165 protein-coding genes, 5 tRNA genes, 1 rRNA gene, 6 pseudogenes and 1 riboswitch (1 of these 178 running past the window's edge) are annotated in these 200,845 nt (G+C 71.9%); of the genes and pseudogenes, 55 read left to right on the top strand and 122 right to left on the bottom strand.

The window, feature by feature from the left end:
* From ACZ7MF_RS08085 to thyX, 4 genes are all read right to left on the bottom strand, one after another.
* A 16S ribosomal RNA gene (locus ACZ7MF_RS08085) occupies positions 1 to 93 on the bottom strand; the annotation flags it as partial.
* 497 nt (positions 94 to 590) lie between these two features.
* Complete coding sequence (locus ACZ7MF_RS08080) at positions 591 to 2,276, bottom strand: ribonuclease J (protein WP_471475151.1); 1,686 nt, start codon at positions 2,274 to 2,276, stop codon at positions 591 to 593.
* Between the two features lie 153 nt (positions 2,277 to 2,429).
* Positions 2,430 to 3,329, bottom strand: a complete 900-nt coding sequence (gene dapA / locus ACZ7MF_RS08075) for a 4-hydroxy-tetrahydrodipicolinate synthase (protein ID WP_471475150.1) — start codon at positions 3,327 to 3,329, stop codon at positions 2,430 to 2,432.
* A gap of 219 nt (positions 3,330 to 3,548) precedes the next feature.
* Positions 3,549 to 4,289: an FAD-dependent thymidylate synthase gene (gene thyX / locus ACZ7MF_RS08070; RefSeq protein WP_471475148.1), complete on the bottom strand. Its 741-nt coding sequence runs from the start codon at positions 4,287 to 4,289 to the stop codon at positions 3,549 to 3,551.
* A gap of 190 nt (positions 4,290 to 4,479) precedes the next feature.
* Between thyX and ACZ7MF_RS08065 the strand changes: the two genes are divergently transcribed.
* Positions 4,480 to 4,719 carry a hypothetical protein gene (locus ACZ7MF_RS08065; RefSeq protein ID WP_159330385.1) on the top strand — a complete coding sequence of 80 codons (240 nt, stop codon included), beginning with the start codon at positions 4,480 to 4,482 and terminating at the stop codon, positions 4,717 to 4,719.
* A 116-nt stretch (positions 4,720 to 4,835) separates the two neighbouring features.
* A complete protein-coding gene (locus ACZ7MF_RS08060; protein WP_471475147.1) occupies positions 4,836 to 5,390 on the top strand; it encodes a hypothetical protein in 555 nt (184 codons plus the stop codon).
* A 102-nt stretch (positions 5,391 to 5,492) separates the two neighbouring features.
* Here ACZ7MF_RS08060 and ACZ7MF_RS08055 read toward each other — a convergent pair whose 3' ends face one another.
* From ACZ7MF_RS08055 to rpsO, 5 genes are all read right to left on the bottom strand, one after another.
* On the bottom strand, positions 5,493 to 5,948 hold the full coding sequence (locus ACZ7MF_RS08055) for a tetratricopeptide repeat protein (RefSeq protein WP_356866888.1): 456 nt from the start codon (positions 5,946 to 5,948) through the stop codon (positions 5,493 to 5,495).
* Between the two features lie 13 nt (positions 5,949 to 5,961).
* Positions 5,962 to 6,714, bottom strand: coding sequence for a 4-hydroxy-tetrahydrodipicolinate reductase (gene dapB, locus ACZ7MF_RS08050; protein WP_102932732.1), 753 nt, complete (start codon positions 6,712 to 6,714; stop codon positions 5,962 to 5,964).
* A 39-nt stretch (positions 6,715 to 6,753) separates the two neighbouring features.
* Complete coding sequence (locus ACZ7MF_RS08045) at positions 6,754 to 8,133, bottom strand: M16 family metallopeptidase (protein WP_121716261.1); 1,380 nt, start codon at positions 8,131 to 8,133, stop codon at positions 6,754 to 6,756.
* Positions 8,130 to 10,349 carry a polyribonucleotide nucleotidyltransferase gene (locus tag ACZ7MF_RS08040; protein ID WP_471475145.1) on the bottom strand — a complete coding sequence of 740 codons (2,220 nt, stop codon included), beginning with the start codon at positions 10,347 to 10,349 and terminating at the stop codon, positions 8,130 to 8,132. The genes ACZ7MF_RS08045 and ACZ7MF_RS08040 overlap by 4 nt, the downstream gene beginning before the upstream one ends.
* Before the next feature lie 283 nt (positions 10,350 to 10,632).
* Positions 10,633 to 10,920, bottom strand: coding sequence for a 30S ribosomal protein S15 (rpsO, locus tag ACZ7MF_RS08035; RefSeq protein WP_003973291.1), 288 nt, complete (start codon positions 10,918 to 10,920; stop codon positions 10,633 to 10,635).
* 284 nt (positions 10,921 to 11,204) lie between these two features.
* Here rpsO and ACZ7MF_RS08030 point away from each other — a divergent pair, with 284 nt between their 5' ends.
* Positions 11,205 to 11,501 carry a DUF397 domain-containing protein gene (locus ACZ7MF_RS08030; RefSeq protein ID WP_127894090.1) on the top strand — a complete coding sequence of 99 codons (297 nt, stop codon included), beginning with the start codon at positions 11,205 to 11,207 and terminating at the stop codon, positions 11,499 to 11,501.
* Between the two features lie 90 nt (positions 11,502 to 11,591).
* Here ACZ7MF_RS08030 and ACZ7MF_RS08025 read toward each other — a convergent pair.
* Positions 11,592 to 12,272 (bottom strand): annotated as a pseudogene (locus ACZ7MF_RS08025) (type VII secretion integral membrane protein EccD); the annotation flags it as partial.
* Positions 12,273 to 12,280: 8 nt separating this feature from the next.
* On the opposite strand from ACZ7MF_RS08025, the pseudogene ACZ7MF_RS08020 reads away from it, so the two are divergent.
* The 7 genes and pseudogenes from ACZ7MF_RS08020 to ACZ7MF_RS07990 form a co-directional block, all read left to right on the top strand.
* Positions 12,281 to 12,760: pseudogene (locus ACZ7MF_RS08020) on the top strand (hypothetical protein); the annotation flags it as partial.
* A gap of 246 nt (positions 12,761 to 13,006) precedes the next feature.
* On the top strand, positions 13,007 to 16,132 hold the full coding sequence (locus ACZ7MF_RS08015; protein ID WP_471475144.1) for an SCO5717 family growth-regulating ATPase: 3,126 nt from the start codon (positions 13,007 to 13,009) through the stop codon (positions 16,130 to 16,132).
* Between the two features lie 302 nt (positions 16,133 to 16,434).
* Positions 16,435 to 18,300: an ABC transporter substrate-binding protein gene (locus ACZ7MF_RS08010; RefSeq protein WP_471475142.1), complete on the top strand. Its 1,866-nt coding sequence runs from the start codon at positions 16,435 to 16,437 to the stop codon at positions 18,298 to 18,300.
* Entirely contained in the window at positions 18,293 to 19,339 is a 1,047-nt protein-coding gene (locus ACZ7MF_RS08005) for an ABC transporter permease (RefSeq protein WP_471475141.1), read from the top strand. Before ACZ7MF_RS08010 ends, ACZ7MF_RS08005 begins: the two co-directional genes overlap by 8 nt.
* Positions 19,336 to 20,289 (top strand): ABC transporter permease, encoded by a 954-nt coding sequence (locus ACZ7MF_RS08000; protein WP_471475139.1) that lies wholly within the window; start codon positions 19,336 to 19,338, stop codon positions 20,287 to 20,289. Before ACZ7MF_RS08005 ends, ACZ7MF_RS08000 begins: the two co-directional genes overlap by 4 nt.
* Positions 20,286 to 21,320 (top strand): annotated as a pseudogene (locus ACZ7MF_RS07995) (ABC transporter ATP-binding protein); the annotation flags it as partial. The gene ACZ7MF_RS08000 and the pseudogene ACZ7MF_RS07995, both read left to right, overlap by 4 nt.
* 233 nt (positions 21,321 to 21,553) lie before the next feature.
* Positions 21,554 to 22,633 (top strand): ABC transporter ATP-binding protein, encoded by a 1,080-nt coding sequence (locus ACZ7MF_RS07990; RefSeq protein WP_471475138.1) that lies wholly within the window; start codon positions 21,554 to 21,556, stop codon positions 22,631 to 22,633.
* A 423-nt stretch (positions 22,634 to 23,056) separates the two neighbouring features.
* On the opposite strand, the gene ACZ7MF_RS07985 is transcribed toward ACZ7MF_RS07990, so the two are convergent.
* The 9 genes from ACZ7MF_RS07985 to rimP form a co-directional block, all read right to left on the bottom strand.
* The gene (locus ACZ7MF_RS07985; RefSeq protein ID WP_471475137.1) at positions 23,057 to 24,013 is read right to left on the bottom strand and encodes a bifunctional riboflavin kinase/FAD synthetase; all 957 of its coding nucleotides are present in this window, start codon (positions 24,011 to 24,013) and stop codon (positions 23,057 to 23,059) included.
* Between the two features lie 144 nt (positions 24,014 to 24,157).
* Complete coding sequence (locus tag ACZ7MF_RS07980) at positions 24,158 to 28,204, bottom strand: hypothetical protein (RefSeq protein ID WP_471475136.1); 4,047 nt, start codon at positions 28,202 to 28,204, stop codon at positions 24,158 to 24,160.
* A gap of 255 nt (positions 28,205 to 28,459) precedes the next feature.
* On the bottom strand, positions 28,460 to 29,365 hold the full coding sequence (gene truB / locus ACZ7MF_RS07975) for a tRNA pseudouridine(55) synthase TruB (RefSeq protein WP_356866934.1): 906 nt from the start codon (positions 29,363 to 29,365) through the stop codon (positions 28,460 to 28,462).
* Positions 29,362 to 29,844, bottom strand: coding sequence for a 30S ribosome-binding factor RbfA (gene rbfA / locus ACZ7MF_RS07970; protein ID WP_471475134.1), 483 nt, complete (start codon positions 29,842 to 29,844; stop codon positions 29,362 to 29,364). The genes truB and rbfA overlap by 4 nt, the downstream gene beginning before the upstream one ends.
* Before the next feature lie 83 nt (positions 29,845 to 29,927).
* The gene (locus tag ACZ7MF_RS07965; protein ID WP_003973319.1) at positions 29,928 to 30,221 is read right to left on the bottom strand and encodes a DUF503 domain-containing protein; all 294 of its coding nucleotides are present in this window, start codon (positions 30,219 to 30,221) and stop codon (positions 29,928 to 29,930) included.
* 152 nt (positions 30,222 to 30,373) lie between these two features.
* Complete coding sequence (gene infB / locus ACZ7MF_RS07960; protein ID WP_471475133.1) at positions 30,374 to 33,463, bottom strand: translation initiation factor IF-2; 3,090 nt, start codon at positions 33,461 to 33,463, stop codon at positions 30,374 to 30,376.
* Positions 33,464 to 33,624: 161 nt separating this feature from the next.
* Positions 33,625 to 33,930: a YlxR family protein gene (locus ACZ7MF_RS07955; RefSeq protein WP_356866940.1), complete on the bottom strand. Its 306-nt coding sequence runs from the start codon at positions 33,928 to 33,930 to the stop codon at positions 33,625 to 33,627.
* 102 nt (positions 33,931 to 34,032) lie between these two features.
* Positions 34,033 to 35,055 (bottom strand): transcription termination factor NusA, encoded by a 1,023-nt coding sequence (nusA, locus tag ACZ7MF_RS07950; protein ID WP_471475131.1) that lies wholly within the window; start codon positions 35,053 to 35,055, stop codon positions 34,033 to 34,035.
* Between the two features lie 2 nt (positions 35,056 to 35,057).
* Positions 35,058 to 35,564 (bottom strand): ribosome maturation factor RimP, encoded by a 507-nt coding sequence (rimP, locus tag ACZ7MF_RS07945; protein ID WP_361865246.1) that lies wholly within the window; start codon positions 35,562 to 35,564, stop codon positions 35,058 to 35,060.
* Between the two features lie 302 nt (positions 35,565 to 35,866).
* On the opposite strand from rimP, the gene ACZ7MF_RS07940 reads away from it, so the two are divergent.
* From ACZ7MF_RS07940 to ACZ7MF_RS07930, 3 genes are read left to right on the top strand one after another with little or no spacing between them, the layout of a single operon-like run.
* Entirely contained in the window at positions 35,867 to 36,427 is a 561-nt protein-coding gene (locus ACZ7MF_RS07940) for a hypothetical protein (RefSeq protein ID WP_471475130.1), read from the top strand.
* 3 nt (positions 36,428 to 36,430) lie between these two features.
* Positions 36,431 to 36,934 carry a ferritin-like domain-containing protein gene (locus tag ACZ7MF_RS07935; RefSeq protein ID WP_471475129.1) on the top strand — a complete coding sequence of 168 codons (504 nt, stop codon included), beginning with the start codon at positions 36,431 to 36,433 and terminating at the stop codon, positions 36,932 to 36,934.
* A 39-nt stretch (positions 36,935 to 36,973) separates the two neighbouring features.
* Entirely contained in the window at positions 36,974 to 37,873 is a 900-nt protein-coding gene (locus ACZ7MF_RS07930; protein WP_471475127.1) for an aminoglycoside phosphotransferase family protein, read from the top strand.
* 504 nt (positions 37,874 to 38,377) lie between these two features.
* Here ACZ7MF_RS07930 and ACZ7MF_RS07925 read toward each other — a convergent pair.
* The 7 genes from ACZ7MF_RS07925 to ACZ7MF_RS07895 form a co-directional block, all read right to left on the bottom strand.
* Positions 38,378 to 40,081: a proline--tRNA ligase gene (locus ACZ7MF_RS07925; protein ID WP_471475126.1), complete on the bottom strand. Its 1,704-nt coding sequence runs from the start codon at positions 40,079 to 40,081 to the stop codon at positions 38,378 to 38,380.
* A 73-nt stretch (positions 40,082 to 40,154) separates the two neighbouring features.
* On the bottom strand, positions 40,155 to 40,697 hold the full coding sequence (locus ACZ7MF_RS07920) for a GNAT family N-acetyltransferase (RefSeq protein WP_471475124.1): 543 nt from the start codon (positions 40,695 to 40,697) through the stop codon (positions 40,155 to 40,157).
* Between the two features lie 59 nt (positions 40,698 to 40,756).
* Positions 40,757 to 41,605 carry a GNAT family N-acetyltransferase gene (locus ACZ7MF_RS07915; RefSeq protein ID WP_471475123.1) on the bottom strand — a complete coding sequence of 283 codons (849 nt, stop codon included), beginning with the start codon at positions 41,603 to 41,605 and terminating at the stop codon, positions 40,757 to 40,759.
* 100 nt (positions 41,606 to 41,705) lie between these two features.
* Positions 41,706 to 42,863: a flavodoxin-dependent (E)-4-hydroxy-3-methylbut-2-enyl-diphosphate synthase gene (gene ispG, locus ACZ7MF_RS07910; RefSeq protein WP_471475122.1), complete on the bottom strand. Its 1,158-nt coding sequence runs from the start codon at positions 42,861 to 42,863 to the stop codon at positions 41,706 to 41,708.
* A 265-nt stretch (positions 42,864 to 43,128) separates the two neighbouring features.
* Positions 43,129 to 44,421, bottom strand: a complete 1,293-nt coding sequence (locus ACZ7MF_RS07905; RefSeq protein ID WP_471475208.1) for a M50 family metallopeptidase — start codon at positions 44,419 to 44,421, stop codon at positions 43,129 to 43,131.
* An 8-nt stretch (positions 44,422 to 44,429) separates the two neighbouring features.
* Positions 44,430 to 45,686, bottom strand: coding sequence for a 1-deoxy-D-xylulose-5-phosphate reductoisomerase (gene dxr, locus ACZ7MF_RS07900; RefSeq protein WP_471475121.1), 1,257 nt, complete (start codon positions 45,684 to 45,686; stop codon positions 44,430 to 44,432).
* Between the two features lie 326 nt (positions 45,687 to 46,012).
* Entirely contained in the window at positions 46,013 to 47,989 is a 1,977-nt protein-coding gene (locus tag ACZ7MF_RS07895; RefSeq protein WP_471475120.1) for an acyl-CoA dehydrogenase family protein, read from the bottom strand.
* A gap of 292 nt (positions 47,990 to 48,281) precedes the next feature.
* Here ACZ7MF_RS07895 and ACZ7MF_RS07890 point away from each other — a divergent pair, with 292 nt between their 5' ends.
* Entirely contained in the window at positions 48,282 to 49,295 is a 1,014-nt protein-coding gene (locus ACZ7MF_RS07890) for a LacI family DNA-binding transcriptional regulator (protein WP_471475118.1), read from the top strand.
* Between the two features lie 337 nt (positions 49,296 to 49,632).
* Here ACZ7MF_RS07890 and ACZ7MF_RS07885 read toward each other — a convergent pair whose 3' ends face one another.
* From ACZ7MF_RS07885 to ACZ7MF_RS07860, 6 genes are read right to left on the bottom strand one after another with little or no spacing between them, the layout of a single operon-like run.
* Positions 49,633 to 50,367, bottom strand: a complete 735-nt coding sequence (locus ACZ7MF_RS07885) for a glycoside hydrolase family 12 protein (protein WP_471475117.1) — start codon at positions 50,365 to 50,367, stop codon at positions 49,633 to 49,635.
* A 38-nt stretch (positions 50,368 to 50,405) separates the two neighbouring features.
* Complete coding sequence (locus tag ACZ7MF_RS07880; RefSeq protein WP_471475116.1) at positions 50,406 to 52,661, bottom strand: glycosyl hydrolase family 95 catalytic domain-containing protein; 2,256 nt, start codon at positions 52,659 to 52,661, stop codon at positions 50,406 to 50,408.
* Positions 52,658 to 54,628: a beta-galactosidase gene (locus ACZ7MF_RS07875; protein ID WP_471475114.1), complete on the bottom strand. Its 1,971-nt coding sequence runs from the start codon at positions 54,626 to 54,628 to the stop codon at positions 52,658 to 52,660. Before ACZ7MF_RS07875 ends, ACZ7MF_RS07880 begins: the two co-directional genes overlap by 4 nt.
* On the bottom strand, positions 54,628 to 55,602 hold the full coding sequence (locus ACZ7MF_RS07870) for a carbohydrate ABC transporter permease (protein WP_471475113.1): 975 nt from the start codon (positions 55,600 to 55,602) through the stop codon (positions 54,628 to 54,630). Before ACZ7MF_RS07870 ends, ACZ7MF_RS07875 begins: the two co-directional genes overlap by 1 nt.
* A complete protein-coding gene (locus ACZ7MF_RS07865; RefSeq protein WP_471475111.1) occupies positions 55,599 to 56,636 on the bottom strand; it encodes an ABC transporter permease in 1,038 nt (345 codons plus the stop codon). The genes ACZ7MF_RS07870 and ACZ7MF_RS07865 overlap by 4 nt, the downstream gene beginning before the upstream one ends.
* A 27-nt stretch (positions 56,637 to 56,663) precedes the next feature.
* Entirely contained in the window at positions 56,664 to 58,349 is a 1,686-nt protein-coding gene (locus ACZ7MF_RS07860) for an extracellular solute-binding protein (protein WP_471475110.1), read from the bottom strand.
* Between the two features lie 249 nt (positions 58,350 to 58,598).
* On the opposite strand from ACZ7MF_RS07860, the gene ACZ7MF_RS07855 reads away from it, so the two are divergent.
* Complete coding sequence (locus tag ACZ7MF_RS07855; RefSeq protein ID WP_471475109.1) at positions 58,599 to 61,463, top strand: glycoside hydrolase family 3 C-terminal domain-containing protein; 2,865 nt, start codon at positions 58,599 to 58,601, stop codon at positions 61,461 to 61,463.
* A 72-nt stretch (positions 61,464 to 61,535) separates the two neighbouring features.
* Here ACZ7MF_RS07855 and ACZ7MF_RS07850 read toward each other — a convergent pair.
* Positions 61,536 to 62,219 (bottom strand): annotated as a pseudogene (locus ACZ7MF_RS07850) (response regulator transcription factor); the annotation flags it as partial.
* Positions 62,216 to 63,436 (bottom strand): sensor histidine kinase, encoded by a 1,221-nt coding sequence (locus ACZ7MF_RS07845; RefSeq protein ID WP_471475108.1) that lies wholly within the window; start codon positions 63,434 to 63,436, stop codon positions 62,216 to 62,218. The gene ACZ7MF_RS07845 and the pseudogene ACZ7MF_RS07850, both read right to left, overlap by 4 nt.
* Positions 63,437 to 63,579: 143 nt before the next feature.
* Here ACZ7MF_RS07845 and ACZ7MF_RS07840 point away from each other — a divergent pair, with 143 nt between their 5' ends.
* The 4 genes from ACZ7MF_RS07840 to ACZ7MF_RS07825 all read left to right on the top strand — a co-directional run bounded on the left by ACZ7MF_RS07840 (position 63,580) and on the right by ACZ7MF_RS07825 (position 69,309).
* A complete protein-coding gene (locus ACZ7MF_RS07840; RefSeq protein WP_471475106.1) occupies positions 63,580 to 64,677 on the top strand; it encodes a glycosyltransferase 87 family protein in 1,098 nt (365 codons plus the stop codon).
* Positions 64,674 to 65,903 carry a glycosyltransferase family 4 protein gene (locus tag ACZ7MF_RS07835; protein WP_471475105.1) on the top strand — a complete coding sequence of 410 codons (1,230 nt, stop codon included), beginning with the start codon at positions 64,674 to 64,676 and terminating at the stop codon, positions 65,901 to 65,903. The genes ACZ7MF_RS07840 and ACZ7MF_RS07835 overlap by 4 nt, the downstream gene beginning before the upstream one ends.
* Before the next feature lie 13 nt (positions 65,904 to 65,916).
* Positions 65,917 to 66,330: a cytidine/deoxycytidylate deaminase family protein gene (locus tag ACZ7MF_RS07830; RefSeq protein ID WP_471475104.1), complete on the top strand. Its 414-nt coding sequence runs from the start codon at positions 65,917 to 65,919 to the stop codon at positions 66,328 to 66,330.
* A gap of 183 nt (positions 66,331 to 66,513) precedes the next feature.
* Positions 66,514 to 69,309, top strand: a complete 2,796-nt coding sequence (locus ACZ7MF_RS07825; RefSeq protein ID WP_471475102.1) for a serine/threonine-protein kinase — start codon at positions 66,514 to 66,516, stop codon at positions 69,307 to 69,309.
* A 149-nt stretch (positions 69,310 to 69,458) separates the two neighbouring features.
* Here ACZ7MF_RS07825 and ACZ7MF_RS07820 read toward each other — a convergent pair whose 3' ends face one another.
* The 3 genes from ACZ7MF_RS07820 to ACZ7MF_RS07810 form a co-directional block, all read right to left on the bottom strand.
* Positions 69,459 to 70,904, bottom strand: coding sequence for an aldehyde dehydrogenase family protein (locus ACZ7MF_RS07820; RefSeq protein ID WP_471475101.1), 1,446 nt, complete (start codon positions 70,902 to 70,904; stop codon positions 69,459 to 69,461).
* 143 nt (positions 70,905 to 71,047) lie between these two features.
* A complete protein-coding gene (locus tag ACZ7MF_RS07815; protein WP_471475100.1) occupies positions 71,048 to 72,706 on the bottom strand; it encodes a PucR family transcriptional regulator in 1,659 nt (552 codons plus the stop codon).
* Positions 72,707 to 72,869: 163 nt separating this feature from the next.
* Positions 72,870 to 75,005 carry an ATP-binding protein gene (locus ACZ7MF_RS07810; RefSeq protein ID WP_471475098.1) on the bottom strand — a complete coding sequence of 712 codons (2,136 nt, stop codon included), beginning with the start codon at positions 75,003 to 75,005 and terminating at the stop codon, positions 72,870 to 72,872.
* A gap of 253 nt (positions 75,006 to 75,258) precedes the next feature.
* Between ACZ7MF_RS07810 and gabT the strand changes: the two genes are divergently transcribed.
* Positions 75,259 to 76,593 carry a 4-aminobutyrate--2-oxoglutarate transaminase gene (gene gabT / locus ACZ7MF_RS07805; RefSeq protein ID WP_471475097.1) on the top strand — a complete coding sequence of 445 codons (1,335 nt, stop codon included), beginning with the start codon at positions 75,259 to 75,261 and terminating at the stop codon, positions 76,591 to 76,593.
* Between the two features lie 397 nt (positions 76,594 to 76,990).
* Here the strand turns inward: gabT and ACZ7MF_RS07800 are convergent, their stop codons facing one another.
* The gene (locus ACZ7MF_RS07800) at positions 76,991 to 77,824 is read right to left on the bottom strand and encodes a tetratricopeptide repeat protein (RefSeq protein ID WP_471475096.1); all 834 of its coding nucleotides are present in this window, start codon (positions 77,822 to 77,824) and stop codon (positions 76,991 to 76,993) included.
* Between the two features lie 44 nt (positions 77,825 to 77,868).
* Here ACZ7MF_RS07800 and ACZ7MF_RS07795 point away from each other — a divergent pair, with 44 nt between their 5' ends.
* A complete protein-coding gene (locus ACZ7MF_RS07795; RefSeq protein ID WP_471475095.1) occupies positions 77,869 to 78,570 on the top strand; it encodes a phosphatase PAP2 family protein in 702 nt (233 codons plus the stop codon).
* Here ACZ7MF_RS07795 and ACZ7MF_RS07790 read toward each other — a convergent pair.
* The 8 genes from ACZ7MF_RS07790 to ACZ7MF_RS07755 form a co-directional block, all read right to left on the bottom strand.
* Entirely contained in the window at positions 78,509 to 80,341 is a 1,833-nt protein-coding gene (locus ACZ7MF_RS07790) for a chitinase (RefSeq protein ID WP_471475093.1), read from the bottom strand. The two genes, ACZ7MF_RS07795 and ACZ7MF_RS07790, sit on opposite strands and share 62 nt — an antisense overlap.
* A 97-nt stretch (positions 80,342 to 80,438) precedes the next feature.
* Entirely contained in the window at positions 80,439 to 80,897 is a 459-nt protein-coding gene (locus ACZ7MF_RS07785) for a hypothetical protein (protein WP_356862710.1), read from the bottom strand.
* A gap of 122 nt (positions 80,898 to 81,019) precedes the next feature.
* A complete protein-coding gene (locus ACZ7MF_RS07780) occupies positions 81,020 to 82,447 on the bottom strand; it encodes an NAD(P)/FAD-dependent oxidoreductase (protein WP_471475092.1) in 1,428 nt (475 codons plus the stop codon).
* Positions 82,448 to 82,481: 34 nt separating this feature from the next.
* Positions 82,482 to 83,282: an ABC transporter permease gene (locus ACZ7MF_RS07775; protein WP_471475091.1), complete on the bottom strand. Its 801-nt coding sequence runs from the start codon at positions 83,280 to 83,282 to the stop codon at positions 82,482 to 82,484.
* Positions 83,283 to 84,218 carry an ABC transporter permease gene (locus ACZ7MF_RS07770; RefSeq protein WP_471475089.1) on the bottom strand — a complete coding sequence of 312 codons (936 nt, stop codon included), beginning with the start codon at positions 84,216 to 84,218 and terminating at the stop codon, positions 83,283 to 83,285.
* A complete protein-coding gene (locus ACZ7MF_RS07765) occupies positions 84,218 to 85,411 on the bottom strand; it encodes an ABC transporter ATP-binding protein (protein WP_471475088.1) in 1,194 nt (397 codons plus the stop codon). Before ACZ7MF_RS07765 ends, ACZ7MF_RS07770 begins: the two co-directional genes overlap by 1 nt.
* 5 nt (positions 85,412 to 85,416) lie before the next feature.
* Positions 85,417 to 86,664, bottom strand: coding sequence for a polyamine ABC transporter substrate-binding protein (locus ACZ7MF_RS07760; protein ID WP_471475087.1), 1,248 nt, complete (start codon positions 86,662 to 86,664; stop codon positions 85,417 to 85,419).
* Positions 86,665 to 86,728: 64 nt separating this feature from the next.
* A complete protein-coding gene (locus ACZ7MF_RS07755; protein WP_471475086.1) occupies positions 86,729 to 88,264 on the bottom strand; it encodes a gamma-aminobutyraldehyde dehydrogenase in 1,536 nt (511 codons plus the stop codon).
* A 178-nt stretch (positions 88,265 to 88,442) separates the two neighbouring features.
* Between ACZ7MF_RS07755 and ACZ7MF_RS07750 the strand changes: the two are divergent.
* Positions 88,443 to 89,086 (top strand): annotated as a pseudogene (locus tag ACZ7MF_RS07750) (NADAR family protein).
* Between the two features lie 46 nt (positions 89,087 to 89,132).
* On the opposite strand, the gene ACZ7MF_RS07745 reads toward ACZ7MF_RS07750, so the two are convergent.
* Both ACZ7MF_RS07745 and ACZ7MF_RS07740 read right to left on the bottom strand, forming a co-directional pair.
* Positions 89,133 to 89,582, bottom strand: coding sequence for a DUF4190 domain-containing protein (locus ACZ7MF_RS07745; RefSeq protein ID WP_356862693.1), 450 nt, complete (start codon positions 89,580 to 89,582; stop codon positions 89,133 to 89,135).
* Between the two features lie 57 nt (positions 89,583 to 89,639).
* Positions 89,640 to 90,320, bottom strand: coding sequence for a DUF4190 domain-containing protein (locus tag ACZ7MF_RS07740; RefSeq protein WP_471475084.1), 681 nt, complete (start codon positions 90,318 to 90,320; stop codon positions 89,640 to 89,642).
* 56 nt (positions 90,321 to 90,376) lie between these two features.
* Between ACZ7MF_RS07740 and ACZ7MF_RS07735 the strand changes: the two genes are divergently transcribed.
* The 3 genes from ACZ7MF_RS07735 to ACZ7MF_RS07725 all read left to right on the top strand — a co-directional run bounded on the left by ACZ7MF_RS07735 (position 90,377) and on the right by ACZ7MF_RS07725 (position 93,635).
* On the top strand, positions 90,377 to 91,540 hold the full coding sequence (locus ACZ7MF_RS07735) for an adenosine deaminase (RefSeq protein WP_471475083.1): 1,164 nt from the start codon (positions 90,377 to 90,379) through the stop codon (positions 91,538 to 91,540).
* A 30-nt stretch (positions 91,541 to 91,570) separates the two neighbouring features.
* Positions 91,571 to 92,281, top strand: a complete 711-nt coding sequence (locus tag ACZ7MF_RS07730) for a glycerophosphodiester phosphodiesterase (protein ID WP_471475082.1) — start codon at positions 91,571 to 91,573, stop codon at positions 92,279 to 92,281.
* Between the two features lie 148 nt (positions 92,282 to 92,429).
* The gene (locus ACZ7MF_RS07725) at positions 92,430 to 93,635 is read left to right on the top strand and encodes a serine hydrolase domain-containing protein (protein ID WP_471475080.1); all 1,206 of its coding nucleotides are present in this window, start codon (positions 92,430 to 92,432) and stop codon (positions 93,633 to 93,635) included.
* Between the two features lie 62 nt (positions 93,636 to 93,697).
* On the opposite strand, the gene ACZ7MF_RS07720 is transcribed toward ACZ7MF_RS07725, so the two are convergent.
* The 3 genes from ACZ7MF_RS07720 to ACZ7MF_RS07710 all read right to left on the bottom strand — a co-directional run bounded on the left by ACZ7MF_RS07720 (position 93,698) and on the right by ACZ7MF_RS07710 (position 97,087).
* Positions 93,698 to 94,246 carry an HXXEE domain-containing protein gene (locus tag ACZ7MF_RS07720; RefSeq protein ID WP_471475079.1) on the bottom strand — a complete coding sequence of 183 codons (549 nt, stop codon included), beginning with the start codon at positions 94,244 to 94,246 and terminating at the stop codon, positions 93,698 to 93,700.
* 12 nt (positions 94,247 to 94,258) lie between these two features.
* A complete protein-coding gene (locus tag ACZ7MF_RS07715; protein WP_471475078.1) occupies positions 94,259 to 95,458 on the bottom strand; it encodes a polyamine ABC transporter substrate-binding protein in 1,200 nt (399 codons plus the stop codon).
* Positions 95,459 to 95,647: 189 nt separating this feature from the next.
* A complete protein-coding gene (locus ACZ7MF_RS07710) occupies positions 95,648 to 97,087 on the bottom strand; it encodes a gamma-aminobutyraldehyde dehydrogenase (protein WP_007444926.1) in 1,440 nt (479 codons plus the stop codon).
* Between the two features lie 165 nt (positions 97,088 to 97,252).
* Between ACZ7MF_RS07710 and ACZ7MF_RS07705 the strand changes: the two genes are divergently transcribed.
* From ACZ7MF_RS07705 to ACZ7MF_RS07675, 7 genes are all read left to right on the top strand, one after another.
* Entirely contained in the window at positions 97,253 to 97,768 is a 516-nt protein-coding gene (locus tag ACZ7MF_RS07705) for an Lrp/AsnC family transcriptional regulator (RefSeq protein ID WP_003973369.1), read from the top strand.
* A gap of 2 nt (positions 97,769 to 97,770) precedes the next feature.
* Positions 97,771 to 99,144 (top strand): aspartate aminotransferase family protein, encoded by a 1,374-nt coding sequence (locus tag ACZ7MF_RS07700; RefSeq protein WP_471475076.1) that lies wholly within the window; start codon positions 97,771 to 97,773, stop codon positions 99,142 to 99,144.
* 202 nt (positions 99,145 to 99,346) lie between these two features.
* Positions 99,347 to 100,123, top strand: a complete 777-nt coding sequence (locus ACZ7MF_RS07695; protein WP_356862678.1) for an ABC transporter ATP-binding protein — start codon at positions 99,347 to 99,349, stop codon at positions 100,121 to 100,123.
* Positions 100,105 to 101,532 carry a hypothetical protein gene (locus tag ACZ7MF_RS07690; protein WP_471475075.1) on the top strand — a complete coding sequence of 476 codons (1,428 nt, stop codon included), beginning with the start codon at positions 100,105 to 100,107 and terminating at the stop codon, positions 101,530 to 101,532. The genes ACZ7MF_RS07695 and ACZ7MF_RS07690 overlap by 19 nt, the downstream gene beginning before the upstream one ends.
* Positions 101,533 to 101,638: 106 nt before the next feature.
* A complete protein-coding gene (locus tag ACZ7MF_RS07685; RefSeq protein WP_471475074.1) occupies positions 101,639 to 102,046 on the top strand; it encodes a VOC family protein in 408 nt (135 codons plus the stop codon).
* A gap of 27 nt (positions 102,047 to 102,073) precedes the next feature.
* Complete coding sequence (locus tag ACZ7MF_RS07680) at positions 102,074 to 103,258, top strand: LOG family protein (RefSeq protein WP_471475073.1); 1,185 nt, start codon at positions 102,074 to 102,076, stop codon at positions 103,256 to 103,258.
* Positions 103,259 to 103,414: 156 nt separating this feature from the next.
* Complete coding sequence (locus ACZ7MF_RS07675) at positions 103,415 to 104,119, top strand: LAETG motif-containing sortase-dependent surface protein (protein ID WP_471475072.1); 705 nt, start codon at positions 103,415 to 103,417, stop codon at positions 104,117 to 104,119.
* Positions 104,120 to 104,180: 61 nt separating this feature from the next.
* Here the strand turns inward: ACZ7MF_RS07675 and ACZ7MF_RS07670 are convergent, their stop codons facing one another.
* The 10 genes from ACZ7MF_RS07670 to rpsB all read right to left on the bottom strand — a co-directional run bounded on the left by ACZ7MF_RS07670 (position 104,181) and on the right by rpsB (position 115,091).
* Positions 104,181 to 104,981 carry a maleylpyruvate isomerase family mycothiol-dependent enzyme gene (locus tag ACZ7MF_RS07670; protein ID WP_471475071.1) on the bottom strand — a complete coding sequence of 267 codons (801 nt, stop codon included), beginning with the start codon at positions 104,979 to 104,981 and terminating at the stop codon, positions 104,181 to 104,183.
* A 23-nt stretch (positions 104,982 to 105,004) separates the two neighbouring features.
* A complete protein-coding gene (locus tag ACZ7MF_RS07665) occupies positions 105,005 to 106,051 on the bottom strand; it encodes an ABC transporter ATP-binding protein (protein WP_471475070.1) in 1,047 nt (348 codons plus the stop codon).
* A gap of 2 nt (positions 106,052 to 106,053) precedes the next feature.
* Positions 106,054 to 107,748: an ABC transporter permease gene (locus ACZ7MF_RS07660; protein ID WP_471475068.1), complete on the bottom strand. Its 1,695-nt coding sequence runs from the start codon at positions 107,746 to 107,748 to the stop codon at positions 106,054 to 106,056.
* Complete coding sequence (locus ACZ7MF_RS07655; protein WP_471475067.1) at positions 107,724 to 108,815, bottom strand: thiamine ABC transporter substrate-binding protein; 1,092 nt, start codon at positions 108,813 to 108,815, stop codon at positions 107,724 to 107,726. The genes ACZ7MF_RS07660 and ACZ7MF_RS07655 overlap by 25 nt, the downstream gene beginning before the upstream one ends.
* A 79-nt stretch (positions 108,816 to 108,894) precedes the next feature.
* Positions 108,895 to 109,000, bottom strand: a riboswitch (TPP riboswitch).
* A 40-nt stretch (positions 109,001 to 109,040) separates the two neighbouring features.
* On the bottom strand, positions 109,041 to 110,171 hold the full coding sequence (gene rlmN, locus ACZ7MF_RS07650; protein ID WP_356862662.1) for a dual-specificity RNA methyltransferase RlmN: 1,131 nt from the start codon (positions 110,169 to 110,171) through the stop codon (positions 109,041 to 109,043).
* Positions 110,172 to 110,326: 155 nt separating this feature from the next.
* On the bottom strand, positions 110,327 to 111,505 hold the full coding sequence (locus ACZ7MF_RS07645; protein ID WP_471475065.1) for a phosphatidate cytidylyltransferase: 1,179 nt from the start codon (positions 111,503 to 111,505) through the stop codon (positions 110,327 to 110,329).
* A complete protein-coding gene (frr, locus tag ACZ7MF_RS07640; protein WP_059300879.1) occupies positions 111,505 to 112,062 on the bottom strand; it encodes a ribosome recycling factor in 558 nt (185 codons plus the stop codon). Before frr ends, ACZ7MF_RS07645 begins: the two co-directional genes overlap by 1 nt.
* Positions 112,063 to 112,240: 178 nt before the next feature.
* The gene (gene pyrH, locus ACZ7MF_RS07635) at positions 112,241 to 112,999 is read right to left on the bottom strand and encodes a UMP kinase (RefSeq protein ID WP_356862658.1); all 759 of its coding nucleotides are present in this window, start codon (positions 112,997 to 112,999) and stop codon (positions 112,241 to 112,243) included.
* A gap of 204 nt (positions 113,000 to 113,203) precedes the next feature.
* Positions 113,204 to 114,040, bottom strand: a complete 837-nt coding sequence (gene tsf / locus ACZ7MF_RS07630; RefSeq protein ID WP_471475064.1) for a translation elongation factor Ts — start codon at positions 114,038 to 114,040, stop codon at positions 113,204 to 113,206.
* A gap of 94 nt (positions 114,041 to 114,134) precedes the next feature.
* Positions 114,135 to 115,091 carry a 30S ribosomal protein S2 gene (gene rpsB / locus ACZ7MF_RS07625; RefSeq protein ID WP_471475063.1) on the bottom strand — a complete coding sequence of 319 codons (957 nt, stop codon included), beginning with the start codon at positions 115,089 to 115,091 and terminating at the stop codon, positions 114,135 to 114,137.
* 271 nt (positions 115,092 to 115,362) lie between these two features.
* Between rpsB and ACZ7MF_RS07620 the strand changes: the two genes are divergently transcribed.
* Complete coding sequence (locus tag ACZ7MF_RS07620; RefSeq protein ID WP_471475061.1) at positions 115,363 to 116,049, top strand: murein hydrolase activator EnvC family protein; 687 nt, start codon at positions 115,363 to 115,365, stop codon at positions 116,047 to 116,049.
* Here the strand turns inward: ACZ7MF_RS07620 and ACZ7MF_RS07615 are convergent.
* The 17 genes and pseudogenes from ACZ7MF_RS07615 to ACZ7MF_RS07535 all read right to left on the bottom strand — a co-directional run bounded on the left by ACZ7MF_RS07615 (position 116,003) and on the right by ACZ7MF_RS07535 (position 129,535).
* Positions 116,003 to 116,560: a TetR/AcrR family transcriptional regulator gene (locus ACZ7MF_RS07615; RefSeq protein ID WP_003973388.1), complete on the bottom strand. Its 558-nt coding sequence runs from the start codon at positions 116,558 to 116,560 to the stop codon at positions 116,003 to 116,005. The genes ACZ7MF_RS07620 and ACZ7MF_RS07615 overlap by 47 nt on opposite strands.
* A gap of 128 nt (positions 116,561 to 116,688) precedes the next feature.
* On the bottom strand, positions 116,689 to 117,531 hold the full coding sequence (gene whiG, locus ACZ7MF_RS07610; protein ID WP_109036050.1) for an RNA polymerase sigma factor WhiG: 843 nt from the start codon (positions 117,529 to 117,531) through the stop codon (positions 116,689 to 116,691).
* Positions 117,532 to 117,813: 282 nt separating this feature from the next.
* A complete protein-coding gene (gene dprA / locus ACZ7MF_RS07605) occupies positions 117,814 to 118,944 on the bottom strand; it encodes a DNA-processing protein DprA (RefSeq protein WP_471475207.1) in 1,131 nt (376 codons plus the stop codon).
* 443 nt (positions 118,945 to 119,387) lie between these two features.
* Positions 119,388 to 121,013 carry a YifB family Mg chelatase-like AAA ATPase gene (locus tag ACZ7MF_RS07600; protein WP_471475060.1) on the bottom strand — a complete coding sequence of 542 codons (1,626 nt, stop codon included), beginning with the start codon at positions 121,011 to 121,013 and terminating at the stop codon, positions 119,388 to 119,390.
* Complete coding sequence (locus ACZ7MF_RS07595; RefSeq protein WP_361011500.1) at positions 121,013 to 121,375, bottom strand: YraN family protein; 363 nt, start codon at positions 121,373 to 121,375, stop codon at positions 121,013 to 121,015. Before ACZ7MF_RS07595 ends, ACZ7MF_RS07600 begins: the two co-directional genes overlap by 1 nt.
* An 88-nt stretch (positions 121,376 to 121,463) precedes the next feature.
* Positions 121,464 to 121,772 carry a DUF2469 domain-containing protein gene (locus tag ACZ7MF_RS07590; RefSeq protein WP_003965949.1) on the bottom strand — a complete coding sequence of 103 codons (309 nt, stop codon included), beginning with the start codon at positions 121,770 to 121,772 and terminating at the stop codon, positions 121,464 to 121,466.
* 56 nt (positions 121,773 to 121,828) lie between these two features.
* Positions 121,829 to 122,359, bottom strand: coding sequence for an NUDIX hydrolase (locus tag ACZ7MF_RS07585; protein ID WP_471475058.1), 531 nt, complete (start codon positions 122,357 to 122,359; stop codon positions 121,829 to 121,831).
* A complete protein-coding gene (lepB, locus tag ACZ7MF_RS07580) occupies positions 122,349 to 123,125 on the bottom strand; it encodes a signal peptidase I (RefSeq protein ID WP_471475057.1) in 777 nt (258 codons plus the stop codon). Before lepB (ACZ7MF_RS07580) ends, ACZ7MF_RS07585 begins: the two co-directional genes overlap by 11 nt.
* Before the next feature lie 94 nt (positions 123,126 to 123,219).
* Entirely contained in the window at positions 123,220 to 124,230 is a 1,011-nt protein-coding gene (lepB, locus tag ACZ7MF_RS07575) for a signal peptidase I (protein WP_471475055.1), read from the bottom strand.
* Positions 124,124 to 125,203: pseudogene (lepB, locus tag ACZ7MF_RS07570) on the bottom strand (signal peptidase I); the annotation flags it as partial. The pseudogene lepB (ACZ7MF_RS07570) and the gene lepB (ACZ7MF_RS07575), both read right to left, overlap by 107 nt.
* Entirely contained in the window at positions 125,196 to 125,963 is a 768-nt protein-coding gene (gene lepB, locus ACZ7MF_RS07565) for a signal peptidase I (protein ID WP_471475054.1), read from the bottom strand. The pseudogene lepB (ACZ7MF_RS07570) and the gene lepB (ACZ7MF_RS07565), both read right to left, overlap by 8 nt.
* A 45-nt stretch (positions 125,964 to 126,008) precedes the next feature.
* A complete protein-coding gene (rplS, locus tag ACZ7MF_RS07560) occupies positions 126,009 to 126,359 on the bottom strand; it encodes a 50S ribosomal protein L19 (RefSeq protein WP_003973398.1) in 351 nt (116 codons plus the stop codon).
* A gap of 136 nt (positions 126,360 to 126,495) precedes the next feature.
* Positions 126,496 to 127,329: a tRNA (guanosine(37)-N1)-methyltransferase TrmD gene (trmD, locus tag ACZ7MF_RS07555; RefSeq protein ID WP_356862636.1), complete on the bottom strand. Its 834-nt coding sequence runs from the start codon at positions 127,327 to 127,329 to the stop codon at positions 126,496 to 126,498.
* Positions 127,329 to 127,892 (bottom strand): ribosome maturation factor RimM, encoded by a 564-nt coding sequence (gene rimM / locus ACZ7MF_RS07550; protein WP_471475053.1) that lies wholly within the window; start codon positions 127,890 to 127,892, stop codon positions 127,329 to 127,331. Before rimM ends, trmD begins: the two co-directional genes overlap by 1 nt.
* 128 nt (positions 127,893 to 128,020) lie before the next feature.
* Complete coding sequence (locus ACZ7MF_RS07545) at positions 128,021 to 128,260, bottom strand: RNA-binding protein (RefSeq protein ID WP_003973401.1); 240 nt, start codon at positions 128,258 to 128,260, stop codon at positions 128,021 to 128,023.
* Positions 128,261 to 128,262: 2 nt separating this feature from the next.
* Positions 128,263 to 128,682 carry a 30S ribosomal protein S16 gene (gene rpsP / locus ACZ7MF_RS07540; protein ID WP_007444852.1) on the bottom strand — a complete coding sequence of 140 codons (420 nt, stop codon included), beginning with the start codon at positions 128,680 to 128,682 and terminating at the stop codon, positions 128,263 to 128,265.
* A gap of 256 nt (positions 128,683 to 128,938) precedes the next feature.
* Entirely contained in the window at positions 128,939 to 129,535 is a 597-nt protein-coding gene (locus ACZ7MF_RS07535) for a hypothetical protein (protein ID WP_003973403.1), read from the bottom strand.
* 673 nt (positions 129,536 to 130,208) lie between these two features.
* Between ACZ7MF_RS07535 and ACZ7MF_RS07530 the strand changes: the two genes are divergently transcribed.
* Together ACZ7MF_RS07530 and ACZ7MF_RS07525 are read left to right on the top strand one after the other, a co-directional pair.
* Positions 130,209 to 131,102 (top strand): SAM-dependent methyltransferase, encoded by an 894-nt coding sequence (locus tag ACZ7MF_RS07530; protein WP_471475051.1) that lies wholly within the window; start codon positions 130,209 to 130,211, stop codon positions 131,100 to 131,102.
* A 96-nt stretch (positions 131,103 to 131,198) separates the two neighbouring features.
* Positions 131,199 to 131,816, top strand: coding sequence for a hypothetical protein (locus ACZ7MF_RS07525; RefSeq protein WP_471475050.1), 618 nt, complete (start codon positions 131,199 to 131,201; stop codon positions 131,814 to 131,816).
* Between the two features lie 13 nt (positions 131,817 to 131,829).
* Here ACZ7MF_RS07525 and ftsH read toward each other — a convergent pair whose 3' ends face one another.
* From ftsH to nsdA, 6 genes are all read right to left on the bottom strand, one after another.
* Positions 131,830 to 133,776 carry an ATP-dependent zinc metalloprotease FtsH gene (ftsH, locus tag ACZ7MF_RS07520; protein ID WP_471475049.1) on the bottom strand — a complete coding sequence of 649 codons (1,947 nt, stop codon included), beginning with the start codon at positions 133,774 to 133,776 and terminating at the stop codon, positions 131,830 to 131,832.
* Between the two features lie 129 nt (positions 133,777 to 133,905).
* Complete coding sequence (ffh, locus tag ACZ7MF_RS07515; protein ID WP_471475047.1) at positions 133,906 to 135,456, bottom strand: signal recognition particle protein; 1,551 nt, start codon at positions 135,454 to 135,456, stop codon at positions 133,906 to 133,908.
* A 98-nt stretch (positions 135,457 to 135,554) separates the two neighbouring features.
* Positions 135,555 to 138,059 (bottom strand): [protein-PII] uridylyltransferase, encoded by a 2,505-nt coding sequence (locus tag ACZ7MF_RS07510; protein WP_471475046.1) that lies wholly within the window; start codon positions 138,057 to 138,059, stop codon positions 135,555 to 135,557.
* Between the two features lie 49 nt (positions 138,060 to 138,108).
* The gene (locus ACZ7MF_RS07505) at positions 138,109 to 138,447 is read right to left on the bottom strand and encodes a P-II family nitrogen regulator (RefSeq protein ID WP_003973409.1); all 339 of its coding nucleotides are present in this window, start codon (positions 138,445 to 138,447) and stop codon (positions 138,109 to 138,111) included.
* Entirely contained in the window at positions 138,444 to 139,790 is a 1,347-nt protein-coding gene (locus ACZ7MF_RS07500) for an ammonium transporter (RefSeq protein ID WP_471475044.1), read from the bottom strand. Before ACZ7MF_RS07500 ends, ACZ7MF_RS07505 begins: the two co-directional genes overlap by 4 nt.
* Before the next feature lie 316 nt (positions 139,791 to 140,106).
* The gene (gene nsdA, locus ACZ7MF_RS07495; protein ID WP_471475043.1) at positions 140,107 to 141,609 is read right to left on the bottom strand and encodes a transcriptional repressor NsdA; all 1,503 of its coding nucleotides are present in this window, start codon (positions 141,607 to 141,609) and stop codon (positions 140,107 to 140,109) included.
* Positions 141,610 to 142,055: 446 nt separating this feature from the next.
* Between nsdA and ACZ7MF_RS07490 the strand changes: the two genes are divergently transcribed.
* Positions 142,056 to 142,727: a bifunctional DNA primase/polymerase gene (locus ACZ7MF_RS07490; RefSeq protein WP_471475041.1), complete on the top strand. Its 672-nt coding sequence runs from the start codon at positions 142,056 to 142,058 to the stop codon at positions 142,725 to 142,727.
* A 319-nt stretch (positions 142,728 to 143,046) separates the two neighbouring features.
* Here ACZ7MF_RS07490 and ftsY read toward each other — a convergent pair whose 3' ends face one another.
* Positions 143,047 to 144,255: a signal recognition particle-docking protein FtsY gene (gene ftsY, locus ACZ7MF_RS07485; RefSeq protein WP_134112190.1), complete on the bottom strand. Its 1,209-nt coding sequence runs from the start codon at positions 144,253 to 144,255 to the stop codon at positions 143,047 to 143,049.
* A 184-nt stretch (positions 144,256 to 144,439) separates the two neighbouring features.
* Between ftsY and ACZ7MF_RS07480 the strand changes: the two genes are divergently transcribed.
* Positions 144,440 to 145,897, top strand: coding sequence for a cytosine permease (locus ACZ7MF_RS07480; RefSeq protein WP_471475040.1), 1,458 nt, complete (start codon positions 144,440 to 144,442; stop codon positions 145,895 to 145,897).
* 124 nt (positions 145,898 to 146,021) lie between these two features.
* Here ACZ7MF_RS07480 and ACZ7MF_RS07475 read toward each other — a convergent pair whose 3' ends face one another.
* The 4 genes from ACZ7MF_RS07475 to ACZ7MF_RS07460 form a co-directional block, all read right to left on the bottom strand.
* Complete coding sequence (locus ACZ7MF_RS07475; protein ID WP_356862612.1) at positions 146,022 to 147,440, bottom strand: sugar porter family MFS transporter; 1,419 nt, start codon at positions 147,438 to 147,440, stop codon at positions 146,022 to 146,024.
* A 187-nt stretch (positions 147,441 to 147,627) separates the two neighbouring features.
* Positions 147,628 to 151,188, bottom strand: coding sequence for a chromosome segregation protein SMC (gene smc / locus ACZ7MF_RS07470; RefSeq protein ID WP_471475038.1), 3,561 nt, complete (start codon positions 151,186 to 151,188; stop codon positions 147,628 to 147,630).
* A 249-nt stretch (positions 151,189 to 151,437) separates the two neighbouring features.
* Positions 151,438 to 151,650, bottom strand: a complete 213-nt coding sequence (locus ACZ7MF_RS07465) for a hypothetical protein (protein ID WP_003973418.1) — start codon at positions 151,648 to 151,650, stop codon at positions 151,438 to 151,440.
* Positions 151,651 to 152,029: 379 nt separating this feature from the next.
* Positions 152,030 to 152,311: an acylphosphatase gene (locus ACZ7MF_RS07460; protein WP_003973419.1), complete on the bottom strand. Its 282-nt coding sequence runs from the start codon at positions 152,309 to 152,311 to the stop codon at positions 152,030 to 152,032.
* A 183-nt stretch (positions 152,312 to 152,494) separates the two neighbouring features.
* On the opposite strand from ACZ7MF_RS07460, the gene ACZ7MF_RS07455 reads away from it, so the two are divergent.
* Positions 152,495 to 153,694, top strand: a complete 1,200-nt coding sequence (locus tag ACZ7MF_RS07455; protein WP_471475037.1) for a CAP domain-containing protein — start codon at positions 152,495 to 152,497, stop codon at positions 153,692 to 153,694.
* A gap of 22 nt (positions 153,695 to 153,716) precedes the next feature.
* On the opposite strand, the gene ACZ7MF_RS07450 is transcribed toward ACZ7MF_RS07455, so the two are convergent.
* Positions 153,717 to 154,205, bottom strand: a complete 489-nt coding sequence (locus tag ACZ7MF_RS07450; RefSeq protein WP_471475035.1) for a GNAT family N-acetyltransferase — start codon at positions 154,203 to 154,205, stop codon at positions 153,717 to 153,719.
* Between the two features lie 279 nt (positions 154,206 to 154,484).
* Between ACZ7MF_RS07450 and ACZ7MF_RS07445 the strand changes: the two genes are divergently transcribed.
* Entirely contained in the window at positions 154,485 to 154,889 is a 405-nt protein-coding gene (locus ACZ7MF_RS07445; protein WP_471475034.1) for a winged helix-turn-helix transcriptional regulator, read from the top strand.
* Here the strand turns inward: ACZ7MF_RS07445 and mutM are convergent.
* The 9 genes from mutM to ACZ7MF_RS07400 all read right to left on the bottom strand — a co-directional run bounded on the left by mutM (position 154,879) and on the right by ACZ7MF_RS07400 (position 164,099).
* The gene (gene mutM, locus ACZ7MF_RS07440; protein ID WP_356862604.1) at positions 154,879 to 155,739 is read right to left on the bottom strand and encodes a bifunctional DNA-formamidopyrimidine glycosylase/DNA-(apurinic or apyrimidinic site) lyase; all 861 of its coding nucleotides are present in this window, start codon (positions 155,737 to 155,739) and stop codon (positions 154,879 to 154,881) included. The two genes, ACZ7MF_RS07445 and mutM, sit on opposite strands and share 11 nt — an antisense overlap.
* An 88-nt stretch (positions 155,740 to 155,827) precedes the next feature.
* The gene (gene rnc / locus ACZ7MF_RS07435; RefSeq protein WP_164383104.1) at positions 155,828 to 156,658 is read right to left on the bottom strand and encodes a ribonuclease III; all 831 of its coding nucleotides are present in this window, start codon (positions 156,656 to 156,658) and stop codon (positions 155,828 to 155,830) included.
* Positions 156,659 to 156,665: 7 nt separating this feature from the next.
* Positions 156,666 to 156,839, bottom strand: coding sequence for a 50S ribosomal protein L32 (gene rpmF, locus ACZ7MF_RS07430; protein WP_006139588.1), 174 nt, complete (start codon positions 156,837 to 156,839; stop codon positions 156,666 to 156,668).
* A gap of 2 nt (positions 156,840 to 156,841) precedes the next feature.
* Positions 156,842 to 157,495, bottom strand: coding sequence for a YceD family protein (locus tag ACZ7MF_RS07425; RefSeq protein ID WP_471475032.1), 654 nt, complete (start codon positions 157,493 to 157,495; stop codon positions 156,842 to 156,844).
* Positions 157,496 to 157,638: 143 nt separating this feature from the next.
* A complete protein-coding gene (locus ACZ7MF_RS07420; RefSeq protein ID WP_471475030.1) occupies positions 157,639 to 158,778 on the bottom strand; it encodes a cell division initiation protein in 1,140 nt (379 codons plus the stop codon).
* A gap of 133 nt (positions 158,779 to 158,911) precedes the next feature.
* Positions 158,912 to 159,391 carry a pantetheine-phosphate adenylyltransferase gene (gene coaD / locus ACZ7MF_RS07415; RefSeq protein WP_471475029.1) on the bottom strand — a complete coding sequence of 160 codons (480 nt, stop codon included), beginning with the start codon at positions 159,389 to 159,391 and terminating at the stop codon, positions 158,912 to 158,914.
* A gap of 26 nt (positions 159,392 to 159,417) precedes the next feature.
* Entirely contained in the window at positions 159,418 to 160,005 is a 588-nt protein-coding gene (gene rsmD, locus ACZ7MF_RS07410) for a 16S rRNA (guanine(966)-N(2))-methyltransferase RsmD (protein WP_471475028.1), read from the bottom strand.
* Between the two features lie 55 nt (positions 160,006 to 160,060).
* Positions 160,061 to 162,289 carry an ATP-dependent DNA helicase RecG gene (recG, locus tag ACZ7MF_RS07405; RefSeq protein ID WP_471475026.1) on the bottom strand — a complete coding sequence of 743 codons (2,229 nt, stop codon included), beginning with the start codon at positions 162,287 to 162,289 and terminating at the stop codon, positions 160,061 to 160,063.
* 61 nt (positions 162,290 to 162,350) lie between these two features.
* Positions 162,351 to 164,099, bottom strand: a complete 1,749-nt coding sequence (locus ACZ7MF_RS07400) for a DAK2 domain-containing protein (protein ID WP_471475025.1) — start codon at positions 164,097 to 164,099, stop codon at positions 162,351 to 162,353.
* A gap of 266 nt (positions 164,100 to 164,365) precedes the next feature.
* Between ACZ7MF_RS07400 and rpmB the strand changes: the two genes are divergently transcribed.
* From rpmB to ACZ7MF_RS07385, 3 genes are all read left to right on the top strand, one after another.
* Positions 164,366 to 164,551 (top strand): 50S ribosomal protein L28, encoded by a 186-nt coding sequence (gene rpmB, locus ACZ7MF_RS07395; RefSeq protein ID WP_003993230.1) that lies wholly within the window; start codon positions 164,366 to 164,368, stop codon positions 164,549 to 164,551.
* A 94-nt stretch (positions 164,552 to 164,645) separates the two neighbouring features.
* Positions 164,646 to 167,702 carry an ATP-binding protein gene (locus tag ACZ7MF_RS07390; RefSeq protein WP_471475024.1) on the top strand — a complete coding sequence of 1,019 codons (3,057 nt, stop codon included), beginning with the start codon at positions 164,646 to 164,648 and terminating at the stop codon, positions 167,700 to 167,702.
* Positions 167,703 to 167,877: 175 nt separating this feature from the next.
* Positions 167,878 to 169,080, top strand: coding sequence for an FAD-dependent monooxygenase (locus ACZ7MF_RS07385; RefSeq protein WP_471475022.1), 1,203 nt, complete (start codon positions 167,878 to 167,880; stop codon positions 169,078 to 169,080).
* Here the strand turns inward: ACZ7MF_RS07385 and thiD are convergent.
* Positions 169,061 to 169,861, bottom strand: a complete 801-nt coding sequence (thiD, locus tag ACZ7MF_RS07380; RefSeq protein ID WP_471475021.1) for a bifunctional hydroxymethylpyrimidine kinase/phosphomethylpyrimidine kinase — start codon at positions 169,859 to 169,861, stop codon at positions 169,061 to 169,063. The genes ACZ7MF_RS07385 and thiD overlap by 20 nt on opposite strands.
* Positions 169,858 to 170,826, bottom strand: a complete 969-nt coding sequence (locus ACZ7MF_RS07375; protein WP_052838407.1) for a thiamine-phosphate kinase — start codon at positions 170,824 to 170,826, stop codon at positions 169,858 to 169,860. The genes thiD and ACZ7MF_RS07375 overlap by 4 nt, the downstream gene beginning before the upstream one ends.
* 233 nt (positions 170,827 to 171,059) lie before the next feature.
* Between ACZ7MF_RS07375 and ACZ7MF_RS07370 the strand changes: the two genes are divergently transcribed.
* Complete coding sequence (locus tag ACZ7MF_RS07370) at positions 171,060 to 171,293, top strand: Lrp/AsnC family transcriptional regulator (RefSeq protein WP_003973433.1); 234 nt, start codon at positions 171,060 to 171,062, stop codon at positions 171,291 to 171,293.
* A 178-nt stretch (positions 171,294 to 171,471) separates the two neighbouring features.
* On the opposite strand, the gene ACZ7MF_RS07365 is transcribed toward ACZ7MF_RS07370, so the two are convergent.
* The 3 genes from ACZ7MF_RS07365 to ACZ7MF_RS07355 all read right to left on the bottom strand — a co-directional run bounded on the left by ACZ7MF_RS07365 (position 171,472) and on the right by ACZ7MF_RS07355 (position 174,534).
* On the bottom strand, positions 171,472 to 172,641 hold the full coding sequence (locus ACZ7MF_RS07365; protein WP_471475020.1) for a D-alanine--D-alanine ligase family protein: 1,170 nt from the start codon (positions 172,639 to 172,641) through the stop codon (positions 171,472 to 171,474).
* Positions 172,642 to 172,732: 91 nt separating this feature from the next.
* Positions 172,733 to 173,743, bottom strand: coding sequence for an NAD(P)H-dependent glycerol-3-phosphate dehydrogenase (locus tag ACZ7MF_RS07360; protein ID WP_471475018.1), 1,011 nt, complete (start codon positions 173,741 to 173,743; stop codon positions 172,733 to 172,735).
* Complete coding sequence (locus ACZ7MF_RS07355) at positions 173,740 to 174,534, bottom strand: lysophospholipid acyltransferase family protein (protein WP_471475017.1); 795 nt, start codon at positions 174,532 to 174,534, stop codon at positions 173,740 to 173,742. Before ACZ7MF_RS07355 ends, ACZ7MF_RS07360 begins: the two co-directional genes overlap by 4 nt.
* Before the next feature lie 143 nt (positions 174,535 to 174,677).
* On the opposite strand from ACZ7MF_RS07355, the gene cofC reads away from it, so the two are divergent.
* Positions 174,678 to 175,316 (top strand): 2-phospho-L-lactate guanylyltransferase, encoded by a 639-nt coding sequence (gene cofC, locus ACZ7MF_RS07350; protein WP_471475016.1) that lies wholly within the window; start codon positions 174,678 to 174,680, stop codon positions 175,314 to 175,316.
* A gap of 9 nt (positions 175,317 to 175,325) precedes the next feature.
* Entirely contained in the window at positions 175,326 to 175,553 is a 228-nt protein-coding gene (locus ACZ7MF_RS07345; RefSeq protein WP_471475014.1) for a hypothetical protein, read from the top strand.
* Between the two features lie 116 nt (positions 175,554 to 175,669).
* Here ACZ7MF_RS07345 and ACZ7MF_RS07340 read toward each other — a convergent pair whose 3' ends face one another.
* The 4 genes from ACZ7MF_RS07340 to leuC form a co-directional block, all read right to left on the bottom strand.
* Positions 175,670 to 176,326, bottom strand: coding sequence for an HU family DNA-binding protein (locus ACZ7MF_RS07340; protein WP_356862577.1), 657 nt, complete (start codon positions 176,324 to 176,326; stop codon positions 175,670 to 175,672).
* 140 nt (positions 176,327 to 176,466) lie between these two features.
* Complete coding sequence (locus tag ACZ7MF_RS07335; RefSeq protein ID WP_109036119.1) at positions 176,467 to 176,697, bottom strand: SCO5555 family protein; 231 nt, start codon at positions 176,695 to 176,697, stop codon at positions 176,467 to 176,469.
* A gap of 298 nt (positions 176,698 to 176,995) precedes the next feature.
* Positions 176,996 to 177,589 (bottom strand): 3-isopropylmalate dehydratase small subunit, encoded by a 594-nt coding sequence (gene leuD / locus ACZ7MF_RS07330; RefSeq protein WP_356862574.1) that lies wholly within the window; start codon positions 177,587 to 177,589, stop codon positions 176,996 to 176,998.
* Positions 177,590 to 177,594: 5 nt separating this feature from the next.
* Complete coding sequence (leuC, locus tag ACZ7MF_RS07325; protein ID WP_471475013.1) at positions 177,595 to 179,025, bottom strand: 3-isopropylmalate dehydratase large subunit; 1,431 nt, start codon at positions 179,023 to 179,025, stop codon at positions 177,595 to 177,597.
* Positions 179,026 to 179,222: 197 nt separating this feature from the next.
* On the opposite strand from leuC, the gene ndgR reads away from it, so the two are divergent.
* Positions 179,223 to 179,939, top strand: coding sequence for an IclR family transcriptional regulator NdgR (gene ndgR, locus ACZ7MF_RS07320; protein WP_121749358.1), 717 nt, complete (start codon positions 179,223 to 179,225; stop codon positions 179,937 to 179,939).
* Between the two features lie 66 nt (positions 179,940 to 180,005).
* Here ndgR and ACZ7MF_RS07315 read toward each other — a convergent pair whose 3' ends face one another.
* Entirely contained in the window at positions 180,006 to 180,602 is a 597-nt protein-coding gene (locus ACZ7MF_RS07315; protein ID WP_471475011.1) for a DUF4188 domain-containing protein, read from the bottom strand.
* 81 nt (positions 180,603 to 180,683) lie between these two features.
* Here ACZ7MF_RS07315 and ACZ7MF_RS07310 point away from each other — a divergent pair, with 81 nt between their 5' ends.
* Positions 180,684 to 181,328, top strand: a complete 645-nt coding sequence (locus tag ACZ7MF_RS07310; RefSeq protein WP_471475010.1) for a MerR family transcriptional regulator — start codon at positions 180,684 to 180,686, stop codon at positions 181,326 to 181,328.
* 60 nt (positions 181,329 to 181,388) lie between these two features.
* Here ACZ7MF_RS07310 and ACZ7MF_RS07305 read toward each other — a convergent pair.
* The 10 genes from ACZ7MF_RS07305 to ACZ7MF_RS07260 form a co-directional block, all read right to left on the bottom strand.
* Positions 181,389 to 181,461 (bottom strand) — tRNA-Glu (locus tag ACZ7MF_RS07305).
* Positions 181,462 to 181,505: 44 nt separating this feature from the next.
* A tRNA-Gln gene (locus ACZ7MF_RS07300) sits at positions 181,506 to 181,577 on the bottom strand.
* A 20-nt stretch (positions 181,578 to 181,597) separates the two neighbouring features.
* Positions 181,598 to 181,670: transfer RNA gene (locus ACZ7MF_RS07295), tRNA-Glu, on the bottom strand.
* A 62-nt stretch (positions 181,671 to 181,732) separates the two neighbouring features.
* Positions 181,733 to 181,805: transfer RNA gene (locus tag ACZ7MF_RS07290), tRNA-Glu, on the bottom strand.
* Positions 181,806 to 181,844: 39 nt separating this feature from the next.
* Positions 181,845 to 181,916 (bottom strand) — tRNA-Gln (locus ACZ7MF_RS07285).
* Positions 181,917 to 182,008: 92 nt separating this feature from the next.
* A complete protein-coding gene (locus tag ACZ7MF_RS07280; protein WP_471475008.1) occupies positions 182,009 to 182,743 on the bottom strand; it encodes an HAD family hydrolase in 735 nt (244 codons plus the stop codon).
* A 68-nt stretch (positions 182,744 to 182,811) separates the two neighbouring features.
* Positions 182,812 to 183,207: a RidA family protein gene (locus ACZ7MF_RS07275; protein WP_471475007.1), complete on the bottom strand. Its 396-nt coding sequence runs from the start codon at positions 183,205 to 183,207 to the stop codon at positions 182,812 to 182,814.
* 108 nt (positions 183,208 to 183,315) lie between these two features.
* Positions 183,316 to 184,800, bottom strand: a complete 1,485-nt coding sequence (gene gltX, locus ACZ7MF_RS07270) for a glutamate--tRNA ligase (protein ID WP_471475006.1) — start codon at positions 184,798 to 184,800, stop codon at positions 183,316 to 183,318.
* Positions 184,793 to 185,578 (bottom strand): fumarylacetoacetate hydrolase family protein, encoded by a 786-nt coding sequence (locus ACZ7MF_RS07265; RefSeq protein WP_356862562.1) that lies wholly within the window; start codon positions 185,576 to 185,578, stop codon positions 184,793 to 184,795. Before ACZ7MF_RS07265 ends, gltX begins: the two co-directional genes overlap by 8 nt.
* A 104-nt stretch (positions 185,579 to 185,682) precedes the next feature.
* Entirely contained in the window at positions 185,683 to 185,871 is a 189-nt protein-coding gene (locus ACZ7MF_RS07260; RefSeq protein WP_471475004.1) for a hypothetical protein, read from the bottom strand.
* A gap of 603 nt (positions 185,872 to 186,474) precedes the next feature.
* Here ACZ7MF_RS07260 and ACZ7MF_RS07255 point away from each other — a divergent pair.
* The 8 genes from ACZ7MF_RS07255 (at position 186,475) to ACZ7MF_RS07220 (ending at position 197,243) form a co-directional block, all read left to right on the top strand.
* A complete protein-coding gene (locus tag ACZ7MF_RS07255; RefSeq protein ID WP_471475003.1) occupies positions 186,475 to 190,446 on the top strand; it encodes a sensor histidine kinase in 3,972 nt (1,323 codons plus the stop codon).
* A gap of 9 nt (positions 190,447 to 190,455) precedes the next feature.
* Complete coding sequence (locus tag ACZ7MF_RS07250; RefSeq protein WP_003973453.1) at positions 190,456 to 190,869, top strand: roadblock/LC7 domain-containing protein; 414 nt, start codon at positions 190,456 to 190,458, stop codon at positions 190,867 to 190,869.
* A gap of 111 nt (positions 190,870 to 190,980) precedes the next feature.
* Complete coding sequence (locus tag ACZ7MF_RS07245; RefSeq protein ID WP_003973454.1) at positions 190,981 to 191,379, top strand: DUF742 domain-containing protein; 399 nt, start codon at positions 190,981 to 190,983, stop codon at positions 191,377 to 191,379.
* Positions 191,360 to 191,935, top strand: coding sequence for a GTP-binding protein (locus ACZ7MF_RS07240; protein ID WP_356862556.1), 576 nt, complete (start codon positions 191,360 to 191,362; stop codon positions 191,933 to 191,935). Before ACZ7MF_RS07245 ends, ACZ7MF_RS07240 begins: the two co-directional genes overlap by 20 nt.
* Positions 191,936 to 192,341: 406 nt before the next feature.
* A complete protein-coding gene (locus tag ACZ7MF_RS07235) occupies positions 192,342 to 195,590 on the top strand; it encodes a nitrate- and nitrite sensing domain-containing protein (protein ID WP_471475001.1) in 3,249 nt (1,082 codons plus the stop codon).
* A gap of 10 nt (positions 195,591 to 195,600) precedes the next feature.
* On the top strand, positions 195,601 to 196,014 hold the full coding sequence (locus ACZ7MF_RS07230; RefSeq protein ID WP_004983065.1) for a roadblock/LC7 domain-containing protein: 414 nt from the start codon (positions 195,601 to 195,603) through the stop codon (positions 196,012 to 196,014).
* Between the two features lie 94 nt (positions 196,015 to 196,108).
* Positions 196,109 to 196,681, top strand: coding sequence for a DUF742 domain-containing protein (locus ACZ7MF_RS07225; protein ID WP_356862552.1), 573 nt, complete (start codon positions 196,109 to 196,111; stop codon positions 196,679 to 196,681).
* Positions 196,662 to 197,243 (top strand): GTP-binding protein, encoded by a 582-nt coding sequence (locus ACZ7MF_RS07220; RefSeq protein ID WP_030216560.1) that lies wholly within the window; start codon positions 196,662 to 196,664, stop codon positions 197,241 to 197,243. Before ACZ7MF_RS07225 ends, ACZ7MF_RS07220 begins: the two co-directional genes overlap by 20 nt.
* Positions 197,244 to 197,492: 249 nt before the next feature.
* Here the strand turns inward: ACZ7MF_RS07220 and ACZ7MF_RS07215 are convergent, their stop codons facing one another.
* The 3 genes from ACZ7MF_RS07215 to ACZ7MF_RS07205 all read right to left on the bottom strand — a co-directional run.
* On the bottom strand, positions 197,493 to 197,690 hold the full coding sequence (locus ACZ7MF_RS07215) for an acyl-CoA carboxylase epsilon subunit (protein ID WP_471475000.1): 198 nt from the start codon (positions 197,688 to 197,690) through the stop codon (positions 197,493 to 197,495).
* 17 nt (positions 197,691 to 197,707) lie between these two features.
* The gene (locus ACZ7MF_RS07210; RefSeq protein WP_356862548.1) at positions 197,708 to 199,291 is read right to left on the bottom strand and encodes an acyl-CoA carboxylase subunit beta; all 1,584 of its coding nucleotides are present in this window, start codon (positions 199,289 to 199,291) and stop codon (positions 197,708 to 197,710) included.
* A 154-nt stretch (positions 199,292 to 199,445) separates the two neighbouring features.
* On the bottom strand, positions 199,446 to 200,845 hold the 3' portion of the coding sequence (locus tag ACZ7MF_RS07205) for a polysaccharide lyase 8 family protein (RefSeq protein WP_471475205.1). It continues 940 nt past the right edge of the window; only the last 1,400 of its 2,340 coding nucleotides appear in the window; its start codon lies off the right edge, out of view; it ends in the stop codon at positions 199,446 to 199,448.

Raw genomic sequence — 200,845 nt, 5'->3', positions numbered from 1 at the left:
ACTAATCCCCACCGAAGTGGTTCATCGTTCGACTTGCATGTGTTAAGCACGCCGCCAGCGTTCGTCCTGAGCCAGGATCAAACTCTCCGTGAATGTTTACCCGTAATCGGGTGACACCACGAGAGCGGAACAGTCGGAGGAATAATCCGACCGTTCACAGCGTCCTCGCTGTTGTGTTACTTCAAAGGAACCTCGTCCCAGCCGAATGGCCGGAGACGGGGTATCAACATATCTGGCGTTGACTTTTGGCACGCTGTTGAGTTCTCAAGGAACGGACGCTTCCTTTGTACTCACCCTCTCGGGCTTTCCTCCGGGCGCTTCCCTTCGGTCTTGCGTTTCCGACTCTATCAGATCTTTCCGATCCGATTTCCTCGGTGCTTTCCAGGTTCCCGCTTTCGCGTTTCCCTTTCCGGCGGTTCCGACTTTATCAGAGATTCTGAGTCGGGATTTCCACCCTCCTGGGCGGCTCCGGACCACGAAGTGATCGGGTGCCCGTCCGAGCGGAGATGTAAACGTACTGGAGCGGGGCGCCCCGATGCAAATCGGGGCGCCCCGCTCCAGGTTGGCGCTGTCGGTGGTCCGACGGGCCGTCAGACCTCCACGACGACGGGCAGGATCATCGGCCGGCGCCGGTAGGTGTCCGAGACCCACTTGCCGAGGGTCCTGCGGATCAGCTGCTGCAACTGGTGCGGCTCGACGACTCCGTCCTGGGCCGAGCGTTCCAGCGTCTCGGTGATCTTGGGGAGCACCGCGGCGAAGGCCGAGTCGTCGATGCCCGAGCCTCGGGCCTGGACGTGCGGCCCGCCGGTGATCTTGCCGGTGGAGGAGTCCATGACCACGAAGACCGAGATGATGCCCTCGTCGCCGAGGATCTTGCGGTCCTTGAGGGCCGGTTCGCCGACGTCGCCGACCGAGAGCCCGTCGACGTAGACGTACCCCGCCTGGACCTTGCCGGTGATCTTCGCCTTGCCCTCGACGAGGTCGACGACCACACCGTCCTCGGCGATGACGATGCGGTCGTGCGGGACGCCGGTCAGGGCGCCCAGCTCGGCGTTGGCACGCAGGTGGCGCCATTCGCCGTGGACCGGCATCAGGTTCTTCGGGCGGCAGATGTTGTAGAAGTACAGCAGCTCGCCGGCCGAGGCGTGGCCCGAGACGTGGACCTTGGCGTTGCCCTTGTGGACGACGTTGGCGCCCCAGCGGGTCAGGCCGTTGATCACGCGGTACACCGCGTTCTCGTTGCCCGGGATGAGGGACGAGGCCAGGATGACCGTGTCGCCGTTGACGATGCGGATCTGGTGGTCGCGGTTGGCCATGCGGGACAGGGCGGCCATCGGTTCGCCCTGGGAGCCCGTGCAGACCAGGACCACCTCGCTGTCGGGCAGGTCGTCCAGCGTCTTGACGTCGACCACCAGGCCCGGCGGGACCTTGAGGTAACCGAGGTCTCTCGCGATGCCCATGTTGCGGACCATGGAGCGGCCGACGAAGGCGACCCGACGGCCGTACTCGTGCGCCGCGTCCAGGATCTGCTGGATGCGGTGGACGTGGCTGGCGAAGCTCGCCACGATGATGCGCTTGCGGGCACTGGCGAAGACCTGCCGCAGGACGTTCGAGATGTCCCGCTCGGGCGGGACGAAGCCCGGTACCTCGGCGTTGGTCGAGTCGGCGAGGAGCAGGTCGATGCCCTCCTCGCTGAGGCGCGCGAACGCGTGCAGGTCCGTGAGGCGGCCGTCCAGCGGAAGCTGGTCCATCTTGAAGTCGCCGGTGTGGACCACCATGCCCGCCGGGGTGCGGATGGCGACGGCCAGCGCGTCCGGGATGGAGTGGTTGACCGCGACGAACTCGCAGTCGAAGGGACCGACGCGTTCGCGGTGCCCCTCCGCCACCTCGAGGGTGTACGGGCGGATGCGGTGCTCCTGGAGCTTGGCCTCGATGAGCGCGAGGGTCAGCTTGGAGCCGATCAGCGGGATGTCCGGCTTCTCCCTCAGGAGGAAGGGGACGCCGCCGATGTGGTCCTCGTGGCCGTGGGTCAGGACGATGCCCTCGATGTCGTCGAGGCGGTCCCGGATGGACGTGAAGTCCGGCAGGATCAGGTCGATGCCGGGCTGCTCCTCCTCGGGGAAGAGCACGCCGCAGTCGACGATCAGCAGACGGCCGCCGTATTCGAAGACCGTCATGTTGCGGCCGATTTCGCCGAGGCCGCCGAGGGGCGTGACCCGGAGGCCGCCCTTGGGAAGCGCCGGGGGCCGGCCCAGTTCAGGATGCGGATGACTCAAAAGACTCTCCTCACCACACGCGCCACGTACCGGTGGGCACGTGGCGCGCATGACGTTCGTGCAGAAGCAGTTGTCGTATGGGGTGCGGGCACCGGTGGCCCGTCTATTCAGTTGTGAAGTCCGTCCGGTCGTGCGGTGGTGCGAAGTCTGATGTCAGAGCTGTACCCCGCCGGCGGCAAGATCGATCTTGAGCTGCTCGGTTTCCTCGGGCGTGAGGCCGACCATGGGGGCGCGCAGCGGTCCCGCGGGCAGCCCCTGGAGGGCGAGCGCGCCCTTGGTGGTCATGACGCCCTGGGTGCGGAACATGCCGGTGAAGACCGGGAGCAGCTTCTGGTGGATCTCCAGGGCCTTCTGTACGTCACCGGCGACGTGCGCGTCCACCATGGCGCGCAGCTCGGGCGTGACGACGTGGCCGACGACGGAGACGAAGCCGACCGCGCCCACGGCGAGCAGCGGCAGGTTGAGCATGTCGTCGCCGGAGTACCAGGCGAGGCCGGAACGCGCGATGGCCCAGCTGGCCCGGCCGAGGTCGCCCTTGGCGTCCTTGTTGGCGACGATCCGCGGGTGCTCCGCGAGGCGGACCAGCGTCTCGGTGTTGATCGGGACGCCGCTGCGGCCGGGGATGTCGTAGAGCATGACCGGCAGCCCGGCGGCGTCGGCGATGGCCGTGAAGTGCAGGTACAGGCCCTCCTGCGGGGGCTTGTTGTAGTACGGCGTGACGAGCAGCAGGCCGTGGGCGCCGACGCGCTCGGCGGTGCGGGCCAGCTCGATGCTGTGCTGGGTGTTGTTGGTGCCGACTCCGGCGACCACGTGCGCCCGGTCTCCGACGGCCTCCAGGACGGCTCGTACGAGGTCCGCTTTCTCCGCGTCGCTGGTGGTCGGGGACTCGCCGGTGGTGCCGTTGATGATCAGGCCGTCGTTGCCTGCGTCCACCAGGTGGGTGGCGAGCCGCTGGGCGCCGTCGAGGTCGAGTGCGCCGTCCGCCGTGAAGGGCGTGACCATGGCGGTGAGGACCCGCCCGAAGGGGATCTGCGGAGTGGAGGTCGGAGCCATGGGTTACACGCTACTCGTTGCTCAGGGCGGGGTCTGCCCTCGGGGGAGGCGGCAGGTCGGAACGGATGTGGAGCCCGGCACTGCCTGCTCGGGGGTTCAAGCAGTGCCGGGTCCCTTTGATCAGGCTAGATGAACTTCTCCAAACGCCGCAATCCGGACACTTCACATGGTTGATGCGTACATCTGTGCCCGGCCGGGCGGGCCGACGGGCCCGGCCCGCTACGGCGCCACGCGGCCGTTGGCGTTGAAGGCGGCGTGGGTGAGCGGCATCAGGCGGGCCCACTCCGCCTCCATCTTCTCGCCGGCCATCTCGATCTCCCGCTGCGGGAAGGAGGGCACCTTGGCCAGCTCGTGCTGGGTGCGCAGGCCCAGGAAGTGCATCAGCGAGCGGGCGTTGCAGGTCGCGTACATCGACGAGTACAGGCCGACGGGGAGCACCGCGCGGGCCACCTCGCGGGCGACGCCGGCGGCGAGCATCTGCTGGTACGTCGCATAGGCCTGGCGGTAGGAGTCCTCCATCGCGCCGCCCACCAGCTCGTGCTGCTCGGGGGTGCCCTCGACGAAGACGTACTTGCCGGGGCGGCCCTGCTGCACCAGCTTGCGGGAGGTGTCCGGCACGTAGAAGACCGGCTGGAGCTCCCGGTAGCGGCCCGACTCCTCGTTGTAGGACCAGCCGACGCGGTGCCGCATGAACTCCCGGAAGACGAAGATCGGGGCGCTCACGAAGAAGGTCATCGAGTTGTGCTCGAACGGGCTGCCGTGCCGGTCCCGCATGAGGTAGTTGATCAGGCCCTTGGAGCGCTCCGGGTCCTTCTTCAGCTCGTCCAGGGACTGCTCCCCGGCGGTGGAGACACGGGCGGCGAACAGCACGTCGGAGTCGGTCGCGGCGCTCTTGACCAGCTCGACGGTGATGTCGCTGCGGAGTTCGATCTTCGGATCGTCGGCGGGGATGTCGGTCACGTGTGGAGGGCCTTCCCAGTCAATCTCGGCGCTTGGCGAGGCCACTCTACGACCCGTCAAGAGGCGCCGAATCGGGCGATCGGTGCCGTGCCGCAATCAAGTCGGCGAAACAGGGCACCTGAAGGGGCGTTCGTTCGTCTGTATGAGTAACAGCACTTGACTCCAGTCCCTGAAGGGAGACGCAGCCCCTATGATCCGCCGGCGTGAACCCGTGCCGTTCGCCTTCGTCGCCGAGGCCGACAGGTTCCGCAGCAATGTCACACCCCCGCCCCGCGAGCGGGCGTCCTTCGGCCAGCTGGCCGGACGCTGGCTCCTCGGCGTCACCGTCGTCGCCGGTCTGGTCGGCTCCCTGGTGATCGGGATGCCCGCCCTGTCGGCAGACCAGCCCTCCTCGCACAAGCAGCCGTCGCAGGCGTCCGAGGGGCGCTAGGCGCGTCGGGCACGGCCGGCCCGGCTCCATCCGGACCCCCGAGGGTGGTGACCGGAGACACAGGTCGGTAGCCTCACCGGGCACAACACTTGCCTTGGAACGAGTGAGGACCAGCCGTGCCCCTGCCCTTCCTGACGGCCGACCGCGCCTTTGACACGGCCGACGACGTCGCGCTGCCGTACGACGACCGCGACCTCTGGCGCCGGCCCTACCGGCCGGGGCCGTGGCGCGTGGGGGCGGCGGCCCTGATGCTGCTGCTCGCCTCGTTCGTCCTGTTCGCGGCGGTCGTCATCGCGGCGACCGGCGGGCCGTCCTCCGCCGGGGTGGTCTTCGGCCTCGCGGTCGTCGTCATCCTCTGCGCGCTGCGGATGCTGCGCATGGGCGCGTGGGTGAGCGCGCACGGTGTGCGTCAGGTGGGCTTCTTCACCACGCGCACGGTCGCCTGGCAGCAGGTCGCCAGCTTGCGCACGGTGCAGCAGCCGGTGCGCTGGCTGGGACTGCCGCGCACCGTGCAGGGACAGGCGCTGCTGCTCGTGCGGCAGGGCCGGTCGGTGGAGCCGATGTCCCCGCTGCTGACCTCGCACAACTCCGACTTCCTCGCCCGCGACGGCGCCTTCAACCGGGCGGCCGACGCGGTGGAGGCGTGGGCGGACGAGTACCGACGGGGCTGACGCGACCGACAGTCCGACGAGGCTGACGCACCCGAAGTCGAGACGCCGGGGCCCGGACCGCGCAGTTGCGGTCCGGGCCCCGGCGTCTGGTATGCGGTCCGCTCAGGCGGCCTCGACCTGCTTGCCGTCGTGCAGGGCGATCGCCCGCTGCATCGCCTTGCGGGCGCGCGGGGTGTCGCGGGCGTCGTGGTAGGCGACGGCGAGGCGGAACCAGCTGCGCCAGTCGCCGGGGGCGTCCTCGGTCTCGGCCCTGCGCAGGGCGAAGACCGCGTCGGCCGACTCCCGGTCGACCCGGCCGCTGGGAGTGCGCTTCAGCTCGTCTACGGGCAGTCCGCCCTCGGCGTCGAGTTCGGCGGCGAGCTGGTTGGCCCTGCGGACGAACTGGGTGTTCTTCCAGAGGAACCACAGGCCGATCACCGGCAGGATCAGCACCGCGACGCCGAAGGTGACGGTGAGGAGGGTGCCGGTCTTGATGAGCAGGACGCCGCGGCTGCCGACCAGGGCGAAGTAGAAGACCAGGACGGCGGCCGTGACGAGGTAGGTGATCTTCGCGCGCATCAGGGTGACGGTCTCAGTTCAGGTCCAGGAAGTGTTCCAGGCCGAAAGTGAGGCCCGGGGTGGTGACCACCCGACGGGCGCCCAGCAGGATGCCCGGCATGAAGCTGCTGTGGTGCAGGGAGTCGTGCCGGACGGTGAGGGTCTCGCCCTCGCCGCCGAGCAGGACCTCCTGGTGGGCGAGCAGGCCGCGCAGCCGGATCGCGTGCACCGGGACCCCGTCCACGTCCGCCCCGCGGGCGCCGTCCAGGGCGGTGGCAGTGGCGTCGGGCGCCGGTGCGGAGCCTGCCTTCTGCCGGGCCTGAGCGATCAGCTGGGCGGTGCGGGTGGCGGTGCCGCTGGGGGCGTCCACCTTGTTCGGGTGGTGCAGTTCGACGACCTCGACGGACTCGAAGTACGGGGCTGCGATCTGCGCGAACTTCATGGTCAGCACGGCGCCGATGGAGAAGTTCGGCGCGATGAGCACGCCGGTCCCCGGGGAGGCGTCGAGCCACGCGTTCAGCTGCGCGAGGCGCTCGTCGGTCCAGCCGGTGGTGCCGACGACGGCGTGGATGCCGTGGCGCAGGCAGTAGTCGAGGTTGTCCATCACCGAGGCGGGCGTGGTCAGCTCGACGGCGACCTGGGCGCCGGACTCGGCCAGCGCCTCCAGGCTGTCGCCCCGGCCGAGGGCGGCGACCAGCTCCATGTCCTCGGCGGCCTCGACCGCCCGTACCGCCTCGGAGCCGATCCGGCCCTTGGCACCGAGGACGGCCACGCGCAGCTTGCTCATGTCACATGCTTCCTTCTCGAACTTCTCGGAACGGGACCGTCAGGCGACGGCGTCGTGCAGCCGGGACGCCTGCTTGTCCTTGAGCGGGCCGATGACCGACAGGGACGGCCGTCGTCCCAGGACGTCGCGGGCGACGGCGCGGACGTCGTCCGGCGTGACCGAGGCTATCCGGGCCAGCATGTCGTCGACCGACATCTGCTCGCCCCAGCACAGCTCGCTCTTGCCGATACGGTTCATCAGCGCGCCCGTGTCCTCCAGACCGAGGACCGTGGAGCCCTGGAGCTGGCCGACGGCGCGGCCGATCTCGTCGTCCGTGAGGCCGTGCTCGGCGACGTGGTCCAGCTCGTCGCGGCAGATCTTGAGCACGTCGTGCACCTGGGAGGGCCGGCAGCCCGCGTACACGCCGAAGAGGCCGCAGTCGGCGAAGCCGGACGTGTACGAGTACACGCTGTAGGCCAGGCCGCGCTTCTCCCGGACCTCCTGGAAGAGGCGCGAGGACATGCCGCCGCCGAGGGCGGTGTTGAGGACGCCCATCGCCCACCGGCGCTCGTCGGTGCGGGCCAGGCCCGGCATGCCGAGGATGACGTGGGCCTGCTCGGTCTTGCGGCCGATCAGCTCGACGCGTCCGGCGGCACGGACGGTGCGCCGGCCGTCGCGCGGGGCGAGCGGCTGGGCCGCCGGGTCCTTGAGGGCGCCGGCCTTCTCGAAGGCGGCGCGGACCTGACGTACGACCTTGTTGTGGTCGACGTTGCCGGCCGCGGCGACCACCAGATGGGTGGGGTCGTAGTGCTTCCGGTAGAAGCGGCGGATGCGGTCGGCGGTGAGGGCGTTGACCGTGTCGACGGTGCCGAGGACGGGGCGGCCCAGCGCGTTGTCGCCGAACATGGTGTGCGCGAACAGGTCGTGCACGCAGTCGCCCGGGTCGTCCTCGGTCATCGCGATCTCTTCGAGGATGGCGCCGCGCTCGACGTCGACGTCCTCCTCCTGGATCAGCGAGCCGGTCAGCATGTCGCACACCACGTCGATGGCGAGCGGCAGGTCGGTGTCGAGCACGCGCGCGTAGTAGCACGTGTACTCCTTCGCCGTGAACGCGTTCATCTCGCCGCCGACCGCGTCGATGGCGGAGGAGATGTCCAGGGCACTGCGCTTGCGGGTGCCCTTGAAGAGCAGGTGCTCCAGGTAGTGGGTGGCGCCGTTCAGGGCCGGGGTCTCGTCGCGGGAGCCGACGTGGGCCCAGATGCCGAAGGTCGCCGAGCGGACCGAGGGGAGGGTCTCGGTGACGATGCGCAGGCCGCCGGGGAGGGTCGTCCTGCGGACCGTGCCGATGCCGTGCTCGCCCTTGATGAGGGTTTGGGTACGGGCGACGGCCCGCGCCTCCGAGGAGGTGCGGGCCGTCGCCGTGGCGCTACGGGACGTCACTTGTCGGCGTCGTCCTTCTTGTCTTCGCTGCCTTCCTCGCCCTCGATCACGGGGATCAGGGAGAGCTTGCCGCGGGAGTCGATCTCGGCGATCTCGACCTGGACCTTCTGGCCCACGCCGAGGACGTCCTCGACGTTCTCCACGCGCTTGCCGCCGGCCAGCTTGCGGATCTGCGAGATGTGCAGCAGACCGTCCTTGCCGGGCAGCAGGGAGACGAACGCGCCGAAGGTGGTCGTCTTGACGACCGTGCCCAGGTAGCGCTCGCCGACCTCGGGCATGGTCGGGTTGGCGATGCCGTTGATCGTGGCGCGGGCGGCCTCGGCGGCCGGGCCGTCGGCGGCACCGATGTAGATGGTGCCGTCGTCCTCGATCGTGATGTCGGCGCCCGTGTCCTCCTGGATCTGGTTGATCATCTTGCCCTTGGGGCCGATGACCTCACCGATCTTGTCGACGGGGATCTTCACGGTGATGATCCGCGGCGCGTTCGGGGACATCTCGTCCGGCGTGTCGATCGCTTCCATCATCACGTCGAGGATGTGGAGGCGGGCGTCACGGGCCTGCTTGAGGGCGGCGGCCAGGACGGAGGCGGGGATGCCGTCCAGCTTGGTGTCGAGCTGGAGGGCGGTCACGAACTCCTTGGTGCCGGCGACCTTGAAGTCCATGTCGCCGAAGGCGTCCTCCGCACCGAGGATGTCGGTGAGGGCGACGTAGTGCGTCTCGCCGTTGATCTCCTGGGAGATCAGGCCCATGGCGATACCGGCGACGGGGGCCTTGAGCGGCACACCGGCGTTCAGCAGCGACATGGTGGAGGCGCAGACCGAGCCCATGGACGTCGAGCCGTTGGAGCCGAGGGCCTCGGACACCTGGCGGATCGCGTAGGGGAACTCCTCGCGCGTCGGCAGCACCGGCACGATGGCGCGCTCGGCGAGGGCGCCGTGGCCGATCTCGCGGCGCTTCGGGGAGCCGACGCGGCCGGTCTCGCCGACGGAGTACGGCGGGAAGTTGTAGTTGTGCATGTAGCGCTTGCGGGTCACCGGGGAGAGGGTGTCCAGCTGCTGCTCCATCCGGAGCATGTTCAGGGTGGTGACGCCCAGGATCTGGGTCTCGCCACGCTCGAACAGGGCGGAGCCGTGCACGCGCGGGATGGCCTCGACCTCGGCGGCCAGGGTGCGGATGTCGGTGACACCGCGGCCGTCGATGCGCTTCTTCTCCTTGATGACGCGCTCGCGCACCAGGGACTTGGTCAGCGCGCGGTACGCGGCGGAGATCTCCTTCTCGCGGCCCTCGAACTCCGGGAGGAGCTTCTCGGCGGCGAGCCCCTTGACGCGGTCCAGCTCGGCCTCGCGCTCCTGCTTGCCGGCGATGGTGAGCGCCTGCGTCAGCTCGGGCTTGACGGCGCCGGTCAGCGCCTCGAGGACGTCGTCCTGGAAGTCCAGGAAGATCGGGAACTCGCCGGTCGGCTTGGCGGCCTTGGCGGCGAGGTCGGCCTGGGCACGGCACAGCACCTTGATGAAGGGCTTCGCGGCGTCCAGACCGGCGGCGACGACCTCCTCGGTGGGCGCCTCGGCGCCGCCCTCGACCAGCTTGATGGTCTTGTCTGTGGCCTCGGCCTCGACCATCATGATCGCGACGTCGCCGTCCTCCAGGACGCGGCCCGCGACGACCATGTCGAAGACGGCGTCCTCGAGCTCGGTGTGCGTCGGGAAGGCCACCCACTGGCCGCGGATCAGCGCGACGCGGACGCCGCCGATCGGGCCGGAGAAGGGCAGGCCGGCCAGCTGGGTCGACGCGGAGGCGGCGTTGATCGCCACGACGTCGTACAGGTGGTCGGGGTTGAGGGCCATGATCGTCGCGACGACCTGGATCTCGTTGCGCAGGCCCTTCTTGAAGGACGGGCGCAGCGGGCGGTCGATGAGGCGGCAGGTGAGGACGGCGTCCTCGGAGGGCCGGCCCTCACGACGGAAGAAGCTGCCGGGGATCTTGCCGGCGGCGTACATCCGCTCCTCGACGTCCACCGTGAGCGGGAAGAAGTCGAGCTGGTCCTTGGGGTTCTTGGAGGCGCTGGTGGCCGACAGCACCATGGTGTCGTCGTCCAGGTACGCCACGGCGGAACCGGCGGCCTGACGGGCCAGGCGGCCCGTCTCGAAGCGGATGGTGCGGGTGCCGAACGCGCCGTTGTCGATCACGGCTTCGGCGTAGTGGGTCTCGTTCTCCACTAGTGGTTTCTCCGATGCTTGTCGTCTTTTGTCCCGCCCGCCCGTGTGGCGGAGGGGACGGTGCCGGAGAAGCGTTCCGTGCAATGCGGGCCGGTCTTCGATCGAAGCACCCGGGGATCTGCCCCCGGGGGCCACTACCGAGGACCGGCGGCTGCGGTGCGGTCCGCTTCTCCTCGTACGTCTTGTTCTTCTGTTACCACACTACAAAGGGGTGGCGACAGCGCGCACGTACAGCAAAGGGAGCGGCCCCCTTCAGAATGGGAACCGCTCCCTTCACGGCGTGCTAGCGGGCGCCCGCCGCACCGCGGCGGATGCCGAGGCGCTCGACCAGCGCACGGAAGCGCTGGATGTCCTTCTTGGCGAGGTACTGCAGCAGCCGGCGACGCTGGCCGACCAGGATGAGCAGACCACGACGGGAGTGGTGGTCGTGCTTGTGGGTCTTGAGGTGCTCGGTCAGGTCGGAGATCCGACGGGACAGCAGAGCGACCTGGACCTCGGGGGAGCCGGTGTCGCCCTCCTTGGTACCGAACTCGGTGATGATCTGCTTCTTCACTGCGGCGTCGAGCGACACGCGTACTCCTCTTGGTCTGTGACTGGCCACCGAGTGCCCCCGGTCTACGTCTCGGGGGATCTTCCGTAACTCGGAAGGCGGGGATCCGCTGGGCGCGACCTCCAGGGCTCGGGGGCTCCGGGGGCGCGTACACAAACGGCCGTCACACAGGGTACCAGCCCGTAGGGACGCCTCCGCCCGTCCCCCGTACCGGTGCCTCCGTCGGTGAACCGCTGACCTGGAAGAACAGGGACAAGTATGGTGACCGCACACTTCGTTGGTACAGCAGGAAGGACCCGGGCGCCATGGCCGATGCCGAGGACAAGGAACTCCGAGCACGCAAGGACCGGGAGCGGGACGAGCTCTACGCCCTCGACATCTCGGGCGTCGAATGGCACAGCGCGCCCGGCACCGAGTCCCACGAGGAACGGGTCGAGATCGCCTACCTGCCGGAGGGCGCCGTCGCGATGCGGTCGTCGCTCGACCACGACACCGTGCTGCGGTACACGGAGGCGGAGTGGCGGGCGTTCGTGCTCGGTGCGCGGGACGGGGAGTTCGACCTGGAGCCGGCTGCGGAGCGCTCCGGGGGCGACGTCGAGTAGAAGGGGAGGAGGCTGTGCCGCACACCCTCCCTCGCTGCGTACGAGGGGGAGCCGGTGTCCCCGTTCCCCGTACGCTGCGCGAGCCGCCCCTCAGTCGCCTGCCATCGACCGCGCCGCGGAGTAGACGTCGAACACGGCGAGAGCCAAGGGGATCAGCGTCAGGAGCACGAAGACCTCGGCGATCTCCATGAAGCGTCCCCAGAAGGGCGTCACGCCGCGCCGAGGGGCGATCAGGCCGATCGCGGTGACCAGCGCCACAGCCGCGGCGACCGCCGCCGCCAGCCAGACGCTGCGCATGTCCAGGGCGGCGGTGTCGCCCTGGAGCGCGTCCCGCACGTACTCCACGGGCGGCTTCATGGCCAGTCCCAGGCCGAGGAAGACCAGACAGGCCAGCCCGGCGGCCAGCGTGGCGGCAACCTGGGTGGTGTACCGGAACAGCTGCGCCCGCATCACCAACGCGCAGCCGCCGACCAGTCCCGCGAGGAGCTCATGGCCACGGCGGGCCTGCGCCGCGATGCGCTCGACGTCCACGGGTTCCGGCGCGCCGGTCTCGTCCCCCGAGTAGGAGCCGCGCGGCTGGCTGGGCGGCTCGAAGCCGATGGGCAGCCGCGCGAAGCGCAGCGACAGGCCCGGCAGGAAGGCGAGGGCGCACACCGACAGGACCGCGCAGACCGCGGCCGTCTCCATCGGCTCCAGCTCCGTCAGCATCGCCACGAACGTCGCGAGCAGGCCGACCACCGACGAGAAGACGAACGCCACGAAGGCGCTGTCCCTACGGCGAGGGACTGCCCGCCGTGCTCGGGGTGAACCGCCCGACGCCCTTCGACATCCTGCTGATCGGCGGACTGTGGACCACGCAGGTCCTGGCGCTGCGCGTTGCGGCGACCGGGAGGCGGTGGAGACCGGTCGCCCTGCCCACTGGGGCACAGATGGTGCAGGCAGTCGGTCGCGGTCAGTCCGGCATGACCGTGCACGAGGTGGGCCGGGTCCCTCCGCAGGGAGCCTCGGCCACGGCACCGGTCCTGGTCATCCGGGACTGCGGCATGCGTCCGCCTCGCGGCCGGGTGACCGGCCTGCCCCGCTCCGAGTACGAGGCACTTCCGACCCTCGCCGACGGGGTCACCCTGTGGTGTACGGAACGGGACCGGCAGTACGTGATGACACAGCCGACCGATGTGGAGGCCAGACTCCTGGGTACGCCCCGGCGGATGGACGGACTGAAGCGCCTGGGCCAGATCGCCCGGTTGCATCCCGTATAACGTGAAAGCGCCTGTTTTTTGTGTCAGTTGTGACGTTGGGCACCGAGGCGGGCAGGGGCACGGGGGCCTGACGGGGGTGGGTCACTCGTGATTAGGCTGGTGTCGGGCGCGACACCAGAACCCGTGAGCGGGCGTCGGCGTCTCAGGGGGAGAACCGGTGGATCGGACGACCTCGGACAATTTCGAATGACAAGCAAGGGTCGCCCCAGCACGGCATGAGGGTGCTCGACCACACCAGGAGGAACTGTGAGCAGCGATCGGGACGGGATCCGCGGGGGCTGGGCTACACCCGGCGATGACCAACCCGACGCGGAGTCCTCCGTCGAGACGACCGGCGAGTTCACCATCGACTACGCGCCGCCCGCCTGGTACACGCAGAACGCGTCCGGCGACGGAGGGCAGGGGGAGGGTGAGGGGGCCGATCCGCCTGCCGGTTCGGCCGGGTCTCCCCCGCCTTCCGCTCCGACGGCCCCGCCCGCGCCTCGTGGTCCGGTTCCGCCGTTGCCGGGGCTGACTCCGCCGCCGCACGCGACGCCCCATGGGCCTTCCTCCGTGCCGGCTCCCGCCCCGGGTGCGCCCTTCACGCCTCCGCCGCCGGGGCCGGGTGCGCCGTTCACTCCGCCCGCGCCGCCGAGCGGAGGACCGGCCGGGGTGCCCAAGTTGCCGGTGGGGAGCGGCTTCGAGCCGCAGCCGTCGCCGTCGCAGCAGTCCGCGCCGCCGGAGCCCGAGCCGGAGGTTCGGACGCCGGAGCCGGAGCCGGAGCCCGTGGCCGAACCGGCGCCTGCTGCGGATCTCGCCTCGCCCACGGCCCTGCCGTCGTTCCCGGCCGGGGGGTTCCAGCTTCAGGCTCCCGTTCCGCCGCCGCCCGCCGAGGAGCCCGGGGCAGCGGCCGAGCCCGAACCTGAACCCGACCGCGAGCCCGACAACGGCGACCTCGACAACGGCGACCTGGAAAGCGGCGCGACCATGCGCTTCTCCGCGGTCGCCCTCAAGCGTGAGATCGCCGAGCGGGCCGCCGCGGAGGACACCGCCGGGGAGGGCCCGGCGGCCGGTACCGACGAGGTCGGTGACACGCCGGACGAGCCCAACGAGCCCTTCGTGAGCACGGGCTTCACTGAGGCCGATACCGATACCGATACCGATACCCACGCCGACGCCAAAACTGACGTCGACACGGAGTCCGGCTTCGAGTCGGACTCCGACGGCGCTTCTCGCGCGGTGTCCGGTGGCGGATACGGCGACGTGGCCGACCCCCGCCTCGGTGGGCCGGCCCCCGACGCCGAGCCGGAGCCGGAACTGGAGCCGGTCGTCCTGGCGGCCGTCGCCGAGTCCGAGTCCGCGGAGCAGACCGTCGCCGAGCCCGAGGACAGCGTCCCGGCGGGGGACGAGCCCGTGGACGCCGTGCCCGCGGACGCGGTGCCCAACGATGCCGCCCCGCCGGCCGACAACGTGCCGCAGGACGCCGTTCCGCAGGACGCGGCGCCACCGGCGCCCGCGGGCATGCCGCCGCTGCCTCCGTCGTACCCGCCGGTCGCGCCCGCGGCGGCCCACCAGTGGCCGGCACAGCCCCAGCCCGCACCCGCCCCTCCCGAGCAGCCGGGGGTACCGGCGCAGCAGCCTCCGTTCCAGCCGCAGGCTCCGCAGCCGGCGCCCGCCGGGTGGGAGGCGCCGCCCGCGGCTCAGCCCGGTTACGGTTTCCCGCAGCCCGGCGCTCAGGCCCCGCAGCCACAGCCCCAGCCCCAGCCCCACTCCCCCGCCCAGCCGCCCGGCGGATACGGCTTCCCTCAGGCGCCGCAGGCTCCGCACGGGCCGTCGCCGCAGCAGCAGCCGTATCCCGGTGTGCCGCAGCAGGCGCCGCAGGCTCCGGGCGGCGGTCAGACTCCGCCCGCCCAGCCCGGTCAGCCGGTCCAGCCCGCCCAACCCGGTCAGCCGGGGCAGGACCCCAACGCACCGCAGGCGGCGCCCCGCCCACACCAGGCGCCCCCTGCGCAGCAGCCGGAGTACCAGCCGCAGGCACAGCAGCCCCAGCCGCCCCATCAGCCGCAGCCGCACCAGCAGCCCGCCGATCCCCGTCTCGGGGCCGCCTGGCCGCAGCCGATGCAGCACGACCAGCGGCAGGCCACCAATCCGGGGGCGGCGCCGCTCGGTTACACGGCGGCCGTGGAGCTGTCGTCCGACCGGCTGGTGAACAACAAGCGGCAGAAGGCGAAGAGCAGCCGCCCCGTGGCCGGCGGTTCGCGGTTCAAGCTGGGCGGGAAGAAGGAGGAGGCCGAGCGGCAGCGGAAGCTGGACCTGATCCGCACCCCGGTGCTGTCCTGCTACCGCATCGCCGTGATCAGCCTCAAGGGCGGTGTCGGCAAGACGACGACCACCACCGCGCTCGGCTCCACGCTCGCCACCGAGCGGCAGGACAAGATCCTCGCGATCGACGCCAACCCGGACGCCGGTACGCTCGGCCGACGGGTGCGCCGGGAGACCGGAGCCACCATCCGGGACCTCGTCCAGGCGATCCCGTATCTCAACTCGTACATGGACATCAGGCGGTTCACCTCGCAGGCCTCGTCCGGTCTGGAGATCATCGCCAACGACGTCGACCCGGCCGTGTCCACGACCTTCAACGACGAGGACTACCGGCGCGCGATCGACGTGCTCGGTCAGCAGTACCCGATCATCCTCACCGACTCGGGCACGGGTCTCCTCTACAGCGCCATGCGGGGCGTGCTCGACCTCGCCGACCAGCTCATCATCATCTCGACGCCGTCCGTGGACGGTGCGAGCAGCGCCAGTACGACCCTGGACTGGTTGTCGGCGCACGGGTACGCCGACCTCGTCTCGCGGTCGATCACGGTCATCTCCGGGGTCCGCGAGACGGGCAAGATGATCAAGGTCGACGACATCGTGGGGCACTTCCAGACCCGCTGCCGGGGTGTCGTCGTGGTCCCGTTCGACGAGCATCTGTCCGCCGGTGCCGAGGTCGACCTCGACATGATGCGGCCGAAGGTGCGGGAGGCGTACTTCAACCTCGCGGCCATGGTCGCCGAGGACTTCGTCCGCCACCAGCAGTCGCACGGCCTGTGGACGTCCGACGGCAATCCGCCGCCGGTCGCCGCCCCGCCCATGCCGGGCCAGCAGATGCCGGGCCAGCAGATGCCCGGTCAGCCGATGCCGCCGCAGCAGGGCCAGCCGTACCCGCCGCAGCCCGGGCCCGGACAACAGCAGCCGTACCCCCAGCCCGGTTACGGCCAGCCCTACGCCCAGCCCGGTTACGGATATCCGCAACAGGGACAGCCGGGGCAGCCAGGACAGCCGGGGCAGGCATCCCAGCCGCCGCAGCAGGGGCAGACGCCCCCTCCGCCCCCGCCCCAGCAGTAGCCCCACCACCTCCGAAGGCCCGCGCCGTCCTCGACGGCGCGGGCCTTCGGGCGTGTGCGAACGGCAACGTCCGCCCCAGCCGTCACGCTCTCACCAGGCAAGCGCCAGTGGTCTGCGCCAATGAGGGTCACGTCTGGGTCAACTCGTCGTTTCCGCAGGCCACATGGGGTTTGACATACCGTTGACGCGCGCAGACTGCCGCTGGTAGACACACACTTCATTCCGCGTTCACCACCGTTCAAGCCCGCCCCACGCGAGGACGCCCGGCGTCTGCGCGTGCGATGACGCGAGGTCAGGTAGTCATGAACAGACACGATCAGCACGGCAGCGGACGTACCGCCCACCGGCCGTGGCGCACCCGTCTCCTCGCGGCAGCAGGCGCCGGTGCGCTGCTCCTCGCGTCGGGGGCGGTCGCTCCCTCGGTCTCGGCGAAGGAGGGCGACGGCGGCGACGGGGGCGACAAGGTGCTCACGGTCGCCGTGGCGCAGAGCGTCGACTCGCTCAGTCCCTTCCTGGCGGTACGGCTGCTCAGTACGAGCATCCACCGGCTGACGTACGAGTACCTGACCAACTACGACGCCAAGGACAACCACGTCATACCGGGGCTCGCCACCGAGTGGAAGTCCTCGCCGGACAAGCTGACCTGGACCTACACGATCCGTTCCGACTCCAAGTGGTCGGACGGCGAGCAGGCCACCGCCGAGGACGCGGCGTGGACGTTCAACACGATGATGACCGACCCGGGCGCCGCCACCGCCAACGGCAGCTTCGTCGGCAACTTCGAGAAGGTCACCGCGCCCAGCCCGACCCAGCTGGTGATCCGGCTGAAGAAGCCGCAGGCCACGATGACCGCGCTGGACGTGCCGATCGTGCCCAAGCACGTCTGGGAGAAGGTCGACGACTTCTCGAAGTTCAACAACGACAAGGACTTCCCCGTAGTCGGCAACGGTCCGTTCGTGCTCACCGACTACAAGCCGGACAGCTATGTGCGGCTCAAGGCCAACAAGGACTTCTGGCGCGGCGCCCCGAAGTTCGACGAGCTGGTCTTCCGCTACTACAAGGACCAGGACGCCGCCGTCGCCGCCCTGCGCAAGGGCGAGGTGTCGTTCGTCGCCGGGTCGCCGTCGCTGACTCCGGCCCAGGCCGACTCGCTCAAGGGCGAGGAGAACATCCGCGTCAACGACGCCCCCGGCCGCCGCTTCTACGCCCTGGCCACCAACCCCGGCGCGCGGGCGCAGGACGGGACGAAGTTCGGGGACGGCGACCCCTCGCTGCTGGACCAGCGGGTGCGCAACGCGCTGTTCATGGCGGTGGACCGCAAGGCGATCGTCGACAAGGTGTTCCAGGGCCACGCGGTCGAGGGCGCCGGCTACATCCCGCCGCGCTTCTCCTCGTACTTCTTCGAGCCGTCGGCCCAGCAGGAGCTGGCCTACGATCCCGCGAAGGCCGCCCAATTGCTCGACGAGGCGGGCTACCGGACGGACTCCGACGGCAAGCGCCTCGGCAAGGACGGCAAACCGCTGGACTACCGCCTCCTGTGCCACGCCACCGACCCGAACGACAAGGCGGTCGGCAAGTACGTCCAGGAGTGGTGGGGCGAGCTGGGCATCTCGGTCACCCTCAACTGCCTGGACAACGTGACCGATCCGTGGCTGGCCGGCAAGTACGACCTCGCCTTCGACGGCTGGTCCGTCAACCCCGACCCGGACTTCGTGCTCTCCATCCACACCTGCGCGGCGCTCCCGGCGACGCCGAAGGACACCGGCGCCACCGACAACTTCATCTGCGACAAGAAGTACGACGACCTGTACGCACGGCAGTTGGGCGAGTACGACGCCGGCAAGCGGGCTCAGATCGTCAAGCAGATGCAGTCCCGGCTGTACGACACCGGGTACATGAACGTCATGGCGTACCCGAACGCGGTCGAGGCCTACCGCACGGACCAGATCAAGTCGATCACCACGATGCCGTCGGACGCGGGCAACATCTACGGGCAGGACGGCTACTGGAGCTGGTGGTCGGCGGTGCCCGCGGACTCCGGTGACTCCTCCGGGGGTTCGTCGTCGACCGGGACCGTGATCGGGATCGCCGCCGGCGTCGTCGTCCTCGTCGGTCTCGGGGTGCTGTTCGCCGTCCGCCGCCGGGCGTCGGCCGACGACCGTGAGTAGCGACACCGGCTCCGCCGTCGAGAAGCGGGCTCCCGCGGCCGCGGCGCCGCGGGGGCCGGGCCGCAGCGCGTACCCGCGGTACGTGGCGGGGAAGCTGGCGGGCGCGGCCGTCTCGCTGTTCGCCGTGCTCGTCACGAGCTTCTTCCTCTTCCGGCTGATCCCCGGCGATCCGGTGAAGTTCATGACCGGTGGCCGCCCGGTGTCGGCCGAGCAGCTCGCCGTGTACAAGGAGGAGTTCGGGCTCGACCTGCCGCTGTGGGAGCAGTTCACGGACTACTGCGCCAAGGCGCTGAGCGGGGACCTGGGCACGTCGTACCAGTTCCACGCGCCCGTCGTCGACAAGATCACCGAGGCGCTGCCGAACACGCTGCTGCTCACCGGCACGGCCTTCGTGCTCTACACCGCGCTGGGTGCCTTCCTCGGCACCCGCTCGGCGTGGCGGCACGGCGGGCTCGGCGACCGGCTCAACACCGGTCTGGCGCTGACGCTGTACTCCATCCCGTCCTTCTGGCTGGGGCTGCTGCTCATCATCGTGCTGTCGGTGGGGGTGGACCCGATCCCGGGGCTGTTCCCGACCGGGGGCATGGAGTCGGGCCGCGAGGAGGGCTTCGCGCACGTGCTCGACGTCGCGCACCATCTCGTGCTGCCGGTGGTGACGCTGGTCGCGGTGGAGTACGGGCAGACGCTGCTCGTCACCCGGTCGGCGCTGCTGGACGAGATGGGCAGCGACTATCTGACGACCGCGCGGGCCAAGGGGCTCAGGGACGATCTCGTACGGCGCCGGCACGCCGTGCCCAACGCGCTGCTGCCGACGGTGACGCTGGTCTTCGTCAACCTGGGACGGACCGTGGCGGGGGTCATCCTCGTCGAGACGGTCTTCTCCTGGCCGGGTCTCGGCGGGCTGTTCTACCAGGCGCTCAGTGTGCCCGATCTGCCGCTGGTGCAGGGGCTGTTCTTCGTCTTCGCCGCCGCGGTGATCCTGATGAACACCCTGGCCGACCTGCTGTATCCGATGCTCGATCCGAGGGTGGGCCGATGAGCGCCGAGACCACCGAGACCACCAAATCCACGTCCGGGCCTCCTGCGAAGTCCGGTGCACCGAGTCCGCGCGCGCTCGCCCGGCGGCGGCGCCGTGCCTCCGTCGCACGCTTCTGGAAGGAGTACCGCAAGCACCGTGCGGGGGTGCTCGGGCTGGCCACGCTGGTGCTGTTCGTGCTCGTGGCACTGACCGCGCCGCTGACCGTCGGGTCGGACGTGGACAGCGTGACCGACGCGCCGGGGCAGCCGCTGGAGAGCCCGAGCGGCCGGTTCCCGCTGGGCACCGACCAGTTCGGGCGGAGCCTGCTGGGCCTGCTGATCTGGGGCTCGCGCGTCTCGCTCCTGGTCGGGCTGCTCGCGGCGGTGCTCTCGGTGCTGATCGGCGCGCTCATCGGGATCACGGCCGGCCACTTCCGCGGCTGGTACGCCACGGTGATGATGCGGATCACGGACTGGTTCCTGGTGATGCCGACGCTGGTGCTGGCGATCGTGCTGGCGACGGTGCTGTCCCGGTCGCTGGGCACGATCGTGCTCGCGATCGGCGTGACCACCTGGCCGACCACGGCCCGGCTGGTGCGGGCGCAGACGCTGGCGGTGGAGTCGCGGCCGTACATCGAGCGAGCGAAGGCGCTCGGGGGCGGGCACTGGCACATCATGTCCCGGCACGTGCTGCCCAACGTCATGCCGCTGATCCTCGCGCAGACCACCCTGATCATCTCCTCCGCGATCCTGGCCGAGGCGACCCTGGCCTTCCTCGGGCTCGGGGACCCGGCGGTCGTGTCCTGGGGCGGGCTGCTGCAGGACGCGCGAGAGGCGGGGTCGGTGAGTTCCGGCGACTGGTGGTATCTGGTGCCGCCGGGCATCGGGATCGCGGTGGTGGCGCTGGCGTTCACGCTGTCCGGGCGTGCGGTCGAGGCCGTTCTCAATCCCAGGCTGGGGGTGTCCCGTTGAGTCTGCTCGAGGTGCGGGACCTGAAGGTGACGTATCCCGGCGGTGCGGCCGCCGTGCGCGGGGTCGACCTGACCCTGGCGGCGGGCGAGAAGCTCGGCATCGCGGGCGAGTCCGGCTGCGGCAAGTCCACGCTGGCCCTGGCGCTGCTGCGGCTGCTGCCGCCGGGTGCGCGGGTCGGTGGAAAGATCCTGCTGGACGGCGAGGACGTGCTCACGATGAAGTGGGGGCGGGTGCGGGCGGTCCGCTGGGCGGGCGCGTCGATCGTCTTCCAGGGCGCGATGCACTCCCTGAACGCCGTGCACCGCATCGGCGACCAGATCGCCGAGCCGATCCTGCTGCACCGCAGGGCCACACCGGCAGCGGCCCGCAAGCGGGCCGGTGAGCTGCTGGAGCAGGTCGGTCTTCCGGCGGCGCGAGCGAGTGCCTACCCGCACGAGCTGTCCGGCGGCCAGCGGCAGCGGGTGATGATCGCGATGGCGCTGGCCTGCGATCCTCGGCTGATCATCGCGGACGAACCGACCACGGCGCTCGACGTGATGATCCAGGCGCAGATCCTGCGGCTGATCGAGGGGCTGGTGGGCGAGCAGGACGTCGGCCTGATCATGATCAGCCACGACCTCGCCGTGCTGGCCGACACCTGCGACCGGCTCGCGGTGATGTACGCGGGCCGGGTGGTCGAGGAGGGCCCGGCCCGGCAGGTCTACGACGACGCCCGTCATCCCTACGGCCGGGCGCTGTCGGAGGCGTTCCCCACGATCGGGGACCCGGCCTCGAGGTTCGCGCCCCGCGGCCTGCCGGGCGACCCGCCCGACCCGGCGGCGGTGCCGTCCGGGTGCGCGTTCCATCCGCGCTGCCCGGTGGCGCTGGACCTCTGTGCCACCCAGGACCAGCCGCTGCGGGACGCGGGCACGCGACGCCGGGCGGCATGCGTCCATGTCGGTCCGGACGGCTCGGTGCCGCCGGACGGCGACGGGGCGACTGCCGGGACCGCACCCGGGAAAGCCGCCGGGGGCGGGAACGGGGCCGAGGGCGAGAGGCCCGCCGGGCGCGGGAGCCCTGCGGGGCGGGGAGCACCTGCCGCGGACAACCCCTCCGCCGAGCGCGGCGAGCCTGCCGGGACCCGCGACACCGGCGAGGGCACGGAACCCGCCGGGACTACCGCCGACGGCGACAGCGGGACGGCCGACGGCCGCTGGAGCGGCGATGGACGCGGTGCGGACGGGGTCGCGTCGGCGGAGGACGACGGAGTGAGGAGCAGTGCCCCATGAGCAGCACCATGCCCGACGGCCCACCCGACGGCACACCGGGTGGCACACCGGGTGGCACACCGGGTGGCGCTCCCGGCGCCGCGCCCCCGTTGCTGAGCGTCCGGGGGCTGCACGTCACCTTTCCCGGGCGGCGCGGGGGCGCCGCCGCGCGAGCCGTGGACGGGGTCGACCTCGACATCCGGCGGGGTGAGATCGTCGCGCTGGTCGGCGAGTCGGGCTGCGGCAAGACGACCCTCGCCCGTTCGCTGCTGGGCCTGGTCAGGCCCACCGGGGGACGCGTCACCTTCGACGGTGCCCCTCTCCGGTACTCCGCCCGGGCGCTCAAGGCGTACCGCAGACGGGCCCAGCTGGTCCTCCAGGATCCGAGCGGTTCGCTGAACCCGCGGCACACGGTGTACGACATCGTCGCCGAGGGCCTGCGCATCCACGGCCACGCCGGGGACGAGCGGACGGCGGTCGCCGAAGCGCTGTCGCGGGCCGGGCTGCGGCCGCCGGAGCGGTTCTTCCTGCGCTACCCGCACGAGCTGTCCGGCGGCCAGCGCCAGCGGGTCGTCATCGCGGGCGCGCTGGTCCTGCAACCGGAACTCCTCGTCGCCGACGAGCCGGTGGCCTCCCTCGACGCGTCGGTGCGCGGCGAGATCCTCGCGCTGCTGCTGCGGCTGCGCACCGAGCTGGGCCTGTCCGCGCTGGTGGTGACCCACGACCTCGGTCTGGCCTGGAACATCGCCGACCGGGTCGCGGTGATGTACCTCGGCCGGATCGTCGAGACGGGCGCGGTGGAGCAGGTGCTGACGGCCCCGCGGCACCCTTACACCCAGGCCCTGCTGTCCGTGCTCCCGGAGGCGCCCGGAACCCCGGTCGTGCTCACCGGCGAGCCGCCGGACCCGTCGTACATCCCCGGCGGTTGCCGCTTCCACGTCCGCTGCCCGGTGCTGGCGGGCGGCGAGGCCGCACGGGCCGGCGTCGCGGACGCCTGCCGGAACGGGGAGCTGGAGATCCTGCGCGGCGGCGACGAGTCCCAGGTCGCCTGTCACTGGGCCCGAGCGGAGCACCCCGCCACGGAACGGGCGGGCTGACACCAACGGGCAGTCCGAGGCCGCCGGGCACGCTGACGCCCGTCGGGCAGACGTGACGCCAACGAGCTCGCTGCCACCGACGGACGGGCGGGCGCCGCCGGGCAGACGGACGCCGACGGGCCGGCAGGAGCCGACGGGCACGCTGCCACCGACGGACGGGCGGGCGCCGCCGGGCAGACGGACGCCGACGGGCCGGCAGGAGCCGACGGGCACGCCGGCGCTGCCGGGCAGACGTGACGCCAACGGGCCGGTGGGAGTCGGCGGGCAGGCGAACACGCCGCCGGGTGAGGGGACGCCGCCGGGAGGGCAGGAGCCGACGGGCACGCTGCCACCGACGGACGGGCGGGAGCCGCCGGGCATGCTGGCGCCGTCGGGCTGGCGGGCGTCAGCGGGCTGGCCGGAGTCGATGGGTGAAGGGCGCCCTCAGGGCCTGGGGGCGTCCGTTGCGGTGATCTCTCGGCACCTGTCCACGTCGACGGCCATCTGCTCGAGGAGCGCGTCCAGCGTCTCGAACTTCGCCTGCCCTCGTACGAAGGCCACGAAGTCCACGGCGACGTGCAGGCCGTACAGCTCGAGGTCCACGCGGTCGATGGCGTACGCCTCGACCGTGCGCTCGGTCCCCTCGAACTGCGGGTTGGTGCCGACGGAGATCGCGGCCGGCATCGCCTCGCCCTGGGCGTGCAGCCAGCCGGCGTAGACGCCGTCGGCCGGGATCGCGGTGTGCGGGAGCGTCTCGACGTTGGCCGTCGGGAAGCCCATCTCACGGCCGCGCTGGGCACCGCGCACCACCACGCCCTCCACGCGGTGCGGGCGGCCCAGGATCTCCGCGGCGCCCCCCACGTCGCCCTCGGCCACCAGGCGGCGGGTCAGGGTGGAGGAGAACGGCTCGCCGCCGCCCGCCTCGCCGGTGACGTACAGATCGACGACCTCGACCTCGAAGTCGTAGACCTTTCCCTGCTCGACGAGGAAGTCCACGTTCCCGGCGGCCTTGTGGCCGAAGCGGAAGTTGGGGCCCTCGACGACCGCCTTCGCGCGCAGCCGGTCGACCAGGACCTTGACCACGAAGTCGGCCGCGGAGAGCTTCGAGAACTCCTTGGTGAAGGGGAGGATCAGCACCGCGTCCACGCCCAGGTCCGCCATCAGTTCGGCCCGGCGGTGGTGCGGGGCGAGCAGCGGCGGGTGGCTGCCGGGGCGGACGACCTCGCTGGGGTGCGGGTCGAAGGTGACGACGACGGCGGGGACGCCCAGCTCGCGGGCGCGGTCCACGGCATGCCTGATGATCAGCTGGTGCCCGCGGTGGACACCGTCGTAGGAGCCGATGGTGACGACGCTGCGTCCCCAGTCCTCGGGGATGTCCTCCAAGCCACGCCAGCGCTGCACTGTGTCCGCTCCTCGGTGCTTCCGTGGTTTCCATGGTTTCCGTGGTGACCCTTACGCAGGTCTAAGGGTGCCATGCCGTCCGGCTCCGGTCGGCATCGGCATCGGTGCTGTGACCGGGTGCACCCCGCGCCGCGCGCGGGCGGGTCAGGCCGGGACGCGGGCGCCCGCGAGGTGCTCGATCGTGCGGCGGGTGCTGGGGCCCACCAGCGCGGCCCAGTCCTCGGGCGCGTCGGTGAGCCAGCCGGTCAGCCGGGGGGCGAAGCCCGGGAGGTGCCGGGCCAGGTCGACGAGGCCGCGGTCGTAGCGGGTGGCGCCCTCGGGGGTGCGGACGAGGAGCAGCCCGGTGCGGTGCACGAGGGCCCGCAGCTCCGCACCGTCGCACCGGGCGGCGGCGTGCAGCAGGGCGTCCAGGACGGCGGGTTCGTGCTCGTGGGCGAAGAGGTGCTCCCGCAGTGCGCGGCGGAGCGGGGCGCTCGCCGTCGCCCCGTCGGCGGCGAGGACTCCGGCGAGTGCGGCCCGCGCCGGCTCGGGGCCGTCGTCCAGGAGGCGGGTGACGAGGGGGAGGAGTACGGCGTGGGGTGCCGGGTCCCGGTCGAGGCGCCGGTCGACGTAGGCGGCCAGGTGTCCGGCGGTCTCGGGGCGCTCGGTCACGGTCCGGGCGACGAGGGCGGCCACCCGGTGGGTCAGCGGGGGTGTGGTGGCGTCGGCGAGCCTGCGCAGTGCCTCACCGGCGTCCGGGCCGAGCAGTCGGGCCCGGAAGGCTTCGAGGACGGGCTCGGGGTGGGTCGGCAGGGCGGCGGCCACCGCGCTCGGCGGAAGGTACGGATCGCAGGCGGCGAAGAGGTCGAGGGCCGCGGGGAGGTGGCGGTCGCGACAGTCCGGGTCCTGGACGAGCAGGGCGAGCGCGCCGCCGCGCAGCGGGCTGTCGGAGGGTCCGGCGAGCAGCACCAGGGCGGCGTGGCGGAGCAGGGTGCGGTCGGCGCCGGGGCGTGCGTGCGGGGCGGTGCGCAGGCCGTGGGTGACCGCCGCGCGCTGCCGCGCGGGGCGTTCGCCGCGGGCCCACCGCTCCACCGCGCGGCAGAGTGCGGACGGCTCCTCCTCGGCCAGGACGGCGAGCAGTTCGTCGGCGCGGCGGTGGGCGCTGTCGACGAGCACCTCGGTGAGTCCGTCCAGGCCGCGGTGGCGGTGGGTGTGCAGCAGCGCCTGCGCCGCCGTCGCGACGGTGGCGTGCGGGGTGGCGGGCAGCGGCCGTTCGTCGTCGAACCAGCGGACGAGGAGCGGCTGTACGGTCGTGGGGTCGGCGACGAGCAGCCCGGCCACGGTGTCCAGGTGGCGGGGGCCTGGTTCGTGCGGCGGGCCGTCCGCGAGGACGAGGCGGCGCAGCAGGTCCAGCCGGGTGGCCTCCGGGACGCGCAGGGCCGTCCAGAACCCGGGCCCGAAGACCTGGGGCGTCGGCTCTCCGTCCCCTCCGCGCTCCGCGATGCCGTCGGCGAGGAGCCGCAGCACGTCGGTGTACGGCGTCGCGTCGGGCACGCGGGTCAGCGCCTCGGCGAGCAGCCTGGCCGCCCACCAGGAGTGCGGGTCGAGGTCCAGGGCGTGCACCAGCTCCTCCAGGGTCAGGGCGAGCTGGGGGACGCCGTGCTGGCGGGCGAGGAGCAGGAGCGCCTCGACGACGGAGCCGATGCGGTGGTGCGGGACGGGGAGGGTGTGGGTGCCGAGCGGGATGTCGCGCCGGTGGACGAGGGCGCGCAGGGCCTCGTCCAGGTCGAGGTGGGTGCCCTGGATCCAGTCGGCGAGCTCCTCGTGCGCGAAGCGGTAGCCGCTGCCCGCGGGTACGAAGAGGCCCTCGGCGAGCACGGCCGGTGCCCAGCCGGTGCCGCCGCCCAGCCGGGCCGGGGCCGGTCCGCACGGGAACAGCGTCTCGAAGGACTCCCGGTCCAGTCCGCCCTGCCCGGGTCCGAGACTGCGCCGGGCGGCCTCGTGGACCTGCCCGGAGACCTTCGCGGCGAGCCGGCGTACGGCGGTGCCGTGCGGGCCGCTCTCCCCGGCCAGGCGATTGGCGACGCGCAGGCACATCAGGTCCAGGTACGCCGTGAAGACCGCGTCCCGGGTGACGGGCACGGGGGCCGGGGAGCCGGGGAGGGCGGCCTGGATCTCCGAGAGCAGGCGGATCGTGAGGGGGTGCCCGGCGTCCGGGTCCGCCAGGGCGCCTTCCGGCACGCCGTGGCGGGCGCGCGCCTCCCGGGCCTCGTCGTCGCGCAGGTCGCCCAGGCGGACGCAGGGCGGGAGCCCGGCCTGCCCGCGGCTCCGGGCACCGCCCGCGGTCACCCGCTGTGCGGACCCAGGCCCGCCTTCAACGGTGTCCGTCCCGCCCGACGGGCCTGCGGTCGTCCCGGGCGCAGGTCGCGGCCCGACGGCGCCACCGGTACGACGCGGCCACGCCGCCGCGCCGAAGACCCCGCCACTCGCACCGAGCGCCGCCGCACCTCCGGCAGGCCCCGACCCCGGCTCCCGCAGGCCGTCCCCGGGCGAGGACACCCCGCCGATCGCCCCCGGCCAAGGCCCGGAGGCCGTGAACACCGTGGGCAACGCCACCTCCCCCGCCGCGCCGGACACCCCACCACTCGCACCGAGCGCCTGCACAGCCTCGGCAACTCCCGCCCCCGACCCCCACCCAGGCACGGCAACCTCTGCCCCGGACGGCAGCGCACCATCCGCCGCCCCCACCGCACCACCCGGAGCGGTGGACGCCCGGGGTGACGGGGCCTCCGTCGCCCACGCGGGCCGCCGTGCCGCGCCCGCATCCGCCGGGCCCGGCGACGGCAGCCCGGGGTCCGGGGCGTGCAGCAGTTCCGCCGGGAACTCCGCCCCCGCGTGCTCCCAGTACTCCGCACGGCAGGCCACCACGAGCCGTGTGCCCGTCTCCCGGAGCCAGGCGGCCGTGCGCTCGGTCCACTCGGGGAGGCGGTGGGCCAGGAGGACGGGCGGCATCTCCTCCGGGCCGTCCAGGGCGACCAGGAGGGGCCGTCCGGCGGTGCGGGCCAGGTGGGCGAGGCGTTCGGGGGTGACGTCGCCGAGGCCGACGGGGCCCGGGCGGTCCGCGTCCGGGGCGGCGACGATGCGGGCGGCCCGGGCCAGCGTCCGGCGTGCCGCGTCCGCCAGCGACATGTCGTCGTCGTGCAGATCGGCCCCGCGCAGCCAGAGCGTGGGGGCCGCCGCCGGTCCCCTGGAACGGCGGGCGGCGAGCGCCGCCAGCTCGGTCGTACGGCCGCTGCCCGGCGCGCCGACCAGGCCCAGGACGCGGGCGCCGCTCGCGGCGAAGGCGGCGAACTCGCGTGTCAGACCCGCCCGTTCGACCGGTGGCCGGGCATCGGGTCCGCCGTCCGGCCCGGCGGCGATCCCGGCTTCCGTGACCGACGTCGCCGTGAGGGCGAGCACACCGGCCAGGTTGAGGTCGGCGCCGTACGCCGGGACCGTCGCCGCGTTCTCCGCGAGCAGGTCGGCGAGCGGGCCCGCGGCCGCGCGGCGCAGCGGCACGGCGAAGCCGACGTCGCTGTGGCCGGAACTGAGGGCGGTGCCGAGGACGCCGAGGACGGCGCCGGTCGTCACGTCGAGGACGGGTCCGCCGGCCGCGCCGCCGCCGAGCCGCAGGGCGTCCCGCCCGGACGTGCCGACGGCCAGCTCGAGGGCGCCGCCGAGGAGGTGGAAGCGGTCGGTGGCGGTGTAGGTGACGTCGGTGGCGCCCAGCACCCGGGCCTCGCGCCAGCCGCCGGCGGCGATCCGGACGTAGGTCCCGGCCTCGACGCGGTCCCGCGTGCTCAGGGGCAGCGGGGCGGCGCCGAGGCCCTCGGTGCGTACGAGGGCCAGGCCGAGGGCGGGCAGCGGGACGACGTCGGCGGCGGCCACGACGCGGCGGCGGCCCCCGGCGGTGCTCAGGACCAGCCGGGGCAGGCCGTCGACCGCTTCGTGGCTGGTGAGCACGGTGCCGTGGTGGTCGGCGACGCATCCCGTGCCGCGGGGGCGGCCGGCGAGGTCGTGGACGCGGATCAGGGCGGCGTCGCATGCGTCGGGCCGCGCCGGGTCGGCCGCCCGGACGGCCGGGGGCCCGCCTCGCGCCTCCCGGGGGCCGTCCACGGGCCGCTCTCCCGCCCTGCCGCCCGTCGCCTCCCGGGACCGGTTCCGCGACGCCATCGTCGAACCTCCCCGCCGTACACCCGTGCTGTGTGTTCGACGGTAGGCGCGTGATGATCAGCGGGACAGAGCCCCTGGCGAACGCGCCCCCTTCCACTCCCCCGGTTCACTCCGAGCGCCTGCCCGGACGGGTGAACAGAAGGGGTGGGTTGGATACACCCTAGGGGGTGGGGGAACCGAGGGGGGACCGTGGAGCGGCGACAGTGGCAGTCCCCGTGTGCGCCGCTCCACGGGCGGACCCGACGGTGTGTGGGCTCAGCCGAAGACGGCCAGGCTCTTCGCCTTGCCCTTGTGCTCCTCGACGAGGGCGAGAAGGCGCCCCTCGGGATCGAAGACGGCGACGGCACCGACGCCCGTGTACTCCTCGGGCATCTCCAGCCGTACGCCGTTGGTGAGCAGCCTGGCCCGCCTGGCGTCCACCCCCCAGCGCGGGAAGGCGGCGCCGGCCGCGTCCGCGACGGGCATGACGGTGAGCTCCTGCTGGAGCTGGTCCAGGGTCCGGGCGCCGTCCAGCTTGTACGGCCCGACGCGGGTGCGGCGCAGCGCCGTGAGGTGCCCGCCAACGCCGAGTCCGGCGCCCAGGTCGCGGGCCAGCGCCCGGATGTAGGTGCCGGACGAGCAGGTCACCGAGACCACCAGGTCCAGGACCGGGGTGCCGTCGTCGGCGACGGCGTCCCGGACGTCGTAGACCGCGAAGGAGGAGACGGTGACGGGGCGGGCGGGGATCTCGAACTCCTCGCCCTCGCGCGCCCGCTTGTAGGAGCGCACGCCCTTGATCTTGATGGCGCTGACCTTGGACGGCACCTGCATGATGGCGCCGCTCAGCTCGGCGACGCCGGCGTCGATCGCCTCCCGGGTGACCTTCGAGGCGTCCCGCGACCCCGTGATCTCGCCCTCGGCGTCGTCGGTGAGCGTCGTCTGCCCGAGCCTGATCGTGCCCAGGTACTCCTTCTCGGTGAGGGCGAGGTGCCCGAGGAGCTTGGTGGCCCGCTCCACACCGAGGACCAGGACGCCCGTCGCCATCGGGTCGAGCGTGCCGGCGTGCCCGACGCGCCGGGTGCGGGCGATGCCCCGCATCTTGGCGACGACGTCGTGCGAAGTGAAGCCCGACGGCTTGTCGACGATGACAAGGCCGTCGGGCGTGGTGTGCTTCTCGGTCATTTAGCGGTGTCGTCCGTCTCGTCGGCCTCGACGGCGCCTTCGGTGTCGGTCTCGTCCTCGCCCGGCTTGCGGTACGGGTCCGCGTCACCGGCGTACGCGGCGCCCGCGGACGCCTCGCGCACCTTCTCGTCGGACTGCCGCGCCTTGTCGAGGAGGTCCTCGATGTTGCGGGCGGTGTCCGGCAGGGCGTCCATGACGAAGGTCAGGGTCGGCGTGAACTTCACGCCGGCCGCCTTGCCCACCTCGGAGCGCAGGATGCCCTTGGCGCTCTCCAGGCCCGCCGTGGCGGCCTTCCGCTCCTCGTCGTCCCCGTAGACCGTGTAGAAGACGGTCGCCTCCCGCAGGTCACCGGTGACCCGCGTGTCCGTGATGGTGACGTGCGAGCCGAGCCGCGGGTCCTTGATCCCGCGCTGCAGCTTCTGGGCCACCACCTCTCGGATGAGGTCCGCCAGCCTTTTCGCCCGCGCGTTGTCGGCCACTGGTCCGTCTCCCGTTCTTTCTTCTCTTGCCTGATCCGGCTTCCGGCTTCTTCGTGCCCGATCCGGTCTTCTGCCCGTTCTGGTCAGTCGTCGTCGCCGTGGAAGCGCCGCCTGACGGACAGCAGTTCCACCTCGGGTCGGCCGGCCACCAGCCGCTCGCACCGGTCGAGCACGTCGCTGAGGTGGCCCGCGTCGCCGGACACCAGGGCCAGGCCGACGACGGCCCGGCGGTGGAGGTTCATGTGCTCCACCTCCGCCGCGCTCACCGCGTACTTCCGCTGGAGTTCGGCGACGATCGGGCGGACGACGGAGCGCTTCTCCTTCAGCGAATGTACGTCGCCGAGGAGGAGGTCGAAGGACAGCGTCCCCACATACATGTACAACCGGTTCACCCGCCGGTCCGGGATCGATGGCCCCGCCGCGAACGGGCGGGATCATCTGAACCGTACAACGAACGGCCGGGGCCGATCGACGGATATTGTGCTCCGCCGACCGGCCCCGGACCGGTCACTCCCGGAAGTCGCGGTACTTACACCCGCGGCTTCTCGCGCATCTCGTACGTCGCGATGACGTCGTCGACCTTGATGTCGTTGAAGTTTCCGAGGTTGATACCGCCCTCGAAGCCTTCGCGGATCTCGGTGACGTCGTCCTTGAAGCGACGCAGGCCCACGATGTTGAGGCTCTCCGCGATGACCTTGCCATCGCGCAGCAGACGCGCCTTGGTGTTGCGCTTGACCTCGCCGGAACGGATGAGGACACCCGCGATGTTGCCCAGCTTGGAGGAGCGGAAGATCTCGCGGATCTCCGCCGTGCCCAGCTCGACCTCTTCGTACTCCGGCTTGAGCATGCCCTTGAGGGCCGCCTCGATCTCCTCGATCGCCTGGTAGATGACCGAGTAGTACCGGACGTCCACGCCTTCGCGCTCGGCCATCTGCGCGGCACGCCCTGCGGCGCGCACGTTGAAGCCGATCACGATGGCGTCGGAGCCCATCGCCAGATCGATGTCGGACTCCGTGACCGCACCGACACCGCGGTGCAGGACGCGGATGTCGACCTCTTCGCCGACGTCCAGCTGGAGCAGGGAGGATTCCAGTGCCTCGACCGATCCGGACGCGTCGCCCTTGATGATCAGGTTCAGCTGCTGGACCTCGCCGGCCTTGAGCACCTTGTCCAGGTCCTCCAGGGACACGCGACGCGTGCGCTTGGCGAACGCGGCGTTCCGCTCGCGGGCGGCGCGCTTCTCCGCGATCTGGCGGGCCGTACGGTCCTCCTCGACCACGATGAAGTTGTCACCGGCGCCCGGGACGTTGGTCAGGCCCAGGACCTGGACCGGCGTCGAAGGACCGGCCTCGGCGACGTTGTTGCCGTTGTCGTCGAGCATGGCGCGGACGCGGCCGTAGGCGTCGCCCACCACCATCGTGTCGCCGACCCGCAGGGTGCCTCGCTGCACGAGGACCGTCGCCACGGCACCGCGGCCGCGGTCGAGACGGGACTCGATCGAGATGCCCTGCGCGTCCTGGTCCGGGTTGGCCCGCAGGTCGAGCGAGGCGTCGGCCGTGAGGATCACGGCCTCCAGCAGCGAGTCGATGTTCTGACCCTGCTTGGCGGAGATGTCGACGAACATGGTGTCGCCGCCGAACTCCTCGGCCACCAGGCCGTACTCGGTCAGCTGACCGCGCACCTTGGTCGGGTCGGCACCCTCGACGTCGATCTTGTTGACCGCGACGACGATCGGTACGTCGGCCGCCTGGGCGTGGTTGAGCGCCTCGACCGTCTGCGGCATGACGCCGTCGTTGGCCGCGACGACCAGGATCGCGATGTCGGTCGACCGCGCACCACGGGCACGCATGGCGGTGAACGCCTCGTGACCCGGGGTGTCGATGAAGGTGATCTTGCGATCCTCTTCGTTGACCTCGGTCGCGACCTGGTAGGCACCGATGTGCTGGGTGATGCCGCCGGCCTCGCCCGCGATGACGTTCGTCTTGCGGATGGCGTCGAGCAGTCGGGTCTTGCCGTGGTCGACGTGACCCATGACGGTCACGACCGGCGGACGGACGACCAGGTCCTCGTCGGAGCCCTCGTCCTCGCCGAACTCCAGGTCGAAGGACTCGAGCAGCTCGCGGTCCTCCTCCTCCGGGCTGACGATCTGAACCGTGTAGTTCATCTCGCCGGCGAGGAGCTGGAGCGTCTCGTCGGAGACGGACTGGGTCGCGGTGACCATCTCGCCGAGGTTCATCATGACCGCGACGAGCGACGCCGGGTTGGCGTTGATCTTCTCCGCGAAGTCGGTGAGCGACGCACCGCGCGACAGGCGAATGGTCTCGCCGTTGCCGCGAGGCAGCATCACGCCGCCGACCGACGGGGCCTGCATGGCCTCGTACTCCTGGCGCCTCTGCCGCTTCGACTTGCGACCGCGACGCGCGGGACCGCCGGGACGACCGAAGGCGCCCTGCGTGCCACCACGGCCACCGGGACCGCCGGGACGACCGCCGAAGCCGGGACGGCCACCGCCGCCGCCGAAGCCGCCGCCGCCACCGGGACGACCGGCGAAACCGCCGCCGCCACCCGGACGACCGCCACCGCCGCCACCGCCGGGACGACCGGCGAAGCCGCCGCCACCGGGACGACCGCCGCCGCCGGGACGACCGGCACCGCCGGGACCGCGACCGCCGCCACCGGGGCCGGGACGCGGGCCCGCAGCGGGACGCTGCGGCATCATGCCGGGGTTCGGACGCGGGCCGCCGCCGGGACGGGGACCGGCGCCGCCGCCCTGCGGACGCGGCATCGAGCCCGGGCTCGGACGGTTGCCGCCCGGAGCCTGGGGACGGGGACCGCCGCCCTGGCCGCCGGGACCCTGCGGACGGGGACCGCCGCCGGGAGCACCACCGGGACCGCCCGGGCGGGGCCCGCCCTGCGGGCGGGGCGCCTGCGGGCGCGCCATGCCGGCGTTGCCGCCGGAGGTGAAGGGGTTGTTACCCGGACGCGGACCGCCAGGACGGCCGCCGGGACGCTGCGCCGGGGCACCGGGACGCTGGCCGCCGGGACGGCCCTGGCCGCCCTGCTGGCCACGGTCCTGACCCGGACCGGACGGACGGGCACCGCCGGGCTTGGGGGCACCGGGACGCGCACCGCCGGGCTTCGGACCGGACGCAGCCGGGGCCGGAGTCGACGGAGCGGCCGGAGCCGCCGGCGGAGCGGTGAACTCCGGCGCGGCCGGGGCCGGACGCGGCGCGGGCTTGGGGCCCGGCGTCGGACGCGGACCCTGCGACGGAGCCGGCGCGGGGGCCGACTGAGCCGCGGGCTGCTCGACAGCCGCGGGCTGCTCGGCACCCGCGGGCTTGGGTGCGGCCGGCGGCCGCGGGGCAGCCGGACGTGCCGCCTGCGCCGGGGACGGCGCCGACGGCCTGGGGGCGGCCTTCTTCGGGGCCGCGGGGCGGCCGGCGGCACGGCCGTTGCCGCCACCCTGCTGGAATGCGTCTGTCAGCTTGCGTACTACGGGCGCTTCGATGGTCGAAGACGCCGAACGGACGAATTCACCGAGTTCCTGGAGCTTGGCCATGACGACCTTGCTCTCGACGCCGAACTCCTTGGCGAGTTCGTAGACCCGGACCTTAGCCACTTCGCTCCTCTGAGGTCCGGGTTGCGTCCGGACCGTCGCTAGTTCATGGGCGTACTCATCGCGTACTCATCGAGTGCTCATCGCAATCTCGACCTGCTTTCGACTCGCGAGGTACCAAGCCGTGCGGGGTTCCGCGCGGCATGTCTTCCTTACCACGTTGCTCACATGCTGCTTTCAGCAACCTTGCTGCAACCTTCTGCCTGCTCGACGTAGTGGCGCAACGCCTTTACGTCGAGCGGACCCGGGACGCGGAGCGCCCGCGGAAACGCCTTGCGGCGCACCGCCTGGTCGACACACTCCGGTGCGGGGTGTACGTACGCACCCCGGCCGGGCAGCGTACCGCGTGGATCAGGGGTGCAATGACCCTCGACCGCCACGGTGCGCAGCAGCTCGCTCTTGACCGCTCGCTCCCGGCACCCCACGCAGGTGCGCTCGGGGCATGCTCCGGTACGTGTCCGGCCAGACACTCCTAAGTCTACCTCCCCGGACCGACCTCACCCCTTCGGGGCAAGAATCGAACACGTGCCGCACCCAAAGCTGTCGTGATCTCAGCGGCGTGCGGCTTGGATCTATTCCCCGCGGCCGCCGGACGACTGCTCCGGCGACGCGTCGGAGGGCTGCTCGGTGTCGGGGCGGATGTCGATCCGCCAGCCGGTCAGCCGGGCCGCGAGCCGGGCGTTCTGGCCTTCCTTGCCGATGGCGAGCGACAGCTGGTAGTCGGGCACGATCACGCGCGCGGAGCGGGCCGCCAGGTCCACGACCTCCACCTTGGAGACGCGGGCCGGGGAGAGCGCGTTCGCGACCATCTCGGCCGGGTCGTCCGACCAGTCGACGATGTCGATCTTCTCGCCGTTCAGCTCGCCCATGACGTTGCGCACCCGGCCGCCCATGGGGCCGATGCAGGCGCCCTTCGCGTTCAGGCCCGAGCGGGTGGAGCGTACGGCGATCTTGGTGCGGTGGCCGGCCTCGCGGGCGATCGCGGAGATCTCGACGGATCCGTCGGCGATCTCCGGCACCTCCAGGGCGAAGAGCTTCTTCACCAGGTTGGGGTGCGTGCGGGAGAGCGTCACGGAGGGGCCCCGTACGCCCTTGGCCACCCGGACCACGTACGAGCGCAGGCGCGTGCCGTGCGGGTAGGTCTCGCCGGGCACCTGCTCCTGCACCGGCAGGATGGCCTCCAGCTTGCCGATGTCCACCAGCACGTTCTTCGGGTCGCGGCCCTGCTGGACCACGCCGGTGACGATGTCGCCCTCACGGCCGGCGTACTCGCCGAGCGTCGCGTCGTCCTCGGCGTCGCGCAGCCGCTGCAGGATGACCTGCTTGGCGGTGGTGGCGGCGATGCGGCCGAAGTCGGACGGGGTGTCGTCGAACTCGCGGGCCGCCTGGCCCTCCTCGAGGTCGTCCGGGTCCTCCTTCGCCCACACGGTCACATGGCCGGTGTTCCGGTCGAGCTCCACGCGCGCGTGCCGGCGGCTTCCCTCGGTGCGGTGGTAGGCGATGAGGAGGGCCGACTCGATCGCTTCGACCAGCAGGTCGAAGGAGATCTCCTTCTCCCGTACCAAGCCCCGCAGGGCGCTCATGTCGATGTCCACGGCTACGCCTCCTCCTCTTCCGTCTTGTTGTCGTTCTTGCGGTTGAACTCGACCTGGACGCGTGCCTTGTCGATGTCGCCGAAGGGCAGTCTGCGGGTGGTGGCCTTGCGGCCCTTCACCCCTGGTACTTCGAGGTCTAGTCCGTCCTCGTCCACGGCGAGGATGCGGGCGACCAGTTCGCCGCCCTCGTGCAGCTGGAACCGGACCAGGCGGTCCGTGGCGCGCACGTAGTGGCGGTGCTGGGTGAGGGAGCGCTCCGCGCCGGGGGTGCCGACCTCGAGGGTGTACTCCCCCTCGCCCATCGCGTCGGTCTCGTCGAGCTTCGCCGAGAGCGCGCGGCTCACATCGGCGATCCGGTCCAGGTCCGCTCCGGTGTCGGAGTCCACGACCACGCTCAGCACACGCCTGCGGCCGACCGAGTCCACCGCGATCTCTTCGAGGTCCAGTCCCTGGGAGGCGACGAGCGGCTCAAGCAGCTCTCGCAGCCTCTCGCTCTGGGTGGTGCTCATCCGGGTGACTCCTCGGCCGCGTGTGCTGTTGTGGGACGGTGCGCGTGTCTGGTCAAAGGGTATCCGGTCGCGGGGGGTGTTGCCGTCCACCCGGGTCCGGCGGTGCCGGTGAGTGGTGGCCGGGCGGGGCACGGGTACCGTGATCACGGGCGGGCGGGATTGTGGGTTCCGGCTCGTTGATCGTCGGTCTGCTTCTCTTTCGTTGTTGGTCTGCTTCTCTTTCGTCGTTGGTCTGCTTCTCTTTCGTCGTCGCTTTGTCGTCTTGTCGTTGTTTCCGTACGAGCCTGTCGAGGACGTCTGTCGTGTCGCTTTCCCCATCGCCGCGCCTGCCCCGGGGGCCGCGCAGAAGGAGCCTGCTCGCGTCGGCCGCCGGGGCCGCCCTGCTCGCCGGCTGTACCGGAGGGTCGGGCTCCGGCGAGGCGGGGGCCGGACCGTCGGCTGTCGAGCGCGCCCGCGCGCGTGCGGCCCGGGACAGTGAGGAACTGGCCGCGCGGTACGCGGCCGTGATCGCGGCACATCCGGGGCTGGCGGAGCGGCTGGAGCCGCTGCGGGAGGAGGTCGTGCGGCACGTCGAGGCGTTCGGCGGCGTGCGGGTGGCCTCGCCGACGGCGGCGGGTACGGCGGCGTCGCCTTCGGCCTCCGTTCGGGCTGCCGGGCCGGGGGATGACTCCGGTGGCTCTGATGGCTCCGGGGTCGTGCCCTCGGACGAGAAGGGGGCCTTGGCCCTGCTCGCGGGGGCCGAGCGGAAGCTGGCCGACCGGCGGGCCGGGGCGCTGCTCGACGTGCCGGGTGAGTCGGCGCGGCTGCTGGCCTCCGTCGCGGCGGCCGGGGCGGCGCACGTGTTTCTGCTGACGGAGGGCTGACGGGTGGGCAAGGCGGAGGACGGGCGGCTGGACGCGCTCCAGGCGGCGCTGGCTGCGGAGCACGCGGCCGTGTACGGCTACGGGGTCGTCGGCGGGCGGATCGGTGAGGAACGGCGTAACGAGGCGCGGACGGCGTACGACGCGCACCGGGCGCGGCGGGACGCGCTGGCACGCGAGGTGCGGGACCTGGGCGGCGAACCGGTCGCCGCGGCGGCGGGGTACGCGCTCCCCTTCTCGGTGCCGGACACGGCGGCGGCGGTGCGGCTGGCGGCGGAGCTGGAGGACCGGGTGGCCGGGGTCTACTCCGACCTGGTGCGGGCGGCCGAGGGCGACGGGCGGGCCTCGGCGGCCGGGGCGCTGCGCGAGGCGGCGGTCCGCGCGGTGCGCTGGCGGGGCGGGAGCGTAGCCTTCCCTGGGCTCGCCGAGCGGGTCGGCTCGCCGACCGGGCGGGGGGCCGCTCCGGATGCCTCCGACACGGCGGCGGCGACGGCTTCACCGACTGCGTAACGCGTACGGCTTTCCGTACGGGAAGGGAACGGCTCGCGCATGGCTTTCGAACCGCCGCGGCGTTTGGTCAGGGCGTTCGGCGAGACGGCACCGGAGGGTGACGACTGGTTGGCGACGCTGCCCGAAGTGGCGGAGCGGGCGGTTGCGCGGCGGGGGTTGACGGTGGAGCGGGTGCAGGTGCCCGGGGGGCGCAGCAGCCTGGTGGTGCTGGTGCGGACGGTGGAGGGGGCGCCGGCGGTGCTGAAGCTCGCCCCGCGCCGGGCGCGGCCGGAGAGCGAGCGGGCGGCGCTCGTGCACTGGGGTGGGCGGGGTGCCGTGCAGGTGCGGGAGGAGGGGGCCGAGGAGGGCGTGCTGCTGCTGGAGCGGCTGCATCCGGACGTGTCGGTGCGGTCGTTGCCGGAGGCGAAGGCGTTGCTGGAGGCCGCGGGGACGCTGCGGCGGTTGTGGGTGGAGCCGCCGGGTTCCCATCCGTTCGAGACGGTGGCCGAGCGGACGGGGCGGCAGGCGGAGGCGATGCGGGCGGGAGCGGCGGCGGATGCCGAGGTGGCGCCGCTGGTGGACGCGGCGCTCGCGGTGCGTGCGGAGCTGTTGGCGGGGCCGTCGGAGCAGCGGCTGCTGCACGGGACGTTCCGGCAGAGCAAGGTGCTCGCCGGGGATCGGATGCCGTGGCTGGCGGTGGGGCCCGATCCGGTGGTCGGGGAGAGTGCGTTCGATCTGGCGCGGCTGGTGCGGGACCGGGTGGAGGATCTGATCGCGCAGCCGTCGGGGGCGTCGACGACTCGGCGGCGGATCAAGCGGCTCGCGGAGTCGCTGGAGGTTGATCAGGAGCGGCTGCGCGGCTGGACGCTGTTCCGGGCGGTGGAGTCGGGGGTGCGGGCCCGGCGGGTGGGGCGTGAGCGGGACGCGGAGCTGTTGTTGGAGTTCGCGGGCTGGTTGTGACGGTGCGGGTGCCTGCGGCGCCTGTGCGAGTGCGGTGGGGGTGCGGGCAGCGCCGTGGGTTCGGTGGGTGGGTCGGGGCCGCGCCGGGGGGTGTCCGTCCTCGGAACGGCGCGGAATCGGTCACTTGAAAAGGCTCGGGGCGTTGACGCGCCAACCGCTGCGGGCGGACACCCCCCGACACGCCCCCTTCTCGCCGTACGCGGCCGCGGCCCGCCGTCCTCCGGCGCCCCGTCCCGCCGTACGCGGCCGCGGCCCGCCGTCCTCCGGCGCCTCATCCCGCCGTACGCGGCTCTCCCGCCGCGTCGCCACCGCCCCAGCTGCGCGCCGTCCCATCCCCGCCGCCGCAGCGCGCCGCCGCCCCCCGCCGCAGCTGCGGGCAGTCGTGCCGCTGGGGCGGCACGGGTGGGCGCAGCGGCACCCCGCTACGCCGGGCCGCGTCACCCTCGCGCCCGCACCCACCCCGGGTGCCGAGTGCGACGCCGGGTCGCGGCACACCCCCGGGCGTCAGTCGGTGAGGCGGGTGAGGGCCTCCTCGACCGTTACTTCCTCGCGCTCGCCCGTACGGCGGTCCTTCAGTTCGACGACGCCCTCGGCGGAGCGGCGGCCGGCCACCAGGATCTGGGGGACGCCGATGAGTTCCGCGTCGGTGAACTTCACGCCGGGAGAGACCCCCGCCCGGTCGTCCACCAGGACGCGGACGCCGGCCGCGGCCAGCTTGTCGGAGACCTCCAGGGCCAGCTCGGTCTGCAGGGCCTTGCCCGCGGCGACCACGTGGACGTCGGCCGGGGCGACCTCCTTGGACCAGACGAGGCCCTTGTCGTCGGCGTGCTGTTCGGCGAGGGCGGCCACCGCGCGGGAGACGCCGATGCCGTAGGAACCCATGGTGACGCGGGCCGGCTTGCCGTTCTGGCCGAGGACGTCGAGCTTGAGGGCGTCGGCGTACTTGCGGCCCAGCTGGAAGATGTGGCCGATCTCGATGGCGCGGTCCAGGCTGAGGCCGGTGCCGCAGTTGGGGCAGGGGTCGCCTTCGCGGACGACCACGACGTCGACGTAGGTGTCGACCTCGAAGTCGCGGCCCGCCACGACGTTCTTGGCGTGGGTGTCGGCCTTGTTGGCGCCCGTGATCCACGCGGTGCCCGGCGCGACGCGGGGGTCGGCGATGTACTTGACCTTCTCGCCCAGGCCCTGCGGGCCGACGTAGCCGCGGACCAGGTCGGGGCGGCCGACGAAGTCCTCGGCGGTGACCAGTTCGACGGCGGCGGGGGCGAAGTGGGCCTCGACCTTGTCCATGTCGACCTCGCGGTCGCCGGGGACGCCCACGGCGACGATCTCGCCGTCCACCTTGACGAGGAGGTTCTTGAGGGTGGCGGAGGCCTCGACGCCGAGGGAGGCGGCCAGGGTCTCGATGGTGGGGGTGTCGGGGGTCGGGATGTCTTCGGCTGCGGGGGTGTTGGTGGCGTCCGTGGGGGTGAGGGTGTAGGTGATCGCCTCGGTGTTGGCGGCGTAGTCGCAGTTCGGGCAGTCCGCGAAGGTGTCCTCGCCGGCCTCCGCGGGGGCCAGGAACTCCTCGGACTTGGAGCCGCCCATGGCGCCGGCGGTGGCCGCGACGATGCGGTAGTCGAGGCCCAGGCGCTCGAAGATGCGCTGGTAGGCGGCGCGGTGCAGGGCGTAGGACTCGGCGAGGCCCTCGTCGGCCACGTCGAAGGAGTAGGAGTCCTTCATGAGGAACTCGCGGCCCCGCAGGATGCCGGCCCGGGGGCGGGCCTCGTCGCGGTACTTGTTCTGGATCTGGTAGAGGATGACCGGCAGGTCCTTGTAGGACGATGCCTGGTCCTTGACGAGGAGGGTGAAGATCTCCTCGTGGGTCGGGCCGAGGAGGTAGTCGCCGCCCTTGCGGTCCTGGAGGCGGAAGAGTTCGGGCCCGTACTCGTCCCAGCGGCCCGTGGCCTCGTACGGCTCGCGCGGCAGGAGGGCGGGGAGCTGGACCTCCTGGGCGCCGATGGCGTCCATCTCCTCGCGGACGATGCGCTCGATGTTGCCGAGGACCTTCTTGCCGAGCGGCAGCCAGCTCCACAGGCCGGCGGCGGTGCGGCGCACGTAGCCGGCGCGGACCAGCAGCTTGTGGCTGAGGACCTCGGCGTCCGCCGGGTCGTCGCGCAGCGTCTTCGCCATCAACTTCGACATGCGCTGGACCGGTGCCTTGGCCATGGTTCTCGTGTCTCCTGCTGCGTAAGGGTGGTGCTAGGAGGTTAGCCGGGCGGTCCGGTGGGGTGGAAATCGGTTATCGACCGGGGGTGCGCCTCAGCAGGGGGAGCGTGGCGCCCATGACCGCGTACGGCTTGGGGGCGCTGGGGAAGAGGACCCGGCGGGCGAGGTCCTGGTAGCCGAGGGAGCGGTAGAGGCCGCGGGCGGGGCTCTCGGTGTCGATCGCGGAGAGGATCGAGCGGGGCTCGGTGGCGGCGTCGGTGATCGTGGTGATCAGAGCGCGTCCCGCGCCGCGGTCCTGGTGGGACGGGTGGACGTGGAGTTCGGTGATGACGAAGGAGTCGTCGAGCCAGGCGTCGGTGCCCTGGGCGCGGAGGTACGGCTCGACGACGGTGGACCACCAGTGGGTGCGGTCGTTGGGCATGCCGTAGACGAAGCCGACGAGACGGCCCCGGACGGTGGCGCCGAGGGCTCTCGCTCCGGGGTGGGTCATGTGGCGCAGGACGATCTGACGGCGGACGGCCACCTCGTCGGGGCCGAGGCCGAAGGCGGCGGCTTGGACGGCCAGGGCCTCGTCCACGTGCGCGGAGAGGTCCAGTGGGCCGATCACGAGGTCCATGCCGGGAGCCTACAGGGGGGTGGGGTGGGGGGTGCCGGTGCAGGTGGTGCGCCGGGGGCTCAGAACAGGACGCTCATGAAGGCGCCCACCTCTTGGAAACCGACCCGGAGGTAGGTCCGTCGCGCCGCGGTGTTGAAGTCGTTGACGTAGAGGCTCGCCACCGGGGCGACGTCCGCGAGGGCGTAGCGCAGGACCGCGGCCATGCCGGCGGCCGCCAGGCCCTTGCCGCGGTACTCGGGGGCCACCCACACGCCCTGGATCTGGCAGGCGCGGTCGGTGGCGGCGCCGATCTCGGCCTTGAAGACGACCTTGCCGTCGGCGTCGAAGCGGGCGAAGGAGCGGCCGTGGCCGACGAGTTCGGCGACCCGGGCCTGGTAGAGCAGGCCGCCGTCGCCGGCCATCGGGGAGATGCCGACCTCCTCGGTGAACATCGCCACGCAGGCCGGCATGATCCGGTCCACCTCGTCCCTGCGGACGCGGCGGACGTAGGGGTCCGGGGCGATGTCGTCGGGGAGGCGGTCGGTGACCATGAGGGGCTGGTGGGTGCGGACCTCGCGGGCCGGGCCCCAGCCCGGTTCGAGCAGCCGCCACAGCTGCGCGGTCGGACCGGCCGGGCCGACGATCGAGGAGCAGCGGCGGCCGGCCCGGCGGGCGCGGTCGGCGAAGGCGCGGACGGCGCGCGGGGTGGCGCAGATGGGCACGAGGTTGGCGCCCGCGTAGCACAGGGACGTGAGCATGCCGTGCTCGTACCAGCCCCACATCTCGCCGCCGAGGCGCCACGGGTCGAGACCGGCGATCTGGACGCGGGCGGTCACGAAGGCGTTCGCGACCGGGTCGCGGTCGAGGATGGCGAGCGCGGCGTCCAGGTCGCTCGGTTCGAGCACGCGGGAGGTGGTCTGCGTCAACACGTGCGGGGGCCTCACCCTGAGATCTGCTGGTCCCCGCACTGTACCTGCCGCGCATATGCCGCGCCGCCCCCCTGGGGCGACGCGGCAGTGGCGGGAGGGATCAGCCGGCCACGGCGACGGAGGGTTCGCCCGAGGCCACGCCGTCCTTCTCCATCTGTTCGGCGATCTTCATGGCCTCGTCGATGAGGGTCTCCACGATCTTGGACTCGGGGACGGTCTTGACGACCTCGCCCTTGACGAAGATCTGGCCCTTGCCGTTGCCGGAGGCGACGCCGAGGTCGGCCTCGCGGGCCTCGCCGGGGCCGTTGACGACGCAGCCCATGACGGCCACGCGGAGGGGGACCTCCATGCCTTCCAGGCCGGCGGTGACCTCCTCCGCCAGCTTGTAGACGTCGACCTGGGCGCGGCCGCAGGACGGGCAGGAGACGATCTCCAGGCCGCGCTGGCGCAGGTTCAGCGACTCCAGGATCTGGATGCCGACCTTGATCTCCTCCACCGGCGGGGCGCTCAGCGACACCCGGATGGTGTCGCCGATGCCCTGGGAGAGGAGCGCGCCGAAGGCGACCGCCGACTTGATGGTGCCCTGGAACGCCGGGCCCGCCTCGGTGACGCCGAGGTGGAGGGGGTAGTCGCACTGGGCGGCGAGCTGGCGGTAGGCCTCGACCATCACGACCGGGTCGTTGTGCTTGACCGAGATCTTGATGTCGCGGAAGTCGTGCTCCTCGAAGAGTGATGCTTCCCAGAGGGCGGATTCGGCGAGTGCCTCCGGGGTCGCCTTGCCGTACTTCTGGAGGAGGCGGCGGTCCAGGGAGCCCGCGTTCACGCCGATGCGGATGGGCGTGCCGTGGTCCTTCGCCGCCTTGGCGATCTCCTTGACCTTGTCGTCGAACTGCTTGATGTTGCCCGGGTTCACGCGGACCGCGGCGCAGCCCGCCTCGATCGCGGCGAAGACGTACTTGGGCTGGAAGTGGATGTCCGCGATCACCGGGATCTGCGACTTCTTCGCGATGACGGACAGCGCGTCCGCGTCGTCCTGGGTGGGGCAGGCCACCCGGACGATCTGGCAGCCGGACGCCGTCAGCTCGGCGATCTGCTGGAGCGTCGCCCCGATGTCGGAGGTGCGGGTGGTGGTCATGGACTGCACCGACACGGGGGCGTCGCCGCCCACCGCCACGGGCCCGACCTGGATCTGCCGGCTCTTGCGGCGCTCCGCGAGCCTGGTCGGAACGTCCGGCATGCCGAGAGAAATCGCAGTCATCTGCTGTGCAACCCCAAGTCGTGGATCAAGGTCCGGCCCCGTTCAGCGGCGGGCTCCGGCATTCGAGATTACGGCACCGACATGAACGCCGGATACGCGGCGTACGGGAGATGCACCCTATGGCGTCCATCTGCGGGGGGTGGTGAGTGAAGCCCGGTCCGGAGGGACATGCTCTCCGGATCGGGCTTCTCATCGGATCGGTCGGACGGCCCGTGGATCGGATGATCGGGCCGCGGTTGCGGCGGGCGGTCCGGTGCTCAGGTGCTCAGGTGATGCGGACCGGGTTGACGACGTCCGCCACCAGCACGAGCAGCGTGAAGCAGACGAAGACGCCCGCCACCACATAGGCCACCGGCATCAGCTTCGCCACGTCGAAGGGCCCCGGGTCGGGCCTGCGCAGCACCCTCGCGGTGCCGCGGCGCAGCGACTCCCACAGGGCGCCCGCGATGTGGCCGCCGTCGAGCGGCAGCAGCGGGAGCATGTTGAAGAGGAACAGGGAGAGGTTGAAGCCGGCCACCAGCATGACGAACATGGCGAGCTGCTGGGTGGGCGGGATGTCGAGGGTGGCGATCTCGCCGCCGACGCGGGCCGCGCCGACGACGCCCATCGGGGAGTCGGCCTCGCGGGGTCCGTCGCCGAAGGCCGCGTCCCACAGGGCGGGGATCTTGGCGGGCAGGGCGGCGAGGTTGTCGACGGCGTCGCCGATCCGGTCGCCCATCCAGGTCACGGACTGGCCGAAGTCCTGTTTCACCACGCCGGTGGCGGAGCTGAAGCCGAGGAAGCCCGCGGTGACGTACTCGCCCTGGACGATCTGTCCGTTGGAGTCCTTCTTGGCGACCTTGTTGGTGGCGATGGTCGCGTGGAGGGTGATCTCCTCGCCCTTGCGCTCGACGACGACCGGCACGTCGTCGCCCGGGTTGGCGCGGATCAGGTCGGACAGCCTGTCCCAGTCGTCGGTGCGTACGCCGTCGAAGGCGAGGATCTTGTCGCCCGCCCTGAGGCCCGCCGCGGCGGCCGGGGAGGCGGGGTCGGACTTGGCGCAGTCGTCGCGGTTCTCGCTCTGCGAGATGACGCACTGGGAGACCGAGCTGACGGTGGTGGTCTGCTGGGAGATGCCGAAGCCCATCAGCACCGTGAGAAAGAGCACCACGGCGAGGATCAGGTTCATGAACGGGCCGGCGAACATCACGATGACGCGCTTCCACGGCTTGCGCGTGTAGAAGAGGCGCTTCTCGTCACCGGGCTGCAGTTCCTCGAAGGCGGCCGAGCGGGCGTCCTCTATCATCCCGCGCCAGGGCGAGGTGGAGCGTGCCTCCATGCGGCCGTCGGGGCCGGGCGGGAACATGCCGATCATGCGGATGTAGCCGCCGAAGGGGATGGCCTTGACCCCGTACTCGGTGTCGCCCTTCTTCCTGGAGAAGAGCGTCGGTCCGAAGCCCACCATGTACTGCGGCACCCGGATGCCGAACATCTTGGCGGTGGACAGGTGGCCCAGCTCGTGCCAGGCGATGGAGAAGAGCAGGCCGACGGCGAAGAGGACTATGCCGAGGATGAACATCAGGGTCGTCATGCACGGGCCTCCGCCGTCTGTGCCGCCAGTTGCCGGGCCCGGGCGCGTGCCCAGGTCTCCGCTTCGAGGACGTCCGCGACGGTGAGCGAGGTTCCCGTACGGGGGGTGCCGTGCTCCTCGACCACCCGCGTGACGGTCTCCATGATCCCGAGAAACGGCAGTGCGCCGGAGCGGAACGCCTCGACGCACTCCTCATTGGCGGCATTGAACACCGCCGGGGCCGTGCCCGCGAGCTGTCCGACGTGCCTGGCCAGGTTGACGGAGGGGAAGGCCTCGTTGTCGAGCGGGAAGAACTCCCAGGTCGAGGCCTTGCTCCAGTCGAAGGCGGGGGCGGCGTCGGGGACGCGTTCGGGCCAGCCGAGGCCCACGGCGATGGGCCCGCCCATGTCGGGGGGCGTGGCGTGGGCCAGTGTCGATCCGTCCGTGTACTCAACCATCGAGTGGACATACGACTGCGGGTGCACGACCACCTCAATGCGGTCGAAGGGAATGTCGTAGAGCAGGTGGGCCTCGATCACCTCCAGGCCCTTGTTGACGAGGGTCGCGGAGTTGATCGTGATCACCGGGCCCATGGCCCAGGTGGGGTGGGCGAGCGCGTCCTCGACGGTGACCGCCGCCAGCTCGTCCCTGGTACGGCCCCGGAACGGGCCGCCGGACGCGGTGACGACCAGCTTGCGCACGTCGGCGCGGGTGCCGGCGGCCAGCGCCTGGAAGAGGGCGGCGTGTTCGGAGTCGACCGGGATGATCTGGCCCGGCTTGGCCAGCGCCTTGACCAGCGGGCCGCCGACGATGAGCGACTCCTTGTTGGCCAGCGCGAGGGTGCGGCCCGCCTCCAGGGCGGCGAGGGTCGGTGCGAGTCCGATGGAGCCGGTGATGCCGTTGAGGACGGTGTGGCAGTCGGAGGCGGCGAGCTGGGTGGCCGCCTCCGGTCCGGCGAGGATCTCGGGGAGCGGCTCGCCCGTCCCGTACCGGGCGGAGAGCGCCTCCCGCAGCGCCGGTACGACGTCCTCGCGGGCGACGGCGACGGTCCGCGCCTTCAGCCGGTACGCCTGCTCGGCGAGGAGGGCGACCCGGCTGCCGTTGGCGGACAGGGCGGTGACCCGGAAACGGTCCGGGTTGCGCAGCACGAGGTCGATGGCCTGGGTCCCGATCGACCCGGTGGACCCGAGGATCACCACGTCCTTCGGGCCGTCGCCCGCCACCGGGTCGTAGACGAGGTGGGGGTCGGCGAGGGGGGCTGGACTGTCGCTCATCCCCCCATTGTGTCCGCAACGGCCCTCCGGGAGGACAGCGCGTCCCTCGGTCGGGTGTCGCGGGCCCGCACGAGGGAGTGCGCTGGGCCTCCGGCCGGTTCCTGCCCGGACCGGTCATGGCGTCTGCGACGGCGCGCGCCGCTGCGGGCGGTTCGAGTCGCCGGGCCCGGTGGGAGGCCCCGGGCACCCGTCCGGGGCCGGGCGCCCACTCCGGCCCCTTCGGCGGCCCCGACCTGGCCGGACACCCGGGTTGGCTCCCCGGGGGCGCACACACGCGACGGGGCTGCGGCCCGGCACCGCTTTGCGGGCGGGCCGGGCCCCACGGCTCAGCCGATGGCGCGGCGGACGTTCTCCCGCTGCGGGGGTCCCGGTGTCGCGTCCGCGATCCACGGGCCGTCGCCGGACGGGTCGACGACGCCCTCCTCCAGCCACTCGTACGCGCCGCCCAGCACGCCCTTGACGACCTTGCGGTCCAGGTCGTCGGTGTTGCTCCACAGGCGGCCGAAGAGTTCCTCGACGCGGATGCGGGACTGGCGGCAGAAGGCGTCGGCGAGCTGGTAGGCCTCGCGGCCGTGGTCGTCCTTGGCGCGCAGGTGCTCGGCGCGTACACACGCGGCGCTCATCGCGAACAGCTCCGCGCCGATGTCGACGATCCGGCCCAGGAAGCCCTGCTTGGTCTCCATCCGGCCCTGCCAGCGGGACATGGCGTAGAAGGTGGAGCGGGCGAGTTTGCGGGCGGTGCGTTCGACGTAGCGCAGGTGGCCGGCGAGGTCGGGGTGGCCGGAGGGGTGGAAGTCGGCGTACGAGCGCGGGAGTTGGCCGGGGCCCGCGACGAGCTTCGGCAGCCACTTGGCGTAGAAGACGCCGGCCTGGGCGCCCGCCCTCGCCTTGTCGGAGAGGGTCTTGTCGGGGTCGATCAGGTCGCCGGCGACCGAGAGGTGGGCGTCGACCGCCTCGCGCGCGATCAGCAGGTGCATGATCTCGGTGGAGCCCTCGAAGATGCGGTTGATGCGCAGGTCCCGCAGGAGCTGCTCGGCGGGGACCGCGCGCTCGCCCCGGGCTTCGAGGGAGGCCGCGGTCTCGAAGCCCCGGCCGCCGCGGATCTGGACCAGTTCGTCGGCCATCAGGCAGGCCATCTCGGAGCCGTAGAGCTTGGCGAGGGCGGCCTCGATGCGGATGTCGTTGCGGTCCTCGTCGGCCATCTGGGAGGAGAGGTCCAGGACGGCCTCCAGGGCGAAGGTGGTCGCCGCGATGAAGGAGATCTTGGAGCCGACCGCCTCGTGCAGCGCGACCGGCTTGCCCCACTGCTCGCGCACCGCCGACCACTCGCGGGCGATCTTCAGGCACCACTTGCCGGCGCCGACGCACATGGCGGGCAGCGAGAGGCGGCCGGTGTTGAGGGTGGTGAGGGCGATCTTCAGGCCCGCACCCTCGGGGCCGATGCGGTGGGCGGCCGGGACGCGGACGCGGTGGAAGCGGGTGACGCCGTTCTCCAGGCCGCGCAGGCCCATGAAGGCGTTGCGGTTCTCGACCGTGATGCCCTCGGAGGCGGCCTCGACGACGAAGGCGGTGATGCCTCCCTTGCCGCCCGCCGCGTCCTTGCCGCCCTCGGGCTTCGGGACGCGGGCCATGACCACGAGCAGGTCGGCGACCACGCCGTTGGTGGTCCACAGCTTCACGCCGTCCAGGACGTAGTCGTCGCCGTCCCGGACGGCCGTGGTGGCCAGCCGGGCCGGGTCGGAGCCGACGTCCGGCTCCGTCAGCAGGAAGGCCGAGATGTCGGTGCGGGCGCAGCGCGGCAGGAAGGTGTCCTTCTGCTCCTGGGTGCCGAACATCTTCAGCGGCTGCGGCACGCCGATCGACTGGTGGGCGGAGAGCAGCGCGCCGATCGCGGGGTTCGCGGATCCGGCCAGGGCGAGGGCCTTGTTGTAGTAGACCTGGGTCAGGCCGAGGCCGCCGTACTTGGTGTCGATCTTCATGCCGAAGGCGCCCAGCTCCTTCAGCCCGGTGATCACGTCGTCGGGGATCCGCGCGTCGCGCTCGATCACCGCCCCGTCGATCTTCGTCTCGCAGAAGTCGCGCAGCTTGGCGAGGAACTCCTCGCCGCGCTGTACGTCCTGGTCGGCCGGGAGCGGGTGGGGGTGGAGGAGGTCGAGACGGAAGCGGCCGAGGAACAGCTCCTTGGCGAAGCTGGGCTTGCGCCAGTCCTGTTCCCGGGCCGCCTCCGCGACCTGGCGGGCCTCGCGTTCGGTGACGGTGGGTCGGGAGGAGGGAGAAGAGGAGGGGGTGGGTGGTGCGGACATGAGGCTCACCTCGCCACGATTCGCACTGCACGAACTTGCGGACGTACGTTACTAGTCGGTGCTACCCGATCGTATGTACCCGATCCGGGGCGACCCAGCCACCCTTCGTGCGGCCGTTCGGCCGATACTGCGGGGGGAGGCCGGGAGAGGGGAACGCGGAGGGCAAGCGAGTCGAAGCGCTTCGACGAACTATGGACACCCATCCGCACTGCGGCTACTGTCGAACCACCCTCGCCCCACCCCTACTGGTCCCGCGCGCTGTCGAAGCGCTTCACATAGCTTGGAGAGCTGGATGGTCACCCTCGCCGAGGTCGCCCAGCACGCCGGAGTCTCGGCGAGCACGGTGAGCTATGTCCTCAGCGGCAAGCGGTCCATCTCCACCACCACCCGGCAGCGGGTCGAGGAGAGCATCCGGAAGCTCGGCTACCACCCGAACGCCGGCGCCCGCGCCCTGGCCAGCAGCCGGTCGAACATCATCGCCCTCATGATTCCGCTGCGCACCGACATGTACGTGCCGGTGATGATGGAGATCGCCATCGCCGTCGCGGCCGGTGCCCGCACCCACGGGTACGACATCCTGCTGCTCACCGGTGAGGAGGGCCCCGACGCGGTGCGCCGTGTCACCGGCAGCGGGCTCGCCGACGCCATGATCCTCATGGACGTGGAACTCGACGACGAGCGACTCCCCCTGCTGCGCGGCACCGACCAGCCGTCCGTCCTGATCGGACTCCCCGCCGACACCGAGGGCCTGACCTGCGTCGACCTGGACTTCCGGGCGACGGGCGCGCTGTGTGTGGAGCACCTGGCGCAGCTGGGGCACCGGGACATCGCCGTCATCGGCGAGGCCGCCGCCGTCTACGAACGGCACACCGGATTCGCCGAGCGCACCCTCGACGGGCTGCGCACGCGCGCCCGTGAGCTGGGTCTGCGGCTGCTGCACCGGCCCTGCGAGGGCGGGTACGACGCGATGGCCGCGACGCTGGCCCGCATCTTCGACGAACGCCCGGACACCACGGGCTTCGTCGTGCAGAACGAGTCGGCGGTCGAGCCGTTGCTCGCCCTGCTGCGCCAGCAGGGCCGGGCGGTGCCGGAGGACGTGTCGGTGGTCGCGGTCTGCCCGGAGCAGGTCGCCACCCAGGCCTCGGTGCGGCTCACCTCGGTCGCGCTGCCCGCGCAGGAGATGGGCCGGCGCGCCGTGGAACAACTGGTCGCCAAGCTCGAGGGCCGCGGCAGCGACGAGGTCGTGCTGCTCGCGCCGGAGCTGACCGTCCGGGCCAGCTCGGGACCGGCACCCGTCCGGCCGTAGCACTCCCCGTAGCACTCCTGCCCTTCGGGCCTGTCCGGCGGCCAGGTCGCAGGAAAGCCACGGCACCTCGTGGACGCAGATGGGCGTGCCAGACCCCGCGTCTGCGGCACGATCCGCCGGACAGGCCCTAGCCGCACTTCGAACCCGCAGGACTCTCCCAGGAGCATGCCGCCGGGCCCGGACATGACCGGCGGCCACGGCCGGGATCTGCCGGTCGCGCCGGTGCTGACGGTGGCGCGACGGTCCGGACGGCGTACCTTCCGGCGGGTGCGCGCTGGAGTGAGCGCAGGGGCCGGTCCCGGACCGGCCCCTGTGCCGTGGTGCGCGGGTGCTGTGATCAGCCGCCGCTGACCGTCAGGTTGTTGGTGCGGAAGTCCAGGCCGCCGGCGGACGAGGTGATCTCGTAGCCGAACTGCACGTCGCCGATGGTCTCGTTGCCCATCCAGCCCTTGGTGTCCTTGATCCACTTCAGGATCGGGAGGATGTTCACGGTGCCGGAGTTCGAGTCCGAGGTGCGCAGGAACGAGAAGACCTCGTTGGCGCCGTTGTTCCCCTTGTAGACGTTCCACGTGTGGCCGCCGAGGCTGACGGATCCCTGGGAGGTGCCGAGGGGGCCCACGGCGCCGTTGTGGTTGACCCAGAGCATGATCTCGTAGTCGTAGTCCGTGTCCCAGATGTCGTACGAGGTGTTGTACGCGCCGGAGGACGGGACCGTGACGTTGTAGCTGCTGCTGAGTGAACCGAGCGAGGTGATCGGCTTGTTGATCACCTTCTTGGCGTTCGGGTAGGACTTGATGCCGCCGGTGTTGGGGTGGTCCGCCCAGACGCCCCAGTTGGTCCCGGAGTTGACCCAGACGCACTGGCTTCCGGCGCCGGAGCCCCAGATGTTGTTGTAGAGGGTGTAGCCGTTCAGGCTCGTGTTGCCCCACTGGTCGCAGGAGTTCCAGACGGCGGCCTGGGCCGGGGCGGCGGCGAGGCCGACGGTGGCGCCGAGCGCGAGGGCCGGGGCGAGGAGAGCGGTCAGGGTGCGGGCGTGGGTGCGGGTGCGGGTGGGGCGCGTGCGTGGTGCCATGGCGTTTCCTTCCATGGGTGGGGGGACGTGCGCTGGTGCTACCGCGCCTTGACGCTGAGGACGCGGTCCTCCCCGGCGACGAGGTCGAGCGGTTCGGCGCCGGAGGGAGTCCGGAGTTCGATGCGGTGGGTGCGGTCCGGGCGCAGGACGGCCGTCGCGCTGCCGCCGGGCGTCCAGGTGAGGTCGAGTGCGGCCCCGAACCGGGTGCGTACGCCTCGGAGTTCGCCCTGCGGGCAGGAGGCGGGGAGGGCGGGGAGCAGGACCAGTCGGCCGGGGGTGGACTGCACGAGCATCTCGATGAGCACGGCGGGCAGGGCGTGCGCGGCGTCCGCGTTGTAGACGTCCCGGTGGGGGTAGTGCGCGCTCATCAGGGACGCGTGGAAGTAGTCGCCGTCCAGCACCTGGCCGAGCGCGTGGGCGACCCGGTCGCCGTCGCGGAGCCTGGCCGCGACCAGCGCGTGGTGGAGGTGGCCGTGGGCGGAGTCGTTCTCGGCGCCGCGCAGTTCGAGGGCGCGGTGCGCGGCCCCGGCGAGGTTGGGGGTGTCGTACGGGTTGATCTCGTCCAGTGGCCAGACGCCGTAGAGGTGGCTGAGGTGGCGGTGGTCGTAGCTGTCCGCCAGGCCGGGCCACGCCCACTCCGCGAGGGCGCCGTCGGCGTTGACCCGGTGCGCCGGGAGGCGGTCGGCGAGGGCGCGCCAGCGGTCGGCGTGCTCGGGGTGGCGGTCGGCGGCGGTCAGCAGGGCGTGGCGGGCGGCGGAGAGGTCCATGGCCGCGTTGAGGGCGCCCCAGCTCGCGCCCGCGGGACGGTTCTCGGGCGAGTAGGAGGGGACGACGACCAGTCGGCCGTGCTCGTCGGTGCGGTGGAGGAAGTCCTCGTAGAAGAGGGCGGCTTCGGCCAGGGCGGCGGTGGTGCGCGGGTCGTGGGCGCCTCGGGTCTCGTCGTGGTCGACGAGGGGCTTGAGCAGCCAGTCGGCGCCCGCGGTCCACAGGTGCAGCGGGTACTCGCGGCTGAAGTGGTAGGTGTGGCCGCACTCGCCGTCGGTGTGCGAGGGCGCGACCACGCCCCGGGCGCCGAAGATCTCGCGGGCGTTGTCCCGCCAGTCGGGCAGTTGCCGGTGGACCAGCGCGGCGTGCGCCTCGGTGACCTCGGGGAGAGCGGCGGCCGCGGCGGAGGCGGTCTGGAGGTTGAGGTTGGCGTTGGTGGTGAAGGCGCCGGACCAGGCGGTGTTCCAGTCGCCGGTCCACAGGCCGGTGAGGCGGGGCGGGAGCAGGCCGCTCGCCGAGAGCAGGTGGTAGCGGCCGGCGGCGAAGAGCCGCTCCAGGAGGGCGGGGCCGCCGGGCCGGGCGAGCAGTTCCGAGCCCGGCAGGGCGCGTTCGGCGGGGTCGGCGGCGAGGTCGAGGGTGACGCGGTCGTAGGCGGTGCGGTGCCGGGTGAGGTGCCGGGCGAGGAGGCCGTCGTAGGCGGCCGCGGACGAGGCCGCGGACGAGGCGCCGTCCAGCAGGTCGCGCAGGGCGCGGCTCTCGGCGACCGTGTCCAGCTCGCCGGTGTGGCGGTGCACCCGGGTCAGCAGCAGCACCTCGGTGGCGCCCTCGACGAGGATGCCGGGCGGTGTGAGCCTCGTGGTGCCGCCGGTGACGGCGACCAGGGTGACGCCGGTGTGGGCGAGGTCGCTGCCGGGGTAGCGGGCACGCAGGGTGAGCAGGGCGCCGTCGGGGGCGAGGACGGCGCCGTGGCCGATGCGGAGCCCGGCGGGGGCGCCGGGGAGACGGGGGTCGAGGGACAGGTCGAGGGTGAGGTGCGGGGCGGTGACGCGCTGGACGATCACGTCGTCGGCGCGGGAGACGAAGACGCGGCTGGTCCAGCCGCCGCGGGTGGCCGTGGTCTCGCCGGTGGCGAAGTCGACGGCACGGCGGTACGGGGCGTAGGTGCGGTGGGTGTCGTAGGGGTGGTGGGTGCCGTCGCCCGGTGGTCGGTTCAGGCGCAGTTGGAAGGCCGGGTGGAAAGGGCGCACCCATCGCAGCATGCGGCCGTCGGTGAAGTCCTCGGCGGCCCTGGCCTCCCCGGCCAGCAGGCGGTCCTGGAGGGCGGGGAGCCCGGCGGCGAGCGCGGGCGGGCGGCGGTGTGCGTCGTCGCCGTCGGGGCGGACGAGGGTGTGGTGGGTGACGATGACCCGGTCGGCCTCCGGATCGCCGAACACGAGCGCGCCGTGATGGCCGTTGCCGCTCAGGAAGGCGTCCTCCCAGCGGGCGGCGGGCGCCGGCTCCCAGGTGCCGTGGACGGGCGTGGCGCTCATGGCTTCAGCACCGCCGCGCCGTAGCGGCCGAGGGTGATCCGGTCGGTGGCCGTCGTCCGGGTCAGCAGGTCGTGGTGGGTGCCCGGGAGGTCGACGGTGACCGGTTCGCGGCCGTGGTTGAGCAGGAACAGCAGGTCACCGCGCCGGACCGCCTCGACGCCGGCCCGGAGTCCGTCGAGCACCGGCCGGACGCCCGCGTCGGCCGCGGCGCGGGTCAGCAGCGCGCGCAGCGGGTCCGGCTCGGGGAGCGTCGAGACGTACCAGGCGCGGCCCTTGCGCAGGACGGCCGGCAGTCCGTCGAGTTCCCCGCCCTGGTAGGCGATCGTCTCGTCGGCGGTGCCGTCGGGCTCGAGTTCCTCGGACCACAGGGTGCCGCGCAGGCCGCCCTCGCACTCGGCTCTCTCGCCCGGCTGGAGCGGCCACCACTCGTGCAGGGTGCGGATGCCGAACAGCTCGCGCAGCCGGACGTCCATGGCGCCGGGCCGTATCCGGTCGTCCTGGTCGGCGACACCGGTCAGGAAGCCGCAGACGAGTGTGTTGCCGCGACGCACGTGGGCGAGGAGGTTGTCGACGGCCGCGTCGGTGAGGAGGTAGAGCTGCGGGACGACCACCAGCCGGTAGCCGGTGAGGTCGTGCTCGGGGTGGGCGAAGTCGGTGGTGAGACCGGCCCGCCAGAGCGCGCGGTGCCAGGCGCGGAGGACGTCCGGGTAGTCGACCTCGCGGGAGGGCCGGGCCTCCTGGTCGCCGGCCCACCAGGAGTGCCAGTCGTGCAGGACGGCGACGTCGGCGGCGACCGCGCCGCCGCTGACGTGCGGGGCGATCCGGGCCAGGTCGGCGCCGAGCTGCTTGACCTCCTGGAAGGTACGCCCCCGCTCCCCCGCGTGGGAGACCATCCCGGAGTGGAACTTCTCGGCGCCCTGCCGGGACTGGCGCCACTGGAAGTAGCAGACGGCGTCGGCGCCGCGGGCCACCGCCTGGAGCGACCAGAGACGGCCCAGGCCGCGCGGCTTGGGGTGGTTCACGCCGCGCCAGTTGACGGGTCCGGCCGCCTGTTCCATGAGCATCCACGGTCCGCGGGCCTGGGAGCGGGTCATGTCCTGGACCAACGCGCCTTCCTGGGCGCCGAAGGGGTCGCGCGGGTCGGGGTAGAGGTCGACGGAGACGACGTCCTCCTCCTCGGCCCAGCGCCAGGCGTCCAGGCCGGACCACAGCGGCATGAAGTTGGTGGTGACCGGGATGTGCGGGGTGTGGCGGCGGACGATGTCGCGTTCGGCGGTGCAGCACTCCAGGAGCATGTCGGAGGTGAAGCGCCGGAAGTCCAGGACCTGGGCCGGGTTCTTGAGGTAGTGGGTGCGGCGGGCCGGCAGGATCTCCGCCCAGTCGCCGTAGCCCTGGCTCCAGAAGGCGGTGCCCCAGGCGGTGTTGAGGGCGTCGAGGGTGCCGTAGCGGTCCTGGAGCCAGCGGCGGAAGCGGGTGGCGGCCTCGTCGCCGTGGTCGTAGGTGCAGTACTCGTTGTTGATGTGCCACAGGGTGAGCGCGGGATGACTCGCGTACCGCGCGGCCAGTGCCTCGGTGATGGCGGCGGCATGGTGGCGGTAGGCGGTGCTGGAGTGCGAGAAGTGCTGCCGTCCGCCCCAGCGTTCGGCGCGGCCGTCGGGGTCGCGGGGCAGGGTGTCGGGGTGGAGGTGGCCCAGCCACGGCGGGGGCGAGGCGGTGGGGGTGGCGAGGACGACGCCGATGCCGGCCTCGTGCAGCAGGTCCATGAGCCGGTCCAGCCAGCCGAAGTCGTGGACGCCGGGGCGTGGTTCGAGCTTCGACCAGGAGAAGACGCCGAGGGTGACGGAGTTGACGCCGGCGGCCTTCATCAGGCGTATGTCCTCGGGCCAGGTCTCCTCGGGCCACTGCTCGGGGTTGTAGTCGCCGCCGTAGAGGATGCGTCGGCGGGTGGCGTCCGACAGGTCCGGCATCAGCCCTTCACCGCCCCGGTGAGCATGCCCTTCCTGAAGTGGCGCTGGACGAAGGGCGACAGGACGGCGACCGGCAGCAGGGCCATGACCATCACGGCCATCTGGACGGCCAGCCCGGACAGTTCACCGGTCTTGATCGCCTGGCCGAGGCCGACCGGCGCCTCCTGCTTCTGCACCAGCTGGATCATGACGTTCTGGAGAGGCAGCATGTCCTGGTCGTTCAGGTAGAGGGAGGCGTTGAACCAGGCGCTCCAGTAGCCGACGGCGTAGAAGAGGGTGATCACCGCGACGACCGCGCGGGACAGCGGCAGGACGATCTGCCACAGGATGCGCAGGTCCCCGGCGCCGTCGATGCGGGCGCTGTCGATCAGTTCCTGGGAGATGCCCATGAAGAAGCCGCGCAGCACCAGGATGTTGAAGACGCTGATCGCGCTGGGGAGGATCAGCGCGAGGTAGCTGTCGGTCAGGCCCAGGGACTGCACCAGCAGGTAGGTGGGGATGAGACCCGCGCTGAAGAACATCGTGGCTAGCAGCACCATGAGGATCCAGCGGTGGCCCAGCGAGCCGGTGCGGGAGAGCCCGTAGGCGCACAGTACGGACACCGCCATGGAGAACAGGGTGCCGACGAGTGTGACGCCGATGCTGACGAGTGCGGCGCGGGTCACCTGGCCGCCGCTGAGCAGCTCCTGGTAGGCGACGAAGGTGATGTCCTTGGGGATCATCACGAGGCCGCCCGCCTCGTCGATGGACCTGCGGCTGGACAGGCTGGTGACGACGACGATCCACAGCGGGAAGAGGATGCCCAGGCAGGCCAGGAGCAGCACGAGCCCCTTGCCGGCGAGTCCGGCCCGGCTGGGCTCCTCCTCCCACACGGGGCGGGGCGGGGCCGCCCACGGGCGGCGGGGCCCCGGTGCGGGCGGGTCGCTCGCGGCGGTCTTGTCCCGTACGGCCGTCGCTTCGGGTACGGCGGTCACTTCTTGTACACCCCCTGCTCGCCCATGAGGTGGGCCACCTTGTTGGCGACCAGCACCAGGCCGAGGCTGATGACGCCCTTGACGAGCCCCGCGGCGGCCGCGTAGCCGAAGTCCTGGTTGCGCACGCCGTTCCACCACACGAAGGTGTCGAGGACCTCGGCGGCGCCGGGGCCCACGGCGTCGCGTTGCAGCAGGATCTGTTCGAAGCCGACCGTCAGGGCGTCGCCGACGCGCAGCACCAGCAGCAGGGCGATCACCGGGCGCAGCGCGGGCAGCGTGACGTGCCACATGCGGCGCCAGCGGTTCGCGCCGTCCATCGCGGCGGCCTCGTACAGGTCGGGACTGACCGAGGCGAGGGCGGCGAGGAAGACGATGATCCCCCAGCCGGCGTCCTTCCACACGCTCTGCGCGGTGACCAGGAACTTGAAGGTGTCCGGGTCGGTCATGACGCTCAGCCCGTCGTACCCGTGGTCGCGCAGCAGCTGGGAGAGCAGCCCGGCGCCGCCGAGCAGTTGCTGGAAGACGGCGATCACCAGCACCCACGAGAAGAAGTGCGGCAGGTAGAGGATGGCCTGCGAGATGGCCCGCACCCGGGGCCTGACCACGCTGTTGATCAGCAGCGCGAGCGCGATGGGGATCGGGAAGTACAGCACGAGCTGGAGCAGGAAGAGCACGAGCGTGTTGCGCACCGAGTTCCAGAAGGCGGAGTCCTCGAAGATCCGCTGGAAGTTCTCCAGGCCCACCCAGGGGCTGTGCAGGATGGAGACGATCCCGTTGTCGCTGATGTAGGGGTCGTACTCCTGGAAGGCGACGACGTTTCCGAGGATCGGCACGTAGTTGAAGAGCAGTACCAGCAGCACGGCCGGCAGCGTCATCAGCAGCAGCAGGCGGTCACGGCGGAACCGCAGCCGCAGGCTCAGCTTCCCCGGCTGCCGCTTCTTCCCGCGGGGGCCGGTGGCGTCGCCGGACGCCACCGGGGTCTTCTTCGTCGCATCGGCCTCGGTCCTGGTCCGAGGCACCGTGCTGTGGGACACGGTGGTTCTCCTTGCCTCGGTACCTGGTCAGCCGGCCGCCGGACCGTTCTCGTCGAGGATCTTCCGGTACCAGTCGCGCAGCTTGTCCCCGCCCTTGCTCTTCCAGTCGGAGACGGCCTGCTGCATGTCGCCGATCTTCTTGCGGCCGCGGACGATGTCGTCCTCCAGCTGCTCGAAGTCGTTGGAGAGGTTGGTGTAGCGGGCGGGCTCGACGATCTGCATGCCGTAGAACGTGGGCTTCTTGGTGGCGGCGCCCGTCCGTTGCTGCCACTCGACCTGCCCCTTGGCGACCTCGGGGAAGTCGGGGTGGGCGATGGTCGCCGCGGGGCTCGCGACCATCACGTAGGCGTTCATCACGTCGATGTTGCCCTGGTCGGTCTTGGTGGGCACGCCGTCCTTGACGGTGTAGTGGGTGCCCTCGACGCCGTAGTTGGTGGCCATGTACTCCTTGGTGCCGTACGGCGCGGCGGTGACGTTGGCGACGGCCAGCACGTCGCGGATCACGGACTTGGACGCCTTCTTGTTGACGAAGGCGAAGATGCTGGCCGGGTTCTGCGCCCAGAGCGTGGGTGCACCGCCGTCGTGCCCGAAGAAGTCCATGCCCCAGATCTTGAACTCGGGGTTCTGGACGGCCTGTTCCGCGGTGCGGCTCCACCACTGGGAGATGTCCTGGTTGTAGACGAGGAACTCCCCGGCGGCGAACTTGGGCCCGGGGTCGGCGGCGTTGGACTTGCCGAGCTTGGCGTCGGGGTGCACGACCCCGGCGGCGAACAGCTTGCGCGTCCACTCCAGCGCCTCGAGGTACTCGTCGGTCTCGGCGCGGTAGATCAGCTTGCCGTCGACCTGGTTCCAGCCGAGCGACTTCTCGTTGCCGGAGAGCACACCGAAGGCGTTGAAGGCGGTCCACTTCATGTCCAGACAGGCCCAGCGCTTGGCCTTGGCGTTGGTGGCGTCCTTGGCCATCGCCATGAACTCGTCGCAGGACCGCGGGACGTCGTAGCCCTCCTTCTCGAAGATGTCCTGCCGGTACAGCGGCACGATGCCGGACACGTACGAGGACGGCATCGGCAGGCCGAGCAGCTTGCCGCCGAAGATGGAGCGCTGCCAGGCGTCGGTGGGGATCGCGGCGAGGTTCGGGTACTCCTTGACCGCGTCGCCGGACAGGTAGGGGCCGAGGTCGGCGAACTTGCCGATGATGGCGCTGGGTATCTTGCCGGTCATGTTCCAGCCGGGGACGACCACGACGTCGGGCACCTCGCTGGAGGCGAGGACCGCGCCGAGCTTCTGGTCGTAGGTGTTGCCGTCCTGGTTCTGCCAGGTCACGTCGACGCCGATGAGGTCGTTCATCGCCTTGTAGTAGGCGTTGTCGTCCTTGGGCGGGGACCCCCAGAACGGCGACATGACCGTCACCTCGCCGCCCTTGCCGAGCTTCTTGGGCACGGAGGTCTTCAGGTCCGCGAGGTCGAGCTTGCTCGTGAAGCCGACCGCGGAGCCGTTCTTGCTCGGGATGTCGGGCGTGACCACACTCGCCGCCACGTAGGCCGGCAGCAGCTTCTCGGCGTCCTTGCCCGACGTGGTGCCGTCGCGCGAGCCTCCGTCGGATCCGCCGCAGGCGGAGAGCAACGGCACCCCTCCCGCCACCGCTGCGGTGGCGACCGCGGTGGAGGCGAGGAAACTTCTCCGGCTGGGACCGGAGGCGGCGTTCGGCGTCATGTGCGTCAACCCTTCGTGCCTTCGTGGCACACCAGGACATCCGACGGTGGCCGTCGGCTGCGGTGTTGTGAGGGAACTGAAATCGGCTCGTGTCGAAGCGCTTCGATGTTGCAGCGAGGTTAAGTTAACCCCTCGGGGCACACAAGGGTCGTTCCCAAGTTTGGTGCCCTTCTTGACACCCACCCAGGGCTGCACGGAGCATCGAAGCGCTTCGACGTCCTGCCCGCTCCATCCCAAGGGGACCCTCACGTGTCCGCACCCACGCCGCCGTTCCGTGATCCGCAACTGCCGTTCGCGAAGCGCGTCGACGATCTGATGTCGCGGCTCACGCTCGACGAGAAGACCGCCTTCCTGCACCAGTTCGCGCCCGCGGTCGAGCGGCTCGGCATCGCGGCCTTCCGCACCGGCCAGGAGGCGCTGCACGGCGTGGCCTGGATGGGCCCGGCGACGGTGTTCCCGCAGGCCGTGGGGATCGGCGCCACGTGGAACGAGGAGTTGGTGCGGCGGGTCGGCGAGGCGGTGTCCAAGGAGGCCAGGGCGATGCGCGCGCGGGACGACCGTGTCGGCCTCAACGTCTGGTCCCCGACCGTGAACCTGCTGCGCCACCCGCTGTGGGGCCGCAACGAGGAGGGCTACTCCGAGGACCCGAGGCTCACCTCCGCCGTCGCCACCGCCTACACCCGGGGCCTGCGCGGCGACCACCCGACGTACTGGCGCACCGCGCCCGTCCTCAAGCACTGGCTCGCGCACAACAACGAGACCGACCGGGACACCTCCTCGTCCTCCGTCCGTCCGCGCGTCCTCAACGAGTACGACCTGCGGGCCTTCCGCGACACGGTCGAGGCGGGCGCGGTGGCCGGGGTGATGCCGGCCTACAACCTGGTCAACGGCCGCCCCAACCACCTCTCCCCGTACCTCCGCAGGCACCTGCGCGCCTGGACGGAGGACGAACTCCTGGTCTGCTCGGACGCGGGCGCGCCCTCCAACCTGGTCGACTCGGAGCACTACTTCGACACCCACGAGGAGGCGACCGCCGCCGCGCTGCGGGCCGGGGTGGACAGCTTCACCGACCACGGGACGGACTCCTCGAAGATCGTCGCCCGCGTCCGGGGCGCCCTGGACGCCGGCCTGCTGACGGAGGCGGACGTGGACGCGGCCGTGCGCCGTCAGCTGTCGGTCCGCTTCCGGCTGGGCGAGTTCGACCCGGAGCACGACCCGTACGCGGGCGCGGCGGACACCGCCGGGGACTTCGACACGCCGGAGCACCGGGCGCTCGCGCGGGAGGCGGCCGAGCAGGCGGTGGTCCTGCTCAAGAACGACGGCGTCCTGCCGCTGGCCCCCGACACCCGCGTCGCCGTCGTCGGACTGCTCGCCGACGAGTGCAAGCTCGACTGGTACAGCGGCACGCTCATCCACCGCTCCACCCCGCTGGAGGGCCTGTACGAGCGGTTCGGCGCCGACCGGGTGAGCTTCGCGGAGGGCGTGGACCGGGTACGGCTGCGCACGGCCGACGGGAGGTTCCTGCACGTCCTCCCGGCCGACGACGCCCCCGCCGAGGCGCCCGGCACGGAGGGCGCCCTGGACCCGGCCCTGCTGGCCGGCCGCACCGACCTGCCGCGCCTGACCACCGACGCCGTCGGTACCGAACTGGCGCTCATCGACTGGGGCGAGGGCGTGCTCACCCTGCGCGCGCCCGACGGCCGGTACCTGTCCGTCGCCGAGGACGGCTTCGTGCGCGCCTCCGCCGACCAGCCCGGGGGCTGGATCGTGCAGGAGACCTTCCGGCTGGAACCCCATGACGACGGTCACCTCCTGAGGCACGTGGGTACGGGTCGTCCCGTCCAGGTCGCCGCCGACAGCGTGCGGGTTGCCGCGCCGGACGTGGACGCCGCGGACGATGCGGACGCCGAGGTGTTCGAACTGGTCGTCGTCGAGCGCGGCGAGGACGCGGTGACGCGGGTGGCGGCGGGGGCGGACGTGGTCGTCGTGGTGGCGGGCAACGACCCGCACATCAACGGCCGGGAGACCGAGGACCGTACGACGCTGCGGCTGCCCGCCCAGCAGGAACGCCTGCTGCGCGCGGCCCGCGCCGCCAACCCGGCGACCGTGCTGGCGCTGGTGTCCGCCTACCCGTACGCGGTGGACGTCGAGACACTCCCGGCGGTGCTGTGGACCGCGCACGGCGGGCAGGCGGCCGGTACCGCGCTGGCCCGGGTCCTCGCCGGGGACGTCTCCCCCGCGGGCCGGCTCCCGCAGACCTGGTACGCCGACGACGCCGACCTGCCCGACCTGCTTGACTACGACGTGATCGGCGGCCGCCAGACCTACCTGTACTTCGAGGGGACGCCGCTGTTCCCCTTCGGGCACGGCCTGTCCTACGCGGCCTTCGGATACGGGGACCTGACGGCGGAGGTGCGGGACGGGACGGTGGCCGTGTCCTGCACGGTCACCAACACCGGGGAGGTGTCCGCCGACGAGGTGGCCCAGCTCTACGTCCGTGCCGAAGCCCCGTCGGTTCCGCGCCCGCGCCGCGAACTGCTGGCCCACCGCCGGTTCACCCTGGCCCCGGGGGCGTCGGACCGGGTCTCCTTCGAGGTCCCGCTGTCCGCCCTCGCGTTCTGGGACGTCGCGCACGACCGTTGGCGGCTGGAGCCTGGGCCGTACGCGCTGCTGGTGGGTGCCTCCAGCGAGGACGTGCGCCTGTCGACGACCCTGACCCTCGACGGCGAGCCCGCGGCACCGCGCCCGGTGGGCCCCCGCGGCCTGGCGGCCGTCGGCTTCGACGAGCAGAGCGGCACGGAGATCGTCGACCGGACGAAGGCGGCGGGCGACGCGCTGACGGCGGTCTCCGGCCGAACGGGCGAACTGCTCTACCGGGACTGCGACTTCGGCACCGGGGTGAGCAGGGTGACCGTGTCGGTCGCGGGTGCGGGCTCGGTCGAGGTCGCCCTCGACGGGGGCCCGTGGACGGCGGCGCTGTCACCGCAGGCCCCGACCGCGGGGCCGTACGACTACGTGGAGCTGGAGAGCTCCTTCGCCGCCGAGGGCGTCCACGATCTCCGCATCAGACTGCGCGGCTCTCTGCGGCTCGCGCACGTCGGCTTCTCCGGTTGAGGGTCCGGAGGAGTCCGGCACGGGGAAGGGGCCCGGCACCGGTGACTGCCGGCACCGGGCCCCCGACTCACCGCCCGGCCGGACCAGGCCCAGTTCGTAGGCGACGATCACTGCCTGGGCCCGGTCGCGCAGCTCCATCTTGGCGAACAGCCGGTTGATGTGCGTCTTCACGGTGTGGTCGGTGATGGTGAGGCGCCCCGCGATCTCCGCGTTGGACAGGCCCCGCGCGATCAGGGTCAGCACCTCCGTCTCCCGGGCCGTGAGGTCGCCGGCCGCCGGGAGGGGCAGCCGTGAGCCGCGCGCGTGCACGAACTCGGCGATCAGCCGCTTGGTGATCTCGGGCGCCAGCAGGGCGTTCCCGGCGGCCACCACCCGTACCGCGTGCAGCAGTTCGGGGAAGGTGGCGTCCTTGAGCAGGAAGCCGGCCGCCCCGGCCGCGAGCGCGTCGTACACGTACTCGTCGAGGCCGAAGGTCGTCAGCATCAGCACCTTCGTCGCGCCACCGGAGGCGGCCAGGATCTCGCCGGCCGCCTCGATGCCGTTCTTGTGCGGCATCCGGATGTCCAGGAGCGCGAGGTCGGGCCGAAACTCGCGGGCCAACCGGACCGCCTGCGCCCCGTCCTCCGCCTCGGCGACGACCTCGATGTCCTCCTGGGTGCCCAGCAGGTTCACGAACCCGGTGCGGACGACCGCCTGGTCGTCGGCGACCAGTGCCCTGATCACGCGCGGCTCCTCCGTTCGTTCCGCCGAACTCATCCGCTCCCCCACGGCAGCTCCGCCTCCACCAGGAAGCCGCCGTCCGGACCGGCCCCCGCGCTGAGCCGACCCCCGACCAGCGCGGCCCGCTCCCGCATCCCGGTCAGGCCGTGCCCCGTGCCCGTGCCGGGGCGGGACGCGGTGCCGGAGCCGGAAGCGACCCCCGTGCCGGGGCCGTCGTCGCGGATGCGGAGGGTGAGCAGCCGGTCGGCGCCGTAGTCCACCTCGACCACGGTACGGGCGCCCGGGGCGTGTTTGCGGGCGTTGGTCAGCGCCTCCTGCGCGATCCGGTAGGCGGACAGCTCCCACGCGGCGGGCAGCGCCACCCGCTCCCCGGTGATGCGCAGTTCGGCCGGACCGCCCACCGCCCGGTGCTGCTCGACCAGTTCGACCAGGTGGTCGAGGGTCGGCTGCGGTGCGGTGCGGGCGGTGTCGCCCTGGGGCGTGCGCAGGACGCCGAGCAGGCGGCGCAGTTCGGACATCGAGGAACGGGCGGTGGTGGCGATCTGCTGGAAGCCGTCGCGAGCCTCGGGCGTGAGTCCGGGCGTGGTGTACGTGGCGCTCTCGGCCTGTACGGCGATCATCGACACCGAGTGGGAGACGATGTCGTGCAGTTCGCGGGCGATCGCGGCACGTTCCGCCTCGGCCGCCTGCTGCCGCTCCATGGCGATCAACTGTGCCTGTGCCAGGCTGCGTTCGGTGCGCGTCTCCTCCCGGGAGCGGACCGCGTCGCCCATCATCACCGCCCCGAAGACGACCACGGTCAGCAGGAACGACTCGGCGAACAGGCTCAGCGATCCCTTCTCCCACAGCACCGGCACCGGCAGGTCCATCCGCGACCAGGTGTTGATGTGCACCAGGTTCACGCACAGCGCGCCGAGTGCGCCGCCCGCGACGGTGAGGGCCGGGTGCAGCACCCGGTTGCGGCCCAGCGAGTAGCAGCCGGTCAGCCCGCTCACCATGATCGAGACGTACAGGTTGACGTCCCCGGCGAAGCCGATCAGCCCCGCCGCGACCGTGAGCATCGCGACGGGCGGGAACGAGCGCCGCCACATCAGCGAGGCGGCGGACACCAACACCCCGATCGTGGTCGTCACGCCGCCCGGGATGGCGATCAGCTCCGCTGCCGCGCCCGCCGTCACGGCGCCGCCGGTGATCCACGGGTAGGCGGGTGTCGCGATCCAGTCGCGCAGCCGCTGTTGGGGCGACGTACTCATCCCCCCATGATCCCGGCCGATGCGGGGTGTGCGCGTCACCGTTCGGGTGGAGTCCGCGGGCGGATGTCGTACCACGGGTTGAGTCCCGGGTGCGGAGCCTCGGTTGACGCCATGCGACCTGCGGATTCCTAGCGTCGACGGACATGGGGAAGACCTTTGACGAACGTTGGGCGTGGGCCGGGTGCGCGGTGGCGGCGACGGGCTTCGCGCTGGTCTCGGACCTGGCGACGCACCGGGTGTGGGGATGGTCGGCGGGGGCGGGTTACGCGCTCGCGGCGTTCCTGGCTTCGAGGTCCGGGCCGCGCCGGGCGGCTGGCGCGGTCGCGGTCGCCGGGGCCGCCGTAGTGCCGCTCGTCGGCCTGGTGGCGGCGGGGCTCGGGCAGTCCGAGATCACCGTGATCGAGCGGTCGGGGCAGCTGCTGGCCGCCACCGGGAGCCCGTACGTCACGGCCCCCGCAGCCGTGAGCGACTTCAATCCCTATCTGCCGGGGATGGCGCTCTTCGGCGTCCTGCCGGGAGATCCCCGGTGGTGGCTGGGCGGCGCGTTCGTCGCGTCCCTCACCGCCGCCCGCCTGCGCCGCGTCGGACCGCTGCTCGCCTGCCCGCTGGTCGCGCTGCCTCTCGCGGTGGGCGGCGTCGACCTGCCGGTGGCCGGCCTGATGTGTCTCGGCCTCGCGCTGGCCGGGCGGGCTCGTCCGGGTGGGGCCGGACTGGCGCTGGGGGCCGCCGCCGCCCTCAAGTGGACCGCCTGGCCCGCGCTGCCGGTGGCCCTGGCCCTGATCGCCGTACGGCAGGGCGGCCGGCCCGCGTTGCGGTGCGCGGGCGTGGGCCTGGGCACCGGGACGGCGGTGGTTCTGCCCGTCGCGCTCACCGATCCCGCGAGCTTCTTCCGGAACGTCGTCGCCTTCCCGTTCGGTCTCACCGCGACCGCCTCGCCGGCCGCCAGCCCGCTGCCCGGACGCCTGCTCGCGGCACACGTTCCCGGCGGCACGGTGATCGCGCTCGCGCTCCTGCCGGTCGGCGCACTGCTGATCGGTGTCTCGCTCGCGGTGCGCCCGCCGGAGACTCTGCGGGCGGCGGCCGGACGGCTCGCGCTCGGCCTGGGCCTGGCGACGGCCCTGATGCCGGCGACGCGCTTCGGCTACCTGGTCTACCCGCTGGTCCTGGCCGCACTGGCGCACGAGCCGGCGCACCGCGGCCCCGAGGTCACGGACCGTTCCGTCGAGAGGACCCCCGCATGACGAGCGACGCCCTCACTCGGGCCCGCACGCTGATCGTCACCAACGACTTCCCGCCCCGGCAGGGCGGCATCGAGACCTTCGTCCGGGAACTGGCCGGCCGCTTCCCGCCCGACGAGGTGGTCGTCCTCACTGCGGCGCCGACGGCCGCGGCGGACCGCGACGAGACCTTCCCGTACCCGGTGATCCGCCACCCGGCCCGCACCCTCCTGCCCACGCCCCGCGCGGCCGCGCACGCTGCGGCGGTGGCTCGCCGGTACGACTGCGACCGGGTGTGGTTCGGCGCGGCGGCTCCCCTCGCGCTGATGACGGGGCGGCTGCGACGCACGGCCGGGATCCGCACCGCCGTCGCCACCACCCACGGCCACGAGGTGTGGTGGGCCCGCACACCCGGCACCCGAGGCCTGTTGCGCCGCATCGGCGCGCAGGTGGACACGCTGACCTGGCTGGGCGCGAGCACTCGGGGCCCGATCGAGGCGGCCCTCGCCCCCGGCACCCGGACCGCCCGCTTGGTCCCCGGCGTGGACACCGAGGCCTTCCACCCCGCCGTCGACGCCACCCCGGTCAGGACCAGGTACGGCCTGGGCCACCGCCCCGTGATCCTGTGCGCGGCCAGGCTGGTCCCGCGCAAGGGCCAGGACACCCTGATCAGGGCGCTGCCCTGGGTGCGCAGGGCGGTCCCGGACGCCGTACTTCTCCTCGTCGGCGACGGCCCGTACGCGCCCGCACTGCGGCAACTGGCCCTGCGCGAGGGCGTCCTGGATTCGGTCTCCTTCACCGGCGGCCATCCCCACCATGCGCTCCCGGCGTTCTACGCCGCCGCCGACGCCTTCGCGATGCCCTGCCGTACGCGCAGGGCCGGTCTGGAGGTGGAGGGCCTGGGCATCGTGTACCTGGAGGCCGCCGCGTCCGGACTGCCGGTCGTCGCGGGCGACTCGGGCGGCGCTCCGGACGCGGTGCGCGAGGGGGAGACGGGACACGTCGTCGACGGCCGTTCGGTCGCGGCGACGGCTGACCGGCTGATCAGGCTCCTGCGCAATCCCCGGCGCGCCCGCGCCATGGGCGACGCGGGCCGCCGCTGGGTGCGTACGGCGTGGTCCTGGGACGACGCGTACGCGAAGCTGCGGGACCTTCTGTCGGGCGAGGCGACGGACTGCCGCACAGTGGGATCCTGCACCCCGACCGCACACCGGCCGACGGCCCCCGGCCAGACGTCGCCCGACACCTGACAAGGCAGAGACGATGCCCTCGCAGACGAACCCCGTCGACCACGAACTCATCGAAGCCGCCGCGCACGTGGCCCGCACCCGTTGCCGGGGCGACAACCACACCATGGCGGCCGCGGCCCGCGCCCGGGACGGCCGGATCGTCACGGCCGTCAACGCCTACCACTTCACCGGCGGCCCCTGCGCCGAGCTGGTCGTCGTCGGCGCGGCGGCGGCCCAGGGCGCGTACGAGCTGGAGACGATCGTCGCCGTCGGCGACCGCGAGCGGGGGGTCGTCCCGCCGTGCGGCCGGTGCCGTCAGGTCCTGCTCGACTACTTTCCCGGGCTCAAGGTGATCGTCGGAGACGGGGACCGCCTGCGTGAGGTCCCCGTCGCCGAACTGCTTCCCGAGACGTACGTCTGGGCGGATCACCAGCTCGACGTCGAGTAGACCACCACCGGTGGCACTCACGCGTGCTCCGGTCACGATTGGACAATGTGTCCCGGCACCACGCCGCCACAGTGACGTTCCTGCCGGGACGAACTGTCCAATCACCGACCTGTTCTGGGCACAGTCGCGGTGCACGCGTCATGATCGGGCGGTACGAGTACCCGATGGCGGAATGGGGGTTCGGTGGAGGGGCTGCGTGTTGAGGATCCGGCGAGTGTCGGACCGTACCGGCTGCTTCGGCGGCTGGGAAGTGGCGGGATGGGGCAGGTGTTCCTCGGCCGCTCCCGCGGCGGTCGACTCGTCGCTGTGAAGGTGGTCCGCGAGGAACTGGCGGCTGACCGTCGGTTCCGTCGGCGGTTCACCCGCGAGGTCGAAGCCGCCCGCCGGGTCGGCGGCTTCTACACGGCCCAAGTCGTCGACGCAGATCCGGCGGCCGACCCTCCGTGGCTGGTCACCGCGTACATCCCCGGCCCCGCGCTGCAGGAGGCCGTGCAGAACCAAGGGCCTTTGCCCCAGCGGGCGTTGAGGTTGCTCGCAGCGGGGCTTGCCGAGGGACTCGCGGCCGTGCACGGCTGCGGCATGGTGCACCGTGACCTCAAACCGGCGAACGTACTGCTCGCCTCGGACGGCCCCCGGCTCATCGACTTCGGAATCGCGCGTGCCCTGGCGGAGACCAGGCTGACCGAATCGGGGGCGGTGATCGGCACACCCGGGTTCATGGCACCGGAGCACGTGGTACACAACCGGGCGGAGCCACCAGCCGACGTGTTCGCACTCGGCGCGGTCCTGGCCTACGCGGCGACGGGCTCCAGTCCGTTCGGAAGCGGCGCGTCACATGCCGTGATGTATCGGGCCGTGCACGAGGAGCCGAATCTGTCGGGCGTCCCCGCCGCGCTGGTACCTCTGGTGGCCGATTGCCTGGCCAAGGACCCGGACGCGCGCCCGTCGGTTTCCCGGATCCTCGACCTGCTGCCCGACGGGGACGACACGGGGCTGCCGTGGCTGCCCGGCGGGGTCCACACGATGATCGGCGAGCGGGAGTTCACGACGGCTTCCGAGGACCGTAACGCCGGAAACCGCGATTCCGACGAGCGCGGTTCCGCCGAAGCGACCGGGGCGGCCGGGCCCCAGGCCGCTCGCGGGCCCGGCGGGCCGCACCTCGGCCACGCCGTCCCCGACCGGGCAGAGGCGACGGCGCGTCGGGCCGAACGCGAGCTGATGAAGGCGCAGGACGAGGAACGGACACGGGCCGGGGCCGTCCAGCGGCATCGACGGCTCGTCACCCGGGCCGCGGAGATCGCCCTGCGGATCACCGACGGGGAGCGACGAGTCCGTTCCGTCGCGCGCGTGGCCGCCGCGCTGCTAGCGGTGGACGTCGCCCGCGCCGAACACCTGACGGACGAGGCCGCGCGGCAGGCCCGTGTCCTGCCGAAGCCCTCGGACCGGGTACGCACCCTGGCCGGAGTCGCGATGGCCCTCACCGCCGCGGACCCGCGCCGCGCCCAGGCCCTGGCGGAGGAGGCCGAGGCCGTGGCCCGAGGAATCCGGGGGTTCGGTGCCAAGAGGGAGCGCGCCCGCGCGCTGCTGGACGCGGCGGAGGCAGTGGCGGGCATCGACGGCCGGCGTGCCGAGCAAATCGCGCTCGGCCTCGGCACCTCGGTGGACCGGTCGGAGGCCCTGCTCGCCGTCGCGAGCGGGATGACCGCCAACGATCCGGAGCGTGCGGTACGGCTGGTGCGTCAGGTCCATCACCTCAAGACGCACTCCTGTGATCTCGTGCTTCAGAATGCCGCTGAGACTCTGTCCCGCTCGGACCTGGACCGGGCCGAGTCGGTTGCGGGCGAGATTTCCGACCTTCACATGCGGCTGGATTCACTGAGCCATGTGGCCCGTCTGGTGGCGAACACCGACCCCGCGCGGGCGGAACTGATCGCGCTCGGACTCCCGGATGCCGGCTGTCGCCGTGCGGCCTTGCAGGACGTCTTCGAGCAGCTGTTCGCGGTGGATCCCGAACGGGCCGAACACCTCGCGCTCAGGCTCGAGGGAGACGAGGACGGATGGCCTGGTCTCGGCCTCCTCGTGCCAAGTCTTGCCGCCGTCGACCCGCAGCGCGTCGAGCGCATGGTGCGTGCTCTGCACGACGAGGAGACCAAAAGCTCGGCCCTGTACGGCATGTTTCACGCGCTGCGCGCCGTAGACCCTGAACACGCACAGCGCATCGCCCGCGATCTGCCTCCGGACGCGAAGTACGAGCGGGCCCTGGCTCACCTGGAGACGGCGGAGGACTTGGCCGGGGCAGATCCGGCCGAAGCCCGGCGGCTGGTGGAGGAGGGGGCCCGTATCGCGCCGGACGTCGCCGACAGACACGCGCGCGGCCGTGCGATCGGTGCCGTCGGGGCCGCGCTCGCCCGGACGGACGTGCTGTCGGGCGAACGGTTCGTGCTCGAGACCGCCGTCAAACGCACGGTGCGAGCGCGCGCCACGCTCACCATGGCCCGCGAAGTCGCCGGGTTCGCGCCGGATTCCGCGACCAGGCTGCTCGTGGAGTGCGAGCGGGTCCTGCACTCGATGCGCGTGACGGAGGCCCTCATGGATCTGTTCACGGAGCTGGTCGACACACAGATGCGGTTCGACCCACGTAGCGCCGCGCAGACCGCCCACCGCGCCGTCTTCGGGCCTCACGACTGGTGCGACCAGATCCTGCCGGACATCGCGGAGTTGCTGATCGAGTACGACCCGGCCGGCGCGGCCCGGATCGCCGTGGAGGTCGTCCGCATGGTGCGCGGCGACCACTCGTTCAACCTCCGGCCGAACGCGGCGCTCACCGTCCTGGCCCAGGTGGACCCGGATCGGGCCGTGCGCCTGGCCACGGACGCGAAGTCCGTCGAGAAACCCGACCTGGCTCTGTCGAGCCTCGTGCGCCACATGCTGCGGGAGGCCGAGGGCGCCCGGGAGCTGTACGAGAACCCTGCCGGTTAGGGGGTGTCGTTCGGATCGGGCCGGCTCCGGGCAACGGTGCCTTGCGTGCCGGGCCGCGGCCCCCGGCAGGATTCAAACGACGCCCGTGGCCGCCGGCCCGGTGCGCCGCACGGCACACCGGACCTCGCCCCGCTCGGCGTCGCCGTGACTCAGAGCGCGAGCCCCGTGAGGACCAGCACCCGCTCGTAGGTGTAGTCGTCCATCGCGAACTTCACGCCCTCGCGGCCGACGCCGGACTGCTTGGCACCGCCGTACGGCATCTGGTCGGCGCGGTAGGAGGGGACGTCGCCGATGACCACGCCGCCGACCTCCAGGGCGCGGTGGGCGCGGAAGGCGGCCTGGAGGTCGTGGGTGAACACGCCTGCCTGGAGGCCGTACTTGGAGTCGTTGACGGCGGCGAAGGCCTCGGCCTCGCCGGTCACCTTCTGCACGCTGAGGACGGGGCCGAAGACCTCCTCGCGGGCGAGGGTGGTGTCGGCGGGCAGCTCGGCGAGGACGGTCGGGGCGTAGGAGGCGCCGTCGCGCTTGCCGCCGGTGAGGAGCTGCGCGCCCGCGTCGACGGCCTCCCGCACCCACGCCTCCACGCGCTCGGCGGCGGCCTCGCTGACCAGCGGGCCGACGTCCGTCGCGTCGTCGTTCGGGTCGCCGGTGACCTGGGCCTCGACGGCGGCGACGATGCGGGGCAGCAGGCGGTCGTAGACGGCGGCGTCGGCGATCACGCGCTGCACGGAGATGCAGGACTGGCCGCCCTGGTAGTTGGAGAAGGTCGCGATGCGCGCCGCGGCCCGGTCCAGGTCCTCGTCGCTCGCCCAGTCCGCGAGGACGACGGCCGCGCCGTTGCCGCCCAGCTCCAGCGTGCAGTGCTTGCGGGGCACCGAGTCCATGATCGCGTAGCCGACGGTCTCGGAGCCGGTGAAGGAGATGACCGGGAGGCGCTCGTCCTGGACGAGGGCGGGCATGCGGTCGTTGGGGACCGGGAGGATGCTCCAGGAGCCGACGGGCAGGTCGGTCTCGGCGAGGAGTTCGCCGAGGATCAGGCCGGACAGCGGCGTCGCCGGGGCCGGCTTGAGGATGAGGGGCGCGCCGGCGGCGATCGCGGGGGCGATCTTGTGGGCGCACAGGTTGAGGGGGAAGTTGAAGGGCGCGATGCCGAGGACCACGCCCTTGGGGAAGCGGCGGGTGAGGGCCAACCGACCCTGACCGCCCGCGTCGGTGTCCAGGCGCTGGGCCTCGCCGCCGTTGAAGCGGCGGGCCTCCTCGGCGGCGAAGCGGAAGACGGAGACGGCGCGGCCGACCTCGCCGCGGGCCCACTTGACGGGCTTGCCGTTCTCGGCGGAGATCAGGCGGGCGATCTCCTCGGTGCGCTCCACCAGACGGCGGCTGACGTGGTCGAGGGCGGCGGCCCGTACGTGGGCGGGGGTGGCGGCGAACTCGTCCCGTACGGCGTACGCGGCGGCCACGGCCTCCTCGACCTGGGCGTCGGTGGGGAGGCTCACCGTGCCGACGGTGGTGCCGTCCCAGGGGGACGTGACGTCGAAGTCGGACTCGCCGGTGGCCTGGCGGCCGGCGAGCCAGAAGGCGTGGGTGGAAGTCATTGTCGAGTCCCGGCCCTTCCGCGTTGGGGGTGGTGGGGTGTGCGCCGTGCGGGGTCCACGGTAGGGCGGGGCGGGGTGGCGGGTGTTTGTCCGGGGTGTAGTGGTGGGTGGGCGGTGTTCGACGTGGTGGCCAGGTGGGGGCGTTACTCCGGTGCCGTTGCCTTCAGGGCCAGCCACAGCTCCATGCGGACGTCCGGGTCGTCCAGGGAGCGGCCGAGGATCTCCTCCACCCGGCGCATCCGGTAGCGCAGGGTGTGGCGGTGGACGCCGAGGTCGGCGGCGGCCGCGTCCCACTGGCCGTGCCGGGAGAGCCAGGCGCGCAGCGAGGCGACCAGGTCGCCCCGGCCGGTGGCGTCGTGCTCGTGCAGCGCCCGCAGCAGGCCGTCGGCGAAGGCGCGCACCGCGTCGTCGGCGAGCAGCGGCAGGACCGAGCCGGCCGCCACGTGCTCGTGCTCCACGCAGACGCGGCCGCGCCGGCGGGCCACCGAAAGAGCCTGCTGGGCCTGCTTGTAGGCGGCGGACGCGGCGATGGGCCCGGACGGCGCCGAGAGGCCGACGACCAGGCTCTCCTCGTCGCCGCCCGAGAGGGGCTCGGCCGGCGGGCGGGCGGCCTCCAGCGCCGACGCGTGCTCGACGCAGGCGGCGACGGCCGCGCCCCCGTCGGTGGCCAGCACCACCAGGCGTTCCCCGTCGGGGACGACCAGCACCGCCTCGCCGGATCGGGCCGCCGCGGACTCCGCCACCTCGGCGAGCGCTGCGAGGGTGCCGAGCGGGTCGCCGCCGGGGTCGCCGCCCGTCTCACCGGCGGTGTGCACGGCCGTGGAGGCCCTGCTCCTAGCCGCCCCCGACTCGGCGACGATCATCCGGAACGGCGCGTCCAGCAGGCCGCCGTACAGGTCCCCGGCGACGGTGCGCGCGTGGTCGGGTTCGCCGGCGAGCAGCATGCGCAGCACGGCCGCGTCGATGCGCAGCCCGGCCTCGTGCAGGGAGCGCGAGCGTTCCGTGGTGAGGGTCAGCAGGGCGATGGCGGAGTGGACGGCGTACCGCTCGGCGGTGCCGAGGGCGGCGGCGGTGCCGACGGCGAGCGCGGAGCGGGGTCTGCGGGAGGTGCCCAGGGAGTGCAGCTCGACCCGGTCGGCGTTCTCGGAGTGCTCGGTGTTCCCCGCTCCGCCGACCACCGACGAGGCCGGTGCGGGGCGCTCGCGCAGCCGCTGCACGTCCGCGGTGAGCCGGGCGGCCCTGCGCCCCGCCCACTCCGGTGCGGTGGCGACGACGGCGCCCGAGGCGTCGTACAGCGCCGCCCAGCCGTCGACCTGCGCGGCGAGCCCGGCCAGCAGCCCCTCCGGGCCGTCGGTGAGGGTCCGCCGGGTCAGCTCCCGCTGGGCGGCGAAGCCCGCCGTGACCGCGCGGTACTGGTCGGCGGCGATGGCGGCGGAGACGGCCTTGCTGATGGCGAGGAAGGGGGTGCGGCGGGGCACCTCGAGGAGCGGCAGCCCCTCCTGCCGCGCGGCGTCGACCAGCGCCTCGGGCACGTAGTCGTAGTTGACCCCGACGGCGAAGCCGAGGCCCACCACTCCCGCGCCCGCCAGCCGCTTCACGTACCGGTGCATCGCCTCGGGGTCCTCGGCGTCCAGCTTGAGGGCGGTGATCAGCAGCAGCTCTCCGCCCTCCATGTAGGGCACGGGGTCGGCGAGTTCGCTGACGTGGGCCCAGCGCACCGGCACGTCGAGGCGGTCCTCGCCGGCGCGCACGGTCAGCTTGAGCGCCGAGTGGTGGACGAGCGAGGCGAGCGTGGGGGGCATGGGGCCTGGGCCTTCGGGGTCTGCGTCGGGGGTGCGGGGCGGCCGCGAGGTGTCCGCGGGTCGGTGTGGAGTCTCTGTGATCTTTTGGCCGCCACGTATGAACGACCTGTGTCGATTCTGCCTCACTGTACGGTCCCGGGTGCCCGCCCGTGGCCCGTACGGCTCACCCGTGCAGATCCACCAGCAGCGGCGGCGCGTGCTCCCCCTTGACGCTGGTCAGGGACAGCACCGCGTGCCCGGCCGGCACGGCGTGCGCCAGCTCGGAGGCCGACCAGCGTTCCCGCTCGACCTGGCGGACGGTCACCGCGCGCGCGGTGGGCGCCTTGCCGGTGATCACCCGGCGGAGCATGTGCACGGCCTTGCCCGCCGGGGTCTCGGCGATGATCTGCCGGTCGGTGACGTCGCGGGCCTCGGTCCACTCCTTGCCCCACACCTCGGCGAAGTCCTGTCCGTCCCAGGGGGTGAGCCCGGACAGCGCCATCCGGCACCCGATGGCCCCGAGCAGCGGCCCGCGCAACGGGCGCGGTACGTCGTCCAGGGTGCGCAGGGTCAGGACCACGCCGGCACCGGCCGAGCGCAGCCGCTGCACGCCCCGTACCGCCTCCGGCGTCACCACGCCGCTCGCGTCGTCCAGCACCAGGCAGGCGAACAGCGACCGGTCCTCCCGCACCGAGACGCTCGCCGTGAACTGGGCGAGCACCAGCCGGGCCAGCATCCGGGAGGCGTCGGCGTGGCCGCGCTGGGGAAGGTCGATGCGGACCCGCACCGGGTGGTCGAGGGCCTTGAGGGAGAACGGCCGGGACTGTCCGGAGGTGTCGAAGAACGGGGCGAAGGCGGGGCGGTCCAGGAGCGCCACCCGGTCGGCCAGGACGCCGCCCACGTCGCCGGGCCGGCCCTGCTGCCGCTCGCGCGCGTCCAGCTCGCGCAGCAGGGACTCCTGCCCGGCCGCCCGCAGTCCCTCGCGCAGTTCGGCCAGCGGTCCGGGCGCGCCGTCCAGCAGTTGCCGCAGTTCGGGCACGCCGGGGAAGCGGCCGTGGACCGCGCGGAACGGGCCGAGCAGCTGGGCGAGGACGGTGGTGGAGCGGCGGGTGTCACCGCCCTGGTGCTGCTCGGTGAGGTCGCCGGCCAGGGCCTCCGCGAGGACGACGGCGGCCTCGTCGGGGTCGGTGGTGCCGCCGTAGAGGTCCAGGTCGTACACGGAGTCCGGGTTGCCGATCCGCACGACGACGTCGTAGGCGTCGGCCGGGCCGAGGTCCGCGCCCGCGGCGCCGACCACGACGACCGCGGCGCGCCCGGCGAGCGCGTGCAGGCACAGCGACTCGGTGAGCGGGCGCACCACGCTGCCGGTCTTGCCGGAGCCCGCGGGTCCGACGGCGAGCAGGGAGGTGCCGAGCAGGTCGGGGCCGAGGGCGAGGCCGGTGCCGCGGTAGGCGTAGGGGTTGCGGGCGTCGTCGGCGGCCGCGCCGATGCGCACCTGGCCGGTGACGAGGTCGTGCGGGGCCTGCCGGGCGGGCAGGTCGCGGGCGCCGGAGGGGTGCGGGCAGGCGGCGGAGCCGTGGCTGAGCACGGCGCCGGTGAAGGTGGCGAGGCTGTGCCGCCCGCGCTGCACGCCCTGCCAGGCGCGGGCGATGCGGGCGTGGTCCACGTCCCGCATGAGTCCCGAGCGGGCGTCGGCGGCGAGCCGCTCGGCAGCGTCGTGGGCACCGGCGGCACGGAGCGCGGGCCAGGCGGCGGGGTCCTCCTCGGGGGCGGGCGGGGGGACCGCGCCGGGGACGGCACGGCGCCAGGCGGGCGGGCCGTAGCGCCGCCAGATCTCGCCCCAGCGGCCGAGCCGCCCGACGCCGACCATGATGATGCCGGCGATCAGGACGTAGTAGGCGTAGACGACCACGACCGAGGTGAAGCTGTGGGGGTCGACCCAGGAGTCCGGGATCATCGCGTAGAGGGGCAGCAGCCACCAGCCGCCCAGGTAGCCGTTCCACAGCAGCGACCAGATCAGCCAGCCGACCAGGAACGCGATCACCGCGCCGCTCAGCAGCTGCCGGCCCGGCACCCGCTCCGGCTCCTCCTCGGGACGCGGCCGGTGTCCGAACCGCCACACGCCGGGCAGCGCCTGGGGGCGCGGGGTGCGCAGCCAGGTCAGGAAGGCCGAACCGTCCGAGGCCCCCGGTGCCCGTGCCGGCCGGGGTGGCACCGCGGGTGCCTCGGGGGGCTTCGCGGGCACCTCCGGGGGACCTGCCGGACGCGGCACCGGATTCGCATGCGTGCCCCGCGCGTCCCGGGTCCCGTCGCCGTCCATCGCCCTTGCCCCCTGACCTGCCGCTCCGTCCACCATCAGCGAGCCAATCTAACGCCCTCCCAAGGGGAGTTCACCGCTTACGCGGCCGGGCCCGCATCGACGTGTCCATATGTCGCCGTTCCCGACACCTGTCCATGTCGGACAAGCGGCCGCTCGGACACCGCCCACATGGAGCATGCCCACCCCACGGCGCCGGTCCTAGCCTGCGAGAAAAGAAGTCAAGCGTTTGCCCGCACGACCCCAGGAGCCCCCCATGACCGCAGTTCCGCAGGAGCGCCGCGTCGTCACCGCCATTCCCGGCCCGAAGTCGCAGGAGCTGCAGGCCCGCCGTACGGCCGTGGTCGCGCAGGGTGTGGGCTCCACGCTGCCCGTCTTCGTCGCGCGCGCCGGTGGCGGTGTCGTCGAGGACGTGGACGGCAACCGCCTGATCGACTTCGGTTCCGGCATCGCGGTGACCTCGGTCGGCGCCTCCGCCGAGGCCGTCGTGCGCAAGGCGTCCGCGCAGCTCGCCGACTTCACCCACACCTGTTTCATGGTGACGCCGTACGAGGGCTACGTCGCCGTCGCCGAGGCGCTGGCCGAGCTGACGCCGGGCGACCACGCGAAGAAGTCGGCGCTGTTCAACAGCGGCGCCGAGGCCGTCGAGAACGCCGTCAAGATCGCCCGTGCGTACACCAAGCGGCAGGCCGTGGTCGTCTTCGACCACGGGTACCACGGCCGGACCAACCTGACGATGGCGCTGACCGCCAAGAACATGCCGTACAAGGACGGCTTCGGTCCGTTCGCGCCCGAGGTGTACCGCGTGCCGGTCGCCTACGGCTACCGCTGGCCCACGGGTGCGGAGAACGCCGGTCCGGAGGCCGCCGCGCAGGCGATCGACCAGATCACCAAGCAGGTCGGCGCCCGGAACGTGGCCGCGATCGTCATCGAGCCGGTGCTCGGCGAGGGCGGCTTCATCGAGCCGGCCAAGGGCTTCCTGCCCGCGATCAGCCGGTTCGCCCAGGACAACGGCATCGTCTTCGTCGCGGACGAGATCCAGTCCGGCTTCTGCCGCACCGGCCAGTGGTTCGCCTGCGAGGACGAGGGCATCGTCCCGGACCTGATCACGACGGCGAAGGGCATCGCGGGCGGTCTGCCGCTGTCCGCCGTCACCGGCCGCGCCGAGATCATGGACGCCGCGCACTCCGGCGGCCTCGGCGGCACCTACGGCGGCAACCCGGTGGCGTGCGCGGGCGCGCTCGGGGCCATCGAGACGATGAAGGAGCTGGACCTCAACGCCCGGGCGAAGAACATCGAGGCGGTCATGAAGTCCCGCCTGGCCGCCATGGCCGAGAAGTTCGACGTCATCGGCGACGTCCGGGGCCGCGGCGCGATGATCGCGATCGAGCTGGTCAAGGACCGCGACACCAAGGAGCCGAACCCGGAGGCGACCGCCGCGCTCGCCAAGGCCTGCCACCAGGATGGCCTGCTGGTCCTGACCTGTGGCACGTACGGCAACGTGCTGCGTTTCCTGCCCCCGCTGGTGATCGGGGAGGACCTGCTGAACGAGGGTCTCGACATCATCGAGCAGGCCTTCACCCGCGTCTGAGCACGAGTGCCGAACGCGCATCCGAGCGCTGTTTCGCACGCCTGGCGGAGCGAGCGGCAGAGCGTGTGAAGAAGGTGTGCGGGGTGGATGTCAGGACGCCGATGAACCTGTCCTGAGCGCACCCCCTGCCGTAGGTTCTACGCAGATGAGAGATACACCCGCCCACAGGGGACTGTGGGCGGATCATCAGGACGAGGCTTCCCCGGCTTCGACCTGGTCGTGCCTCGCGCACACAACCGGAGCCCACGGGTTCCGGCTTCCTCACCGATCGGACGGTCGCCCGCCCCAAACCCCCCGGGGCGCGCGGCGTTCCGGTCAGGACGGCCGCCTCGGCACTCGGGACGGTGGTTCACCGAAGGGCCGACACACTCCCCCCCTTGTGCCGGCCCTTCGGTGTTCACTCCCCCGGTTCTTCTCGGGTTTCCTCGCCCGGTTCCTCCCCGGTGACGCGGGCCAGCAGGGCTCGGGCCTCGCCGGTGCGCGGATGTGCCGCGGGCAGCCACCGCTCGCAGTCGGCCAGCGACCGTCGTACGGCGTCCTCCGCCTCGGCACGGCGGCCCAGTCCGTGCAGGGCCTCGGCGGCGACCAGGTCCGGGTACCCGGCGGCATAGCGGGGCGGCGGCGGCAGGCTCCGGCGTACCTCGGTCAGCGCCTCCTCGTGGCGGCCCTGCCCGTTCAGGCTGCGCGCCAGCGTGGTGTGCAGGACGCCGACGGCGGGTCCGTTCGCCCGGGGCAGGTTGCCGCGGGCCACGGCCTCCGCCTCCTCGTGGCGCGCCAGCCCGCACAGCACGGTGGCCAGGTGTCCGAGGGTGTTGATCTCCAGCGCCGCCACCGGGGCGCGGTGGGCTATCTGGTTCAGCTCGCGCAGGACGCCGTTCGCCTCGGTCTCCGCCTCCGCGTACCGCCGCAGGCCGGACAGGGCCACCACGCGGTTGCTGCGGGCGATCAGTCGCAGCATCTGCGAGTTGAGGCCGACCGGCTCCAGTTCCGCGATCAGCGTGTCCAGTTCGTCCAGCGCCTCGGCCGGCCGGCCGTGCATGACGGCCGCTCCCGTGGCCAGTACCCTCGCCTCCCAGTGCGGCGGACGCCTGCGCCAGGGGCGCCGCGGGAGCGCGGCCAGCGTCCGGGCCTCGGCCTCGACCTCCTCGTACCTGCCCTCACTGGTCATCGTCTTCAGCCGGGCGAAGGTTTCTCCCCACTGACTGTCCCGTGCCGTTCGTATGGTCGTCACGGGCGGTGAGACTACGCGAGGCCGGGCCTGCGAAGCTGGGCGTCATGCCGGTCTCCGCCCCGCCACGCGCCCTGTCCGCCCTCGTCGGGCTTCCTGTGCTCCTCTTCGCGCTGATCACCTGGCAGGTCGTCGCCGACGGTCCGCTGACGCGGGTGGACGAGCGGCTGAGCGGCGCGCTCGTCCACCCGGACCGGTTCTCCGAGCTGCTGTCCGACCTCGGCAATGTGCAGGTGGCGGTGCCGGTCCTGGTCGTGGCGCTGGCATACGTGGCGTGGCACGGGCGGGTCAGAGGTGTGGACCTCTGGTGGCTGCCGCCCCTGGCCGGGGCCCTGGCGATGGTGCTGGTGCCGGCGCTGGTCGCCCCGTTGAAGGAGTGGACCGACCGCCCCGGCACCCCGGCGGTGCCGCCCGCGACCGGCTACTACCCCTCGGGCCACACCGCCACCGCCCTCGTCGCGTACGGCGCGGCGACGGTGCTGCTGCTCGGGCGGCTGCGCGCGCCGGCCGTACGCCGGACGCTGGCCGTGCTGTGCGCCCTGCTGGTGCTCGGCACCTCCTACGGGCTGGTGCGGCGGGGCTACCACTGGCCCCTGGACGTGGTGGCGAGCTGGTGCCTGGGTGTGGTGCTGCTGACCGGGGTCCGGCTGGTGGACCGCAGGACCCACCGCCGGACCGGGTCGGACGTCAGCCGAAGTACGCGTCGAAGTTCTTCTGGAACTCCCAGTTCGAGTAACGGTCCCAGTTGATCGACCACGTCATCAGGCCGCGCAGGTCCGGCCAGGTGCCGTGGGTGGCGTACGAGCCGCAGTCGGTCTTCTTGGTCAGGCAGTTCAGGGCCTTGTTGACCTCGGCCGGGGAGACGTGGCCGTTGCCCGCCTGGGTGGAGGCCGGCATGCCGATCGCGACCTGGTCCGGGCGCAGCGGCGGGAAGACGTTGTTCGCGTCGCCCGCGACCGGGAAGCCGGTGAGCAGCATGTCGGTCATGGCGATGTGGAAGTCGGCGCCGCCCATGGAGTGGTACTGGTTGTCGAGGCCCATGATGGAGCCCGAGTTGTAGTCCTGGACGTGCAGCAGGGTCAGGTCGTCGCGCAGGGCGTGGATCACGGGCAGGTAGGCCCCGGCCCGCGGGTCCTGGCCGCCCCACTTGCCGGTGCCGTAGTACTGGTAGCCGAGCTGGACGAAGAAGGTCTCCGGGGCCATGGTCAGCACGAAGTCGTCGCCGTACTTGGCCTTGAGGGTCTTCACGGCCGAGATGAGGTTGACGATGACGGGGGTCTTCGGGTTCTTGAAGTCCGTGTCGTCGGCGTTCAGGGAGAGCGAGTGGCCCTCGAAGTCGATGTCGAGGCCGTCCAGGCCGTACTCGTCGATGATCGCGGAGACGGAGGAGACGAACGTGTCGCGGGCGGCGGTGCTGGTGAGCTGCACCTGGCCGTTCTGGCCGCCGATGGAGATCAGCACCTTCTTGCCGGCCGCCTGCTTGGCCTTGATCGCGGCCTTGAACTCGGCGTCGCTCTCCACGTTCGGGCACTCGGCGACCGGGCAGCGCTCGAAGCGGATGTCCCCGGAGGTGACCGAGGTGGGCTCGCCGAAGGCCAGGTCGATGACGTCCCAGCTGTCGGGCACGTCGGCCATGCGGGTGTAGCCGGAGCCGTTGGCGAAGCTGGCGTGGAGGTAGCCGACCAGAGCGTGGGCCGGGAGGTCGGAGGAGCCGCCGCCGTCGTCCGGGCGCTGGGCGGTGGTCGCCGTGACCGTGGCCGAACGCGCCGACTCGCCCGCGTCGTTGACCGCGGTGACCTGGAAGGAGTATGCGGTCGAGGGGGTCAGGCCGGACACGGTGGTGGAGGTGCCGGTGACCGTGCCGACCTTGGTGCCGTCGCGGTAGACGGCGTATCCGGTCGCGCCCGGCACCGGTGACCAGGACAGGGCGACGCCGGACGAGGTCACCGAGCCGGTCTTCAGGCCGCCGGGTGCCGCCGGGGGCTGGCCCGTCTCGCCGCCGGGGCCGGTGAGGGAGATGTCGTCGGCGTGGTAGGCGCCGGTGCCGTACCAGCCGTGGGTGTAGATGGTGACCTTGCTGGTCGAGGGGCCGGTGCGGAAGGTGGTCGTCAGCTGCTGCCAGTCGGGGGCGGACTGGGCCCAGGTGGAGACGTCGGTGGTGCCGGTGCCGCTCGCGCCGAGGTAGACGTAGGTGCCCCGGACGTATCCGGAGAGCGTGTACTGGGAGTCCGGTCTGACGGACACCGTCTGCGAGCAGCGGGCGTTGTCGGCGCCGGCCGGGGTGGCTTTCAGGGCCGACGTGCCGCCGTGCACGGGCGAGGTCACGGTTGTGCCCGCGGTACAGGTCCAGCCGTCGAGCGCGGACTCGAAGCCGCCGTTGCGGGCGAGGTCCGCGTCGGCCGCACGGGCGGCCGACGTGAGCGCGGTCAGGCCGGACGCGGCGAGGGCCGCGGCCGTGAGCAGGGTGACGAGGGGGCGGCGGGCGAGAGGTCTGGCGCGTTGTACGCGTGCGCGTTCCACAAGTGCCTCCGGACATGGGGGAGATGGGGAGGGTGGAGCGCGCCCAATTTGGTCCAGACCAATTCTGTTGTCAACCCCTTGCGCACCTCACCGCCCGTTACCCGTCGTCCTCCTCCACCGCGAGAGCCGCCGCCGCCTCGTGCATCGCCAGCTCCAGGAGGGAGGGATCGGTGAGGGTCCCGGTCCCGTCCGGCGGGATCAGCCAGCGGGTGCCGCCGGACGACAGCCCGCCGGGGTAGGGCACCACGATCCAGGTGCCGAGCCCGGCGGTCCGGATGCCGGTGCCCAGCCAGCGGGCCGCCGTGCCGGCCGGCACGAAGAAGCCCGTGCGCGCGTCGCCGAAGTCGGCGAGCACCGGCCCTGGCTGGTCCAGCACGCGGGAGAGCACGTCCAGGGTCGGATAGCCGAGCCTGCTCGGCAGGATGAGCACGTCCCAGGCCTTGCCGGCGGGCAGCAGCGCGACGCCCGAGGGGTCGCGCTCCCAGTCCCGGCGGCAGGACTCGGGATCCGGTGCGACGGATGCCAGCCACGCGACCGCCGTCTTCGCACCAGGCATGTGAAACCTCCCTTTCACTCGTCGACGCGGGATGCGTCACGAGGGAGAGGGAGGTCTCCCGGCTGCATTACGCGGGTTGCGGTGCCTCGTTGGGGTGAACCGGGTCACATGGGCGGCGGTCGCTAGCTGTCGAAGCCCAGCCCCAGCCTGTCCATCGTCCGCAGCCACAGGTTGCGCCGGCCGCCGTGCGCGTCCGCGCGGGCCAGCGACCACTTGGTGAGCGCGATGCCGGTCCAGGCGAACGGCTCGGGCGGGAACGGCAGCGGCTTGGTGCGCACCATCTCCACTTCCGTGCGCTCGGTGCGCTCCCCCGACAGCAGGTCGAGCATCACCTCCGCGCCGAACCGGGTCGCGCCCACACCCAGGCCGGTGTACCCGGCCGCGTACGCCACCCTGCCCCGGTGTGCGGTGCCGAAGAACGCCGAGAAGCGCGAGCAGGTGTCGATGGCGCCGCCCCAGGCGTGCGTGAAGCGGACACCCTCCAGCTGCGGGAAGCAGGTGAAGAAGTGTCCGGCGAGCTTGGCGTAGGTCTCCGGGCGGTGGTCGTACTCGGCGCGCACCCGGCCGCCGTAGGGGTAGACGGCGTCGTAGCCGCCCCACAGGATCCGGTTGTCGCGGGAGAGGCGGAAGTAGTGGAACTGGTTGGCGCTGTCCCCGAGCCCCTGCCGGTTCCTCCAGCCGATGGAGGCGAGCTGCCCGTCGCTGAGCGGCTCGGTCATCAGGGCGTAGTCGTAGACCGGGACGGTGTACGAGCGCACCCGCCGGACCAGGTTCGGGAAGACGTTGGTGCCGAGCGCGACCGTGCGGGCGCGGACCCCGCCGTACGGCGTGCGTACGGCCATGCCGGCGCCGTACGGCTTGAGGGTGAGCGCCGGGGTGTGCTCATGGACGCGCACCCCGAGGGCGAGGCAGGCCCGCTTGAGGCCCCAGGCCAGCTTGGCGGGGTGGACCATCGCGACGCCCCGCCGGTCCCACAGGCCGGCCCGGAAGGTGGGTGAGTCGACCTGCGCCCGTACGGCCTCGGCGTCCAGGTACTCGACGCCCTCGGCCAGGCCCTTGGCGCGGATCTCCCCGTACCACTCCGCCAGCTCCCGGGCCTGGTGGGGCTCGGTGGCGACGTCGATCTCGCCGGTGCGCTCGAAGTCGCAGTCGAGGCCGTGGCGGGCGACCGCCGCCTCGATCGCGTCGAGGTTGCGGGCGCCCAGCTCCTCCAGCCGGTGGATGTCGTCCGGCCAGCGGGTCAGGCCGTTGGACAGGCCGTGGGTGAGGGAGGCGGCGCAGAAGCCGCCGTTGCGGCCGGAGGCGGCCCAGCCCACCTCGCGGCCCTCGATCAGCACCACGTCCCGCTCCGGGTCGCGCTCCTTGGCGATCAGCGCGGTCCACAGCCCGCTGTAGCCGCCGCCCACGACCAGCAGGTCGCAGGTCTCGGTGCCGGTGAGGGCGGCCTCGGGGCGGGGACGGCCGGGGTCGTCCAGCCAGTACGGGACCGGCTGGGCGTCGGAAAGGGATTTCGTCCAGTCGTGGCTGCGGCTCATGGCGCCAGGGGCCATGATTTCAACTCCCTACGAGTCACACCGATGTACTTCATGCCTTGCGGCGATTCCGGCGGTTGCCGACGATCATGGAGACCAGAACGAACAGTACGGCGACGACGAACATGGCCGTACCGACGACATTGATCTGAACGGGCGTTCCGCGCTGCGCCGATCCCCACACGAACATGGGGAAGGTGACGGTCGAACCCGCGTTGAAATTGGTGATGATGAAATCGTCGAAGGACAGCGCGAAGGCGAGCAGCGCGCCGGCCGCGATGCCGGGGGCGGCGATGGGCAGGGTGACCCGCACGAAGGTCTGGAAGGGACCGGCGTACAGGTCCTGCGCCGCCTGCTCCAGGCGCGGGTCCATCGACATCACGCGCGCCTTGACGGCCGTCACGACGAAGCTGAGGCAGAACATGATGTGGGCGATCAGGATCGTCCAGAAGCCCAGCTGAGCGCCCATGTTGAGGAAGAGGGTGAGCAGCGAGGCGGCCATCACGACCTCGGGCATCGCCATCGGCAGGAAGATCAGCGAGTTGATCGCGCCCCGCGCGCGGAAGCGGTAGCGCACCAGCGCGAAGGCGATCGCGGTGCCGAGGGCGGTGGCGCCGAGCGTCGCCCAGAGGGCGATCTGGAGGCTGAGCGAGAGGGAGCCGCACAGTCCGGCGACCCCGCACGGATCCTTCCAGGCGTCCGTGGAGAACTGCTGCCACTCGTAATTGAAGCGCCCGTTCGGCTTGTTGAACGAGAACACCGTGACGACGACATTGGGCAGCAGGAGGTACGCGAGCGTCAGCAGTCCGCCGATCACGACCAGATGGCGCTTGAACCAGTTGACGAAGGCCATTTAAACGAGATCCTCCGTCCCGGACCGGCGGATGTAGAAGGTGACCATGGCGAGAATCGCGGCCATGAGGATGAAGGAGAGCGCGGCCGCCGTCGGATAGTCCAGCACCCTGAGGAACTGCGACTGGATGACGTTGCCGATCATTCCGGTGTCGGCCGAGCCCAGCAGGGAGGCGTTGACGTAGTCGCCGGTGGCCGGGATGAAGGTCAGCAGGGTGCCGGAGACGACGCCCGGCATCGACAGCGGGAAGGTGACCTTGCGGAAGACGGTGGAGGGCTTGGCGTACAGGTCGCCCGCCGCCTCGTGCAGCCGGCCGTCGATGCGCTCCAGGGAGGTGTAGAGCGGCAGGATCATGAAGGGCAGGAAGTTGTACGTCAGGCCGCAGACCACCGCGAGCGGCGTGGCCAGCACCCGGTCGCCGGCGGTCCAGCCGAGCCAGCCGGTCACGTCCAGGACGTGCAGCGTGTTCAGGGCGCCGACCACCGGCCCGCCGTCGGCGAGGATGGTCTTCCAGGCCAGGGTGCGGATCAGGAAGCTGGTGAAGAACGGCGCGATCACCAGGATCATGATCAGGTTGCGCCAGCGGCCCGCGCGGAAGGCGATCAGGTACGCGAGCGGGTAGCCGAGCAGCAGGCACAGCACCGTCGCGGAGGCGGCGTAGGCGACCGAGCGCAGGAACTGCGGCCAGTACTCGGTCAGGGCGTCCCAGTAGGTGGCGAAGTGCCAGGTGACCTTGTAGCCCTCCTCCAGCGAGCCCGTCTGCACGGAGGTGGAGGCCTGGTAGATCATCGGCGCCGCGAAGAAGACGATCAGCCACAGGATGCCGGGCAGCAGCAGCCAGTACGGCGTCCAGCGGCCGCGTTTGCGCGGGGGCTTCTTCTCGGGCGCGGGCGCGGGCGGGGTCAGGGGTGGTGGCGCCTCGGTGAGGGTGGACATCAGGCGGCCTCGCCCTCGGCGACGCCCGCGTCGTCCATCGTCCCTGCAAGCACGGACTGGGCCGCGTCGAGGCCGAAGGTGTGCGCCGGGTTCCAGTGCAGGACGACCTCGGCGCCGGGCGCGAGGCGGGCGTCGCGGTCGATGTTCTGGGCGTAGACCTCGAACTCGGGGCAGGCGGCGCAGTCGACCACGTACTGGGTGGAGACGCCGATGAAGCTGGTGTTGCTGATCCTGCCGGTGACGCGGTTGCGGCCCTCGGGGATGGAGCCCGCGTCGTCCGCGTGGGTGAGGCTGATCTTCTCGGGGCGGACCCCGACCAGGACCTTGCCGCCCGCCTTCGCCGGGGCGGAACATCGGGCGCCCGGCAGGACGAGCTTGCCACCGGCCGCCTTCACGACGACGTCGTCGCCGCTGCGGGTGTCGACCTCGGCCTCGATGAGGTTGGAGGTGCCGAGGAAGTTGGCGACGAAGGTGGTGCGCGGGTTCTCGTACAGGTCGGCGGGGGCGCCCAGTTGCTCTACGCGGCCCGCGTTCATGACGGCGACCTGGTCGGCCATCGTCATGGCCTCCTCCTGGTCGTGGGTGACGTGCACGAAGGTGATGCCGACCTCGGTCTGGATGCGCTTGAGCTCCAGCTGCATCTGGCGGCGCAGCTTGAGGTCGAGGGCGCCGAGAGGCTCGTCGAGCAGCAGCACCTTGGGGTGGTTGATCAGGGCGCGGGCGACGGCGACGCGCTGCTGCTGGCCGCCGGAGAGCTGGTGCGGCTTCTTGCGCGCCTGCTCGCCGAGCTGCACCAGGTCGAGCATCTCCCCGACCTGCTTCTTCACGCCCTTGATGCCGCGCCGGCGCAGGCCGAAGGCGACGTTCTCGTAGATGTCCAGGTGCGGGAAGAGGGCGTAGGACTGGAAGACCGTGTTGACCGGCCGCTTGTAGGGCGGCAGCGCGGTCACGTCCTGGTCGCCGAGGTGGACGGTGCCGCCGCTCGGCTCCTCCAGTCCGGCGATCATGCGCAGGGTGGTGGTCTTGCCGCAGCCGGAGGCGCCGAGCAGGGCGAAGAAGGAGCCCTGCGGCACGGTCAGGTCGAGCGGGTGCACGGCGGTGAAGGAGCCGTAGGTCTTGCTGATGCCGGCGAGGCGGACGTCGCCGCCGCCGTCCTTCGCGGCCGTCTGGTTCTTCGTCGGATTCGTCGTCATCGTCGTCACGCCCCGGTGAGCTTCGCGAACTTGCCTTCGTATGCCGTCTCTTCCTTCGAACTCAGGGAGCGGAAGGAGTGCGACTTGGCCTGCATGGCCTGGTCGGGAATGATCAGCGGGTTGTTCGCCGCGTCCTCGTCGATCTTCGCCAGGTCGTCCTTCACGCCGTCGACGGGGCAGACGAAGTTGATGTAGGCGGCGAGTTCCGCGGCCGGGCCCGGCTCGTAGTAGTAGTCGATGAGCCGTTCGGCGTTGGTCTTGTGGCGTGCCTTGTTGGGGATCAGCATGTTGTCGCTGGACGTGACGTAGCCGCTGTCCGGGATGACGAAGTCGATGTCGGGGTTGTCGGCCTTGAGCTGGACGACGTCACCGGCCCAGGCCAGACAGGCCGCGAAGTCGCCCTTGCTGAGGTCGGACGTGTAGTCGTTGCCGGTGAAGCGGCGTATCTGACCGCGGTCGACGCCCTTCTGGAGCCGGGCGATCCCCGCGTCGTAGTCGTCGTCGGTGAAGCGGGCCGGGTCCTTGCCCATGTCCAGCAGCGTCATGCCCATGGTGTCGCGCATCTCGGTGAGGAAGCCGACCCGGCCCTTGAGCTTCGGGTTGTCGAGCAGGTCGGAGACCGTCCCGACCTCGATGCCGTCCAGCGCCTTCTTGTTGTAGGCGATGACGGTCGAGATGCCCTGCCAGGGGTAGGAGTAGGCGCGGCCCGGGTCCCAGTCGGGGTTGCGGAACTGGGGCGACAGGTTGGTGAAGGCGTGCGGCAGGTTGGCCGGGTCCAGTTTCTGGACCCAGCCGAGGCGGATCAGGCGGGCGGCCAGCCAGTCGGTGAGGACGATGATGTCGCGGCCGGTCTCCTGGCCCGCGGCGAGCTGCGGCTGGATCTTGCCGAAGAACTCGCTGTTGTCGTTGATGTCCTCGGTGTACGTGACCTTGACGCCGGTGCGTTTGGTGAACGCCTCCAGCGTGGGGTGCCGCCTGCCGCTCTCGTCGACGTCCATGTACTCGGTCCAGTTGGAGAAGCGGACCTGCTTCTCCTCCTTGGAGTGGTCCTCGGCGGAGACGCCGCCCTCGCTCTTGCCGGCCGCGGGGATGCCGCAGCCGCTCAGCAGGCCGAGTCCGCCGACCGCGAGCGCGCCGCCCGTGGAGGCGCGCAGCAGCGAACGGCGGGTGAGGGCGGCCCTGCCGCTCCTGAGTGAGCGCCGCATGGCGGCCACTTGGGCCGGGGACAGGCGGTCGGGCTCGTACTGCTCCATGCGCGTGGTTGCCCTTTCGGGTGGGTCGGCCGTGGTCGGCGGCCTGGCGTGATGGCTGTCGGTCCTACCGGTCCCCGAAGACGGTGCGGTGCCAGTCCTTGGCCGCCACCGCGGTGTTGTCGAACATGACGTGCTTGACCTGCGTGTACTCCTCGAAGGAGTAGGCGGACATGTCCTTGCCGAAGCCGGACGCCTGGTACCCGCCGTGCGGCATCTCGCTGATGATCGGGATGTGGTCGTTGATCCACACGCAGCCCGCCCTGATCTCGCGGGTGGCGCGGTTCGCGCGGTACACGTCCCGGCTCCAGGCGGAGGCCGCGAGCCCGTACGGCGTGTCGTTGGCCAGCCGGATGCCCTCGTCGTCGGTGTCGAAGGGCAGCACGACCAGGACAGGCCCGAAGATCTCGGACTGCACGGCTTCGCTGTCCTGCGCGGCGTCCGCGACGAGGGTGGGCCGGTAGTAGGCGCCGTCCTTCAGATCGCCCTGCGGGGCCTCGCCGCCGCACACCACGCGCGCGTAGGAGCGGGCCCGGTCGACGAAGGCCGCGACGCGGTCGCGCTGGACGTGGCTGACCAGCGGGCCGAGGTCGGTGCCTGGGGCGAAGGGGTCGCCGACGCGGACGGTGTCCATGAGGGCGGCGGTCTTCTCGACGAACGCCTCGTAGAGGGGGCGCTGCACGTACGCGCGCGTGGCGGCCGTGCAGTCCTGGCCGGTGTTGATGAGCGCGCCCGCGACCGCGCCGTGGACGGCGGCGTCGAGGTCGGCGTCGTCGAAGACGAGGAAGGGTGCCTTGCCGCCCAGCTCCAGATGGAGGCGCTTGACGGTGGCGGTGGCGACCTCGGCGACGCGTTTGCCGACGGCGGTGGACCCGGTGAAGGAGGTCATGGCGACGTCGGGGTGGGCGACGAGGTGCTCGCCGGCCTCCCGTCCGGTGCCGCTGACGATGTTGATGACGCCGTCGGGGATACCGGCCTCGGTCGCCGCCTGGGCGAACATCAGGGAGGTGAGCGGCGTGATCTCGGCGGGCTTCAGCACGATGGTGTTGCCCGCGGCGATCGCCGGGAGGATCTTCCAGGCGGCCATCTGGAGCGGGTAGTTCCACGGCGCGATCGACCCGACCACGCCGATCGGCTCGCGGCGGACGTACGAGGTGTGGTCGCCGGAGTACTCCCCCGCCGACTGCCCCTGGAGGTGCCGGGCGGCGCCGCCGAAGAAGGCCGCGTTGTCGACCGTGCCCGGCACGTCGAACTCGCGGGTCAGCTTCAGCGGCTTGCCGCACTGCAGCGACTCCGCGCGGGCGAAGTCCTCGGCGCGCTCGGCGAGGACGGCGGCAAACCGGTGCAGGGCGTCGGAGCGCTCGCCGGGGGTGGCGCCGGACCAGCCGGGGAACGCCGCCCGCGCGGCGGCGACGGCCGCGTCGACGTCGTCGGGGCCGGCCAGTTCGTAGGTCAGGACGTCCTCGCCGGTGGCCGGGTCGACGACGGTGTGCGTCCGTCCGGAGGTGCCCTTCGTGAGACGGCCCGCGATGTACTGGGCCCCGTCCGCGAAGCGGTCCTGGGCCGGGAATCGGTCCGGGGTGGCGTTGCCCGGGTTGTGCATGTCGGCTCTCCTCGGTCTCCCCGTGGCGGGGGCCGCCGTGGCTCAGGCTCGATGTGAGTGCCGATCCTGACAGAGCACTAGGCCTCCAACAAGTGATTCCGTTGTTGCCATTTGGTTACGCGACGGAATCTGTCGACCAGGTGTCGAGTCGCCACGGAAAAGGACGGACGGAGTGTCAGTGGCGCGTGCCACACTCGCGTGCATGGAGAAGATCACGGGGGCGGAGCGGAGCGCGGAGGCGCGGGAGAGCGCGGGGGCGGTGGGGGGCGCGGACAGCCGGGAGGCGCTGGTCGCACGGGTCCGGCGGGCGCGCGGATCAAGTACCTGTGCTTCTGGGGGCACCGGCCGCTCCCGGACGGCAGGCTCGGGCCGAGCTGTCTGAGCCAGTGGTGGCCGTCGCCGTTCACGGTGGCCGGGGTGGAGTACGCGACGGCCGAGCACTGGATGATGGCGGGCAAGGCCCGGCTCTTCGAGGACGCGGAGGCCGAGCGTCGGGTGCTGGCGGCCGCTCATCCCGCAGCGGCGAAGAAGGCGGGCCGGCTCGTGCGCGGTTTCGACGAGGCGGTGTGGGAGCGGGAGCGCTTCCGGATCGTGGTGGAGGGCAGCGTCCACAAGTTCGCCTCGGACCCGGCGCTGCGGGCGTTCCTACTGAACACGGGCGAGAGAGTGCTCGTGGAGGCGAGCCCCGTGGACCGGGTGTGGGGCATCGGCCTTGCCGCGGACGACGAGGCGGCGGTGGACCCGGAGCGCTGGCGGGGACCGAATCTGCTGGGCTTCGCCCTGATGGCGGCCAGGGAGCGGCTGCGCGCGGGCGGCGTCTGAAAAGACCTGAGGGGGCGGCCCCGGGCCGCCCCCGCCGGCGCCTGCCTCAGGCGACGCTCATCAGGCTCGCGAAGGCGAGGAAGCCGAGCAGCGGCAGGATCACCGTGGCCGTGATGCCGAGCACGAGACCGGCGGTCGCGGAGCCCTTGTTGGTGGCCTCACCCCGGGTTGCCTTGCCCCGGCCGATCGCGCCGAAGATGATTCCGAGGATGCCCAGGATCACGCCGAAGAACCAGAGGAAGAAGGTCAGGCTGCACACCACGCCGATGATGCCAAGGACCAGTCCCGTGGTCCCCATGCCGTTGCTCGGCTGCATCGGCATGCCGTAGCCGGGCCCCTGCGGATAGCCCACCGGCGGGGCGGCCGGGTACGCGGCCCCCTGGTTCGGGTAGCCGTACCCGGGCGCGGACTGCGGGTACGCGTAGCCCCCCGCGGGCGGCTGCCCCGGCTGCGGCGGCGGCCCGTAGTCCCCCGGTCCGGGATTGGAGTACGACATGAACTGCTCTCCCCTCGTTGGAGCTTGACATCGTAGAGGCACCCTGCGGGGAGGAGCTCAGCTTTCCGCCGTCACGGAGACGGGCACGGGGCGCGAGGAGCCGTAGTAGGGGTCGTCGTAGTCCGAGTCCTCGTTGATCGCGGCGGTGATCCCGATGGCGATCAGCACGATCACGGCGACACCGAGCACGATGCCGATGATGCCCATGACGAACCCGGCCTGCGCCTGCCCGTGGTTGTTGGCCAGGCCGCTCTCCGCCTTCCGGCGGCCCTTGATGCCGAAGACCACGGCGAGGATGCCGAGCACCAGGGAGACCACGCCGTACAGGCAGAACAGCGCGCAGGCGAGGATGCCCAGCACCATCGACGCGGTGCCGAGCCCGTTCTGCGGGGGCATCTGCATGCCGGGCCAGCCGTAGCCCTGGCCGTATCCGGGGTAGCCGTACCCACCCGGGGCACCGGCACCACCGGGCGCGACGGGCGGCGGCGGCACCGCGGACTCGGGGCCGGTGAACCCGGCACCGGGCATCGACGTCACCGTGGCCTGGTCGTGCACGCCCGGCGGCGGCTGCCAGGGGGGCGGCGCGTCCGAGGCGGGCGGCTGGGACTGCTGGGGCGGCTGCGGCGACTGCCCGGCAGCCGCACCGGGGTTCTTGTCCAGGGACGGCCCGCTCTCCGGGGGCGCCCAGGGGTCGTGCCCACCGGAGGGCTCCCCCTCCGGCCGTATCGCGTCCGTCATGTCATGTCCCCCCGGGTCGTTCGTGCCCGCCATGCTACGGTCCCGGGCCGCCGGGCGTGAGACCGGCCTACGATGATCCCCGAACGACCGATCAGCCGATCACCCGTGCCCCGCCGCCGCCCCGCGCGGCCCGCGGGCGCCGCCTTGGGGAGGAACCCTTGACCGAGCACCTCGTCGACCCCGACGTCCCGCGCGACCTGCACGCCTTCATCGCCGGACTGCCGAAGGCCGAACTGCACGTCCACCACGTCGGCTCCGCCTCCCCGCGCATCGTCTCCGAACTGGCCGCGCGCCACACCGACTCCAAGGTCCCCACCGACCCCGAGGCACTGGCCGACTACTTCACGTTCACGGACTTCGCGCACTTCATCGACGTGTACCTGTCCGTGGTCGACCTGATCCGCACCCCGGAGGACGTCCGGCTGCTGACCTACGAGGTGGCCCGGGACATGGCCCGGCAGCAGGTGCGGTACGCCGAGCTGACCGTCACACCGTTCTCCTCCACCCGGCGCGGCATCGACGAGGGCGCTTTCATGGACGCGATCGAGGACGCCCGCAAGGCGGCCGAGGCCGAGTTCGGGACCGTGCTGCGCTGGTGCTTCGACATCCCGGGCGAGGCCGGTCTGGAGTCCGCCGAGGAGACGACGCGGCTGGCCACCGACGACCGGCTGCGCCCGGAGGGCCTGGTCTCCTTCGGGCTCGGCGGACCCGAGATCGGGGTGGCCCGCCCGCAGTTCAAGCCGTACTTCGACCGCGCGATCGCCGCGGGCCTGCACTCGGTGCCGCACGCCGGGGAGACGACCGGCCCGCAGACCGTGTGGGACGCCCTCACCGACCTGCGCGCCGAACGCATCGGGCACGGCACCAGCTCCGCCCGGGACCCGAAGCTCCTGGCCCACCTCGCCGAACGGCGCATCCCGCTGGAGGTGTGCCCGACCTCCAACATCGCCACCCGCGCGGTGCGCACCCTGGACGAGCACCCGATCAAGGAGTTCACCCGCGCCGGCGTCCTGGTGACGATCAACTCCGACGACCCGCCGATGTTCGGCACCGACCTCAACAACGAGTACGCGGTCGCCGCCCGGCTCCTCGGCCTCGACGAGCGCGGCCTCGCCGACCTCGCGAAGAACGGGGTCGAGGCCTCCTTCCTCGACGCGCCGGGCAAGGCCCGGATCGCCGACGAGATCGACACGTACACCGCCGCCTGGCTCGCCTCCTGAGAACCGCGCCCACCGAGAGTTGCCGCCACCATGGACACCCCGCGCGCCCTGACCGCCGTCGCCCACCGCGGCGACCCCTACCGGCACCGCGAGAACACGCTCGGCTCGCTGCGCTCCGCCCTGGAACGCGGCGCGGACGCGGTCGAGACCGACGTACGCCTCACCCGGGACGGGGTGCCGGTGCTGCTGCACGACGAGACGCTGAAGCGGTTGTGGCAGCAGGACCGGCCGCTGCGCTCCCTGTCGGCCGACGAGGTGCGCGGGCTGACGGCGGGCGGCGTGCCGACGCTCGCCGAGGCGCTGGCCGCGACCGACGGCAGCCGGCTGATGCTGGACCTGCCGGGCGGTCCGGGCGAGCGTGCGGTGCGGCGCATCGTGGACGTGGTCCGCGAGTGCGGCGCGCGGGACCGGGTGTACTACACCGCGGGCGCCGCCGCCATGCTCGCCGTGCGGGCCGCCGACCCCGCCGCCGAGATCGCCATGACCTGGACCACGGCGGCCCCGCCCCGGCCCGCGCTGCTGGCGGCGGTCCGGCCCCGGTGGCTCAACTACCGCTTCGGACTGGTGGACCGGGCCCTGGCCGAGCGCGTCCACCGCGACGGCTTCCTGCTCTCCGTCTGGACCCCCGACACCCGCCGCACCATGCGCCGGCTGCGCGCCGTGGGCGTCGACTCGATCACCACCAACCGCATCGACGTACTGTGCGCGCTGCGCGACGGCGGCTCCGGCCGCCGCCCGTAAGGGCGGTCCCGCACACGTCCCGCCGGCTGTAGGGGACTTCCCCGATCCGGGCCTCGGGGCGGGTGCCCTCCTCGCAGGGGATCCGCGGGGCTCGCGGCACGACGAGGATGATCACCGTCCTTGCCGTCCGGAACCCCTGGAGCAGTCGATGCGTGCCCGAACCGCCTCCACTCTCGCCGCTTCCCTCGTGCTCGCCCTCGCCGCCGGCCCGCTGGCGGTTCCCGCGTTCGCAGCGCCACCCTCCGACATCGCTCCCGGCACCACCGGACACGGAACGGAGGGGCCGGGCCGCTCGGACGGAACGGGCCGCTCGGACGGGCCGGACGAGGAGGCACTGCGCGCCGCCCTCTCCGACGTCCCGAACCAGCACGCCACCGCCGCCCTCGTGCGGGTCGGCGACCCGGACGGCGACTGGCACGGCAGCGCGGGCGTGCGCGACCTGACCGGTGACCGGCCGGCACTCCCCAACGCCCGCTTCCGGGCCGGTTCGATCACCAAGGTCGTCACCGCCGCCACCGTCCTGCGCCTCGCCGCGCAGGACGAGATCGACCTGGACGCGCCCGTCCAGGGCTACCTCCCCGACCTGTTCACGCCGGAGTTCGGGCAGCCGATCAGCGTGCGCCACCTGCTGAACCACACCAGCGGCGTCAAGCCGGGCGACGGTCTCGGCGAGGACTTCGCGGAGGTGTACGCGCACCGTTTCGAGACCCTCACCCCGCAGGAGGTCGCGGTGTCGGCGATCGCCAAGGGACCGGAGGATTTCACCCCGGGGACGCGGCAGCAGTACCTGAACATCAACTACACGATTCTCGGCCTGCTGATCGAGAAGGTCACGGGGCACTCGTACGCCTCGGTCGCCACGCGCCTGGTCCTGCGTCCGGCGGGCATGCGGCACACGTACTTCCCCGGCACCGACCCCCGTATCCGGGGCCCGCACAACCGCGGCTACCAGGCGGTGGAGCGGCCGGACGGCACGACGGAACTCCTCGACGTGACCGAGTGGAACCAGGCGGACCGCTGGGCGGCGGGCGACATGATCTCCACCACCGCCGACCTGGAGAAGCTGCTCACCCGGCTGTTCCGGGGGCAGATCGTGCCGCAGCCGGAGCTGGAGGAGATGTTCACGACCCCGGCCGGCGTTCCGGGCGCAGAGCGGAGCGCGGGACTGGAGTACACGGAAGTCGACGGCGAGGTCTTCTGGGGCAAGTCGGGTTCCCGCTACGGCTACAGCGCCGTCATCGGCGGCACCCGCGACCTGAGCCGCACCCTCGTCTCCTCGGTCAACTCCACGGACGCCAAGAGCGCGGGCCCGAAGCCGGTCCTCGACCGGATCACCATGGCGGCGCTGAAGTAGCCCCCGTCATGCGCCAAGCTGAAGTAGTCCCCGTCGGGCATCGCGCTGAAGTAGCGCCCTCGTCAGGCGCCGCGCCCCGTCAACCGTCGCGCCACCCCGTGCGCCACGACCGTCGCCGCCCCCGCGAAGCCCAGCGCCACGGCGAGATCGCGTGGGCGGGTGGCGCGCAGGACACCGGCGCGGCGCAGGCGACGGCGGGCCCAGAGGGTGAAGGGGACGACGATCAGCGGCGAGGTCGCCGACCCGGGCGTGTATCCGCGCACCAGCCCCGCCTGCGCGAGGTGGACCAGACCGTGCAGGCCGAAGGCGCCCAGTGCGGCCTGATACGTGGCCGAGCGGCCGCCGGTCAGCCGTCCGGCGACGGACGCGGAGGCCACGACCGCGGCCATCGCGCCGACCGCCACCGCGAACTCCCGCCCGTCGCCCGGACCGGCCCGCCGCCACACGGCCTCCGGCACGGCCGGGTACCGCTCGCGCAGGGCGGGGAGGTTGCGTCGCCACCAGCCCGGCACGGTCGCCAGCTCTTCGACGTCGTGCAGGGCCCATGCGGCCAGCAGTCCCAGCGTGACCGCGCCACCGACCACCTGTTCATCGCCTGATGAATTCATCACATGATCAGTGTGCTACACGCCGACGATCCCGTTCCACCGCTTCGCGAACTCCGCCCGCTCGCCCGCCGCGATGTCCCGCGCGATGGCGAGCCGCTCGCGCATCGCCGCGTCCGGGAAGATCAGCGGGTCCTCGGCCAGGGCGGCGGTCTCCTCGTCGCCGGAGGAGGCGAGCACGTCCTGGGCGGCGGGGACCGGGCAGACGTAGTTGACCCAGGCTGCCAGCTCGGCGGCGACCTCGGGCCGGTAGTAGTGGTCGATCAGCCGCTCGGCGTTGGTCTTGTGCCGGGCCAGGTCGGGGATCATCAGGGACTCCGCCCACAGTTCGGCACCCTCCTCGGGGACGACGAACTCGATGTCCGGGTCGTCCGCCTGGAGCTGGATCACGTCGCCGGAGTAGGCCTGGCAGGCGAGGACGTCGCCGCTGGAGAGGTCCTTGATGTAGTCGTTCCCGGTGAAGCGGCGGATCTGCCCCTTGCCGACCTGCTGCTCCACCTGCTCGCAGATCTGATGGAAGTCGTCCGTCCGCCAGTCGGTGATGTCGACGCCGTTGCCCTGCATCAGCAGCGCGAAGGCCTCGTCCATGCCGGACAGCAGGGTGACGCGGCCCTTGAGGTCGGCCGCCCACAGGTCGGAGACGTGCCGGATCTCCCGGCCGAGCCTGCGCCGGTTGTACGCGATCCCGGTGATGCCCGACTGCCAGGGCACGGTGAACTTCCGGCCGGGGTCGAAGGCGGGCGAACGCAGCAGCGGATCCAGGTACGTGGTGACGTTCGGCTGGTGGGCGCGGTCCATCTCCTGCACCCAGCCCAGCCGTACGAACCGCCCGCACATCCAGTCGCTGATGACGATCAGGTCGCGGTCGGCGGGCTGGTGGTTCATCAGGGACGGGCTGATCTTGCCGAAGAACTCGTCGTTGTCGTTGATCTCCTCGACGTAGTCGACGGAGATGCCCGTCTCCCGCTCGAACGCCGCCAGCGTGGGCCGCCGACCGGGATGTTCCGCGTCGGTGTCGATGTACAGCGGCCAGTTGGCCCAGGTCAGCCGCCGCTCGGTGGCGGACCGGTCGGCCGCGGCCCGGTCGCCCGGCGCGACGTACGCGGCGGGGACACCGCAGCCGGCCAGGGCTCCGAGCGCACCGAGCGCGGCGGCACCGCCCGCGCCGCGCAGCAGGGAACGACGGGAAAGCGGGGGCGTCTTCGGGAGCAGGGGCATGGCACGAGGATCCCGGCCCGCGCCGACCGGGACAATCGACGCTGCGTCGAGCGGGCCCGGCCAGGCCCGACACCCTGTCGAGCGCGGGGAGTTCACCCCCCGGTGCACTCGCACCGCGGCCCCGGACGGAGACCGGGAAGGTCCGTCCGGGGCCGCGCACACCGGTGGCGGTCCGCACACCGCCCGCGGTCACATGTCCAGCGACGTCATCACGTGCTTGATCCGCGTGTAGTCGTCGAAGCCGTACCCCGACAGGTCCTTGCCGTAGCCGGACTTCTTGAAGCCGCCGTGCGGCATCTCGGCGACCAGCGGGATGTGGGTGTTGATCCACACGCAGCCGAAGTCCAGCCGCTTGGACATCCGCATCGCGCGGCCGTGGTCCTTGGTCCACACCGAGGAGGCCAGCGCGTACTCGACGCCGTTGGCCCACTCGACGGCCTGGTCCTCGTCGCGGAAGGACTGGACGGTGATGACCGGGCCGAAGACCTCCTGCTGGATGATCTCGTCGTCCTGCTTGAGGCCGGAGACGACGGTCGGGGCGTAGAAGTAGCCCTTGTCGCCGACCCGGTGGCCGCCCGCCTCGACCTTGGCGTGCGCGGGCAGCCGCTCGATGAACCCGGAGACCTGCTTGAGCTGGTTCGGGTTGTTGAGCGGGCCGTACAGCACGTCCTCGTCGTCCGGCTGACCGGTCTTGATCTCGGACGCGGCCTTGGCGAGCGCGCTCACGAACTCGTCGTGGACCGACTCGTGGACCAGCACGCGGGTGGCGGCGGTGCAGTCCTGCCCGGCGTTGAAGTAGCCCGCCTCCGAGATGCCCTCGACGGCCTTGGGGATGTCGGTGTCCTCGAAGACCACGACCGGGGCCTTGCCGCCCAGCTCCAGGTGGACGCGCTTGAGGTCCTTCGACGCCGACTCGGCGACCGACATGCCGGCCCGCACCGAACCGGTGATGGAGGCCATCGCCGGAGTCTCGTGCTCGACCATCAGGCGGCCCGTGTCGCGGTCGCCGCAGACGACGTTGAAGACGCCCTTGGGGACGATCGAGCCGATGATGTCGGCCATCAGGGCGGTGGAGGCCGGGGTGGTGTCCGAGGGCTTGAGGACGACCGTGTTGCCCGCGGCGAGGGCCGGGGCGAACTTCCACACGGCCATCATCATCGGGTAGTTCCACGGCGCGACCTGCGCGCAGACCCCGATCGGCTCGCGGCGCACGAAGGAGGTCAGCCCCTCCATGTACTCGCCGGCGCCACGGCCCTCCAGCATCCGCGCCGCGCCCGCGAAGAAGCGGATCTGGTCGACCATCGGCGGGATCTCCTCGGAGCGGGTCAGCCCGATCGGCTTGCCCGTGTTCTCCACCTCGGCCGCGATCAGCTCCTCGGCCCGCTCCTCGAACGCGTCCGCGATCTTCAGCAGGGCCTTCTGCCGCTCGGCCGGGACCAGGTCCCGCCAGGCCGGGAAGGCGGCCGCGGCGGCCGCCATGGCGGCGTCGACGTCCGCCTGCCCGGACAGGGGGGCGGTCGCGTACGCCTCGCCCGTGGCGGGGTTGACCACTTCCGTGGTCCGTCCGTCGGCGGCGTCCCGGAACTCACCGTCGATGTAATTGCGCAGACGACGCAGCTCGGTGCTCACTGCCGGCCCTCCAAGTTCGGGTGTCCATTGACTGAGACACCCACCCTAGACGGAGTGCCGACGTTTTCAACACCCCCGCTCCCCTCAGCATTGCGATATCCGCAGATTGAGGCGACTCAGACAACGAATTTCATCGATCCGGCCTTGCGAAACTGTCGATACGTCGTGCACAGTGAAGCCGTGGCCAGTCGAAGCGCAGACCAGAAGGACTCCCGCGAGTCCAGGAACGGCGGTCCCCAGTTGGACGCCGTCTCCCTCGCCATCATCGAGCAGCTCCAGGAGGACGGCCGCCGGCCGTACGCCGCCATCGGCAAGGCCGTGGGCCTGTCGGAGGCGGCCGTGCGCCAGCGCGTCCAGAAGCTGCTCGACCAGGGCGTGATGCAGATCGTCGCCGTCACGGACCCGCTCACGGTGGGCTTCCGGCGCCAGGCGATGGTCGGCGTCAACGTCGAGGGCGACGTGGAGTCGGTGGCCGAGGCGCTGTCGGCCATGTCCGAGTGCGAGTACGTGGTGATGACCGCGGGCTCCTTCGACCTGATGGTGGAGGTCGTCTGCGAGGACGACGACCACCTCCTGGAGGTCATCAACCGACGCATCCGGGCCGTGCCCGGTGTGCGCTCCACCGAGAGCTTCGTCTACATGAAGCTCAAGAAGCAGACCTATATGTGGGGAACCCGATAATCGTGAGCACCGACAGCCCCAAGGACCTCAGCCGGACCGCGTACGACCACCTGTGGATGCACTTCACCCGCATGTCGTCGTACGAGAACGCCCCCGTCCCCACCATCGTCCGCGGTGAGGGCACCCACATCTACGACGACAAGGGCAAGCGCTACCTCGACGGTCTCGCCGGCCTGTTCGTGGTCCAGGCCGGACACGGCCGCACGGAGCTGGCCGAGGCCGCCGCCAAGCAGGCGCAGGAGCTGGCCTTCTTCCCGGTGTGGTCCTACGCCCACCCCAAGGCCGTCGAGCTGGCCGAGCGGCTGGCGAACGAGGCCCCCGGCGACCTCAACAAGGTCTTCTTCACCACCGGCGGCGGCGAGGCGGTCGAGACCGCCTGGAAGCTCGCCAAGCAGTACTTCAAGCTGACCGGCAAGCCCACCAAGTACAAGGTGATCTCCCGCGCGGTGGCCTACCACGGCACCCCGCAGGGCGCCCTGTCCATCACCGGCCTGCCCGCGCTGAAGGCCCCCTTCGAGCCGCTCGTCCCGGGCGCGCACAAGGTGCCGAACACCAACATCTACCGCGCCCCGATCCACGGCGACGACCCCGAGGCCTACGGCCTCTGGGCCGCCGACCAGATCGAGCAGCAGATCCTGTTCGAGGGCCCGGAGACGGTCGCGGCGGTCTTCCTGGAGCCCGTGCAGAACGCCGGCGGCTGCTTCCCGCCCCCGCCCGGCTACTTCCAGCGGGTGCGCGAGATCTGCGACCAGTACGACGTGCTGCTCGTCTCGGACGAGGTCATCTGCGCCTTCGGCCGCCTGGGCACGACCTTCGCCTGCGACAAGTTCGGCTACGTCCCGGACATGATCACCTGCGCCAAGGGCATGACCTCGGGCTACTCCCCGATCGGCGCCTGCGTCATCTCCGACCGCCTGGCCGAGCCGTTCTACAAGGGCGACAACACCTTCCTGCACGGCTACACCTTCGGCGGCCACCCGGTCTCCGCCGCGGTCGGCATCGCCAACCTCGACCTCTTCGCGCGCGAGGGCCTCAACCAGCACGTGCTGGACAACGAGGGCGCCTTCCGCGCCACCCTGGAGAAGCTGCACGACCTGCCGATCGTCGGCGACGTCCGCGGCAACGGCTTCTTCTACGGAATCGAGCTGGTCAAGGACAAGAACACCAAGGAGTCCTTCAACGAGGAGGAGACCGAGCGCGTCCTGTACGGCTTCCTCTCCAAGAAGCTCTTCGAGAACGGCCTGTACTGCCGTGCCGACGACCGCGGCGACCCGGTCATCCAGCTCGCCCCGCCGCTGATCTCCAACCAGGAGACCTTCGACGAGATCGAGCAGATCCTGCGGGCCACGCTGACGGAGGCGTGGACGAAGCTCTGATCGTCCCGATCATCCGCTGAGAGGATCATCACCGGCCCCGGTGCAGTCCGTTCGAGTGAGAACGGCGGCCCGGGGCCGCGTGCTGTCCGGCTTCCTCCGCGGCGACTCCTTACGGTGCCCAGTGACCGATCGGCCCCGCCTTCGTTCCCCCGGAAGGGGGACAGGACCGGGGAAATACGGATCAGAACCGAGGTGTACGCCCATGGAGGCCCCGCCGGACAACGACGTGCTCTGGGCCCGCGCCCTGCACTTCCAGCACCACGACGGCTCCCCCGCGCTGCAAGGGGTGTCGCTCGGCGTGCGCGAGGGCGAGATCCTCGCCGTGAGCGGCCCGCGCGGCAGCGGCAAGACCACCCTGCTGCGGTGCCTGTCCGGCCTGGTCAAGCCCCAGGACGGCGAGGTGTGGTTCAACAGCGTGCCGGTGCACACCATGGGGCCGCTGAGCCGCGAACGGCTGCGCCGCGACCGCTTCGGCTGGATCGACCCCGCCCCGGCGCTCGTCCCGGAGCTGAACGCCTGGGAGAACGCCGCGCTCCCCCTCATGCTGCGCGGCACCGGACGGCGCCGGGCCAAGACCGCCGCCCTGGAGTGGCTGGACCGCCTCGACGTCGGCGGCAAGGCGCGCAGACGCCCGCACGAACTCCAGCAGGCCGAGCGGCAGCGCGTCTGCATCGCCCGCGCGCTCGCCGTCACCCCGGCGGTGCTCTTCGCCGACGAACCGACGGCCCCCCTGCACCGCGCCGACCGCGCCCACGTCCTGCGGACGCTCACCACGGCGGCCCGCTCGCACGGCATCACCGTCCTGCTCGCCACGCACGACGCGCAGACCGCCGCCCTGGCGGACCGCGCGGTGGCGCTCCTGGACGGACGGCGGGTACGGACCGTGCACCTGCCGCCGCTCGCCGAGACCACGGTGGCCACGGGTGCCGCCGGGACTCCCGGAACGGAAGGCCGGGCGGCGTGCTCGCTCTCCGCCTGACCCGCACCGCCCACCTCGCCGTCCACCTGCGCCGCCTGCTGGTCGCGCTGGCCTCGGCGGGCACGGGTTTCCTGCTGCTGTGCGCCCTCGGCCACGCGCTGAGCCACCCCGACACGCCCGGCGCCTCCGCCCTCCGCCTGGCCTGGTGTGCGGCGCCGCTGGCCGCCGCGGTGTACCTCGCGGTCGCGGTGGCCCGCACCGATCCGGGCACCCGGCCCCGCTCGGGACTGTCGGCGATCGGCCTGGGACCGGGCCGGCTGATGGCCGTCTCGGCGACGACCACGGCCCTGTCCGCCGCGCTCGGCTCGGTGGCGGCCCTGCTCGCCTTCCTGTACCTGCGCGGCAGCCTGACCGGCCGCCCGCCGTCCGACCGCGTGGCGGCCGACGCCCTGGCCGTCGGCCAGTCCCTCCCCGCCCCGGCCGTCCTGACCCTGCTGGTCCTCGTACCGGCCTTCGCCTCGGCCGCGGTGGCCCACACGCTGCGGCCCCGCGATCCCCGGCCCGCCGCGGCCGCCCCCCGCGGCTACGGCCGCTTCGGCGCGTACGGCTGGGGCAAGGCCCGCGAGACCTTCGGCGCCTACGGCCGCTTCGGCGCCCGCACCGCGCAGCCCGCCGCCGTGGCTGCGGGCAATCAGCCCGCTGCCGTGGCTGCGGGCAGTCGTGCCGCTGGGGCGGCACGGGTGGGCGCAGGCGGCGCCCTGCGAACGCAGGTGAGTGATCCCCACCCCCCGGCTTCGACGGACGTCACCACGCAGACGCTGGACGCCGCTCCCCCGCCCCCCGCGGACGCCAACCCGGCCGAGCCGACCCCTCGCCCCCAGAACACCACCGCCCTCCCCTGGGGCATCGCCATCCTCACCGCGGGCCTCACCGTCGAGACCTACACCGGCAACGCGGCAGCCGCCCCCACCCCCGGCACCGCCCCGTCCGCCGGCGTCCTGATCGGCTGGGCCCTCACCGCCCTGGGCCTCGCCCTGGCCGGCCCGGGCCTCACCCACCTGTGCGGCCGCCTGCTCCAGGCCGCCCGGCCCGGCGCCCTGCGCCTCCTGGCGGGCCGCGTCCTGATGGAGGAGTCGCAGCGTGTCGGCCGCCCCCTCGGCGTCGTGGCCGCCGTAGCCGCAGCGGCCTACGTCGCGACGACGGTGTACGACGGAGACGGACCGGCCTTCGGCCCGCTCAGCGCCCTGGGCGCCCTCCTGGTGGCCGGCTGCACGGTGGCCACCCTGCTCACCGCGGCCGTGGAGGCCAGGCACGCCCGCGCCGACACCACGGACGCCCTGCTGCGACTCGGCGCGCCCCCGGCGACCCTGCGCGCCGCCGCCGCGGTACGCGCCGCCGCCCTGCTCGTCCTGTTCGGTCCGCTGGTCCTGATCGTCGCGGTGCTGGCGGCGCTGCCGCTGGACCACTGACCGGCAAAAACTCTTTCGAGAAAGTCCGCGCAACGGCGATGAGTTCCGGGGCCGCTTCGCGTCTACCCCTTCGAACGGCACGACATACGAACCCGGGAGAGGCCCCATGTACCAGCAGATGATCTTCCTGAACCTGGCCACCAACGACCTCGACGCCTCCAAGGAGTTCTTCACCGGGCTGGGGTGGGAGATCAACGCCCAGTTCAGCGACGACAGCACCGCCTCGTTCCCGGTGAGCGACACCATCGTCGTGATGGTGCACACGCCGCAGAAGTACCGCGAGTTCACCAAGAAGGAGATCGCGGACTCGACGAAGTCCAGCGAGGTGCTGATCGCGCTCAGCGCCGAGAGCCGTGAGAAGGTCGACGAGCTGGTGGACAAGGCGGTCGCGGCCGGCGGCTCGGTCTCCGGCGAGACCCAGGACCACGGCTTCATGTACGGCCGGGCCTTCGACGACGTCGACGGCCACACCTTCGAGGTCGTGTGGATGGACCCGGCAGCGGTTCAGGGCTGATCCGGGCGCCGTGCCTAGCATGGGCGGGTGGATCCGACACCCGATCAGACACCCGCCCAGCGCAAGGCCCGGTCACCGCACGGGTCGCCGTCACTGTCCCAGTTCCAGTCCCACCACGCCTCCCATGACCGGGAGATCGAGAGTCTCGACGCGTTCGACCGCGTCGTCTCGTCGCCCGGCTCACTCGCCCATCACCGCGTCCAGGCCGTCGACCTGACGGGCCGTACGGATGCCCTGCTCGCCTCCGACCCCACGGGCGCCGTCTTCCTCGGCTGCCCGATGGACCCCGGCGCCGCCGCCACGGTGCGCGCCGCCGGCGCCCTGGTCTTCCCGCCCATACCGGGCCTGCCCTTCGACCCCTACCGGGGGCGCCTCTACTCCCCCGACGAGCTCTACGCCCGCCTCGACGAGGACTACGGGGCGACACCGGACGCCCTCGCCTACGACTGGTTCCAGCAGACCAAGGCCGACGGTGACGTGTTCGCCTCCATGCTGCGCGCGATCCACGACGACGCCGTGTCGGACGCGCTGGACGAACTCGTCGCAGGCGCCCGGGTGGTGGGCGTCATGGGCGGTCACGCCATGGCCCGCGGCACCGCGGAGTACGCGGGCGCCGCACGCCTGGGCCGTGAGCTGGCCCGCGCCGGGCTCACGGTGGCCACGGGCGGGGGTCCGGGCGCGATGGAGGCGGCGAACCTCGGCGCGTACGCCGCCCCGTTCGACGACGGGATGCTGGACGACGCCCTGATGCTGCTCGCCAAGGTCCCGTCGTTCGCGCCGTCGATCGCCGACTGGGCCCGGTCCGCGTTCGAGGTGCGCGAGCGCTGGCCCGGCGGCGGCGCCTCGATCGGCATCCCGACCTGGTTCTACGGCCACGAGCCGCCCAACGCGTTCGCCGGGCACATCGCCAAGTACTTCGCCAACGCCACGCGCGAGGACGGCCTGCTGGCCCGCTCCACCGCGGGCGTGGTGTACCTGCCGGGCGCGGCCGGCACCCTGCAGGAGATCTTCGACAACGCGACGCCGAACTACTACGAATCGCGCGGCGAGCCCACGCCGATGGTGCTGGTGGACCGTGAGCACTGGACCCGGACGCTGCCGGCGTGGCCGCTGCTGCAGACGCTCGCGAAGGGGCGGACGATGGAGTCCCGAATCGCGCTTGTTGGCCGGATTGATGAGGCTCCCGAGGCACTGAAACGTATCGGCGGTTAATAAGACGGCAAAGTCAACGGCTGGGGCGGGCATATGCGTTGACACTTCTTACGCCCCGCTTATAGACCAGTGAGGCTCATGGGTGTGCTGATGCCGCGTCATCGAGCGTCGGCACCCTCTTCACCCCCCGCATCCGCGCTCCCGTAAAGGACAAACGTGGCAGTCCTGTCCATAATCAGCCGCACGGCATCCCGCCGGGGCGTCCGCGCCCTCGGCGTCGTCGCCGCCTCCGCGGCCCTGGCGCTCAGCGCCTCAGGCAACGCCCTCGCCTGCAACATCAGCGAGTTCTCCGCCGAAGCCAAGTGCGACGGCGACAACGGTGTCATCACCGTCACCGACGTGGACCCCGCCGGCATCCCGGCCACCGTCACCGTCTCCCTGAAGAGCTCCGGCGAGCAGGTCGGCCAGGAGACGGTCAAGGGCTCGAAGGAGGGCACCACCGTCTCCTTCGCCGTGGACTGGAAGCCGAACACGGAGTACCGCGTCCACGTCAAGGCCGACAGGTACGTCGACGAGTACATCAAGCCGGACGTGACGACCCCGTCGACCCCCTGCAAGACCGAGGACACTCCGACCCCGACCCCGTCGGAGAGCTCCTCGACCCCGTCCGACGAGACGGAGTCGCCGGCGCCCGAGCCGTCCACGTCGGCCCCCGCGCCGTCGCAGTCGGAGAGCACCGCCCCGGCGGCCGTGCCGAACGACAACGCCCCGTCCCCGGCGGCCGGTGACTCCAACCTCGCCGAGACCGGCGCCAACTCCAACACCGGCATGATCGCCGGTATCGCGGCGGCGCTGGTCGTCGTCGGTGGCGGCGCCGTCTTCTTCGGCCTGCGCCGTCGCGGAGCGAACAGCAACAGCTGACGCCCGCGCCGACCCGTTCACGGCGGTGGCCCGTCCCGTTCCGGGGCGGGCCACCGTCGTGTCAGCCGAACGTCGCCTTCTCCAGCCAGAGTTCGAGCAGCTTGCGATCGCCGAGCACCTCGAGTCCCGGCGCGTCCAGCGGCAGCCGGCCGTAGAAGGCCAGCAGCACGTCCGTGAGCGGGCCGCGCAGCGCCACCGTCGCCTTCTCGTGCCCGCGGCGCCAGGTGATGCCGTCGTCGGGCAGTTCGACGATCCACTCGGCGTTCAGCTCCGGCGGGGCGTCGGTCGCGTGCAGGTGGAGGCTGCTGCCGGGGGCACGCAGTTCGTTCGCCGCGGCGCCGGGCAGGGCCCGCTGCACGAACCGCACGATGTCCAGCCACTCGTCGATCGCGTCGGCCGCCACCTCGGGCGGGACCGCCGGACGGGGCCGGCCCGCCGCGAGTGCCGCGTCCGCGCCGTGCACGACGAGTTCATGGGTCATCCGCCGCGCCCAGAACCCCGCCGTGTCGAGACCGGCCCACGACCACGCGTGCGCGTCCGGACCGGCCTCCCGCAGGGCGCGGGCGACGACCTCGCCGGACTCCGCCAGCCACGCGTCCAGCGCCGCCGCGTCCCCGCTGACCGTGGGCCCCTCGGCGCCCGGCGCGCGGTCCACCGGGACGTCCTGCTCGGCGCGCGTGCCGACGATCAGCCCGGTCCAGCGCAGGGCCCGGCCCACGTGCCGCACCAGGTCCTCCAGGGTCCAGTCCGGGCAGGTCGGCACGGTGGCGGACAGGTCCGCGCCGGAGCCGACCACGGCTCTGAGCCCGGTCACCTGGTGAACGATTTCGTCGCAGTACCGGTCGTGTGCGAGGAGTGTCATGCCGTCACCCTACGAGCGGACGATCACCCGGGACCGTCCGATCGGCCGAGCACGACGACGTCCGCCGCGTCGAACTCCACCCCGACCGAGGCCCCGACCTCCGGCGCCGCCCGCAGCGCGCAGGCCGCCTCCAGACGGGGCGCGTCCTCGGGCTGGAGGTGCACGGCGACGTGCGTGCCGCGGAAGGTGCGGGCCGTGACCGTGCAGCGCAGGCCCTCCTCGGCGGGGACGACGCGGACGCCGGCCGGCCGCACGAGCACCGTCCGCGCGCCCTGCGGGGCGTCCTCGGGGACCGGCACCTTGCCCCACGGGGTGTCCGCGGCCTGTCCGACGACGGACGCCTCGGCCACGTTCTCGAAGCCGAGGAAACGGGCCACGAACGCGTCCGCCGGCCGCTGCCACACCTCCAGGGGCGTTCCCGACTGGGCGATCCGCCCGTCCCGCATCACCACGACCCGGTCGGCGAGCGCGAACGCCTCGCCCTGGTCGTGCGTCACGGCGAGCACCGTGGTGCCCAGCCGCCCGAACAGCTCCCGCAGTTCGACCACGAGGCGCTCCCGCAGCGAGCGGTCCAGCTGGCCGAGCGGCTCGTCCAGCATCAGCAGCCGGGGCCGGGGCGCGAGCGCGCGGGCCAGCGCCACCCGCTGCTGCTCCCCACCGGAGAGCGCGGCGACGGACCGGCGGGCGGCGTCCGGCAGTCCGACCAGGTGCAGCAACTCCGCCACCCGGGTCTGCTGCTCGGCCCGGGAGGCGCCGCGCATCCGCGGTCCGAAGGCGATGTTTCCGGCCACGTCCCGCTGCGGGAACAGCTGGTGGTCCTGGAACATCAGCCCGACCTCGCGTTTGTGCGCGGGCACCCCGGACTGGTCCCGGCCGTCCAGCGTCACCCGCCCGGCGTCCAGCGGCTGGAGTCCGGCGACCGCCCGCAGCAGCGTCGACTTGCCGCTGCCGCTGGGCCCGAGCACGCACACCACCTCGTGCTCGGCGACCCCCAGGCCGACGTCGTCGAGTACGGCCCGCCCGCCGAAGCGGACGGTCGCGCCTTCCAGGCTCAACAGGCTGGGCGCCATGTCTAGAACTCCCCGCTCCGGTCGGTCCGCAGCCGCTCCAGCACCACCAGGGCCATGGCGCACACCAGCATCAGAATCGTCGAAAGGGCCATCGCCTGGCCGTAGTTCATGTCCCCGGGCCGGCCCAGCAGGCGCGCCACGGCGACCGGCAGCGTCGGGTTGTCGGGCCGTGCGATGAACACGGTCGCGCCGAACTCCCCCAGCGACACGGCGAAGGCGAACCCGGCCGCGACCAGCAGCGCACGCCGCACCATGGGCAGATCCACCTCCCGCCACACCCGCCACGGCGACGCGCCCAGCACCGCGGCCGCCTCCCGCAGCCGTCCGTCCACCGCCCGCAGCACCGGCAGCATGGTCCGTACGACGAACGGGACGCCCACCAGCGCCTGCGCGAGCGGCACCAGGATCCAGGAGGACCTGAGGTCCAGCGGCGGTTCGTCCAGCGCGATCAGGAACCCGAACCCGACCGTCACGGCCGACACCCCGAGCGGCAGCATCAGCAGCGCGTCGAACCCGCGCACGAAACGGCCCGCGTCGCGCCGGGTGAGCGCGGTCGCGGCCAGCGCGCCGATCACGACGGCGATGACGGTGGCGGCGACGGCGTACTGGAGGGAGTTGCCGATCGCCTCGATCGGCGGGACGAGGAAGGCGCCGCCGTCCTCGCGGGTCAGCGCCCGGTAGTAGCCGAAGCCGGACGCGCCCAGCGACCGCTGGACCAGTACCGCCAGCGGCAGCACCAGCAGGACGGCGATGACGCCCAGGACGCCGGCGAGCAGCGCCCACTGTCCGGCTCCGCGCGGCCGGCGCGCGGTCGTGGCCGCGTCCACGAGCCGCAGCGCCGTCTCCCGCCGCCGCACCGTCCAGGCGTGCACCGCGAGGACGGCGACGACCGCCGCGAACTGGATCAGCGTCAGGACGGCGGCCGTGGACAGGTCGAAGACCTGCGAGGTCTGGCGGTAGATCTCCACCTCCAGGGTGGAGAAGGTGGGCCCGCCGAGGATCTGGACGACGCCGAAGGAGGTGAAGGTGAACAGGAAGACCATCAGCGCGGCGGCGGCCACGGCGGGCGCCAGCGCGGGCAGGGTGACCTGCGTCCAGGCCCGGGTCCGCGAGGCGCCGAGCATCCGGGCGGCCTCCTCCTGCCGCGGGTCGAGCTGCGACCACAGTCCGCCGACGGTGCGGACGACGACGGCGTAGTTGAAGAAGACGTGCGCGAGCAGGATCGCCCACACCGTGGTGTCCAGGCGCAGACCCCACAGCTCGTCGAGCAGCCCGCCGCGCCCGACCAGCGCCAGGAACGCCGTACCGACGACGACCGTCGGCAGCACGAACGGCACGGTCACCACGGCCCGCAGGACCTGCTTGCCGGGGAAGTCGAGGCGGGCGAAGACGTACGCGCCGGGCAGCGCGACGAGCAGCGTGAGCCCGGTGGACGCCAGCGCCTGCCAGGTGGTGAACCACAGCACGTGCCGCACGTCGGACTGCGCGAGCACGTCCCCGATCCGCCCGAGCTGCCAGACCCCGTCGACCTCCAGGCCGCGCGCGACGATGGCGGCGACGGGGTAGGCGAAGAACACCGCGAAGAACGCGACGGGCAGGGCCATGAGGCCGAGCCGAGCCGCGCTCCCGCGCGCGGTCCGCCCCGACCTCACCGGCTGCTTGCCGTCCCGGCTCACTTCAGTACGAGCGAGGTCCACGACTTGACCCACTGGTCGCGGTTGTCGGCGATCTTCGCCGGGTCGAGGGTCTGCGGGTCCTTCGCCTGCGGCCCGAACTTCGAGAACACCTCGGGGACCTGCGCGCCCTCCCGCACCGGGTAGACGAACATGTTCAGCGGCATGTCCTCCTGGAAGCTCTGGCTCAGCAGGAAGTCGAGGAGCGCCTTGCCTCCCTCGGGGTTCTTGGCGTTGCTGAGCAGACCCGCGTACTCGACCTGGCGGAAGCAGGTGCCGTCGGCGACACCCGTGGGGGCGGTGGCCGGCTGCGGGTCGGCGTAGACGACCTCGACGGGCGGGGAGGAGGCGTAGGACACGACGAGCGGACGGTCGCCCTTGGCCTTCTTGCCGCCGGCCGAGCCGGAGAACTCCTCGTTGTAGGCCTGCTCCCAGCTGTCGACGACCTTGACGCCGTTCGCCTTGAGCTTCTTCCAGTAGCCCTCCCAGCCCCCGTCGCCGTACTTGGCGGCGGTGCCGAGCAGGAAGCCGAGGCCGGGCGAGGAGCTGCCCGCGTTCTCGGTGACGAGCAGGTCCTTGTACTCGGGCTTGACCAGGTCGTCGAGGGTCTTGGGCGGGGTCAGCTTGTGCCGGCTGAAGTACGCCTTGTCGTAGTTGACGCAGATGTCGCCGGTGTCGACGGGCGTGACCCGGTGCTTGTCCAGGTCGGCCCGGTACTCGGGCCGGACCTGGTCGGACCCCTTGGCCTCATACGGCTGGAACAGGCCGTTGTCGAGGGCGCGGGACAGCAGCGTGTTGTCGACGCCGAAGAAGACGTCGCCCTGCGGGTTGTCCTTGGTGAGGATGGCCTTGTTCACGGCCTGCCCGGCGTCGCCGTCCTCCAGGACCTTGACCTTGTAGCCGGAGTTCTTCTCGAAGGCGGCGATGACGTCCTTGGACGCGGCCCACGAGTCGTGGCTGACCAGGGTCACGGTCCTGGAGCCGCCGGAGCCGCTGCCGTCGCCGCCGTCGTCGGACGATCCGCAGGCGGCCAGCGTGCCGACCATGCCGAGTCCGACGGCCAGGACACTGACCTTCTTGGTGATGCTCACTGAATTCCTCCTGGGTGACCAGGAGAAGACGCGGCCCCGCCCGGAACCCCTGGCGAGGGTCCCGGGCAGGGCGCAACAGCTCGAGTGGTGACCGATCTCCCTACCCAGAATGACCTGGGCCAGGTTCGGAGGGTCTGCGGCCGGTGCCGCACTCTCAGCGCTGTGGCGCTCCCCTGTCGGAATATGAAGATGTGATGACTTGAATCAGTACTGCCGCCGGTCAGGTTACCGCTCGCTCGCGGCGAGCTGACCACACGCCCCGTCGATCTCCTGCCCACGGGTGTCCCGGATCGTCACCGGCACACCGTGCGCCGCGATGGCCTCGACGAACGCCTTCTCGTCCTCGGGCCGGGACGCGGTCCACTTGGAGCCGGGCGTGGGGTTGAGCGGGATCAGGTTGACGTGCACGGGCTTGCCCCTGAGCAGCCGCCCGAGCCGGTCGCCGCGCCAGGCCTGGTCGTTGATGTCGCGGATCAGCGCGTACTCGATGGACAGCCGGCGCCCGGACTTCGCCGCGTACTCGAACCCGGCGTCCAGCACCTCGCGCACCTTCCACCGCGTGTTGACGGGGACGAGGGTGTCGCGCAGCTCGTCGTCGGGGGCGTGCAGGGAGATGGCGAGGCGGCACTTGAAGCCCTCGCCGGTGAAGCGGTGGATCGCGGGGACGAGACCGACCGTGGAGACGGTGATCCCGCGCTGGGAGAGTCCCAGCCCGTCGGGCTCGGGGTCGGTGAGCCGGCGGATGGCGCCCACGACCCGGTTGTAGTTGGCGAGGGGCTCGCCCATGCCCATGAACACGATGTTGCTGAGCCGCGCGGGGCCTCCCGGGACCTCGCCGTCCCTGAGCGCCCGCATGCCGTCCACGATCTGGTGCACGATCTCGGCGGTCGACAGGTTGCGGTCCAGGCCGGCCTGGCCGGTGGCGCAGAACGGGCAGTTCATGCCGCAGCCGGCCTGGGAGCTGATGCACATGGTCACCCGGTCCGGGTAGCGCATGAGCACCGACTCGACGAGCGTCCCGTCGAACAGCTTCCACAGCGTCTTGCGCGTGGTCCCCTGGTCGGTCGACAGGTGCCGCACGACCGTCATCAGCTCGGGCAGCAACGCTTCCCGCAGCCCCTCGCGCGAACCGGCGGGGATGTCGGTCCACTGCTCGGGGGCGTGCGCGTACCGCGCGAAGTAGTGCTGCGAGAGCTGCTTCGCACGGAACGGCTTCTCACCGATCGCGGCGACAGCCTCCTTGCGCTCGGCAGGCGTGAGATCGGCAAGGTGCCGCGGCGGCCGCTTCGCTCCGCGGGGTGCGGCAAAGATCAGCTCACCGGGGGCTGGACGGGCCACGGTCGGACAACTCCTCATGACGGCGGGCCTGTGGCAACCCCCCGCGTCTGCGGGGACAACGGCAGGGCCGTGCCGGAGCCAGGAGACCTCACGGGGACACCCCCGCGACAGCGGGGAACACGGAAGGGCCCGCAGCAGAAGCCGCAGGCCCTTCCCATGCTACCGGATGGCTGTCAACCCGACCCGACGAAGATCACCAGCAGCAGCCACGCCACCGGTGCCGTCGGGAGCAGGGAGTCCAGGCGGTCCATGATGCCGCCGTGGCCCGGCAGGAGGGTGCCCATGTCCTTGATGCCGAGGTCTCGCTTGATCATGGACTCGCCGAGGTCGCCCAGGGTGGCACTGACGGCGACCACGAGGCCGAGCAGCAGGCCCTGCCACCAGGTGCCGTCGTCGATCAGGAACTGCATGCACAGCGCGCCCGCCGCCATCGCGAACGCGACCGCTCCCAGCAGGCCCTCGCGGGTCTTGCCGGGGCTGATGCGCGGGGCGAGCTTCTTCTTGCCGAAGCGCCAGCCGACGGCGTAGGCCCCGGTGTCGCTGACGACCGTCAGTATCAGGAAGACGAGCACGCGCCAGGCACCGTCGTCGGCCGCCAGCATCATGGCGACGAACGTGGCCAGGAACGGCACGTAGAACGCGGCGAAGAGGCCTGCCGTGACGTCCTTGAGGTAGCCCTCGGGCGGCTCCGTCATCCGCCACACGAGGACCGCGAGCGCGGTGAGGGCCATGGCGACCCACGCGCCCTCGGCGCCGCGCGCGTAGCCGGCGACCACCATCGCCGCGCCGCCGATCGCGAGCGGTACGAGGGGCGCCTTGATGCCCTTGCGCTCCTCCAGCCGCTTGGTCAGCTCCCACAGGCCCACCACGACGGCAACCGCGATCACACCGACGAAGACCGCCTTGACGACGAACAGCGACGCGACGATCACCACGCCGAGGCCGACGCCGACCCCTATCGCCGCACCCAGGTCACGCCCCGCGCTCTTCTTCTGCGGCGGCGGCTGGGACGGCGCCGGCTGCGGGGCGTCGGGCATGGGCTCCGGATTCTGCGGCACCGCCGCATACGGCTGCGCCGACGGGTTCTGGTCGCGGTACGGCTCGTCGCGAACGGGCTGGTCGTGGAACGGCTCGTCCCGGAACAAGGGACCGCTCAGCCGAGCGGTCCCCTGGTCGTCGTCCTGGTCACCGCCGTGTTCGGGTACGTCGGGCACGATGGGCATGGGGCGAGTCTGCTGCGCGTAGTGCGCATCGTACGCGGGACCCGCCGGGCCGGCGCCCTGGACGGGTCCCTGGTCGGACGGCCCCCAGTACCCGGCTTGTGGCGGCGCTCCCCAGGAAGAGTCGTTCATCAGACCTCGAGCAGCTCCGCTTCCTTGTGCTTCAGGAGCTCGTCCACCTGTGCGACGTACTTGGCGGTGGTGTCGTCGAGCTCCTTCTCCGCACGGCGGCCCTCGTCCTCGCCGACCTCGCCGTCCTTGACCATCTTGTCGATGGCGTCCTTGGCCTTGCGGCGCACGGAGCGGATCGAGACCTTGGCGTCCTCGCCCTTGCTCTTGGCGACCTTGATGTACTCGCGGCGGCGCTCCTCGGTCAGCTCGGGGAACACCACCCGGATGATGTTGCCGTCGTTGCTCGGGTTGACGCCCAGGTCGGAGTCGCGGATCGCCTGCTCGATGTTGCGCAGGGCCGTCTTGTCGAAGGGGGTCACCACGGCCATGCGCGGCTCGGGCACGGAGAACGAGGCCAGCTGGTTGATCGGCGTCGGCGCGCCGTAGTAGTCGGCCACGATCTTGTTGAACATCGCCGGGTGCGCACGGCCGGTGCGAATCGCGGCGAAGTCCTCCTTGGCGACCACGACGGCCTTCTCCATCTTCTCCTCGGCCTCGAGGAGGGTCTCTTCGATCACCACTTGCTCCTGCGTGTCTTGAGTAGGCCCGGCTGCGGTTCCCTGGGGGCGGCGGCCGGCTGCGTCGCGTTCTTCCTGCACGGTTCCCGACCGGCGGGACATTGTCCATCCCCCGGTCCGGCCCCGTCCCGTCCGTCCCCCGGACAGGTGGCGTCCGCGGACGGGGGGTGTTCTCCGGTCAGTCCCGGCTGCCCTGGTCACCCACAAGCGTGCCGATCTTCTCACCCTTGACGGCGCGGGCGATATTGCCCTCCTTCAGCAGCTCGAAGACCACGATCGGAAGGCTGTTGTCGCGGCAGAGCGTGACGGCCGTGGCGTCGGCGACCTTCAGGTCGCGGGTGATGACCTCGCCGTAGCCGAGCGCGTCGAACTTCACGGCGTCCGGGTTGGTCTTGGGGTCGGAGTCGTAGACCCCGTCCACGCCGTTCTTGCCCATGAGCAGGGCCTCGGCGTCGATCTCGAGGGCGCGCTGGGCGGCGGTGGTGTCGGTGGAGAAGTAGGGCATGCCCATTCCGGCGCCGAAGATGACCACACGGCCCTTCTCCAGGTGGCGCACGGCGCGCAGCGGGATGTAGGGCTCGGCGACCTGGCCCATGGTGATGGCGGTCTGCACGCGGCAGTCGACGCCCTCCTTCTCCAGGAAGTCCTGGAGGGCCAGGCAGTTCATCACGGTGCCGAGCATGCCCATGTAGTCGGAACGGGCGCGGTCCATGCCGCGCACCTGCAGCTCGGCGCCGCGGAAGAAGTTGCCGCCGCCGATGACGATCGCGATCTGTGCGCCGTCCCGGACGACGGCCGCGATCTCGCGGGCGATGGCGTGCACCACGTCGGGGTCGACGCCCAGGCCTCCACCGCCGGAGAACGCCTCTCCGGACAGCTTCAGCATGAAGCGGCCGCTTACTTTGCCGTCGTCGCTCTTCTCGGCCTTGGTGCTCATGGAGTCTCGCCTCTTCTACTGGGTCACACACACGAAGAAGGCCACTGCCGGTGGGGGCGTTTTTCGCATCCCGTACGCGGCAATGGCCTCCTCGTCAGATCTGCTGTCGTCCGCCGCCGCGCGCGCGTGCGCCACGGCATGCGCGTACGGCGCCGACGACTTGCGTCGACCCTACCGGGGTCGCGCGTCCGTCGCGGTACGGACTCAGATGCCGACCTTGATGCGCGAGAAGCGCTTCAGGCTGACACCGGCCTCTTCCAGCACCTTCTGGACGGACTTCTTGTTGTCCAGGGCGTAGGGCTGGCCGAGCAGGGTGGCGTCCTTGAAGAAGCCGTTGAGGCGACCCTCGACGATCTTCGGCAGGGCGGCCTCGGGCTTGCCCTCGGCGCGGGTGGTCTCCTCGGCGACGCGGCGCTCGCTCTCGACGACCTCGGCCGGGACGTCCTCCTTGGAGAGGTACTTCGGCGCGAAGGCGGCGATGTGCTGGGCGACGCCCTTGGCGACCTCGGCGTTCGGCTTGTCCAGCTCGACGAGGACACCGATCTGCGGGGGCAGGTCGGGCATCGTGCGGTGCATGTACGCGGTCACGTAGCCGCCGGAGAACTGGGCGAAGCGGTCCAGGACGATCTTCTCGCCGAGGTTGGCGTTGGCCTCGTCCACGTAGGCCTGGACGGTCTTGCCGGGCTCGATCTGGGAGGCCAGCAGGGCCTCGAGGTCGGCCGGGGCAGCCTTGGCGACGTGCTCGGCGATGGCCGTGGCGACGTTCTGGAACTTCTCGCCCTTGGCGACGAAGTCCGTCTCGCACTTCAGCTCGACGATGACACCCGAGGTGTTGTCGTCGGCGATGATCGAGACGACGGCGCCGTTCTCGGCAGAGCGGCCCTCGCGCTTGGCGACGCCCTTCTGGCCCTTGATGCGGAGCGCCTCGACGGCCTTCTCGACGTTGCCCTCGGCCTCGTCCAGCGCCTTCTTGCAGTCCATCATGCCGGCGCCGGTGAGCTCACGGAGCTTCTTGACGTCGGCGGCGGTGTAGTTCGCCATGATTCCGGAATCTCTCTCGAAGTCTGAAGATCTACGGGCCGGACGGCGGGGGCTGTGTGGCCCCCGCCGTCCGGCACCCGAAGGTGGTGAGGGGTCAGGCCTGCTCGGCGTCCGCGGCCGGAGCGTCGGCGGCGGGCGCCTCGGCGGGAGCGGCCTCGGCAGTGGGGGCCTCGGCAGCCTCAGCGACGGGGGCCTCGGCGGCAGGCGCCTCGGCGGCAGGGGCCTCGGCCGGCTTCTCGGCGGCCTCGGCGTCGTCCTTCTTCTCGGCCTTCTCGGCCTTCTCGCCCTCGAGCAGGTCGCGCTCCCACGCGGCGAGCGGCTCACCGGCGGCCTTGTCACCCTTGGCACCACCGGCGGCACCGGAGCGGGCGATGAGGCCCTCGGCGACGGCGTCGGCGATCACGCGGGTGAGCAGGGTGACGGAACGGATCGCGTCGTCGTTGCCCGGGATCTTGTAGTCGACCTCGTCGGGGTCGCAGTTGGTGTCGAGGATGGCGACGACCGGGATGTTGAGCTTCCGGGCCTCGCCGACCGCGATGTGCTCCTTCTTGGTGTCCACGATCCAGACGGCGCTGGGCACCTTGGACATCTCGCGGATACCGCCGAGGGTCTTCTCCAGCTTGGCCTTCTCGCGGGAGAGGACCAGCAGCTCCTTCTTGGTGAGGCCGGAGGCGGCCACGTCCTCGAAGTCGATCTGCTCGAGCTCCTTCAGGCGCTGCAGGCGCTTGTAGACGGTCGAGAAGTTGGTGAGCATGCCGCCCAGCCAGCGCTGGTTGACGTAGGGCATGCCGACGCGGGTGGCCTGCTCGGCGATGGCCTCCTGCGCCTGCTTCTTCGTGCCGACGAACATGACCGTGCCGCCGTGGGCGACGGTCTCCTTGACGAACTCGTAGGCGCGGTCGATGTACGACAGCGACTGGAGCAGGTCGATGATGTAGATGCCGTTGCGCTCGGTGAAGATGAAGCGCTTCATCTTCGGGTTCCAACGGCGGGTCTGGTGACCGAAGTGGACGCCGCTTTCCAGCAGCTCCCGCATCGTGACGACGGCCATGGCCGTATCTCCTTGATTTTCTCGGTTGTGCCGCGTGAGCCGGACGGCTCCCGCGCCTGACGCCCGCGACGCGCCTGCCACTAGGGACCGAGGGGCGCTGACACGAACCTGGTGGGGCCTCGTGTCGGGGCGTGCGAAGTCGACCCGGTGACCCGGATCGCCACCAGAAGTGTACGGGACCCGCGGGGCACCGGGCGACGCGGCTGTCCACAACCGGGGCGCGGTCCACAGGGCCGGGCGGCGGTCGGCCCTGGTGCGGGACGGTGCCCGTATGCGAACGAGGCGATGGGTGAGGGCGTGTGCCCGAGTGGTGGTGCTGTCGGCCGTCCTGACTGCCCCGGCCGCGCCGGGTGTCCAGGCCGCGGGGCCGCCGCGCCCGGCGACGGCTGCGGCGGTGCGGGGTCTGCCGGACGCGGTGGGCCCGGCGGGCCCGGTGGACCCGGCGGTGCCGCCCGTGGCCCGGCACTGGCCGGTCGGCACACGGCCGGCAGTCCTGCGGGGCTGGGACCCGCCGGCGACCCCGTACGGACCGGGGCACCGCGGCGTGGACCTTGCCGCGAACGGCGGGGCGCCGGTACGCGCGGTGGCCGCGGGGCGGGTGTCGTTCGCGGGGCCGGTCGGGGGCCGGGGCGTGGTCTCGGTGGAACTGACGGGAACGGGCGAACCACCCTTGCGGACGACGTTCGCCCCCGTCGAGGCGGCCGTGGGCAAGGGTGACGAGGTCGCGGCCGGGGAGCTGCTCGGCACGGTGCAGCCGACCGGTTCGCACTGCACGGCCTGTCTGCACTGGGGTCTGCTGCGGGGCGAGGTCTATCTGAACCCGCTGTCCCTGCTCCCGCCGTGGCTGCTGGACACGGGTCCGTCGAGGCTGCTGCCGGTGGCGGGGGTGCCGTTGCCCGGCCGCGGGGAGATCAGCCCCGCACGCCGCGCAAGGCCATGGAGACCGCCGCCTCCGTGATCGCCCCGGGCTCCTCCGCCGCGCCCAGTTCGATCCGCCGTACGGCCGCGTCCACGACGCCCTGGAGGAGCATCGCCGCCAGCCGCGGCTGGCCGTGCCCCATCTCGCCCAGCGCCTCGACGATCATCGCGATCAGCCCGCCGTGCGCCGCCCGGATCTTCTCGCGCGCGCCGGCGTCCAGCTCGCTCGCGGAGATGGCCACGACGGCCCGGTGCCGCCGGTCCCCGACCAGGTCGAGCTGGGTGCGCACATACGCCTCGACCTTGGCATCGGGGGCCGTCTCGCGCTCCATCGCGGCCTCGACCTCGGCGGCCCAGACGGGGAAGTCGACGGCGCACAGCTCCTCGACCACCGCCGCGCGCGACCGGAAGTACTCGTAGACGGACGAGCGGGCGAGACCCGTCCGTTCGGCGAGGGCGGGGAAGGTCAGCGCCTCCGTTCCGCCGTCGGACAGCAGGGAGCGTGCCGCGTCCAGCAGGGCGGCACGCTGCATCGACCGGTGCTCGGCCACAGAGGCCGCTCGAATCCTTGGCACGTCACCACTTTACGGACGCGGCACCCCGTACGGGAGTCACTCAGCCGGCCGCCCGTGGGCCGACCGGGTCGGGGGCGGGGCCGAATCCGTACCGAAAGCCCAGGTCAGCGGCCGAAGCTCGCCAGCTTGGCGCGCAGTTGCAACACCGACTTGGTGTGGATCTGGCTGACCCTGCTCTCGGTCACACCCAGCACGTTCCCGATCTCGGCGAGCGTGAGGCCCTCGTAGTAGTACAGCGTGACGACGGTCTTCTCCCGCTCCGGCAGCGTGTTGATCGCCCGGGCCAGGAGCCGCCGCAGCTCACGGTCCTCGGCGACCTCCACCGGGTTGTCGGCGGCGGTGTCCTCCAGGGTGTCCATCAGGCTCAGCCGGTCGCCGCCCTCGCTGCCCGCGTGCAGCAGTTCCTCCAGGGCCACGACATTGGCCAGCGACAGCTGGCTGAAGACCGCGTGGAGGTCCTCCACCGCGATCCCCATCTCCACGGCGACCTCGCTCTCCGAGGGGGTGCGGCGCAGGCGTGCCTCCAGCGTCGCGTACGCGCGCTCGACGTTGCGCGCCTTCTGCCGCACCGACCGCGGGATCCAGTCCAGCGCCCGCAGTTCGTCGATCATCGCGCCCCGGATCCGGGTGATCGCGTACGTCTCGAACTTGATCTCCCGGTCGACGTCGAACTTCTCGATGGCGTCGATCAGGCCGAACACCCCGGAGGAGACGAAGTCGGCCTGCTCGACGTTGGGCGGCAGCCCCACGCTGACCCGGCCCGCCACGTACTTCACGAGGGGTGAGTAGTGCAGGATCAGCTGTTCCCGCAGCCGCTCGTCGCCGGTCGTCTTGTACGACCGCCACAGCTCGTCGAGCGTCGAGGGGGCGGACGGTCGCACGCTGCCACCGTCGCGGGCGGCTGGGGGGATCGCCGCCCGGTCGGACCCGGAGGTGTGCTGGGGCATTCGTCGCCTAGTGCCGTTCTGCCGTGATGTGGATCTGCCTGAGGCCGCCGGTCTGCTTTCTGGTTGTCGCCTGCTGTCGGCCGTCTGCGTGGGGGTCATCGTGAGCGTAGCGTGACTGAGCCGTCGCGGTGTGCGAAGGAGCGGGTGGGCACCCTACGCAGATACGTTCCGCCGAACGCTCTACAGGGGGGACGATGATCGCTCTGGGTGATCACTCGAATACCTCAACTGCCAGAAACCCCACGGGCGTCGGGGTTCCCCCGGACGGCCGAACACGGTGCGTCAGCACGGGCTGCGACCACCGCGAACCGAGATCATCGCCTGGCGTGTCAACTTCCAGCCGTCGCCGTGTCGTTCGACGTAACCGAGTGCTCGAAGCTCGTACAGCCTCGCGACCGCGTCGTCCTGGGTGGTCTGGGCGCGGATCGCCACCTCCTCCGCCGTCGCCGTTCCCCGCCCGGGGAGCCCGGCCAGCACCTGGCGGGTCCGGGACTCCAGCAGATCGGTGGGGAGGACGGGCCCGCGCCGATCCGGCGGCAGCTCTCCCATGTCGCCGACCAGCTCGACCACCTCGGCGGCGTCGCCGACGAGCACCGCGTCGCCGCGCAGCATCTCGTGCACCCCCGCGGAGAGGGCACTGGTCGCCGGTCCCGGCACACCCATCACGTGCCGGCCCAGCCGCCGGGCCGCCCGGGCCGTGACCAGCGAACCGCTGCGGTGGGCGGCTTCGACGACGACGGTGCCCCTGGTGAGCGCGGCGATGACCCGGTTGCGCAGGATGAATCTGCTCGGCGTCGGGTGATCGCCCGGTGGCAGCTCGCCGACGACCAGGCCCTGTCCGGCGATCCTGGTGATCAGCGCGGTGTGCCCGGGAGGGTAGGGGCGGTCGACGCCGCAGGCGAGGACCGCCGCGGTGGCGCCGCCGGCGCCGAGGGCCCCGCGGTGGGCGGCGCCGTCGATCCCGTAGGCACCGCCCGACACCACGACCCAGCCGCGCTCGGCCAGGCCGGCGGCGAGGGTGGCGGCCATATGGGCGCCGTACTCGGTGCAGGCGCGGGCGCCGACGACGGCGACCGACCTGAGCGCCCACATGCGCAGACTGGGCCCGCCCCGCACCCACAGCCCGAGCGGCCGGGCATCACCGAGGTCGTCGAGCTGCCCCGGCCATTCCGCGGTCCCGGGGACCACGAACCGCGCCCCCGCGGACCGGGCGACGGCCAGGTCCCGGCGGGGGTCGGCCCGGCCGGCCCGGGCGCACAGCCCGGCCCACCGCTTCTCGCTCACCCCCGGCAGCGCGCGCCCGCCCTCGCGCAGGCGCCGCACCACCTCCTGGACACCGCGCTCCCGCACCCACCGCCCGCCCGTCTCGTCACCGGGTTCGAGCACCCGGGCGAGGAAGACCCTCCCGAGCAGCTCTCGGTCCTGGTCTCCCTCACCGCTGGTGCCGCTCCCGTCGACTCCCGGGCCCGCGCCACCGGACCCGGCGGGGGAACGGCTTTCCGCGGCGGAACCGGGCCCGGCGGCGACGCCGTCCACGGCCACGGCATCGCCCCCGACCGCGAGGTCCGGCCCGGCCGGCGCCGCATCGTCCGAGGCCGCCGCGTCCAGCACCGCATCGTCCAGTGCGTCGTCGCCCGGCGCTTCACTCCGCGGTCCGCCCCCGTCGCGGACGTCACCGCTGACCGCGGCGTCCTGCGGTGCCAGGGCCACCGCCCCGCCCGCGGCCGGACTTCCGCCGCCGCAGGACAGGGCGGCGTCCGGGAAGAGGGTCTCGCTCGCCATCGGCCCGGTGTCACCGCTCGGGGCGGCGTCCTCCGGTGGCCCGGTGTCCCCGCTCATGCCAGTGGTGTCCCCGCTCATGCCAGTGCTCCCAGGGCCATCGGGACGCCCCGCGGCACCCCGGTGCGCAGCTGGAGTGCCAGGGCGACGTCCCGTGCGTCGGGGCGGTCGTGGCCGACGAGGTCCGCGACGGTCCAGGCGACGCGCAGGACCCGGTCGAGTCCGCGGGCGGTGAGCACGCCACGTTCCAGACTGCGCTCCGCCTCGTCCAGCGCACCTGCTGCGGCGCGCCAGCGGCTGCGCAGCTCCCGGCCGGGCACCTCGCTGTTCGACCGCCACGGGGTCCCCGCGAGGCGTGCGGCCGCCCGGTCCCGGGCTGCCCGCACACGGTCGGCGACGGCCCTGGTGGAGTCGCCCCGGGGACCGTCACCGGCCAGCTGGCTGCGGGTGACCCGCTCCACCTCGACCCGCAGGTCGACCCGGTCGAGCAGCGGTCCGGACAGCCTGGCCTGGTAGCGGCGGATCGCCGAGGACGGGCATTCGCACAGCTCGTCGGTCCGCGAGAACCGTCCGCAGGGGCAGGGATTGGCGGCGAGCACCATCAGGAACCGCGCGGGGAAGCGCACCACGCCCGCACTGCGCGCGATGACGACGTGCCCGGCCTCCAGCGGTTGACGCAGCGCGTCGAGCGCGTGGCTGCTGAACTCCGGGGTCTCGTCCAAAAACAGGACGCCCCGGTGCGCCAGCGACACCGCTCCCGGCCGCGCGATGCCGGGGCCGCCGCCGACGAGGGCCTGCATCGTGGCGGAGTGGTGGGGAGCGCAGTAGGGGGCCACGTCGATCAGGGGCTTGCCCGGCGGCAGCAGCCCCGCCACCGAGTGCACGGCGGTGACTTCGAGGGACTCCGCCCGGCAGAGCCGGGGCAGGATGGCGGGCAGCCGCTCGGCGAGCATGGTCTTGCCGGCGCCGGGCGGGCCTTCCAGGAACAGGTGGTGGCGACCGGCCGCGGCGACCTCCACCGCCGTGCGTGCGGACTCCTGGCCGACGACGTCGGCGAGGTCGTGCCCGTGGTCGTGCTGTGCCGCTCCCATGCTGTGCATTCCGGTGGCCGCGCCCGTTCCGGGCATGCGCAGACCGGCCATGAGCGGGTCGGGGCGGCCCTGAAGGTCCTGTTCCTCCTCCGGCACGGGTTCGTCGGCGAGGACGGCGATCAGCTGGCGCAGGCTGCGCACCCCGAGCACCGACACGCCTGGGACCAGGGACGCCTCGGCCGCGGCGCACTCCGGCACGACCACCTGTTCGTAGCCGGCCTCGGCGGCGGCCAGGACCGACGGCAGGATGCCGCGCACCGGCCGCACCCGGCCGTCGAGACCCAGCTCTCCGATCATCACGATGTCGGCCAGGACGCGCGGGTCGATCCGCTCCGCCGCGCCCAGGACGCTCGCGGCGACGGCGAGGTCGAAGCCGCTGCCGCTCTTGGGCACCGAGGCCGGGCTGAGACCGACCGTCAGCTTCTTCTGGGGCCACTCCGCACCCGAGTTCACCACGGCCGCCCGTACCCGGTCGCGGCTCTCCGTGAGGCTCTTGTCCGGCAGTCCCACCAGCGTGAAGGCCGCCACGCCCGGCTCCAGGTCGGCCTGGACCTCGACCACCACGCCCTCGACGCCGACGAGCGCCACCGAGCACGTACGTGCGAACCCCATCACGCCACCCCCCTGGCGTGCTCGACCACCGGTGCGCCGCGCTGCGGGAGAAGCACCCCGACCAGGTCGATCCGGACACCGCCGGGCGGGGCCCCTCCGTGGGTCTGGATCCAGCGCTCCGCGAGCCGCCGCAGCCGCTCCGCCTTGTCCGGGGTCACGGCGGCCATCGGGTGCTCGAAGGAGCCGCCCCTGCGCGTCTTTACCTCGCAGACGACCAGGACGTCCCCGTCGCGGGCCACGATGTCGATCTCGCCGGTCCTGCCACACCGCCAGTTGCGCTCCAGGACGGTCATTCCGGCCCCGGTCAGCCGGCGGGCGGCGAGCGTCTCGCCGTACTTGCCCAGCGCACCTCGTGCGTTCATGTCGGCACCACCTCCGGCACCAACGATCACGCAGACGGGACGAGCCCGTCACTCACGGTGAACTACTCACCGGTTGTGGAAAACTCCGTCACCCGCCGGGCAGCTCGAGGTCGCTCTTGTTCAGCTCCTCGATGTTCACGTCCTTGAACGTCAACACGCGCACCTGTTTGACGAACCGGGCCGGCCGGTACATGTCCCACACCCAAGCATCTGCCATGGAGACCTCGAAGAACACCTCACCCTGCACCGAGTGCACCTGCATCTCGTAGTCATTGGTGAGGTAGAAACGCCGCTCGGTCTCGATCACGTATTTGAACAGACCGACGACATCGCGGTACTCCCGGTAGAGCTTGAGCTCCATCTCGGTCTCGTACTTCTCGAGGTCCTCGGCGCTCATGGCATGTTCCCCTTCAGCCGTGCGGTCCCACCATTGTGCTCCAGTCCCGTGCGGCCCTAGACGATTTCCGTGTCCAGGGTCACCGGCCCGGCCGGGGGACCTTCGTCGAGCAGCGTGGTCAGCAGCTCGGCGAGTCTGGTCGGATACACCGTCTCACGTGCCCGGGTCAGTTCCGCACACGTCCACCAGCGCGCTCCGGCGACGCTGCGCCGCTCCAGTTCGGTGAGGCCGGGGCCGACCGCCTCGGTGGCGGTCCGGGCGGTGCGGGCCAGGTAGTACCACTCGTCCTGGTCCCAGCGGCGGCCCGCGAAGGGGAAGGAGCACCTGCGCCGCCACAGCACCGGGCCGAGTTCGACGTCCGTGATGCCGGTCTCCTCCAGCAGTTCGCGCCGGGCGGCCTCCTCACGGGTCTCCTCGCCCTCCACACCGCCGCCGGGGGTGAACCACCAGTCGTCGGCCGGATCGTCCGGTTCGTGGCCGTGCAGCAGCAGGATGCGGTCCTCGGGGTCGAGCAGCACGACCCGGGCGACTCGGCGCAGCCCGCCCTCGTAGGTGTCCTGCCCCGCGGGCGTCACCTCAGCGCCCACCGGCCGGCTCCGCTCCCTTGCGGCCCCGGGAGGCCGCGGCCCGTTTGGCGAGGGGCCCGTAGGCAGCGCCGCCCAGGATCAGCACGGCACCGGCGATCACCAGGACGACCACGGTCCGCAGCGGACCCGGCGAGGAGAGGTCGCCCAGCGTCTCGAAGCCGGTGGGCCGCTCCAGCATGCCGTTCATGGGCCAGGCCACGGCGTCCACGCGGGCGTTCACGGCGCCGCGCGACACGGTGCCGCCGGCCGCGTCGGTCAGGTGGGCGGTGGAGTCCACGGAGTTGTCCCGCTCGTCGCCGAGCAGGAACAGGCGGCCCTCCGGGACGGTCACGGTCTGGAAGTCGCTGATCTCGGCCGGGGTGCCGGCGGGCAGGTACGGCTCGTCGATCACCTTGCCGTTGACCTTCAGCCTGCCCTTCTGGCAGCAGGAGACGGTGTCCCCGCCGACGGCGACGACCCGCTTGACCATGGGGGCGTTGGCCCAGGTCGCGTCCTTGAACACGACCACGTCGCCACGGCGGACGTCGGTGCCGTCGATGCGCTGCGCCAGGACCCGGTCACCGGCGTCGATCGTCGGCGTCATCGAGCTGGTCGGCACGGTGTAGGGCCGGTAGACCACCGCTCCCCAGCCAAAGCCGCCGAGGAACAGCACCAGGCCCAGCGCCACCGCGATGCCGGACAGCCGCTGTCCGGTCCGGCTGCCCACCGGGCCCTTGTTCGCTCCGCCGCCGCGCGGGACCGTACGTGTCGTGCTCTCGCCACCCATGGAGCGGCACCTTACCCGGCGGTACGCCCACGGGGCAGCCCCCTCCCGGAGGCCGGAAGGGGGCTTGTCGAACCGTGGCGGGATGCGCGCGGGCTCAGCGGGTCTCGACCGGGGCGGTGCGACGACGGCGCCACCACACGAACGGGACCGCACCGGCGACGGCCAGCCCCTGGGGCGCGACCGACAGCGCGGCGGAGGCCGAGGACCGGGCCTGGAGACCGTCCTGGTCGAAGGTGTCGGGGACCGACAAGGTGCCCCAGCGGTTCATCGGCCAGGCGACCACGATGGCGCGGCCGACGACCTCGTCCACCGGGACCATGCCGCCGTTCTTGTCGGACTGGTTGTAGCGGGAGTCCCGGGAGTTCTGCCGGTGGTCGCCCATGACCCAGATTTTGCCCTCGGGCACCGTGACCTTGAACCGGCCGCCCTGGTCGTCGTCCGAGCACGGCGTGTTGCCCGGGTAGACGTAGGGCTCGTTCAGCGCCTTGCCATTGACCTTGAGCGGGCCGGTCTTGTTGCACTCGACCGTGTCACCGGCGACCCCGATCACCCGCTTGATCAGGTCCTTCTCTTCCGCGGACGGCATCAGGCCGATCCAGCTGAGGACCGTCTGCAGCGCGTTCGGGTCGGGGGTCGGCTCGCCCGCCAGCCAGTCGGCCGGGTCGTGGAAGACCACGACCTCGCCGCGCTCGGGCTCGGAGCCGAACCAGGGGGTCAGCTTGTCGACCAGGACCCGGTCACCGATCTGAAGGGTGTTCTCCATCGAGGAGGAGGGGATCGAGAACGCCTGCACCAGGAACGTCTTGATCAGCAGGGCGAGCACCAGCGCGATGCCGATCAGGATCGGCAGTTCCTTCCAGAAGGAGCGCTGCTTCTTGGCCGCGGGAGGGGTCGCGGGCGGCGTCCCGCCGACTCCTTCGTCCTCCGTCCCGCCGTTGTGTCCGTCCTGCCCGCGCTGTCCGTTCGTCACCCTGCCGTCCTCGGTTCCGGAGCCGTATCCGGAGTCGGGGGCGCCGACCGCGGCCGGACCGGACCTCTCCTCGGGGCGTCCGCGGTTCTCCTCGCCGTCGTGACCGGACCGTGCGCCAACCGCCACATCCCCCACGCCAACTCCTCACTCTCTGCCGCCGCCTGCCCCGGATACGGCGCAGGCCCACCACTCCCATAACGAGCGGGAGTTCCGCAGGGGTCGGGAGTTCCATCATCGCGTTCGGATCGTAGGGGGCAACCCTATGCGACAGCGCGGGAGCGGCGGTCGAACCGGCGGCCGCGTCGGACACGGACGCGTACGTTTTCGGCTCGTCCAGGGTGGTCCAGTGACCGAACGGCCACGCGATCACCATGGCCCGCCCCACCACCTCGTCCTCGGAGACGGTGCCGAAGTCGGTGTCCTGGTGGGCGCGGGAGTCGGCGGAGTTGGACCGGTGGTCGCCCATCACCCACAGCCGCCCCTCGGGGACGGTGACGTCGAACGGGGTCCGGGACGGGCTGTCCCCCGGGTACAGGTAGTCCTCGGTCAGGGGAACACCGTTGACGGTGACGCGGCCCTGTTTGTCGCAGCACTTGACGTGGTCGCCGCCCACGCCGACGACCCGCTTGATGAGGTCCTTCTCGTCGTCGGACGGCAGCAGTCCGATGAAGGCGAGGCCCTCCTTGACCTGTTTGACGACGACGGGGTCGTCCTTCTTGGTGGTCTGCTCGCCCCGGAGCCAGCCGCCGGGGTCCCGGAAGACGACGACGTCCCCGCGCTGCGGCTCGGACCCGAACCAGGGGGTCAGCTTGTCCACCAGGACCCGGTCGCCGATCCGGATGGTCTGCTCCATGGAGCCCGACGGGATCACGAAGGCCTGGACGAGAAAGGTCTTCAGCACCAGCGCTATGAGGACCGCGACGCCGACGAGGAGCGGGATCTCCTTGACGGCGCCCCGTCTGCGCCGCCGTTTGACCTTGCGCTGGAGTTTGCGGCGCTCGGCGCGCGACCGGCCGCCGGACGGCGCGGCGGTGCGCCTCGACCCGGTGGGCAGCAGGTTCTCCGTGGGACTGCTGGGCGCTCCCCGCGGCTTGCCCCGGCTACCCATCGGCGTCCTCGGCGGGCGCCGCTCCGGCCCCGGCGCCGGAAGCGGCCCCGGCGCCGGACTCCGCGTCCGGCACGCGCGCGTAGGCGTCGGGACGGTCGAGGCGAGTGGCATGGCCGAAGGGCCAGACGATCCAGTCGGCGCGGCCGATCACGTCGTCCAGCGGAACCATCCCGCCCCCCGGGGAGCCCAGGTGGTCGCGGGAGTCGCGGGAGTCGGCCCGGTGGTCGCCGAGGACGAAGAGAGTGCCGTCGGGGACGACGACGTCGAAGGGCACCGTGGACGGGCGGTCGCCGGGGTACAGGAAGGCCGACTCGTCGACCGACTGGCCGTTCACCCGGACCCTCCCCTCCTCGTCGCAGCACACCACGTGGTCCCCGCCCACACCGACAACGCGTTTGATGTAGTCGCCGTGCCCGAAGCTCCCGGTGCCGTCGAAGACGACGATGTCTCCCCGTCGCGGCCGACCGTCGAAACGGTACGCCAACTTATTTACGAGAACCCGGTCACCGATCCTCAATCCGCGCTCCATCGATCCGCTGGGGATCTGGAACGGCTGCAGGACGAAGGTGCTGACCAGCAGCAGGAACAGCAGGAGGATCAGCAGGGTCACGGTGATCCGGCCGCCCGGCACCCAGTCCCTGATCCACCCCGTGAACGCGGAACGCGACCGTTCCTCCGGGCCCTCCGGATCCGAGGGCTGCTCGGAGTCGGAAGGGCGGGAGGAGCGGTCGCGCTCCGTGTGCTGTGTTTCGGTGTCCATCGGGGCCAGATGCTATCCGGCCCCGGCGCGGACCCCGGAGGGCGCTCAGCTGTCGCGCTTCTCCTTGATCTTCGCGGCCTTGCCGCGCAGCTCGCGCAGGTAGTACAGCTTGGCGCGGCGGACGTCACCGCGGGTGACGAGCTCGATCTTCTCCACGATCGGGGTGTGCACCGGGAAGGTGCGCTCGACGCCGACGGAGAAGGAGACCTTGCGGACCGTGAAGGTCTCGCGCACGCCGGCGCCCTGACGGCGGATGACGACGCCCTTGAACTGCTGCACACGGGAGCGGTTGCCCTCGATGACGCGCACGTGGACGTTGACGGTGTCGCCGGGGCGGAAGGCCGGGACGTCGCTGCGCAGCGACGCGGCGTCGACGGAGTCGAGCAGGTGAGACATTTCGTCTGCTTTCTTCGCCGATGCCACAGGCCATCGACGGAAACTAGGTGTTTCGGAATCAGGGTCGTGCGGGTCGGGACGGGCGTCGTCTCCCCCTGTGGCAGGGGCGCGCTCCGGACGGACGCACAACAGCCGCCTATTCTTCCATGCCCGGGGTCCTGCGCCAAAATCGGCCGTACGGTTCCCCGTCCGGGTCGGGCTGCCAGCCCAGGATGGAGAGCATCTCGCGGTCCTTCTTGTCGAAGGCGGCGGGATCGCACCGCTCGATCAGGTCGGGCCGGTTGGCCGTGGTGCGGCGCAGGGCCTCGTCGCGACGCCAGCGGGCGATCTTGCCGTGGTGGCCGCTGAGCAGCACGTCCGGGATGCCGCGCCCGCGCCACTGCGGCGGCTTGGTGTGGACGGGGCCCTCCAGCAGGTTGGCCATGGCGCCGGGGGCGAAGGAGTCGTCCCGGTGGGACTCGGCGTTGCCCAGCACGCCGGGCAGCAGCCGGGCCACGGCCTCGGTGACGACGAGTACGGCGGCCTCTCCGCCGGCCAGCACGTAGTCGCCGATGGACACCTCGTACACGGGCATCCGGGTCGCGTACTCGTCGACGACCCGGCGGTCGATGCCCTCGTAGCGGGCGGGCGTGAAGATCAGCCAGGGCCGCTCGGAGAGGTGGACGGCGAGTTCCTGGGTGAAGGGGCGGCCGCTGGGCGTGGGCACGATGAGGGCGGGCTCGCCCGACCCCGTCTCGTAGCCGTCGGCCAGGACGGAGTCCAGGGCGTCGCCCCACGGCTCGGTCTTCATGACCATGCCGGGACCGCCGCCGTAGGGGGTGTCGTCGACCGTGTTGTGGCGGTCGTACGTCCACTCGCGCAGGTCGTGCACGTGGACGCCGAGCTGTCCGCGCGCGCGTGCCTTGCCGACGAGGGAGACGTTCAGCGGTTCCAGGTACTCGGGGAAGATCGTGACGACGTCGAGCCGCATCAGGCGTCTTCTCCCGGACCGTCGCCGTCCTCGCGCGCGGAGGCGATCTCGGCCCGGTCGTCGATCAGGCCGGGCGGCGGGTCGATGACCGCGCGCTGCGCGTCGAGGTCGATCGCGGTGACGATCTCGGAGACGAACGGCACGTAGACCTCGCCGCCGTCGGCGCGCTCCACCACGAAGAGGTCCTGGGTGGGCAGGTGGGAGATCTCGGTGATGCGGCCGACCTCGGTACCGTCCTCGGTGACCACGTCGAGGTCGATCAGCTGGTGGTCGTAGTACTCGTCCTCGTCCTCGGGCCGCTCGTCGGGGTCGACGTCGGCGATCAGGAGGGTGTTGCGCAGCGCCTCGGCGCCGGTGCGGTCGTGGACGCCGGCGAAGCGCAGCAGGAGGCGGCCGCTGTGCACCCGGCCGGACTCGATGGTGAGCGGCCCGGTGGCGGCGGGGTCGGTGGCCAGTACGGCACCGGGCCCGAGCCTCAGCTCCGGCTCGTCCGTGCGGACCTCGACGGTCACCTCGCCCTTGATTCCGTGGGCGCGGCCGATGCGCGCGACTACCAGCTGCACTGTGCTTGATCTCCTGTCGGAACTGCGGACGAGCCGCTTGAAGGCCGTACGGCCTCCGGGCTCATACGACTGCGGGCCGGGGACGGCCCAGTGGCCTTCCCCGGCCCGAGCCGGTGCTGCGATTGGTGTCAGCGGACGTGGTCCACGTCGACGAGGTCGACACGGACACCGCGGCCACCGATGGCGCCCACGACGGTGCGCAGCGCGCGTGCGGTGCGGCCGTTGCGGCCGATCACCTTGCCGAGGTCGTCGGGGTGGACCCGGACCTCGAGCACCCGCCCGCGGCGCAGGTTGCGCGAGGCGACCTGCACATCGTCGGGGTTGTCGACGATGCCCTTCACGAGGTGCTCGAGAGCCTCCTCGAGCATGCTCAGGCCTCGGACGCGGAGGACTCGGCGGCGGCCTCGTCCTTCTTGTCGGCCTTCTTCTTCTGGGTGATCGCCTCACCCTTGCCCTCGTCCTCGCCACCGATCGCCTCGAAGGACGGGCGGGCCGCCTTCTCGGCCGGCTGCAGCAGCGGAGCCGGGGCGGGCTCGCCCTTGAACTTCTGCCAGTCGCCGGTCTTCTTCAGGATGGCGAGCACGGGCTCGGTCGGCTGGGCGCCGACACCGAGCCAGTACGCGACACGCTCGGCGTCGACCTCCATCACCGACGGGTTGTACGTCGGGTGGTACTTGCCGATCTCCTCGATGGCCCGGCCGTCACGGCGGGTACGGGAGTCGGCGACGACGATGCGGTAGTGAGGCGAACGGATCTTGCCCAGACGCTTCAGCTTGATCTTGACTGCCACGGGAGTGGGTTCTCCTGGTTTTGACGTGGGTGGGCACGGCGAGAGAGCCGCGTGGGGTTGCGGTACCCGAGTGCCCGATGGACGCGTCAGCCGGAGGAGAGAGGGGTCCTGTGCGACTGTCGAGTACAGCTAGCCATTGTGCCACACGCGGGCAGGCCCGTCGGACGGCGGGCTCCGGGGCCCGCCCGGGGGCGGGCCACTCGCCTCCGGACGGCGGCGCCCGGCCCCGGCCCGGCTGCCACGAGCAGCCGGGCCGTCAGCTCATTCCCGCGCCGACCACCTCCGGGATCCGGAACGGCTTGCCGCAGCCGCCGCACATGATCGGCGCCTGGGCCAGCACGGACGGGACGACGCGGACGTTGCGCCCGCAGTCGCAGACCGCCTTCACGCGCACCCCTCCCCCGGAGGAGCCGTGCCGGGCGGCCGGACCGCGGAAGCTGCGGGCCGTGTCGGTCGCGGTGGCGACGGTGTGGGCCTTCAGCGCGCGCTGGAGGCGTTCGATCGTCGGGCGGTACCGGCGCTTCGCCTCGGGGGTGAGCGTGACCAGCGAGAAGCCGCTGCTGGGATGCGGCTCCTCGGGATGGTCCAGGCCCAGCTCCTCGGCGATCGCGAGGAATCGACGGTTGTGGTAGCGCCCCGCGCGGGAGGTGTCGCGTACTCCGCGCGCGGCGGCGATGCCGTGGACTGCCTCATGAAGCAGTCGCTCGAAGGAGAGCTCGTGCCCGCAGGCGGACGACGACTCTCCGATCAGGGACTCGGGCGCGGCAAGATCGGGCAGCTCGGTGTGGTGCCGCTGAATGTCGGCCCACGCCTGCGCCAGCTCTGCGGCGAGAACAGGTGGTGTCGTGCTCACGTAATGACAACGAGCCGGGGTGCCGCTGTGTTCCTATTCCGGGGCATCCCAAATAATTTGCACGTACCAGTCAGTTGCCGCTGATGCGTCCCGACGAGGGCGGGTGCGCTGATCTGCGGAGAAGCCTCACAGCTCATACCAAGCTGGTGCGTAGTCCGACGTACGCACCGGCGCGTAACCGCCGTCCACGCGCCGGAGTGCGAGGGGCCCACGTGTGCGCAAGGGGCGTTTCGGCCGCTGTCGCCCCGGAGGGGCGCCGTCCGAGTGGACGCGTCGACGGACGTGACGTTACCGGGTGCGCCACCGGCGTGCGGCACCGCCCCGCCTCCCGGTCCCGTCCGGGCGCCGCACGGTCACCGCCGGCCCGGCCGACCTTGGCCAAAACCGTGCCGTCGGTGCGGCGGCCACCCACGGTCATCGACCGGCGACACGATCCGGCCATCCGGGCCGGGGCGCGGGACGGGGATGTCCCGGGTACCACGCGGCCAGGCCCGTGTTGCCGGGAAGTGAAATCTCGCCACGGTGCCGGGGATCGGGCAAACCGGGCCCCGCCACCACTGGACGCCACGGCGAGCCCGGAGTTACCTGGCATACGGGGGGAGTGCGAGCGCACTGCACGGGGGCCACGAAATCGGGGCACGGCGGCAACACTCGGCGATTGGGGCACTTTCCTATGACACCTACGCTCGTGCGGCAGCACTCGACTCACGCGGAGGCGACGCCTCACGTGGACCTGCGTGCACGCGCGCGTGACTGGTCCGAGATACAGGAGCGGATGCTCGTACCGCTCTACGAGGCCGTCTACGAGCGACTGGACGTGGGCGGCGACACCCGGATGCTGGGCCTGGGCTGCGGTTCCGGACTCGCGCTGCTGATGGCCGCCTCGCGCGGTGCGGCGGTGACCGGGGTCGACTCCCGCTCTCCGGAACTCCTGGACCTGGCCCGTCGGCGCCTGCTGCCCGAGACGTCCGACGAACCCGGGACGGGCGGCACGGGGAGCACCCGCACGCGTACGCGTACCGACACGCCACGGATCGTCGAGGGCTCGCCCGGGGACGCGGTGGACCCGACGGCACCGGCGTTCAGCCTGGTGACCGCCTTCGAACCCACCGGGTGCCGCGCGGGTGACTCGGAGGCGCTCGGTGACCTGCTCGCCCGGGCGACGCCGCTCGCCGCGCGCGGGGCGGCCGTGGTGCTGGCCGGCTGGGGCCCGCCCGAGCGGTGCGCCACGGCGTCGGTGCTGCGGGTGGCGGCCAGGCTCACCGACCCGATGCGCGGTACGGGCGGCTGGCGCCCCGCCCTGCGTGACGAACTGGAGGAGGTCGCCCAGCGGGCCGGGCTCAGGCCGGACGGCTCGGGGCGGGTGGCGTGCCCGTTCGGCTACGCCGGCACGGACAGCGCGGTGCGCGGGCTGCTGTCGACCGGGCTGTTCGACGCGGCGGTCGCGGCGACCGACCGGGAGCAGGTCGACAAGGAGCTGACGGAGGCGCTGCATCCGCACCAGCGGCCGGACGGGACCGTATGGATGCCGAACGTGTTCCGCTATCTGATCGCCCGGGTCACCTGACGACTGGTTCAGACTGGCTGCTTTCGATGCAGGTGTGGACCTCTACGCTGATCCACCGTTCGGGGGAACAGACACATCTGCATACAGGAGCCTGTAGTGCCGCACCGCAAGACCGCACTGCGCCTCGCCGCGCCCGTCGCCGTCCTCGCCCTGGCCCTCACCGCGTGCGGGGGCGGGGACGACGACACCGGCGCCGACGCGAAGGGCGGCGCGACCACCGGGGCGACCACCGAGGCCTCGCCGTCGCCCTCACAGTCCGCGTCGGGCGGCGACATGGCGCAGGGCGAGAGCGCGAGCGGGAAGGTCGCGGAGGACCCCGGCGAGGTCACCTACGACGTCGTGGCGCAGAAGGTCGAGGTGGGCACCGAGGCGGAGGCCGCGAAGGCGGTGGCGGACGCCGCGGACGCCAAGGGCAAGGTGCTGGCCACCGCGCACATCAAGTACACGCACAAGGGCGGTCCCGCCCTGACCGAGGGCTCCGACGTGCACGACGGCGCCACGGTCTTCGCGGACCGGCAGCGCGGCGGCGTCCTCATCGGCGCCTCCGAGGACGCGCCGGGCTGCGAGGACCCGTACGACGTCGAGAGCTGGAAGCAGGGCGAGAGCCACGTCTTCTGCGAGACCTACGTGATCCCCGCGGGCGCCACGAGCGTCGAGGTCCACTGGTCCGAGGAGGACGGCGAGCCCTACGTCTGGAAGTTCCCGCAGAAGTAGGGACGCACGGCGCTCACGCCTCCGGGTCGTCCTTCGTCAGCCGGGTGATCCCGGCGATGCGGTACGCCTCCGCCTCGTCCAGCGTCTCGCTCGCCAGCAGCGACTCGGCGAGCGCGTCCAGCTGTCCCCGGTGGTCGCGCAGCTTGCGCACGGCCTCCTCGTAGCAGGAGTCCACGACCCGCCGCATCTCGCCGTCGATCGCGTCGAGCGTCTGGGGTGCGGCGGCCAGGCCGTACGCCTGCTGCGCGTCGCCGGGGAGGGCGGAGAGCCGTCCGACCCGCTCGCTCATGCCCCACCGCGCGACCATCCCGCGGGCGATGTTGGTGACCTGTTCGAGGTCGCTCTCCGAACCGGTCGTGATCACCCCGTACACGACGTGCTCGGCCGCCATCCCGCCCAGCGCCCCGATGATCCGCCCGCGCAGGTACTCCTCCGTGTACGCGTACTTGTCCGCGTCCGGCGTCGACAGCGTCACCCCGAGGGCCCGGCCGCGCGGCACGATGGTGATCTTGCGGACGGGGTCGGCGCCCGGTTGCAGCATGCCGAGCAGGGCGTGTCCGCTCTCGTGGTAGGCGGTGCGCCGGCGCTCCTCCTCGGGCATCACCAGCGGGCGCTCGGCCCCCAGCTGGACCTTCTCCAGCGCCTCGGAGAGATTCGCCTGCGTCACCTGGTCCTGCTTCCGCTTGACCGCGAGCAGCGCCGCCTCGTTGGCGAGGTTGGCGAGCTCGGCGCCGGTCATGCCCGGCGTCGTACGGGCGACCTGGGCGAGGTCGACGTCCGGGGCGAGCGGGATCTCGCGCGTGTGGATCTCCAGGATCGCCTTCCGGCCACTCCGGTCCGGCGGCGAGACGCTGACCACCCGGTCGAAGCGGCCGGGGCGGGTCAGGGCCGCGTCCAGGATGTCCGCGCGGTTGGTGGCCGCGATGACGATCACGCCCTCCGAACCGGAGAAGCCGTCCATCTCGGTGAGGATCTGGTTCAGGGTCTGCTCGCGCTCGTCGTGGCCGCCCATGCCGGAGCCGCCGCCGCGGGCCCGGCCGATGGTGTCGATCTCGTCGATGAAGATGATCGACGGCGCCACCTTGCGCGCCTCGGCGAACAGCTCCCGCACCCGGGAGGCGCCCACGCCCACGATCATCTCGATGAACTCGGACGCCGACGCGGAGAAGAACGGCACGCCCGCCTCTCCGGCCACCGCGCGCGCGAGAAGCGTCTTTCCCGTACCGGGCGGGCCGGTCAGCAGCACACCCCGGGGCATCTTGGCGCCCATGCGGCGATAGGCGTCCGGGTTCTTCAGGAAGTCGACGACATCGCTCAGCTCACCCTCCACCTCGTCGATCCCGGCGACGTCCGCGAAGGTGGTGCGCGGCTTCCCGGCCTCCAGCTCGACCGGCTTGGGCGGCGCCTTGCGGCCCAGCATCCCGCCCGCCCCGCCGCCCAGGGCCCCCCGCATGCGCCGCGCGATGAAGATCCACAGCACCACCAGAAGCAGCATGGGAGCCAACGCGATCAGCAGGTTGACCAGGAAGCTGCGGTGCTGCACGACGGGCTCGGCGGTGACCGTGACCTTGTTCTTCGTCAGGTCGGCCCAGAGCTGGTCGTCCGCGAAGGTCGGCCGCTCGGTCGTGAACTTGGTGTACGTCCCGTCGCCCTCGGGATTGTCCCGGGCCTTCTTCAGCTGCCCCTGGATCGCGTCGCCCTTGGCGTAGATCTTGCTGACGTTGCCCTCGTCGACCTGCTTGCTGAACTCCGTGTAGGAGATGGTCGGCTCGTCGCCCTCGTTGAAGAAGGAGAGCACGAGGTTGGCGATGAGGTAGACGATCAGCGCGGCCAGGATCAGGTTCCACCAGCCGCCGCGCATCCGCCGGCCACCGGGCGGCGGTTTGGGCGGCTCGTCCGGCGTGCCCTCGGTCCGCCAGGGCGGCTCCGGTGCCTTGCGCGGCGGGGACGGATTGGTCATATCCGGACGCTACGACAGGAAAGCCGCGCGGGCATGTGGGTGTACGACGCCGGGGCGCCCCCTGCGACAGGAGGCGCCCCGGCCTGCGACAGGAGGCGCCCCGGCGGCGTACTGAGCCCGAACGGGCGGTCAGCCCATGAACTTCTTGAACTCGTCCGGCAGCTCGAAGTCCTGCCCGCCCTGCTGCGGCAGCCCCAGCGCGCCCCCGCTCTGTGCGGCCGCGGCGCGACGGGCTGCCTCCTCCTGCTCCTGCTGCTTGCGCTTCATCGGGTTGCCCGAGCGCTGCTTGCCCTTGGCCTTCTTCTGCTGCTTCTTCTGCCGGCCGGGGCCGCCTCCCATGCCGGGCATCCCCGGCATACCGGGCATGCCGCCGCCCTGGGCCATGCGGGACATCATCTTGCGGGCCTCGAAGAACCGCTCCACGAGCGACTTGACCGCGCTGACCTCGACACCGGAACCCTTGGCGATACGGGCGCGGCGCGAGCCGTTGATGAGCGTCGGCTCCTGGCGCTCGGCCGGGGTCATCGACTTGATGATGGCGGCCGTGCGGTCGACGTCGCGCTCGTCGAGGTTGTTGATCTGGTCCTTCATCTGACCCATGCCGGGCAGCATGCCGAGCAGCTTCGAGATGGAGCCCATCTTCCGGACCTGCTCCATCTGGGCCAGGAAGTCGTCCAGGGTGAAGTCCTGGCCCTTCTTGGACGCCAGCTTGGAGGCCATCTTCTCGGCCTCTTCCTGGCTGAACGTCTTCTCCGCCTGCTCGATCAGGGTGAGCAGGTCACCCATGTCGAGGATGCGGGAGGCCATCCGGTCCGGGTGGAAGGCGTCGAAGTCGTCGAGCTTCTCGCCGTTCGAGGCGAACATGATCGGCTTGCCGGTCACCGAGGCGATCGACAGGGCCGCACCACCGCGGGCGTCGCCGTCGAGCTTGGAGAGCACCACGCCGTCGAAGCCGACGCCGTCGCGGAAGGCCTCGGCGGTGTTGACCGCGTCCTGACCGATCATCGCGTCGACGACGAAGAGGATCTCGTCGGGGCTGACCGCGTCCCGGATGTCCGCGGCCTGTTGCATCAGCTCCTGGTCGATGCCCAGGCGGCCGGCGGTGTCGACGATGACCAGGTCGTGGACCTTGGCCTTGGCGAACTCGATGGAGTCCTTGGCGACCTTGACCGGGTCGCCCACGCCGTTGCCCGGCTCGGGGGCGTAGACCGCGACACCGGCGCGCTCGGCGACGACGCTCAGCTGGTTGACGGCGTTGGGGCGCTGGAGGTCACAGGCGACCAGGAGCGGCGAGTGGCCCTGCTCCTTGAGCCAGTGGCCCAGCTTGCCCGCGAGCGTGGTCTTACCGGCGCCCTGGAGACCGGCCAGCATGATCACGGTCGGCGGCTGCTTGGCGAAGCGCAGGCGGCGGGTCTCGCCGCCGAGGATCCCGACCAGTTCCTCGTTGACGATCTTGAGGACCTGTTGGGCGGGGTTCAGTGCCTTGGAGACCTCGGCGCCCAGGGAGCGCTCCTTGACTTTCTTGATGAAGGCGCGCACGACGGGCAGCGCCACGTCGGCCTCAAGCAGCGCGATGCGGATCTCGCGGGCCGTGGCGTCGATGTCCGCCTCGGTCAGCCTTCCTTTGCCCCGGAGGGATTTAAAGGTGGCTGACAGGCGGTCGGAGAGAGTATCGAACACGGCGGCGTAGGTCCTCGCGTCGGCGTTGGTGTGGGTCGCCCTCCAGGGTATCCGGCCCGGCAAGCAAAGTGTCCCTGCCCGCTGCAGAGAGCGGACGCTCACGCCCGCAGCGACTCCTCCAGCCCCCGGGCCACCGACGCCGCCTCGTCCCCGGGCAGCGGCGTGCCCGCGTCCCGCGTCACGTAGAAGGCGTCCACCGCGTTGGCCCCCAGCGTCGACACGTGCGCGCTCCGTACCCGCACCCCCGCCGCCTCCAGGGCCCGCCCGAGCCGGAACAGCAGCCCCGGCGCGTCCTGGGCGCGGACCTCGATCACCGTGGCCAGCCGGGACGCGGCCGGGGCGACGGTGACGCGGGGCGGGGGCGGCTCCACGCCCCGGCGCCGGGGGTGGGCGGCGTCCCGTTCGGCGAGCCGTGCGGCGATGTCCAGGGTGCCGTCCAGGGCCCTGACCAGGTCGGCACGGAGCCGGGCGGCCTGGGGCAGGGAGCCGTACTGGGCCGCGACCCGCCAGTCGAGGAGCAGGACGGAGCCCTCGACGCCGTCCGGCAGCGGAAGGGACCGCAGCTCGGCGGTGCGGACGGTCAGCCGGTGCATGGCCAGGACCCCGGCCACCGCGGGGAGCACGCCCGCCTGGTCGGGTACGGCGATCAACAGCTCCACCCCGAGCGGCTCGGGACCGTCGGCCGAGGCGGGAGAGGAGGAAGAGGGCGGAGAGGAGGAAGAGGACGGAGCCGGGGCGGGATCGGCGGGTGGCTCCGTCTGGGCCCGCAGCGCCAGTACCGGACCACCCGTGCGGAAGGCCTCGACCGCGAGCCGCTCCTGTTCGGCGGTGGGCGCGGCGGTCTCGGCCTCGGGCTGCGGCTCCCCGGCCAGTACCCCGGCGACCCGTTTCACCAGGTCGGCGACGAGGGAGCCGCGCCAGGACGACCAGGCGGCCGGCCCGGTGGCCAGCGCGTCCGCCTCGGTCAGCGCGTGCAGCAGCTCCAGCGTGTGCTCGGTCCCGACCGCCTGCGCGACCGCGCGCACGGTGGCCGGGTCGTCCAGGTCGCGCCGGGTGGCGGTCTCCACGAGCAGGAGGTGGTGGCGTACGAGGGTGGCCAGGACGGCCGTGTCCGCGCCGTCGAAGCCGATGCGGGCGGCGACGTCCCGGGCGATGGTCTCGCCGGCCACGGAGTGGTCGCCGGGCCAGCCCTTGCCGATGTCGTGCAGCAGCGCGGCGACCAGGAGCAGGTCGGGGCGGTGCACCCGGCGGGCGAACCCGGCGGCGCGGACGGCCGTCTCGATCAGGTGCCGGTCCACGGTCCACAGGTGCACGGCGTTGCGCTGCGGGCGGCAGCGGACCCGCTCCCAGTCGGGCAGCAGCCGGGTGACCAGGCCCTCGGCCTCCAGCGCCTCCCAGACCTGCACCGTGGGCCGGCCCGAGCCCAGCAGGGTCACCAACTGCTCACGCGCCTCGGCGGGCCAGGGCGTGGGCAGGGGGCGCGCGGTGGCCGCCAGGCGCCGTACGGCGTGCAGGGAGAGCGGGAGCCCGGCCTGCGCGGCGGCGGCCGCGGCGCGCAGCGGGAGTACGGGGTCGCGTTCGGGGCGTGCAGTGCGGGCGAGCACCGCCTCGCCGTCCTGCTCCACGACGCCCTCGGCGAGCGGGGAGCGCTCGGCGACCGGTTTCCCGCCGTTTCTTCCGTTCATCATGGCGCGCAGCCGCGGCCGTACGGACCGCGAGCGGAGCACGCGGCCCACCTCGCGCCAGGTGACGTCGCCCGCGTAGGAGATGACGCGGGCCGCCTCGTACACCTGCCGCAGCAGCGCGTCGGCGTCCAGCAGGCCCAGTTCGGCCGCCACCTGGTCCTGTTCCTGCAGCGCCAGGCGGTCGGTCGCCCGGCCCGTCGCCAGGTGGAGGGCGTCGCGTACGTCGAGCAGGCGCCGCCGGGCCTCGGCGAGTCCCTCGCGCGGGGCGTCGGCGAGCCAGGAGGCGGCGACGGCACGCAGCGCGGTGGCGTCGCGCAGGCCGCCGCGGGCCTCCTTGAGGTCGGGTTCCAGCAGGAACTGGAGTTCGCCCTGGCGTTCGGCGCGCTCGGCGCACAGGTCGCGGAGTTCGGGGAGGCGCTTGGGGGCCTGGTTGCGCCAGTCGGCGAGGACGGCCGTGCGCAGGGAGGCGGTCAGGCCGAGGTCTCCGGCCAGGTGGCGGGCGTCCAGCAGACCGAGGTGGACCTTCAGGTCCTCGCCCGCCGTCTTCCGGGCCTGTTGCGGGGTGCGTACGGAGTGGTCGAGGTCGATGCCGAGGTCCCAGACCGGGTACCAGAGGCGGTCGGCGAGTGCGGCGACGGCCTTGTCGTCCCGGCCGTCGTGCAGCAGGAGCAGGTCCAGGTCGCTGCGCGGGGACAGCTCGCCGCGCCCGTAGCCGCCGACCGCGACGAGCGAGATCCCCGTGCGCTCCTCGGTGGCCGCGCCGAAGAGGCCCGCCAGCCAGTCGTCCGTCAGTCCGGCGAGCGCCCTGCGGCGCGGCGGCCCGGACCGCGCCCCCTCGGTGAGGAGGCGCAGCCGGGCCGCCGCGTAGCCGCCGGGTCCCGAGTCCTCTGCTTCGTCCGTCACGCCCGTACTCGTCACCCGGCGACTCCCGTTCCGTTGTCGTGCTTCGGAGCTGGCCCAGAGCTGCTCAGAGCGCGTCGGGTCCGCGCTCGCCGGTCCTGACCCGGACGGCCGTGTCGACCGGGACCGCCCAGACCTTGCCGTCGCCGATCTTGCCGGTGCGGGCCGCCTTGACGACGACGTCGATCAGCTGCTCGGCGTCGTCGTCCTCGACCAGGACCTCGATGCGGATCTTGGGCACGAGGTCGACGGTGTACTCGGCACCCCGGTAGACCTCGGTGTGTCCGCGCTGGCGGCCGTAGCCGCTGGCCTCGGTGACGGTCAGGCCGTGGACCCCGAAGGCCTGGAGGGCCTCCTTGATCTCGTCGAGCCGGTGCGGCTTGACGACGGCGGTGATGAGCTTCATGCGTCCACCTTCTTGCTCGGGGCCGACGCTGCCGTGGAGGCGGCCGGCGTGGCGCTCGTCCGGGCGGCACCGCCGCCGGCGCCGCTGAAGTCGTATGCGGTCTCGGCGTGCTCGGCCTGGTCGATGCCGGCCACCTCGACGTCCTCCGGCACCCGCATGCCGATCGTCTTGTCCAGCAGGAAGGCGAGGACCGCGGAGACGGCCAGGGAGTAGGCGAGGACGCCGAAGACGCCCGCGCACTGCTTCCAGAACTGGTCGAGGCCGCCGCCGTAGAAGAGGCCCTGGACGTCGGACTGGCCCTTGCCGCTGGCGAAGAAGCCGATGAGCAGCGAGCCGAGGATGCCGCCGACGAGGTGGACGCCGACCACGTCGAGGGAGTCGTCGTAGCCGAACCTGTACTTCAGGCCGACGGCCATGGCGCACACCACGCCGGCGATGAGGCCGACGGCGATCGCGCCGAGCGGGGAGACGGCGCCGCCCGCCGGGGTGATGGCGACCAGGCCGGAGACGGCGCCGGAGGCCGCGCCGAGGGTGGTGAAGGCGCCGTGCCGGATCTTCTCGTAGGCGAGCCAGCCGAGGATCGCGGCGCCGGTGGCGACCTGGGTGTTGACGAACATCAGCGCGCCGACGCCGTCGTCGTTGCCGAGCCACGACCCGGCGTTGAAGCCGAACCAGCCGAACCAGAGCAGGCCGGCGCCGAGCATGACCAGCGGGAGGCTGTGCGGGCGCATCGGGTCCTTCTTGAAGCCGACCCGCTTGCCGATGACCAGGATCACGCCGAGCGCGGCGGCACCGGCGTTGATGTGCACGGCCGTACCGCCGGCGAAGTCGATGACACCCAGTTCGAAGGCCCAGCCGCCCGCGCCCCACACCCAGTGGGCGACGGGGAAGTAGACGATCGTGGCCCACAGCGCGATGAAGAGTGCCCAGGCGGTGAACTTCACGCGGTCCGCGAGGGCGCCGCTGATCAGGGCGGGGGTGAGGACGGCGAACATCAGCTGGAAGACCAGGAAGACGAAGACGGGGATCGTGTAGCCGTCCCACAGCTCGGTCAGGCCGATGTTGCTCAGGCCCACCCAGTCGGAGTTCCAGCCGACGACGCTGCCGGAGTCGGTGCCGAACGCCATGGAGAAGCCGTACAGCACCCACAGGACGGTGACGATGCCGAGGCTGATGAAGCTCATCATCAGCATGTTCAGGGTGCTCTTGACGCGGACCATGCCTCCGTAGAAGAAGGCCAGGGCCGGCGTCATGAGCATCACCAGGGCGGAGCAGATGAGCATGAAGCCCGTGTTGGCGGCAGAGAGCTGTGTCTCTGCGGCGAGCGTGATGGCTGGAGCCATCGGCGTCTCCTCGTCGTCGGTGCGGCCCCGTGCGGGCGAAGCCTGGGCGGGCAGTGAGGGGTGGGCCGGTTATGCGCCATGAGATTGGCGCAGCGCGGTTTCGGTGGACGCCCCTCGTTGTTTCGCCGCCGTGACGAAGGCGCTGTGCGTGTTACGCGTGGGTGAACGGCCGGGTGCGGGCCCGGGCGGTCGCCGCTGTACGGGGCGGTCCGCGCCGGGACAGAGACCGGCCGCGGCGGGCCTCCGAATGACCTGGCATGGGGGAGCCGAGTCGGGCAGTTCGGGAGGGCCGGCCGCGGCCGGGGCTGGTGGGGGTTCAGACCGCTTCGGCGGTCTCCGGCAACTCGACGGCGAGCCGTTCGGTCAGGTCGACGACCTCACCGAGGTCGCCGAAATCGCGTACGGCCGTGTCGACGGTCTTGCGGATGCGGGTGTTGACGCGTTCGGAGCGGACCTTCTTGGCGATGCCCATGGCCTCCATGGCCAGGACGGTGCTCTCCTCGGGTTCGCGGCGCAGCAGGTGCACGGTGGCCATGCCGATCAGGTTCAGCGCGTAGGAGCGCTGGTGTTCCTCGTCCTTGGCGAACAGCTCCACGGCCTTGCGCATCAGGGGGTCGGCGAGGGAGGCGTAGGCGGGACTGCGGCCGGCCACGTAGGCGAGGTCGCGGAAGGAGTGGCTGTTCTCCCCGTACAGCTCGGCCTCGGAGAAGAAGCGGATCCAGTCGGGGTCCGGCTCGTCCCACTCGTCGGCCTCGGCGAAGATGTCCTCCGCCATGCGCACCGCGCGCTTGGTGCGGCCGGGCTGGCCCATGTTGGCGTAGGCGCGCGCCTCCATCGCGTACAGCATCGACTGGGTGCGGGGGCTGGCGCAGTCCCGGCTGCCGTACTGGGCGAGGTGGATCAGCTCGAGGGCGTCGTCGGGCCGGCCGAGGTGGATCATCTGGCGGCTCATGCTGGAGAGGACGTACGAGCCGAGCGGCCGGTCCCCGGCCTCCTTGGCGGCGTGCAGGGCGAGCACGAAGTACTTCTGGGCGGTGGGCTGGAGCCCCACGTCGTACGACATCCAGCCGGCCAGCTCGGCCAGCTCGGCGGCGACCTTGAAGAGCTTGGCGCGGGTGGTCTCGGTCTGGGGTTCCTGGAGCAGGTCGGTGACCTCGTGCAGCTGGCCGACCACGGCCTTGCGGCGCAGACCGCCGCCGCACTGGGCGTCCCAGCGGCGGAACATCACGGCGGTGGACTCCAGCAGGTCCAGCTCCGGCCTGGACAGGCGGCCACGCGCGCGGGCGGCGGGTGTCGCGGACTCGGGTCCGGCCGCCGGCGGGGTGGCGGAGGGCGTGGGGACGAGCCAGCGCTGCATGGGTTCGATGAGGGACGGGCCCGCGGAGAGGGCCAGCGAGCTACCGAGGAAGCCGCGCCGCGCCAGCATGAGGTCGCTGCGCGAGAACTCGCTGAGCAGGGCCACGGTCTGCGGGCCCGTCCAGGGGAGGTCGACGCCGGTCGCGGAGGGCGTGGGGCGGGTGGAACGCAGGCCCAGGTCCTCGACGGAGACGACGACGCCGAAACGCTCGGAGAACAGCTCGGACAGGATGCGCGGGATCGGCTCGCGCGGATTCTCCCCGTCGAGCCAGCGGCGCACGCGTGAGGTGTCGGTGGAGATGTGGTTGGCGCCCAACTGGCGGGCCCGGCGGTTGACCTGGCGGGCCAGCTCGCCCTTGGACCAGCCGCTGCGGGCGAACCAGGAGGTGAGCAGCTCGTTCGGGCGCTTGTCGGCGTGCGCCGCGCTCGCCGCGCTCGTACCGCTTCCGCCGTTGCCACTCACTGGAACGCCCCCATCCCTGAGACCACCTGTCGCCGAGTGCGCCAAGCCCTATCAGAATGCCGGTGGTTACGGCCCTCCGTCCGGTGGTTGGCACCCTTCGAACGGAAAGCCGGGTTGCCTCCGGCATACCCACAAGTGCATGTGCCCCAAGGCTCCATGCACACAAAGTAGTCCTACGATCACTCGTCCAGCCATGGCGATTGCGGAATCGCCACCATTCGCCACCCCTTCGAATGAACTCGCGGTGGCCGGGACGCGATTCACTTGACATAGGCCAACCGGGAGTCGGTGCAACGGTGCACACCGGGGCGTGCGCCGCCGGACGCACCACCCCGGAGTGCTTCCGGACGCTGTCTGAACGGCGCCGGGCTGGGGAGTTGGAAGCAGAGAGTCACGTTTCACGTCCGCTGCGTAACCGCCGCTGCGTCGGACCCGTTGGAGGGGGCATGGGCTTCACGATCGGCATCGGCAGCAGTCGGGGCATGCGCGAGATCCGGTCCGGGGCGCGGCGCCGCGGCCGCGCCGCGGAGTGCACTGTCGTGGCCGAGTTCACCGGGCTGTGGGGCTGGGACGTGGTGCCGGGCGCCCGGACCGCCCAGGGTGCCTGCTCGTGCGGCCTGCCCGACTGTCCGGCGCCGGGCGCGCACCCCCTGGACTTCGCGCCCCGGGTGCCCGCCGGGGCGACCCTGGACGAGGCGAGTGAGGCCTGGGCCCGGTTCCCCGGGGCCGCGGTGATGCTGGCGGTCGGGGGGACCTTCGACGTGATCGAGGTGGCCGAGCCGGCCGGGCTGCGGGCGCTGGCCCGGCTGGAGCGCATGGGCGTCCCGCTCGGGCCGGTCGCGGCCACCCCGCAGGGCCGCGCCCAGTTCTTCGTCGCTCCGGGCGCCGCGGCCGAGCTGTCGCGGTTGCTGTACCGGATGGGCTGGGACGATCCGTCCGCCCTCGACCTGCGCGGCCTCGGCCCCGGCACGTACCTCACGGCACCGCCCTCCGACCGCGGCGGCCGGGGCCCGGTGCGCTGGCTGCGCCCTCCGGCCCTCGACTCGGCGACGAAGCCCCCGGCAGCACGGCTGCTCCTGGGCACGCTGGCCTACGTGGCCCACCGATCCCGGGCGTAGGCCTCCGCCCTCCTGAGACATCCGCCTCGCTCGTAGGCGCCGACCCCGTCCACACCCCGCGTCGCGGGTCCTGGCGCCCGCCACTCGGCGGACAACGGGCGGCGGCACAACCCGCCACACGCCCCGGCGGAGACAAGCCGCCCCTCCCCCGCACGGCTGCCGTCCCGCGGGCGGGCGCCAACATCCGCCCGCGCGACGGCCCTCGGCGGTCGCCCGCCGCCCGTCACCGCTCCCTCGGCAACGGCGAAGCGCCCGTCTCCCGGTTCGGGAGGCGGGCGCTTCTCGCGTGTCTGCGGGCGCGGGGCGCCGGCAGGCGACGTCACTCGCCGATGAGGGCGTCCACGAAGGCCGCGGGCTCGAACGGCGCCAGGTCGTCCGCGCCCTCTCCGAGTCCGATCAGCTTGACCGGCACGCCCAGCTCACGCTGGACGGCGACCACGATGCCGCCCTTGGCCGTGCCGTCCAGCTTGGTCAGCACGATGCCGGTGATGTTCACGACCTCGGCGAAGACCCGGGCCTGGATCAGACCGTTCTGGCCGGTGGTGGCGTCGAGCACGAGCAGCACCTCGTCCAGCGGGGCGTGCTTCTCCACGACGCGCTTGACCTTGCCCAGCTCGTCCATGAGGCCGGTCTTGGTGTGCAGGCGGCCGGCGGTGTCGATGAGCACGACGTCCGAGCCCATCTCCTTGCCCTCCTTGACCGCGTCGAAGGCGACGGAGGCAGGGTCGCCGCCCTCGGGCCCGCGCACGGTGTGGGCGCCAACCCGCTCGCCCCAGGTCTGGAGCTGGTCCGCGGCGGCGGCGCGGAAGGTGTCGGCGGCGCCGAGGACGACGCTGCGGCCGTCGGCCACCAGGACGCGGGCGAGCTTGCCCGTGGTGGTGGTCTTGCCGGTGCCGTTCACACCGACGACCATCACGATGCCGGGCTTGCTCGTGGCGGGCTCGGTCTTGACCTCGCGGTCCATGTCGGGGCCGACCAGGGTGATCAGCTCCTCGCGCAGCAGGGTGCGCAGCTCCTCCGGCGTGCGGGTGCCGAGGACCTTCACCCGTTCGCGGAGCCGCTCGACCAGCTCCTGGGTGGGCTGCACGCCGACGTCGGCGGTGAGGAGCGTGTCCTCGATCTCCTCCCAGGTGTCGTCGTCGAGGTGCTCCCGGGACAGCAGGGTCAGCAGACCCTTGCCGAGGGCGTTCTGCGAGCGGGAGAGGCGGGCACGGAGCCGGACCAGTCGGCCGGCGGTGGGCTCGGGAACCTCGATCTGCGGGATCTCGAGCTCTTCGACGACGGGCGGCTCCTCGACGGTGGCGGTGCCGCCGTCCGGGAGGTCGACCTCCTCTATCGTCCGGCGCGTTTCGTCGCGCGGCGTCTCGGCCTCGTCGCCGACGTGCGGCTCGGCCGGAGGGGCGGTGATGTCGGGCGTGGCGGGGGGCGGCTCGGGCAGCTGCTTCTTGCGGCGGCTGCCGACGACCAGCCCGCCGAGCGCGCCGATCACGACCACGGCGATGACTACAGCAAGGATGACGATTTCCATAACGGGACCAGTATGCGTGACCCCCGGCACGGCCCCCCGCTATCGGTCGCTTGTGGTTTCCACCAAAGGACAAAGGCCCCTGGAGGGAACGAGTCGGAGCAAAGTACGATGGAGAAGGCCGCGTCAACGCGCGTAGAGTCCCGACCGCCCCCTCTCCCCCACGATCGAGGCACGGACCCCCCACATGAGCAAGACCGCCGAGAACGAAGGCGCCCTGGAAACCCGCGGTATCGAGCAGGTGCCCGACCACGAGCGCACCGCCCGGACCCGCGAGCTGTTCCCGACCTGGGTCGGCGCCAACATCAGCGTGCTGCTGCTCACGATGGGCGCGAGCCTCGTCGTGGCGTACCGGCTCAACTTCTGGCAGGCCCTGGTCGTCGCGGGGGCCGCGCCGGTCGTGTCGTACGGCCTGGTCGGGCTGATCGGTATCGCCGGCAAGCGGGGCGGCGCTCCCGGGATGGCGCTGTCCCGTGCCGTGTTCGGGCAGCGGGGCAATCTGCTGCCGGGTTCGCTGATCTGGGTGGCCCGCTGGGGCTGGGAGACGATCAACGCGGTGACCGGTGCCTATGCCGTGCTCACGGTCCTGGACATCGTGTTCGGCATTCGCGCCAACAGCGTCCTGGACATGGTGACGCTGCTCGCCTTCGTGGTGGCGACGTTCGCGATCTCGGGGCTCGGCATCAACGCCGTGCAGAAGTGCAACAAGTACGCGGCGTACCTCTTCGGCGCCTTCTCGGTGCTGGTGCTGGGCTACCTGGTGGTCGACACCGACTGGTCCGCGGTGTTCGACCGGTCCGCCGGTTCGGTGGCCGCGATGATCACGGGTGTGGGTCTGATCGCGGCGGGCGGCGTCAGCTGGATCCCGTCCGCGCCGGACTTCACCCGGTACCTGCCGCGCACGGCCTCCTCGAAGGGGATCGTGGGGGTCACGGTCGGCGGTGCGGGCATCGTCGTACTGCCGATGGTGCTGATGGGCGCGGTCATGGCGGTCTCCACGCCGGACCTGGCCTCGGCCGCCGACCCGGTCTCCTTCCTGGGCGAGATCCTGCCGACCTGGATCGCGGTGCCGTACCTGCTGATCGCGCTGATCGGCATGCTGCTGATCAACTCGATGTCGATGTACTCGGCCGGGTTCACCGCGCAGACCCTGGGCTTCAAGGTCCCGCGGCACTGGGCGGTCTCGGTCAACGCCGTGATCTCGCTGGTCTTCGGCGGCGTGCTGATGCTGGTGGCGACCAGCTTCATGGGGTCCTTCATCGCGTTCCTGTCGCTGCTCGCGGTCGCCTTCTCCGCCTGGGTCGGCGTGTTCGGCGCGGACATGCTGCGCGGCCGGGAGTACGACGGCGAGGCCCTGGCCGACACCGGCCGCACCAGCGCCTACTGGTACCGCGGCGGCTTCTCCCCCGCAGCCGTCGTCGCCTGGGCGGTGGGCCTGGCCGCCGGTCTGATGTTCACCACGTCCGACTGGTTCACCGGCCCCCTCGCCACGAACAACTTCGTCGGTGAGTACGGGCTGGGCTGGGTGGCCACGGTCGTGATCTCCGCCTTGCTGTACGCGGTGCTGCCGAAGCCGGCGCTGATCGTCCCGGAAGCGCGCACGGAGCGGGCCGAGCGGCCCGAGGCCGAGACCGTGACCGTCTGACGTACACCGAGCCGCGGCACACCGCCGCCCCGCCCGGAGAGTGACCGGGCGGGGCGGCGGACGGTACGGGGAGAGGGGCAGCGGGGACTTGGCCCTCCTCCCCGGCTTCGGGGAGGGGCGGGGGTCAGCCCATCTCCTCCAGGGCCTTGCCCTTGGTCTCCTTCACGAACTTCAGCACGAAGGGGATGGAGAGGGCGGCGAAGATCGTGTAGATCACGTAGGTGCCGGAGAGGTTCCAGTCGGCCAGTGACGGGAAGCTCGCGGTGATGGCCCAGTTGGCGATCCACTGTGCGGAGGCGGCCACGCCCAGGGCGGCGGCACGGATCCGGTTGGGGAACATCTCGCCGAGGAAGACCCAGACGACCACACCCCACGACAGGGCGAAGAAGAGGACGAAGAGGTGGGCGGCGATCAGGGCGACCCAGCCCTGGGTGGCCGGGAGCTTGCCGTCGACGAGGTCGAAGGAGAAGGCCCAGGCCTCCAGCGCCAGCCCGATCACCATGCCGACGGAGCCGATCAGGGCGAGCGGCTTGCGGCCGATGCGGTCCACGAAGATCATCGCGATCACGGTGCCGATGATGTTGATGATCGACGTCGTGAACGAGTAGAAGAACGAGTCGGCGGGGTTGACGCCGACCGACTGCCACAGCGTCGAGGAGTAGTAGAACGCGACGTTGATGCCGACGAACTGCTGGAAGACCGACAGGCCGATACCGACCCAGACGATCGGCTTGAAGAAGAAGCTGCCGCCGAGGAGGTCCTTGAAGGAGGACTTCTCCTCGCTGTGCATGGCGTGCTCGATCTCGGTGACGCGGGCGTCGAAGTCCACGTCCTTGCCCTCGACCTCTTCGAGGATCTTCTTGGCGCGCTCGTGCTTGCCCACCGAGATCAGGAACCGGGGGGACTCGGGGATGGCGAAGGAGAGCAGGCCGTACAGGACGGCCGGGATCACCATGACGCCGAGCATGACCTGCCAGGCCTCAAGGCCCATCAGCTCGCCGCGCTGGTCACCGCCGGCCGCGTTCAGCAGACCCCAGTTGACCAGCTGCGACACGGCGATGCCGATGACGATCGCGGCCTGCTGGAAGGAGCCGAGCCGGCCGCGGTAGGCGGGCGGGGAGACCTCGGCGATGTAGGCGGGGCCGATCACCGAGGCCATGCCGATGGCGAAGCCGCCGATGACGCGCCACATGGCGAGGTCCCACAGCGCGAAGGGCAGTGCGGAGCCGACGGCGCTGACGGTGAAGAGGACCGCCGCGATCTGCATGCAGCGGATACGGCCGATGCGGTCGGCGATGCGGCCCGCGGTCGCGGCACCGATGGCGCAGCCGATCAGAGCCACGGCGATGACCTGGGCCAGCACCGCGGAGCCGACGTCGTAGCGGTCCCGGATGGCCTCGACGGCGCCGTTGATCACGGAACTGTCGTAGCCGAACAGGAAACCGCCCATCGCGGCCGCCGCCGCGATGAAGATGACGTGCCCGAGATGATCGGGGTGAGCCGTCCTGGCTCCTGGACTGGGTGCCTGCGATGTGCTGGCCACGTGTACTCCTCGGGCTACCGGCAACGCTGCCGGGGCGGTTCACCCTTCGAGGCACCGGCGAAGGAACCTGAAGGTAAAAGCAACGTTGCAGAGACTATGCCTTCAAGTATCGAAGTCAATAGGGCGACAGCTATGACTTTCAGGGGTGTCGAAGTGGTTATGTGTTCAAGTCTTGAAGGACAAGTGTTCAGGACTGACGCAGCCGCTGACTGATGACCTTCGACACACCGTCGCCCTGCATGGACACGCCGTAGAGCGCGTCGGCGACCTCCATCGTGCGCTTCTGGTGCGTGATGACGATCAGCTGCGAGGCCTCCTGCAGCTCCTGCATGATCCGGATCAGCCGTTGCAGGTTGGTGTCGTCGAGCGCCGCCTCGACCTCGTCCATCACGTAGAACGGGCTCGGCCGGGCCTTGAAGATCGACACCAGCATCGCCACCGCGGTCAGCGAGCGCTCCCCGCCGGAGAGCAGCGACAGCCGCTTGACCTTCTTGCCCGGGGGCCGGGCCTCGACGTCCACGCCGGTGGTGAGCATGTTGTCGGGGTCGGTCAGGATCAGCCGCCCCTCACCGCCCGGGAAGAGCCGGCTGAAGACGCCCTCGAACTCCCGGGCGGTGTCCCGGAAGGCCTCGGTGAAGACCTGCTCGACGCGCTCGTCGACCTCCTTGACGACCTGGAGCAGGTCGGCGCGGGTCTTCTTCAGGTCCTCCAGCTGCTCGCTGAGGAACTGGTGCCGTTCCTCCAGCGCCGCGAACTCCTCCAGCGCCAGCGGGTTGACCTTGCCGAGCTGCTGGTAGGCGCGCTCGGCGGCCTTCAGCCGTTTCTCCTGCTCGGCGCGGACGAAGGGCCGGGGGCGGTTGCGCGGGTGGTCCGGGTCCTCCGGGAGCACCTCACCGTCGGCGGGGGGCGAGGGCGGCACCTCTTGATGGGGGCCGTACTCGGCCGCGAGCCCCGCCGGTTCCACACCGAGTTCCTCCAGCGCCTTGGTCTCCAGCTGCTCGATGCGCAGCCGCTTCTCGGCGCCGAGTACCTCGCCCCGGTGAACTGAATCCGTCAGCTTGTCCAGCTCCGCCTTGAGGTCGCGCCCGGCGGTGCGCGCGGCGGTCAGTTCCTGCTCGCGCCGGGCCTTGGCCGCCTCGGCGAGGGTGCGCTCCTCGTCGGCGCGGGTCAGCGAGACCTCGACGTGGGCGAGCAGCTGCCGGGCGCCGGCGGCGACCGCCTCGGCGACGGCCGCCTCGTGCCGCAGCCTGGCCCGCCGCTGCTCGGCACGCGCGCGTGCCTCGCGTTCGGCGCGGGCGGCCCGGTCCAGGGAGTCGGCCCGTCCGGCCAGTCCCTTGACCCGCTCCTCGTGCGTACGGACCTGGAGGCGGGCCTCCATCTCGGTCTGGCGGGCGTTGGCACCGTCGGCGGCGAGCCGGTCGCGGGCGGCGGTGTCGGGCTCCTCCTCCACCGGCATCTCCTCGGCGACGGCCAGCCGCTCCGCCAGTTCCTCGACCTCCATGAGCGCCTTGTCCAGCGCCTCCTGCGCCCGCTCGGCCGCGGCGGCGGACCGTCCCGCCTCACCGGCCGCGCCCCGTGCCTGACCCGCGAGCCGGCCCAGCTGCTGGGCGACGGACGACTTCTCGCGGTCGGCGGCCCGGCGCCGCTCCCCCAGCTCCTCGACGAGCGCGGCGCACTCCCGGCGCCGTACGACGGCCGCGTCCTGCGCACCGGCCAGTTCCTCGCACCGCACGCCCAGCTCCGCCAGCTCGGCGGCGGCCTGGTCCACGGACGCCTGCACCTCCAGGAGGCTGGGCGCCCCGGCGGAACCGCCCTGCGCGAAGTGGGCGCCCAGCAGGTCCCCCTCGGCGGTGACGGCGGTCAGCCCGGGGCGGGCGTAGACGAGATCCTCGGCGTCCTCCAGGGTGGCGACGACGACGATCCCCCGCAGCAGCCGCCGTACGGCGGGCATCAGGTCGGCGGGTCCGTGCACCAGGTCGGCGGCGTGCGGCGGTCCGTCGCCGCGCGTCTCCTGGGCTACGTCGTCGGGGGCGCCGGCGAGCAGCAGGGCGGCCCGGCCCGCGTCCTGCTTGCGCAGCAGGCGGATGGCGTCGGCGGCGGCCGCGGGCGAGGTCACCGCGAGGGCGTCGGCGGCGGCACCGAAGGCGGTGGCCAGGGCGGCCTCGTGGCCGGGCGTCACGGTGAGGAGTCCGGCGGCGGGGCCGAGCAGTCCGGTGAGGCGGTCCTTGGCGGCGAGCAGCGCTCCGGTGCCGTCCTTGCGGCGCAGGCCCAGGGCGAGTGCCTCGTGCCGGGCCTGCGTGGCGGCGCGCTCGCGTTCCGCCGCGGTGGCCGCCTCACGCGCGGTGCTCAGCGCGGCCTCCGCCTCGGTCAGCACCCGCCTGGCCACGTCGTGCCGCTCGGCGAGTTCCTGGTCGCCGGCGTCGAGCCCGTCGACCTCGGCCTGGAGCGCCTCGTACTCCTCCTGCGCCGCGGCAGCGCGTTCCCCGGACTCGTCCCGCGCCTCGGCCAGCCGCTCGATCTCGGCCTGGGCGGCGGCGGCACGGGAGCGGGCGGCACCGACCTGGCCGCCGAGCCGGGCGAGGTTCTCGCGGCGGTCGGCGATGGCACGGGCGGCGTCCTTCAGGCGGCGCTCCTCCATGGCCAGTTCGCGTTCGAGGTCGGCGCGGTGGGCGGCCGTGTCCTCCAGGGCGTGTTCGGCCGCCTCCAGGGCCGCTTCGAGTTCGGCCTCCTGCTCGCGGACGCGGGCGGCCTCGCGCTCCAGTTCCTCCGGGTCGCGGCCCCGGCGTTCCTCGGGCGGCGCGGAGGTGGCGCTCTTCACCCGCGCGTCGGCCAGCGAGATGGTGCCGCGCACCCGTTCGGCGAGCTGGGACAGCTCGTACCAGGTCTGCTGGGCGCGCTGGAGGCGCGGGGTGAGCCGGCGCACCTCGTCCTCCAGGTCCGCCTCGCGGCGCAGCGCCTTGCCCAGCTCCTGTTCGGCGCTCTCCTTGCGTTCCTTGAGCGCGGCCTCGTCGGCGACCTCGGCCTGGAGTGCCTCGCGCATCCGTACGAGGTCGTCGGCGAGGAGCCGGAGCCTGGCGTCCCGGAGGTCGGCCTGGATGACGGCGGCCCTGCGCGCGACGGCGGCCTGCCGGCCGAGGGGCTTGAGCTGGCGCCGCAGCTCGTCGGTGAGGTCCTGCACGCGCGCGAGGTTGGCCTGCATCGCGTCCAGTTTCCTGAGCGCCTTCTCCTTGCGCTTGCGGTGCTTGAGGACGCCGGCGGCCTCCTCGATGAAGGCCCGGCGTCCCATCGGGTCGGCGTGCAGGACGGAGTCGAGCTGGCCCTGGCCGACGATGACGTGCATCTCGCGGCCGATGCCGGAGTCGGAGAGCAGCTCCTGGATGTCGAGGAGGCGGCAGGTGTCGCCGTTGATCTGGTACTCGCTGCCGCCGTTGCGGAACATGATCCGCGTGATGGTGACCTCGGCGTACTCGATGGGAAGGGCCCCGTCGGAGTTGTCGATGGTCAGCGACACCTCGGCCCGGCCGAGCGGCGGGCGGCCGGTGGTGCCGGCGAAGATGACGTCCTCCATCTTGCCGCCGCGCAGCGACTTGGCGCCCTGTTCGCCCATGACCCAGCTGAGCGCGTCGACGACGTTGGACTTGCCCGAGCCGTTGGGGCCGACGACACAGGTGATGCCGGGCTCGAACCGGAGCGTGGTCGCCGAGGCGAACGACTTGAACCCGCGGAGGGTCAGGGCCTTCAGGTGCACGCCGTCGGACTCTACCTTTCGGGTCTGTCTCACTCCACGAACCGGTGAACCGACGCGGTTTCACCGGTGAACGTGCAGGGCACATCAGACGTTGAAGAGGGTGAAAGGTTGCGCGGGGCAGGGACGGGCCGAGACGGGGGGCGGGAAAAGAAAGAAGGGACGCCGAAGCGTCCCTTGCAGACTCTGGCATCTGAGCGGTGGTACGGGCGGGCCCGGCCACTGCCGTGCCGTGGTGGAGCGATGCAGTGATCAGGTGAGCGCAGGCTCCGCCTGGTGTGCGTCAACGCTCTCCATGCTCTCCATGATCCTGTCGTGAGAAGCGGCAGCCGCCAGCGCGTCGTTCTCCGCCTGGATCCGTCCGAGCTCGGATTCCAGGTCCTGGACGCGCTGCTGGAGCCGTCGCATCTCGGCGAGGAGTCGAGGGTCGGAGCCGCCGACGTAACCGAGAAGCGCCTTTGCCATGATGGATGGTCCTCCACAATGAGTGACCGACCGAAGCGGTGTGGGTCGTGAGGGAATCGCACCCGCGGTGCTTGGCACTTTGGAGTTTTTGCTGCCGTTCAACCATGCCAAACAGCTAAGGTGCGCGGGGCTTTCAGCGTCTCACCAAAAAGTTTGACGGTCAACACGATCACGCCCCGTATTGGCGGGTGCCCGGGGGCATGCGGCCGGCGAACGGCGACGCTGCGTCTCCTGCGGGCCCCTCGGGGCATGGCGATCATTTCGCGTGCGGAGCCTCCCACGAGCGGCCGCCCTTGGCAACCACCTGCCCGTTTTCGCCCCGGCCACCCCTGCGGGGAGGGCCGCTTCCGCCGCCCGCGGACCCTTGCGCGGAGGGTCGTCAGCGGATGGCGAAGCCCTCGTAGCCCCCGCGGGGTGTGTCCCAGATCTCGGTGACTCCGTCCACACGTCCGGGCGTGTCGTCACCGCGCAGCCACTCGAGCAGCCCCTCGCAGCGCTCGCGCGGGCCCTCCGCGACGACCTGCACCCGGCCGTCGCCCAAATTGAGAGCAAAACCACTCATCCCGCCGAGTTCCAGTGCCCTGGCCCGCGTGAACCAGCGGAAACCCACGCCCTGGACCTGTCCGCGCACCCACGCGACCAGCCGTACATCCTCGCTCATGACTGCAACCTAACCAGTCAATGTCTCACGGGACACTTCACCCCCTGGCGCCATGCGGTAGCGTCCCGACCCAATGAATCTCACTTGAAACTCACTCGATCGTGTGAGTTCCGTGTTGATCGTGAGCACAGTCGACCGCGAGGGCACGCCCAGCGCGAGGACGAGGACGAGGAAGGCCAGGACATGGGACGCCACCGACGCTCCGCCGGCCGCGCCGCGGAAGGCCACCAGCCGGACGGTACGGCGGGACGGCGCCGCGATCCGCTCGCCCCGGACGCGGACGAGGCCCCCACGATGGGCATCGCTCCCTACCTGAACCCCGAGGCGTACGCCGAGGTCCGCGCCAGGAGCGACGCCTACCTCTTCGCCGACGCCCCGGACGGCGAGGGCCCGCAGGCCGGCCGCACCGTCGCCTTCCCCCGTGACGGATACACCCCCGCCGGCGGCCCGCAGCCCGGCGGAGGACGCCGTCGCCGCCGCAAGAAGGCGGCCACCCCGGTCCGCACCGGCCTGCTCGGTGTGTCCGCCGCGGTCGCCATCGGCACGGTGGCGGTGGCCACGGGCGTGGTGCCCGGCCTCGACAACTACCGGATCGGCGGCGGCAGCAGCGGGGGCGACCGGGTGCAGGCCCAGGACACCCCGACGAACAGCCCGTCCGAGCAGGGCGGCACCTCGGGCAGCGCCGACACCGGCCGGGGCGGCGACGCGGCCACGAGCCGCGGCACCGACCGCTCCCCCTCGTCCGCCCCGTCCTCACCCTCGAAGGACTCCTCTGCCGGAAAGTCCGCCGCGAAGGAGGACAAGGAGGACACCTCCTCCCCCTCGCGGTCCTCGGCCGCCCCCTCCACCTCGGCACCGGCCTCGAAGCCCGCCGCCCCGGCCGGGACACCGTCGAAGACCGAGAAGCCGAAGACGCCTCCCGGCGCCAAGCCGAAGCCGACTACTCCCTCGCGCCCGGCCACCAAGGAGCCCGCGAAGCCCAGCGCGCCCGCCGCGGTCTCCGAGGAGGCCGTCGCCCAGGCACAGGTGCTCAAGCTGGTCAACGACGAGCGGGCCAAGGTCGGTTGCAGCCCGGTGGCCGCGAACAGCGCCCTGCGCGAACTGGCCGAGGACTTCAGCCAGGCCATGGCGACCCAGGGCTTCTTCGACCACACCGACCCCAGCGGCGCCACCCCCTGGGACCGCGCGTCGGCAGCGGGCATCTCCGGCCTCGGCGGCGAGAACATAGCCCGCGGCCAGGCCGACGCCCAGGCCGTGATGGACGCCTGGATGAACAGCCCCGACCACCGGGCCAACATCCTGAACTGCGACTTCCAGACCCTGGGAGTCGGCGTCCACTTCGGCTCCGGCGGCCCCTGGTGGACACAGGACTTCGGCTACTGACTCAGTGGATGCCCGTCGGCGGTCACGGTGCGGTCGTAAGCGATCTGATCATGATTAGACATGGGGTGCCCGGCCACAGTTCGATGGTCTCCTCCAGTGGGAGAAATCCCACAGCCCGATAAAACGCCCTGGTCAAGGCATACCCACTGTCGGGGTGAGCTGCCCCCAATGTCTTTACCTGAAGTACCTTGCAGCCCAGCGCTTCAAGGTCTGACGCAACCGCGTTGATCAGCGCCCTGCCAACACCGCGCCGATGCCATGCCGGCGCCACTGCCATCAGGTGAATCTCGGCAGCCTCAGCGAAGTGACTCCTGTAGAGCAGAACGCCTATGGGCTCCGCATCAGAGCTGGCGACGAGCCCCGGAAGTTTGGTCGCCGACTCGATATATGCGGCATTGGCTTCCCGGCGGGCAAACCATGACGGTAGCTGACCGAGAAGCCCGGCGGTGATCTCCGCCAAGTCGGTCGAACCGTCAACCCGCGTGACCGTGAAAGGCGCAACAGCATCCACTGGCGGATCATGGCACTGACCTCGACGAGTACGCACCCCGTTTGCGGCCAAGGTGAGGCTGCCTCCGAGGTCGGGCATGGGTGCTCAACGACGACCAACCCTGACCACCACCGACGGCCGAGCCGCAGGTCGCAGCATTGATCGATTACAGGGTCACACAGGTCAGAGGCCACCCCCGCACCTCTTCGGCTACTGACCAGCCAGGGGCGCCCCGGCCGCGTGATCTCTGTGCCTCAGCGCGATCTGCGGGGCAGCGCTGTGCTCGCGTACGCTGGAGGTATGTCGACCACGCAGGAGCGCACGGCGGAGCAGGATCTGCCGTTTGACGTGTTCTCCCGGGCCTGTCCCTCGCGCGGCACCCTGGAGCACGTCACGGGGCGCTGGGGCGCGCTGACGCTCGGCGCCCTGTACGAGGGGTCCTTCCGGTTCAACGAGCTGCGGCGCCGGGTGGACGGTGTCAGCGAGAAGATGCTGGCCCAGACCCTGCACGCGCTGGAGCGCGACGGGCTGGTGCACCGCGAGGCGCAGCCCACCAATCCGCCCCGCGTGGATTACGAGCTCACGTCGCTCGGCCGTGAGGTGGCCGGGCGGCTGCTCGCGCTCATCGAGTGCGTCGAGGGGCGGATGGACGAGGTGCTGGCCTCGCGCGCACGGTACGACGAGCAGCGGATGCCTACGGCGTGACCCGAGGCGGTCGCTGGCACTTCGGGCAGAAGTAGCTGGAGCGGTTCATCCACGGTCGGCGGCGCATCGGTGTGCCGCACCGGCGGCAGGGCAGGCCCTCGCGGCCGTACGCGTCGAGCGAGCGGTCGAAGTAGCCGGATTCGCCGTTGATGTTGACGTAGAGGCTGTCGAAGCTGGTGCCGCCGACGGCGAGGGCGGCGTTCATCACGTCTCTGACGTGGCCGAGGAGTTCGGTGGTGCGGGGGCGGGTGAGGGTGGCGGTGGGGCGTTCGTAGTGGAGGCGGGCCCGCCAGAGGGCCTCGTCGGCGTAGATGTTGCCGACGCCGCTGATCAGGGACTGGTCGAGCAGGGCGCGTTTGATCGTGGTGCGCTTGCGGCGCAGCGCCTGGTGGAACGCCTCGTCGTCGAAGAGGGGGTCCAGCGGGTCGCGGGCGATGTGGGCGATGACGTCGGGCAGGCCGTCGGGGGACGTGTCGTGCAGGGAGAGGCCGCCGAAGGTGCGCTGGTCGACGAAGCGGAGCTCGGTGCCGAGGGCGTCGGCGAAGCGGACGCGGATGCGCAGGTGCTTCTCGGCGGGTGTTTCGTGCGGCTGGACCAGGAGCTGGCCGCTCATGCCGAGGTGGGCGAGGACGGCCTGGTCGGTGTCCTCCAGCGGCAGCCACAGGTACTTGCCGCGGCGGCTGGGCATGCCGATGCGGTGGCCCCCCAGGCGGTGGGCGAAGTCGTCGGGGCCCGCGATGTGCCGGCGTACCGCGCGCGGGTGCAGCACCTCGGCGTCGGCGACGGTCCGGTGGGCGACCCAGCGCTCCAGGCCGCGTCGTACGACCTCTACCTCGGGCAACTCGGGCATGGCTTCCCCTCGGGCGGGCCTGGACTGGTGACGGTCCGGACGCCCGCCCCGGCGGAGGGGCGGGCGTTCGGACCGTGCGGTGGACGGGTCAGGCGGAGGCGGACGCCTCGTCGGGGTCCGCGTCGACGGCGTTCGCCGTCGCCTTGGCGCGCTCGTCCGCCGCGGCCCGGATGGACCGCCACGCGGATTCCGCGGCCTGCTGCTCCGCCTCCTTCTTGCTGCGGCCGGTGCCGGTGCCGTACGAGACGCCTCCGACGCGGGCGGCAGCAGTGAAGGTCTTCTCGTGGTCGGGACCGGTCTCCGTGACCAGGTACTCGGGGACGCCGAGCCCTTCGGTCGCGGTGAGCTCCTGGAGGCTGGTCTTCCAGTCCAGGCCGGCACCGAGGTTCGAGGACTTCTCGATCAGCGGGTCGAACAGGCGGTGCACCAGTTCGGAGGCCGCGTCGAGGCCCTGGTCGAGATAGACCGCGCCGATCACCGCTTCGAGGGTGTCGGCGAGGATGGACGCCTTGTCCCGGCCGCCCGTGCCCTCTTCACCGCGGCCGAGCCGGATGAAGGAGCCGAGTTCGAGCCCGCGGCCCACCTCCGCCAGCGCACGCGAGTTGACCACCGCGGCCCGCAACTTGGCCAGCTGGCCTTCGGGCAGGTCGGGGTGGGTGCGGTACAGCGTGTCCGTGACGACGAGGCCGAGCACGGAGTCCCCGAGGAACTCCAGCCGCTCGTTCGTCGGCAGACCGCCGTTCTCGTACGCGTAGGAACGGTGGGTCAGTGCACGCACCAGAAGGGCGGACTCGAGCTGATAGCCGAGCCGCCCTTCCAGAAGCGTGTGGGACGAGGCCTGGGTGTCCGCCTTCTTCTTGGCGGGTGGGTCCGCCTTGGCGTCTTCCGCCTTCTTGGGGACTGACACAGTGCCTCTCACCAGCCGCTCAGACCTCGAGGACCTGGCGCTTGTTGTAAGTGCCGCAAGCCGGGCACGCGATGTGCTGCAGCTTGGGCTCGTGGCAGCGCTCGCACGCAACCAGGGTGGGGACCGCAGCCTTCCACTGCGACCGGCGGTGGCGCGTGTTGCTGCGCGACATCTTCCGCTTCGGAACAGCCACGGCTACTTCTCCTGCTTCTCGGCGGCGTCCGCGGAATCTGGCCCGTCGCCGCTCATATCGTCCTTCTCGCCGTCTCCGAGTGAACCGGCGAGTCCCTGCAATGCCGCCCAACGAATGTCGACGGCGTCATGGTGGTGGTCCGGGTCGTCCGACAGGCGCACTCCGCACTCGGAGCACAGACCCTGGCAGTCTTCCTGGCACACCGGCTGCATCGGCAGTGCGAGCACCACCGCGTCGCGCAGCACGGGTTCGAGGCCGATCAGTCCGTCCTCGACGAAGAACCTGTCCTCGTCGTCCTCGGCGTCGTCGCCCGGTTCCGCCACGGGGCGGCCACGGTCGTCGGCGTCAGGGTACGAGAACAGCTCCTGGAAGTCCGCTTCGAGCTGCTGCTCCAGCGGCTCCAGACACCTTACGCACTCCCCCTCGGCCCTGGCACGGGCGGTGCCTGTGACGAGCACCCCTTCCATGACCGACTCGAGCCGGAGATCGAGCTCCACCGGGGCGCCTTCCGGCACTCCGATGACTCCCTGGAGACCGAAGTCCTTGGGAGCGTCGACCGTGCGGGTCAGGCGCTGGAGCGCACCGGGCCGCCGTCCCAGCTCGTGCGTGTCGAACACGAGGGGGTCGCGGTGGTCGAGGCGCGCGTTCAGAACCATTCCTGCTTTCGGTCTTCGTGGGTTGGGGTGCTGCCGTTCGGTGTTCCCGGGCAGCGGCGATCGCGGACGTACGCGCGACCGAAGAGCCAGGATACTGGACCATTCGCTCTCGGCCCAATCCGGCCCGGGACGCCCCCTCGCCCCTAGAGGCCGCGGCCCTGTTCGTACGCGCGCAGCTGCTCGGCGCTGATCATGCTGGTGTCGAAGAGGCTGGTCTCGTCGAGCGCCTGCGGATGGTCCTGTGCGGCGTGCGGCGGCTGCTGCGGCTGCGGCGGCTGGGCGTAGCCCTGCTGTGCGTCGTACGCCTGCTGCCCGCCGTCGTACTGGTAGGCGTACGGGTCGGCGCCCTGCTGCTGGTAGCCGTACGGGTCCGGTTGGCCGTCGTAGGTCTGCTGGTAGGCCGCGTACGGATCGGGCTGCTGCTGGGGTGCGTAGCCGTACGCCGGTTCCTGGGACGGCATCTCCGGCACGGCCTGCGTCGGCAGCTGGGCCGCCACGGGCTGCTGCTCGCCGTACTGGGGCTGCCCCTGCTGCTCGGCGGAGGCAGGGGCGGGGGCCGGGGTGTCGGCGAGGCCCGCGAGGTCGGCGAGGTAGTCGGCGTCGCTGGAGTGCTGGACGGTGGTCAGGTCGTCCGCGAGGGCGCCGAGGTCGTCGGTGGCGATCCGGCCGTGCAGCTTCTGGCGGCCCCGGCCGACCGCGGTCAGGGTCTTGGCCAGCACGGCCTCGAAGGCACCGAGCTTGGTGTCGACGTAGGCGTCGGCGTCCCGGCGCAGGATCTCCGGGTCGTGGCTGCGCTCGGGGGCGTCCTCGTCCTCGTAGCCGTTCTCGTCGAGGCCGGGTCCGGTGCCGAGGAGCTTCTCGCGGCCCCGGCCGACGGAGCCGAGGGTCTTGGTGAGGACGACCTCGAAGTTGGCGAGCTTGGAGTCGACGTAGTCGTCGGCCTCGGCGCGGACCTCCTCGGCCTCCTGGCGGGCCTCGGCGAGGATCCGGTCCGCCTCGGCCTGGGAGCGGCGGGCGACCTCGGTGCCGGCGATCAGGGAACCGCGCTCGGCGTGCGCGCCCTCGATGATCCGGTCGGCCTCCTGGCGGGCCTGCGCGACCATCTGCTCGCGGTCGCCGATCAGTTCCTGCGCCTGGGCGAGGGAACCGGGCAGCTCCGCGCGCAGCTCTTCCAGCATCGAGAGCAGCTCGGCGCGGTTGACCACGCACGAGGCCGACATGGGCATGGCGCGGGCGCCGGAGACCATCGCGGTGATCTCGTCGAGCTTGTTCTGCACGTCCACCGTGTGCTCGCCACTCTCTACAGCTGTGTTGGAGACGGACGGGTCGACTGTACGACCCCGGGGTGTCCCGGGGACACCGGGTGACGGGTTGTCAGTCTCCGTGCGCCGTGGCGGCGGCTGCGCGACGGGGCGGTCAGCGGTTCCCCAGGCGCTCCGTGAGGGCTTCGAGGACCAGCGGCGGCACCAGGTGGGCGACGTCGCCGCCCCAGGTCGCGACCTCCTTGACCAGGGAGGACGACAGGAAGCTGTAGGTGGGGTTGGTGGGGATGAAGAGGGTCTCCACACCGGAGAGGCCGTTGTTCATCTGGGCCATCTGCAACTCGTAGTCGAAGTCGCTGACCGCGCGCAGGCCCTTGACGATGGCCGGGATCTCGCGCTGCTTGCAGAAGTCGACGAGCAGGCCGTGGAAGGACTCCACGCGGACGTTCCCGTACTCGGCGGTGACCCGGCGGATGAGGTCGATCCGCTCCTCGATCTCGAACAGGCCCTTCTTCGCCTGGTTGATCATCACGGCGACGTAGACCTCGTCGTACAGGCTGGAGGCCCGGGCGATGATGTCGAGGTGTCCGTTGGTGATCGGGTCGAACGACCCGGGACAGACGGCACGGCGCACTTGAGTTCCCTCGCTCTCCGGTCCGGTCATCGTGCGTCTTCGCACGTAGAGGCGGCGCGACCGTACCAAAACGTTCCCTCGCCGTAGCGACGGGCCCGGATGGCTTCGAAGCCGTGCGGCCAGCGGAATTCGCCGCCCCTGGTGCTGCGCTCCACGGTGACGAGCGCTTCCGCCCCGAGCCACCCCTCCGTACGGAGTGTGAGCAGGATCTCGCGAAGATCGTCGTCCGAGACGAGGTACGGCGGGTCCAGGAAGACGACGTCGTACGGCTCGGCGGGGGCCGGGGTGCGGATGATCTGTTCCGCTTTGCCCGCCCGGACCTCGGCGCCGGGCAGACCGAGGGACTCGACGTTCGCCCGGACCGTGCGGGCGGCGCGGGCGTCGGCCTCCACGAGCAGGACGTGCCCGGCGCCGCGGGAGAGCGCCTCCAGGCCGACGGCGCCGGAACCCGCGTACAGATCGAGGACCCGCTCGCCGTCCAGCGGGCCGCCGAGCAGGGACTGCCAGGTGGAGAACAGGCCCTCGCGCGCGCGGTCGGAGGTGGGCCGGGTGCCGGTGCCCGGCGGGACGGCCAGTCGACGTCCGCCGGCCTTGCCGGCGATCACGCGGGTCATTTCTGGGTCCTTGTCGGTGTGCTCGGGTGGACGGACGGTGTCCGTTGCCAGTCTCTCAGCCCTTCTCCAGGTACTGCTCCCGCTCCTCGTCCAGCAGTGCCTCCAGGGCCGTGCGCAGCCCCGGCAGACCGGTCAGCTCCGGGTCGGCGGCGACGACGGCCGCCGCCTCCTGCCTCGCCTCCGCGATGATCTCCTCGTCCTCGATGACGGCGAGGACGCGCAGGGAGGTGCGGGCGCCGGACTGGGCCTGGCCGAGGACGTCGCCCTCGCGGCGCTGTTCGAGGTCGATGCGGGAGAGCTCGAAGCCGTCGCGGGTGCTCGCGACCGCGTTCAGCCGCTGGCGGGCCGCGCTCGCCTCGGGCATCTCGCTGACCAGCAGGCACAGGCCGGGAGCGGAGCCGCGCCCGACCCGGCCGCGCAGCTGGTGCAGCTGGGAGACGCCGAAGCGGTCGGCGTCCATGATCACCATCGCGGTGGCGTTGGGGACGTTCACGCCGACCTCGATGACGGTGGTGGCGACCAGGACGTCGGTCTCCCCGGCGGCGAAGCGGCGCATGACCGCGTCCTTGTCGTCGGGCTGCATCCGGCCGTGCAGGACCTCCACCTTGAGTCCCTGGAGCGGGCCCTTGGCGAGCTGCTCGGCGACGTCGAGGACGGCGAGCGGGGGGCGTTTGTCGGCGTCGCCCTCCGGGGGCTGCTTGGACTGCTTGGCGCCCTTCCCGGGGTCGTCGTCCTCGTCGCCGATGCGGGGGCAGACGACGTACGCCTGGTGGCCGCCCGAGACCTCCTCGCGGACCCGTTCCCAGGCGCGGGCGAGGAAGTGGGGTTTGTCGGCGGCCGGGACGACATGGCTGGCGATCGGGGACCGGCCGGCCGGGAGCTGGTCGAGGACGGAGGTCTCCAGGTCGCCGAAGACGGTCATGGCGACGGTGCGCGGGATGGGCGTGGCGGTCATGACGAGCAGGTGCGGGGGCTGCTTCCCCTTGCCGCGCAGGGCGTCGCGCTGCTCCACTCCGAAGCGGTGCTGCTCGTCCACGACGACCAGGCCGAGGTCGTGGAACTGGACCTTGTCCTCGATGAGCGCGTGCGTGCCGATGACGATGCCCGCCTCGCCGGTGGCCAGGTCGAGCAGGGCGTGGCGGCGGGCGGCGGCGCCCATGGAACCGGTCAGCAGCACCACCTTGGTGGCGTGCTCGGCGCCGCCGAGCATCCCGCCCTCGGCCAGCTCGCCCATCATCTCGACGACGGACCGGTGGTGCTGCTGGGCGAGCACCTCGGTGGGCGCCAGCATCACGGCCTGCCCGCCGGAGTCGACGACGGCGAGCATCGCGCGCAGGGCGACCAGGGTCTTGCCGCTGCCCACCTCGCCCTGGAGCAGCCGGTGCATGGGGTGGTCGGTGGCGAGGTCGTCGAAGATCTCGCGGGAGACCTTCTGCTGGCCGTCGGTGAGGGTGAAGGGGAGCCGGTCGTCGAAGGCGGTGAGCAGCCCGTCGGGGCTGGGCTTCCGCGGGACGGCGGGGAGTTGGGACTCGGCGTGGCGGCGGCGGGCGAGGGCGACCTGGAGGACGAATGCCTCGTCCCACTTCAGGCGGGCGCGGGCGTCCTCGATGTCGGCCTTGGTGTGCGGGCGGTGGATCTTGAGGAGGGCCTCGGGCAGGGAGACCAGGCCCCGGCCCTCGCGCAGGGAGCCGGGGAGCGGGTCGACGGCCTCCTGCGCGCTGGGCAGCACCGTCTGGATCGCCTTGGCGAGCTTCCAGGACTCCAGCTTGGCAGTGGCCGGGTAGAGGGGGATGAGCGCGCCCGCCCACGACTCGACGCTCTCGGCCGCCTCGCCCTCGTCGTCACCGCCGCGCAGCAATTCGTACGCCGGATGGGCCAGTTGCAGTCGGCGGTTGAAGACGGAGACCTTGCCGGCGAACATCGCGCGGGTGCCCGGCAGGAGTTCCTTGTGGGGCTTGTGAACTCCGTTGCCGAAGAAGACCAGTTGGAGGCGGCCGCTGCCGTCCGTGATGGTCACCTCGAGCCGCTGCCCCTTGCCGCGCGGGGCCTTCGACGAGGCGAAGGTGTGCAGGCGGGCGTCGGCGACCTGGGCGACCACCGTGACGTGCTCGTCCATGGGCAGGTCGGCGAGGTGGGTGAGCTGACCGCGCTCCTCGTATCTCCGGGGGTAGTGGTGGAGGAGGTCGCCGACGGTGTGCAGGCCGAGGTGCTCGGCCATCACCTTCGCGGTGGCGGGGCCGAGCACCTTCTTCAGGGGTTCTTGCAGTGCGGGCACGAGATCCATTGCACACCACGCCACTGACAACGGCCCGGGGGAGCGCCGTACCGGCCCCGTACTCCTCCGCCTACTCCACGCCGACCAGCAGCAGGGCGCCCTGCCGGCCGCCCCGGTAGACCACCGTGTCGACCGCGAGGTAGGCCTCCCGGACACGGGCCTCCAGCCGGTCGGCGACGGTCCGCGGCGCCTCGTCGCCGAGGACCAGGGTGACCAGCTCGCCGCCGGCCGACAGCATGCGGTCCAGCACCGTCGCGGCGACCTGGGAGACGTCCGCGCCGATCACGGCCACGTCGCCGTCGATGAGGCCGAGCACGTCACCTGCCTGGCAGATGCCGGCCGTGGTCCAGGACTGGCGTTCGGCGACGGTGACCTCGGCGTGGCGGGTGGCCCCGGCCGCCGAGGTCATCGCCACCACGTCCTCGTCGAAGCGCCGCTCGGGCTCGTGCACGGCGAGCGCGGCGATGCCCTGGACCGCGGAACGGGTCGGGATGAGGGCGACGCGGATGCCCTCGGTGCGGGCCTGCTCGGCCGCCGCGGCGGCGGTGTGGCGCAGTTCGGCGTCGTTGGGCAGCAGCACCACTTCACGCGCGTGCGCCCGCCGGACGGCCTGGACCAGCTCGCCGCTCGCGGGCGGCTCCCCGGGGCGCGCGAGCAGGGTGGTCGCGCCTGCCTCGGCGTACAGCCCCGCCAGGCCCTCCCCCGGTACGACGGCCACCACGGCGCGCTGGGCCCGTTCCCGGGGCGGGCGCTCGGTCCCGGCGGTGTGCGCGTCGCCGTGCCCGAAGTGGGTGATGCGGATCCGGTACGGCCGGCCGGCCTCGACGCCGGCCTCCACGGCGGCGCCCGCGTCGTCGACGTGCACGTGGACGTTCCACAGTCCGTCGCCGCCGACCACGACGAGCGAGTCCCCGAGGGCGTCGAGCCGCTGCCGCAGCCGCGCCACGGCCGCGTCCTCGGCCTCCAGGAGGTAGATCACCTCGAAGGCGGGACCGTTCTCCTCGTCCTCCGTCTCCGTGGCGCACTCCCCGGTGGGGGCGTGCGCGTCCGCGCGTCCCTCGCCGCCATGCTCCCCGCGCGCGTGCGGCACGGCGACGGGGCCGGGCGCCCGGCCCGTGAACGTCTCCACCAGGGCCGCGAGGACCGTCACCAGGCCGTGGCCGCCCGCGTCGACCACTCCGGCGCGCTCCAGGGCGGGGAGCTGGCCCGGAGTGGCGGCGAGCGCCGCGCGGGCACCCTCGTAGGCGGCGCGGGCCACCTCGGCGCAGTCGCCCTCGGCCGCGTCGGCCGCGTCGGCGGCGGCCGAGGCGACGGTCAGGACGGTGCCCTCGACCGGGTGGGCGACGGCCTGCCGGGCGGACGCGGCGGCGTGCCGCAGGGCCCTTCGCAGACCGGAGCCCTCGGCGCGGTCGGAGTCGCCCGGCGCGGTGAGCACCTGGGCCATGCCGCGCAGCAGCTGCGCGAGGATCGTGCCGGAGTTGCCCCGCGCGCCGATCAGCGCGCCGTGCGCCATGGCACCGACGGCGTCGGCCAGCGAGGGACCGTCGCTCGCCCCGTGCGGTGCCTCGCTCGCTTCCCGGGGCGGCTCGCTCGCGTCCCGCGCACCCGCGGTCAGCTCGTGTGCCGCGAAGACGGCCTCCACGGCCGCGACGGCCGACTCGACGGTCAGGTAGAGGTTCGTGCCGGTGTCCCCGTCCGCGACGGGATAGACGTTGATCGCGTCGATCTCCTCGCGCGCCCGGCCCAGCGCACGCAGCGACAGACCGCACCAGGTACGCACCGCCAGAGCGTCGAAGAACCTCTGCGGCACCTGCGCCACCTGCGCCTCCCTGAGCTGCGGACGTGGCAGGCAGCGTAGACCTTGGGGGGCCGGCCCACCGGAAGAGGGCCGGGGCGGGCCCCTGAGCTGCCGTGGTAGTTTCGTTGTACGGGAGCAGCCGTTGTATGCTGCTCCGGTTGCCCGATCCCGATCGGGCCATCCCCCTGGCACCGCCACTCAGATCCCGGCCCGTTCGCGAGTCCGAGAACTTGATCCCGGCATGCCGGGATCAACCGTAAGTGCATCTGAAGTCTTTGGAGTGACCCGTGGCTGCCAACTGCGACGTCTGCGGCAAGGGGCCGGGCTTCGGCAACAACATCTCGCACTCGCACCGCCGTACGTCCCGTCGCTGGAACCCGAACATCCAGCGTGTGCGTACCGTGGTGGGCGGGACGCCGAAGCGCGTGAACGCTTGCACCTCGTGCATCAAGGCCGGCAAGGTCTCGCGCTGACGCATCAGCTGAGCGCGCGGCCACTGCCTGGTCCGCTGCACGGAGCCGGTCCACCTCGTGTGGGCCGGCTTTTTGCCGTGCCAGAATCCCGGGAATGCGCTTCGGGATTCTCGGCCCCCTGGACATCCGTACCGACGACGGCACCCCCGTCGACCCCGGCGGCCCCCGGCCCCGAGCACTGCTGACCCTCCTGCTCCTGGACGCCGGCCGCACGGTCCCCGCGGCCCGCCTGATCGACGGCCTGTACGGCAGCGAGCCGCCCGCCGGTGCCGCGAACGCCCTCCAGTCGCAGATCTCGCGCCTTCGCGGCCGGCTGGCCCCGCACACCCCCGTCGAGGGCAGCGGCGCCGGGTACCGCGTCGTCACGCCGCCCGAGTCCGTCGACAGCCACACATTCGAACGCCTGTGCGGTGAAGGACGTGCCGCCCTCGCCGCCGGCGACCACGCGCGCGCGGCGGCCGGGTTGCGTGCGGCACTCGCACTGTGGCGCGGTCCCGCGCTGCCCGATCTGCCGGAGGCGCCCGCCGAGGCGGCCCGGCTCACGGAGCTGCGGCTGACCGCCGTACAGGACCGGATCGAGGCGGATCTGGCGCTCGGTGGCGGCCCCGAGCTGGTGCCCGAGCTGCGGGCGCTGCTGTCCGCGCACCCCTTGAGCGAGCGGCTCTACGGGCAGCTGATGCGGGCCCTGCACGCGGGCGGACGGCCCGCGGAGGCGCTGACGGTCTACGAGGAGGCGCGGCGCACCCTGGCGGAGCAGCTCGGCACCGACCCGTCGCCCGAGCTGTCCGCACTCCACGGTGAACTGCTCCGGGGACACTCGGCCACCGCGCCGCGCCGGCCCGGACTCCCCGCCCAGCTGACCCGCTGCGTCGGCCGGGACACGGAGCTGGACCGGATCACCGCCCTGTTCGCCGACGTGCGCCTCGTCACGCTCACCGGTCCCGGCGGCACCGGCAAGACCCGGCTCGCGATCGAGGCGGCGGGACGGTACGACACGCCGCGCTCCCCCGCCGAGGTCTGCTTCGTCGAGCTGGCGCCCCTGACCGACGGCACCCGGATCCCGTACGCCGTGCTCACCGCGCTCGGTGTGCGCGAGGGGTTCCGTACCGCGGGCGTGGACGCCACCGAGCGGCTGCTGACGGCCCTGGAGGACAGTGAGGCGCTGCTCGTGCTCGACAACTGCGAGCACCTGATCGACGCGGCCGCCGCGCTGGCGGCACTGTTGCTGGCCTCCTGCCCGGGCATACGGATCCTCGCCACCGGCCGGGAGAGCCTCGGGATCACCGGCGAGGCCCTGGTGCCGGTTCCGCCGCTGTCGCCGGGCCCGTCGGCCGAGCTGTTCCTGGAACGCGCCCGCGCGGTGCGCCCCGGGTTCGACGGCCACGCGCGCGTGCCGGAGATCTGCGCGGCGCTGGACGGGCTGCCCCTGGCCATCGAGCTGGCCGCGGCCCGGCTGCGCACCCTCGCCCCGGCCGAGCTGGCCGACCGCCTGGACGACCGTTTCCGTCTGCTCAGCCGGGGCGACCGTGCCAAGGCGCCCCGCCACCGCACGCTGCGCGCCGTCGTCGAGTGGAGCTGGGAGCTGCTGGACGAGGAGGAGCGGGAGCTGGCCCGGCGTCTGACGGTCTTCACCGGGGGCGCCACGCTGGAGGCCGTGGAGGCGGTGTGCGGGGTGCCGCACCCGGAGGACCTGCTGGCCTCGCTCGTGGAGAAGTCGCTCCTGGAGCACCTGCCCGAGGGCCGCTACCGGATGCTGGAGACCCTCCGCGCGTTCGCGGCCGAGGGCCTGACCGGCCGGGACCGGCTGCGCGAGGCGCACGCGCGGTATTTCCTGGGCCTGGCCGAGCGGGCGGAGCCGCACCTGCGCACCGGCGGCCAGCTGCCCTGGCTGGCCCGGCTCGCCGCCGAGCTGGGCAATCTGGACGCGGCCCAGCGGCACCTCACGGAAAGCGACCCGCGCGAGGCACTGCGGCTCATGGCCGCACTGACCTGGTTCCACTGGCTGCGCGGTCTGCACGGCGAGCAGGTGCCGCGGGCCCGCGCGCTGCTGGCGGCCGTCGGCGACGAGCCGCCCGAGGGGCTGGCCGAGGAGTACGCCCTGTGCGCGATGAACGCGGTCTCCTCGGACGGGGAGGGGGACGGCGACCCGGACGGGGACGGCGACCCGGCCGGGACCGGGCGGCTCGCACGGGTCTCCGCGGTGATGGAGTCGCTCGACCGGCCGCTGCGGCTGCCGTTCGCGGTCGTCCTGCACTCCCTCACCTGCGGGCCCACCCTCGTGGCGGACGCCCTGCCGAGGGTCCAGGTCGGCAAGGGCCCCTGGGGGCTCGCCCTGCTCGACATGGGGATCGGCTACCAGGAGCTCTTCGCGGGCCGGGCGGCCGAGGCGGAGGCCGCCTTCGCCCGGTCCCTGGAGGGCTTCCGTGCCACCGGCGACCGCTGGGGCATGGCCAACTGCCTCGACCCGTTGGGCGGTTTCGCCCACCGGCGCGGCGCGTACGGCCGGGCCCTCGAACTGCTCGATGAGGGTCTGGCGCACGTCCGGGAGCTCGAGTCGCCCGAGGAGACCGCTGATCTGCTGCGCTCGCGCGCGCTCGTACTGCTGCACCGGGGTGACGCGGAGGAGGCCGCCGGGCACTTCGCGCGCTCCGCGGCGCTCGCCCGCTCGACCGGGGCCGGTGACAAGGTGGCGAGCGCCCGGCGGGGCCTGGGCGACGTGGCCCGGCTCTCCGGCGACACTCCACGCGCGCGCGTGGAGTACGAGAACGCGCTGCGGTTGTGCGCCGACAACTGGTTCAGCACCGGCGAGTCGGTCCGCATCCTGGTGGGCCTGGGCCGCACGGCCGCCGCGGAGGGCGACGCGGAGACCGCCGCCGGCTGGCTGGAACAGGCCCGGGTGCTCGCCCTGGACTCCCCCGACGTGCTCGCCCTGGCGGAGGTCGCCGAGTCCCTGGCGGTCGTCGCCCCTGGCCCGGAGCGCGCCGCCGAACTCCTCGGCGCCGCCACGGGTCTGCGCGGCGCCCCGGCCCCCGGCGACCCCGACGCCGCCCGCGCCGAGCGGGACGTCCGCGCCCGGCTCGCTCCCGAGGCGTACGCCCATGCCTTCGAGCGGGGCCGGGGCCTGCGGGCGGCGGCGGTGGGCGAGAGGTAGGGACCGGTGCACCGGCGTCCGCCACACCGGCGGCTTCGTGAGCGTCGGCGCACACCCCGTGCGGCCGCCCCACGGGCAGTCCCGCGGCCCTGCGGTCAGCTCCGGTCAGCTCCGGTCAGCCCGCGGTAGGCGGACGGTGGGCGAACGGTCAGCGGGGGCGTCGAGGGTGGTCGTCATGACGAACACACAGCGCCTGAGCCACCTCACCGTCCTCGTCTCCGGCGCCGGCGTCGCCGGGCCCGCCCTCGCCCTCTGCCTCGCCCGGTACGGCGCCCGGGTCACCGTCGTCGAGAAGGCGCCCGCGCTGCGCGGGGACGGCTTCGCCGTCGACTTCCGGGGCCATGTGCACCGGAGGGTGCTCACCGCCATGGGCGTCTGGGACGAGATCCACACCCGCCAGACCCACATGGGCCGCCAGACCGTCGTCGCCGCCGACGGCACCCCGCGCGTGGATCTGCCCGCCGAGATGATGAGCGGGGACGTCGAGATCTTCCGCGGCGAACTGGCGAAGATCCTGCACGAGCGCACCGAGGACACCGTCGAGTACGTCTTCGACGACTCGGTCGCGACGCTCACCGACGGCCCGGACGGAGTGGACGTCGCCTTCGAGCGCGGCGCACCCCGCCGCTTCGACCTCGTCGTCGGCGCCGACGGCCTGCACTCGCGCACCCGCCGCCTGGTCTTCGGCGACGAGTCCCGGTACCTGCGCTTCCAGGACCACTACGTCGCCGGTTTCGGCATCCCCAACCATCTGGGGCTCGACCGCACCGGCCGCCTGTACAGCGAGCCCGGCCGCGCGGTCTGCGTCGGCAACTACGACGGGGACCCGGAGCGCGCGGGCGCCCTCCTGGTGTTCCGCTCGGAGCCGTTGGCGTACGACCGCGGGGACGTGGCCGCGCAGAAGCGGATCCTGCGGGACCGGTTCGAGGGGATGGGCTGGGAGACGCCGAGCGTGCTGAAGGCGCTGGAGGAGGCCGACGACCTGTACTTCGACGCGATCGCGCAGATCCACGTCGACCGGCTCACCCACGGGCGCGTCGCCCTGCTCGGCGACGCCGGGTACGGCGCCACCATGGGCGGCATGGGCACGGGGGTGGCGATCGTCGGCGCCCACGTCCTGGCCGGTGAACTCGCTCTGGCGGGCGGCGACCACCGCACCGCGTTCGCCGAGTACGAGACGCGGATCCGGGACTTCGCCAAGGGCTGCCAGAAGATCTCCGGCAACGCGGGCCCGTTCTTCGCCCCGCCCACCGAGCGCCGTATCCGCAGCCGCGACCGCATGTACCGGCTGCTCAGCCACCGCCTGATGGCCGGCTTCTTCAAGCGGCTCACGGAGAAGGCGGCCACCGGCATCGAGCTCAGGGAGTATCCCGCCTGAGCGCCCAGCCGTGGTCCACGGGTCCGATGCCGCCGCCGAGCGGGAACCCGGCCGTGATCGCCCCGGTGACGTACTCCTTGGCCGCCCGCACCGCCTCCGGCACCGGCTGCCCCTTCGCCAGCCCGCAGGCCACGGCGGAGGCGAGGGTGCAGCCCGTGCCGTGGGTGTGCCGGTTGTCGAGGCGGGGGGCGCGCAGCCAGTGCTCCTCGGAGCCGTCGGTGAGCAGGTCGACGGCGTCACCGGCCAGATGGCCCCCCTTGATCAGCACCCAGCGCGGGCCGTACTCCAGCACGGCGGCCGCGGCCCGGCCCAGATCAGATTCGGACTCGACGCGTACGCCGGTGAGTTGGGCGACCTCGTCGAGGTTGGGCGTGGCGACGGTGGCGACCGGGAGGAGTGTGCGGCGGACCGATTCGAGGGCCGAGGCGGCGAGCAGCGCGTCCCCGTGCTTGGAGACGCCGACCGGGTCGACGACGGCGGGCACGTCGGTGCCGGCCAGCAATTCGGCGACCGTCTCGACCAGTTCGGCGGAGGAGAGCATCCCGGTCTTGACCGCCTGCACGCCGATGTCGTCCACGACGCTGCGGTACTGGGCGCGCACCGCGTCCACGGGCAGTTCCCAGGCGCCCTGCACGCCGCGGGAGTTCTGCGCGGTGACCGCGGTGAGGACGCTCATGCCGTGGGTGCCGAGGGCGAGCATCGTCTTCAGGTCGGCCTGGATGCCGGCGCCGCCGCCGGAGTCGGAGCCGGCCACCGTGAGGACCAGGGGCAGTGCCGTCACGACTCCACGTCCCCGCCGAAGTGGTCCCAGCCGCCCTTGCTGGTCCAGGGGGCACCGTCGACCGTCACCTGGGGCAGCGCCGACGGGTTGAGGACCTCGCCGATGACCTTCCAGCGGGCGGGGAGCTTCACGTCCGGCGGGAAGGTCGCCACGATCGCGTGGTCCTCGCCCCCGGTGAGCACCCACTGCATGGGGTCGACGCCGACGGCCTGCCCGATGTCGTTCATCTGGGACGGGATGTCGATCTGCCCGGAGCGCACGTCGATCCGGACCTTGCTGGCCTCGGCGATGTGCCCCAGGTCGGCGATCAGTCCGTCGCTGACGTCGCACATGGCGGTGGCGCCCAGGCCCGCGGCGGCCGGACCGGCGTGGTACGGCGGCTCGGGGCGGCGGTGGGCCTCGACGAAGGCGCGCGGCGAGCGGAAACCGCGGGACAGGACGGCGAACCCGGCGGCGGACCAGCCCAGCCAGCCGGTCACCGCGACGAGGTCGCCGGGCTGGGCGCCGCCCCGGGTCACCGGCTCCTGGTTGCGCAGGTCGCCGAGGGCGGTGATGGAGACGGTGATGGTGTCGCCGCGCACCACGTCGCCGCCGACCACGGAGGCGCCCGCGACCTGGCACTCGTCGCGCAGCCCGTCCATCAGCTCGGTCGGCCAGGTCACCGGCAGTTCGGCGGGCACGACCAGGCCGAGCAGCAGTGCGGTCGGCACGGCGCCCATGGCGGCGATGTCGGCCAGGTTCTGCGCCGCCGCCTTGCGGCCCACGTCGTACGCGGTGGACCAGTCACGGCGGAAGTGCCGCCCCTCGACGAGGATGTCGGTGCTGGCCACCACCCTGCGGTCGGGCGCGGCCACCACCGCGGCGTCGTCGCCGGGACCCACCCGGACCGCCGGGGTGGTGGTGAGACGGGAGGTGAGCTCCCTGATGAGCCCGAACTCCCCCAGCTCACCAACAGTGCCCTTCATCGCCTTGGCTCCCCTTCCGTCCCTGTCCCTGTCCGGGCCCGGTCGCGCGTCATCTCTGTCCTCGTTACGGTCGAAATGACCGTCGCCACGGTCGGCGTGATCGTCAACTCGTGTCCTCCCGGCACCCCGACGCGCGAGGCCCGCGGCCCGCGGGTCTCCCCTCGGAGAGCGGCTACGCGATACCGTGGCGTTCCTTTTCCCCACATGATCCTCGTGGCCGCTCTGGAGGTTCCGTGGTACAGGCGTACATTCTGATCCAGACCGAGGTCGGCAAGGCGTCGACCGTCGCCGAGACGATCAGCAAGCTCCCCGGTGTGATCCAGGCCGAGGACGTGACAGGACCTTACGACGTCATCGTCCGCGCCCAGTCGGACACCGTCGACGAACTGGGTCGCATGGTGGTCGCCAAGGTCCAGCAAGTGGACGGCATCACCCGCACCCTGACCTGTCCGGTCGTCCATCTCTAGCTCCTGCCCCCTCTCCGCCGCTCGGTCCCGTCCTGTTGCTCGCCGCCGCGTGCTGTTCCTCAGCAGACGACGGCAAGGGGATGACGGTTCCCGGACCGGACGGGAAACCCGCTGATCATACTGCGAGAAGGCGACCCCCGAGGGAGTCGCCTTCTCTGTGGTCACGGCGCGAAAAGCGTCAGCGCAGTCCCGTGGGCCGCCGCAGCGCACCCTGGACCAGCCGGTCCACCAGCTCCGGGTAGCTCACCCCGCTCGCCTGCCACATCTGCGGGTACATGGAGATCGGCGTGAAGCCGGGCATGGTGTTGATCTCGTTGATCACGAACTCGTCGTCCTCGGTGAGGAAGAAGTCCGCGCGCACCAGCCCCTCGCAGGAGGCCGCGTCGAACGCCGCCACGGCCAGGCGCTGGACCTCCGCGGTCTCCTCGGCGGTGAGCGGGGCCGGCACGATGCCGGGGGTGGAGTCGATGTACTTGGCCTCGAAGTCGTAGTACGCGTGCGCGGAGGGCGGCGGGATCTCGGCGGGGACGGAGGCCCGGGGTCCGTCCTCGAACTCCAGCACCCCGCACTCGATCTCCCGGCCGCGCAGCGCCGCCTCGACCAGGATCTTCGGGTCGTGGCGCCGGGCCTCCTCGATCGCCTCGTCGAGGCCGGAGAGGTCGTCGACCTTGGTGATGCCGATCGAGGAACCCGCGCGCGCGGGCTTCACGAACAGCGGCCAGCCGTGCTCGCCGGCGAAGTCGACGATCTTCTTGCGGGCGCCGGAACGGTCCTGCTCCCACTCGCGGGGCCGGATCACCGCGTACGGGCCGACCTTCAGCCCGTAGGAGGTGAAGACCGCCTTCATGTACTCCTTGTCCTGGCCGACGGCGGAGGCGAGGACGCCCGCACCGACGTAGGGCACGCCGGACAGCTCCAGCAGGCCCTGGAGGGTGCCGTCCTCGCCGTACGGACCGTGCAGCACGGGGAAGACGACGTCCACCTCGCCCAGCGCCTTGGGCACCGAGCCCGGTTCGCTGTAGACGACCTCGCGGTTGGCGGGGTCGACGGGCAGCAGCACGCCGCCCTCGGTCGACTCGGCCAGTTCCTCGACGTCGGGCGTACGGCGTTCGGTGATCGCCATGCGTTCCGGTTCGTCGGCGGTGAGGGCCCAGCGGCCGTCCCGGGTGATGCCGATCGGCAGGACGTCGTAGCGCGTCCGGTCGATGGCCGCGAGGACGGCGCCGGCGGTGACCACGGAGATCCCGTGTTCGGAGCTGCGCCCGCCGAACACGACGGCCACACGCGGCTTGCGGGGCGGCCGCTGGGGGCTCTGCTCAGGGTTCTGGGGGAGGTTCTCGGTGCTCATATCGCGTTGAGAGTACCCGCCCGCCGTGCCTCGAGACAGCGTCGGCGGGGCCGCGTGGCGCCCGAGTTCCACCGGGTTCCGGGGGCGTCGCTCAGCGTCGTTCGGGCTTCGCGCTGCGCGACATCAGTTCCTTCACGGCGACCACCGGGGACTTGCCCTCGTGCACGATGGCGACGACCGTCTCGGTGATCGGCATGTCGACGCCGTGCCTGCGGGCCAGGTCCAGCACCGACTCGCAGGACTTGACGCCCTCGGCGGTCTGCTTGGTGACCGCGATGGTCTCCTCCAGGGTCATGCCCTTGCCGAGGTTGGTGCCGAAGGTGTGGTTGCGGGACAGCGGCGAGGAGCAGGTCGCCACCAGGTCACCGAGTCCGGCCAGGCCGGAGAAGGTCAGCGGGTCGGCCCCGAGGGCGACTCCCAGGCGGGTGGTCTCGGCGAGCCCGCGGGTGATGAGGGAGCCCTTGGCGTTGTCGCCGAGGCCCATGCCGTCCGCGATGCCGACGGCGAGCCCGATCACGTTCTTCACGGCGCCGCCCAGTTCGCAGCCGACGACGTCGGTGTTGGTGTAGGGGCGGAAGTACGGGGTGTGGCAGGCGGCCTGGAGGCGCTGGGCGACGGATTCTTCGGGGCAGGCGACCACGGCGGCGGCCGGCATGCGGGCGGCGATCTCGCGGGCCAGGTTCGGTCCGGTGACCACGGCGATGCGCTCGGGGCCGACCTTGGCGACGTCCCCGATCACCTCGCTCATCCGCATCGCGGAGCCGAGTTCGACGCCCTTCATGAGCGACACCAGGACGGTGCCGGGCGCCAGCAGCGGCGTCCAGTCGGCGAGGCCCGCGCGCAGCGTCTGGGAGGGGACGGCGAGGACGGTGAAGTCGGCGTCCCGCGCGGCCTCGGCGGCGTCGGTGGTGGCCCGCAGGTTCTCGGGGAGTTCCACGCCGGGCAGGTAGTCCGGGTTGGTGCGGGTGGAGTTGACGGCGTCGGCGAGTGCGGCGCGGCGCCCCCAGAGGGTGACCTCGCAGCCCGCGTCGGCGAGGACCGTGCCGAAGGCGGTGCCCCAGGATCCGGTGCCGAAGACGGCCGCCTTGACCGGCTTGCTCACGTGCTCTGCCCTTCTGCCTGCGGTCCGTGGGTGCGTGGGGGCGCCGCCTGCGACTTCGCCTGCTGGGTACGGCGCCGCTGCTCGATCCGCTCGCGGCGCGGGTCGTAGGGGGATTCGGGTGCCTTCTCGCCGCGGATCTCCTCCAGCTGGCGGGTGACGGCGGCCATGATGACCTCGGTGGCCTCCTTCAGCACCTCCGTGGTCATCTCCTGGTCGTAGAACCGCGACAGGTCGACCGGCGGGCCGGCCAGCACCTGGTGGGTCTTGCGCGGCAGGAGGCTGGGCTTCTTGGCGTACGCCGGCAGCAGTTCGTTGCAGCCCCACTGGGCGACCGGGATCACCGGGCACTTGGTCTGCAGGGCGACGCGCGCGGCACCGGTCTTGGCGGTCATCGGCCAGCCGTCCGGGTCACGGGTGAGGGTGCCCTCGGGGTAGAACGCGACGCACTCACCGCGCTCCACGGCGTCGATCGCGGCCCGGAAGGCGCTCAGCGCGTCGGTGCTCTCGCGGTAGACGGGGATCTGTCCGGTCCCCCGCATCGCGGCGCCGACGAAGCCCTTCTTGAAAAGGCCGCTCTTCGCCAGGAATCGCGGGACGCGTCCGGTGTTGTACTGGTAGTGCGCGTACGCGAAGGGGTCGACGTGCGAATTGTGGTTCACGGCGGTGATAAATCCACCCTCGGCCGGAATGTTCTCCATTCCCCGCCAGTCCCGCTTGATCAGAACCACCAGCGGCGGTTTGCAGATCACCGCGGCCAAGCGGTACCAGAAGCCGATTCTGCGGCGGGGCACGCTGACACCTTTCCTCCAGGGCCTGGGGCCGGACAAGTGTCGCCCCGGGCCGCCCGTCTGTCGAGAACACCGTACGCCCCGAAGAGTGAACCGCCAGGTCTCGCAGGTGACAATGACGGCGACGAGAGAAGGACGGAACGCTCGTGCAGTGGACCTTGGTCGTACCCGTGAAGGCCCTTGCCCGGGCCAAGAGCAGGCTGTCGGACACCGCGGACGACGGGCTGCGGCCGGGGCTCGCGCTGGCGTTCGCGCAGGACACCGTGGCAGCCGCGCTGGCCTGCCCGGCGGTCGCGGATGTGGCAGTCGTCACGGACGACGCGCGGGCCGGACGGGAGCTGGCGGCGCTCGGCGCGGGCGTCGTCGCGGACGAGCCCGGCGGCGGCCTGAACGCCGCGCTGACGCACGGGGCGGCCGTGGTACGGGCGGCCCGGCCGGAAAGCCCGGTGGCCGCGCTCAACGCCGATCTTCCCGCGCTGCGGCCGGCCGAATTGGCGCGGGTACTGGCCGCGGCCGCGCAATTCCCGCGTGCTTTTCTCCCGGACGCGGCCGGAATCGGCACCACCTTGCTGGCCGTGGCACCGGGCCGGGAATTGGCGCCCGCATTCGGCACGGATTCACGGGCCCGCCACCGGGCGTCCGGCGCGGTGGAACTACGTCTCGGCGCGGTGGATTCCGTACGGCAGGACGTCGACACCGGCGGTGATCTCCGCTCCGCGCTGGCGCTCGGGGTGGGTCCCCGTACGGCCGCGGTGGCGGCGCGGCTGCTGATCGCCGGGCAGTAGGCTGCCGGCATGCAGGCGACCGCGTACACGTACGACCCCGAAAGCCGCAGCGGGCAGGTGCTGCTCGACGACGGGACGCCCGTGCCCTTCGACGCGGCGGCGTTCGACGCGGGGGGCCTGAGGCTGCTGCGGCCAGGGCAGCGGGTGCGGATCGAGACCGAGGAGACAGGCGCGGACTCGGGTACGGGCGGGGGCTCGGGGCGCCGGATCACGCTGGTGACCCTGCATACGTTCTGACCGGCGGGGCCCGTCCGACGGGTCCCGGACACGCCGCGGGCCGGACTCCGAGAGGGAGTCCGGCCCGGCGCGTGAGTGCCCTGTGCCCGTTCGCCCGCTGCCGCGGGTGCCGCCTGCTACTTCTTGCGGGCGGTGGCCTTCTTGGCGGTGGTCTTGCGGGCCGTCGACTTCTTGGCCGGGGCCTTCTTGGCGGTCGCCTTCTTCGCGGGGGCCTTCTTGGCGGCCGTCTTCTTCGCCGCCGCCGTGGTGCTCTTGGCGGCGGACTTCTTGGCGGTGGTCTTCTTCGCCGTCGTCTTCGCCGCTCCGGTGGTCTTCTTCGCGGTCGTCTTCTTCGCCGCCGCGGACGTCTTCTTGGCCGCGCCCGTGGCCTTCTTCGCGGCGCCCGTGGCCTTCTTGGCGGCGGCCTTCTTGCCCGCGGCCTTGGAGATGGTGGGCGGCGGTCCTGACAGGCTGCCCTTGGGGGCCTTCTTGACCGCGATGTCGTTCTTCGGAAGCTTCTTCGAGCCGCTCACCAGGTCCTTGAAGCCCTGGCCCGCGCGGAAGCGCGGCACGGAGGTCTTCTTGACCCGAACCCGCTCGCCCGTCTGCGGGTTGCGGGCGTAACGGGCCGGGCGGTCGACCTTCTCGAAGGAACCGAAGCCGGTGACCGAGACCCGGTCGCCCGCGACGACGGCACGGACGAGGGCGTCCAGGACCGCGTCGACAGCGTCGGCGGCCTGCTGCCGGCCGCCCACCTTGTCGGCAATCGCTTCTACGAGCTGCGCCTTGTTCACGTCTTCCCCTTCGGAGACATCATCGCCAGAACGAATGTGTTCAAGCTTTTTCGCACGTTAGGCAGATATATACCGCAAATCAAACACGAAACGGGCTAATCACCCTTGTGCCGCAACGGACTCGGGCTGTCCCGGCCGGTTCAGCCTTCCTCTTCGGGGAATCGACCCGCGTCGAGGTCGGCGGTGAACCGATCCAGGCGCCTTGCCGCACCGGCGAGATCGTGTTTGGCCGCGGCCGTAATGACCAGCAGCTTCCGGGTCAGCGCCATCCGTACGCCCTCCGGGACTTGCAGTGCGCGCACTCTTGTGTGCGCTTCCTTGAGCCGGGACGCGACCGCCGTATAGAGCTCGAGTTGGCCGTCGTGTTCCATGCACAGATTGTGCCATCTGGGGCGAGTTGTCGCCTGCGCAGGGGGCAACTGCCGCCTCGAACGGCCTTCCTGGCACCTTCCGGGGCCGGTCCTCAGGACCTTGCGTACCCCGGCAACCACGCCTCTAACGTGGGAAGTTGTGCGTCACGTCCGTCACGGGCGGCCGCGGACGGATCCGGAAACGGCCGTACCCCCGATCGGGCTGATCGGGGGTACGGCGGGTGTGTTGGGTGGCCGAAACTCGACCTTGTGGAGCGCCGGGGAGGCCCGTGCGGGCTCCCGTGAGGGCCCCGGGTGCTCAGACCTGGACGGTCTGCGGCTTGAACGACGGGCGCTTCGCCTCGTACGCGGCGATGTCCGCCTCGTTCTGGAGGGTGATCGAGATGTCGTCCAGCCCGTTCAGCAGGCGCCAGCGGGAGTTCTCGTCCAGCTCGAAGGAGGCGGTGACGCCCTCGGCACGGACCTCGCGGGCCTCCAGGTCGACGGTGACCTCGGCCTGCGGGTCCCGCTCCACCAGCTCCCACAGCGCGTCCACGACCTTCTGGTCGAGGACCACCGTGAGCAGGCCGTTCTTCAGCGAGTTGCCGCGGAAGATGTCGGCGAAGCGGGAGGAGATCACGGTCTTGAAGCCGTAGTTCTGCAGGGCCCAGACGGCGTGCTCGCGAGAGGAGCCGGTGCCGAAGTCGGGACCCGCGACCAGGACGGTGGCACCCTCGCGCTCGGGCCGGTTGAGCACGAACTCCGGGTCCTTGCGCCAGGCCTCGAAGAGCCCGTCCTCGAACCCGTCCCGGGTCACCTTCTTGAGCCAGTGGGCGGGGATGATCTGGTCGGTGTCGACGTTGCTGCGGCGCAGCGGGACGGCCCGGCCGGTGTGCTTGGTGAACGCTTCCATGACTCTCAGACTCCAGCGGGCGTGGGGACGTCGGCGGCGGACAGGTCGGCCGGGGAGGCCAGGTGGCCCAGGACCGCCGTCGCGGCCGCGACCTGCGGCGACACCAGGTGGGTGCGGCCGCCCTTGCCCTGGCGCCCCTCGAAGTTGCGGTTGGAGGTGGACGCGGAGCGCTCACCCGGGGCCAGCTGGTCCGGGTTCATGCCCAGGCACATCGAGCAGCCCGCGTGCCGCCATTCGGCCCCGGCCTCCTTGAAGACCACGTCCAGACCCTCGGAGACGGCCTGCAGACCGACCCGCGCGGAGCCCGGGACGACCAGCATGCGTACGCCGTCGGCGACTTTGCGGTCCTTGACGATCTCGGCGGCGGCGCGCAGGTCCTCGATGCGGCCGTTGGTGCAGGAACCCACGAAGACGGTGTCCACGTTGATGGAGCGCAGCGGCTGACCGGCCTCCAAGCCCATGTACTCCAGGGCCTTTTCGGCGGCGAACCGCTCCGAGGCGTCCTCGTACGAAGCCGGGTCGGGGACGGCGGCGGAAAGCGGCGCGCCCTGCCCCGGGTTGGTGCCCCAGGTGACGAACGGCGCCAGCTCGGCGGCCTCGATGACCACCTCGGCGTCGAACTGGGCGTCGTCGTCCGTGCGCAGCGTCTTCCAGTACGCGACGGCCGCGTCCCAGTCGGCGCCCTCGGGGGCGTGCGGGCGGCCCTGGAGGTAGGCGAAGGTGGTCTCGTCGGGGGCGATCATGCCTGCGCGGGCGCCGGCCTCGATCGACATGTTGCAGATGGTCATGCGGGCCTCCATCGAGAGCTTCTCGATGGCCTCGCCGCGGTACTCCAGGACGTAGCCCTGGCCGCCGCCGGTGCCGATCCTGGCGATGATCGCGAGGATCAGGTCCTTGGCGGTGACGCCGTCGGGCAGTTCGCCGTTGACGGTGATCGCCATGGTCTTCGGGCGGGCCATGGGCAGCGTCTGGGTGGCCAGCACGTGCTCGACCTGGGAGGTGCCGATGCCGAACGCCAGCGCGCCGAAGGCGCCGTGCGTCGAGGTGTGCGAGTCGCCGCAGACCACGGTGGTGCCGGGCTGGGTCAGGCCCAGCTGGGGGCCGACGACGTGCACGACGCCCTGCTCGACGTCGCCCAGCGGGTGCAGCCGGACGCCGAACTCCGCACAGTTCTTGCGCAGGGTCTCCAGCTGGGCCCGGGAGACCGGGTCCGCGATGGGCTTGTCGATGTCGAGCGTCGGGGTGTTGTGGTCCTCGGTGGCGATGGTCAGGTCGAGCCGCCGCACCGGGCGGCCGCTCTTGCGGAGGCCGTCGAAGGCCTGCGGGCTGGTCACCTCGTGCAGCAGGTGCAGATCGATGAAGAGGAGGTCGGGCTCGCCCTCGGCGCGCCGGACGACGTGGTCGTCCCAGACCTTCTCCGCGAGTGTCCTACCCATCGCTTTCCCTTCGGTCGGCGACGGAGCGCCGACCCAACTAGAGATCTTGGGGAAGCGGTGCCCGCACCCCTGTGATTCCGGGCAACCGCCACCAGGCCCTTTCGTCACGGGCCGTTGTGACTTCCTGCCGTCCAGGGTGGCGCGTTCCATGGAAAATTGAACTTGCGTTTCACAGAGTGAGACGGGAGTATCGTGTCATGGACAACAGTAGCGGCGTCGGCGTTCTGGACAAGGCGGCCCTCGTCCTGAGCGCTCTGGAGTCCGGCCCGGCCACCCTCGCGGGGTTGGTCGGTGCGACCGGACTGGCACGACCCACGGCCCACCGCCTGGCCGTGGCGCTGGAACACCACCGTATGGTGGCGCGCGACATGCAGGGCCGTTTCATCCTCGGCCCGCGCCTGGCCGAACTGGCCGCGGCGGCCGGCGAGGACCGCCTGCTCGCCACGGCGGGCCCGGTCCTCACCCACCTGCGCGACGTCACCGGCGAGAGCGCCCAGCTCTACCGCCGCCAGGGCGACATGCGCATCTGCGTGGCCGCGGCCGAGCGTCTGTCGGGCCTCAGGGACACGGTCCCGGTCGGCTCCACGCTCACCATGAAGGCCGGCTCCTCGGCCCAGATCCTGATGGCCTGGGAGGAGCCGGAGCGCCTCCACCGCGGCCTCCAGGGCGCCCGCTTCACGGCGACGGCGCTGTCCGGCGTGCGCCGCCGCGGCTGGGCGCAGTCCATCGGCGAGCGGGAGCCCGGCGTCGCGTCCGTCTCCGCGCCGGTGCGCGGCCCCTCCAACCGCGTGGTGGCCGCCGTGTCCGTCTCCGGGCCCATCGAGCGCCTCACCCGCCACCCCGGCCGCATGCACGCGCAGGCGATCATCGACGCCGCGGGCCGCCTCTCCGAGGCGCTGCGCCGCACCGGCTGACCATCCCCGGACACCTCTGACCGGTCACGGACCCGCCTCAACGCCGCGGCGGGCCCGGCGCCGTTCTCAGACCCCGTCGGGAGTCTTCTCCGGGGCGACGACCCGCTTCTCCGTCCGCTTCTCCGTCCGCTTCTCCGTCTGCTGCTCCGCCGCCTCCGCCGTCTTCTGCGACCGGTACGCGAACCGGTCCCGCGCGCGCTTGCCCCGCCGCTCCAGCGGCACCTGCCCGTGTGCCGCCGCGAGCCCGAACGCGGGCATGTCGGCGTAGATCGACTCGTACGACCCCTCGGGCACGACGTACGCCTCGTGCCACAGCCCCACGTGCCCACGCACCTTGCCCTTGCGCTCCTTGCGGTTGATGATCGCCCACGCCCGGTGGTGGAACATGTCGGGCGAGTGCGCGTACCGGTAGAGCTTCTCCTTGGACTCCCAGTACTGGACGACGTAGTACGTCCGTGGCGAGGCCGTCAGCAGGACGTGGCTCAGCAGCCCGCGCTCCGGGTCCTTCGCCAGTTCGCGGAGCATGCGCGGCATGGCGAGGAAGACCGGCAGCCAGTGGTGCACGGCCCAGAAGTGGTTGATCCGCATGCCGATGAGCAGGACGGTCACGTCCCCCTCGGCGGCGGCGGTGGTGCGGGTCGCGGTCGCGTTCTTGCCCGGCATGACGCCTCCCCGTGTTGGTGAGCTGCACTGTCCAAGCCCTGCTGCTTAGATAGTGACGCTATCCGAAGGAGGGCGCAAGGGATGCGACTGGCCGACCTGAGCAAGCGCAGCGGGGTGTCCACCGCGACGATCAAGTACTACCTGCGGGAAGGCCTGTTGCCGCCGGGCCGGCAGGTCAACGCGACCACCGCCGAGTACGACGAGGATCATCTGCGCCGGCTGCGGCTGGTGCGGGCGCTGATCCAGGTCGGCAAGGTGCCGGTGGCGACGGCCCGGGAGGTGCTGGGGCACGTCGACGACGAGTCGCTGGGCCGCACCGTCCGGCTGGGGGCGGCCCTGTGGGCGCTGCCGCAGGACGCCGAGCCGGACGCGGCGGACCCGGCCGTGGCCGCCGCGCGCGTCGAGGTGGACCGACTGCTGGATCTGCTGGGCTGGGAGACCGCCCGGGAGCTGGCGCCGCTCTCCCCCGTGCACCGCTCCCTGGTGGTGGCGGTGGCCGCGCTGCGCCGTCTCGACTATCCGTGGGACGCGGAACTGATGGCGCCCTACGGCGAGTTGATGATGGAGGTGGCCCGGCGGGACCTGGACTTCATGGAGACCCACGCGTCGGAGGCCGAGAAGGTCGAGATGGCGGTCGCGGCGGCGGTGCTCTTCCAGCCGGTGCTGCGGGCCCTGCACCGGCTGGCGCAGGAGGAGGAGTCGGCGCGGCGGTACGGCATCGAGTAGGCGTCGGGGGAACGCCGAAGGGGGCTCCCGCCTCGGCGGAAGCCCCCTTCGGACTTCGAGTACCCCCGACCGGATTCGAACCGGCGCTACCGCCTTGAGAGGGCGGCGTGCTAGGCCGCTACACAACGGGGGCATGGATCTTGCAGGCGTTCAGTGTTGCACCGCCGCAGATCCGAGCTGGTCTACCAGGACTCGAACCTAGACTAACTGAACCAGAATCAGTCGTGCTGCCAATTACACCATAGACCAATGTGGTTTAGACCAGTTCGTACCCCCGACCGGATTCGAACCGGCGCTACCGCCTTGAGAGGGCGGCGTGCTAGGCCGCTACACAACGGGGGCCCTAGCGATCCTGCATCGACAACAGTGGGAGCGACCCGAACTGTCCTCGCGGGAAGGATCTGTACCCCCGACCGGATTCGAACCGGCGCTACCGCCTTGAGAGGGCGGCGTGCTAGGCCGCTACACAACGGGGGCTTTGCGGATGTACTCCGCGGCGCAGATAAGCTCTGCGAGCTGGCCTACCAGGACTCGAACCTAGACTAACTGAACCAGAATCAGTCGTGCTGCCAATTACACCATAGGCCACTGGAACGCAAGCCCCGGAGGGGTTCTTGTTCTAGCGTTGCGCTTCCGGTTCCCGGCCCTTCGGCCCGCTCTCCGGCGGCGCAGGAAGAACATTACCCGAAGGTCGACGGGGCTCCAAAACGGGTATCGGCGCCGAGGAGCGCGGGAAGTTCGGAGAGCGAGGCGATGCGACGCGGTCCGGCCGGCGGGTCGACGGTCGCGTAGACGCCGCCGCGGTCGATCCACACGGAGAGCAGCCCGGCGTCGGCGGCGCCGCGTCCGTCGATCTCCGGATGGTCGCCGACGTAGGCGACCTCGGCCGGACCGAGGGCGAGGGCGTCGCAGGCCGCGAGGAAGGCCCCGGCCTCCGGCTTGGAGACGCCCAGCTCGGCGGCGCACAGGATGGCCTCGAAGCGGTCGTGCACGCCGAGGACGCGCAGCTTGCGGTCCTGGACGGTGAGGCTGGAGTTGGAGAGCACGGCGTGCCGGTGGCTGCCGGCGAGGGAGTCCAGGACGGGCATCACGTCCGGGAAGAGGGACCAGGCGGCCTCGTAGTGCGTGACGTACCGCTGGAACCAGTCGTCGGCCTCGGCGTCCGTCAGCTCCGGCCGGCCCAGGAAGACCCGGGTGCGGTCGCGCCGCTGTGTGACGAAGTCCACCTCGCCCGCGGAGAAACGCGCCCACTGCTGGTCGGTGATCTCCCGCCAGCGCACGAGGGCCTCCTCGGCCGATCCGTACCCGGCGAGGAGTCCTTCGGCGACCAGATGGGCACGCATGCCCTCGCGGTCGGCGGTGGTGTAGTCGAAGAGCGTGTCGTCGACGTCCCAGACCACGGCTTTGATCGGCATGGGCCCAGCCTAGGCCGCGTCGGCGCGGCGCGGGAGCGGACGGCCGGGAGAGCCTCCGAGGCCGGTGCCTACTGCGCCGCCAGGCCCTCGATCTCGACCAGCATCCGCGGGTCGGACAGGGCCCGGACCTCGGCCAGCAGGCTGGCCGGGCGGCAGTCCGCGGCGGCCAGTTCGCCCAGTACGGCGTCGTAGTGGGCCGTCACCGCCTCGATGTCGACCGTGAAGATCCGGATCTGGACGAGGTCGCTCAGGGCGAACCCGGCCCTGTCCAGCGTCTCGGCCAGGCGCCGGAAGGTCAGCCGGATCTGGCCCCGGACGTCGCCCACGGCGGCGATGCCGCCCTCGTCGTCGCGGGCCTCGTGACCGGCGACCACGAGCCAGCGCCGGGGCTGTTCGACGAGTACGGCCCGGTTGTAGGCCAGCCGGTCTCCGAAGAAGCGTGGGTCGATGTCCTCACGGCGCATGCCGTCAGTCTGCGTGCCCCTCGCGGAGGGCGCCGGGCGGAGGGAGCCGGGCGGGGTACGAGAAGGGCGGCGCCCGTGCGGACGCCGCCCCTCACGCACACTGTTCGGTTACGCCGCGAGCCGCGCCAGCGCCGCGTCGATCCGGGCCAGGGCCTTCTCCTTGCCCAGGACTTCCAGGGACTCGAAGAGGGGCAGGCCGACCGTGCGGCCGGTGACGGCGACGCGGACCGGGGCCTGGGCCTTGCCGAGCTTGAGGCCGTGGGCCTCGCCGGCGGCCAGGACGGCCTCCTTGAGGGACTCGGGGGACGTCCAGTCGGCGGCGTCGAGCTTCTCGCGGGCCGTGCTCAGGAGCGCGTCCGAGCCCTCCTTCATCGCCTTGGTCCAGCTCGCCTCGTCGAGGACCGGCTCCGGCAGGAACAGGAAGTCGACGTTGTCGGTGATCTCGGAGAGGACCTTCAGGCGGGTCTGCGCGTGCGGCGCGATCGCCTGCCACTTGGCCTCGTCGAAGTCCTCCGGCGCCCAGGGGGCGACCGGTGCCTTCAGCCAGGGGCGGCAGCGCTCGGTGAAGTCCTTGATCTCCAGGAGGCGGATGTGGTCGGCGTTGATCGCCTCGCACTTCTTGAGGTCGAAGCGCGCCGGGTTGGGCTGCACGTCGGAGACGTCGAAGGCCGCGACCATCTCCTCGATGGTGAAGATGTCCTGGTCGGCGGAGAGCGACCAGCCGAGGAGCGAGAGGTAGTTGAGCAGGCCCTCCGGGAGGAAGCCGCGCTCGCGGTAGAGGTTGAGGCTCGACTGCGGGTCGCGCTTGGACAGCTTCTTGTTGCCCTCGCCCATGACGTACGGCAGGTGGCCGAAGGCGGGGATCTCCTTGGCGACGCCCAGCTCGATCAGCGCCTTGTACAGGGCGATCTGACGCGGGGTGGAGGAGAGCAGGTCCTCGCCGCGCAGGACGTGGGTGATCTCCATGAGCGCGTCGTCGACGGGGTTGACCAGCGTGTAGAGGGGCGCTCCGTTGGCGCGGACGATGCCGTAGTCCGGGACGTTCTCCGGGAGGTAGGTGATCTCGCCGCGGACCAGGTCCGTGAAGGTGAGCGCCTCGTCGGGCATCCGGAAGCGGACGATGGGCTCGCGGCCCTGGGACGTGTACTCCGCGACCTGGGCGTCGCTCAGGTCGCGGCAGTGGCCGTCGTAGCCGGAGGGCTTGCCGGCGGCGCGGGCGGCCTCGCGGCGGGTGTCCAGCTCCTCCTGGGAGCAGTAGCAGCGGTAGGCGTGGCCGGCGTCGAGGAGCTTGGCGGCGACGTCCTGGTAGATGTCCATGCGCTGCGACTGGCGGTACGGCGCGTGCGGGCCGCCGACCTCGGGGCCCTCGTCCCAGTCGAAGCCCAGCCAGCGCATCGAGTCGAGGAGCTGGTCGTACGACTCCTCGGAGTCGCGGGCCGCGTCGGTGTCCTCGATGCGGAAGACCAGCGTGCCCTGGTGGTGGCGCGCGAAGGCCCAGTTGAACAGGGCGGTGCGGACCAGGCCCACGTGGGGGTTGCCGGTGGGGGACGGACAGAAACGGACGCGTACGGGGGAGCCGGATGCGCTAGCCACGCTTGACAACCTTGTTGGTGAGAGTGCCGATGCCTTCGATGGTGACGGCGACCTCGTCGCCGACGTTGAGGGGGCCGACGCCGGCCGGGGTGCCCGTGAGGATCACGTCGCCGGGGAGCAGTGTCATCGCCTCGGAGATGTTGACGATCAGGTCCTCGATGGAGTGGATCATCTCGCTGGTGCGGCCGAGCTGGCGCTGGGCGCCGTTGACCGTGAGCTGGACGGTGAGGTCGCCCGCGGCCGCGAGGTCGAGGTCCGTCTCCACCCAGGGGCCGAGCGGGCAGGAGGAGTCGAAGCCCTTGGCCCTGGCCCACTGCTTCTCGCGGCGCTGCACGTCGCGGGCGGTGATGTCGTTGGCGCAGGTGTAGCCGAAGATCACGTCCTGGACGCGCTCGCGCGGGACCTCGCGGCACATGCGGCCGATGACGACGGCCAGTTCGGCCTCGTGGTGCAGTTCCTCGGTGAAGGAGGGGTACTGGATGGCGTCGCCGGGGCCGATCACGGAGGTGGACGGCTTGAAGAAGGCGAACGGCGCGTCGGGCACCTCGTTGCCGAGTTCACGGGCGTGCTCGGCGTAGTTGCGGCCGAAGGCGACGACCTTGTTGGGGAGTACCGGCGGCAGGAGCCGCACCTTGCTCAGGGGCACCTTGGTGCCGGAGAGCTCGTAGTCCGCGAACGGGATGCCCTTGATGATGTCGAGGACGAGCTGGTCCGGCTGGTCGCCCTCGACCGCGCCGAAGGCGACGTTCCCGTCGATGGAGAACCTGGCGATGCGCACGGGTTGCTTGGCCCCTTGACTGAGCTGGCTGGAGTCTGACGCTCCAGGCTAACGCGGCGGGCCTGCCCGGGCAGACGCTGAACGGTCCTCGGCCCGATGCCGTACTAGTCTGCGACCGACGCCGTGACCGGGGCCTCCATGAGGATGGTGCGGCGGGGGTTGGCGGTCTGGGTGGGGAGCTCGACGGCGTGCTCCGGCTGCTCCGGCGTCTGCAGTTCGTCGGCGTCCTGGAGGTGCGCCAGCGTCGTGCGTCGCGGGTTGGCGATCTTGTGGAACATCATCGTCGTCTTCACGGTTGTACGTGGCCCTGTCGTGTCCGGGCGCCCTGGGGGCGGCGAAAGCCTCTGCGAGGGCGCAGGTTGTCGGTTTTGCCTTCTCTGTAAAGCGTCAGGCTAAACACGCGATTCCCCGTGAACCGTGGAGGAGTCCATGATCCGGATGTGAGTTTGCTCACTCATCAAGGGTCAAACCGGTCAATTGCGACGCCGAGAGCACTCCGACTAAACCGACATTGCACACCTGAAGGCATCATTCCGCTGCTGATCATGTCGACTGGGACACCCTCCACGCCTCGGCGACTCGCGGGTGTACGTCCGGTTTGCGGGTGATCACCTTCTACGTCCGGTGACTCGGCCCTCACGTGCTGTCACGTATCTCACGGCCTGCCCCACGGGCCTTGTTGGAGATCCTGCACTGTGCTGGAATTCCACGGACCGCCGCGGGATCGAGCCGGCGCACAGGGGGCGCACACCAGCGCCGAGCGGCGGTGAAGAAGGGGGAACCAGCGCCGGTCACTCACGACCAACACAGGGGCGTATTCAGGGCGCCCCTTTGACGCCGACACCGTGCCCGGCCGTTCACGCGGCAGGGCGCCTGGTCCAGAGGTTGCGACGCTAGTGCAGGGACGTTTCAAGAGGGATGGCAGCGCTTCGGCGGAGCCGGAGCCGCAGGGCGGGACTGGCCCCAAGGCCGTCAGCTCCTCGCCCCAGCACGCCCAGAACCCGGGCCAGACCCAGCCCGGCGACAGCGGGGAGCGCGCCGGTCAGGCGGCGGGCCCGTCCGCTCCCGGCCAGCAGTCGCCCACCAAGCCGGCCAAGGGCTCGACCGGCCCCGGCCCGCGAATAGCCCTGCGCAACTGGCGGATCTCCACCCGTCTGGTCTCGCTGCTGGCGCTTCCGGTGGTGGCGGCGACCTCGCTGGGCGCGTTGCGCATCAACCAGTCGATGGACGACATCCAGCAGCTCGAGAACATGAAGCTGCTGACCGAGATGACCAAGCAGGCCACGGAGCTGGCCGCCGCACTCCAGGAGGAGCGCGACCAGTCCGCCGGCCCGCTGGCCCACGGCTCGAAGTCCGGCGCGATCGCCGTCAAGGGCGACCGTGAGCAGACCGACCGGGCCCTGAAGAACTTCCTCGACAAGTCCGAGCAGATCGACGCGGCGAGCAAGGACGGCAAGCTCGTCGGCGTCCGCGACAGCCTCGTCGGCATCGCGAGCGACCTGAACGACCTGACCAAGATCCGCAGCACGGCGTACACGGCGCAGGACAACTCGACCCAGACGGTCGAGGCCTACCACCGCCTGATCACCCACCTGCTCGACCTCTCGCAGGACATGGCGGAGGCAACCAGCAACCCCGACATGATCCAGCGCACCCGCGCCCTGTCGGCCTTCTCCTCGGCCAAGGAGTACGCGTCCATCCAGCGCGCGGTCCTCGCCGCGGCCCTCCCCGCGAACAACACCAGCAAGGGCGATCTCGCCGAGAACGACCGGCTGTACGCCCAGTCCGCGCTGCAGAGCCAGACGTCCGAGATCCGCAGCTTCACCAGCATCTACGGCGAGGGCGCGGAGGACCTGCTCAAGCCGATCTCCGAGGGCAACCCGGTGATCGAGGCGTCCGACCAGTACGCGGGCCGCGCCCTCGGCAAGACCAACGGCCTGGCCAGCCTGAAGTCCCGGTCCTACCAGGACTGGCTGGACGACAGCTCCACCAAGATCCAGCAGATGAAGAACATCGAGCTGAAGCTGCTGGAGGACATGGAGCAGCAGGCTCGCGAGCTGCGCAACGAGTCCGAGCAAGAGGCCATCATCTCCGGTGTCCTCATCCTGCTCGTGCTCGGCGTCTCCCTGGTCGGCGCGTTCGTCGTGGCCCGGTCCATGATCCGCTCGCTGCGCCGCCTGGAGGACACCGCGACCAAGGTCGCCCAGGACCGCCTGCCCGAGCTGGTCAAGCAGCTCTCCGAGACCGACCCGCAGGACGTCGACACCTCGGTGGAGTCGGTCGGTGTGCACTCCCGGGACGAGATCGGCCGCGTGGCCGCGGCCTTCGACGACGTGCACCGCGAGGCGGTCCGCCTCGCCGCCGAGCAGGCCCTGCTGCGGGGCAACGTCAACGCGATGTTCACCAACCTCTCGCGCCGCTCCCAGGGCCTCATCCAGCGTCAGCTCTCGCTCATCTCCGAACTGGAGTCCCGCGAGGCCGACCCGGACCAGCTGTCCTCGCTGTTCAAGCTCGACCACCTCGCGACGCGTATGCGCCGTAACGGTGAGAACCTCCTCGTCCTCGCGGGTGAGGAGCCCGGCCGCCGCTGGACCCGTCCGGTGCCGCTGGTCGACGTGCTCCGCGCCGCCGCCTCCGAGGTGGAGCAGTACGAGCGCATCGAGCTGGCCTCCGTGCCGAGCACCGAGGTCGCCGGCCGCGTGGTCAACGACCTCGTGCACCTGCTCGCCGAGCTGCTGGAGAACGCGACGTCGTTCTCCTCGCCGCAGACCAAGGTCAAGGTCACCGGTCACGCACTGCCCGACGGCCGGGTGCTGATCGAGATCCACGACACCGGTATCGGCCTCTCGCCGGAGGACCTGGCCGCGATCAACGAGCGGCTCGCCTCGCCGCCCACCGTGGACGTCTCCGTCTCCCGCCGCATGGGTCTGTTCGTGGTCGGCCGCCTCTCGCAGCGCCACGGCATCCGCATCCAGCTGCGTCCCTCCGACTCCGGCGGTACGACCGCGCTGGTCATGCTGCCCGTCGACGTCGCCCAGGGTGGCCGCAAGCCGCAGCCGAAGCCGGGTCAGCCCGGCGCGGGCAACGGCGGTCCGGCGGCCGCCCAGGCGGCCGCCGGTGTCGCCGCGGCCCGCCGTGGCGGTCAGGGCGGCGGTGCCCTCGCGGGCAGCGGTGCCTTCGGCGGTGGAAGTGGCGGCGGTGCCCTCGGCTCCGGTGCGCCGGGCGGCCGGCTCGGTGCCGGTCAGGGGCCGCGGGCCGCACTGCCCGGGCGCGACGCGGGCGGCCGCCCGGGTGCGCCGGGTGGCGCGCGCGGGCCCCAGTCCCCCGCGGTCCCGGGCCAGCAGAACCGCCCGGCTCCGGCCGGTGCCGGTGCCGGTGCCGGTCAGCAGGCGCCCGGTGCTCCGCAGGGTCTTCAGGCCGCGGGCATGAACGCGCCGCAGGGCAACGCGCCGGCGAACAACGCCTCGCAGGGTCAGGACATGTTCGGCGGCAGCCGCACTCCCGGTGCGCCTCCGCAGCGCAAGCGGGGCGGCAACGGCGACGCCGAGCAGGGCCGTCGTCCGCAGCTGCCGCCGCGCGGCGGTCCGCGGGCCGAGCTGCCCGGCGGCAACCCGCAGCCGCGGGTGCCCAGCTGGAGCGACGAGAACGCGCAGCCGCCGGTGGAGCGGGCCTCGCTGGACGCCCCGCGCGGCCACGACGAGCCGGACAGCTCCCGCACCGACCGGACGCCGCGCCTCGACGAGCGCCAGGGCCCGGGCTCGACCGCCGAGATGCCGGCCGTGCCCCGGTTCGGCGAGCCCCAGTCCCCCGCCGCCACGGCCGAGTTCGCCCGCCCCGACTTCGACGCCCCGGCACCCCGTCGGGACGAGCCGCAGGGCACCGGCCAGTTCGCCCAGCCCGGCCAGAACCAGTACGACGCGCGGAACGAGTACGAGGACCAGTACGGCCAGGGCCAGTACGGGCAGAACCAGTTCGGGCAGGGTCAGTACGGTCAGACCGGGTCCGGCCAGGACCAGTACGACCAGGCTCGGTTCGGCCAGGACGTCCCGCAGAACGACCAGTTCGCGCGGCCCGAGCCGGCCGCGCCGCAGCAGGACGGCGGAGCCTTCGTCCGCTCGGACGTCTTCGGCGGCCAGCCCGCCCCGAACGGCCAGGCACCGGCCGACCGGTTCGCCGCCACCCAGGGCTACGACAACGGCTCGACCGGTCAGCACGACCTGCCGGGCCGTCAGAACCCGGCCGTCACCGGCCAGTTCGAGCGTCCGCAGGCGGGTGGCACGCAGGGCGGGAACGACTTCGGCGCCCCGCGTCCGCCGGCCCCGCAGCGACCGGTTCCGCAGGAGCCCGCGGGTCAGAGCACCAACGGAACTCCCGCGCAGCGGCCCGGAGACGGCTGGGCCCTGCCCCCGGCCTCCGGTCCCGGTGACGGACGTACGCCGCTGTACGACACGCTGGAGACCAACTGGTTCCACGGAGACCGCGAGGCGAGGGCGCAGCAGGCCGCCCCGGCCGCGTCCCCGGAGCCGCAGGCCGCCCAGCCCCAGACCCCGGCGGCCCCCCAGCGGCCGGCCACCTCGGCCTGGCGCAGCTCGCCGAACGACGATCTCGTCCGGCAGGCGGAGCGCGTCAGGCAGCCGGCCGCGGGTGGGGTCACCACCTCCGGCCTTCCGCGCCGGGTACCCCGGGCCAACCTCGTCCCGGGGACGGCTCAGCAGCAGTCGCACCAGAGCGGTCCGGCGGTTTCGCGTGCGCCCGACGACGTGCGCGGCCGGCTGACCAATCTCCGTCGGGGAATCGCACAGGGCCGTCAGGCCGGTACCAACCAGACCGGCAGCTATCCGCGGCCCACTCACCAGCAGGAGCGTTAGTTGAGCCCGATGAGCCAGGCGGCACAGAACCTCAACTGGTTGATCACGAATTTCGTGGACAACACCCCGGGGGTGTCCCACACCGTCGTCGTGTCCGCCGACGGACTCCTCCTGGCGATGTCGGAGGGCTTCCCTCGCGACCGCGCCGACCAGCTCGCGGCCGTCGCCTCGGGACTGACCTCGCTGACCGCCGGGGCGTCCCGGATCTTCGAGGGCGGCAACGTGGCGCAGACGGTCGTGGAGATGGAGCGGGGGTTCCTCTTCCTCATGTCCGTCTCGGACGGCTCGTCCCTGGCCGTCCTCGCGCACCCGGAGTGCGACATCGGCCTCGTCGGCTACGAGATGGCGCTCCTGGTCGACCGCGCGGGTGCGGTCCTCACACCCGACCTGCGCGCTGAACTACAAGGCAGTCTGCTCCACTGATCGGCCCCGGCACCACCCGTGTTACCAAATCACCGTCCGGCCGCCACAATCCCCCCACCGGCCTCGTCAGACGGCTTGACTGACCGACTTGCTGTCCCGCCCGGAGGATTCATGACCCCGCCCACCGCCTCTCATGATCCGTACGCGGAGCCGTACGAGGACGAGGGCGACCAGCCGCTGGTACGTCCCTACGCGATGACCGGTGGCCGGACCAGGCCGCGCTACCAGCTCGCCATCGAGGCGCTGATCAGTACGACGGCCGACCCGGCAGCGCTCATGGGGCTGCTTCCCGAGCACCAGCGGATCTGCCACTTGTGCCGCGAGGTGAAATCGGTGGCCGAGGTGTCGGCCCTGCTGGCGATGCCGCTCGGGGTGGCGCGGATCCTGGTCGCGGACCTCGCGGAGGCAGGGCTCGTCGCCATTCACCAGCCTGGCGGAGACGAGAACAACGGCGGTGCGCCTGACGTGACACTGCTCGAAAGGGTGCTCAGTGGACTTCGAAAGCTCTGACGGAGGGCGGGCGACCACCTCCGCGAAGATCGTGGTGGCCGGCGGCTTCGGCGTCGGCAAGACCACGTTCGTGGGCGCCGTCTCCGAGATCAACCCTCTGCGCACCGAGGCCGTGATGACCTCGGCCAGCGCCGGGATCGACGACCTCACGCACGCCGGGGACAAGACGACCACCACGGTCGCCATGGACTTCGGCCGCATCACGCTCGACCAGGACCTGATCCTGTACCTGTTCGGCACGCCCGGCCAGGACCGGTTCTGGTTCATGTGGGACGACCTGGTGCGCGGCGCCATCGGCGCGATCGTGCTGTGCGACACGCGCCGGCTGGCCGACTGCTTCCCGGCCGTCGACTACTTCGAGAACAGCGGCTTGCCGTTCGTCGTGGCGCTCAACGGCTTCGACGGCCAGCAGCCGTACAACCCGGACGAGGTCCGGGAGGCGCTGCAGATCGGCCCGGACACGCCGATCATCACGACCGACGCCCGGCACCGCTCCGACGCGAAGTCGGCGCTGATCACGCTGGTCGAGCACGCGCTGATGGCCCGTCTGCGGTAGGTCCACCGACCGCCGCAGCCAAGTCGGCAGGGGTCTACGGCACTTGTCGTAGACGGTTCGGAGCCGACTGTGTCCTTTGACACGGTCGGCTCCGCTGTTCATAACGTTTCGGCAGAGGAATCGGGTGGTACCGACACGCGACGCGGTCGACTGGTCTCGCTGCGCGCACGAACGCCTCGTCTTTTGACGGACCTCGCTCTTTATGACCGTTTTACGTGGGGCTTACATCACGTGTAACCCCCGCGTTCCACTGTTTGGAAGAGCGCTGGTCGCCGTGCTGGAATGCCAGAACTGCCCCATGGTCTAAGACGTACTCAGCAGTAGTGCGTACTCGATGACTGACGGAGTGGGTTCTGAGACACAGCGGCACGACACAGGTGCCGACCGCCGAGAGGTTGTTGGTCGAGTGAGGCGAAGCAAGAACAGTCCCGAGCCATCGGCCCGGGGCAACTTCACCCCGCCGCCGCGCACAGCGGCGCCCGCCCCCGCCCCCGCCGCGGAACCCAAGGCCGAGCCGCCCGCGCCGAGCGGTGGCCGTTTCACGCCGCGCAACTGGCGGGTGACCACCCGGCTGAACGCGATCCTGCTCATCCCCGTGCTGGTCGGCCTCGTCATGGGCGGCTTCCAGGTGAAGAGCTCGATCGACACCTGGCAGGACGCAGAGGACGCCGAGAGCACCGCGCGTCTCGTACGCGCCTCCCTCGGCTACGCCAACGCGCTCTACAACGAGCGCGACATCACGGCGGCCCCCCTGTTGCAGGGCAAGGGTGAGAAGGACACCACCGTCGCCGCGGCCCGCCAGGCCACCGACGAGGCGGCCGACACCTTCGACGCGGCGGCCCAGGGCATGCCCGGCAAGGCCGGTCTGGAACGCCGGCTGAAGGTCTTCCGCGAGCAGGAGCCCAAGCTCCAGACGCTGCGGGCGGCCGCGTACACCTCCAAGCTCAAGGGCGTGGAGACCGAGGAGGGCTACACCGGCGTCGCCCACCCCCTGATGGAGTTCGCCAACGAGCTCGGTCTGGGCACCGGCAACATCACCTCCTACGGCCGTACCGTCTACGCGATCTCCCTGACCAAGGCCGCGCTCTCCCTGGAGCGCTCCATCGGCATGCACATGCTGGTCAAGCCGGGTCCGGAGCCCGGCCACCTCGCCAGCCAGCGCGTCGCGCTCTCCTCGTACGCCTACCTGGAGCGCATCGCGATCGAGGAGTACATCGGCGGCGGCACCGAGGCGGACGCGCAGAAGCTCGAGGACGCCGAGGCCAAGCTCAAGGAGGACGGGGCGGCCATGGCCAAGGAGGCCAAGGCCAAGGACCCGGACTACGTACCGCCGCCGTCCAACCCGACGACGATGATCTCGGAGCTGGCCGGACTCGAGTCCACCGACACCAGTGACCGCGCGGACCTCGCCCAGCAGGGCATCACGCCGGAAAACTGGTGGGCGGTCAACACCCTCAAGTTCGACGCGTACCAGAAGATCGAGTCGGACCTGGCCGACAAGGCGGTGTCCGAGGCGTCCACGATCGCCGACGACGCCGAGCGGGACGCCTACATCACGGGTGCCGCGGTCGTGATCGCGCTGCTCGCCGCGTTCGTCCTGGCCGGCATGGTGGCCCGCGGAATGAGCCGCTCCATGCGCCAGCTGCGCAACGCCGCCTTCGGCATCGCCGAGCAGCGCCTGCCGATGCTGGTCGACCAGCTCTCCCGCACCGACCCCGGCCGGGTCGACACCCGGGTCCAGCCGATCCCGATCACCTCGACCGACGAGATCGGCGAGGTCGCCCGCGCCTTCGACCAGGTGCACCGCGAGGCGGTCCGGCTCGCCGCCGAGCAGGCGCTGCTGCGGGGCAACATCAACGCGATCTTCACCAACCTGTCGCGCCGCAACCAGTCGCTGATCGAGGGCCAGCTGAGCCTGATCACCGACCTGGAGAACAACGAGGCCGACCCGGACCAGCTGGAGAACCTCTTCCGCCTGGACCACCTGGCCACCCGTATGCGCCGCAACGGCGAGAACCTCCTGGTCCTCGCCGGCGAGGAGCCCGGCCGCCGCTGGGACCAGCCGGTCCCGCTGGTCGACGTGCTGCGCGCCGCCTCCTCCGAGGTGGAGCAGTACGAGCGCATCGAGCTGTCCGGCGTGCCGGAGGCCGAGATCCACGGCCGCGCCGTGACCGACCTCGTGCACCTGCTCGCCGAGCTGCTCGAGAACGCCACCACGTTCTCCTCGCCGCAGACCAAGGTCCGCGTCACCGCGACCCGGCTGCCCGACGGCCGTGTGATGGTCGAGATCCACGACAAGGGCATCGGCCTGACCGCCGAGGACTTCGCGGACATCAACCACAAGCTGGCCAACCCGCCGACCGTGGACGCCGCGATCTCGCAGCGCATGGGCCTGTTCGTGGTCGGCCGGCTGTCCGACCGGCACGGCATCCGCGTGCAGCTGCGCCCCTCCGGCGAGCAGGCCGGCACCACCTCGCTGGTCATGCTCCCGGACGCCATCACCCACGGTGGCGGCGGCGAGCAGCAGCCGCGCGACGAGTTCACGGTCTCGCAGATCATCCCGGAGCAGAACTTCCAGGGCGAGAGCTTCGGCCAGGTGGGCCAGGTCGGCCAGCCCATGCGGACCGCCGCCGAGCTGGGCTTCGACGACAGCCGGTACGCCGAGATCCCCGACGACATACGCGAGCTGGACCCGGTGGGGCGCTCGCTGATGCGCGAGGAGCGCCGCGCGGCTCTGGAGGCCCAGTCGCCTCCCGAGCTGCCCGGTCCCGCTGACCAGGGGGGCGCCGGGAACGACGGGGCCACCGGCTTCCAGGACCGGTTCACCGGACAGCAGCCGGGCTACGACCAGTCCCTCGACGGCTACCAGCAGCAGCCGAACGGCGCGTACCAGGAGTCGCCGAACGGAACGTACGACCAGCAGTCGCCGAACGGAACGTATGACCAGCAGTCGGCGTACGCCGACCCGCAGCAGGCGTACCAGGAACCGCAGCAGGCGTCGTACGACGAGCAGTACTACGCGCCGAACGGCGGTGTGCCGGACGCCGGGAACTACTCCCCCTTCGAGCAGCGGCGCCACCAGGACGACTGGCCGCAGCAGGACGGATACCAGAACGGTTATCCGGACCAGTACCCGACCGGTGCGCCCCAGGCGCAATCCGCCGAGGCCGCTGACGTGACCGAGACGGACCGCGTAGGCTTCGACCGTCCGGGGCCGGCCCCCTCCGCCGCCCACGAGCTGACCGACGCCGGTCTTCCCCGCCGCGGATCCACCGCGAGCGGCGCGGGCGATGCGGGGCACGTGGGCCAGGAGACGCCGGCCGCCGCACCGGGGGCGGGCGGCGAGGACACCTGGCGGTCGGCCAACGACGACCGCTGGCAGCAGGCCTCTTCGCTGCGCAGGCCCAAGGCGGGCGGGGTGACCTCCTCGGGCCTGCCGCGGCGGGTACCCAAGGCCAACCTGGTCGAGGGCGCGGCCGAAACCACTCCACAGGGAGGCCCCCAGGTCTCCCGCGCTCCGGAGGACGTCCGGGGCAGGCTGAGCAACCTGCGGCGCGGCGTCGAGCGAGGCCGCAACGCAGGCATTGAAACGAACGGCCAGGACACAAGGAATGAACACCGTGGTCCTGACAGCACCTACAACCAGGAGCGTTAGTGTGAGCCCGATGAGCCAGGCGGCGCAGAACCTGAACTGGTTGATCACCAACTTCGTGGACAACACCCCGGGGGTGTCCCACACGGTGGTGGTCTCCGCCGACGGACTCCTTCTGGCGATGTCCGAAGGGTTCCCTCGCGACCGAGCCGATCAGCTCGCTGCCGTCGCCTCCGGCCTGACCTCGCTGACCGCCGGTGCCTCGCGCATCTTCGAGGGCGGCAGCGTGAACCAGACGGTTGTGGAGATGGAGCGCGGATTCCTCTTCATCATGTCCATCTCCGACGGCTCGTCCCTCGCGGTTCTCGCACACCCCGAGGCGGACATCGGTCTCATTGGGTACGAGATGGCCCTTCTGGTGGACCGTGCCGGCACGGTTTTGACGCCCGATCTGCGGGCGGAGCTCCAAGGGAGCCTTCTCAACTAAAGGACAGACGGTGCGTTTTGGCGTCCCGTGGCCGTAAAGTTTCGGGACGCGGCTCCACAGCGTTGGGTGCCAGGCACAGTCGGAGGAGGAAAAAGTGGCAACACCCCCAGGCGGTCCGTCATCGGGCAACTGGTCGTACGGCCCTGGTCAGGGCCGAGGCGACGGCTCGGCGAACGGGTACGGCTACCCCTCCGTGCCGAGCCACCGGCAGCCGTACGCGCCGCAGGGCCCCGGCCCTTCGCCGTACGACCAGCCGCATGCTCCGCGCATCCAGCCCGTGCAGCCGCAGCGCCGCACCCCTGAGCCGGCGCCCGCCGGGGCGTCGAACAACCCCCTGGTGCGCCCGTACGCCATGACGGGCGGCCGCACCAGGCCCCGGTACCAGCTCGCCATCGAGGCGCTGGTGCACACCACCGCGCAGCCGCACCAGATGCAGGGCCAACTGCCCGAGCATCAGCGGATCTGCAACCTCTGCCGGGAGATCAAGTCGGTGGCCGAGGTCTCGGCCCTCCTGACGATCCCTCTCGGCGTGGCCAGGATCCTCGTCGCCGACTTGGCGGAGGCGGGACTGGTCGCCATCCATCAGCCCGGCGGCGACGAGAGCGCCGGCGGCCAGCCAGACGTGACACTGCTCGAAAGGGTGCTCAGTGGACTTCGCAAGCTCTAGCGGCGGTCCTTCCCGCTCCACCACTTCCGCGAAGATCGTGGTGGCGGGCGGCTTCGGCGTGGGCAAGACCACGTTCGTCGGCGCTGTCTCGGAGATCAACCCGCTGCGCACCGAGGCCGTGATGACATCCGCTTCGGCGGGCATCGACGACCTCACCCACACGGGGGACAAGACGACCACGACGGTCGCCATGGACTTCGGCCGCATCACGCTCGACCAGGACCTGATCCTGTACCTCTTCGGTACGCCCGGCCAGGACCGGTTCTGGTTCATGTGGGACGACCTGGTGCGCGGCGCCATCGGCGCGATCGTCCTGGTCGACACGAGGCGGCTCGCCGACTGCTTCCCCGCGGTCGACTACTTCGAGAACAGCGGTCTGCCGTTCGTGATCGCGCTCAACGGCTTCGACGGCCAGCAGCCGTACCAGCCGGACGAGGTCCGCGAGGCCCTCCAGATCGGCCCGGACACCCCGATCATCACGACGGACGCGCGGCATCGGGCCGACGCGAAGTCTGCGCTGATCACTCTCGTGGAGCACGCGCTGATGGCGCGGTTGCGCTAGCCGCTTAGCCTGCGGGCAGTCGTGCCTCCCCCAGTGCCTTAAGGGCCTGGGAGGTGCCCCCAGGGCGGCACGGGTGGGCGCAGGCGGCACCTCGACAGCGCCGAGTTGCGCGACGCCCCCTGCGGCCACTGGGCTGCCGGGGGCGGTTTCGTTGCCGGGTGCGCGTAGTACGTGGCTGGTCGCGCAGTTCCCCGCGCCCCTAAACGAGCGAGGCCCCTCCTGGCGGAGGGGCCTCGCTCGTGTCTCGGGTCAGCGCCAGCTGTGCGGCGCCCTGAAACCCGGCTCGCGTTCCAGGCGGCGCCAGCCCGCGCGGGCCCGGCCGCCGCCGTGGGTCGGGGCGATCTCGGTGGGGCGGGCGGCGGCGCGGGCCAGGAGGAGGGCCGTGATGGCGGCGACTTCCTCGGGCTCGGCGTGGCCCTTCTCGACGCGGATGTCGGAAGTGGACATGGAAGTGGCTCCTCGGGTCACTGCGGCGGGTTGCCGTGCTTGCGGGAGGGCAGGTCGGCGTGCTTGGTGTGGAGCATCGCCAGGGACTTGATCAGCACCTCGCGGGTTTCGGCGGGGTCGATGACGTCGTCGACCAGGCCGCGTTCGGCCGCGTAGTAGGGGTGCATCAGCTCGGACTTGTACTCCTTGACCATGCGCGCCCGCATGGCCTCGGGGTCCTCGGCGTCGGCGATCTGCCGGCGGAAGATGACGTTCGCGGCACCTTCCGCGCCCATGACGGCGATCTCGTTGGTCGGCCAGGCGTAGGTGAGGTCGGCGCCGATGGACTGGCTGTCCATGACGATGTAAGCACCTCCGTACGCCTTCCGCAGGATCAGCGAGATCCGGGGCACGGTCGCGTTGCAGTAGGCGTAGAGGAGCTTGGCGCCGTGGCGGATGATGCCGCCGTGCTCCTGGTCGACGCCGGGCAGGAAGCCGGGTACGTCCAGAAGGGTGATGATCGGGATGTTGAAGGCGTCGCACATCTGGACGAAGCGGGCGGCCTTCTCCGAGGCCTCGATGTCCAGGACGCCGGCCAGGGCCTGCGGCTGGTTGGCGACGATGCCCACGACCTGGCCGTCGAGGCGGGCCAGCGCGCAGATGATGTTGCGGGCCCAGCGCTCGTGGACCTCCAGGTACTCGCCCTCGTCGACGAGTTCCTCGATGACCTTGGTCATGTCGTACGGGCGGTTGCCGTCCGCCGGGACCAGGTCGAGGAGCGTGTCCGAGCGGCGGTCCACTGGGTCGGAGGACTCGGCGCGGGGCGGGTTCTCCCGGTTGTTCTGCGGGAGGAGGGAGAGGAGGTAGCGGACTTCGGCGAGGCAGGTCTCCTCGTCGTCGTAGGCGAAGTGGCAGACGCCGGACGTCTCGGCGTGCACGTCGGCGCCGCCCAGGCCGTTCTGCGTGATCTCCTCGCCGGTGACCGCCTTGACCACGTCGGGGCCCGTGATGAACATCTGCGAGGTGTCGCGGACCATGAAGACGAAGTCCGTCAGGGCGGGGCTGTAGGCCGCGCCGCCCGCGCACGGGCCGAGCATCACGCTGATCTGCGGGATGACTCCGGACGCCTTGGTGTTGCGCTGGAAGATGCCGCCGTACCCGGCGAGCGCGCTGACGCCCTCCTGGATGCGGGCGCCGGCGCCGTCGTTCAGCGACACCAGCGGGGCACCGGCCGCGATGGCCATGTCCATGATCTTGTGGATCTTCGTGGCGTGGGCCTCGCCCAGCGCGCCGCCGAAGATCCGGAAGTCGTGGGCGTAGACGAAGACCGTGCGGCCCTCGACCGTGCCCCAGCCGGTGATGACACCGTCGGTGTACGGCTTCTTGGCCTCCAGACCGAACCCGGTGGCCCGGTGCCGGCGCAGCTGCTCGACCTCGCGGAAGGAGTCGGGGTCCAGGAGCAGCTCGATGCGCTCGCGTGCGGTCAGCTTGCCCTTGGCGTGCTGCGCCGCCGTCGCCTTCTCGCTCGGCCCGGCGAGCGCCTGCGCACGGATCTCGTGCAGCTCGGCCACGCGTCCACGCGCGTCCGTCGGCTCGCCCGGCGCCTCATCCAAAACGGTCATGTAGCGACTCTACGAAGCCGACCAAGGATTGCGAGCCGTCGACTCCGTACAGTCTCCGGCCCGTTTTCCTGGTAGCACTGAACAGAACCCCTACTCCATGCAGCCTTTTCGACTGCTCAGGGGGCCTCTTGGTTGTAGGGGTCGCACAAAGCCGTCAGCTGAGAGTCACCTCACATTCATGGGAGGTACATACCACCCCTGGAGTGACGCGGAGGTGCAGTCGGCGGCCCGTCGCGAGGATCTCGACCGTCTCGTCGGCCCGCAGCACCGCTCCCACCGGGTGGTCCCAGACGATCTCCAGGGCCTCTCCCGTGCGCGGCGGTTCGCTCACCCGGAGCGTAGCGGTACGGCCCCGGCGGCGGACGAGCACACTCGCCCCGGCCGTCGCGGTGAGCGGGCCCGCGGCGCCGGCCTGCCAGAAGTTGGCGGCCGTGAGACCGAGGGAGGGGACGGTCACCGCCTGGCGGCGGTCGTCGTTGGCGATAACCCTGAGCCAGTGGCGGTCCGCGGCGCGGCGGGCCACGGCCGCTCGGGAGGCGCCCGGCATGACGGTGTAGACGTAGTCGGCGTCGGCCGGGTCGGTGCCGTGGTCGAGCCAGAGGGTCTGCCAGCGGCGGGTGCGGCGCTCGGTCGTGCTGGTGGTGTTGATGTCGGACCAGGAGCCGGTGCGGTCCTCGCGCAGGGTCCGCAGGGCGCCCTCGGGCACGATCCAGCCGCCGTGACCCTCCAGGTGGGCCCAGCGCCGGCCGCGTACGAGGGCCTGGGTGCCGCCCTCCCCCAGGTTGCGGTTGTCCACGACCGTCTCGACCGGTACGCCGTCCGCGCAGGTGATGCCGGCGCCCAGGCAGACCACGGCGTCGTCGAGGAAGAACCAGGACTTGCGGGCCTCCAGTGTGGAGCCGAGCCCCTTGAGATGCTGCCCCACCGCGGCGTACTCGCCGTCGGTCGCGCCGCCGACCCATCGCACGTCCGGTTTGGGCTCGCCCCACTCGCCGCCCGCCCGGTCGGCCAGGCGCTTGGTGGAGACGGTGGTGCCGGGCAGCCGGTACCAGTCGACGGTGGGCCAGAACCAGTCTGTGTACTGGTCGGTCCGGTCGGAGGAGGTCCCGTTCGCCCACCAGGTGAGCATGCCCGCGCCGGTGTGCCAGCCGCGCGGGTTCTCGCCGTTGCCGCACTCGTAGTGGGCGATGCGGTCACTGGCCATGGCGAGGCCCGCGGTGAAGGCCGGGCGGCGGTGGACGGCGCGGTCCATGGCCGCGAAGAGGTGATGCCCGGCGGGTTCGGGGGCGGCCTCGCCGGGGGCGGCGGCGATCGCGTGCAGCCGGGCCAGGTCGGCGACCGGGAACTGGGGCGCGGTCAGGGCCGGGGCGACGGTGTCCCGTTCGATCCAGCCCTTGATCCGGGCGTACCAGCGCTCCCGCTCGGCGTCGCTCGCCCCGCCCGCGAGGACCGCCATGGCGGCGACGAGCTGCTGGCCGTGGAAGTGGTCGCTGCGCATGACGTGCAGGTCGTCGCTCTTGAGGTAACCCCGGCTGATGGCTCGCCCGTTGACGA

It is taken from the genome of Streptomyces sp. NPDC111628 (genome assembly GCF_055635195.1).
Note: the sequence above shows the minus strand (reverse complement) of the source record. Positions and strands in the feature narration are given on the sequence as shown.

Coding starts and splice junctions, on each gene's coding strand:
- dapA (WP_471475150.1), bottom strand. CDS start 3,329: ATGGCTCCGACCTCCACTCCGCAGATCCCCTTCGGGCGGGTCCTCACC.
- ACZ7MF_RS08065 (WP_159330385.1), top strand. CDS start 4,480: ATGATCCGCCGGCGTGAACCCGTGCCGTTCGCCTTCGTCGCCGAGGCC.
- ACZ7MF_RS08055 (WP_356866888.1), bottom strand. CDS start 5,948: ATGCGCGCGAAGATCACCTACCTCGTCACGGCCGCCGTCCTGGTCTTC.
- dapB (WP_102932732.1), bottom strand. CDS start 6,714: ATGAGCAAGCTGCGCGTGGCCGTCCTCGGTGCCAAGGGCCGGATCGGC.
- ACZ7MF_RS08030 (WP_127894090.1), top strand. CDS start 11,205: ATGGCCGATGCCGAGGACAAGGAACTCCGAGCACGCAAGGACCGGGAG.
- ACZ7MF_RS08010 (WP_471475142.1), top strand. CDS start 16,435: ATGAACAGACACGATCAGCACGGCAGCGGACGTACCGCCCACCGGCCG.
- ACZ7MF_RS08000 (WP_471475139.1), top strand. CDS start 19,336: ATGAGCGCCGAGACCACCGAGACCACCAAATCCACGTCCGGGCCTCCT.
- ACZ7MF_RS07990 (WP_471475138.1), top strand. CDS start 21,554: ATGAGCAGCACCATGCCCGACGGCCCACCCGACGGCACACCGGGTGGC.
- ACZ7MF_RS07980 (WP_471475136.1), bottom strand. CDS start 28,204: ATGGCGTCGCGGAACCGGTCCCGGGAGGCGACGGGCGGCAGGGCGGGA.
- truB (WP_356866934.1), bottom strand. CDS start 29,365: ATGACCGAGAAGCACACCACGCCCGACGGCCTTGTCATCGTCGACAAG.
- ACZ7MF_RS07965 (WP_003973319.1), bottom strand. CDS start 30,221: ATGTATGTGGGGACGCTGTCCTTCGACCTCCTCCTCGGCGACGTACAT.
- rimP (WP_361865246.1), bottom strand. CDS start 35,564: ATGAGCACCACCCAGAGCGAGAGGCTGCGAGAGCTGCTTGAGCCGCTC.
- ACZ7MF_RS07930 (WP_471475127.1), top strand. CDS start 36,974: ATGGCTTTCGAACCGCCGCGGCGTTTGGTCAGGGCGTTCGGCGAGACG.
- ACZ7MF_RS07925 (WP_471475126.1), bottom strand. CDS start 40,081: ATGGCCAAGGCACCGGTCCAGCGCATGTCGAAGTTGATGGCGAAGACG.
- ACZ7MF_RS07920 (WP_471475124.1), bottom strand. CDS start 40,697: ATGGACCTCGTGATCGGCCCACTGGACCTCTCCGCGCACGTGGACGAG.
- ispG (WP_471475122.1), bottom strand. CDS start 42,863: ATGACTGCGATTTCTCTCGGCATGCCGGACGTTCCGACCAGGCTCGCG.
- ACZ7MF_RS07905 (WP_471475208.1), bottom strand. CDS start 44,421: ATGTTCATCCTCGGCATAGTCCTCTTCGCCGTCGGCCTGCTCTTCTCC.
- dxr (WP_471475121.1), bottom strand. CDS start 45,686: ATGAGCGACAGTCCAGCCCCCCTCGCCGACCCCCACCTCGTCTACGAC.
- ACZ7MF_RS07895 (WP_471475120.1), bottom strand. CDS start 47,989: ATGTCCGCACCACCCACCCCCTCCTCTTCTCCCTCCTCCCGACCCACC.
- ACZ7MF_RS07890 (WP_471475118.1), top strand. CDS start 48,282: ATGGTCACCCTCGCCGAGGTCGCCCAGCACGCCGGAGTCTCGGCGAGC.
- ACZ7MF_RS07885 (WP_471475117.1), bottom strand. CDS start 50,367: ATGGCACCACGCACGCGCCCCACCCGCACCCGCACCCACGCCCGCACC.
- ACZ7MF_RS07880 (WP_471475116.1), bottom strand. CDS start 52,661: ATGAGCGCCACGCCCGTCCACGGCACCTGGGAGCCGGCGCCCGCCGCC.
- ACZ7MF_RS07875 (WP_471475114.1), bottom strand. CDS start 54,628: ATGCCGGACCTGTCGGACGCCACCCGCCGACGCATCCTCTACGGCGGC.
- ACZ7MF_RS07860 (WP_471475110.1), bottom strand. CDS start 58,349: ATGACGCCGAACGCCGCCTCCGGTCCCAGCCGGAGAAGTTTCCTCGCC.
- ACZ7MF_RS07845 (WP_471475108.1), bottom strand. CDS start 63,436: ATGAGTACGTCGCCCCAACAGCGGCTGCGCGACTGGATCGCGACACCC.
- ACZ7MF_RS07840 (WP_471475106.1), top strand. CDS start 63,580: ATGGGGAAGACCTTTGACGAACGTTGGGCGTGGGCCGGGTGCGCGGTG.
- ACZ7MF_RS07835 (WP_471475105.1), top strand. CDS start 64,674: ATGACGAGCGACGCCCTCACTCGGGCCCGCACGCTGATCGTCACCAAC.
- ACZ7MF_RS07830 (WP_471475104.1), top strand. CDS start 65,917: ATGCCCTCGCAGACGAACCCCGTCGACCACGAACTCATCGAAGCCGCC.
- ACZ7MF_RS07820 (WP_471475101.1), bottom strand. CDS start 70,904: ATGACTTCCACCCACGCCTTCTGGCTCGCCGGCCGCCAGGCCACCGGC.
- ACZ7MF_RS07815 (WP_471475100.1), bottom strand. CDS start 72,706: ATGCCCCCCACGCTCGCCTCGCTCGTCCACCACTCGGCGCTCAAGCTG.
- ACZ7MF_RS07810 (WP_471475098.1), bottom strand. CDS start 75,005: ATGGACGGCGACGGGACCCGGGACGCGCGGGGCACGCATGCGAATCCG.
- gabT (WP_471475097.1), top strand. CDS start 75,259: ATGACCGCAGTTCCGCAGGAGCGCCGCGTCGTCACCGCCATTCCCGGC.
- ACZ7MF_RS07795 (WP_471475095.1), top strand. CDS start 77,869: ATGCCGGTCTCCGCCCCGCCACGCGCCCTGTCCGCCCTCGTCGGGCTT.
- ACZ7MF_RS07785 (WP_356862710.1), bottom strand. CDS start 80,897: ATGCCTGGTGCGAAGACGGCGGTCGCGTGGCTGGCATCCGTCGCACCG.
- ACZ7MF_RS07780 (WP_471475092.1), bottom strand. CDS start 82,447: ATGGCCCCTGGCGCCATGAGCCGCAGCCACGACTGGACGAAATCCCTT.
- ACZ7MF_RS07775 (WP_471475091.1), bottom strand. CDS start 83,282: ATGGCCTTCGTCAACTGGTTCAAGCGCCATCTGGTCGTGATCGGCGGA.
- ACZ7MF_RS07770 (WP_471475089.1), bottom strand. CDS start 84,218: ATGTCCACCCTCACCGAGGCGCCACCACCCCTGACCCCGCCCGCGCCC.
- ACZ7MF_RS07765 (WP_471475088.1), bottom strand. CDS start 85,411: ATGACGACGAATCCGACGAAGAACCAGACGGCCGCGAAGGACGGCGGC.
- ACZ7MF_RS07760 (WP_471475087.1), bottom strand. CDS start 86,664: ATGGAGCAGTACGAGCCCGACCGCCTGTCCCCGGCCCAAGTGGCCGCC.
- ACZ7MF_RS07755 (WP_471475086.1), bottom strand. CDS start 88,264: ATGCACAACCCGGGCAACGCCACCCCGGACCGATTCCCGGCCCAGGAC.
- ACZ7MF_RS07745 (WP_356862693.1), bottom strand. CDS start 89,582: ATGTCGTACTCCAATCCCGGACCGGGGGACTACGGGCCGCCGCCGCAG.
- ACZ7MF_RS07740 (WP_471475084.1), bottom strand. CDS start 90,320: ATGACGGACGCGATACGGCCGGAGGGGGAGCCCTCCGGTGGGCACGAC.
- ACZ7MF_RS07730 (WP_471475082.1), top strand. CDS start 91,571: ATGGACACCCCGCGCGCCCTGACCGCCGTCGCCCACCGCGGCGACCCC.
- ACZ7MF_RS07725 (WP_471475080.1), top strand. CDS start 92,430: ATGCGTGCCCGAACCGCCTCCACTCTCGCCGCTTCCCTCGTGCTCGCC.
- ACZ7MF_RS07715 (WP_471475078.1), bottom strand. CDS start 95,458: ATGCCCCTGCTCCCGAAGACGCCCCCGCTTTCCCGTCGTTCCCTGCTG.
- ACZ7MF_RS07695 (WP_356862678.1), top strand. CDS start 99,347: ATGGAGGCCCCGCCGGACAACGACGTGCTCTGGGCCCGCGCCCTGCAC.
- ACZ7MF_RS07685 (WP_471475074.1), top strand. CDS start 101,639: ATGTACCAGCAGATGATCTTCCTGAACCTGGCCACCAACGACCTCGAC.
- ACZ7MF_RS07670 (WP_471475071.1), bottom strand. CDS start 104,981: ATGACACTCCTCGCACACGACCGGTACTGCGACGAAATCGTTCACCAG.
- ACZ7MF_RS07665 (WP_471475070.1), bottom strand. CDS start 106,051: ATGGCGCCCAGCCTGTTGAGCCTGGAAGGCGCGACCGTCCGCTTCGGC.
- rlmN (WP_356862662.1), bottom strand. CDS start 110,171: ATGAGGAGTTGTCCGACCGTGGCCCGTCCAGCCCCCGGTGAGCTGATC.
- ACZ7MF_RS07645 (WP_471475065.1), bottom strand. CDS start 111,505: ATGAACGACTCTTCCTGGGGAGCGCCGCCACAAGCCGGGTACTGGGGG.
- pyrH (WP_356862658.1), bottom strand. CDS start 112,999: ATGAGCACCAAGGCCGAGAAGAGCGACGACGGCAAAGTAAGCGGCCGC.
- tsf (WP_471475064.1), bottom strand. CDS start 114,040: ATGGCGAACTACACCGCCGCCGACGTCAAGAAGCTCCGTGAGCTCACC.
- rpsB (WP_471475063.1), bottom strand. CDS start 115,091: ATGGCCGTCGTCACGATGCGGGAGCTGCTGGAAAGCGGCGTCCACTTC.
- ACZ7MF_RS07620 (WP_471475061.1), top strand. CDS start 115,363: ATGCGAACGAGGCGATGGGTGAGGGCGTGTGCCCGAGTGGTGGTGCTG.
- whiG (WP_109036050.1), bottom strand. CDS start 117,531: ATGCCCCAGCACACCTCCGGGTCCGACCGGGCGGCGATCCCCCCAGCC.
- ACZ7MF_RS07600 (WP_471475060.1), bottom strand. CDS start 121,013: ATGGGGTTCGCACGTACGTGCTCGGTGGCGCTCGTCGGCGTCGAGGGC.
- ACZ7MF_RS07595 (WP_361011500.1), bottom strand. CDS start 121,375: ATGAACGCACGAGGTGCGCTGGGCAAGTACGGCGAGACGCTCGCCGCC.
- ACZ7MF_RS07590 (WP_003965949.1), bottom strand. CDS start 121,772: ATGAGCGCCGAGGACCTCGAGAAGTACGAGACCGAGATGGAGCTCAAG.
- lepB (WP_471475057.1), bottom strand. CDS start 123,125: ATGGGTGGCGAGAGCACGACACGTACGGTCCCGCGCGGCGGCGGAGCG.
- lepB (WP_471475054.1), bottom strand. CDS start 125,963: ATGGACACCGAAACACAGCACACGGAGCGCGACCGCTCCTCCCGCCCT.
- rplS (WP_003973398.1), bottom strand. CDS start 126,359: ATGTCTCACCTGCTCGACTCCGTCGACGCCGCGTCGCTGCGCAGCGAC.
- trmD (WP_356862636.1), bottom strand. CDS start 127,329: ATGCGGCTCGACGTCGTCACGATCTTCCCCGAGTACCTGGAACCGCTG.
- ACZ7MF_RS07545 (WP_003973401.1), bottom strand. CDS start 128,260: ATGCTCGAGGAGGCTCTCGAGCACCTCGTGAAGGGCATCGTCGACAAC.
- ACZ7MF_RS07530 (WP_471475051.1), top strand. CDS start 130,209: ATGACACCTACGCTCGTGCGGCAGCACTCGACTCACGCGGAGGCGACG.
- ftsH (WP_471475049.1), bottom strand. CDS start 133,776: ATGACCAATCCGTCCCCGCCGCGCAAGGCACCGGAGCCGCCCTGGCGG.
- ACZ7MF_RS07505 (WP_003973409.1), bottom strand. CDS start 138,447: ATGAAGCTCATCACCGCCGTCGTCAAGCCGCACCGGCTCGACGAGATC.
- ACZ7MF_RS07500 (WP_471475044.1), bottom strand. CDS start 139,790: ATGGCTCCAGCCATCACGCTCGCCGCAGAGACACAGCTCTCTGCCGCC.
- ACZ7MF_RS07490 (WP_471475041.1), top strand. CDS start 142,056: ATGGGCTTCACGATCGGCATCGGCAGCAGTCGGGGCATGCGCGAGATC.
- ftsY (WP_134112190.1), bottom strand. CDS start 144,255: ATGGAAATCGTCATCCTTGCTGTAGTCATCGCCGTGGTCGTGATCGGC.
- ACZ7MF_RS07480 (WP_471475040.1), top strand. CDS start 144,440: ATGAGCAAGACCGCCGAGAACGAAGGCGCCCTGGAAACCCGCGGTATC.
- ACZ7MF_RS07465 (WP_003973418.1), bottom strand. CDS start 151,650: ATGGCAAAGGCGCTTCTCGGTTACGTCGGCGGCTCCGACCCTCGACTC.
- ACZ7MF_RS07460 (WP_003973419.1), bottom strand. CDS start 152,311: ATGAGCGAGGATGTACGGCTGGTCGCGTGGGTGCGCGGACAGGTCCAG.
- ACZ7MF_RS07455 (WP_471475037.1), top strand. CDS start 152,495: ATGGGACGCCACCGACGCTCCGCCGGCCGCGCCGCGGAAGGCCACCAG.
- ACZ7MF_RS07445 (WP_471475034.1), top strand. CDS start 154,485: ATGTCGACCACGCAGGAGCGCACGGCGGAGCAGGATCTGCCGTTTGAC.
- mutM (WP_356862604.1), bottom strand. CDS start 155,739: ATGCCCGAGTTGCCCGAGGTAGAGGTCGTACGACGCGGCCTGGAGCGC.
- ACZ7MF_RS07425 (WP_471475032.1), bottom strand. CDS start 157,495: ATGGTTCTGAACGCGCGCCTCGACCACCGCGACCCCCTCGTGTTCGAC.
- rsmD (WP_471475028.1), bottom strand. CDS start 160,005: ATGACCCGCGTGATCGCCGGCAAGGCCGGCGGACGTCGACTGGCCGTC.
- recG (WP_471475026.1), bottom strand. CDS start 162,289: ATGGATCTCGTGCCCGCACTGCAAGAACCCCTGAAGAAGGTGCTCGGC.
- ACZ7MF_RS07390 (WP_471475024.1), top strand. CDS start 164,646: ATGCGCTTCGGGATTCTCGGCCCCCTGGACATCCGTACCGACGACGGC.
- ACZ7MF_RS07385 (WP_471475022.1), top strand. CDS start 167,878: ATGACGAACACACAGCGCCTGAGCCACCTCACCGTCCTCGTCTCCGGC.
- ACZ7MF_RS07375 (WP_052838407.1), bottom strand. CDS start 170,826: ATGAAGGGCACTGTTGGTGAGCTGGGGGAGTTCGGGCTCATCAGGGAG.
- ACZ7MF_RS07365 (WP_471475020.1), bottom strand. CDS start 172,641: ATGAGCACCGAGAACCTCCCCCAGAACCCTGAGCAGAGCCCCCAGCGG.
- ACZ7MF_RS07345 (WP_471475014.1), top strand. CDS start 175,326: ATGCAGGCGACCGCGTACACGTACGACCCCGAAAGCCGCAGCGGGCAG.
- ACZ7MF_RS07335 (WP_109036119.1), bottom strand. CDS start 176,697: ATGGAACACGACGGCCAACTCGAGCTCTATACGGCGGTCGCGTCCCGG.
- leuD (WP_356862574.1), bottom strand. CDS start 177,589: ATGGAAGCGTTCACCAAGCACACCGGCCGGGCCGTCCCGCTGCGCCGC.
- leuC (WP_471475013.1), bottom strand. CDS start 179,025: ATGGGTAGGACACTCGCGGAGAAGGTCTGGGACGACCACGTCGTCCGG.
- ndgR (WP_121749358.1), top strand. CDS start 179,223: ATGGACAACAGTAGCGGCGTCGGCGTTCTGGACAAGGCGGCCCTCGTC.
- ACZ7MF_RS07315 (WP_471475011.1), bottom strand. CDS start 180,602: ATGCCGGGCAAGAACGCGACCGCGACCCGCACCACCGCCGCCGCCGAG.
- ACZ7MF_RS07310 (WP_471475010.1), top strand. CDS start 180,684: ATGCGACTGGCCGACCTGAGCAAGCGCAGCGGGGTGTCCACCGCGACG.
- ACZ7MF_RS07280 (WP_471475008.1), bottom strand. CDS start 182,743: ATGCCGATCAAAGCCGTGGTCTGGGACGTCGACGACACGCTCTTCGAC.
- ACZ7MF_RS07275 (WP_471475007.1), bottom strand. CDS start 183,207: ATGCGCCGTGAGGACATCGACCCACGCTTCTTCGGAGACCGGCTGGCC.
- ACZ7MF_RS07250 (WP_003973453.1), top strand. CDS start 190,456: ATGAGCCAGGCGGCACAGAACCTCAACTGGTTGATCACGAATTTCGTG.
- ACZ7MF_RS07245 (WP_003973454.1), top strand. CDS start 190,981: ATGACCCCGCCCACCGCCTCTCATGATCCGTACGCGGAGCCGTACGAG.
- ACZ7MF_RS07230 (WP_004983065.1), top strand. CDS start 195,601: ATGAGCCAGGCGGCGCAGAACCTGAACTGGTTGATCACCAACTTCGTG.
- ACZ7MF_RS07215 (WP_471475000.1), bottom strand. CDS start 197,690: ATGTCCACTTCCGACATCCGCGTCGAGAAGGGCCACGCCGAGCCCGAG.
- ACZ7MF_RS07210 (WP_356862548.1), bottom strand. CDS start 199,291: ATGACCGTTTTGGATGAGGCGCCGGGCGAGCCGACGGACGCGCGTGGA.